At 39.9% G+C, this 191038-nt stretch carries 177 protein-coding genes, 5 tRNA genes and 3 pseudogenes; 149 read left to right on the forward strand and 36 right to left on the reverse strand.

The genetic code is table 11. The features are described 5' to 3' along the window. The 5 genes from QM911_RS00005 to QM911_RS00025 all read right to left on the reverse strand — a co-directional run. Window positions 1–94, reverse strand: a 94-nt coding sequence (locus QM911_RS00005; RefSeq protein WP_414312819.1) for an IS630 transposase-related protein, incomplete at its 3' end; no start/stop codon positions are given. 49 nt (window positions 95–143) lie between these two features. Further along, a complete protein-coding gene (locus QM911_RS00010; RefSeq protein WP_414312703.1) occupies window positions 144–1226 on the reverse strand; it encodes a M24 family metallopeptidase in 1083 nt (360 codons plus the stop codon). A 115-nt stretch (window positions 1227–1341) separates the two neighbouring features. Next, the gene (gene gatD, locus QM911_RS00015; protein ID WP_414312704.1) at window positions 1342–2124 is read right to left on the reverse strand and encodes a lipid II isoglutaminyl synthase subunit GatD; all 783 of its coding nucleotides are present in this window, start codon (window positions 2122–2124) and stop codon (window positions 1342–1344) included. Next, window positions 2124–3467 carry a lipid II isoglutaminyl synthase subunit MurT gene (murT, locus tag QM911_RS00020; protein WP_414312705.1) on the reverse strand — a complete coding sequence of 448 codons (1344 nt, stop codon included), beginning with the start codon at window positions 3465–3467 and terminating at the stop codon, window positions 2124–2126. The genes gatD and murT overlap by 1 nt, the downstream gene beginning before the upstream one ends. 94 nt (window positions 3468–3561) lie before the next feature. Further along, complete coding sequence (locus QM911_RS00025) at window positions 3562–4878, reverse strand: FAD-containing oxidoreductase (RefSeq protein WP_414312706.1); 1317 nt, start codon at window positions 4876–4878, stop codon at window positions 3562–3564. A gap of 340 nt (window positions 4879–5218) precedes the next feature. On the opposite strand from QM911_RS00025, the gene QM911_RS00030 reads away from it, so the two are divergent. From QM911_RS00030 to QM911_RS00135, 22 genes are all read left to right on the forward strand, one after another. Beyond that, window positions 5219–6784 carry a DEAD/DEAH box helicase gene (locus QM911_RS00030; protein WP_414312707.1) on the forward strand — a complete coding sequence of 522 codons (1566 nt, stop codon included), beginning with the start codon at window positions 5219–5221 and terminating at the stop codon, window positions 6782–6784. Between the two features lie 272 nt (window positions 6785–7056). Next, window positions 7057–7845, forward strand: a complete 789-nt coding sequence (codY, locus tag QM911_RS00035; protein WP_000940720.1) for a GTP-sensing pleiotropic transcriptional regulator CodY — start codon at window positions 7057–7059, stop codon at window positions 7843–7845. Then, window positions 7845–8420 carry an isochorismatase family cysteine hydrolase gene (locus QM911_RS00040; RefSeq protein ID WP_316108221.1) on the forward strand — a complete coding sequence of 192 codons (576 nt, stop codon included), beginning with the start codon at window positions 7845–7847 and terminating at the stop codon, window positions 8418–8420. Before codY ends, QM911_RS00040 begins: the two co-directional genes overlap by 1 nt. Window positions 8421–8501: 81 nt before the next feature. Continuing rightward, window positions 8502–8587 (forward strand) — tRNA-Leu (locus QM911_RS00045). Window positions 8588–8720: 133 nt separating this feature from the next. After that, window positions 8721–9998 (forward strand): ABC transporter permease, encoded by a 1278-nt coding sequence (locus tag QM911_RS00050; protein WP_414312708.1) that lies wholly within the window; start codon window positions 8721–8723, stop codon window positions 9996–9998. 13 nt (window positions 9999–10011) lie between these two features. Then, window positions 10012–10659: an ABC transporter ATP-binding subunit Vex2 gene (gene vex2, locus QM911_RS00055; protein WP_016466097.1), complete on the forward strand. Its 648-nt coding sequence runs from the start codon at window positions 10012–10014 to the stop codon at window positions 10657–10659. 47 nt (window positions 10660–10706) lie between these two features. After that, complete coding sequence (gene vex3, locus QM911_RS00060; protein WP_414291012.1) at window positions 10707–12086, forward strand: ABC transporter permease subunit Vex3; 1380 nt, start codon at window positions 10707–10709, stop codon at window positions 12084–12086. Window positions 12087–12156: 70 nt separating this feature from the next. Next, window positions 12157–12813 (forward strand): response regulator transcription factor VncR, encoded by a 657-nt coding sequence (vncR, locus tag QM911_RS00065; RefSeq protein WP_414277987.1) that lies wholly within the window; start codon window positions 12157–12159, stop codon window positions 12811–12813. Next, window positions 12810–14141 carry a sensor histidine kinase VncS gene (gene vncS, locus QM911_RS00070; protein ID WP_414312709.1) on the forward strand — a complete coding sequence of 444 codons (1332 nt, stop codon included), beginning with the start codon at window positions 12810–12812 and terminating at the stop codon, window positions 14139–14141. The genes vncR and vncS overlap by 4 nt, the downstream gene beginning before the upstream one ends. Before the next feature lie 135 nt (window positions 14142–14276). Further along, window positions 14277–15158, forward strand: coding sequence for a class II fructose-bisphosphate aldolase (locus QM911_RS00075; RefSeq protein ID WP_414312710.1), 882 nt, complete (start codon window positions 14277–14279; stop codon window positions 15156–15158). A 130-nt stretch (window positions 15159–15288) separates the two neighbouring features. Next, window positions 15289–16218, forward strand: a complete 930-nt coding sequence (locus tag QM911_RS00080; RefSeq protein WP_414312711.1) for an alpha/beta fold hydrolase — start codon at window positions 15289–15291, stop codon at window positions 16216–16218. A 55-nt stretch (window positions 16219–16273) separates the two neighbouring features. After that, window positions 16274–16828 (forward strand): histidine phosphatase family protein, encoded by a 555-nt coding sequence (locus tag QM911_RS00085; protein WP_414312712.1) that lies wholly within the window; start codon window positions 16274–16276, stop codon window positions 16826–16828. A gap of 67 nt (window positions 16829–16895) precedes the next feature. Beyond that, on the forward strand, window positions 16896–17243 hold the full coding sequence (locus QM911_RS00090; protein WP_414312713.1) for a hypothetical protein: 348 nt from the start codon (window positions 16896–16898) through the stop codon (window positions 17241–17243). Window positions 17244–17280: 37 nt separating this feature from the next. Next, window positions 17281–17679: a hypothetical protein gene (locus tag QM911_RS00095; RefSeq protein ID WP_414312714.1), complete on the forward strand. Its 399-nt coding sequence runs from the start codon at window positions 17281–17283 to the stop codon at window positions 17677–17679. A gap of 53 nt (window positions 17680–17732) precedes the next feature. Then, on the forward strand, window positions 17733–18140 hold the full coding sequence (locus QM911_RS00100) for a hypothetical protein (RefSeq protein ID WP_414312715.1): 408 nt from the start codon (window positions 17733–17735) through the stop codon (window positions 18138–18140). Between the two features lie 381 nt (window positions 18141–18521). Next, entirely contained in the window at window positions 18522–19514 is a 993-nt protein-coding gene (locus tag QM911_RS00105) for an ABC transporter ATP-binding protein (protein WP_414312716.1), read from the forward strand. 1 nt (window position 19515) lies between these two features. Continuing rightward, a complete protein-coding gene (locus QM911_RS00110) occupies window positions 19516–20334 on the forward strand; it encodes an ABC transporter permease (RefSeq protein ID WP_414282825.1) in 819 nt (272 codons plus the stop codon). Between the two features lies 1 nt (window position 20335). After that, window positions 20336–21121, forward strand: a complete 786-nt coding sequence (locus tag QM911_RS00115; protein WP_414312717.1) for an ABC transporter permease — start codon at window positions 20336–20338, stop codon at window positions 21119–21121. 38 nt (window positions 21122–21159) lie between these two features. Next, window positions 21160–21621, forward strand: a complete 462-nt coding sequence (locus tag QM911_RS00120) for a GNAT family N-acetyltransferase (protein WP_414312820.1) — start codon at window positions 21160–21162, stop codon at window positions 21619–21621. A 47-nt stretch (window positions 21622–21668) separates the two neighbouring features. Beyond that, window positions 21669–21741, forward strand: a tRNA-Thr gene (locus tag QM911_RS00125). 335 nt (window positions 21742–22076) lie between these two features. Next, window positions 22077–22946 carry a DUF6287 domain-containing protein gene (locus QM911_RS00130; RefSeq protein WP_414312718.1) on the forward strand — a complete coding sequence of 290 codons (870 nt, stop codon included), beginning with the start codon at window positions 22077–22079 and terminating at the stop codon, window positions 22944–22946. Between the two features lie 175 nt (window positions 22947–23121). Then, window positions 23122–23427: a hypothetical protein gene (locus tag QM911_RS00135; protein ID WP_049504204.1), complete on the forward strand. Its 306-nt coding sequence runs from the start codon at window positions 23122–23124 to the stop codon at window positions 23425–23427. A gap of 46 nt (window positions 23428–23473) precedes the next feature. Here the strand turns inward: QM911_RS00135 and QM911_RS00140 are convergent, their stop codons facing one another. Continuing rightward, window positions 23474–25135: an N-acetylmuramoyl-L-alanine amidase gene (locus tag QM911_RS00140; protein WP_414312719.1), complete on the reverse strand. Its 1662-nt coding sequence runs from the start codon at window positions 25133–25135 to the stop codon at window positions 23474–23476. 118 nt (window positions 25136–25253) lie between these two features. Next, complete coding sequence (locus tag QM911_RS00145; protein ID WP_060955976.1) at window positions 25254–25607, reverse strand: DUF3397 domain-containing protein; 354 nt, start codon at window positions 25605–25607, stop codon at window positions 25254–25256. 251 nt (window positions 25608–25858) lie between these two features. Here QM911_RS00145 and QM911_RS00150 point away from each other — a divergent pair, with 251 nt between their 5' ends. Both QM911_RS00150 and QM911_RS00155 read left to right on the forward strand, forming a co-directional pair. Then, on the forward strand, window positions 25859–27109 hold the full coding sequence (locus QM911_RS00150; RefSeq protein ID WP_414312720.1) for a dicarboxylate/amino acid:cation symporter: 1251 nt from the start codon (window positions 25859–25861) through the stop codon (window positions 27107–27109). 14 nt (window positions 27110–27123) lie between these two features. Next, a complete protein-coding gene (locus QM911_RS00155) occupies window positions 27124–28065 on the forward strand; it encodes an ATP-grasp domain-containing protein (RefSeq protein ID WP_414312721.1) in 942 nt (313 codons plus the stop codon). A gap of 67 nt (window positions 28066–28132) precedes the next feature. Here QM911_RS00155 and QM911_RS00160 read toward each other — a convergent pair whose 3' ends face one another. The 5 genes from QM911_RS00160 to QM911_RS00180 are packed head-to-tail and all read right to left on the reverse strand — an operon-like array spanning window position 28133 to window position 32837. Further along, the gene (locus QM911_RS00160; RefSeq protein ID WP_414312722.1) at window positions 28133–28996 is read right to left on the reverse strand and encodes a YihY/virulence factor BrkB family protein; all 864 of its coding nucleotides are present in this window, start codon (window positions 28994–28996) and stop codon (window positions 28133–28135) included. Window positions 28997–29035: 39 nt separating this feature from the next. Further along, complete coding sequence (locus QM911_RS00165) at window positions 29036–31090, reverse strand: cation:proton antiporter (protein ID WP_414312723.1); 2055 nt, start codon at window positions 31088–31090, stop codon at window positions 29036–29038. An 11-nt stretch (window positions 31091–31101) separates the two neighbouring features. After that, window positions 31102–31356 carry a hypothetical protein gene (locus QM911_RS00170; RefSeq protein ID WP_006148185.1) on the reverse strand — a complete coding sequence of 85 codons (255 nt, stop codon included), beginning with the start codon at window positions 31354–31356 and terminating at the stop codon, window positions 31102–31104. Next, entirely contained in the window at window positions 31349–31906 is a 558-nt protein-coding gene (locus QM911_RS00175) for a class I SAM-dependent methyltransferase (protein ID WP_414312724.1), read from the reverse strand. The genes QM911_RS00170 and QM911_RS00175 overlap by 8 nt, the downstream gene beginning before the upstream one ends. Beyond that, on the reverse strand, window positions 31890–32837 hold the full coding sequence (locus QM911_RS00180) for a TIGR01212 family radical SAM protein (RefSeq protein ID WP_414312725.1): 948 nt from the start codon (window positions 32835–32837) through the stop codon (window positions 31890–31892). Before QM911_RS00180 ends, QM911_RS00175 begins: the two co-directional genes overlap by 17 nt. Before the next feature lie 191 nt (window positions 32838–33028). Between QM911_RS00180 and QM911_RS00185 the strand changes: the two genes are divergently transcribed. From QM911_RS00185 to QM911_RS00210, 6 genes and pseudogenes are all read left to right on the forward strand, one after another. Further along, entirely contained in the window at window positions 33029–35215 is a 2187-nt protein-coding gene (locus tag QM911_RS00185; RefSeq protein ID WP_414312726.1) for a PTS transporter subunit IIBC, read from the forward strand. A 51-nt stretch (window positions 35216–35266) separates the two neighbouring features. After that, window positions 35267–36085, forward strand: coding sequence for an endonuclease/exonuclease/phosphatase family protein (locus tag QM911_RS00190; protein ID WP_075227197.1), 819 nt, complete (start codon window positions 35267–35269; stop codon window positions 36083–36085). A gap of 149 nt (window positions 36086–36234) precedes the next feature. Beyond that, window positions 36235–36960, forward strand: a complete 726-nt coding sequence (locus QM911_RS00195) for a CppA N-terminal domain-containing protein (protein WP_075227198.1) — start codon at window positions 36235–36237, stop codon at window positions 36958–36960. Then, a complete protein-coding gene (locus QM911_RS00200) occupies window positions 36957–37889 on the forward strand; it encodes a serine hydrolase domain-containing protein (RefSeq protein WP_075227199.1) in 933 nt (310 codons plus the stop codon). The genes QM911_RS00195 and QM911_RS00200 overlap by 4 nt, the downstream gene beginning before the upstream one ends. An 8-nt stretch (window positions 37890–37897) precedes the next feature. After that, entirely contained in the window at window positions 37898–38809 is a 912-nt protein-coding gene (locus QM911_RS00205) for a DMT family transporter (RefSeq protein ID WP_414312727.1), read from the forward strand. Window positions 38810–39031: 222 nt separating this feature from the next. Then, window positions 39032–39791, forward strand: a pseudogene (locus QM911_RS00210) (CPBP family intramembrane glutamic endopeptidase). Window positions 39792–39901: 110 nt separating this feature from the next. Here the strand turns inward: QM911_RS00210 and QM911_RS00215 are convergent. After that, window positions 39902–41185, reverse strand: a complete 1284-nt coding sequence (locus QM911_RS00215) for a uracil-xanthine permease family protein (protein WP_414312728.1) — start codon at window positions 41183–41185, stop codon at window positions 39902–39904. 459 nt (window positions 41186–41644) lie between these two features. Continuing rightward, a complete protein-coding gene (gene rsmG, locus QM911_RS00220) occupies window positions 41645–42358 on the reverse strand; it encodes a 16S rRNA (guanine(527)-N(7))-methyltransferase RsmG (protein WP_320692217.1) in 714 nt (237 codons plus the stop codon). A 94-nt stretch (window positions 42359–42452) separates the two neighbouring features. Between rsmG and QM911_RS00225 the strand changes: the two genes are divergently transcribed. Together QM911_RS00225 and htpX are read left to right on the forward strand one after the other, a co-directional pair. After that, window positions 42453–43013: a LemA family protein gene (locus tag QM911_RS00225; protein WP_320692216.1), complete on the forward strand. Its 561-nt coding sequence runs from the start codon at window positions 42453–42455 to the stop codon at window positions 43011–43013. A gap of 1 nt (window position 43014) precedes the next feature. Further along, window positions 43015–43914, forward strand: coding sequence for a zinc metalloprotease HtpX (htpX, locus tag QM911_RS00230; protein ID WP_320692215.1), 900 nt, complete (start codon window positions 43015–43017; stop codon window positions 43912–43914). 44 nt (window positions 43915–43958) lie between these two features. Here the strand turns inward: htpX and QM911_RS00235 are convergent, their stop codons facing one another. Together QM911_RS00235 and QM911_RS00240 are read right to left on the reverse strand one after the other, a co-directional pair. Beyond that, on the reverse strand, window positions 43959–45518 hold the full coding sequence (locus QM911_RS00235; RefSeq protein WP_414312729.1) for an ATP-binding cassette domain-containing protein: 1560 nt from the start codon (window positions 45516–45518) through the stop codon (window positions 43959–43961). Window positions 45519–45760: 242 nt separating this feature from the next. Beyond that, complete coding sequence (locus QM911_RS00240) at window positions 45761–46090, reverse strand: helicase BlpT (RefSeq protein ID WP_320692213.1); 330 nt, start codon at window positions 46088–46090, stop codon at window positions 45761–45763. Between the two features lie 169 nt (window positions 46091–46259). Here QM911_RS00240 and QM911_RS00245 point away from each other — a divergent pair, with 169 nt between their 5' ends. The 7 genes from QM911_RS00245 to QM911_RS00275 all read left to right on the forward strand — a co-directional run bounded on the left by QM911_RS00245 (window position 46260) and on the right by QM911_RS00275 (window position 55685). Beyond that, the gene (locus QM911_RS00245) at window positions 46260–46802 is read left to right on the forward strand and encodes a YceD family protein (protein ID WP_414312730.1); all 543 of its coding nucleotides are present in this window, start codon (window positions 46260–46262) and stop codon (window positions 46800–46802) included. Next, the gene (gene nth / locus QM911_RS00250) at window positions 46803–47432 is read left to right on the forward strand and encodes an endonuclease III (protein WP_414312731.1); all 630 of its coding nucleotides are present in this window, start codon (window positions 46803–46805) and stop codon (window positions 47430–47432) included. Window positions 47433–47640: 208 nt separating this feature from the next. After that, window positions 47641–48162, forward strand: coding sequence for a bifunctional pyr operon transcriptional regulator/uracil phosphoribosyltransferase PyrR (gene pyrR / locus QM911_RS00255; RefSeq protein WP_414312732.1), 522 nt, complete (start codon window positions 47641–47643; stop codon window positions 48160–48162). A 19-nt stretch (window positions 48163–48181) separates the two neighbouring features. Beyond that, window positions 48182–49105: an aspartate carbamoyltransferase catalytic subunit gene (locus QM911_RS00260; protein ID WP_049509066.1), complete on the forward strand. Its 924-nt coding sequence runs from the start codon at window positions 48182–48184 to the stop codon at window positions 49103–49105. 49 nt (window positions 49106–49154) lie between these two features. Then, a complete protein-coding gene (locus QM911_RS00265) occupies window positions 49155–50234 on the forward strand; it encodes a carbamoyl phosphate synthase small subunit (protein ID WP_045763806.1) in 1080 nt (359 codons plus the stop codon). A gap of 584 nt (window positions 50235–50818) precedes the next feature. Next, a complete protein-coding gene (gene carB / locus QM911_RS00270) occupies window positions 50819–53995 on the forward strand; it encodes a carbamoyl-phosphate synthase large subunit (protein ID WP_414312733.1) in 3177 nt (1058 codons plus the stop codon). Window positions 53996–54350: 355 nt separating this feature from the next. Next, on the forward strand, window positions 54351–55685 hold the full coding sequence (locus QM911_RS00275; RefSeq protein ID WP_045763804.1) for an Nramp family divalent metal transporter: 1335 nt from the start codon (window positions 54351–54353) through the stop codon (window positions 55683–55685). A 159-nt stretch (window positions 55686–55844) separates the two neighbouring features. Here QM911_RS00275 and QM911_RS00280 read toward each other — a convergent pair. After that, window positions 55845–55932 (reverse strand) — tRNA-Ser (locus tag QM911_RS00280). Window positions 55933–56093: 161 nt separating this feature from the next. On the opposite strand from QM911_RS00280, the gene QM911_RS00285 reads away from it, so the two are divergent. From QM911_RS00285 to QM911_RS00315, 7 genes and pseudogenes are all read left to right on the forward strand, one after another. Continuing rightward, window positions 56094–56834: a DeoR/GlpR family DNA-binding transcription regulator gene (locus tag QM911_RS00285; RefSeq protein ID WP_414312734.1), complete on the forward strand. Its 741-nt coding sequence runs from the start codon at window positions 56094–56096 to the stop codon at window positions 56832–56834. After that, complete coding sequence (gene pfkB / locus QM911_RS00290) at window positions 56831–57742, forward strand: 1-phosphofructokinase (RefSeq protein WP_254727054.1); 912 nt, start codon at window positions 56831–56833, stop codon at window positions 57740–57742. Before QM911_RS00285 ends, pfkB begins: the two co-directional genes overlap by 4 nt. Further along, window positions 57739–59694 carry a fructose-specific PTS transporter subunit EIIC gene (locus QM911_RS00295; RefSeq protein ID WP_373113108.1) on the forward strand — a complete coding sequence of 652 codons (1956 nt, stop codon included), beginning with the start codon at window positions 57739–57741 and terminating at the stop codon, window positions 59692–59694. The genes pfkB and QM911_RS00295 overlap by 4 nt, the downstream gene beginning before the upstream one ends. A 267-nt stretch (window positions 59695–59961) precedes the next feature. Then, window positions 59962–60750, forward strand: a pseudogene (locus tag QM911_RS00300) (HEAT repeat domain-containing protein). A gap of 131 nt (window positions 60751–60881) precedes the next feature. After that, window positions 60882–63212 carry a DNA translocase FtsK gene (locus tag QM911_RS00305; protein ID WP_414312735.1) on the forward strand — a complete coding sequence of 777 codons (2331 nt, stop codon included), beginning with the start codon at window positions 60882–60884 and terminating at the stop codon, window positions 63210–63212. A 330-nt stretch (window positions 63213–63542) separates the two neighbouring features. Then, on the forward strand, window positions 63543–70652 hold the full coding sequence (locus QM911_RS00310) for a SpGH101 family endo-alpha-N-acetylgalactosaminidase (protein WP_414312736.1): 7110 nt from the start codon (window positions 63543–63545) through the stop codon (window positions 70650–70652). A 155-nt stretch (window positions 70653–70807) separates the two neighbouring features. After that, on the forward strand, window positions 70808–79306 hold the full coding sequence (locus QM911_RS00315) for an SIALI-17 repeat-containing surface protein (RefSeq protein WP_414312737.1): 8499 nt from the start codon (window positions 70808–70810) through the stop codon (window positions 79304–79306). 300 nt (window positions 79307–79606) lie between these two features. Here the strand turns inward: QM911_RS00315 and QM911_RS00320 are convergent, their stop codons facing one another. Together QM911_RS00320 and QM911_RS00325 are read right to left on the reverse strand one after the other, a co-directional pair. Continuing rightward, window positions 79607–80863 (reverse strand): ISL3 family transposase, encoded by a 1257-nt coding sequence (locus QM911_RS00320; protein ID WP_414312821.1) that lies wholly within the window; start codon window positions 80861–80863, stop codon window positions 79607–79609. 323 nt (window positions 80864–81186) lie between these two features. Beyond that, window positions 81187–82234 (reverse strand): IS630 family transposase gene (locus tag QM911_RS00325; protein WP_414312738.1). Its coding sequence is split into 2 segments (ribosomal slippage): window positions 81187–81739 and window positions 81738–82234, totalling 1050 coding nucleotides; the frame shifts between segments, so codons are not numbered across the junction. A 340-nt stretch (window positions 82235–82574) separates the two neighbouring features. Between QM911_RS00325 and QM911_RS00330 the strand changes: the two genes are divergently transcribed. Both QM911_RS00330 and QM911_RS00335 read left to right on the forward strand, forming a co-directional pair. Then, window positions 82575–82739 carry a hypothetical protein gene (locus QM911_RS00330; RefSeq protein WP_414312739.1) on the forward strand — a complete coding sequence of 55 codons (165 nt, stop codon included), beginning with the start codon at window positions 82575–82577 and terminating at the stop codon, window positions 82737–82739. A gap of 51 nt (window positions 82740–82790) precedes the next feature. Continuing rightward, entirely contained in the window at window positions 82791–83492 is a 702-nt protein-coding gene (locus QM911_RS00335; protein ID WP_414312740.1) for a lysostaphin resistance A-like protein, read from the forward strand. Window positions 83493–83621: 129 nt separating this feature from the next. On the opposite strand, the gene QM911_RS00340 is transcribed toward QM911_RS00335, so the two are convergent. Next, on the reverse strand, window positions 83622–84038 hold the full coding sequence (locus tag QM911_RS00340) for a DUF6556 family protein (protein ID WP_075227214.1): 417 nt from the start codon (window positions 84036–84038) through the stop codon (window positions 83622–83624). Window positions 84039–84174: 136 nt separating this feature from the next. On the opposite strand from QM911_RS00340, the gene QM911_RS00345 reads away from it, so the two are divergent. The 10 genes from QM911_RS00345 to QM911_RS00390 all read left to right on the forward strand — a co-directional run bounded on the left by QM911_RS00345 (window position 84175) and on the right by QM911_RS00390 (window position 94287). Further along, complete coding sequence (locus QM911_RS00345) at window positions 84175–85317, forward strand: cysteine desulfurase family protein (protein ID WP_414312741.1); 1143 nt, start codon at window positions 84175–84177, stop codon at window positions 85315–85317. 8 nt (window positions 85318–85325) lie between these two features. Then, entirely contained in the window at window positions 85326–86540 is a 1215-nt protein-coding gene (gene thiI / locus QM911_RS00350) for a tRNA uracil 4-sulfurtransferase ThiI (RefSeq protein ID WP_414312742.1), read from the forward strand. Window positions 86541–86675: 135 nt separating this feature from the next. After that, window positions 86676–87500, forward strand: coding sequence for an alpha/beta hydrolase (locus QM911_RS00355; RefSeq protein ID WP_414312743.1), 825 nt, complete (start codon window positions 86676–86678; stop codon window positions 87498–87500). Between the two features lie 21 nt (window positions 87501–87521). Beyond that, window positions 87522–88262, forward strand: a complete 741-nt coding sequence (locus tag QM911_RS00360) for an esterase family protein (RefSeq protein ID WP_414312744.1) — start codon at window positions 87522–87524, stop codon at window positions 88260–88262. 12 nt (window positions 88263–88274) lie between these two features. Further along, a complete protein-coding gene (locus QM911_RS00365; protein WP_414312745.1) occupies window positions 88275–89441 on the forward strand; it encodes an ATP-grasp domain-containing protein in 1167 nt (388 codons plus the stop codon). 158 nt (window positions 89442–89599) lie between these two features. Then, window positions 89600–90469 carry an aquaglyceroporin Gla gene (gene gla, locus QM911_RS00370; RefSeq protein WP_414311605.1) on the forward strand — a complete coding sequence of 290 codons (870 nt, stop codon included), beginning with the start codon at window positions 89600–89602 and terminating at the stop codon, window positions 90467–90469. A 164-nt stretch (window positions 90470–90633) separates the two neighbouring features. After that, a complete protein-coding gene (locus tag QM911_RS00375) occupies window positions 90634–91167 on the forward strand; it encodes a YutD family protein (RefSeq protein WP_045763789.1) in 534 nt (177 codons plus the stop codon). A gap of 16 nt (window positions 91168–91183) precedes the next feature. Continuing rightward, on the forward strand, window positions 91184–92269 hold the full coding sequence (gene rlmN / locus QM911_RS00380) for a 23S rRNA (adenine(2503)-C(2))-methyltransferase RlmN (protein WP_049503002.1): 1086 nt from the start codon (window positions 91184–91186) through the stop codon (window positions 92267–92269). A gap of 1 nt (window position 92270) precedes the next feature. Continuing rightward, complete coding sequence (locus QM911_RS00385; RefSeq protein ID WP_414312746.1) at window positions 92271–92744, forward strand: VanZ family protein; 474 nt, start codon at window positions 92271–92273, stop codon at window positions 92742–92744. A gap of 1 nt (window position 92745) precedes the next feature. Next, complete coding sequence (locus tag QM911_RS00390; protein ID WP_414312747.1) at window positions 92746–94287, forward strand: ABC-F family ATP-binding cassette domain-containing protein; 1542 nt, start codon at window positions 92746–92748, stop codon at window positions 94285–94287. Window positions 94288–94329: 42 nt separating this feature from the next. On the opposite strand, the gene QM911_RS00395 is transcribed toward QM911_RS00390, so the two are convergent. The 5 genes from QM911_RS00395 to QM911_RS00415 all read right to left on the reverse strand — a co-directional run bounded on the left by QM911_RS00395 (window position 94330) and on the right by QM911_RS00415 (window position 97695). Further along, on the reverse strand, window positions 94330–94569 hold the full coding sequence (locus QM911_RS00395; RefSeq protein WP_080979303.1) for a zinc-ribbon domain-containing protein: 240 nt from the start codon (window positions 94567–94569) through the stop codon (window positions 94330–94332). A gap of 28 nt (window positions 94570–94597) precedes the next feature. Further along, window positions 94598–95404, reverse strand: a complete 807-nt coding sequence (locus tag QM911_RS00400) for a peptidylprolyl isomerase (RefSeq protein ID WP_414312748.1) — start codon at window positions 95402–95404, stop codon at window positions 94598–94600. 71 nt (window positions 95405–95475) lie between these two features. Further along, window positions 95476–96288, reverse strand: a complete 813-nt coding sequence (locus QM911_RS00405) for an HAD family hydrolase (RefSeq protein WP_414312749.1) — start codon at window positions 96286–96288, stop codon at window positions 95476–95478. Window positions 96289–96304: 16 nt separating this feature from the next. Next, window positions 96305–97048 carry a DeoR/GlpR family DNA-binding transcription regulator gene (locus QM911_RS00410; protein WP_414312750.1) on the reverse strand — a complete coding sequence of 248 codons (744 nt, stop codon included), beginning with the start codon at window positions 97046–97048 and terminating at the stop codon, window positions 96305–96307. A 113-nt stretch (window positions 97049–97161) separates the two neighbouring features. Continuing rightward, on the reverse strand, window positions 97162–97695 hold the full coding sequence (locus QM911_RS00415) for a hypothetical protein (RefSeq protein ID WP_414312751.1): 534 nt from the start codon (window positions 97693–97695) through the stop codon (window positions 97162–97164). Between the two features lie 177 nt (window positions 97696–97872). Between QM911_RS00415 and rpsP the strand changes: the two genes are divergently transcribed. The 6 genes from rpsP to QM911_RS00445 all read left to right on the forward strand — a co-directional run bounded on the left by rpsP (window position 97873) and on the right by QM911_RS00445 (window position 100433). Next, a complete protein-coding gene (gene rpsP, locus QM911_RS00420) occupies window positions 97873–98145 on the forward strand; it encodes a 30S ribosomal protein S16 (protein WP_000268760.1) in 273 nt (90 codons plus the stop codon). Window positions 98146–98164: 19 nt separating this feature from the next. Next, complete coding sequence (gene kphA, locus QM911_RS00425; RefSeq protein WP_000379617.1) at window positions 98165–98404, forward strand: RNA-binding protein KphA; 240 nt, start codon at window positions 98165–98167, stop codon at window positions 98402–98404. 43 nt (window positions 98405–98447) lie between these two features. Next, window positions 98448–98783: a MazG nucleotide pyrophosphohydrolase domain-containing protein gene (locus tag QM911_RS00430; RefSeq protein ID WP_414312752.1), complete on the forward strand. Its 336-nt coding sequence runs from the start codon at window positions 98448–98450 to the stop codon at window positions 98781–98783. A 71-nt stretch (window positions 98784–98854) separates the two neighbouring features. After that, window positions 98855–99373 (forward strand): ribosome maturation factor RimM, encoded by a 519-nt coding sequence (gene rimM, locus QM911_RS00435; protein ID WP_414312753.1) that lies wholly within the window; start codon window positions 98855–98857, stop codon window positions 99371–99373. After that, entirely contained in the window at window positions 99363–100082 is a 720-nt protein-coding gene (trmD, locus tag QM911_RS00440) for a tRNA (guanosine(37)-N1)-methyltransferase TrmD (protein ID WP_414312754.1), read from the forward strand. Before rimM ends, trmD begins: the two co-directional genes overlap by 11 nt. A 12-nt stretch (window positions 100083–100094) precedes the next feature. Next, a complete protein-coding gene (locus QM911_RS00445) occupies window positions 100095–100433 on the forward strand; it encodes an ATP cone domain-containing protein (protein ID WP_001196044.1) in 339 nt (112 codons plus the stop codon). Window positions 100434–100463: 30 nt separating this feature from the next. Here the strand turns inward: QM911_RS00445 and QM911_RS00450 are convergent, their stop codons facing one another. Next, window positions 100464–100784, reverse strand: coding sequence for a hypothetical protein (locus QM911_RS00450; RefSeq protein WP_414312755.1), 321 nt, complete (start codon window positions 100782–100784; stop codon window positions 100464–100466). A 95-nt stretch (window positions 100785–100879) separates the two neighbouring features. On the opposite strand from QM911_RS00450, the gene QM911_RS00455 reads away from it, so the two are divergent. Then, entirely contained in the window at window positions 100880–101095 is a 216-nt protein-coding gene (locus QM911_RS00455) for a YdbC family protein (RefSeq protein ID WP_000807425.1), read from the forward strand. A gap of 71 nt (window positions 101096–101166) precedes the next feature. On the opposite strand, the gene QM911_RS00460 is transcribed toward QM911_RS00455, so the two are convergent. The 3 genes from QM911_RS00460 to gor all read right to left on the reverse strand — a co-directional run bounded on the left by QM911_RS00460 (window position 101167) and on the right by gor (window position 104807). Then, window positions 101167–102515, reverse strand: a protein-coding gene (locus QM911_RS00460; RefSeq protein ID WP_414312756.1) for an IS3 family transposase whose coding sequence is annotated in 2 segments (ribosomal slippage) — window positions 101167–102074 and window positions 102074–102515 — 1350 coding nt in all. Because the reading frame shifts where the segments join, the coding sequence is not laid out codon by codon here. 70 nt (window positions 102516–102585) lie between these two features. After that, the gene (locus QM911_RS00465; protein WP_414312757.1) at window positions 102586–103125 is read right to left on the reverse strand and encodes a biotin transporter BioY; all 540 of its coding nucleotides are present in this window, start codon (window positions 103123–103125) and stop codon (window positions 102586–102588) included. A gap of 335 nt (window positions 103126–103460) precedes the next feature. Then, window positions 103461–104807, reverse strand: a complete 1347-nt coding sequence (gene gor / locus QM911_RS00470) for a glutathione-disulfide reductase (protein WP_414312758.1) — start codon at window positions 104805–104807, stop codon at window positions 103461–103463. Window positions 104808–105046: 239 nt separating this feature from the next. On the opposite strand from gor, the gene QM911_RS00475 reads away from it, so the two are divergent. The 19 genes from QM911_RS00475 to QM911_RS00565 all read left to right on the forward strand — a co-directional run bounded on the left by QM911_RS00475 (window position 105047) and on the right by QM911_RS00565 (window position 121988). Beyond that, entirely contained in the window at window positions 105047–106234 is a 1188-nt protein-coding gene (locus tag QM911_RS00475) for an efflux RND transporter periplasmic adaptor subunit (protein ID WP_414312759.1), read from the forward strand. Next, on the forward strand, window positions 106218–106919 hold the full coding sequence (locus QM911_RS00480; RefSeq protein ID WP_060955929.1) for an ABC transporter ATP-binding protein: 702 nt from the start codon (window positions 106218–106220) through the stop codon (window positions 106917–106919). The genes QM911_RS00475 and QM911_RS00480 overlap by 17 nt, the downstream gene beginning before the upstream one ends. A 1-nt stretch (window position 106920) precedes the next feature. Next, window positions 106921–108180 (forward strand): ABC transporter permease, encoded by a 1260-nt coding sequence (locus QM911_RS00485; protein ID WP_414312760.1) that lies wholly within the window; start codon window positions 106921–106923, stop codon window positions 108178–108180. A gap of 134 nt (window positions 108181–108314) precedes the next feature. Next, the gene (gene metG, locus QM911_RS00490) at window positions 108315–110312 is read left to right on the forward strand and encodes a methionine--tRNA ligase (RefSeq protein WP_414312761.1); all 1998 of its coding nucleotides are present in this window, start codon (window positions 108315–108317) and stop codon (window positions 110310–110312) included. A 102-nt stretch (window positions 110313–110414) separates the two neighbouring features. After that, window positions 110415–111341 carry an aldo/keto reductase gene (locus tag QM911_RS00495; protein WP_414312762.1) on the forward strand — a complete coding sequence of 309 codons (927 nt, stop codon included), beginning with the start codon at window positions 110415–110417 and terminating at the stop codon, window positions 111339–111341. A 98-nt stretch (window positions 111342–111439) separates the two neighbouring features. After that, the gene (locus tag QM911_RS00500) at window positions 111440–111676 is read left to right on the forward strand and encodes a DUF2829 domain-containing protein (RefSeq protein WP_000141913.1); all 237 of its coding nucleotides are present in this window, start codon (window positions 111440–111442) and stop codon (window positions 111674–111676) included. Further along, window positions 111669–112367 carry a 3-oxoacyl-ACP reductase gene (locus QM911_RS00505; RefSeq protein ID WP_414312763.1) on the forward strand — a complete coding sequence of 233 codons (699 nt, stop codon included), beginning with the start codon at window positions 111669–111671 and terminating at the stop codon, window positions 112365–112367. Before QM911_RS00500 ends, QM911_RS00505 begins: the two co-directional genes overlap by 8 nt. A 36-nt stretch (window positions 112368–112403) precedes the next feature. Beyond that, window positions 112404–112739: a hypothetical protein gene (locus QM911_RS00510; RefSeq protein ID WP_414312764.1), complete on the forward strand. Its 336-nt coding sequence runs from the start codon at window positions 112404–112406 to the stop codon at window positions 112737–112739. Between the two features lie 19 nt (window positions 112740–112758). Further along, a complete protein-coding gene (locus QM911_RS00515) occupies window positions 112759–113178 on the forward strand; it encodes an SMI1/KNR4 family protein (protein WP_414312765.1) in 420 nt (139 codons plus the stop codon). A gap of 18 nt (window positions 113179–113196) precedes the next feature. Beyond that, window positions 113197–113538, forward strand: a complete 342-nt coding sequence (locus tag QM911_RS00520) for a hypothetical protein (protein ID WP_414312766.1) — start codon at window positions 113197–113199, stop codon at window positions 113536–113538. A gap of 57 nt (window positions 113539–113595) precedes the next feature. Next, entirely contained in the window at window positions 113596–113967 is a 372-nt protein-coding gene (locus tag QM911_RS00525; protein WP_414312767.1) for an Imm51 family immunity protein, read from the forward strand. 49 nt (window positions 113968–114016) lie between these two features. Continuing rightward, window positions 114017–114622 carry a DUF6707 family protein gene (locus QM911_RS00530; protein ID WP_414312768.1) on the forward strand — a complete coding sequence of 202 codons (606 nt, stop codon included), beginning with the start codon at window positions 114017–114019 and terminating at the stop codon, window positions 114620–114622. Window positions 114623–114661: 39 nt separating this feature from the next. Continuing rightward, window positions 114662–115162 carry an NUDIX hydrolase gene (locus tag QM911_RS00535; protein WP_414312769.1) on the forward strand — a complete coding sequence of 167 codons (501 nt, stop codon included), beginning with the start codon at window positions 114662–114664 and terminating at the stop codon, window positions 115160–115162. Beyond that, the gene (locus tag QM911_RS00540) at window positions 115149–115877 is read left to right on the forward strand and encodes a GNAT family N-acetyltransferase (RefSeq protein WP_414312770.1); all 729 of its coding nucleotides are present in this window, start codon (window positions 115149–115151) and stop codon (window positions 115875–115877) included. The genes QM911_RS00535 and QM911_RS00540 overlap by 14 nt, the downstream gene beginning before the upstream one ends. Window positions 115878–115918: 41 nt before the next feature. Then, complete coding sequence (locus QM911_RS00545) at window positions 115919–116767, forward strand: putative PEP-binding protein (RefSeq protein ID WP_414312771.1); 849 nt, start codon at window positions 115919–115921, stop codon at window positions 116765–116767. Continuing rightward, window positions 116764–117204, forward strand: coding sequence for an ASCH domain-containing protein (locus tag QM911_RS00550; RefSeq protein WP_414312772.1), 441 nt, complete (start codon window positions 116764–116766; stop codon window positions 117202–117204). Before QM911_RS00545 ends, QM911_RS00550 begins: the two co-directional genes overlap by 4 nt. Window positions 117205–117326: 122 nt before the next feature. Beyond that, on the forward strand, window positions 117327–119873 hold the full coding sequence (locus tag QM911_RS00555) for a M1 family metallopeptidase (protein WP_414312822.1): 2547 nt from the start codon (window positions 117327–117329) through the stop codon (window positions 119871–119873). A 116-nt stretch (window positions 119874–119989) separates the two neighbouring features. Continuing rightward, the gene (gene ciaR, locus QM911_RS00560) at window positions 119990–120661 is read left to right on the forward strand and encodes a two-component system response regulator CiaR (protein ID WP_075231911.1); all 672 of its coding nucleotides are present in this window, start codon (window positions 119990–119992) and stop codon (window positions 120659–120661) included. Beyond that, the gene (locus QM911_RS00565) at window positions 120654–121988 is read left to right on the forward strand and encodes a sensor histidine kinase (protein ID WP_414312773.1); all 1335 of its coding nucleotides are present in this window, start codon (window positions 120654–120656) and stop codon (window positions 121986–121988) included. Before ciaR ends, QM911_RS00565 begins: the two co-directional genes overlap by 8 nt. A gap of 109 nt (window positions 121989–122097) precedes the next feature. Here the strand turns inward: QM911_RS00565 and QM911_RS00570 are convergent, their stop codons facing one another. Beyond that, a complete protein-coding gene (locus QM911_RS00570; RefSeq protein WP_001145234.1) occupies window positions 122098–122373 on the reverse strand; it encodes a DUF3270 family protein in 276 nt (91 codons plus the stop codon). Between the two features lie 350 nt (window positions 122374–122723). On the opposite strand from QM911_RS00570, the gene QM911_RS00575 reads away from it, so the two are divergent. The 11 genes from QM911_RS00575 (at window position 122724) to QM911_RS00625 (ending at window position 132847) form a co-directional block, all read left to right on the forward strand. After that, window positions 122724–123779 carry an ABC transporter permease gene (locus QM911_RS00575; RefSeq protein ID WP_414312774.1) on the forward strand — a complete coding sequence of 352 codons (1056 nt, stop codon included), beginning with the start codon at window positions 122724–122726 and terminating at the stop codon, window positions 123777–123779. A gap of 13 nt (window positions 123780–123792) precedes the next feature. Next, on the forward strand, window positions 123793–124461 hold the full coding sequence (locus tag QM911_RS00580; RefSeq protein WP_414312775.1) for an ABC transporter ATP-binding protein: 669 nt from the start codon (window positions 123793–123795) through the stop codon (window positions 124459–124461). Window positions 124462–124587: 126 nt separating this feature from the next. Further along, entirely contained in the window at window positions 124588–125517 is a 930-nt protein-coding gene (locus QM911_RS00585) for a peptidase U32 family protein (RefSeq protein WP_000411186.1), read from the forward strand. A gap of 105 nt (window positions 125518–125622) precedes the next feature. Next, entirely contained in the window at window positions 125623–126306 is a 684-nt protein-coding gene (gene rpiA, locus QM911_RS00590) for a ribose-5-phosphate isomerase RpiA (protein WP_414312776.1), read from the forward strand. A gap of 12 nt (window positions 126307–126318) precedes the next feature. Further along, window positions 126319–127530, forward strand: coding sequence for a phosphopentomutase (locus QM911_RS00595; protein WP_414312777.1), 1212 nt, complete (start codon window positions 126319–126321; stop codon window positions 127528–127530). Between the two features lies 1 nt (window position 127531). Next, window positions 127532–128092 (forward strand): DUF1697 domain-containing protein, encoded by a 561-nt coding sequence (locus QM911_RS00600; RefSeq protein ID WP_414312778.1) that lies wholly within the window; start codon window positions 127532–127534, stop codon window positions 128090–128092. Then, complete coding sequence (locus tag QM911_RS00605; protein WP_000173180.1) at window positions 128089–128898, forward strand: purine-nucleoside phosphorylase; 810 nt, start codon at window positions 128089–128091, stop codon at window positions 128896–128898. Before QM911_RS00600 ends, QM911_RS00605 begins: the two co-directional genes overlap by 4 nt. Window positions 128899–128902: 4 nt before the next feature. Beyond that, a complete protein-coding gene (locus QM911_RS00610) occupies window positions 128903–130138 on the forward strand; it encodes a chloride channel protein (RefSeq protein ID WP_414312779.1) in 1236 nt (411 codons plus the stop codon). Next, the gene (locus QM911_RS00615) at window positions 130135–130845 is read left to right on the forward strand and encodes a type 1 glutamine amidotransferase (protein WP_414312780.1); all 711 of its coding nucleotides are present in this window, start codon (window positions 130135–130137) and stop codon (window positions 130843–130845) included. Before QM911_RS00610 ends, QM911_RS00615 begins: the two co-directional genes overlap by 4 nt. A gap of 329 nt (window positions 130846–131174) precedes the next feature. Then, the gene (deoD, locus tag QM911_RS00620) at window positions 131175–131885 is read left to right on the forward strand and encodes a purine-nucleoside phosphorylase (protein ID WP_004253139.1); all 711 of its coding nucleotides are present in this window, start codon (window positions 131175–131177) and stop codon (window positions 131883–131885) included. A 230-nt stretch (window positions 131886–132115) separates the two neighbouring features. Continuing rightward, entirely contained in the window at window positions 132116–132847 is a 732-nt protein-coding gene (locus QM911_RS00625) for an NAD-dependent protein deacylase (protein WP_414312781.1), read from the forward strand. Window positions 132848–133075: 228 nt separating this feature from the next. Here the strand turns inward: QM911_RS00625 and QM911_RS00630 are convergent, their stop codons facing one another. The 3 genes from QM911_RS00630 to coaA form a co-directional block, all read right to left on the reverse strand. Then, window positions 133076–133588 carry a DNA topology modulation protein gene (locus QM911_RS00630; RefSeq protein WP_414312782.1) on the reverse strand — a complete coding sequence of 171 codons (513 nt, stop codon included), beginning with the start codon at window positions 133586–133588 and terminating at the stop codon, window positions 133076–133078. Between the two features lie 64 nt (window positions 133589–133652). Next, window positions 133653–133901: a 30S ribosomal protein S20 gene (rpsT, locus tag QM911_RS00635; protein WP_029689628.1), complete on the reverse strand. Its 249-nt coding sequence runs from the start codon at window positions 133899–133901 to the stop codon at window positions 133653–133655. A gap of 52 nt (window positions 133902–133953) precedes the next feature. Next, entirely contained in the window at window positions 133954–134874 is a 921-nt protein-coding gene (gene coaA / locus QM911_RS00640; protein WP_414312783.1) for a type I pantothenate kinase, read from the reverse strand. 201 nt (window positions 134875–135075) lie between these two features. On the opposite strand from coaA, the pseudogene QM911_RS00645 reads away from it, so the two are divergent. The 10 genes and pseudogenes from QM911_RS00645 (at window position 135076) to QM911_RS00690 (ending at window position 143793) form a co-directional block, all read left to right on the forward strand. Then, window positions 135076–135479, forward strand: a pseudogene (locus QM911_RS00645) (hypothetical protein). 169 nt (window positions 135480–135648) lie between these two features. Beyond that, window positions 135649–135927 carry a 1,4-dihydroxy-2-naphthoate prenyltransferase gene (locus QM911_RS00650; protein ID WP_414312784.1) on the forward strand — a complete coding sequence of 93 codons (279 nt, stop codon included), beginning with the start codon at window positions 135649–135651 and terminating at the stop codon, window positions 135925–135927. A 107-nt stretch (window positions 135928–136034) separates the two neighbouring features. After that, the gene (locus QM911_RS00655; RefSeq protein ID WP_414312785.1) at window positions 136035–136625 is read left to right on the forward strand and encodes a class I SAM-dependent methyltransferase; all 591 of its coding nucleotides are present in this window, start codon (window positions 136035–136037) and stop codon (window positions 136623–136625) included. Continuing rightward, entirely contained in the window at window positions 136622–137905 is a 1284-nt protein-coding gene (locus tag QM911_RS00660; protein ID WP_414312786.1) for a pyrimidine-nucleoside phosphorylase, read from the forward strand. The genes QM911_RS00655 and QM911_RS00660 overlap by 4 nt, the downstream gene beginning before the upstream one ends. A 17-nt stretch (window positions 137906–137922) precedes the next feature. Then, window positions 137923–138585 (forward strand): deoxyribose-phosphate aldolase, encoded by a 663-nt coding sequence (gene deoC / locus QM911_RS00665; protein ID WP_414312787.1) that lies wholly within the window; start codon window positions 137923–137925, stop codon window positions 138583–138585. After that, a complete protein-coding gene (locus QM911_RS00670; RefSeq protein ID WP_223339199.1) occupies window positions 138572–138961 on the forward strand; it encodes a cytidine deaminase in 390 nt (129 codons plus the stop codon). Before deoC ends, QM911_RS00670 begins: the two co-directional genes overlap by 14 nt. Before the next feature lie 90 nt (window positions 138962–139051). Continuing rightward, complete coding sequence (locus QM911_RS00675) at window positions 139052–140104, forward strand: BMP family lipoprotein (protein ID WP_414312788.1); 1053 nt, start codon at window positions 139052–139054, stop codon at window positions 140102–140104. A gap of 142 nt (window positions 140105–140246) precedes the next feature. Further along, window positions 140247–141776: an ABC transporter ATP-binding protein gene (locus QM911_RS00680; RefSeq protein ID WP_414312789.1), complete on the forward strand. Its 1530-nt coding sequence runs from the start codon at window positions 140247–140249 to the stop codon at window positions 141774–141776. Then, window positions 141776–142834 carry an ABC transporter permease gene (locus QM911_RS00685; RefSeq protein ID WP_373093686.1) on the forward strand — a complete coding sequence of 353 codons (1059 nt, stop codon included), beginning with the start codon at window positions 141776–141778 and terminating at the stop codon, window positions 142832–142834. Before QM911_RS00680 ends, QM911_RS00685 begins: the two co-directional genes overlap by 1 nt. Before the next feature lie 2 nt (window positions 142835–142836). Continuing rightward, entirely contained in the window at window positions 142837–143793 is a 957-nt protein-coding gene (locus tag QM911_RS00690; RefSeq protein ID WP_316108452.1) for an ABC transporter permease, read from the forward strand. A gap of 30 nt (window positions 143794–143823) precedes the next feature. Here QM911_RS00690 and plsY read toward each other — a convergent pair whose 3' ends face one another. After that, on the reverse strand, window positions 143824–144465 hold the full coding sequence (gene plsY / locus QM911_RS00695) for a glycerol-3-phosphate 1-O-acyltransferase PlsY (protein WP_414312790.1): 642 nt from the start codon (window positions 144463–144465) through the stop codon (window positions 143824–143826). A gap of 215 nt (window positions 144466–144680) precedes the next feature. On the opposite strand from plsY, the gene QM911_RS00700 reads away from it, so the two are divergent. The 26 genes from QM911_RS00700 (at window position 144681) to QM911_RS00825 (ending at window position 170310) form a co-directional block, all read left to right on the forward strand. Next, window positions 144681–145322, forward strand: a complete 642-nt coding sequence (locus QM911_RS00700) for an amino acid ABC transporter permease (RefSeq protein ID WP_414312791.1) — start codon at window positions 144681–144683, stop codon at window positions 145320–145322. 10 nt (window positions 145323–145332) lie between these two features. Further along, window positions 145333–145962: an amino acid ABC transporter ATP-binding protein gene (locus tag QM911_RS00705; protein WP_049527923.1), complete on the forward strand. Its 630-nt coding sequence runs from the start codon at window positions 145333–145335 to the stop codon at window positions 145960–145962. Between the two features lie 9 nt (window positions 145963–145971). Beyond that, a complete protein-coding gene (locus tag QM911_RS00710) occupies window positions 145972–146814 on the forward strand; it encodes an amino acid ABC transporter substrate-binding protein (RefSeq protein ID WP_049527925.1) in 843 nt (280 codons plus the stop codon). Window positions 146815–146963: 149 nt separating this feature from the next. After that, window positions 146964–148907: a DNA topoisomerase IV subunit B gene (gene parE, locus QM911_RS00715; RefSeq protein WP_414312792.1), complete on the forward strand. Its 1944-nt coding sequence runs from the start codon at window positions 146964–146966 to the stop codon at window positions 148905–148907. A gap of 33 nt (window positions 148908–148940) precedes the next feature. After that, window positions 148941–149348 (forward strand): YkvA family protein, encoded by a 408-nt coding sequence (locus QM911_RS00720; RefSeq protein ID WP_414312793.1) that lies wholly within the window; start codon window positions 148941–148943, stop codon window positions 149346–149348. Window positions 149349–149397: 49 nt separating this feature from the next. Next, on the forward strand, window positions 149398–149940 hold the full coding sequence (locus QM911_RS00725; RefSeq protein WP_414312794.1) for a hypothetical protein: 543 nt from the start codon (window positions 149398–149400) through the stop codon (window positions 149938–149940). Continuing rightward, window positions 149930–150748 carry an aminoglycoside 6-adenylyltransferase gene (locus QM911_RS00730; protein ID WP_414312795.1) on the forward strand — a complete coding sequence of 273 codons (819 nt, stop codon included), beginning with the start codon at window positions 149930–149932 and terminating at the stop codon, window positions 150746–150748. Before QM911_RS00725 ends, QM911_RS00730 begins: the two co-directional genes overlap by 11 nt. 218 nt (window positions 150749–150966) lie before the next feature. Further along, complete coding sequence (gene parC / locus QM911_RS00735) at window positions 150967–153444, forward strand: DNA topoisomerase IV subunit A (RefSeq protein WP_414312796.1); 2478 nt, start codon at window positions 150967–150969, stop codon at window positions 153442–153444. Window positions 153445–153568: 124 nt separating this feature from the next. Beyond that, the gene (locus QM911_RS00740) at window positions 153569–154591 is read left to right on the forward strand and encodes a branched-chain amino acid aminotransferase (RefSeq protein WP_414312797.1); all 1023 of its coding nucleotides are present in this window, start codon (window positions 153569–153571) and stop codon (window positions 154589–154591) included. A gap of 21 nt (window positions 154592–154612) precedes the next feature. Next, window positions 154613–156580 (forward strand): peptide ABC transporter substrate-binding protein, encoded by a 1968-nt coding sequence (locus tag QM911_RS00745; protein WP_414311508.1) that lies wholly within the window; start codon window positions 154613–154615, stop codon window positions 156578–156580. Between the two features lie 31 nt (window positions 156581–156611). After that, window positions 156612–157301 carry a DUF969 domain-containing protein gene (locus QM911_RS00750; protein WP_414312798.1) on the forward strand — a complete coding sequence of 230 codons (690 nt, stop codon included), beginning with the start codon at window positions 156612–156614 and terminating at the stop codon, window positions 157299–157301. After that, complete coding sequence (locus QM911_RS00755; RefSeq protein WP_414312799.1) at window positions 157298–158221, forward strand: DUF979 domain-containing protein; 924 nt, start codon at window positions 157298–157300, stop codon at window positions 158219–158221. Before QM911_RS00750 ends, QM911_RS00755 begins: the two co-directional genes overlap by 4 nt. A 13-nt stretch (window positions 158222–158234) precedes the next feature. Continuing rightward, window positions 158235–158879 carry a pyroglutamyl-peptidase I gene (gene pcp / locus QM911_RS00760; RefSeq protein ID WP_414312800.1) on the forward strand — a complete coding sequence of 215 codons (645 nt, stop codon included), beginning with the start codon at window positions 158235–158237 and terminating at the stop codon, window positions 158877–158879. 134 nt (window positions 158880–159013) lie between these two features. After that, entirely contained in the window at window positions 159014–159244 is a 231-nt protein-coding gene (locus tag QM911_RS00765) for a DUF2969 domain-containing protein (RefSeq protein ID WP_000037108.1), read from the forward strand. Between the two features lie 49 nt (window positions 159245–159293). Beyond that, a tRNA-Tyr gene (locus QM911_RS00770) sits at window positions 159294–159374 on the forward strand. A 9-nt stretch (window positions 159375–159383) separates the two neighbouring features. Beyond that, window positions 159384–159455, forward strand: a tRNA-Gln gene (locus QM911_RS00775). A 162-nt stretch (window positions 159456–159617) separates the two neighbouring features. Continuing rightward, window positions 159618–160820, forward strand: coding sequence for a 30S ribosomal protein S1 (gene rpsA, locus QM911_RS00780; protein ID WP_001001618.1), 1203 nt, complete (start codon window positions 159618–159620; stop codon window positions 160818–160820). 85 nt (window positions 160821–160905) lie between these two features. Further along, window positions 160906–161403, forward strand: coding sequence for a GAF domain-containing protein (locus QM911_RS00785; protein ID WP_414312801.1), 498 nt, complete (start codon window positions 160906–160908; stop codon window positions 161401–161403). Further along, a complete protein-coding gene (gene dnaX, locus QM911_RS00790; protein ID WP_414312802.1) occupies window positions 161403–163067 on the forward strand; it encodes a DNA polymerase III subunit gamma/tau in 1665 nt (554 codons plus the stop codon). The genes QM911_RS00785 and dnaX overlap by 1 nt, the downstream gene beginning before the upstream one ends. Before the next feature lie 22 nt (window positions 163068–163089). Continuing rightward, entirely contained in the window at window positions 163090–163284 is a 195-nt protein-coding gene (locus QM911_RS00795; protein ID WP_049525865.1) for a DUF3272 family protein, read from the forward strand. Window positions 163285–163435: 151 nt separating this feature from the next. Continuing rightward, window positions 163436–164206: a Fe-S cluster assembly ATPase SufC gene (gene sufC / locus QM911_RS00800; protein WP_000114489.1), complete on the forward strand. Its 771-nt coding sequence runs from the start codon at window positions 163436–163438 to the stop codon at window positions 164204–164206. Between the two features lie 27 nt (window positions 164207–164233). Further along, window positions 164234–165496 (forward strand): Fe-S cluster assembly protein SufD, encoded by a 1263-nt coding sequence (sufD, locus tag QM911_RS00805; RefSeq protein ID WP_414312803.1) that lies wholly within the window; start codon window positions 164234–164236, stop codon window positions 165494–165496. A 10-nt stretch (window positions 165497–165506) separates the two neighbouring features. Next, entirely contained in the window at window positions 165507–166733 is a 1227-nt protein-coding gene (locus QM911_RS00810; RefSeq protein ID WP_414312804.1) for a cysteine desulfurase, read from the forward strand. Then, entirely contained in the window at window positions 166720–167160 is a 441-nt protein-coding gene (gene sufU / locus QM911_RS00815) for a Fe-S cluster assembly sulfur transfer protein SufU (protein WP_414312805.1), read from the forward strand. Before QM911_RS00810 ends, sufU begins: the two co-directional genes overlap by 14 nt. A 57-nt stretch (window positions 167161–167217) precedes the next feature. Continuing rightward, window positions 167218–168630, forward strand: a complete 1413-nt coding sequence (gene sufB / locus QM911_RS00820) for a Fe-S cluster assembly protein SufB (protein WP_006151262.1) — start codon at window positions 167218–167220, stop codon at window positions 168628–168630. 282 nt (window positions 168631–168912) lie between these two features. Beyond that, window positions 168913–170310: an APC family permease gene (locus tag QM911_RS00825; RefSeq protein WP_414312806.1), complete on the forward strand. Its 1398-nt coding sequence runs from the start codon at window positions 168913–168915 to the stop codon at window positions 170308–170310. A gap of 36 nt (window positions 170311–170346) precedes the next feature. Here the strand turns inward: QM911_RS00825 and pbp3 are convergent, their stop codons facing one another. Further along, the gene (gene pbp3 / locus QM911_RS00830) at window positions 170347–171588 is read right to left on the reverse strand and encodes a D-alanyl-D-alanine carboxypeptidase PBP3 (RefSeq protein WP_414312807.1); all 1242 of its coding nucleotides are present in this window, start codon (window positions 171586–171588) and stop codon (window positions 170347–170349) included. 105 nt (window positions 171589–171693) lie between these two features. On the opposite strand from pbp3, the gene QM911_RS00835 reads away from it, so the two are divergent. The 15 genes from QM911_RS00835 to QM911_RS00905 all read left to right on the forward strand — a co-directional run bounded on the left by QM911_RS00835 (window position 171694) and on the right by QM911_RS00905 (window position 185768). Then, window positions 171694–172803 (forward strand): AI-2E family transporter, encoded by a 1110-nt coding sequence (locus QM911_RS00835; RefSeq protein WP_414312808.1) that lies wholly within the window; start codon window positions 171694–171696, stop codon window positions 172801–172803. A 412-nt stretch (window positions 172804–173215) separates the two neighbouring features. Continuing rightward, window positions 173216–174412 (forward strand): elongation factor Tu, encoded by a 1197-nt coding sequence (gene tuf / locus QM911_RS00840; RefSeq protein ID WP_001040718.1) that lies wholly within the window; start codon window positions 173216–173218, stop codon window positions 174410–174412. A 156-nt stretch (window positions 174413–174568) separates the two neighbouring features. Continuing rightward, complete coding sequence (proB, locus tag QM911_RS00845) at window positions 174569–175678, forward strand: glutamate 5-kinase (protein ID WP_414312809.1); 1110 nt, start codon at window positions 174569–174571, stop codon at window positions 175676–175678. A gap of 9 nt (window positions 175679–175687) precedes the next feature. Then, entirely contained in the window at window positions 175688–176950 is a 1263-nt protein-coding gene (locus tag QM911_RS00850; RefSeq protein ID WP_414312810.1) for a glutamate-5-semialdehyde dehydrogenase, read from the forward strand. 4 nt (window positions 176951–176954) lie between these two features. Continuing rightward, complete coding sequence (gene proC, locus QM911_RS00855; RefSeq protein ID WP_414312811.1) at window positions 176955–177758, forward strand: pyrroline-5-carboxylate reductase; 804 nt, start codon at window positions 176955–176957, stop codon at window positions 177756–177758. A gap of 118 nt (window positions 177759–177876) precedes the next feature. Continuing rightward, the gene (gene tmk / locus QM911_RS00860) at window positions 177877–178515 is read left to right on the forward strand and encodes a dTMP kinase (RefSeq protein WP_414312812.1); all 639 of its coding nucleotides are present in this window, start codon (window positions 177877–177879) and stop codon (window positions 178513–178515) included. Continuing rightward, complete coding sequence (locus QM911_RS00865; RefSeq protein WP_315638962.1) at window positions 178512–179402, forward strand: DNA polymerase III subunit delta'; 891 nt, start codon at window positions 178512–178514, stop codon at window positions 179400–179402. The genes tmk and QM911_RS00865 overlap by 4 nt, the downstream gene beginning before the upstream one ends. Before the next feature lie 29 nt (window positions 179403–179431). After that, on the forward strand, window positions 179432–179749 hold the full coding sequence (gene yabA, locus QM911_RS00870) for a DNA replication initiation control protein YabA (RefSeq protein ID WP_001034369.1): 318 nt from the start codon (window positions 179432–179434) through the stop codon (window positions 179747–179749). Between the two features lie 2 nt (window positions 179750–179751). Then, window positions 179752–180630 carry a 16S rRNA (cytidine(1402)-2'-O)-methyltransferase gene (rsmI, locus tag QM911_RS00875; protein WP_075228691.1) on the forward strand — a complete coding sequence of 293 codons (879 nt, stop codon included), beginning with the start codon at window positions 179752–179754 and terminating at the stop codon, window positions 180628–180630. Between the two features lie 134 nt (window positions 180631–180764). After that, window positions 180765–182099 carry a methylenetetrahydrofolate--tRNA-(uracil(54)-C(5))-methyltransferase (FADH(2)-oxidizing) TrmFO gene (gene trmFO, locus QM911_RS00880; RefSeq protein WP_414312813.1) on the forward strand — a complete coding sequence of 445 codons (1335 nt, stop codon included), beginning with the start codon at window positions 180765–180767 and terminating at the stop codon, window positions 182097–182099. An 86-nt stretch (window positions 182100–182185) separates the two neighbouring features. Next, window positions 182186–182920: a UMP kinase gene (gene pyrH, locus QM911_RS00885; protein WP_000433488.1), complete on the forward strand. Its 735-nt coding sequence runs from the start codon at window positions 182186–182188 to the stop codon at window positions 182918–182920. Between the two features lie 9 nt (window positions 182921–182929). Further along, complete coding sequence (gene frr / locus QM911_RS00890) at window positions 182930–183487, forward strand: ribosome recycling factor (protein ID WP_001262232.1); 558 nt, start codon at window positions 182930–182932, stop codon at window positions 183485–183487. Window positions 183488–183547: 60 nt separating this feature from the next. Then, window positions 183548–184402 (forward strand): RNA-binding virulence regulatory protein CvfB, encoded by an 855-nt coding sequence (gene cvfB, locus QM911_RS00895; protein WP_414257697.1) that lies wholly within the window; start codon window positions 183548–183550, stop codon window positions 184400–184402. Between the two features lie 8 nt (window positions 184403–184410). Further along, entirely contained in the window at window positions 184411–184626 is a 216-nt protein-coding gene (locus tag QM911_RS00900) for a YozE family protein (RefSeq protein WP_001232087.1), read from the forward strand. Window positions 184627–184781: 155 nt separating this feature from the next. Continuing rightward, complete coding sequence (locus QM911_RS00905; protein ID WP_414312814.1) at window positions 184782–185768, forward strand: PhoH family protein; 987 nt, start codon at window positions 184782–184784, stop codon at window positions 185766–185768. Window positions 185769–185931: 163 nt separating this feature from the next. Here QM911_RS00905 and ald read toward each other — a convergent pair whose 3' ends face one another. Continuing rightward, window positions 185932–187041: an alanine dehydrogenase gene (gene ald, locus QM911_RS00910; protein ID WP_414312815.1), complete on the reverse strand. Its 1110-nt coding sequence runs from the start codon at window positions 187039–187041 to the stop codon at window positions 185932–185934. A 168-nt stretch (window positions 187042–187209) separates the two neighbouring features. Between ald and QM911_RS00915 the strand changes: the two genes are divergently transcribed. From QM911_RS00915 to QM911_RS00925, 3 genes are all read left to right on the forward strand, one after another. Then, window positions 187210–187779 carry a GNAT family N-acetyltransferase gene (locus QM911_RS00915; protein ID WP_414312816.1) on the forward strand — a complete coding sequence of 190 codons (570 nt, stop codon included), beginning with the start codon at window positions 187210–187212 and terminating at the stop codon, window positions 187777–187779. A gap of 66 nt (window positions 187780–187845) precedes the next feature. Then, window positions 187846–188487 (forward strand): helix-hairpin-helix domain-containing protein, encoded by a 642-nt coding sequence (locus QM911_RS00920; RefSeq protein WP_414312817.1) that lies wholly within the window; start codon window positions 187846–187848, stop codon window positions 188485–188487. Further along, a complete protein-coding gene (locus QM911_RS00925) occupies window positions 188471–190690 on the forward strand; it encodes a ComEC/Rec2 family competence protein (protein WP_414312818.1) in 2220 nt (739 codons plus the stop codon). The genes QM911_RS00920 and QM911_RS00925 overlap by 17 nt, the downstream gene beginning before the upstream one ends. The last annotated feature ends 348 nt before the right edge of the window (window positions 190691–191038 follow it).

Consider the following 191038-nt stretch of genomic DNA (forward strand, 5'->3'; position numbering starts at 1 on the left):
CGCCAACGTCAAAAACTTTGGATGCCTCGACATGGCTGTGTCCCTCTTTGATGTAATTTAATGCTCGTTGTTTAAAATCTGTACTATATGCCATAGCTTTATTATAACATGTATTTTATAAACTAAGCAACTATAAATACTTTTTAATCAAAATAAAGCAAATCTTTGCTGGTACTTGTAAAGAGGTCAAAGCCGTCTTTGGTCACAACACCACAGTCTTCGATGCGGACACCGACTTTACCAGGGATGTAAATACCAGGTTCAACTGAGAAGCACATACCCTCTTCGATGACCATATCGTTTCCTTCCATGATTGAAGGGAATTCGTGGACATCCATACCGATACCATGACCGAGACGGTGGTTGAAGTACTCACCGTAGCCAGCTTTTTCGATCACTTCACGAGCCGCACGGTCAACCTCATGAGCTGTTACACCAGGTCTGATAAAGTCAAGGGCAGCTTGTTGAGCTTCTAGAGTCAAGTTGTAGATATCTTTCTTGAATTGGTCTGGTTTACCAACAGCGACTGTACGAGTCATATCTGATGCATAACCATTGACCATAACACCGAGGTCAAAGAGGAGAAGAGCATTATTTTCAACCTTGTTGGCCCCAGGAATACCGTGTGGATTCGCAGCATTATCACCTGTTAAGACCATGGTGTCAAAGCTCATTTCATAACCTTCACGTTTCATAGCGAAGTCGATTTGCGCAATGATATCTGTTTCCGTATTATCAAGAGAGATATTGTCAAAACCAACTTTGACAGACTTATCGGCGTAAACACCTGCAACCATCATTTTTTGCACTTCGTCTGCTGATTTGATCAAGCGCATGCGTTGGATCAATGGAGTTAAGTTTTCAAATTCAGCAGTTTCAAAGACAGATCTTAAACCGTGGTATTTAGTCAAGATGAGATTATCAAACTCAACTGCTACACGTTTGAAATCAAGCTGTGGCAAGGCATTTTGGATTTTTTTCCAAGGATTTTCAGAGTCCACATAACCAACTACTGGGAATGAAACAGTGCTAGTTGCACGCTCAACCTCAAGTGCTGGAACGAAGAGAAGTGGTTCTTGGTTTCCAAGGACAAAGAGGAACATTTGGCGTTCGTGGGGATCACTGTAAAAGCCAGTGAGGTAATTGATAGTGACGGGGTCAGATACGACTGCGACGTCTAACTTTTCAGATTCGAGATATGTTACAATTTGTTGTAATTTAGACATATGTTACCTTCTTTCTACCCCTCTATTTTTGCAAAAATTAGTAGAAAATGCAAGGGAGAAGGGGAAAAGAAACTAAAAAAATTCCAACAGCTAATAGCATGTTGGAATCTAAATATTAATTGAAGTCTGCCTTGCTTTTCACATCGCTGTATTCTTCAGCAACTTCTTGGCTAAGGATATCCTCATAAGCTGGAAGGTCGATATCCTGACCATATTTTTTCTTAAGAGCAGTAGTGACCAAGCGATAGGCTAGGTTGGCATTACGAGATAAGATAGGCCCGTGGAAATAAGAACCAAAGACATTTTTATAGTGAACACCTTCACCGATTTTCTCTTCATTATTTCCGTTTCCGTATACGACCTGCCCCAATGGTTTTTGGTCATCTGAGAGGAAGGTACGGCCTTGGTGGTTTTCAAAACCATAGTAGGTTTCATCAAACTCTTCATTATGAATTTTAATGTCACCGATGAAGCGGTTGTTGGTTTGATTAAGGGTATAGTGTCCCATGACACCAAGACCTTCGATGCGTCTTCCAGAAGCTTCAATATAGTATTGGCCTAATAGCTGGAAGCCACCACAGATAGCAAGGACGACTCCATCATTTTGGATAAAGTTATCGATGCTTTCTTTTTTAGCAGGCAAATCACCAGCAATGATACTTTGTTCAAAGTCTTGGCCACCACCGAAAAAAGCGATATCGTAATGATTTTCATCGAAATCATCGTGGAGAGAAACGATGTCAACTGTTACGTGAGCACCCAGCTTTTCAGCCACATACTTGAGCATGAGGATATTTCCATTATCCCCGTAGGTATTCATGAGATTGCCATAGAGGTGGGCAATATTTAGCTGGTAAGGATAGTTGCCGTCTTTTGAGGAAAGTGAAGTATAAACCATTAGTTCATCTCCTTTCTAACAAGTTGACGATTGGCTAGTAGTTCTCGGAATTCCAGCATAGCAGTGTAGGTCGCAAGGATGTAAGCATGTTTACAATCTTGGGCTTCAATCGTTTTAAGAACTTGTTCCAGACTACTTGTTTCAGTGATTTTATCAGCTGGGTAGCCAGTCACTCGAAGACGACGAGCGATTTCAGAATGACGAACGCCACCGGCGTTGATTTCTGGGATATCCATGTCAGTAACTTGTTCAAAATCAGCATCCCAAATCCAGCTGGTATCAATCCCGTCAGCATAGTTGGCATTGAGGAGAACAGAAAGACTAAATGGATAAGGAGCTAGTTTAATCATTTCAATAGCTTGTGTAGCACCTACAGGATTCTTGATGAGAACCAGTGTACATTCCTTGTCACCGATATGGAAGGTTTCTTGGCGTCCAAAAACAGCTCGACTCTTATCAAATCCTTGCTTAATCAGTTGAGAATCAGCACCAAGGTAACGCGCGATAGCAACTGCAGCGAGAGCATTGTAGATATTGTAGAGTCCACCGATTTGAATACCGTATTCTTGACCGTCGATGACAAAGCGAGAGCGATTGTTGGTCAATTCAACCAGTTCAGTCAGACGATAATCCAGCTCAGGACGCTTGCATCCACAATTATCACAGATATAAGCTCCTAAGTTGGCATAAGTATTTAGCTCATATTTCAAAATACTTTGACATTCAGGGCAGAGGATACCTTCAGTATTGTAGTGAGCAAGCTTTGCTGGACCTTTTTCCAAATCAAAACCAAAATACTGAACAGGATTTGGAATTGCAGGCTTGTAGAATAGCGGACTATCACCGTTTAGCAGAACAGTAGCAGTAGGAACTTTCCGAATAGCGTCCAAAATCATGTTGTAAGTCGTATAGATCTCACCGTAGCGGTCCATTTGATCGCGGAAAATATTGGTGATGACGAAAAGACTAGGCTGGATGTAGTCACAGATACGTGAGAGACTAGCTTCATCTATTTCAAGAACCGCAATATTTTTTCCAGTTTTTGAAGATTTTGCAGTCAAGAAGGTAGTTGTAATCCCTGTGATCATGTTGGCACCACTTGGATTAGTTAAAACTTGACCATAAATTTCCTTAAGGATACCGACAGTGAGAGCGGTTGTCAAGGTTTTTCCATTGGTACCAGTTACCACAACAATTTCGTAGTTCTTAGCTAAATGTTGTAAAATATCTTTATCAAATTGAAGGGCGAGTTTTCCAGGCAGCGTGCTTCCACGTCCAAGACGACTCAAAATAAAGTGAGAAGAACGCCCAGCAAGAAGGCCCAAAGTAGTTTTTAATTTCATGTTTCTATTATATCATAAAAGCTGAAAAAGACAGATTTGAGATTTTAGAAAAAGAAAAACAGCCCAAGGAGGCTGCTTTCTATTATTAAATCTATTAAATCGCAAACAAGTCATTCAAGTTTTCAGCTAAGGTTGGGTGAGTGAAGATTTGTTTTGTGAAGTAAGTGTATGGAATCTTGTTGTCCATTGCAACAGTGATGATGTTGATGATTTCTTGTGAACCTTCAGAGAAGATAGTTGCGCCAAGAATTTCTTTTGTTTCAGTGTTGACAACTGCTTTGAAAGCTCCACGAAGGTCACCATTTACATGACCACGAGGCATAGCAGCGACAGGAATTTCCTTGACAGCGTATGGAAGCTTCAAATCAGCAGCTTGGCTTTCAGTCAAACCAACTTGTGAAAGTGCAGGTGTGATGAAAAGAGTATTTGGTACATTGAGACGATCTTCGAGTGTGTAGCTGCCATCACCAGCAAGGTAGCTGTAGACAACACGGAAGTCATCAAGTGAAATGTAAGTAAATTGAAGGCCACCGTTGACATCTCCAACTGCAAAAACACCAGGAACGTTTGTTTGACAGTGTTTGTCGACTTTAATAGCACCACGTTCAGTTAGTTCAATATCTGTATTTTCAAGTTGTAGAGGTTCAACATTTGGTTTACGTCCTGTTGCATAGAGAAGGGCATCGAAACGATAAGTTTCGTTTTCAGTTACGACAAGGACTTGGTCGCCATCATTTTTGATTTCAGTAGTACGGATGTTTTGAAGCAATTCAATACCGTCTTCTTCCATGTACTGTTTAGCAAGAGCAGCGATAGAAGGTTCTGCACGAGGTAGGAATTTATCCAAGGCATCTAGGACTGTAACCTTACTTCCAAGTTTGTTGTAGAGACCGGCAAATTCAAGACCGATATTTCCGCCACCAAGGACACCAAGTTTTTCAGGCAATTTGTCCAAGTTTTGGATACCTGTTGAGTCAAAGACATTCTTGCTTGTAGCAAGGCCTGGGATAGGCAAGACATTTGAAACAGCACCAGTGTTGATAACGATTGTTTCAGCAGTCAGTTCTTGTTTTTCATCTCCAGCTTGAATTTCAATAACCTTGTTTGAGACAAAGTGTGCTTCAGCATCAAAGATATCTACACCTGTACCAGCTACAGTAGCATAATTTTTTCCATTGAGGCGTGTAGTAACCGTATTTTTAGTAGCCATGACTTGATCAAATGACAAGTCTTTTTCAGCAGCAACTAACAAGGTTTTAGTTGGGATACAACCGATATTGATACAAGTACCGCCGTACATCGCCTTACTACGTTCGATCAAAGCAACTTTTTTACCAGCTGAAGCTAGTTTCCCAGCAAGAGTTTTACCTGCCTTACCAAATCCAATGACAATTAAATCGTATGTTAACATTTTTAAATCCTCCTGTTTGATTTCATTCTAGCACAAGAAATAATTTTTTTCACAATTCTGCTACGGGAAAAAATATCCAAACAAAATAGTCTCGAGAATGCTTAGATAAATCGACTTCAAAAGATAGAAAAATCGTTTACATGATTTAATCAGGTGGTTAGACTATCTTTTGACCCTCTCTTGTGTTATACTAGATAAGTTGCAAAAAAGCAGTACTTTTCTTTAGTGGAAAAGAAGCAACACGGTCTTTCATAAAAGGTATGAAAGTACGTCATGACAAGAAAAGTATAAACTAAGCGCTATAGGATGGCTTCGCACCATCTTTAGAAAGAAGAATAACGTGAAATTTAATGAATTTAACCTTTCTGCGGATTTGTTAGCAGAAATCGAAAAAGCAGGATTTGTAGAAGCAAGTCCTATCCAAGAGCAAACCATTCCTTTGGCTCTTGAAGGGAAAGATGTTATCGGACAAGCTCAAACCGGTACAGGGAAAACTGCAGCCTTTGGCTTGCCAACCCTTGAAAAAATTCGTACAGAAGAAGCAACCATTCAAGCTTTGGTCATTGCACCAACCCGTGAACTAGCTGTGCAAAGTCAGGAAGAACTCTTCCGCTTTGGTCGTAGCAAGGGTGTAAAAGTCCGTTCTGTTTATGGTGGTTCAAGTATCGAAAAACAAATCAAGGCTCTTAAATCAGGTGCTCATATCGTAGTTGGAACACCAGGTCGTCTCCTAGATTTGATCAAACGCAAAGCCTTGAAATTACAAGATATTGAAACTCTAATCCTTGATGAAGCGGACGAAATGCTTAACATGGGCTTCCTTGAGGATATTGAAGCCATCATCTCTCGTGTCCCAGAAAATCGTCAAACCTTGCTCTTTTCAGCAACTATGCCTGAAGCTATCAAACGTATCGGGGTTCAGTTTATGAAAGAACCTGAGCATGTGAAGATTGCTGCCAAGGAGTTAACAACAGAATTGGTTGACCAGTACTATATCCGTGTCAAAGAACAAGAAAAATTTGACACCATGACTCGTCTTATGGACGTTGAACAGCCTGAGTTGTCTATTGTCTTCGGTCGTACAAAACGTCGTGTGGATGAGTTGACTCGCGGTCTGAAAATCCGTGGCTTCCGTGCAGAAGGGATTCATGGAGATTTGGATCAAAACAAACGCCTTCGCGTCCTTCGTGACTTCAAAAACGGTAACCTTGATGTTTTAGTTGCGACAGACGTTGCAGCACGTGGTTTGGATATCTCAGGTGTGACTCATGTCTATAACTACGATATTCCTCAAGACCCTGAGAGTTATGTTCACCGTATTGGCCGTACAGGGCGTGCAGGTAAGTCAGGTCAGTCTATTACCTTCGTTTCACCTAATGAAATGGGTTACCTCCAAATCATTGAGAACTTGACTAAGAAACGTATGAAAGGTCTCAAACCTGCAAGTGCAGAAGAAGCTTTCCAAGCTAAAAAACAAGTGGCTCTTAAGAAAATTGAACGTGATTTTGCAGATGAGACAATCCGTGGCAACTTTGAGAAGTTTGGCAAGGATGCTCGTCAATTAGCCTCAGAATTCAGCCCAGAAGAATTGGCTATGTATATCCTCAGCTTAGCTGTTCAAGACCCAGATAGTCTTCCTGAGGTTGAGATTGCACGTGAAAAACCTTTACCATTTAAACCATCTGGTGGAGGCTTTGGTGGCAAAGGTAAGGGAGGTCGTCGTGGAGACGACCGTCGAGATCGTAATCGCCGTGGCAATGGTCGTCGAGATGATTTCAAAAAAGGCAGTCGCAAAAACGACCGCTTTGAGAAGGAAAAACGTTACCGTAAGGATAATAAAAAACCACGTAATACTTCAAGTGAGAAGAAAACTGGTTTTGTAATCCGTAACAAGGGTGATAAATAATAAAAAAAGCGGTTCACTGAGGTGGATCGCTTTTATATATAAGGAGACCGAGAGTTAATAAAAGTTTAATACGAGAAAATAGATTTATATATTTGTTATCTTGTAATATTATATTATCAAAAATTTAGGAACCTGTCAACAAGAAAATTAGAAAAAACTAGTAAAAATTTTCGAACAGTCATGAATTGCAATTCAATAAACAATTTTCAGATAATTATTGAAATAATGATCAATTTATGATATAATGGAAGCGATTAAATACGAGGTGAAAAATGGCACATTTATTAGAAAAAACGAGAAAAATTACGTCTATCCTGAAGCGTGCGGAGGAGAAATTACAAGATGATCTTCCATATAATGCCATCACACGCCAATTAGCGGATATTATTGATTGCAACGCTTGTATCCTAAATAGTAAGGGACGTCTTTTGGGATATTTCATGCGCTACAAGACTAATAATGATCGTGTAGAGCAATTTTTCCAATCAAAAATTTTTCCTGAGGACTATATTCAAGGTGCAAACATGATTTACGATACAGAAGCAAATCTGACTGTAGATCACGAATTAAGCATCTTTCCAGTTGAGAGTCGTGCAGATTTCTCAGAAGGTTTGACAACAATTGCTCCAATCCATGTTTCTGGGATTCGTTTGGGATCTTTGATTATCTGGCGTAATGATAAGAAATTTGAAGATGAGGATTTGATTCTTGTTGAGATAGCTAGTACGGTGGTTGGTATTCAGCTTTTGAACTTCCAACGTGAAGAAGACGAGAAAAATATCCGTCGTCGTACAGCCGTAACGATGGCAGTCAACACTCTTTCTTACTCTGAGTTACGAGCAGTGTCAGCTATTTTGGGTGAATTGAATGGCAATGAAGGACAATTAACTGCGTCAGTCATTGCAGACCGTATCGGTATTACGCGTTCAGTGATTGTCAATGCCCTTCGAAAACTCGAATCGGCAGGAATTATTGAAAGTCGTTCACTGGGGATGAAGGGAACTTATCTTAAGGTCTTGATCCCAGATATCTTTGAAGAAGTGAAGAAGAGGGACTATTAATGGCTAAGGCTTTAATTTCGATTGACTATACAGAAGATTTTGTAGCGGAACATGGAAAATTGACAGCTGGAGCTCCCGCTCAAGCTATATCAGAAGCGATCAATCAGGTAACTAGATTAGCATTTGACCGTGGAGATTATATTTTCTTTACCATTGATGCTCATGAGGAAAATGATGTCTTTCATCCAGAAAGTAAACTATTTCCCCCTCATAATCTGATTGGGACTAGCGGGCGTAATCTATATGGTAAGTTAGCCGAGTTCTATCAGGAATATGCTGGCGATAGTCGTGTTTTCTGGATGGACAAACGTCACTATTCGGCTTTTTCTGGCACAGATTTGGATATCCGTTTGAGAGAGCGTCGCGTGGATACAGTCATTTTAACAGGTGTTCTAACAGATATTTGTGTATTGCATACAGCTATCGATGCCTATAATCTTGGTTATCAGATAGAAGTTGTTAAGCCAGCAGTTGCATCAATCTGGCCTGAAAATCATCAGTTTGCACTTGGACATTTTAAGAATACATTAGGAGCGAAACTCCTTGATGAAAATCTAGTTGAAATCAAAGAATAATGTATTCAAAAAAAATGAAAAAAATCTGAAAAAAGTGTTGACAAAGTTTGTGAAAGTTGATATACTAGTAAAGTAATCGACGCGGGGATGGCGGAATTGGCAGACGCGCAGGACTAAGGATCCTGTGACCGCTTTAGGTCGTGAGGGTTCAAGTCCCTCTCTCCGCATAGGAAAAGAGTTAGCTTCAGCTAGCTCTTTATTTTTATATAAACAAGGGCAAAGATTTTGCTCTTTTTTTGTGATTTCATAAACATTTCATATTTGAATATTATAATGGTTTTACAAATATGGAGGTGCTATATGAATCCCACTCAAAGAGCTTGGGCTTACGTCGGCAGAAAACGACTGAGAAGTCTCATATTATTCTTGATTTTATTTGTATTATTAGCTGGAATATCGGCTTGTTTGACGCTCATGAAGTCCAACAAAACAGTAGAAAATAATCTCTATCGCTCACTGAATACATCTTTTTCTATTAAAAGAATAGAAGCAGATCAGACCTTTCAACTGTCTCAACTAGATGACCTTAAAAAGATAAAGGGTCTTGAGGAGATTTCTCCAGAGCTTGAAACAATAGCTAAGTTGACTGACAAAGAAGTGGTTACTGGAGAACAAAGTATCCAAAGGGATGATTTGACAGAAGCTGAAAAAAATCTTATCAGTTTGATTGCATTAGAAGACTCTTCCAAGGATGTTTCTTTTACAAGTTCCGCCTTTACCCTTAAAGAAGGGAGACATATCGAAAAAGGGGATCGTAAAAAAATCTTAATCCATGAAGATTTAGCAAAGAAAAACAATCTAAAGCTAGGAGATAAGATTAACTTAAATCCTGGTCAAGTAGATGGAAATAGTGGACAAAGACTAGACTATGAAATCGTAGGTATTTTCTCAGGTCAAAAACAAGAGAAATTCACTGGTCTTTCGTCAGATTTTAGTGAAAACACGGTCTATACAGACTACGAAAGTAGCCAAACTCTTCTTGGAAATAAGGAAGCTCAAGTTACTGCCGCTCGTTTCTATCTAGAAAATCCAAAAGATATGGATAGAATCATTCAAGAGGTTGAAAAGTTATCTCTTGAAACGAAAGGTTACCAAGTCGAAAAGGAAAATAAGGCTTTTGAACAAATCAAGGATTCAGTTTCGACCTTCCAAACCTTCCTACAGATTTTCCTCTATGGTATTATGATTGCTGGTGTAGGAGCCCTGATTTTGGTCTTGTCACTTTGGTTACGAGAGCGAGTCTACGAGGTTGGTATTTTATTGGCACTAGGTAAAGGGAAAATAGCAATCTATAGCCAATTCTGCCTGGAAGTCATCCTAGTTTCATTGGCAGCTATTCTGCCAGCATTTGTGGCTGGGAATGCCATTACTTCCTATCTCTTGAAGACTGTTCTAGCAAGTGGCGACCAAGCTGCATTACAAGATACTCTAGCAAAAGCAACGAATCTTTCAACAAGTCTTCTATCATTTGGAGAATCTTATATTTTCCTACTTATAATTAGCTGCTTGTCAGTTGCACTTTGTTTCCTATTTTTATTTAGAAAATCACCGAAAGAAATTTTATCATCCATCAGTTAATAAAGGAGAAATTATGACTTTACTACAATTACAAGATCTTACTTATCGTTATAAGAACACTGCAGAAGCTGTATTATATAAAATCAATTACGATTTTGAACCTGGTAAGTTTTATAGTATTATCGGAGAATCAGGAGCTGGGAAGTCAACACTCTTATCTCTCTTAGCAGGACTTGATAGCCCTGTCGAAGGAGCTATCTTATTCGAAGGCAAGGATATTCGTGAACAAGGTTATTCTTATCATCGCATGCACCATATCTCGCTAGTTTTCCAAAACTATAACTTGATTGATTATCTTTCTCCATTGGAAAATATCCGCTTGGTTAATAAAAAAGCTAGCAAGGATACCCTTCTTGAACTTGGTTTAGATGAAAGTCAAATCAAGCGGAATGTTCTCCAATTATCAGGTGGACAGCAACAACGGGTTGCCATTGCTCGTAGTCTGGTATCTGAGGCGCCAGTGATTTTAGCGGATGAACCAACAGGAAACCTGGATCCTAAGACTGCTGGGGATATCATCGATTTGCTCAAATCTCTCGCTGAGAAAACAGGCAAGTGTGTGATCGTTGTGACCCACAGCAAGGAAGTAGCACAGGCGTCAGATATTACACTTGAATTGAAGGACAAGAAACTGACTGAAATAAGAACAAACAGTAACTAAAACTTTTAAACATATTAAAAACGGAAGTAAATCTAGAAAGGAATCTTATGTTACACAACGCATTTGCCTATGTCACAAGAAAATTTTTTAAGTCGCTTGTGATCTTTCTTATCATTCTCTTGATGGCTAGTTTGAGTTTGGTCGGCTTGTCTATCAAGGGTGCGACAGCCAAGGCTTCTCAAGAAACCTTTAAAAATATCACCAATAGTTTCTCCATGCAAATCAATCGCAGGGTCAATCAAGGAACTCCACGTGGTGCTGGGAATATCAAGGGTGAAGATATTAAAAAAATTACCGAGAATAAGGCCATTGAATCCTACATCAAACGGATTAATGCTATCGGTGATTTGACAGGCTATGAACTGATTGAAACGCCTGAAACCAAGAAAAATCTAACGGCAGATCGAGCTCAACGTTTTGGAAGTAGCTTGATGATAACAGGAGTCAATGACTCTTCTAAAGAAGACAAGTTTGTGTCAGGCTCTTACAAACTGGTCGAAGGAGAACATTTAACAAACGATGACAAATACCAGATTCTCATGCACAAAGACCTGGCTGCTAAACACGGTTGGAAAGTAGGAGACAAGGTCAAACTCAACTCCAATATCTACGATGCAGATAATGAAAAAGGAGCCAAGGAAACAGTAGAAGTAACGATCAAAGGACTTTTTGATGGACATAACAAATCTGCTGTGACCTACTCACAAGAACTTTATGAGAATACAGCTATCACAGATATTCACACAGCAGCTCAACTCTATGGTTATACAGAAGATACAGCTATCTATGGCGATGCTACCTTCTTTGTAGCTGGAGATAAGAACCTAGATACTGTCATGCAAGAACTAGGGTCAATCAACGGCATCAACTGGAAAATGTATAGCTTGATTAAGAGTTCATCTAACTATCCTGCCCTTGAACAATCTATTTCAGGCATGTACAAGATGGCTAATCTTCTCTTCTGGGGTAGCTTGAGCTTCTCTGTTCTACTACTTGCTCTCTTACTTACACTATGGATTAACGCCCGTCGAAAAGAGGTTGGAATTCTCCTTTCCATTGGTCTTAAACAAGCAAGTATTCTAGGACAATTTATCACAGAAGCAGTTATGATTGCAATTCCAGCACTAATTTCAGCTTACTTCTTAGCCAACTATACTGCTCGTGCCATTGGAAATACAGTGCTTGCAAATGTCACATCAGATGTGGCTAAGCAGGCTAGTAAGGCAGCCCAAGCCTCTAATCTTGGTGGTGGTGCAGAAGTTGACGGCTTTAGCAAGACTCTTTCAAGTTTAGATATATCCATTCAACCTTCTGACTTTGCTATCATCTTTGTACTTGGCTTGGTTCTAGTGGTACTAGTTATGGCACTTGCTTCAAGTAATCTCCTATTTAAACAACCAAAAGAACTCTTGTTGGATAGTGAATAAAAATCATGCTACCTATTCTCATTCAAATGAGATATAATATAGGTAGCATTTTTGATAGAAAAGGATTTATATGAAAATTCTAATTGTAGAAGATGAAGACATGATCCGCGAGGGAATTAGTGACTATTTGACGGATTGTGGCTATGAAACCATTCAGGCAGCAGATGGCCTTGAGGCCTTAGAACAATTTTCCAATCACCAAGTTGCCTTGGTTCTCTTAGATATTCAAATGCCGAAACTTAATGGTTTAGAGGTTTTGTCAGAAATCCGTAAAAGTAGCCAAGTTCCGGTCTTGATGTTGACAGCCTTTCAGGACGAAGAATATAAGATGAGTGCCTTTGCTGCATTTGCAGATGGTTATTTGGAAAAGCCTTTTTCTCTATCTTTGTTAAAAGTACGAGTGGATGCCATCTTTAAACGTTATTATGATACTGGTCGTATTTTTACCTATAGAGACACCGAGGTAGACTTTGACAGCTATAGCGCCAAAGTAGCTGGCCAAGAAGTTGCAGTGAATGCAAAAGAACTGGAAATTTTAGACTATCTGGTTAAAAATGAAGGTCGAGCCTTAACACGGTCGCAGATTATCGATGCTGTATGGAAGATGACAGATGAGGTTCCTTTTGACAGAGTGATTGATGTCTATATCAAGGAACTACGGAAAAAATTGGATTTAGACTGTATTCTTACCGTGCGCAATGTTGGTTATAAATTGGAGAGAAAATGAGACGTTCAGGTTTATTTAAAAAAATTTTTCTCTATACCTTCTCGGTATTTTCTACCTTGGTCATTTGTTTGCATTTGGCCATCTATTTCCTCTTTCCTCCGACCTATCTCAGTCACCGTCAGGAAAGCATCGGGCAAAAGGCTACAGAAATTGCTCAAACTCTCCAAGGAAAGGACAGTCAAACTATTCAGGAAGTCCTTGAACTTTATTCTAAAAGCAGTGATATTAAGGGAGCTGTTAAGGGAGAGATGACTCAGGATAAGTTGGAAGTCAATGACAATCTTCCCATTGATAAACAACGACAGACGGCTTCCTTGGTCATTGAAGAAAGAGAAGTTCAAACTAAGGATGGTCAGACCATGACCTTACAGTTTTTAGCTTCTATGGATTTGCAGAAAGAAGCAGAAGACATCAGTCTTCAATTTCTGCCTTATACTTTATTATCGTCTTTCATCATTTCGCTCCTCATCGCCTTTATCTATGCTAGAACCATTGTTGCTCCTATTTTGGAAATTAAACGAGTGACTCGACGGATGATGGATTTGGATGCAGAAGTGAGGTTGCGCGTGGATTCTAAGGATGAAATTGGCGATCTTAAAGAACAAATCAATAGCCTCTATCAACACCTCTTGACTGTTATTGCCGATCTACATGAGAAAAATGAGGCCATCCTCCAGTTAGAAAAGTTGAAGGTCGAATTTTTACGAGGTGCCTCCCATGAACTGAAAACACCTCTAGCTAGTCTGAAGATTCTTCTGGAGAATATGAAAGCCAATATTGGACGCTATAAAGATCGAGACCATTATCTAGGAGTTTCTTTGGGTATCGTGGATGATTTGAGTCACCATATCCAGCAAATCTTATCCCTTTCTTCAGTGCAAGAATTGCGAGATAAAAAGGAAAAAATCAACCTTCTTGAAATGACAGGTTTTCTCTTAAAGGATTATGATTTATTAGCCAAAGAGAGGGAAATCTCAGTTGTGAATCAACTCACAGATCAACAAACTTATCTAAATCCTTCGGTACTCAAGCTGATTCTTTCCAATCTTATCAGTAATGCTGTGAAACACTCTGTTCAAGGAGGCTATATAAAAATTGGGACAGAAGATGGCTGGGTTTTCATTGAGAACAGTTGTACACTTGAGGAACAAGATAAATTTGAACAGTCCTTTACAACTTCTAGTCGCCAAAGCAAGGGAGCTGGATTGGGACTATTTGTGGTCAAGAGTTTATTGGAAAACGAAGAAATTGACTATCATTTTGAAAGAGACGATGATCACCTAGTATTTTTCATGAAGCTACCACAGGTCAATCCGGAAAGTGATTAAGAAAGGGTTTACATCAATCTAATTGGAAGAAATTCAATTCAAACTACAGGAAAAACTAGCTTTTTTTATCAAAAAGTGATAAAATGAACAATGTAAATGGGATATCCCATAAAAATATACAGGAGGCCTGATAAAATGGCAATCGTTTCAGCAGAAAAATTTGTCCAAGCAGCTCGTGACAACGGTTATGCAGTTGGTGGATTTAACACAAACAACCTTGAGTGGACTCAAGCTATCTTGCGCGCAGCAGAAGCTAAAAAAGCTCCAGTTTTGATCCAAACTTCAATGGGTGCTGCTAAATACATGGGTGGTTACAAAGTTGCTCGCAACTTGATCGCTAACCTTGTAGAATCAATGGGTATCACTGTACCAGTAGCTATCCACCTTGACCACGGTCACTACGAAGATGCACTTGAGTGTATTCAAGTTGGTTATACTTCAGTTATGTTTGATGGTTCACACCTTCCAGTTGAAGAGAACCTTGAAAAAGCTCGTAAAGTTGTAGAATTTGCTCACGCAAATGGTGTATCAGTAGAAGCTGAAGTTGGAACTATCGGTGGTGAAGAAGACGGTATCATCGGTGACGGTGAATTGGCACCAATCGAAGACGCTAAAGCAATGGTTGCTACAGGAATCGACTTCTTGGCTGCAGGTATCGGTAACATCCACGGTCCTTACCCAGCAAACTGGAAAGGTCTTCACCTTGACCACTTGCAAAAATTGACTGAAGCTGTTCCAGGATTCCCAATCGTATTGCACGGTGGATCAGGTATTCCTGACGACCAAATCCAAGCAGCTATCAAACTTGGTGTTGCTAAAGTTAACGTTAACACTGAATGTCAAATCGCATTCGCTAACGCAACTCGTAAATTTGCTCGTGACTACGAAGCAAACGAAGCAGAATACGACAAGAAGAAACTCTTCGACCCACGTAAATTCTTGGCTGAGGGTGTGAAAGCTATCCAAGCATCAGTTGAAGAACGTATCGACGTATTCGGTTCAGAAGGTAAAGCTTAATCTAGCTGAACAATACAAAATCAAACCCGCCTGTGAAGGTGGGTTTTTTGTTTCTGGATATATACAGATTATACAGGAAAATTCTTTAACTTAAGTTGCTAAAAGAGTCTAATTTTTGTACAATAATGCTATGAAAAAACTCAAAAAATGCTGTCTAGCCTTTCTTAGTTTCCTTATCTTGTTTTTAGTAGGGACATTTATCTTTCATCGTATCAGCTTAGAAAAGGAACAAGCCTCTCTAACTCCTATGGGTAAAGCTGTTCTCGTTAATGGGCACAAAATCAATGTTTACGTTGAAGGGGATGGTCCAGAGGCAATAGTAGTGCTATCAGGTGCTGGAATTGCTTCACCTATATTAGACTTTAAGAATCTAACAGATTCCCTATCAAAAAAATATAAGATTGTCGTAGTCGAGAGAGCTGGCTATGGTTATAGCGAGGATAGTAATCAATCCAGAGACGTAATGGAAGTTTTGTCTGAGACACGTCAAGCTCTATCACAAGCAAATATATCAGGACCTTTTATCATTCTGTCTCATTCCATGGCTAGTCTTGAAAGTCTGGCTTGGCAGGAAAAGTATCCTGATGAAGTGAAAGCCTTGGTTGGTCTGGATTGGGCATTACCAGCAAGTTATGAGGATTTAAAGGATAATCAGGCCTTGCTTACTGTGGCTTATTGGAGCAGTAAGATTGGCTTATTACGCTATTTCCCTGAGTCCTTTTATATAAAAAATCCAACTCTGACTGAAACTGAACGACAACAATATAAATTACTAGCATATAAGCAGTTGATGTCACAAGCCATGCTTCATGAATCCCGTTTGGTAAAGGAAAATGCCAAGAAAGTTCCATCTAGCATTAATCCGAAAATTCCCACCTTATTACTGGTTTCTAACGGTGATGGTACTAGCTTTAGCCAATCAGAATGGCAGCATTATGCAGAGAGATTTGCTAGTGGTCAGTCTAATGTTCAAGTCATCTATATGGATGCGCCTCACGACCTCTATCATTATCAAAATAATGAACTTGTTTCTCGAATTGAAGAATTTTTAACAGAGTAACTGTGATTTAGAAAGTTATTTTGAACGGATGCCAATAATTGAGAGGTGACATTTTATGAAGAACACTTATATTGTACTTAGACATGCTCATTCAAGATTCTCGAGTGATGATTTTAATAGAACATTGTCGGAAAAAGGATTTTCTTCTCTTGAACAGTTGGATTTTTTAAATGCTTGTAAAATAGATTACTTTATTTCAAGCCCTTATAAGCGAGCTTTTGAGACAGTAAATAGTTCTCCTGTTCAATTTGATAAGATAGTACTTGATAATCGTTTACGTGAAAGAAAATTATCCTCAAGATTTATTGAAGATACTGAGTTTGAAAAAACAATTCAATATTTATGGCAAAATCCAGATAAATCTCTCATTGGAGGCGAGTCCAATCGAGAAGCATTAAATAGAATTTTAGATTTATTTTCGGACTTGGAAGAAAGGTATTCAGATAAAACCATTTTACTGAGTTCTCATGGAAATTTGCTAGGAATCTTAATCAATCATTTTGATTCAAGTTTTGATTATAAAAAATGGGAACAGATGACCTTTCCAGATTGCTTTCTAGTTGACAAAGATGAGAGTGTGAAAAGAATTATGCCAGATACTTTTAGGTAATCATTTAGCTCAATCTATGTGATTTTTATTTTCTGTTATTGTAAATAGAATAGAAGGGGAAATAGCCATGATATTCGATCAGTCCTTGCAAGCCTACGTTCATGAAGTAGATAATGTTCTTGTAGCTTGGGAAGAAAAACCAAGTGGGAGTTTTGAGACGAAGGCTCAATTGCTTGCAGCCAATTACCATAAAAATAGGTCTCGTATTCTTGCCTTTATACTGCCTCATTTACAAGAATTTTATGGGTATTTCACAGATGAAGAAGCTACTGAAAAATTGGGTAAACCCATCATCGAGCCAGAAAGACAAACCGTTACTTTCTGCGATCAAACTTTTGATGATATTCATATCTTTTCTTTTGACTATCAGGGGCAGGCATTTGAGAGTCTGGAGAATTTTGCCATTGATGGTTAAGGTCTGTTTTCAGTTTTAAAAAGAAGGAGAGAGACTGATGAGTACTGCTGATTTTGTCTTTATTGAGAGTAAAGACCCCATATTCCTAGATTTACAAGCCTTTTGTACTGCTTTGAGAGAAAAATTCCCAGGTATTTTGATCAGAGAAAGGACTAATCCTGAAAAAGCTTACTCGCTTTCTTGGGATTATCAAAGTCCTCAGCTTACCTTGGAAAGTTCTTTAAGTAGCAAGAAAAATGTTTTTGTGATTGATTACTTTGATTCAACGAACAGGTTACAGGATTATGCCTCCTATATCATCTGGCTTCGGAAATGGTTTCCACCTGAAGAGAAGGTTTCCTTTTGTGATGAAGGATATGAGTATGTGTTTGAACTTCCTAGTGATTTATCCCAAAAGGAGTTTGAAAACTACTTACGAACAAGGTTTGATGAGTGAAGAAGAAGTTCGAAAACGAATAATGATATGGAACAGTTGAAAAGGAGAATCAGATGCTTACTAAAGATGATATGTTAGTTGCTTTGCATGATGCAATTACTGAAGACCAAGAATTTGAGTTAGCAGACGAGATTGTAGATGCCATGGAGGCTTACCCTCAACCCTTTGATTTGGTTGACCCCGTCTTAGACTTTATTTCCAAACATCCAGAAGTAGATTTTGGAGCTCCAGGTGAGTTGGTTCACTTTGTGGAGCGATTTTATCATCAAGGCTATGAGGAATTATTGATGGAGTCAGTTCTAAAAAGTCCAACTGTGCATAACATCTGGATGCTTCATCGATGCTATAACGACAATGATCCAAATCTAGTCCGGCAGATTCAGACTTTGGTTGGAGAACTGAAGAAGGATAAGACTCTTGATTCACAAGTAAGAAGCTTGATTGAAGACTTAACTTGGTAGAGGGAGGTGATGTAGCATCACCTTTTTATCTTTTCTTAGAGATAAAAATTTTCGATATAAATTAACACTGGTTTTCCTTAGACATTTGCACTATAATAGGGTGTTATTAGGGCTTTCTTTCCTTATATTGAAAAAGAAGGCAGGTTTTTTGGGTGTTTTAAGGAAACTAATAAACCAGAATTTTTGTTTAAAAGCATTATTTTAAGAGAGAAATATCTAATTTTATAATCTATAAGCAAACGCTTGCATTCCTTTTTTTATTGGATTATAATAGGTTGGTATAAATCCTTCTGTAATAATATTGAGAAGGTGTAGAAAGTAAGGATTTAGAATTTTTGTAGTCAAAAATACAATGTTGTTTCTTACTAAAGGGAGATAGATATGGCAATGATAGAAGTGCAACATCTTCAGAAAAATTTTGCGAAGACAGTGAAGGAACCTGGTTTGAAGGGAGCTTTGCGCTCCTTTATTCATCCTGAAAAGCAGACCTTTGAAGCGGTCAAGGATTTAACTTTTGAAGTTCCAAAAGGGCAGATTTTAGGATTTATCGGGGCAAATGGTGCTGGGAAGTCAACCACCATCAAAATGCTGACAGGGATTTTAAAACCCACATCTGGCTTTTGTCGGATTAACGGCAAGATTCCCCAGGATAATCGCCAAGATTATGTCAAGGATATTGGAGTCGTTTTCGGACAACGCACCCAGCTATGGTGGGATTTGGCACTGCAAGAGACCTACACGGTCTTGAAGGAGATTTACGATGTGCCAGACTCGCTTTTCCATAAACGCATGGACTTTTTGAATGAAGTTTTGGATTTGAAGGAATTTATCAAGGATCCTGTGCGGACTCTTTCACTAGGTCAACGGATGCGGGCGGATATTGCGGCTTCCTTGCTTCACAATCCCAAGGTTCTCTTTTTAGATGAGCCTACCATTGGCTTGGATGTGTCGGTCAAGGATAACATTCGACGTGCTATCACCCAGATCAATCAAGAGGAAGAAACAACCATTCTCTTGACTACTCACGACCTGAGTGATATTGAGCAACTCTGTGATCGGATTTTTATGATTGACAAGGGGCAGGAGATTTTTGATGGAACGGTTAGCCAGCTCAAGGAAACCTTTGGCAAGATGAAGACTCTTTCTTTTGAACTGGTACCAGGTCAAAGTCATCTCGTCTCTCATTATGAGGGCTTGCCTGATATGTCCATTGATAGACAAGGAAATAACCTGACTATTGAATTCGATAGTTCCCGCTACCAGTCAGCTGATATTATCAAGCAAACCCTGTCTGATTTTGAAATCCGCGATTTGAAGATGGTGGATACGGATATTGAAGATATTATCCGTCGCTTCTATCGAAAGGAGCTCTAAGATGGTCAAATTGTGGAGACGTTATAAACCCTTTATCAATGCAGGGATTCAGGAGTTGATTACTTATCGAGTCAACTTTATTCTCTATCGGATTGGTGATGTCATGGGGGCTTTTGTGGCCTTTTATCTCTGGAAGGCTGTCTTTGATTCCTCCCAGGAGCCTTTGATTCAGGGCTTCAGTATGGCAGATATCACCCTTTACATCATCATGAGTTTTGTGACTAATTTATTAACTGAGTCAGATAGCTCCTTTATGATAGGTGATGAGGTAAAAGATGGCTCTATTATCATGCGTTTGCTGAGACCAGTACATTTTGCGGCCTCTTATCTTTTCACAGAGCTTGGTTCCAAGTGGTTGATTTTTATCTCTGTTGGCCTACCATTTTTAAGTGTCATTGTTTTAATAAAAATCTTATCTGGGCAAGGGATTCTAGAGGTGCTAGGATTAACTGTCCTTTATCTCTTTAGCTTAACTCTGGCTTATCTGATTAACTTTTTCTTTAATATCTGTTTTGGATTTTCAGCCTTTGTATTTAAAAATTTATGGGGTTCTCAAGTATTTAAGGCTTCACTAGTATCCTTTATGTCTGGAAGTTTAATTCCCTTGGCTTTTTTTCCAAAGGTGGTTTCAGATATTCTCTCCTTCTTGCCTTTTTCATCCTTAATTTACACTCCGGTCATGATTATTCTTGGGAAATACGATACCAGTCAGATTCTTCAAGCACTTTTGCTTCAGTTTTTCTGGCTTATAGTGATGGTGGGCTTGTCTCAGTTGATTTGGAAACGAGTCCAGACATTTATCACCATTCAGGGAGGTTAGGATGAAAAAATATCAACGCATGCATCTGATTTTTATCAGACAGTACATCAAGCAAATCATGGAATACAAGGTGGATTTTGTGGTAGGTGTCTTGGGAGTCTTTCTGACTCAAGGCCTGAACCTCTTGTTTCTTAATGTACTCTTTCAACACATCCCCTCGCTAGAAGGTTGGACCTTTCAAGAGATTGCCTTTATCTATGGATTTTCCTTAATTCCAAAGGGATTAGATCATCTCTTTTTTGACAATCTCTGGGCTTTAGGTCAACGACTAGTTCGAAAAGGGGAGTTTGACAAGTATCTGACTCGTCCTATCAATCCTCTCTTTCACATCCTCGTTGAGACCTTTCAGATTGATGCCTTGGGTGAACTTTTGGTCGGTGGAATCTTACTAGCAACAACGGCGACTAGCATTGCTTGGACTCTTCCCAAATTCCTGATTTTTCTAGTTTGTATTCCTTTTGCGACCTTGATTTATACTTCCTTGAAAATTGCAACAGCCAGTATTGCTTTTTGGACCAAGCAGTCAGGCGCTATGATTTACATTTTCTATATGTTTAATGACTTTGCCAAGTACCCGATTTCCATTTACAATTCATTTCTTCGATGGTTGATTAGCTTTATCGTTCCTTTCGCCTTTACGGCCTACTATCCTGCCAGCTATTTCTTGCAGGACAAGGATGGACTCTTTAATATTGGTGGTTTGATTCTGATTTCTCTTATCTTCTTTTGCATCTCTCTAAAACTTTGGAACAGGGGGTTAGATGCCTACGAAAGTGCTGGTTCGTAAGAGCTAAAGTAGGACTAAAATCAAGAAAGGAACTTATGATGTTTGTAATTAAAGAAGTCAAGTATGAAGATCAAAAAAAGGCAGTTGTCGCTGAGATTTTAAAGGATTTGCCAGAATGGTTTGGAATACCAGAAAGCACGCAAGCCTACATCGAAGGAGCCAAGGACCTGCAAGTGTGGGCCGCCTTTCAGGAGAGTGATTTGCTTGGCTTTGTGAGCTTGTCCTATTCCAGTGAAGATTGTGCAGAGATTGATTGTCTCGGTGTAAAAAAAGCTCATCAAGGTAGAGGAATTGGGAGTCAATTGCTTGCTACTTTAGAAAATGAAGCACGCAAAAACGTTGATTATTTACAAGTGAAAACAGTAGCAGAAGGCTCTAATAAAGATTATGATCGAACAAATGTCTTTTATCGCAGTCTTGGCTTTAAAAAATTAGAGATTTTTCCACAACTTTGGGGGCCTCAAAATCCTTGTCAGATTTTGATTAAAAAGATGGGTTAAGAATCCCTTGACATCCTTTCTTATAGTGCTATACTATAAGTGGAATCGCCGATTTAGCTCAGTTGGTAGAGCACCGCATTCGTAACGCGAAGGTCACAGGTTCGATCCCTGCAATCGGCATTTTTAGTAATGTAAAGAAAGACAAAGAAAATTCAAAATGTTTATTTGAAGGCAATTTTCTCAAGTTCATTGTTAAAAATAATTTAGCATTTTTAATTTTTTTGACCAAATTTTGACCAAAAAGGGAATATTGAATAAAGTAGATTAGGTTGATTTACTCTTTAGTAATATCCAAAAAAGTTTCTATAAAATTTTTATCTGTATTTGAAGAGTGGTATAATCTATGTGATAGATTACCTTTATACAAATATTATAGTATAGATTAGCATCAGAAAGAGTAAAACTGCAATAGCTGATTAGAATTATCAACAAATATTAAAATGAGGAGGAGTATCATGAAAAAGAAAGAACGGATAAAACAAGTAGATAAGACTCACGGTCGAAAAGCAACTGCATCGAAATTGGCAGAAACCCTTTCTACAATTAATAATATAAAAATGTATATCGGTCTTGCCATAACAGCTCTAGTTATAATCATTGTTGCTAGCATCTTTTTAAATTCACCTAATCTCAAGCAAGAAGCAAATCAAATTTCTTCCTCATCTAAGACTGAAGAGACGACAAAAAGTCAGGGGAAAGAGGATGATAAGGATAAGGATAAGGTAAAGGAAGAGAAAATTCAAAAGCTAAAGGAGCAATTGGCTGATTTGGATACCAAGATCTCAGAAGCGGAGCAGCATGTTAGTCAATTAAAAAAAGAAGTTTTTGTTCCCAAATTAGATATTGAAGCCCTCAGAAATAATGATTTATCAAGTTTAGAGGGTACTTGGCGGACACAGTCTGGTAATGAATATATCATTAATGATTCAGGGGAAGTCCAATCTTCTTTGATATACAATGATCAAAAGCATGAGTCTATTGTTGAATTGAAAGTATCAAAAAGTCAGAATGATCGCAACCCAGAAACAGTAGCCCTTGGTGCTTGGGCAAAAGGTTCTCAGGCGGGAGGGTTTGTGGTAGTCGTTGTACCAAGTGGTGTTGTCATGGAACCTGGTGGTGATGGTAAAATAACAGACAATTCCAATCACACTGAGGATAGACTCTTTGCAGGACAACAATATGAAGGAATGTTGATGCATCCAGAAAATGTTTACTATCGCGTTAAACCAGATACGAGCCAATTAGAATCAGAAGAGAAGAATTTAGCGAAATTGAAAGCTGATCGTGATGCCATCAAATCAGCTTTAGAGTCTAAAGAAAAATGAAAAATGAATGAAAAGAAGCCAGCAATGGCTTCTTTTTTAGAAAAATTCTGACCACATAGTCTATCATATCTGCCACATAGACAAAAGCTATTGTTTGCGATTTTTATTTCTGTTATAGTTGTAATTGTTAAAGGGAGATAAAACTTCCTAACAAAATAGAAAATGAGGTCGTATCATGAAAAAAGTAGTAGGTATCGGATTTTTAGTCGTTGCAGTAGCAGTTTTGTATTTTGGTTTTGTTGGATGGCCAAGTTTGGATGTCAATATCTGGGCCCTCTTTCCAGTAGGTTTATTCCTATTTTTTACCCTTGAGAATTTGGTGAAAAAAGATTACAAGGCCAGTCTCATGAGCTTGATTATTGCCTTTATCATCGCCAATGCCATTCTTGATATCTTGCCACTTTCAAGCGGTTTGGTTATCGGTGCTGGAGTCTTGGCTTGCGTTGGAATTGGATTTCTTTTTCCTGAAGCCAATAAGTAAGAAAAATAATACAAAAAAATCTCGAGATTTTCTCGAGATTTTTTCTTTATTGACCTGCGTAATATTTTTGAATCCCTTTTACAATACCTGCAACCAATCTGTTTTGGTAGGCATCACTGCGGACTTGTTGATTCTCATTGAAATTGTCAATATATCCCAATTCCAATAGAACGGCTGGTTTATTAGTTTCTCGAAGGACAGCAAAACTACTTCGTAGACGACCTGCATCCTTAGCACCAGTTTCAGCTAATAGTGAAGAGTGGATATCTGCCGCGAGGCGATTGCTTTCACTGATTCTGTCAGGGTGGTTATGCCAGTAAGGATTGATCTTAGAAGGATAACCAGCAGCTTCTTCATAAGAATAAGTCTGGATTCCAGCTCTGTTTGAAGCTGGATTACCACTAGCATTGAAGTGAATACTAATAAAGATATCTGAGTCAGTCTTATTAACCATTCTTGAACGTTCGGTGACAAAGTCTACAAAGACATCACTGTCTCTTGAAGAAAGAACAGTATAGCCGAGTCCTTCAAGCTCCTTGCGTAGCTTTTGGTAAACTTGCATGTTCAGTTCTTTTTCGGTGATGTTATAATAAGATGCTCCAGGATCTTTACCACCATGGCCTGGATCTAGGAAGATGATATTGTTATATTTCCCCTTTTCAAACCCGTGGCTTGTAGAAGCTTCTCCAAGCCATTTTCCATCACTTTGAAATTGCTGGTCTTTCCCATTAATTTTATAGGTACCTGTAACATAGACTCCATTTTCATCTACATAGTAGCGAGCTTTATAGTAACCATCGTCAATCCATTCGCTCTTAGCCATGTAGCCACCTGCCTTGAGGTAGTAGGATCCGATCCATTGACGCTCTGCATAGGTTCCACCAGATTTCAAGTAGAACCAACTATCATAGTTTTTATCGAAAATCCATTCTTTTTCAGCCATAGCACCGCTACCTTTTAGGTAGTAGCTACCTTGCCATTGGTTGTTTGCCATAGTGGCGTCTTTGTTAAAATAGTACCAGGTACCACTAATTTTGTCCCACTTATTTTTGATTAATTTACCAGAAGCAGGGGCATAGTACCATTGTCCATCTTGTTTTACCCAAGAACTCTCAGCCATGGCACCACTATTAGTAAACAGATAGTCGTCAAAAATCGTGTTGCTGAGCATGACACCGTCTTGATCAAAATAGTACCAGACACCACCGATCTTTTCCCATTTTTGTTGAGAAATTTTTCCATAAGCGTTAGCGTAATACCATTTTTCTTGGAGTTTACTCCAACCAGAATCGACCATGGCCCCGCTACTAGTAAGGATATATCCGTCAAAAATAGTATCGCTCAACATGATGCCATCTTTGTTGAAGTAGTACCATTTTCCGTGGATTTTTTTCCAGTTAAGAACAGGGGCATTATTTTCATAGAAGCGCCAGATATTTTCCTCTAATACCCAACCTTCTTTTTGAACTTCTGGTGCCTTGTCTTCTTCTTTCTTAGTTGGATTTGTCGTTTGATTGGCATTTGCTTCAGTTGAAGGTTCAGCTTCCTTGGCAGGAAGACTATTTTTCTCTACTTTGTCAGTAGCGGTTTCACTATGTGTTGTTTCTACTGGGGTTGACTGTACTTTGTTTTCCTCAGCATAGCTAAGGTTGGTTGTTAGACCAAAAACTGAAAGCGTAATGGCGCTTGCCAAGAGCGTTTTTTTCACTTGATTAATCTCCTATACATTTTTTATAATCTTTTTTAAAATCTCATTAGAAAAGCCCCTCTTAGGAATATCTAGAAAGCAAGATCGAGGTGTTGGTGGGCTATATTGTAATAGTTGACTATTTCATCACGAAAATTTGAACAATCATGATGATATAGATGAGCAGTGTTAGTAAAAATCCAGCTCGCCAAAAGAATTTAATAAATTTTGGATAATAAAAACTACGTTTTTTATTTAAGAAGAAAAAGACTAACACAATTGCTAGTATTGATAAGGCCGTTCCCAATACTGGAAGTTGATTGTGTGTGAACATCTTAGCCGTAATCAAATAGTATTCAAAAATTAGAAAAGGAAAAGCTAAATCAGCAGCATTGATGCCCCTTTTTTTTAACTTAAAGAGTCTGCTTAAAATAATCGCCAGAGCTAAGGTTAGTACCAAAAGCAAGATGGAAGCAAGTTTCATTAAAATCATACCATTATTGTATCATAAAATTTAGAGAATAGAAAAGTAAATTCCTTGATTTATCACTGTTTTAGCAAAAAATCATTGGTAAGAAACAGATTTTATAATTCCTGCTTGATCAGAATAAATCATGTGTTCGATACAATGATAGTTTGAGTCCTCAATATAAATCTTTTTTATGTTCACCATAGAAAATATATATTAGTCAGAAGTGAAGAATCGTAGTAGAATGAGTAGCAAATAAAACAAAGGAGTTTCTTATGAAATTAGTTACTTTATGGTCAAAACTCTCACTAGGTATTCAATTATTGGTGGCTTTGGTCTTGGGTGTTATCGCTGCCCTTATCTGGCCACAATTTGCAGGCTTTTATCAATTTTTAGGTCAAGCCTTTATTAAATTGATCAATATGGTTATCATTCCGCTAATCTTCCCAACCATCGTTGTTGCAGTAGCTGGAGTTATCGGAAAAAAATCTTTCGGAAAAATCTTGACCAAGAGTTTGGTTTACTTTTTTGCCGTAACAACTGCCATTACTCTTTTGTTTGTATTTGCTAGTTACTATCTAGGATTTGGTCAAGGAGTGAATATCGGTCAAACTGGTGGAAACCTTGATGGGATTGCTAACAATGTCAAGTTTAGCGAATTTTTGCTTGGTTTTATTCCATCAAATATCGTCAAGTCACTTTCAGAAGGTGCCCTCTTGCCAATTATCGTTTTTGCCATCTTTCTTGGTTACGGAATTGGGAATCTTAAGACTGATAAATCTCAGAAGATTATAGAAGGTTTCCAAATCTGGATTGAAGCCATTTACAAGATTGTTGCAGTAATTATCAAACTATCACCGATTGGAATTTTTGGATTTATCGCTAAAGATGTTGCAACTACGGGTGTCGACAAGTTGATTGGGCTTGGTCAGTTTGTAATTGGAACTTATCTGGCTTATGCTGTTTTAGTTCTCCTTATTTTCCCATTGATTGCTTTCTTCTTTAAAGTACCGTATTTATCAGCCTTTCGTGAAAATTGGAGTCTCTTGACTTTGGCTTTTGTTACTGGAAGTTCTAGTGTGGTTTTGCCATCACTACTTAAAGATTTGAAAAAACAGGGGCATGACGAGCATACAATTGATTTAGTTGTTCCTTTAGGATATACTTTTAACTTAGAAGGAGCAGCGGTTTATTTCTCAGTAGCGACAATTTTTATCGCCCACGCCTATGGAATTCAATTTTCTTTATCAAGTCTTTTGTTTACTGTTTTACTCTTGACCTTGATTGGAAAAACTGCAGCAACTGTGCCATCAGGAGCTATCGTAGTTTTATTAGCTGCAGCACCTCAATTGGGCTTGCCAGTTGAAGGAGTGGCCTTGATTTTTGCAGTTGATTTCTTTGTCAATGCAGGCCGTACCATGATCAATGTTTTGGGTCAAATCTTAACAGTCAGCGTTATCGAAAAAACAGAAGGATATATTTTAGAGGAAGAAAAGGAAAGCCAATTATCAGTCAGCTTTTCTTAAGGAGTTTATAAGTAATGAGTGAAGCAAAAGTTTATGTGATACATGAGAATCTAGAATGGACCCAGCATTTGGTCAAATGGTTGGAAGAATTAGAAGTCCCTTATGAACTATGGGATTTGTCTAGTGGGATTTTAGATTTGCAAAGCCCACCGCCACAAGGTATCTTTTACAATCGTATGTCTGCCTCTTCTCACACAAGAGGACATCGTTATGCGCCAGAATTTACAGAGCAAGTGATTACTTGGTTAGAAGCACACGGACGCAAAGTTGTGAATGGTACCGGTGCTATCAACCTTGAAATTAGTAAAGTCAAACAATATTTGAAGTTAAACGAATCTGGTATCGAGACTCCTGCAACAGTTGCGGTTTTAGGGCAAGAAAACATCATTGAAGCAGCAAGAAAATTAAACATTTATCCTTTGATTACCAAGCACAATCGAGCAGGTAAGGGATTAGGCGTTCAACTCTTCCAAAATGAAGAGGAACTGGCAGCTTATGTTAATAGCCCTCTCTTTGAACCTTCAGTGGACGGGATTACCTTGTTACAAGCTTACATCAAACCAAGTGATGGACGTATCCGTCGTTCAGAGTTTATCAATCAGAAGTTTCTCTATACTGTTTCGATTGATTCTTCAGATGGATTCCAACTGTGTCCAGCAGATGGTTGCCAAATCGGCAAGAGACCAGAGCAACTAGAAACGTCTGAAAAATTCCAGATTACAGAACCTCTACCAGATGACCGAAGAGAAGCTTATGAGAATTTCTTGAAAAATGCTCAGATTGAAGTTGCGGCGATTGAATGGGTTCAATCAGAGAGTGGTGATATTTATGTTTATGATGTAAATACCAACACCAATTACAATCCTACCGCAGAAAAAATTGCCAATATTTTTGCTCACCAACATTTGGCTCAGTATCTAAAAACAGAATTGCAAGCCCTAACGAGTGAACAATAAAGTAGGAAATTCAAAAATCCCCCAGTATTAAATGACTGGGGGATTGATTTGTAAAATCGGTGAAATCTTATTGATTTGCTTTAAAGTCTGGATCCTTCAAACTTTGAACGCTGGCATTGAGGACAGCACCGATAATTAATATCTTGGCAATGATAATGAACCAGAACATCATAACAACGACGACGATTGAACTGAAAAATCTGACGTCAACGAGATAATTGACATAATTGTTGAAATAAGCTGCAAAGATGTTTAATAAAGCAATCGTCGTAATTAGTACAAAGAGACTTCCAGGTATGATGTAGCGAATCCTACTTACTTTAACATTTGGTAGGAAATAATAGAGCATGATTACGATTGCAAAAAGAAAGGCATAGATCAGCGGACCTGTAAAATCTTGTAGATAAGAAAACAGAGCACTCTCGGATTTCCAGTAGTTTTTTAGTAAATCCATTAGCATATGGCCAAACATACTGAGGAATAAAGTAATCGCAAAGAGAATTTGAAGTCCGAAGCTAACTAAGAGACTCATCAGCTGATGTGAGATAATTCCTCTATTTTTTGCAACTCCATAGGCTTTATTAAAGGCTTTCTGAAGAAAATTCATGGATTTGGAGAAAGTCCAAAGAGCTGATAAGATCGCAAAACTTAGTAAACCTGTTGATGGTTGAGTCAGAACTTCTCTGACAATTTTTGCAACAACTTCATAGATTGTATCTGGTAAAAATTCCTTGATTGTTAATAGAAAGTTTGAGATGGGAATTTGAAAGTAGGGTAAGATATTGACCACTATCATGAGTAAAGGGAAGATTGAAATCAACCAATAGTAGGCAACAGCAACGCTAGTTAACTCACTATCGGAGGCTTGGTAGTAGTGCAAAAAAGCTTTTAATAAGGGTCTATCAGTCAGCTGTTTCCACAACTTTTTCATGTTACAATCCTCCAGTTTTTCTCTTGTTTTCTATAGACTTTAATTTCTTCGGACTAATTCCATCATATCATAAGGTAAGGTATTAGCAGATTCTTTTAAGGAATAAGTTTCTAAATTATTGACATTTTGGCGTAGCTTTTTGGCATATTGAGCTGAGATGAGTTTTTGAGCTTCGTATTCAAAGATACACTTACGTTCAAGGTAATAACCTCTAAGCATTTCATCAATGTTATTGGGTTTGATACGATTGATAACTCGTTCCACAAAGGCACCACTCGTAATATGACTGGTTTCGCGAAGACGAGATTCCTGCATGAAGCTGATTAAAGAACTCTTATAAATCCCTTTGAGGTTTTCCAAACTCTCGATAATAATTTCAGTGTTGGCTAGGTAGAGTTCAGCAATCTGGTCATAATCAATGGCAAGAAGTCGCTGTTTTTCCTTGTCTTTCCACGAGCGGAATGTTTTCCCAAATGTGAGCAATTCATGAAGTAGAAAACGAAGAATGCGTATGGAGACAAGGAAGTAGTAAGTTAGTCGAGAAGCAAAGTTTCGCTTAATATTTTTCTCCATGCTTTTCAAGTAGCGTTGGTAGACACGATAAGCACGATCTCCAATCTTTCCTTCTTCATAGGCTTGTTCCAAGCCATCGCTTTCAACACTGAGAATCAAGAGTTTAAGAGCTTCCCAGTCCTCCTGAATTTCTTTGTTTTCTTGACTAAGAATAAGATTTTCAATACGTCCATGATAATTGTCAATAGCCGCATAGAGTGGAACCTTGTTTTTTGTGTTCTCTAAATCCTTCTCTAATTCCATGGCGACATCGTTTAAGATAGCGATGTGCATGAGCTGATCCTTAGATGGTTCTTTCTCTTCAGAAAGGTGTGGGAGTACCAGTAATCCCGTCAGGAAACTTACCAGGGTTACACCAGCTACGAGGAAGAGAAGAAGAGGATATTCTTGTTCCAGATTAGACGGTATCAAAAGGATAGTGGCAATGGATACAGTTCCCTTCACACCAGAAAAGGTAAGGAGGAGCATGTCTTTGACATATTTGTCCAAACTTTTATGAAGCTTCTTAATCCGAAATGCGTAAAATCCATAGATCATGACAAAGCGGATAGCAAAAAGCAGGAAGGTCAAGAGGAAAACGCTGAGTAAGAGAAGAACTTTGTTGTAGAAAGCACTCTTAAGAATTGGTTCCGCAATCATTTCCAGTTCCATCCCAAGAATGACAAATACTGAACCATTGAGCATAAAGGTTACAGTCTGCCAAACAGTCTCAGTAACTGTATCAACTTGTGCTTCAAGGAGATTTATTTTCTTGAAACGACTGGCTTTCAGAATCCCAGCAACAACAACGGCGATGATGCCTGAAACATGAATTTCTTCGGCTATGAAAAAAGTCAAGAGAGGTAAACTAAGTTCCAATAAGAGCTCACTCGCGATATCTGTTGCACGGACACTGAGTAGAAAGGTATGAAGGAAGCGATTGATTAGGGCTGTTATAAAGCCGACTGCAACCCCTCCAACGATGGAAATGGCTAATGAGGTTCCGGCTTGGGTAAGGGAGAATGTTCCTGTTGTCCAAGCGATGAGAGCCATACGAAAGGCTACTAGCCCAGAAGCATCATTCAGAAGACCTTCTCCTTTTAGGATATTAGAAACCCGCTTTGGGAAGGAAAAGCGTTGAGAAAGGGATGCGAAGGCTACTAGGTCTGTAGGCCCTAAAGCAGCACCAACTGCTACACAGGCGGCTAATGGTAGGCTAGCCCAAAGGACATGAGCGAGTCCCCCCATGCTCAGCGCTGAGATAAAGATAACTGGGAAAATCAAGTAGAGGACAATCCGCCAGTGTTTTAGGATAGAAGTAATGTCTGCTTCTTGAGCCTCTCGGAATAGTAGTGGGCCAATGACTAAAGCTAGAAACAACTCAGTATCTAAATGATATTGGTTGTTGGGTAAACAAAGTCCAATTCCAATCCCTAACAAAATTTGAATCAGAGGCATGGGTAAAAAGGGCAGAAGCTTATTGGTCGTACTAGAAACAATAAGAACTAGTAAAAATACCAAGAGATAAAAAAGTAAATTCATTTTCCACCTCCCTATTTTTGTTTACGACAATTTTCAAAAAGTTCCTTTTGTTCTTGGATTTTTTGATCAATCTTTGAGCAGTCCTTATGTTCTATTTTTTTCTGACAACGCTCCATTTCAAGTGAAATCATTTTCTTCTTGATTTTTAGCATTTTTTTACTCATATGTGCTTCATCCAAAATACCAACTGCACGTTCATGTTGGGTTGACTCGACAAAGTTGTGACGAAGAGCTTCGATTTTATCTTTTAGGTATTGTTTATCCATGTCGATACCTTTCTAATTTTTCAATCATAACTAAAAATGGTGGATTGTTAATTTGGTTGAGGGTGCGATAGATAGTAGCAGTATATTTTTGTTGCGGTAACTGACTAACATAATCCATAACTGCATCCCGTTCTATATCTCCGCCGTCATGTCCGTAATAAATCATGATGGCTATTCGTCCGCCTTTAACGAGCATCTGACAGAGTTTTTCAAGTGCCTCAATGGTTGTGTGAGGTTTAGTAATAATAGACTTATCGGCAGAAGGAAGATAACCTAGATTAAAGATGGCTGCTTTCACTTCAGTTGCAAACTGATTCACGGTTTCGTGACCTTGTAGAAGTAACTCTACATTGGTCAAACCAGCTTCTTGTAGACGTTGACTTGTTTTTTCAAGAGCTTGTTCTTGTATATCAAAAGCGTAGACTTGTTTAGCCAATTTGGCAAGGAAAAGTGTATCATGTCCATTTCCCATTGTTGCATCTACAACAACATCATCTTTTGTGATGACTTGTGCAAGAAAATCATGTGCCATTTCAAGTGGTTTTTTCATTCATAAACTCCTGTTTTATAGCCTTGCATCCTTGGACACTACCTCGACGTCTCATTTCAGCTTCTATGCTATTTAGAACTTCCCATTTATTGAGACTCCACATAGGACCAATCAGCATATCTCTAGGCGCATCACCCGTAATCCGATGGATAACTATATGTTTGGGAATGATTTCTAGCTGATCACAGATGACCTTGACATATTCATCCTGACTCATGAGCTGCAAACGACCTTCATGATAATCACGTTGCATCCGAGTATTGGTCATGAGGTGAAGTAGGTGAAGTTTAATCCCTTGAATATCATTATCCGTCACACAGCGACGAACATTTTCCACCATCATGTCATGAGTTTCCCCTGGCAAGCCATTAATCAAATGGGCAACAATTTCAATCTTGGGATATTTCCTTAAGCGTTTAACTGTCTCCACATAGAGTTCATAGGAGTGGGCACGGTTAATCAATTCAGAAGTGGCTTCATATGTTGTTTGTAAGCCTAACTCTACGGTAACATGCATTCGCTCTGATAATTCTGCCAAGTATTCGATAGTCTCATCGGGTAGACAGTCTGGACGAGTACCGATATTGATACCGACAACCCCAGGTTCGTTGATAGCTTGTTCATAGCGTTCGCGAATCACTTCCAGTTTTTCATGGGTATTGGTAAAATTTTGGAAGTAAACCAAATATTTTTTAACTTCAGGCCATTTACGATGCATAAAGTCAATTTCCTTATAAAATTGCTCGCTGATAGGTGCATCAGGAGCAACGATTGCATCTCCAGAACCAGAAACCGTACAAAAAGTACAGCCCCCATGTGCTACAGTTCCATCACGGTTTGGACAGTCAAAGCCAGCATCAATAGGAACTTTAAAAGTTTTTTCTCCAAAAAGTATTCGATAGTAATCATTCAAGGTATTATAGGATTTCATAGCTAATATTATATCAGAAAACACTAGTAAACTCAAAGTTAGCAAATGAGTGAGGGATATCGAAATGATAAAACAAAAAAAATTCTTTTAAAAAAGACTTTACAAAAAAATAAAAAGTGGTATAATTAAGTCACAAACAAGTGCAAACGTTTTCGTAAAACGTTTGCCGAATAAATATAAAGGAGATTTGAATGATGAAAGATACATTCAAAAATGTCTTGTCTTTCGAATTTTGGCAGAAATTCGGTAAGGCTCTAATGGTGGTTATCGCTGTTATGCCAGCGGCTGGATTGATGATTTCAATCGGTAAGTCACTTGCAATGATTGACCCAAACCTTGCTCCCCTAGTTATTACTGGTGGCGTACTAGAGCAAATCGGTTGGGGAGTTATCGGTAACCTTCATATTTTGTTTGCCCTTGCTATTGGAGGAAGCTGGGCTAAGGAACGCGCAGGCGGTGCTTTTGCGGCTGGTCTTGCATTTATCCTTATTAACCGTATCACTGGTACAATCTTCGGTGTATCAGGGGATATGTTGAAGGATCCTAACGCAATGGTATCAACACTCTTTGGTAACTCTATCAAAGTTTCTGATTACTTCATTAGTGTACTTGAGGCGCCAGCCCTTAACATGGGTGTATTTGTAGGGATTATCTCAGGTTTTGTTGGAGCGACTGCTTTTAACAAATACTACAACTTCCGTAAACTTCCTGATGCACTTTCATTCTTTAACGGAAAACGTTTTGTACCATTTGTAGTTATTCTTCGCTCAGCAATCGCTGCAATTCTTCTTTCAGCTTTCTGGCCACTTATTCAGACAGGTATCAACAACTTCGGTATCTGGATTGCCAATTCACAAGAAACAGCACCAGTTCTTGCACCATTCTTGTATGGTACTTTGGAACGCTTGCTCTTGCCATTTGGTCTTCACCATATGTTGACTATCCCAATGAACTATACAGCTCTTGGTGGTACTTACGATATTTTAACTGGTGCAGCAAAAGGCACTCAAGTATTTGGACAAGATCCACTTTGGCTTGCATGGGTAACAGACCTTGTTAACCTAAAAGGTACTGATGCTAGCCAATACCAAACATTGCTAGATACAGTTCATCCAGCTCGTTTCAAAGTTGGACAAATGATTGGATCATTCGGTATTTTGATGGGTGTGGCTGCTGCTATTTACCGTAATGTTGAAGCAGACAAGAAACACCAATACAAAGGAATGATGATTGCAACAGCTCTTGCAACTTTCTTGACAGGGGTTACTGAGCCAATCGAATACATGTTCATGTTTGTTGCAACACCTCTTTATCTTGTTTATTCTGTTGTTCAAGGTGCTGCCTTTGCTATGGCTGATATTGTTCACCTTCGTGTGCACTCATTCGGTTCAATCGAATTCTTGACTCGTACTCCACTAGCAATCAATGCTGGTCTTGGTATGGACATCATTAACTTTATCTGGGTAACAGCACTATTTGCAGTTATCATGTACTTCATTGCTAACTTCATGATTCAAAAATTCAACTATGCGACTCCAGGACGTAACGGAAACTATGAAAATGCCGAAGGTTCATCAGAATCTGAAGCTGCTGGTGAGTCAAAAGTAGCAGAAGCTTCTCAAGCTGTTAACATCATCAACCTTCTTGGTGGACGCGCTAACATCGTCGATGTGGACGCATGTATGACTCGTCTTCGTGTAACTGTAAAAGACGCTGAAAAAGTCGGAACAGAAGAACAATGGAAAGCTGAAGGAGCTATGGGACTTGTCATGAAAGGACAAGGTGTCCAAGCTATCTACGGACCTAAAGCTGACGTTTTGAAATCAGATATTCAAGACCTTCTTGACTCAGGTGAAGTAATTCCTGAAACTCTTCCAAGTCAAATGGCAGCAGCTCAAAAAGATGCTGTTGTATATAAAGGTGTGACTGAAGAAGTTTACTCAGTTGCTGACGGTCAAGTGATTGAATTGGACCAAGTTAAGGATCCTGTATTCGCACAAAAAATGATGGGTGACGGATTTGCAGTGGAACCAGCAAACGGAAACATTGTATCTCCAGTATCAGGTACTGTATCAAGTATCTTCCCAACTAAACACGCTCTTGGTCTTGTGACTGAGTCAGGACTTGAAGTACTTGTTCACATTGGTTTGGACACAGTAAGTCTTGAAGGAAAACCATTTACAGTTCGTGTTACTGAAGGACAACAGGTTGCTGCTGGTGATCTTCTTGTCACAGCAGACTTGGGTGCTATTCGTGAAGCTGGTCGTGAAACTACAACTGTGGTTGTATTCACAAATGGTGATGCGATCAAATCAGTTAAGTTAGAACAAACAGGTTCTCTTGCAGCTAAAACAGCAGTTGCAAAAGTAGAATTGTAATATTTAGGAGGTTGGAAGCTGTTTCCAACCTCTTGTTTATAGGAGAAAAGCATGAAGTTTTTAACACTCAATACCCATAGTTGGATGGAAAAAAATCCTGAACAAAAGTTTCAACTTTTACTTCAAGATATCCTTGAAAACAGTTATGATTTGATTTGTTTTCAGGAAATCAACCAAGAAATTACTTCAGCGCAAGTAGAAACAGGCCCACTTTATCAGCCATTACCATCGGCTGAGCCGATTCATCAAGACCACTATGTGCGACTTTTGGTAGAGAAGTTGGCTGAGCAAGGTCAAAATTATTATTGGACTTGGGCCTACAACCATATCGGTTATGATCGTTACCATGAAGGTGTTGCAATCCTATCTAAAACACCAATTGAAGCGCGTGAGATCTTGGTATCAGATGTAGATGATCCAACAGACTATCACACTCGTCGAGTTGCTTTAGCAGAAACAGTAGTTGAAGGCAAAGAGCTTGCAGTTGCCAGTGTCCATCTCTCTTGGTGGGATAAAGGCTTCCAAGAGGAATGGGCGCGCTTTGAAGCGGTTCTGAAAGAATTGAACAAGTCACTCTTACTAGCAGGTGATTTCAATAATCCTGCTGGTCAGGAAGGTTATCAAGCCATTCTAGCTAGTCCACTAGTCTTACAAGATGCATATGAAGTTGCAAAAGAAAGAAGTGGAAGCTTTACCGTTCCGCCTGAAATTGATGGTTGGAAGGGGAACAGCGAACCACTTCGAATTGATTATGTCTTTACGACAAAGGATATTCAGGTAGAAAACCTTCACGTCGTCTTTGATGGTAAAAACAGTCCACAGGTGAGCGATCATTATGGTCTCCAAGCAGAACTAGTTTGGAAAGACTAAATAAGGTATTTTAGTAAAAACAAACCAGTCCCCCTTCTACTAGCAGAAGGGGTTGATTTATTTAAGGAGTTAATATAGTTAAAGTTTTTTATTGAATAACTTGTAAAAAAAGATAAAATCCTTTAAAATAAAAAGTGTTGGAGGAATTTATGATTGTAAATCAAATAAAGCGTATGATCCCGACGCTAAAGGTAAATAATAGAAATTTAAATGAATCATTTTATTTTGAGACTTTGGGGATGAAACCCTTGCTTGAAGAGTCTGCATTTCTATCACTTGGAGACCAGTCAGGCATTGAAAAGTTAGTTTTAGAAGAATCACCAAGTATGAGAAGCCGTAAAGTTGAAGGGATAAAAAAATTAGCTAGACTACTTGTAAAGGTAGAAAATGCATCTGAAATTGAAGCCTTACTAGCTAGAATGGAAAAACATCCTCGCCTCTACAAAGGAAACAAGGGCTATGCTTTTGAGGTTCTTTCTCCGGAAGGAGATTGTGTCCTTATCCATGCGGAAGATGATATCAAAGATTTGAATAAAGTTGAGGAAGAAGTCACTTTTTCAAAAGATGAGAAACTGAGATATTTGACAGCCTTTGAAATCTCTGTGGAAATTAACTTGCCAGAAAAGACAGCTAGTCTGCTTGAAAAAGAAGAAATCGAAAACCGACTAGCTTTTAATCAAGCTCAAGGTAGTGATTTGCTACTTGAAAATAATGTAACTTGGGACTTGTCCATGTTGAAATTTCAAGTAGAGAATCTGGATCTTGCTGTATTGCGTCAGCGTTTCGAAGAAGCTGGTTACTTTATTCCAAAATCTGAGAAGTTTTTCCTAAGTAAGGATACCAACAACATCGAATTGTGGTTTGAAGAAGTATGAAACAAGAAATCATTCAAAAAATAAAGCAACAAATTGAGGCAGGGATTTATCCTGGTGCCTCTTTTGCATATTATCAGGATGGCGCTTGGTCTGATTGGTATCTAGGAGAAGCAAATCCAGAAATTGGCGAGCTGACTCGTAAGGGTTTGGTCTATGATTTGGCCAGTGTGAGTAAGGTTGTTGGAGTAGGAACTGTCTTAATCTTCTTGTGGAAGGAAGGTAAGATTGAGCTAGATAACTCCATAAGAGACTATCTTCCAGAGGTAGATTACCCAGACATTACTATTCGACAACTCTTAACGCATGCGACGGATTTAGATCCTTTTATCCCAAATAGGGATCAGCTTTCAGCTGACCAGCTAAGAAAAGCTATGTTTCATTTGAATCGACGTGAGAAGAGAGCCTTTCTTTACTCGGATGTGCACTTTCTCTTGCTGGGTTTTCTCTTGGAAAGTTACTTCAAGAAAGATTTAGACCAGATTTTACAGGAGCAAGTTTTGGATCCGTGGAAGATGAAAGAAACACAGTTTGGCCCAGTTAGCAGTGCTGTTCCAACGGTCCGTGGACAGAAAGCAGGAGTGGTCCATGATCCCAAAGCTCGTTTGCTTGGGAAACATGCAGGTAGTGCAGGTTTGTTTTCAACAGTTCATGATTTAAAAATCTTCCTTGAGCATTATTTGCAGGATGATTTTGCCACATCCTTAAGTCAAAATTTTTCAGATTTGAGTGATAAAGAACGCTCATTGGCCTGGAATCTTGAAGGTGACTGGCTGGACCATACAGGCTATACTGGGACCTTTATCATGTGGAATCGTAAGAAGCAAGAGGCGGCAATTTTTCTATCTAACCGAACCTATGAAAAAGATGAGCGTGCTCAGTGGATATTAGATCGTAATCAGGTCATGGACTTGATTCGAGATAGAGACTAGGGGGAAGTATGTCAAAAGCTTTAAAAGGAACTCTTTTTACAGTGATTGCAGGTATTGCCTGGGGCTTGTCTGGCACCAGTGGTCAGTACTTGATGGCTCATGGGATTTCTGCTCTTGTCCTGACCAATATCCGTTTGATAATTGCTGGATTACTCTTGCTTCTTCTGGCCTATACTAAATCGAGGGATAAATTTATGGCCTTTCTGAAGGATAAATCAAGTCTGTTTTCTCTCTTGTTATTTTCTTTATTTGGTCTTTTTCTAAATCAATTAGCTTATCTATCAGCTATTCAGGAGACTAATGCTGGGACAGCGACAGTCCTCCAGTATGTCTGTCCAGTTGGAATCCTTGCTTACACTTGTATCAAGGATAAGGTGCCTCCAACGCTTTCAGAAATCATCTCTATGTTTTTAGCTATAGGTGGGACCTTTCTCATTGCAACCCATGGGCAATTGGATCAACTCTCGATGACTCCAGCTGGTCTATTTTGGGGTTTGTTCTCGGCCCTAACCTATGCTCTTTATATCATTTTACCTATAAAATTGATTCAAAAATGGGGGAGCATATTGGTTATTGGTGTTGGAATGACCATCTCAGGTTTTCTAGCAGTACCTTTTACAGGCCTTATTGGGACCAGTATTCCCATATCTTTTGATATCTTTCTAGCTTTTGCTGGCATCATTCTGATTGGAACGGTCTTTGCCTATACAGCCTTCCTCAAGGGAGCCAGTATGATAGGACCAGTCAAGTCTAGCCTTTTGGCTTCGATTGAGCCTATCTCGGCAGTATTTTTTGCCTTCATGATTATGGGGGATATCTTTTATCCTGTAGATTTTCTTGGTATGGCAATGATTTTACTAGCCGTGACTATCATTTCTTTGAAGGATTTAATGCTTGAAAAGAAACATTATTCAGTTTAATTTACATGAACAGTCTTTTTGGAAGGCTGTTTTTTAATCTTCCAGCAAGGTGGTTCATATAACTTTAATACTCAATGAAAATCAAAGAGCAAACTAGGAAACTAGCCGCAGGCTGTACTTGAGTACGGCAAGGCGACGTTGACGTGGTTTGAATTTGATTTTCGAAGAGTATAAGAATGGATGTTTATAATCAATCCATACATTTAAAGATAAGGAGGAAATATGAATTTGCTACAAAGTATTCATCCATCAAAATCTTTAAGATACTTAAAATGGTTCGATATCCTCATCATCACTGTTTTAATGTTTGGAGAGTTTATCATTCGTTCTACTCAACAATTTATGGAGAGTTTATCGCCCTCAATTCTTGCTAGCGTCGCAGAAACTACGACAAATCTAGCAAGTGATGGGGCAGCTTATTCTAGTAATTTCAATTTTCAATTGATGATGTTAGGGATTACCTTCCTTTATCTTGTGATTCGAAATTATGATTTTAAACAGCTTCCTATACGTTGGAGCTGGTCTGTTTTAATTTGGATTCCCCTTATCTTTGCTGTAGTTGGTATCTTTGGTGATATCATTACAACCCTTAGTGGTGAGTATAACTACTTCAACCCCTAACTGCTTCCTTTTTATAGACCCTATGGAAATCATTCGAAAATTCATGGCTTTAACGCCGATGGCGATTTGCTATGCTTTATTAAATGGTTTTTATGAAGAATTTTTCTTCTTAGGCTTACTGACTTCAGTAAAAGAAAAGCATAAGTGGTTAGCTCTAGTCTACTCGGTAATTATACGGATTTCTTTCCATACCTATCAAGGATTGCTTTGGGCCTTGGTGATTGGGCTTGTTTATGGTCTCTTTTATTATTTCTTGTACAAGTATGTAGTCAAGAATTTACTGCCATTTTTTCTCATGCATGCTCTAGCAGATATGTTTGGTTCAAGTCTCTTGTATCTTCTGATTGCTTGGGAAAATTAAGAAATCAAACTTTTTGACAACAGTCCAATGAGTCACTGTATCAAAGTCTTCTTGTGAATAAAAATAGAGGTCGGGATTTTGGTCCCGACCTCTTGTTGATTCTATATGGATTAGTCTTTGTTTTCGTATGGCAAGATCAAGTTTAGGATGATACCTGTCATAGCTGATAGGGCAGTACCTGAAAGGGTAACTGGTCCAAGTTTAAGGATAGCACCACCAAGTCCAAGCACCAACATAGCACTAGCGATGATAAGATTACGCATCTGACCGAAGTCAACACGTTCTTTGATCAAGACTTTCAAACCGTTACTTGCGATAACCCCGTAAAGAAGGATAGACATACCACCAAGTACAGCGTTTGGAATTGTTGAAATCAAGGCAGTGAATTTACCAAGGAAGCTAAGGGCAATTGCGATAAAGGCAGCGTTACGGATAACTGAGACAGAAGCGATACGAGTCATTCCGATAACCCCTGTATTTTCACCGTAAGTTGTATTGGCTGGTCCACCGAGGAAGGCAGAAACAGATGTTGCGATACCATCACCAAGAAGAGTACGGTGTAGACCAGGTTCTTTCAAAAATTGGCGTCCACAGATTTGACCTAAAACGGTATGGTCTCCGATATGTTCAGAAATGGTTACGATTGCAATTGGTAAGATGGCAATTGTTTCAGGACCGAAGTAAAGGTCGTATTGTTTGAAGGCACCACCTGTATTGAATGGTAGGTAGAAACCAGGGATTTCAAACCAGTTAGCTTCAAGAACAGGAGTGAAGTCAACCAATCCAAGTGCTAGGGCAAAGAGGTAACCACCGATAATGGCAAATAGGAATGGGATAATTCGTAGGAAGCCTTTTCCTTTTGTATTGATAAAGGCAGCAATCAAGAAAGTAACAACGGCTACAAGAGCGTTTTTCCAGTTTCCATCAGCTACAAGGCCAGCATTGGTTACAGCTGAACTAGCTAGTCCAAGACCGATAACAATGATCATAGGACCGATAATGATTGGAGGTAAGAGTTTGTCGATCCATTTTGTACCTGCAAAGCGAATACTTGCAGCAACAAGGACATAAACAAGACCAGTCAGGATAACCCCTGTCTGAGCAGCAGATACATCACCACCCATTTCTTTCATGGCAAGTGACATAGCTGTGATAAAGGCAAAAGAAGAACCCAGATAAACTGGAACTTTAAAGCCAGTAGAGATCATGTAAATGAGTGTTCCTACACCTGAAGCAAAAAGGGCAACCGATACAGGCATTCCCAAGATCAAAGGTACCAAGATGGTTGCACCAAACATGGCGAATACGTGCTGGAAGCTAAGAAGAATTCCCTTTCCAGCTGAAGGACGTTGGTCAACGTCTAAAAGCAAATCAACAGTTGATTCCTGTTTCATATTAACCTCACTTTTGGGCATCAAAAAAGAGCCCATTATTTTATAGCAATAGGCTCCCAGAGTAAGACCTCTCTAAAACAAGACTCCTTTATCAAGTTTTAAAGAGTTTTATATAGATCTGCGCCTTCGTCACCTCACGGGATGACATTAAAAACCTTTGCTTAGGATAGTATAGCAGAAAAAAATGATTTTGTAAATCATTTTTTCCCGAGCCTTGAAATGAGAGAGCGAGGCATGATTTTGTAAATCATTTTTTCCCGAGCCTTGAAACGAGAAAGCGAGGTATGATTTTGTATATCATTTTTTCCCGAGCCTTGAAATGAGAGAGCGAGGCATGATTTTGTAAATCATTTTTTCCCGAGCCTTGAAATGAGAGAGCGAGGTATGATTTTGTAAATCATTTTTTCCTGAGCCTTGAAATGAGAGAGTGAGGTATGAGTTTGCAGATTTTTAATCTTTCTAAAGCGGACGTTTGTTAGGCATGCCAGCCTTTCTTGGGTATTTATTTGGAGTTTCTTTTTTCTTCTCGACAATAGTAATGTAGCGAGGGTCTCCGTTAGGAAGTGTGTAACTGAGATTTTCTTCAACCTTACTAAAGAGAAGGTTAAGGGCATTTTTAGCCTCAGTTAATTCCTCTGGGGCATTGCTAGCCTTCAGTGCTAGCAATTTTCCACCGACTTTTAAGTAGGGGATAGTCAACTCGGACAAGACCTGCATACGGGCAACAGCACGAGCCGTAACGATATCAAACTGGGCACGGAAGTTCTTATCTTGGGCGAAGTCTTCTGCACGTCCGTGATAGAAGTGGACATTTTCTAACCCTAGTTCTTGGGTTAATAGATTCAGAAAGTTGATTCGTTTATTGAGGGAATCAATAATGGTCACATCTAGTTGAGGATAGAGAATCTTCATAGGAAGGCTAGGAAAACCTGCTCCAGCACCAATGTCTAAGAGTTTAATGGGCTGGTTTTCAATCAATCCCTGTAAAATAGGAGCGATGGAATCATAGAAGTGTTTGAGATAGACTTCTTCTTTTTCTGTAATAGCAGTTAGGTTGATTTTTTCATTCCATTCGACCAAGAGTTCAAAATAACGCTCAAATTGAACTTTTTGCTGGTCAGAAAGATTGATATTTTGTTCAGCTAGTAGTTGATAAAATGTTTCTGGTTTCATAGTAGTTTCCTTCTTTAGTATCATCTTATTTTACCACAAAAAGATAGAAATTTGATATACTGGTACTAATCTAAAAACAGAAAGGAGATATCAGATGAATTGGATTATTCTTGGAGTTCTTGCTCTTATTGGTATCTTTGTGATTATTACCTATAATGGATTGGTTAAAAATCGCATGCAAACTAAGGAGGCATGGAGTCAGATTGATGTTCAGTTGAAACGTCGTAACGATCTCTTGCCAAACTTGATTGAGACTGTAAAGGGATATGCAAAGTATGAAGGTTCAACACTTGAAAGAGTTGCAGAACTTCGTAATCAAGTAGCAGCAGCAACTTCACCAGCAGAAGCTATGAAGGCTAGTGATGCTCTTTCACGCCAAGTATCAGGAATTTTTGCTGTTGCAGAAAATTATCCAGACCTAAAAGCAAGTGGCAACTTTGCACAATTGCAAGAGGAGTTGACCAATACTGAAAATAAAATTTCTTACTCTCGCCAACTCTACAATAGTGTTGTTAGCAACTATAATGTTAAATTAGAAACATTCCCAAGCAACCTAGTTGCTGGACTCTTTGGTTTTAAAGTGGCTGATTTCCTTCAAACACCTGAAGAAGAAAAGGCAGTACCAAAGGTTGATTTTAGTGGTTTAGGTGACTAGGATGTTGTATGATCAAATCGCGAGTAATAAGCGAAGAACTTGGATTTTACTACTAGTATTCTTTTTACTTTTGGCTTTGGTTGGATATGCAGTTGGTTATCTCTTTATGCGATCTGGTCTTAGTGGCTTAGTTATCGCTCTGATTATCGGCTTTATCTATGCCTTGTCCATGATTTTTCAATCAACAGAGATAGTCATGAGTATGAATGGTGCGCGTGAGGTGAATGAGCAGACTGCACCAACCCTCTATCATGTTGTGGAAGATATGGCTATGGTGGCGCAAATCCCTATGCCACGTGTCTTCATCATCGATGATGCCAGCTTAAATGCCTTTGCTACGGGTTCAAATCCCCAAAATGCAGCGGTAGCAGCAACTTCAGGACTCCTTGCGATTATGAATCGTGAAGAGTTAGAGGCGGTTATTGGTCATGAAGTCAGTCACATTCGTAACTATGATATACGGATTTCTACGATCGCGGTTGCCCTTGCCAGTGCTATTACACTTTTATCAAGTATGGCTGGACGTATGATGTGGTGGGGTGGGGCAGGTCGCAGACGAAGTGACGATGACCGAGATGGAAATGGCTTAGAAATCGTTATGCTCGTGGTTTCTCTACTAGCTCTTGTGCTGGCGCCTCTCGCAGCAACCTTAGTGCAACTAGCCATCTCTCGTCAACGAGAATTTTTAGCAGATGCTTCAAGTGTAGAGTTGACTCGTAATCCTCAAGGGATGATCAATGCCCTTCGTAAGCTGGACCATAGTCAGCCTATGAGTCGTCATGTGGATGATGCTAGCAGTGCTCTCTATATCAATGATCCTCAAAAACGAGGTGGCTTGCAAAAACTCTTCTATACCCATCCGCCAATCTCAGAACGGATTGAGCGTCTGAAACATATGTAAAAACATCCAGAGATTTTCCTCTGGATGTTTACTATTTTCTACAGTTATAAATCTTGTAAATCAATGACTTCTAACCCATTTTCGCTTAAACGATAGATACTTCTACAGACTTCTTTTAAGAAACGTCGATCATGTGAAACAGTGACCAGACCACCAGGATAATTGGCAAAGAGTTTTCTGATTTCAGGTTGTGAAGTTGGAGAAAAATTTCGTGTGGGTTCATCCAGAAAGAGAAAGTTTGGTTTCCGCAGAACTAAATTCAAAAGAAGGAGTTTGCCTTGTTGACCGCCGGATAGGGAGCGGATTTGGTGTTGCATTTCTGGATAACTGAAATTGAGACTAGCTAGAAAGGATTGGATTTTCTGTAATTCCTCTTTATGTCCAGTTTGGCTGAGAAATTCTACTGGAGATAGATCCAATTGCAATGTTTCTTGGTAATTTTGTGGCATAAATCCAAGTGAAATCTCACTTTTGCTACTTAGTAGTTGTTGCAACTTGGCTAACAGAGTAGATTTGCCAACTCCATTGGGACCGATGATGCCGATTTTATCTTGCCCCCAAACAGTTAGTTGGAGTTTTTGAGACAAAATTCGTTGGCCAATGGATAAAGTCTCCTTTTCCAGTCGAAGTAAGACTTTAGAAGCTGCTAATGGCTCTATATCTGAAAAGAAAAGTTGGATTTCTTCCTCTTCAAGTGGCTTTTGGGTCATGGACTGAGCTGCTTTTTCGTAGCGTTTTTCTTGAGAAAGAACATTTTTCATCTTTTTAGCCAGTAGTCGTCCGGCAGTACTGTCTTTGGTAGCTCGAAGTGCAGTTTCTACCTTTTGCTTGACTCGGCGATGCTTTTCTATGGCTTTATCATAGGATCGTTGGTCGTTGTCAGCTTGCTGGCTTTGTCTGACAAAACTAGCCTTCCTTTGGGCACTATAGCGATCATAGTCTAAGTGCTCGACTAGGGTTTCAGCTTCCTTTCGATGCTTGACTAGTCGCAAGTGGATAATGGTGTCTGCAGTTTGAGAGAGGAAGTCTTCATCATGAGAAATGAAAATAACGGTCTGCCTGATCTTCTGAATCTTACTTTTTAGCCAATCAACTGTCTCAAGGTCCAGGTCATTTGAAGGTTCATCTAAAAATAGAATCTCAAAGGGTTTGGCTAATTCATGGATAAGCTGAATTTTCAAAGCTTCACCTCCCGAGAGGCTACCAATCTCTTGGTCACTAGCAAAACGACTGCTATCAAAGTGCAATTCCTCAGCTAAACGATAGAGAATACTGTAGTCCAAATCAGCAGACTCTAAAAAGAAGTAGTCCTGTAGAGATTTTTTCTTCAATTTTTCAGGGAGATGTTGGGGAATGTGAGCCAGAGACTGAAGGTCAGATTGAATGTCGCCCCTAATAGTGAAATCCTCTAATCTTTCTCCCATTAAAGTTTTAAGTAAGGTTGATTTTCCATTTCCTTCTTCGCCGATAATAGCGACCTTTTCTCCGTCTTGGATAGTAATATTTAAATCGGAAATAAGGTCTCGTAAATCTTTGTTTTGAGTGATAGTTAGATGGTTAATTTTTATCATATTAATGCCCTTTCTAGAATGTCTATATTGCATAACAAAAGCTCTACTTTACCTAGTAGAGCCAATCGTCTATGTCAAAAAATCCTCTCTTAAAAGGGCTGAAAAAGTAGCAGAAAAAAGAGCGCACAAAAAGAGACAGAAACAAGATCTACTAAATAAAGGTTCTTTATTTGATAGACTTAGTTGTTCATGTCTCCCTTACCTCCGAAAATTACTATGTTTATTTTATACCTTTTGGAACACTTTGTCAAAAGAAATGAGAAATTTAAATCTTTCTAGAAACCAAAAACAGGTCCATAGAGAGTCAAAACGTGTTTGACGTGATCGTAGTGGAATTTGTCATAGTTTCGCCAAGCTGTGCGAGCTTCTTCATTGAGTTTAAGGGTGCCAAGTCCAATCAAGAGACTGGTATGTTGGTAAAATTTCTCAAGTTCAACTAAGATAGAGTTATCTAGTTTCTCTGTCTTTTTAAGTTGTTTGAGTAGCTCGTCAATATTTTGCTGCAAGCGCAGATCATCAGGCAATCCTTGTTTGCAAGTTTGGTAAGCGTTATTTAACTCGGAAATGAGTTGATAAGCTTCTAAGATTAGTTCTTTGTCTTCCATATGAGCGTCCTCCTTTGCTCATGTATTGATGTCTATAGTATAGCACCAAAAACAAAAAATATCATAGTAAATATATCAAAAAATAGTGAAAAATATTTAAAATGTTTAGATACCTTGTTTGAACTTTTTTCATGGTATAATCAAGATAGTAAATCTTTATGGAGGAAGTATGAAATTAAATATTCAAGAAATTCGTAAGCAGCCTGAAGGTTTGCACTTTGAGCAAACTTTAGACTTAGCAGCTGACTTGCGTGCCCGTAATCAAGAAATTATAGATGTAAAAGATATTGTTGCTATAGGGAAAGTTCAGTACGAAGACCTTATGTTTTTCCTAGATTATCAGTTGTCATATACAATCGTTTTAGCTTCTAGCCGCAGCATGGAACCGGTAGAATTGAAAGAGTCTTATCCAGTGACAGAAGTCTTTATGGAAGGTGCTACCAATCAACTGGACCAAGAAGTTCTAGATGATGACTTGGTTTTACCGATTGAAAATGGGGAAATCGACTTGTCTGAAAGTGTTTCAGATAATATCTTGCTCAATATTCCAATCAAGGTCTTAACAGCTGAGGAAGAAGCTGGTCAGGGATTTGTTTCTGGAAATGACTGGCAAATCATGACAGAGGAAGAATATCAAGCTCAACAAGCAGTCAAGAAAGAAGAAAATAGTCCATTTGCAGGTTTACAAGGACTGTTTGACGGAGACGAATAGATGGTTTTATCCAAGAAACGTGCCCGTCATGTCATTGAGGAAATCATTGCTCTTTTTCCAGATGCAAAACCAAGTCTAGATTTTCACAATCATTTTGAACTTCTGGTTGCTGTTATGCTGTCTGCTCAGACGACAGATGCGGCAGTCAACAAGGCTACTCATGGCCTTTTTGCAGCTTTTCCAACCCCACAAACCATGGCAGATGCAAGTGAGAGTGAGATTGCCTCGTATATTTCTCGTCTTGGGCTTTATCGAAATAAAGCTAAGTTCCTTAAGAGGTGTGCTCAGCAACTACTGGATGATTTTGACGGTCAAGTCCCTCAGACTAGGGAAGAATTAGAGAGTTTAGCGGGAGTTGGTCGTAAAACAGCTAACGTAGTTTTGAGCGTGGGATTCGGTATTCCGGCCTTTGCAGTTGATACTCACGTAGAGCGAATCTGTAAACACCACGATATTGTTAAAAAATCAGCTACACCCCTTGAGGTCGAAAAACGTGTTATGGATGTCTTGCCACCAGAAGAATGGCTAGCAGCTCATCAGGCTATGATTTACTTTGGTCGTGCTATTTGTCATCCGAAAAATCCAGAATGCGATCACTATCCACAGTTATACGATTTTAGTTCATTATAAAATTGATTTCTTGTGTTTTTTCTTGCATCGATTACTACTTTGTGATATAGTAGTAGCAATCAAATATTCCTTTAATCCTGTCCCGTGAGGCAGGCAAGGAGCTCGATTAAGTAGAAGGGTAAGTCTATACTGTTTACAGTAAGGCTCGCTTAGTTATACATTCTCAAGTCTCCTTGAAAAAGGAGACTTTTCTTTTTGGAGGTTTGTCATGAAGACAAAAGAAGTTGTAGACGAATTGACCGTCAAGCGAGCGATTACTCGGATTACCTACGAGATTATCGAGCGAAATAAAGATTTAAACAAGATTGTATTGGCTGGGATAAAAACACGAGGTGTCTTCATTGCTCACCGTATCCAAGAGCGTTTGGAACAATTAGAAAATATCTCTGTCCCCGTTGTAGAATTAGATACCAAACCTTTCCGCGACGATGTCAAAAGCGGTGAAGATACTTCTATAATCTCTGTTGATATGACAGAACGTGAGGTAATCTTGGTGGACGATGTGCTTTACACAGGTCGGACCATCCGAGCAGCTATTGATAACATTGTTACCCATGGCCGTCCTTCTCGTGTGAGTTTAGCTGTTTTAGTTGACCGTGGACATAGAGAATTACCGATTCGTCCAGACTATGTAGGGAAAAATATCCCAACCAGTCGTTCAGAAGAAATCATCGTAGAGATGACTGAACTAGATGGACAAGATCGTGTTCTTATTACCGAAGAAGCTTAGATAGCCAAAGGAGTTAGCTATGTCAGAAAATCAACAAGCATTGAAACATGTGGTATCCATGGAAGATCTCACTGTGGATCAGGTTATGAAATTGATTAAACGAGGAATTGAGTTTAAAAATGGAGCAAAAGCGTCTTATGAGGACCAACACATCGTCTCTAATCTCTTCTTTGAGAGTTCGACTCGTACCCACAAATCTTTTGAAGTAGCAGAGATTAAACTGGGCCTTCAGCTACTGGACTTCGATGTAAAAACAAGTTCAGTCAACAAGGGTGAAACACTCTACGATACAATTTTAACCTTGTCAGCCTTGGGAGTAGATGCCTGTGTCATCCGACACCCAGAGGTAGATTACTACAGAGAGTTGATCGATAGTCCGACGATTACGACTTCGATTATCAATGGTGGGGATGGTTCGGGTCAACACCCAAGCCAAAGCTTGCTTGATTTGATGACCATTTATGAAGAATTTGGACACTTCGAAGGACTCAAGGTAGCCATTGCTGGTGACCTTGACCATTCGCGTGTGGCTAAATCCAATATGCAAATCTTAAAACGCTTAGGAGCAGAACTCTACTTTGCTGGACCTGAGGAATGGAGAAGTCAAGAGTTTGCAGACTATGGACAGTTTGTAAGCATTGATGAAATCATTGACCAAGTTGATGTGATGATGTTTCTCCGTGTTCAACATGAGCGTCATGAAAGTGGAACAGTCTTTTCAAAAGAGGGTTATCATGCTCAGCATGGTTTGACTCAAGAACGCTATGATCGCTTGAAAGATAAAGCTATTCTGATGCATCCTGCTCCTGTAAATCGCGATGTTGAAATTGCTGATCACTTGGTCGAAGCACCAAAATCACGTATTGTTCAACAAATGACCAATGGTGTCTTTGTCAGAATGGCAATTTTAGAATCTGTATTGACTTACAGAAACGCAAAATAAGACACACAACGTTAAAAGATGCCTGAGAGCATCCACGAGAGGTGAATTTATGACTAAACGACTTCTAGTTTTAGAAGATGGAACAATTTTTGAAGGAAAAGCCTTTGGGGCTGATATTGATGTAACTGGTGAAATCGTCTTTAATACTGGGATGACCGGTTATCAAGAATCCATTACGGATCAGTCTTATAATGGGCAAATTCTAACTTTTACCTATCCCTTGGTTGGAAATTATGGAATTAACCGTGATGACTACGAGTCTATCAGTCCAACCTGTAAAGGTGTAGTGGTATTTGAAGAAGCTCGAAGAGCCAGCAACTGGCGCAACCAGATGACGCTGGATGAATTTTTGAAATCTAAGAAAATCCCTGGTATTTCAGGTATTGATACACGTGCTTTGACAAAAATCATTCGCAAACATGGAACTATGAGAGCGACTCTGACACATGTGGGAGATAGTATCGACCACATCACAGATCAGCTTCAAGCAACTGTTTTACCAATAGATAATATCAAACAGGTTTCTACAAAAACTGCTTACCCAGCTCCAGGAGTAGGTTTAAGTGTGGTACTTGTAGACTTTGGTCTCAAGCATTCAATCTTAAGAGAGTTGTCTAAGAGAGATTGTAATGTAACGGTCGTTCCTTATACTACAACAGCAGAGGAAATCCTTCACTTGAATCCAGACGGAGTTATGTTGTCAAATGGACCGGGAAATCCAGAAGATGTACCAGAAGCACTTGATATGATTCGTGGTATTCTTGGCAAGATTCCAATCTTTGGTATTTGTATGGGGCACCAGCTCTTTGCGATGGCAAATGGTGCCAAGACCTATAAGATGAAATTTGGTCACCGTGGATTTAACCACGCTGTACGTGAAATTGCAACAGGGCGCGTGGACTTCACGAGTCAAAACCATGGATATGCAGTAAGTCGTGAAGATTTTCCAGACCATTTGATGATTACTCATGAAGAAATCAATGACAAGTCAGTTGAAGGTGTACGTCACAGATACCAACCAGGTTTCTCTGTGCAATTCCACCCAGATGCTGCACCAGGTCCGCACGATGCAAGTTATCTATTTGACGAGTTCATCGAGATGATGGAAGCCTTTAAACAAACAAATTAATGACGAGTGTGAAATCGTCGGAGAATTTATGTAACTGAACACGGACGGAAAGCTCGGAATTTAGAGAACCCAACTCGGATTGTCAATCCTTCCTTGGTTTCCTAAAATCCAATCGCTTTCTATTCGTCCTTTGTATCTTATTTAATGTCGCCCTGTGAGGCGACGAATAGAAAGGCAGGTCGTTTCTTTTAGTCGCTATTAGGCGAACTAAAAACTCCCTGCACTAGATTTTTTATCGAAAAAAATCGTTTCGCTAAAAAATCGTCGGAGAATTTATTTAATGTCGCCCTGTGAGGCGACGAATAGAAAGGCAGGTCGTTTCTTTTAGTCGCTATTAGGCGAACTAAAAACTCCCTGCACTAGATTTTTTACCGAAAAATATCGTTTCGTTAAAAAATCGTCGGAGAATTTATTTAATGTCGCCCTGTGAGGCGACGAATAGAAAGGAGAAGGGTGAGCCGTATTTGCTGAACTGAATACGGGCTACGGACGGTGCTAAAAAGATAGTTATTCCTAGAACTGACAGTTCTTCGTCATAACTCCTATTTTAGCTTTGTCCGCTTGGCGCCCTTAATATCTTATAAATGCCTAAACGTACTGATATTCAAAAAATTATGGTGATTGGTTCTGGTCCGATTATTATTGGTCAGGCTGCTGAGTTTGACTATGCTGGGACTCAGGCTTGCTTGTCTTTGAAAGAGGAAGGTTATGAGGTTGTCTTGGTGAACTCAAACCCTGCAACCATCATGACGGATAAGGAAATTGCAGACAAGGTTTACATTGAGCCAATCACACTTGAGTTTGTAACTCGTATTCTCCGTAAAGAACGTCCAGATGCCTTGCTTCCAACTCTTGGTGGGCAAACAGGGCTTAACATGGCCATGGAATTGTCTAAAAATGGAATTCTTGATGAATTGGGAGTAGAACTTCTCGGGACTAAATTGTCTGCCATCGACCAAGCGGAGGACCGTGATCTTTTTAAACAATTGATGGAAGAGCTGAACCAACCAATTCCTGAATCAGAAATTGTTAACACAGTGGAAGAAGCCGTAGCCTTCGCAGCAACAATTGGCTACCCAGTTATCGTCCGCCCAGCCTTTACTCTAGGTGGTACTGGTGGTGGTATGTGTGCCAATGAGGAAGAATTGCATGAAATTGCTGAAAATGGTTTGAAGTTGTCACCTGTTACTCAATGTTTGATTGAGCGTTCCATTGCCGGTTTCAAGGAAATCGAGTACGAAGTGATGCGTGACTCAGCTGACAATGCTCTTGTTGTATGTAACATGGAAAACTTTGACCCAGTCGGGATTCATACAGGGGATTCCATCGTATTTGCCCCAGCGCAAACTATGTCAGATTATGAAAACCAAATGCTTCGTGATGCAAGTTTGAGCATTATCCGCGCTCTCAAGATTGAAGGTGGATGTAACGTTCAGTTGGCTCTCGATCCACATAGTTTTAAATATTATGTTATCGAAGTAAATCCTCGTGTATCGCGTTCGTCAGCCCTTGCTTCTAAGGCGACAGGTTACCCAATCGCTAAATTGGCTGCTAAGATTGCAGTCGGTTTGACCTTGGATGAGGTCATTAACCCAGTAACAGGTTCAACTTATGCCATGTTTGAACCAGCCCTTGACTACGTTGTTGCCAAGATTCCACGCTTCCCATTTGATAAGTTTGAAAAGGGTGAGCGCCGTCTTGGTACTCAGATGAAGGCGACTGGAGAAGTTATGGCAATCGGTCGTAACATCGAAGAGTCACTTCTTAAAGCTTGTCGTTCACTTGAAATTGGGGTGCACCACAATGAGATGCCTGAACTTGCAGAAGTCTCAGATGATGCCTTGATTGAAAAGGTTGTGAAAGCACAGGATGACCGTCTCTTCTACGTATCAGAGGCCATTCGCCGTGGTTACACACCAGAAGAAATTGCTGAGCTTACAAAAATCGATATCTTCTATCTTGATAAACTCTTGCATATCTTTGAAATTGAGCAAGAATTAGGCTCACATCCACAAAATCTTGAAGTTTTGAAAACTGCAAAATTGAATGGATTTTCAGACCGTAAGATTGCTGAACTCTGGAATACTACAGCTGATCAAGTTCGCCAACTACGTTTGGAAAACAAGATTGTCCCAGTTTACAAGATGGTTGATACCTGTGCGGCAGAATTTGAGTCAGAAACTCCTTATTTCTATTCAACCTATGGTTGGGAAAATGAATCGATCAAGTCTGAAAAGGAATCTGTACTGGTCCTAGGTTCTGGTCCAATCCGTATCGGTCAAGGAGTTGAGTTTGACTATGCGACTGTTCACTCTGTTAAGGCAATTCAAGCTGCTGGCTACGAAGCTATTATCATGAACTCGAACCCAGAGACAGTTTCAACTGACTTCTCTGTATCGGATAAACTTTACTTTGAACCATTAACATTCGAAGATGTCATGAATGTCATCGATTTGGAGCAACCAAAAGGTGTTATCGTTCAGTTTGGTGGTCAAACAGCTATCAACCTTGCTGAGCCCTTAGCAAAAGCAGGTGTGACTATCCTGGGTACGCAGGTTGCTGACCTAGACCGCGCCGAAGACCGTGACCTCTTCGAACAAGCCCTAAAAGATTTGGATATTCCACAGCCACCTGGACAGACTGCTACAAACGAAGAAGAAGCTGTACTTGCAGCTCGCAAGATTGGTTTCCCAGTCCTTGTTCGTCCCTCTTATGTCTTGGGTGGACGTGCTATGGAAATTGTAGAAAACGAAGAAGATCTCCGTTCTTACATGCGCACAGCCGTTAAGGCAAGTCCAGATCATCCAGTTCTTGTAGACTCTTATATCGTCGGTCAAGAGTGTGAAGTAGATGCTATCTCAGATGGACAAAATGTCCTCATCCCAGGTATCATGGAACATATCGAACGTGCCGGTGTCCACTCAGGTGACTCCATGGCTGTTTACCCTCCACAAACCTTGTCTCAAAAAGTGCAAGAAACGATTGCAGACTACACAAAACGCCTAGCAATCGGCCTTAACTGTCTTGGTATGATGAACATTCAGTTTGTCATCAAGGATGAGAAAGTCTACGTTATTGAGGTCAATCCACGTGCCAGCCGTACTGTTCCATTCCTATCAAAAGTAACCAATATCCCGATGGCTCAGGTTGCAACTAAGTTAATTCTTGGTCAAAGTCTTGAAGAACTTGGTTACCAAGATGGACTTTACCCAGAAAGTAGTCGTGTTCATATTAAAGCACCAGTCTTCTCATTTACCAAGCTAGCGAAAGTAGATAGCTTGCTTGGTCCTGAAATGAAGTCAACAGGGGAGGTTATGGGTTCTGATACGACTCTTGAAAAAGCTCTCTACAAGGCCTTTGAAGCTTCTTATCTTCACTTGCCAACCTTTGGAAATGTTGTCTTTACTATCGCTGATGATGCCAAGGAAGAAGCTTTGGATTTGGCTCGTCGTTTCCAAAATATTGGTTATGGTATCCTTGCGACTCAAGGAACAGCAGCTTTCTTTGAAAGTCATGGCTTGAAGGCTCAACTCGTTGGTAAGATTGGTGATGATGAACATGATATCCCAAGCTATGTTCGTAAAGGGAAAATCCAAGCTATCATCAACACAGTTGGTACCAAGCGAACTGCTGATGAAGATGGTGAACAAATCCGCCGTTCAGCTATCGAACATGGTGTACCACTCTTTACAGCCCTAGATACAGCGGATGCTATGCTTAAGGTACTTGAAAGCCGTAGCTTCGTTACAGAAGCCATTTAGTTTCTTGTTAAATAATCTAAGTAGCTTTTATCCAGCGTCAAAAGACGCTGGTTTTTACTCTTTTATAGAGAAATCGAGTTAGAAATAATAGTTACAGTTCACTATTAAATGTCAAAGTTTATCAATAGATTTATCATTATCGTTAATGAGTAGACTTATTCTGACTTTCCCTAAAATTTTGTTGAATTTTCTTAAGTTTTTATCATATTTTTTATAATTAAGGTGCCTTAAGAAAAATAATGAAAAAACTAAATGTTTTTCATATAGTTTTCATTGTTTTAATAGTTTAAAGTCAATCTTATTTTTCTCTAATAGAAAATAATGAAAAAGTAGGTTTAGAAAGAGGTAAGTATCTATGTCTTCTCATAAAAAAGTGTCACTCTCTGAGATTAATCAATCTATCGATACTCCAAATAACAATCATTTCTGGCAAAATTTAAAGGCCTTTTTAGGTCCGGGTGCTCTTGTCGCAGTTGGTTATATGGATCCAGGAAACTGGATTACCAGTGTAGTCGGTGGTGCTTCCTATAAGTATAGTCTCTTGTTTGTTATCTTGATTTCATCTCTCATTGCCATGCAACTTCAGCAGATGGCAGGAAAGCTTGGTATTGTAACCCAGATGGACCTGGCTCAAGCAACGGCTCATCATTCACCTAAATGGCTTCGTTATAGTCTATGGGTGATTTTAGAATTAGCCTTGATGGCGACAGATCTGGCAGAAGTTCTAGGTTCAGCGATTGCTCTCAATCTTCTCTTTAAGATTCCGATTATGATAGCAATTCTCTTGACCGTGTTGGATGTTTTTCTCTTATTGCTTCTGATGAAATTTGGCTTTAAGAAGATTGAAGCTATTGTGACAACACTGATTTTAACCATTCTAGCAATTTTTACCTATCTGGTAGCTTTGTCACATCCAAGCTTCCAAGGAATCGTTGAGGGTTATCTACCGAATGCAACCTTATTTGAAAGTCCCTTGCCAGGGCATGAAAGTCAATTAACCTTGGCACTAGGGATCGTGGGAGCAACGGTTATGCCCCATAACCTCTATTTGCATTCTTCCTTGTCTCAAACTCGGAAAATCAATCACAAGGACAAGAATGATGTTCGAAAAGCCGTGCGCTTTATGACCTGGGATTCAAATCTCCAATTATCCTTGGCCTTTGTGGTTAACTCCCTTCTTTTAATCTTAGGGGCGGCTCTCTTTTTCGGACATGCATCTGAGATTTCTGCCTTTTCTCAAATGTATAACGCCCTGCAGGATTCTACCATTGCGGGAGCTATAGCTAGCTCAACCTTATCAACCTTGTTTGCCTTGGCCCTATTAGCCAGTGGTCAGAATTCGACTATCACAGGTACCTTGACAGGACAAATCGTTATGGAAGGTTTCTTGCATATGAGATTGCCTCAATGGTTCATTCGTTTGGCAACTCGTCTCTTTGCCTTGTTGCCTGTCATGATTGTAGCGGTTGTTTTTGGTCATCAGGAAAAAACCTTGGATCAGTTATTGGTTTATTCGCAGGTCTTTCTTTCAATCGCTCTTCCATTTTCAATCTTCCCTTTGATTTATCTCACTTCAAAAAAATCACTGATGGGCGAATTTACCAATGCCAAGTGGAATACTATCCTTGGTTATATTGTTTCCATTATCTTAACTGTTCTCAATGTGAAATTGCTATTTGATATTTTTTAAGAGCATCTGAGATGAAGTAGAAAAAATATCATTTTGATGATTAAAATTGAAGAAAAAAATCACCCAAGAGTTGAATCTTGGGTGATTTTTTGGAATTCTCATCTTAGATGAAAAATCCATTATAAAAAGCTGCATGAAGATGCAGCTACACTATAGCAACGGAAGACATGGGATTCGAACCCACGCACGCTTTCACACGCCTACCGCGTTTCCAACACGGCCTCTTAAGCCTCTTGAGTAATCTTCCAATACTTACTAAGATAGTTTAACATAAAGGCAAGTATCTTGCAAATAAAATTCAAACAATTGGCAAAATGATAGAAAATGAAAGAAAACGACAAAAAGTGCTTGACTTTGATATTTTTTGTGATAGAATGATTATTGTAATCGTTAACAGGAGGTGAGTAAGTGCTAAAAACTGAGAGAAAAAAGTTGATTTTAGAGGAGCTGGGTAAACATAAAGTCGTTACTTTAGAGAAATTAGTAGGCTTGCTAGATACTTCAGAATCAACAGTTAGACGTGATTTAGATGAGTTAGAGTCTGAAAATAAACTTCGCCGAGTGCATGGGGGAGCTGAGTTGCCTCACTCCTTGCAAGAAGAAGAAACTATTCAAGAAAAATCTGTCAAAAACCTTCAAGAGAAAAAGTTGATTGCGCAAAAAGCAGCTTCCCTCATCAAAGAAAAAGATGTTATCTTTGTGGATGCAGGAAGTACGACAGCCTTTCTCATTATGGAATTGGAGCGAAAAGACATTACTGTAGTAACCAACTCCATTCACCATGCGGTACAATTAGTGGATAAGCAAATCCCAACAGTGATTATCGGTGGTGGCGTAAAGATGACAACGGATGCCAGTATCGGAGGGGTGGCTCTTAACCAAATTAACCAATTACACTTTGATCGTGCCTTTATCGGAATGAACGGTGTAGACGAAGGTTATTATACAACTCCAGACATGGAGGAAGGAGCGGTTAAGCGTGCTATCTTAGAAAATGCCAAACAAACCTATGTCTTGGCAGATTCATCTAAGATTGGTCAGTCTTGTTTCGCTAAGGTTGCGCCTATAAAACGAGCTATTGTCATTACAAGCAAGGGTCATGAGCTCTTGCCAGCTATCAAAGAGAAAACGGAGGTAATAGAAGTATGATTTATACAGTCACACTCAATCCATCTATCGACTACATTGTCCGTTTGGATAAAGTAGAAGTTGGTAGTGTTAATCGTATGGATAGTGATGATAAGTTTGCTGGTGGTAAGGGAATCAACGTTAGCCGTGTCTTGAAACGTCTAGACATTCCAAATACAGCGACTGGATTTATCGGAGGCTTTACAGGTAAATTTATCACAGACACTTTAGCTGAGGAGCAAATTGAAACGCGATTTGTTCAAGTAGCAGAAGATACGCGTATCAACGTTAAAATCAAAGCAGATCAAGAAACAGAGATAAACGGAACTGGTCCTAATGTTGCACCCGAACAACTTGAAGAGTTAAAAGCCATTCTTTCAAGTCTGACAGCAGAAGATACAGTTGTATTTGCGGGTTCGAGTGCTAAAAACTTAGGCAATGTCATCTATAAGGAGTTGATTGCTTTGACGCGTCAGACGGGCGCTCAAGTAGTCTGTGACTTTGAAGGTCAGACCTTGATCGATAGTTTGGATTATCAACCACTTTTGGTCAAACCAAATAATCATGAACTGGGATCTATCTTTGGAGTGAAACTCGAAAGTTTAGATGAGATTGAAAAATACGCTCGAGAGTTGCTGGCTAAAGGTGCTCAAAACGTGATCATCTCTATGGCTGGCGATGGAGCCCTTCTGGTAACATCAGAGGGAGCATACTTTGCTAAACCAATCAAGGGAACCGTGAAAAACTCAGTGGGAGCTGGTGACTCAATGGTTGCTGGATTTACTGGTGAGTTTGTTAAATCACAAGACGCAGTGGAAGCCTTCAAATGGGGAGTGGCTTGTGGAACAGCAACAACCTTCTCAGATGATTTGGCGACTGCAACATTTATTAAAGAGACTTATGAAAAAGTTGAGGTAGAAAAAAGATGAAAATTCAGGATTTACTGAGAAAAGATGTGATGTTGCTTGATTTGCAAGCAACTGAAAAAACAGCAGCTATCGAAGAAATGATTCATAGCTTGGTAGAGCACGGATATGTGACAGATTTCGAAACCTTCAAAGAAGGAATCTTGGCGCGTGAAGCTTTGACTTCTACAGGTTTGGGTGATGGTATCGCAATGCCTCACAGCAAGAACGCTGCAGTTAAAGAAGCAACTGTTCTCTTTGCTAAGTCAAATAAGGGTGTTGACTACGAAAGTTTAGATGGACAACCAACTGATCTCTTCTTTATGATTGCTGCTCCAGAAGGTGCCAATGATACTCACTTGGCGGCCTTGGCAGAATTATCTCAATACTTAATGAAAGACGGTTTTGCTGACAAACTTCGTCAAGTAACATCAGCTGACCAAGTTATTGAACTCTTTGATCAAGCGTCAGAAAAAACTGAGGAACCAGCTCAGCCTTCTGCTAATGAATCTGGGGACTTTATCGTAGCAGTTACAGCTTGTACAACAGGTATCGCCCACACTTACATGGCTCAAGAAGCTCTTCAAAAAGTGGCTGCTGAAATGGGTGTTGGTATCAAGGTTGAAACTAATGGTGCCAGCGGTGTTGGTAACCAATTGACAGCAGAAGATATCCGCAAGGCTAAAGCTGTAATTATCGCTGCAGATAAAGCAGTTGAAATGGATCGTTTCGATGGCAAACCATTGGTAAATCGTCCAGTAGCAGACGGTATCCGTAAAACTGAAGAATTGATCAACCTTGCTCTTTCTGGAAATGCTGAAGTTTACCATGCTGCTAATGGAGCAAAAGCAACAACAGCATCTAATGAAAAACAAAGTATCGGTGGTGCCTTCTACAAACACTTGATGAGTGGTGTATCTCAAATGTTGCCATTCGTTATCGGTGGTGGTATCATGATTGCCCTAGCCTTCTTGATTGATGGTGCTATGGGTGTGCCAAATGATAGCCTTGGAAATCTTGGTTCTTACCATGAACTCGCTTCTATGTTCATGAAAATCGGTGGCGCAGCCTTTGGTTTGATGCTTCCAGTATTTGCAGGATATGTTGCTTACTCAATCGCTGAAAAACCAGGTTTGGTAGCAGGTTTCGTAGCTGGTGCTATCGCCAAAGAAGGTTTTGCCTTTGGTAAAATCCCTTATGCTCAAGGTGGTGAAGCAACTTCAGCTCTTGCAGGTGTATCATCAGGTTTCCTTGGAGCCCTTGTTGGTGGATTTATCGCAGGTGCCTTGGTGCTATTGATTAAGAAATACGTGAAGGTTCCTCGCTCGCTTGAAGGTGCTAAATCAATCCTTCTCTTGCCACTTCTTGGAACAGTCTTGACAGGATTTGTCATGCTAGCTGTTAACATCCCAATGGCAGCAATCAACACTGCTATGAACGACTTCCTTGGCGGTCTTGGAGGCGGTTCAGCTGTCCTTCTTGGTATCGTTCTTGGAGGAATGATGGCCGTCGATATGGGTGGACCTGTCAATAAAGCAGCTTATGTCTTTGGTACTGGTACTCTTGCAGCAACAGTGGCAACAGGTGGTTCAGTAGCCATGGCAGCAGTTATGGCAGGAGGAATGGTTCCACCACTTGCAATCTTTGTCGCAACACTTCTCTTCAAAAATAAATTTACAAAAGAAGAACGTAACTCAGGTTTGACGAACATCGTTATGGGATTGTCATTCATCACTGAAGGTGCGATTCCATTTGGTGCAGCTGACCCAGCTCGTGCTATTCCAAGCTTTATCCTTGGTTCAGCAGTAGCAGGTGGACTTGTTGGTCTTGCAAATATCAAACTCATGGCACCACATGGAGGAATCTTCGTTATCGCCCTTACAACAAATGCCCTTCTTTACCTTGTCTTTGTCTTGATTGGAGCACTTGTTAGTGGTGTGGTTTATGGTTACCTTCGTAAACCATTAGAAAAATAATTACAATAGATTCAAATGACTGAACACGAAAGTGGTCAGTCATTTTTTGATAATGGAGTTAGGGAGACAGGTTTTTAAAGTGATATAATAGAGGTAAATCGTTGAGAATTTAATACTCAATGAAAATCAAAGAGCAAACTAGGAAGCTAGCCGCAAGCTGTACTTGAGTAAGGTAAGGCGACGCTGACGTGGTTTGAATTTTATTTTCGAAGAGTATAAATGACAGAATGCTAAAGTTCTACAAATACCTTAGAGGAGATAAGTGTCATGAGTGATTCTAGAAAAGAAGAAATCGACAAACGAGAGAAATCTAAGATTTATTGCCAAAATCTTACAAAAGAAGTGTTGCAAGAGACCTATGCCAGCTTGCTGGAGGAGAATTTTCCTGATTCTAAACGAATTCATTTTATCGCTGATTTAGGTAGGAGCCCAGAAATTGCCTTTCATTTTGAGCTCATTTGCAACGATTGGGAGGAAGGAACTGACCTGAATTTTGAAGCGAGTTTTGACCAGCATGGGCAGGCGGGAATCGATTATCTTTTAGAAACTCTCAATCAAGAGGAAGTGGAGAGTCAACGCGTTTTGATTGTATATCTTCTAGCGAAAATCCTCTCCAAAGCAAGACATAGAGATTTTTATGCTTCTTCTTGTAAGCAAGTACTTCCTGTTCTGCTCTCTCTTTTTCCTAATTCAGAAGCTTCGAATCGTAGAAAGCTAATCATTGCCCTAGGTTGGATTGGTTCAATTGGTGAGATAGAAATCTTAGGATAACATCTCTTGACTGACCAAGATGCTCTTTGTCGTTCCTGGTCTGCCAGTAGTCTAATACAATTATCTTTTCATCAAGTAAAAAAAGAAATCTTAATGGAAAAAACGAAGGATTTGTTTTCTGAAGCAATTACAGAAGAAAAGGACTTGCAGGCTTGCGCTCTGATGATAGAAGCAGCCCAGGTATTGTTTGGGAAAAGATGGATCCCTACATCTGCTGTAGAGAAGTTGGAAATCGAAAAGATTGAGAAAGCAAGAAAATCAGCAATTAGATTTTTAAAGAAATAGTGAGACAAGGTTGTTGAAAAATCATATAGAAAAGAAAGTGCAGAAATATTAACGAAAAATGATTGTATCTAGTAGATTCCGTCATTTTTTTGATTTTTCTAGATGTTTCTGAAATATGGTATAATAGAAGCATGGCAAACAAGAATACAAATAAAACAAGACGGAGACCGTCAAAAGCTGAATTAGAAAGAAAGCAAGCTATCCAACGGATGTTAATTTCCTTAGTCATAGCTTTTTGCTTAATATTCGCTGCTCTGAGATTAGGAGCAGTTGGACTCACGCTCTATAACCTTATTCGGTTACTAGTAGGAAGTCTGGCCTATCTGGTCATCTTTGTCGTTCTAGTCTATCTTTTTTTCTTTAAATGGATTCGGAAGCAAGAAGGTCTAATCTCAGGTTTTCTTTGCATTTTTTCAGGCTTATTGTTGATTTTTGAAGCTTATCTTGTATGGAAATATGGCTTAGAGCAATCTGTCTTAAAGGGGACTTTAGCCCAAGTTTTGACAGATTTGACAGGCTTTCGTGTGACTAGCTTTGCTGGAGGAGGGCTTCTAGGTGTTGCCCTTTATATTCCAGTCGCCTTTCTCTTTTCAAATATTGGTACTTACTTTATCGGAGCCATCTTAATCTTGATCGGTGCTCTTCTAGTTAGTCCTTGGTCTGTCTATGACGTTGCTGATTTCCTTGGAGCACGTTTTGCCCTTTGGATGGAGAGACGTGAGCAGAAGAAACAAGAACGCTTCGTCAAACGAGAAGAAGAAAAAGCTCGTAAGGAAGCAGAGGAACAGGAAAGACTAGAAAAAGAACAAGTAGAGCAAGCCTTATTGGATATACCTCCTGTTGATATGGAAACTGGCGAGATTTTAGAAGCTTCCCCTGTTCACTTTGATGATTTACCACCCCTTCCAGAGGAAGAATGGATAGAACCTGAAATTATTCTCCCGCAAGCAGACTATGATCTTCCTAGCGAAGTTGATATTCCAGAGGAAGCTGAGTTCTTAGAGGATGAAGATATTGAGGTAGATTTTTCTGCTAAAAAAGCTTTAGAGTACAAACTCCCCAGCTTGCAACTCTTTGCACCTGATAAACCAAAAGATCAGTCAAAAGAAAAGAAAATCGTACGAGAAAATATCAAAATTTTGGAAGAAACCTTTGCGAGTTTCGGTATCAAGGTAACGGTTGAACGTGCTGAAATCGGTCCATCAGTTACCAAGTACGAAGTCAAGCCAGCTGTTGGTGTGCGGGTCAATCGCATTTCCAATCTAGCAGATGACTTGGCTCTGGCCTTGGCTGCGAAAGATGTTCGTATCGAAGCTCCAATTCCAGGGAAATCCTTAGTCGGGATTGAAGTGCCTAACTCAGAGATTGCGACAGTCTCCTTCAGAGAGCTCTGGGAACAATCGCAAACTAAACCTGAAAATCTGCTAGAAATTCCCCTTGGGAAAGCAGTTAACGGAACAGCTCGTAGTTTTGACCTAGCTAAAATGCCTCACTTGCTAGTGGCTGGTTCGACAGGTTCTGGTAAATCTGTTGCAGTTAATGGTATCATTGCAAGTATTCTCATGAAGGCGCGTCCAGACCAAGTCAAGTTTATGATGGTGGATCCGAAGATGGTTGAGTTGTCAGTCTATAATGATATTCCTCATCTTTTGATTCCTGTAGTAACCAACCCTCGTAAGGCCAGCAAGGCCCTTCAAAAAGTCGTGGATGAGATGGAAAATCGCTATGAACTCTTTGCCAAAATTGGCGTCCGTAATATTGCTGGTTTCAATGCTAAGGTGGAGGAATTCAACGCTCAATCTGAGTATAAACAAGTACCACTTCCTTTGATTGTTGTGATTGTCGATGAGTTAGCTGACCTCATGATGGTAGCCAGCAAGGAAGTAGAAGATGCTATTATCCGTCTTGGACAGAAGGCGCGTGCGGCTGGTATTCACATGATTCTTGCGACGCAACGTCCGTCGGTTGATGTTATTTCTGGTTTGATTAAGGCCAATGTACCGTCACGTGTAGCCTTTGCTGTATCTTCTGGAACGGATTCGCGAACTATCTTGGATGAAAATGGTGCTGAGAAACTCCTGGGTCGAGGCGATATGCTTTTCAAACCAATCGATGAAAATCATCCCGTTCGACTGCAAGGCTCCTTTATCTCGGATGATGATGTTGAGCGTATTGTTAGCTTTATCAAGGCTCAAGCAGATGCTGACTATGATGAAAGCTTTGATCCCGGAGAGGTTTCTGAGATAGATGGTGAATCTGGCACAGGAGATGAAGGTGGAGATCCGCTATTTGAAGAAGCTAAGGCTCTGGTCATTGAAACTCAAAAAGCGAGCGCATCTATGATTCAACGTCGTTTATCAGTTGGCTTTAACCGAGCAACTCGCTTGATGGAAGAATTAGAGATGGCTGGAGTTATCGGACCTGCAGAAGGAACGAAGCCACGAAAGGTTTTACAACAATAAAAAACGTAAAAATAGTATAAAAATGCATGGAAACTTTATTGAAAAGTTAGTAAAAAATGGTCTAACTTTTGCGATGAAGTTTCCTTTTTTATAGCGATTTCTTTAGAAATAAAGCCATCTGAAAATCGTTTCAGACTTGCCAACTAATTGGATTTTACTTTTACTAGTTTTACCTATTAAAGTATTGATTTTTTAAGCTGTTTTTGATATATTGAATTGGTATAGAAAAAATTATATGTTTATCTAGTAGTGTTTAAAAATTGAGGAGGATATTTTTTTAAAATAAAATGCAAACGCTTACTTGACAAACTGAAAGGAACCAAAAAACAGATGGATAAAGGATTATTTGAAAAACGTTGCAAATACAGTATTCGGAAATTTTCACTAGGGGTTGCTTCTGTTATGATTGGTGCAGCTTTCTTTGGAACTAGCACTGTCCTCGCAGATTCTGCACAAACAGGTTCGACAGCAGATATGCCAACTGATTTGGCGGCAGCTCTTGCCAATGCTAAAGAGGATGATGGGCATGACTTTGAAGCACCAAAACCTGGTGAAGATCAGGGTTCTCCTGAAGTAACTGAAGGACCAAAGACTGAAGAAGAATTGCTGGCAAAAGAAAAAGAAACTGCAACTGCAACAAGCTCAGCAGCTTCAGATACTCTTCCTGAAGAACTACGTGGAAAACTTGATAAGGCTGAAGAAAATGGCCGCACTGCCTCAAAAGAAGAACTAGAAAAAGAAGATAAAAGCTTAGTCCCAGAAGATGTTGCTAAAACAAAAAATGGAGAATTAAACTACGGTGCGACTGTCGAAATTAAAAGCCCTGCTGGGCTCGGTAGTGGTATCGTTATCGGGGAAAATCTCGTTTTGTCTGTTTCTCATAACTTTATCAAAGATGTTCCAGATGGCAATAATCGTAAGGTAGCTGATAATGTTGAAAGTGATGAAGATGTTTATACGATTTCTTATCAAGGGGCACCAGACGTCAAATTCAGTAAAAATGATGTGAAACACTGGGATCGTGAAGGATTCCTCAAAGGGTATAAAAATGACCTGGCAATCGTTAAGCTTCGTACACCTCTCGCAAATGCGCCTGTTGAAGTGACTGATAAACCTGCGACAACTAAGGTAGGAGATAAGGTCCATGTATTTGGATATCCAAAAGGAGAGCTTGAACCGATTCTGAATACAACTGTTGAGGATATTAATAATCACGGAGAAGGTGTTCGTGGAATTAGCTATCAAGGAAGTGAACCAGGTGCCAGTGGTGGTGGCATTTTCGATGAAAATGGGAAATTGATTGGTATTCACCAAAATGGTGTATCTGGTAAACGTAGTGGTGGTATACTCTTCTCACCTGCTCAGCTAGAATGGATTCAAAACTATATCAAGGGTATTGAAACAACGAAACCAGCTGGTCTAGATGCTCTCGATAAACAAGTTGAGGACAAGGAAGAAAAACCAAAAGAGGATAAACCTAAGGAAGATAAGCCAAAAGAAGAAACACCAGCAGAAAATAAACCTGCTGAGAACAAGCCAGCAGAAAATAAACCTGCTGAAAACAAGCCAGCTGAGAATAAACCGACTGAATCAAAAGAAGTTTCTCCAGAATGGAAAACAGTTGAAAATAAAGACCAACAGGGAACAGTAACAATCCGTGAAGAAAATGGAGTTCGTTACAACCAATTAGCTTCAACTGCTCAAAATGACAATGGTAAGAAACCAGCCTTGTTTGAAAAAGATGGTTTGACAGTCGATGCTAATGGAAATGCCACAGTTGATTTGACCTTTAAAGAAGAATCTGAAACAGGTAAATCTCGCTTTGGTGTCTTCATGAAATTCAAAGACACTGATAACAACGTTTTTGTAGGTTACGATCAAGGTGGATGGTTCTGGGAATACAAGTCAAATGGAAGTGGACTTTGGTACCAAGGTGGACGTGTTGCAGCTCCAGTAAATGGTTCTGAGAACCACTTGACCATCAGCCTTAAATCAGATGGACAGCTCAATGCAACTAACAATGATGTCAAACTCTTTGACACAGTGACCTTGCCATCTGCAGTTAATGACAAACTCAAAGATGAGAAGAAAATCGTTCTTAAAGCTGGAACCTATAACAGTAGTGAACGAACCATTGTTAATGTCAAAACTGATGACCAAGAAGGTGTGAAAAACAATCAAGAAGCCGCTGAAAAAGAAAAGGGCGACACAGTAGATGATAGCAATGTCAAGTACGACACTATCGAATCTACAGTATTGAAAGCTGTCATCGACCAAGCCTTCCCACGTATTAAAGAGTACGTCCTTAATGGCAACAAGCTCCCAGGTCAAGTGCAACCGATTAATCAAGTTGTGATTAACAAGCAAGCTGTGACTCCTGAAGTTACCTATAAGAAGGTCAATGCAACGACTGCTGAATATGAAATGAAACTCCGTGATGAGAAAAACCTCATCAATGCAGATATGACCGTTCGTTTGCAAGTGGTGGACAACCAACTTCACTTTGATGTGACTAAGATTGTCAACCATAACCAAGTTACACCAGGACAAAAGATTGATGACGAACGTAAATTACTTTCTTCAATCAGCTTCTTAGGAAATGCCTTGGTATCTGTTTCAAGCGATCAAGCGGGAGCGAAGTTTGATGGGGCAACCATGTCAAACAATACTCACGTCAGTGGTGATGACCATATCGAAGTAACAAATCCAATGAAAGAATTAGCCAAAGGCTATATGTACGGATTTGTTTCAACAGATAAACTCGCTGCTGGTGTATGGAGTAACTCACAAAATAGCTATGGTGGTGGTTCTTTCGACTGGACACGTTTGACAGCTTATAAGAATACGATTGGCAATGCCAACTATGTGGAAATTCATAGCTCTGAATGGCAATGGGAAAAAGCCCACAATGGAGTTGTCTTCCCAGCATACACTCAAGAACTTCCAAGTGCAAAAGTTGTCATCACGGAAGATGCCAATGCTGACCATAAGGTTGACTGGCAAGATGGTGCGATCGCTTACCGTAGCATCATGAACAACCCTCAAGGTTGGGAAAAAGTTAAAGACATTACAGCTTACCGTATCGCTATGAACTTTGGTTCACAAGCGCAAAACCCATTCCTCATGACCTTGGATGGTATCAAGAAGATTAACCTCCACACCGATGGTCTTGGCCAAGGTGTCCTCCTTAAAGGATACGGAAGTGAAGGACATGACTCTGGACACTTGAACTATGCAGACATCGGTAAACGTATCGGTGGTGTTGAAGACTTTAAGACTCTTATTGAGAAAGCTAAGAAATACGGTGCCCACCTCGGTATCCACGTAAATGCTTCAGAAACCTATCCAGAGTCTAAATATTTTAATGAAGATATTCTTCGTAAAAATGCAGATGGCAGCTACAGCTACGGTTGGAACTGGCTTGACCAAGGTATCAATATTGATGCTGGTTATGACCTCGCTCATGGGCGTCTAGCTCGTTGGGAAGAGTTGAAGAAAGAGTTGGGTGAAGGTCTAGACTTCATCTACGTCGACGTTTGGGGTAACGGTCAATCAGGTGACAACGGTGCCTGGGCAACTCACGTTATTGCGAAAGAAATTAACAAACAAGGTTGGCGCTTTGCTATTGAGTGGGGCCATGGTGGTGAATATGATTCTACCTTCCAACACTGGGCAGCTGACTTGACCTATGGTGGCTATACAAATAAAGGTATTAACAGTGCCATCACTCGCTTTATCCGTAACCACCAAAAAGATTCTTGGGTTGGTGACTACAGAAGTTATGGTGGTGCAGCTGACTATCCACTTCTAGGCGGTTATAGCATGAAGGACTTTGAAGGATGGCAAGGACGTAGTGATTATAACGGTTATGTAACAAACTTGTTTGCTCATGACGTTATGACTAAGTACTTCCAACACTTCACAGTCAGCAAATGGGAAGATGGCAAACCAGTAACCATGACTGACAATGGTAGTACCTATAAATGGACTCCAGAAATGAAAGTTGAATTGGTCGATGCTGCAAATAACAAGGTTGTGGTGACTCGTAAATCCAATGATGTCAACAGTCCACAATATCGTGAACGTACAGTAACGCTCAACGGACGTGTCATCCAAGACGGTTCAGCTTACTTGACTCCTTGGAACTGGGATGCAAATGGTAACAAGCTTGAAAGTGACAAGGAAAAAATGTACTACTTCAATACTGAAGCAGGTGCAACAACTTGGACACTTCCTAGCGACTGGGCAAATGGTAAGGTTTACCTTTATAAACTAACTGACCAAGGTAAGACTGAGGAAAAAGAAGTTGTCGTGAAAGACGGTAAGATTACCCTTGACCTCACTGCAAATCAGCCATATGTTCTCTATCGTTCTAAACAAACAAATCCAGAAATGTCATGGAGTGAAGGAATGCACATCTATGACCAAGGATTTAACAGTGAATCTTTGGATCATTGGAAGATTTCAGGAGATGCTTCTAAGGCTGAAATCGTCAAGTCTCAAGGTGCCAACCAAATGCTCCGCATCCAAGGCAATAAAGAAAAAGTTAGTCTCACTCAAAAATTGACTGGCTTGAAACCAAATACTAAATACGCAGTTTATGTCGGTGTCGACAACCGTAGTGATGCTAAAGCAAGTATTACTGTTAATACTGGTGAAAAAGAAGTAACCAACTACACCAACAAGTCACTAGCACTTAACTATGTAAAAGCCTATGCTCACAATACTCGTCGAAGCAATGCAACAGTTGATAACACAAGTTACTTCCAAAATATGTATGCTTTCTTCACAACAGGTTCAGATGTATCAAACGTAACCTTGACCTTGAGTCGTGAAGCAGGCGATGAAGCAACTTACTTCGATGAAATTCGTACCTTTGAAAATGAATCAAATATGTACGGTGACGGTCACGATACTGCAACAGGAGTCTTCAAACAAGACTTTGAAAATGTTGGACAAGGTATCTTCCCATTTGTCATCGGTGGTATCGAAGGCGTTGAAGACAACCGTACTCACTTGTCTGAAAAACATGGACCATACACACAACGTGATTGGAATGGCAAGAAAGTTGATGACGTTATCGAAGGAAATTGGTCACTCAAGACAAATGGACTTGTAAGTCGTCGTAACTTGGTTTACCAAACAATTCCACAAAACTTCCGCTTTGAAGCAGGCAAGACCTACCGTATTACATTTGACTATGAAGCTGGATCTGACAATACTTACGCCTTTGTAGTCGGTAAGGGAGAATTCCAATCTGGACAAGCAAGTAATTTGGAAATGCATGAATTGGCAAATACTTGGACAGATTCTAAGAAAGCGAAACGTGCAACCTTCCTAGTAACAGGTGCAGAAACTGGCGATACCTGGGTAGGTATCTACTCTACAGGCAATGCAAGCAACACTCGCGGAGACTCAGGTGGTAATGCTAACTTCCGTGGCTACAATGACTTCATCATGGACAGACTTCAAATCGAAGAAATTGTCTTGACTGGTAAGATGATGACAGAAAATGCTGTTAAGAACTATCTTCCAACTGTTGCGATGACCAACTACACCAAAGAAACAATGGATGCTTTGAAAGAGGCAGTCTTCAACCTCAGCCAAGCAGACGATGATATCAGTGTAGAAGAAGCTAAGTCTGAAATTGCTAAGGTCAATGCTCTTAAAGACGCTTTAGTGATGAAGAAAACAGCTCTTGTAGCAGATGACTTTTCAAGCCTAAGTGCTCCTGCTCAGGCTGGTGAAGGTCTTGAAAATGCCTTTGATGGCAATGTGTCAAGTCTATGGCATACATCATGGAGCGGAGGAGATGTTGGTAAACCTGCAACTATGGTCTTGAAGGAACCAACTGAAATTACTGGCTTCCGTTACGTTCCACGTGGTTCAGGATCAAATGGTAACTTGAGAGATGTCACTCTTGTGGTTACTGATGAAACAGGTAAGGAACATACCTTCAATGCAACCAATTGGGCTAACAATAATAAACCAAAAGATATTGACTTTGGTAAGACTATCAAGGCTAAAAAGATTGTTCTAACTGGAACAAGAACCTACGGTGATACTGAAAACCAATATCAATCAGCTGCAGAATTGATCTTCGCTCGTCCACAGGTTGCTGAAACTGGTCTTGATACTACAGCCTATGAAGCAGCCTTGGCAAAAGCTCAAAAATTGACTGATAAGAGTAATCAAGAGGAAGTAGCAAGTGTTGTTGCCAGCATGAAATTTGCAACAGATAATCATCTCTTGACAAATAGAATGCTTGAGTACTTTGCAAATTATCTCGACCAATTGAAAGACCAAACACCTACTCCAACTCCAGATCCAAAACCAACTCCGGATCCAAAACCAACTCCAGATCCAGAGCCAACTCCAAATCCAGAACCAACTCCAAATCCAGAACCAACTCCGGATCCAAAACCAACTCCAGACCCAGAACCAACTCCAGAACCTAAACCTGAAACTCCAACTTCAAGTAAGGGTGACGAAGCTGCGCCAGTTGTTGAACTTCCAGAATTCACAGGTGGTGTAAATGGCGCTGAAGCAGCTATCAATGACCTTCCAGAGTTTACTGGTGGTGTGAACGCAGCTGAAGCCGCTGTTCATGAAGTTCCAGAATACAATGGGGTTGAGGGAACCGCAGGAAATGAAGTAGCTATCCACGAAGTTCCAGAATTTACTGGAGGTGTAAATGGAGCTGAAGCCGCCGTCCATGAAGTACCAGAGTATACAGGTGCGATTGGAACAGCAGGTGATCAAGCCGCGCCTACTGTAGAAAAACCAACTGAAGGTGTTCGTGTCTTGTCAGATAAGACTACAGGAGTTGTAGTTGCAGGACTTGCAAGAGATTTGGCTACGGATCTTGATCTTAAAGTTCAAAAAGTAACAGACCAAAGTCTACAAGGTGTGAAATTTGATGCTTATGCTCTTCATTTGGTTGATAAAGATAAGCATGAGGTTCAAGCGAAGGGTGTAGTGCTCGTTCGACTTCCAGTTTCTGGTGAAGTAGCTGGAGTATACTACACTGCATCAGGTGAGGCAGTAAGCTTTACAAATGGTCAAGGTACAGTTGAGTTTACAACTAGTCAGCTAGGACATTTTGCCGTAGTTTATAAACAAGTTTCTAAACCACAAACGCCATCAGTAGGAGAGCCAGGACATAAACCACAAACTCCATTAACTGAGGAACCTGGAAGTCGAGTACAGACTCCATCAACAGAGAAACTGGATCATAAACCACAGGATGCTGCAGTACAAAAACTTGATCAGAAAGCAGATGATACTGCTAAATCAGAAATGAAGGAAGTAGCAGCTAAACAAGAAGCGAAGGATAAACTTCCAGAAACTGGTACTAGCAAGTCAGATCATCTCTTCTTCCTTGCCAGCCTCAGTCTAGCAATGTCTGCTCTATTTCTTGCAAAGAGAAAAGAAGATTAAAAAATAAAAAGTTTTCATTAAAAGAGAGCTTAGACTCCACAATCATTGTCGTGGAGAAAAAGAAAACCCAGAGAGGACCCTCTAGGTCCTCTCTTTTTCTAAAGGGGAATGAGAGCGCTTACTCCTTGTAGGCGTATGAAAGGAAATAGGAAAAAATGGGAAAACATTTTTTTGAGAAACGGTGTCATTACAGTATACGTAAATTTACAATCGGCGCAGCTTCTGTTATGATTGGTGCTAGCATTTTTGGTGCTGGTGCGGTTCAGGCTGCTGAAACAGAAGGACCTGCAGAGACAGAAGGTACGGTAACACAAGCTCAGCCTCTGGATAAACTGCCAGCAGATATAGCAGCAGCTATTGAAAAAGCAGAAGCAAGTGCTGGAACTGTAGATGGTCAACCTGCAGCGTCAGAAACGGAAGCAACTGCAGCTGAAACAACTACTCCAAAACCAACTGAAACTCCTGCTCCTAAGGAAGAAGTAGCTTCAAAACCAGCTACAAATCCTAAAGAGGAAGCAGCTTCTGAGGCGAAACCAGCTGTAACTCCTGCGACTAAAGATGTAGTAGATACACCAGATGTCAATCATTTAGAAAAAGCTTCTGCTACAGCATCAAACCATGAAGCCAACACACAATACACAGCAGAAAAGGCGATTGACGGAAAACCTGATACTCGTTGGGCAACTGACCAAAACGTTGAGAAACCAACAATCGAATTTACTCTTGAAAAGACAACAGTGATTAAGCATGTTGAGATTGATTGGGACCGCCGCGTTCGTGGTGAACAAAATGATCCAAATATCAAGTCATGGAACCTCTATTATGCTGGCCAGGATGATGTGAATGGTTCAGGAGTTAAAGAATGGAAGTTGGCCTATCAAAGAACAGGGAATCCTCTTCTTGATGAAAAAATTGACTTGAAAGAAGCTATCCAAGCCAAATACCTTAAACTTGAAATTACAGACTATCAAGCTGGTACAATGAATTGGAAAAATGTTGGGATTCAAGAAATTCGTGCCTACTCAAACATTCCAGACGCTAGCAAACCAACAGATATTCGCCAAGTCACAGAATTAGCTGTTGCTGAAGATGGGAAATCACTTGTTTTACCTAAATTACCAGGTCAAGTCAGCTTAATTGGTAGCAACAAACAGGGTGTTGTTGACCTAAATAACAAAATCTATAAACCCTTAACAGATCAAACTGTTAAGGTCATGGTCCAACAAGTCAAGGATACTCATACCTTCACAAAAGAATTTGAAGTCCTTATTAAAGGCTTACATGCAGACGAAGGCGTTGGCACTAAACCAGCAGTTGCTCCAGCAGTTCAACAATGGTATGGAACTGAAGGCAAAACTTCTATTACAGCTGATACTGTGATTTCAGTTGGCGATTCTGGATTTGGTCAAGAAGCTAAATTCTATCAGACTGACCTTGAAAGTCGTGGGCTAGAAATCGCTACAGGTGATCAAACAGCTCAAAAACGGATTGAATTTAAAAAGGTTGAAGATAAGGGTTATGGTAAAGAAGGCTATGGTATCACTGTAAAAGATGGTGTTATCACTGTAGAAGCTGCAACCAATGCAGGAGCCTTTTACGCAACTCGTACTCTTCTACAAATGGGCGAAAATGATTTGCAAAACGGAGAAATCCGTGACTTCCCAAGCTTCAGCCACCGTGGCTTTATGCTAGATACAGGTCGTAAGTTTATTCCTTATGATACGCTTGTAGACATCATGCTCAACATGGCTTACTACAAGATGAACGATCTTCAGTTGCACTTGAATGATAACTATATCTTCTTAAAAGATCACTTGGCTGGTAAAAATCTTTCTCAAGATGAAGAACTAGACTATGTCCTCAAAAAAGCTAAGACAGGCTTCCGTGTAGAGACTGATGTTGTCGGTGAAAATGGTGAAAAATTAACTTCTGACGAGCATTACACTAAGGAAGAAATGCAAGAAATTATCAAGTTGGCAAAAGCTTTGCATATCAATCTTGTTCCTGAAATTGACACACCAGGTCACGCCCTTTCATTTGTAAAAGTTAGACCTGACCTTATGTACAAAGGACGACTAAGCACCAACAAGCATAATGTAGAGCGCGTGGCTATGCTAGATTTGGATAACAAGTACGAAGAAACACTTGCTTTTGTCAAATCAGTCTATGATAAATTGCTGGATGGAGAAGACGCACCTCTCCATGGCGTATCTACAGTTCATATCGGTACAGATGAATATTATGGAAATCCAGAAAGCTATCGTCGCTATGTCAATGATATGATCCAGTACATCAAAGGCAAAGGTTTGACACCGCGTATTTGGGGTTCCCTCAGTGCTAAACAAGGAACTACACCTGTAGATTGGAAAGATGTAGAAGTTGATATCTGGAGTATCCATTGGCAACGTCCAGCGGCTGCAATTGCTCAAGGTGCTAAGATTATCAATATCACTGATATTCCAACCTATAGTGTTCCAAGTGGAAGCAACAGTCAAGGTGGATATGGAGATTATGCCAACTATGAAACTCAATACAATCGCTGGACACCAAATGACTTCTCAACAGGTGGAGGACCACGTCTAGAAGCCTCTAATCCAAATATCCTTGGTGGTGGTCATGCGGTCTGGAATGATAATATTGACCTCCATGAAACTGGACTCACTTCTTACGATATCTTTAAACGCTTCTTCAAGAGTATGCAATCAACTGCAGAACGCACTTGGGGTTCAGACCGTGCAGCCAAGACCTATGCAGAACGTGTTCAACCAGCAAGTGTTTATGCACCTCAATCTAATCCAGATAAGACCGTAGCTGAAGAAGACTTGTTCAAGATTAATCCTGAGACTGTCAAAGATTATCTTGCTAAGAAAGTACAGAAGACTGAAGCAGGTTTGAACTTCGAAAAAGATAGCACTATCGAAGGCCTAGTTGGTGATGCTGGACCAAGTCATGTCTTGAAATTGGATGTGACTGTGACTGGTGATGGCCAACAAACCTTCTCAACAAGTGGAAACAATCAACTTTACCTTGCGGACAAGGATGGTTATCTTGCTTATACTTTTGAACAATTCCATATCCAATTCAACAAGAAACTTGAAAAGAATAAACGCTATCAAATTTCTGTCGTAACCAAACCTCAAGTGACTGAAGTTTATGTGGACGGTGAAAAGGTTGAACGGATTGCAAATCCAGCTAATCCACGTTTGGCTCATAATAGCTTAGTCTTACCACTTGAAACAATCGGTGGCTTCAAAGGTATCTTGCATAGTGCTGAGTTGTCAAATGAAGCATTCGTAAATCCACGTTTGATTCCAAATGATCATTTTACAGTTTCTGCAACTAGTCAGGAATTACCAGGAACCAATGCAGAAGGTCCAGTAGAAAAAGCCTTTGACAATGATCCAAATACCTTCTGGCATTCAAAATGGACTGGAGATCAAGCCCCATTCACAGTTGCAATGAACTTGAAAGCAAGTGAAACAGTCAATGGTTTGACCTATCTTCCACGTCCAGGTGGTGGTAATGGTGTCGTGACATCTTACGAAATCTATTCTCAAAAAGATGGTCAAATGGTTAAAGTTGCTTCAGGAACTTGGGAAAACAATGCCAAAGAGAAAACAGTTAACTTTGATGCCATTGAAACCGATAAGGTAGAATTTAAAGTTCTAGCAGGTGCTGCAGGATTTGGTAGTGCTGCAGAAATTCAACTTCTGAAACCAGTTTCTACTAACAAAGCAGAAGAACCAGTTAGTCCAGAAAAACCTGAAACACCAGAAAAACCTGAAACTCCAGAAAAGCCTAAAGTTGAGGAAATGGGTGATGGGACAACTGAACTTGCTGATAGCTTTGTAGCTACGAAACCTACAAGCGACGAGGCAGTTGCTGCAGCAGCCCAAAGTCAAGATTATCTCAAGAAAGAGTATAAGGTCTTCCCAACACCACAAAAAGTAACTTACGATGAAGGTGTTACGAAACTCCATAAACAAGTCAATCTTGTCATGGGCGATCAATTAGATATCTATACTCGTAACCGCTTGAAGAGTGTCCTACAAGATCATCAAATCTCTTACACAAGCAGTCAAACAGCAGTGGCAGGTGCTACCAACATCTACCTTGGTGTTCATGGTCAAAATTCACAGGCTGAAAAAGAAGTGTCTGGAATTTCTCAAGGACTCTTTGATAAGATTGATGCCTATGCCTTGTCAATCAAGAACAATACAATCTCTATCGTCGGTAAGGATACAGATGCTGTCTTCTATGGTTTGACGACTCTCAAACACATGCTTAATGAAAGCGAAGCTCCAGTCTTGCGTAATGTAACAGTTGAAGACTTCGCTGAAATTAAGAATCGTGGTTTTATCGAAGGTTACTATGGAAATCCATGGAGCAATGCTGATCGTGCTGAGTTGATGCGCTATGGTGGTGACTTGAAGTTGACTCAATACTTCTTTGCACCAAAAGACGATCCATACCACAACAAGAAATGGCGTGAACTTTATCCAGAAGAAAAATTAGCTGAAATCCGTGAATTGGCACGTGTCGGAAACCAAAACAAGACTCGTTATGTGTGGACCATCCACCCATTCATGAACAACCGTATCCGTTTTGGCAACGATGCTGATTACCAACAAGATTTGGAAACCATTAAAGCTAAATTCACTCAATTGATGGATGTCGGTGTCCGTGAGTTCGGTATTTTAGCCGATGATGCTCCAAGTCCAGTTGGTGGCTACAATAGCTACAACCGCTTGATGAAGGACATGACAGATTGGTTGACTGAAAAACAAGCAACTTATGTTGGTCTTCGTAAGGAAATGATTTTCGTTCCAGGTCAGTATTGGGGTAATGGACGTGAAGATGAGTTGAAATCACTCAATGAAAATCTTCCAACTTCAACTTCTATGACCCTTACTGGTGGTAAGATTTGGGGTGAAGTATCTGAAAGCTTCCTTTCAAACCTTAAGAATAATCTGACTGCAGGAGGTAAGACCTACCGCCCAGTTTCTCTATGGATTAACTGGCCTGTTACAGATAACTCTAAACAACACTTGATTTTGGGTGGCGGTGAGAAATTCCTTCATCCAAATGTGGACCCAAGTCTCCTTTCAGGTATCATGTTGAATCCAATGCAACAATCTGAGCCATCGAAGATTGCCCTCTTCTCAGCGGCTCAGTATGCATGGAAACAATGGAAGTCTGAAGAAGAAGCTAAGAAAGTAAATGACATAGCCTTCAACTTTGTTGAAACAGGTAAATTTACTGACAGTGAAACATCTGTTGCCTTCCGTGAACTTGGTAAACACATGATTAACCAAAACATGGATGGTCGTGTTGTGAAATTGGAAGAGTCTGTTGAACTTGCACCAAAATTGGCGACCTTCATGTCTAAGTTGAAAGCTGGTCAAGATGTTGGTGCAGAGCGTGAAGGCTTGCGTGCAGAATTTGCTAAACTAAAAGCAGCAGCTCAACTTTATAAAGCATCTGGTGATGAAAAGATGCGTGCTCAAATCCACTACTGGTTGGATAATACTATTGACCAAATGGACGCCTTGAGTGCTCTTCTTGATGGTACAGAAGCTATCGAAAAGAACGATTCTGCAAAACTTTGGGATAGTTACTATAAGGGCTTGAAACTCTACGAACAATCACAAACTTATACCTTCCACTATGTAGACCATGATGAAAGAGCTGAGTTGGGTGTTCAACATATCCGTCCATTCTTGCTTGGCCTTCGTGAAATCCTTGCAACAGAAGTTCAAAAAGCCTTGCATCCTGACCAAGTCATTAGTACCTTTATCACAAACCGTACAGGTGTCGAAGGTGGACTTGCTGAAGTGACTGACGGAGATTTAGGAACACATGCCCTTATCAAGTCACCAAATAGCATTCAAACTGGTGACTACATTGGCTTGAAATTTAATAAGGCTGTTTCAGTTCAAAACTTGACCTTTGCAATGGGAACTCAAGCAAATCCTCGTGATACCTTCAACAACGCTAAAGTTGAGTATCTCAATGAAAATGATGAGTGGGTAACCCTTTCAGAACCAAGCTACACTGGTAATGAGCCTCTGCTTAAATTTGAAAACCTCAACATCAACGCTAAAGCTGTTCGCATGATTGCGACTTCAGATCGTGGAAACACTTGGTTTGCGGTAAGAGAAATTGCTGTTAACCGCCCTGTAGAAGTTACTCGTGCTAAACAGTCAGCTACTGTGACTATCAGTCCAAATCTTATGTACAAGTACAACACAACAGTTGGTCAGATTACAGACGGACGTGATAATACTGAAGCCATGCTTGCAAATGCTGATAGAACAGACACAACTCCAGTCAATGGTTGGGTACAACTTGACTTGGGTGAAGTCAAACCTGTGACCAAGGTTCGTTTGGTTCAAGGATCAGGAGATAAATTGGCAGAAGGTGTTCTTGAATATTCTGCAGATGGTAGCTCATGGCAAGAGTTGGATCGCTTGACTGGTGAACAAACAAAAGAAATCGAAACTCCAATTTCAGCTCGCTACGTTCGTGTTCGCAATACTAAGAACATCAACCTATGGTGGCGTATCGCTGACTTCTCAGTTGAAACACGTGCAGGCAATAGCGAATTGACTGATACAAACGTTGAGAGCTTGAAGTCAACTCCAGTTTATGACAGCCTAGGCCGTTATGACCTTCAAATTCCAAGCGGAACTAAGCTTCCAGCTAATAGCTACTTGGGTATGAAACTTGATCGTCTTCACCAAGCTGAAAGCATTCAAGCACTTGGTACAGAAAATCCATCTCTCAATTTGGAATACTCTCCAAATGCTCAAGAATGGTATCCAGCTGATCAAGTGACAGATAAGTCCTTGGTACGTTATGTTCGTTTGGTTAATAAGACTGACCAAGAACAAGCAGTGACAGCAACATCTCTACTTGTTCAGACAAAAGAAGTTCAACCAACCACACTTGATTCGACATCAATGGGAATCCACCAAACATACGGTAGAAACGACGTTCGTAAGATCAAGAACTTGGATCAGTTGTTTGACGGTGTCTACAATAACTTTGTAGAGTTCTCAGACTATGCTCGTAAAGACGGTCATATTACCTTGAAACTTGGTAGCGAACGTGATATTAAGAAGATTAGAGCTTACATCCAAGACGGCACTCAAAACTATCTCCGTGATGGTAAGATTCAAGTCAGTCAAGATGGCAAGACTTGGACGGATGTTGTGACAGTTGGTGACGGTGTTGCTAATGAAACACGTGATGATTCCTTGACAGATGGCTGGACACATGATTCTAAGATGCCAGGAAATCGCTATATCGAGGGTGAACTTTCAAGCCCAGTTAAAGCCAACTATCTCCGTGTTCTATTTACAGCAGACTATGATGCTCGTTTTGTAGGCTTCACTGAGTTGGTGATCAATGATGGCGAATTCGTGAAACCAATCAATGACCCAACTGTAGAAGGAAACAGCGGTGAAAGCCAAGGAAACCTTTACCCTAACCTTGTAGATGGCAAAGTATTGACAAGCTACAAGGCTGAGAAAGAACAAGGTGAGCTGGTTTACCACTTGTCAGAACCAACAGATGCTAACCACATCCGACTTGTTTCAAGTATTCCTCAAGGAGTGAAAGCTCGTGTGCTTGCTCGTACTCTGAAAGAAGATAAAGCAGATGCTTGGTCAGAACTAGGTGAAATTACCTCAAGCTTCCAAACATTTGCAGTGAGAGAAAAAGCGCCATTGTTAGATGTCAAAGTTGTTTGGGAAGGTGGCAAACCTGAGTTTTACGAAATGACGACCTTCCACCAAGAGCTTCCAGAAGAACCAGAGAAACCGGCTTTAACTACAAGCAAGGGGGACGAACCAGCACCAGTAGTAGAAGTCCCAGAATTTACTGGTGGCGTAAATGGTGTTGAAGCAGCTGTTCATGAAGTTCCAGAATACACTGAAGCTATTGGCACAGCAGGTGACGAACCAGCACCAGTAGTAGAAGTCCCAGAATTTACAGGTGGCGTAAATGGTGTCGAAGCGGCTATCCATGAAGTCCCAGAGTATACTGAAGCTACGGTAGAAGCAGACAAGATTCCAGCACCAGTAGTAGAAGTTCCAGAATTCACAGGCGGCGTAAATGGTGTCGAAGCAGCTATCCATGAAGTACCAGAGTATACTGAAGCTACGGTAGAAGCAGACAAGATTCCAGCACCAGTAGTAGAAGTCCCAGAATTCACAGGTGGTGTCAATGGAGCAGAAGCAGCTGTCCATGAAGTTCCAGAATTCACAGGTGGTGTCAATGGAGCAGAAGCAGCTGTCCACGAAGTCCCAGAATATACTGGTGGTGTGAATGGTGTTGAAGCAGCTGTTCATGAAGTCCCAGAGTTCACTGGTCACGTAAATGGATCAGAAGGAACTACTCACGAAGTTCCAGAATTTACTGGAAGTGTGAATGGTTCAGCTCCAACTACACGTGAAACTCCAGCATACACAGATGAGCAGTCTCTTGTAGCTCTTGCTATGTCACAAGATAAGACCTACCAAGCACCTGCAAGTCATCCATACAAGCTCCCAGAGACAGGTACTAAAGAAAATGCTGGCCTTGCAGCCGTTGGTGTTGTAGGTGCACTTCTTGGTATGTTTGCTATGGGAAAGAAAAAAGACGACGAATAAGATGATGTAAAAGCATCTAATACTCAATGAAAATCAAAGAGCAAACTAGGAAACTAGCCGCAGGTTGCTCAAAACACTGTTTTGAGGTTGTGGATAGAACTGACGAAGTCAGTAACAAATATACGGCAAGGCGACGTTGACGCGGTTTGAATTTGATTTTCGAAGAGTATAAGTCATAGAGATTGGATCAAGAGACTAATCTCGAATATAAAAAGCGGACAAAACTAGTTTTCTGATAAACAGAATCTGGTCTTGTTCGCTTTTTCGGCTCATTGTCAACTGTAGTGGGTTGAATAAAAACTAACATCTGGAGAGGACAATTGATGTCCTCTTCATTTTTATATTCAGAGCGATGAAAATTCGTTTCTTAAAGTTGTCAAAGTTCCTAAAACCAAAGGCATTTCGTTTGATGAGTTTAATGAGATTATTGGTTGCTTCCAATTTAGCGTTGGAATAGGGCAATTGAAGGGCGTTGACAATTTTCTCTTTGTCCTTGAGAAATGTCTTAAAGACAGTCTGAAAAAGAGGATGAACCTGCTTCAGATTGTCCTCAATAAGTCCGAAAAATTTGTCAGCTTCTTTATTCTGGAAGTGAAAAAGCAAGAGTTGATAGAGATTATAGTGGTGTTTCAAGTCTTCTGAATAGCTCAAAAGCTTGTCTAGAATCTCTTTATTCGTTAAGTGCATGCGAAAAGTAGGGCGATAAAAACGTTTATCACTCAATTTACGGCTATCTTGTTGGATGAGTTTCCAATAGCGCTTGATAGCCTTGTATTCATGAGATTTTCGCTCAAATTGATTCATGATTTGGACACGAACTCGACTTATAGCTCGGCTTAAGTGCTGAACAATGTGGAAACGATCAAGTACAATTTTTGCATTAGGAAAAAGCTGTTTAGCCAAGTTATAGTAAGGACTAAACATATCCATAGTAATGATTTTCACTCGACATCGGACCGCTCTATCGTAGCGCAGAAAGTGATTGCGGATGATAGCTTGTGTTCTTCCCTCAAGAACAGTAATGATATTGAGCTGATCAAAATCTTGTGCGATAAAACTCATCTTTCCCTTGGTAAAGGCATACTCGTCCCAAGACATAATCTCTGGAAGACAAGAAAAATCATGCTTAAAGTGAAAGTCATTGAGCTTACGAATGACAGTTGAAGTTGAAATGGATAGCTGATGGGCAATATCAGTCATAGAAGTCTTTTCAATCAACTTTTGAGCAATCTTTTGATTGATGATGCGAGGAATTTGATGATTCTTTTTGACGATAGAAGTCTCAGCGACCATCATTTTCGAGCACTGATAGCACTTGAAACGACGCTTTTTAAGAAGAATTCTGGTAGGCATACCAGTCGTTTCGAGGTAAGGAATTTTCGACGGTTTTTGAAAATCATATTTCTTCATTTGACATCCGCACTCAGGGCAAGACGGGGCGTCATAGTCCAGTTTAGCGACAATTTCCTTGTGTGTATCCATATTGATGATATCTAGAATCTGGATATTAGGGTCTTTAATATCGAGTAGTTTTGTGATAAAATGTAATTGTTCCATATGATTCTTTCTAATGATGGTTTGGTCGCTTTTCATTATAGATCTTATGGGACTTTTTTTCTACACAAAAATAGGCTCCATAAGATCCATAGGGGATTTACCCACTACAAATATTATAGAGCCGCTTTTTCTTAAAGTGAGGAAGCTGATGGTCACTGAAGTTCTTTGACCAGATTATTTTTATACTCAATGAAAATCAAAGAGCAAACTAGGAAGCTAGCCAAAGGCTGTACTCGAGTACGGCAAGGCGAAGCTGACGTGGTTTGAATTTGATTTTTGAAGAGTAATAACTTGGGACGAAGAACTTACGATTTGATTAATACTCAATTAATTTCAAAAAGCAACCTTGTCCATTGTCTGCTGACAGTTGACTTTAAAACGCTTTTTTCCAGTCCTTGAATAACTTCTTGAAGCTTATCAATGACAGCTTCCAATGTTTGGAAAGCCTTATTTTTAAAACCTCGTTTTCGAATTTCTTTCCAGACCTGTTCAATAGGGTTCATTTCTGGTGTATAAGGTGGGATAAAAGCCAATTCAATATTACTTGGAATCTCTAAGGTACTTGATTTATGCCAGATAGCATTATCCATGACAAGTAAAATATAGTCATCTGGATAAGCTTGTGAGACTTGCCGTAGAAATTCATTCGTCCACTCAGTATTACATCCTCCAGCAATAAGGAAGAAGGAATCTCCTGTCTGAGCATCTACTGCCCCATAACAATAGCGATATTCTCGCATATAATGACTAGGAATGCTAGGTCGAATTCCTTGAGGAGCCCAACAAGAACTCATCTTACTGATCCTCCCGAAACCAGCTTCATCTTGGTACATCAAGCGTACTTTGTTATAAGTCCCCTCCTCTTTAAAGCGCTTACTTAAGGTCTCGAATGTAGATTTTATTTTTAGACGTCTCAATTGTCTGAGCGTCTGCCTTCTTGGGATGTTCAGGTCGAGGAGTGACCGTTCGCCAACCATGGCGTTTCAGGAGATAATAGAAACCATCACGTGTGGAAGTGCGACCAATCTCTTTTTGATAGGCTTCAAATAACTGATTGACAGTTACAAATTCCCCAGCCTGAGCAGCTTCTATATGACGTTTTAGGAATGCTTGTTCTTCTTCGTACGTCATATATTCTCGATGACGTCCACCACGGGTTTCTTGAAGAAGAGCTTCTAAACCAAACTCCTTATATTTTTTCAAATTCCTCCAAACAGTTGTTTTATTACAATCTAGGAGATCCATGATTTCCTTATAACTCTTTCCTTTTGAGCGAAAAAAAATAATCTGTAGACGTTTGTGATATTTGGCGTACGATGAATCTTTTAAGAGTTGTTCAATTTTTTGTGTTTCTTCGTTTGTCAGTTTCATAACTACTATTATAAGATGTTTTTTTGATTTTAGTCCAGTATAAGTCACAAGCCAATTTCTACCATTTAGGATGTTTTGATGACAATTTAAGAAAGAGCAATCTATTCCTGGAAATAAATGCTAAACTATGATTGTTCCTAAACATGATTTAGTAATTCAGTGGTCTGGTTCAACCCTAAAAGAATAAAACCGATCTTACAAGTTAATCAGAAGAGTATTATTGAATTGGATTTAGAGGTAGCTAGTAGAGAAAAGTAAATCTGAAATTTGATGTTCTCTTGTGAGCAAGACTAAGGAGTTATTCTATTCATTTATTTGTAGAAAGCTTTGGGGAGTATCTATGAAATTTAAGAAATATATCTTTCCTTTAGCACAAGCCTGCTTGGGTTTGTATTTATTCGCTAATGGAGGTAGTTTGATCAATTTAGATATTGGGGTTATCCTTGTGTTATTATCTCTGATTAAGGGAGTAGAAATCTATCAAGAGGAAAGAAAACACAGATGAGCTTTCTTAGTAAGTAGAAATGCTGGAGTTAAGGAAAGAAGAGGTATTGATGTGCAAAAGTTGAAAAATATTTTAAAATTTGTAGGAATGATCTTACTGATTATAAATGTAAATACATTTCCCATGAGAATGCTGGCCCTCGAAGATTCTAGTTCTCTATCCTTAAAGTGGACGACTAGTATTGGGTATTTGATAATTGCTACCTTTTTACTAGTTGCTGTTTGGCGACAATACAAAAAGAAAATTTCGAATCAGCAGAAGGCTTTCAAGTTCACATGGAAGGATTTTGGAATAGCCCTTTTATTTTATGTGGCTACTCGAGTCGTAGCGATTGTAGGTACTCTTCTGATCCAAGTGGTTACTGGAAATCCAACATCCGCTAACGATGCGGCCTTGCTGGCTACAAGTGAGCAGGTCACTCGAGTTTTTCCTCTATTTTTCATCGCCTTTCATTTTGCAATTGGTATATTTGCTCCAATCATGGAAGAATTAGTATTTAGAGGATTCTTCAGCCACTATTTTTTTAAAGCTGATCAAAAGTGGTTGAAATTGCTAATAAGTTCTGCTATTTTTGGCTACCTGCATATGTTTTATCCGGTAGAGTTTGTAACTTATTTTTTACTGGGAGTGATATTTTACTTAGCCTATGCTCGTAGAGGAAACGTTCTTGATTCTATAGCTGTTCATTTGCTTAATAACGGAGTGCTGGTACTGGTATCTATTCTACACTATCTATTTTTAGTTTTTAGCTAAAATATATTCAAAAAATGATTGGTTGAAAGGCTGATCATTTTTCTGTTGCAAAGATCAACTTTTGCTGATAAATGCTGAAGACAGCAATAAAAAACCAGCGATTCAATCACTGGCTGTCAGATAGTTCTTTTAAGAAGCTCCATTTGTAGTGGAAGTTTTTGTATCTGTTGTTTGAGTACTAGAAGAAGGAACAGTTGGTTGTTCTTGTTTACTGCTAGTCTCTTCTTTCTTGCTTTCTTCACTGCTACTAGATTGACTTGTTGTTTCTTCTTGTGTGTTTTCTTTTGTAGAAGTATTATCCTTGTTGGGAGTAGTGTTCTCTTGAGGGGATTCCTTTTGAATCTCTTTTATGACAGTTGTCTGGGTTGTCGTAGTTTCTTTTTTAGAGTTATTATTGTTGTTGTTATTCATAGCATTCATAATGGTGATGCTTGCAGTAATCAGCCCTAGAATACTACCGATAGTAGCAATCGTTTTTTGAAAAACAGTAAATCCTTTTTTGATGTGTTCCGTTTTAGGTTTTGATGTTCTACGATAATTAGACATAATATCTCTCCTTTACTAAAATTCATTATACCGAAAATCTTTAAAAAAAACTTAAATGAACCTGAATTGCCTTTCTTGTCGCCTGAACTGTTTCGTGATACAATAGAAGGAGTGATTTTAGAAAGCGTGAGAAACCATGATTTACTTTGATAATTCGGCAACGACCAAGCCATACTCTGAAGCCTTAGAGACTTATATGCAGGTTGCTTCAAAGATTATAGGAAATCCTTCAAGTCTCCATCGTTTAGGAGACCAATCTAGCAGAATTTTAGAAGCTTCTCGACAGCAGATTGCAGATTTGATTGGCAAGAAAAGCGAAGAAATCTTCTTTACCTCTGGTGGGACTGAAGGGGATAATTGGGTTATCAAAGGGGTGGCTTTTGAAAAAGCGCAATTTGGTAAACACATTATTGTGTCAGCTATTGAGCACCCAGCAGTCAAGGAGTCGGCTCTCTGGCTCAAGACTCAAGGTTTTGAAGTGGATTTTGCACCTGTAAATGAAAAAGGATTTGTAGATGTAACTGCTTTAGAAAACCTACTTCGTCCTGATACAACGCTAGTCTCTGTTATGGCAGTCAACAATGAAATCGGCTCAATCCAGCCTATTGAAGCTATATCAGAACTATTAGCTGATAAACCAACGATTTCCTTCCATGTTGATGCGGTTCAAGCTTTAGCTAAGATTCCGACAGAAAAGTATTTGACTGACCGAGTGGATTTTGCGACCTTCTCTAGTCATAAATTCCACGGAGTTCGTGGTGTTGGCTTTGTCTATATCAAGTCTGGCAAGAAAATTACACCGCTTTTAACTGGTGGTGGCCAAGAGCGTGACTATCGTTCAACAACTGAGAATGTAGCAGGGATTGCTGCGACTGCCAAGGCACTGCGTCTAGCTATGGAAAGATTGGAATTATTTTCTCACAAAACGAGTCAGATGAAGGAAGTCATCCGTCAGGCTCTTCTTGATTATCCAGATATTTTTGTCTTTTCAGGTGAGGAAGACTTTGCTCCTCATATTCTGACCTTCGGAATTAAGGGAGTTCGTGGGGAAGTCATCGTTCATGCTTTTGAAGACTATGATATTTTCATTTCTACAACATCAGCTTGCTCGTCCAAGGCTGGGAAACCTGCTGGAACCCTGATTGCCATGGGGATTGAAAAGGATAAAGCCCAGTCAGCAGTCCGCCTCAGCCTAGACCTAGAAAATGACATGAGTCAAGTTGAGCAATTTTTGACCAAACTAAAATTAATTTACAATCAAACTAAAAAAGTAAGATAGGAGCATTCATGCAGTATTCAGAAATTATGATTCGCTACGGAGAGCTTTCAACCAAGGGTAAAAACCGGATGCGTTTCATCAATAAACTACGTAATAATATCTCAGACGTTTTGTCCATTTATCCTCAAGTCAAAGTGACAGCAGACCGCGATCGTGCCCATGCTTATCTAAATGGTGCCGACTACACAGCAGTTGCCGAGTCACTCAAGCAAGTTTTCGGGATTCAAAACTTTTCGCCAGTATACAAGGTTGAAAAATCTGTAGAAGTTCTGAAATCTGCTGTCCAAGAGATTATGAAGGACATCTACAAGGAAGGTATGACCTTTAAAATCTCAAGCAAGCGAAGCGACCACAACTTTGAGTTAGACAGTCGTGAGTTGAACCAAACTCTTGGTGGTGCAGTATTTGAAGCCATTCCCAATGTACAAGCACAAATGAAAAATCCTGACATCGATCTTCAGGTGGAGATTCGTGAAGAGGCGGCCTACCTTTCTTATGAAACCATTCGAGGAGCTGGTGGTTTACCGGTTGGAACTTCAGGGAAAGGCATGCTCATGTTGTCAGGTGGGATTGACTCACCAGTAGCTGGTTATCTAGCTCTAAAACGTGGAGTGGATATCGAAGCTGTTCACTTTGCTAGTCCACCATATACCAGTCCAGGTGCCCTCAAAAAAGCCCAAGATTTGACCCGTAAATTGACTAAATTTGGTGGCAATATCCAGTTTATCGAAGTACCTTTCACTGAAATCCAAGAAGAGATTAAGGCTAAAGCTCCAGAAGCTTATCTCATGACTTTGACTCGCCGCTTTATGATGCGGATTACAGACCGTATCCGTGAAGTGAGAAATGGTTTGGTCATTATCAATGGTGAAAGTCTTGGTCAGGTGGCTAGTCAAACCTTAGAAAGTATGCAGGCTATCAATGCCGTGACCAATACACCAATTATCCGTCCAGTTGTGGCCATGGATAAGTTGGAAATTATTGATATTGCTCAGGAAATTGACACCTTTGAAATTTCTATCCAACCTTTTGAAGACTGTTGTACAATTTTTGCGCCTGATCGTCCGAAAACAAATCCAAAGATTAAGAATGCAGAGCAGTATGAAACACGTATGGATGTCGAAGGTCTGGTTGAACGTGCAGTAGCAGGAATCATGATTACTGAAATTACGCCTCAAGCTGAGAAGGATGCAGTTGATGAGCTAATTGACGATCTCCTCTAATTAGAAAATTCAGAAGAATAGAGAAAATAAGTATAAAAAGTTAGTTTTTTGTTCTAAATTTAGACGGAAACTGACTTTTTTTCTATTTTTGTGCTATAATAAGATAAAATTTTGAATATAGAGAGTTTTCTGACAATGAATCAATCTTATTTTTACCTGAAAATGCGAGAGCATAAATTAGTGGTTCCCTACACAGGTAAGGAGCGCCGGGTACGTGTTCTCCTCCCCAAAAACTATGAGAAAGACACAGATCGAACTTATCCAGTCGTCTATTTCCATGATGGTCAAAATGTCTTTTATAGTAAGGAATCTTACGTTGGACATTCCTGGAAGATTATTCCTGCTATCAAGCGAAATCCAGATATCAGCCGTATGATTGTTGTGGCTATTGACAATGATGGTCTTGGTCGAATGAATGAGTATGCAGCTTGGAAATTCCAAGAGTCTAATATTCCTGGTCAACAATTTGGTGGTAAGGGTGTCGAGTACGCAGAGTTTGTCATGGAAGTGGTTAAGCCTTTTATCGATGAAAACTATCGGACAAAATCAGACCGTAAACACACTGCTATGATAGGATCTTCACTTGGTGGCAATATTACCCAGTTTATTGGTTTAGAATATCAAGATCAGATTGGGTGCTTGGGAGTTTTTTCATCAGCTAACTGGCTCCACCAAGAGGCCTTTGATCGCTATATCGAGCGTAAAAAACTCTTGCCTGACCAACGAATCTTTATCTATGTTGGAACGGAAGAAGCTGATGATACAGACAAGACCCTCATGGCTGGCAATATTAAGCAGGCCTATATCGACTCTTCCCTTCGCTATTATCATGATTTGATAGCGGGAGGAGTGCAGTTGGAAAATCTCTCACTCAAGGTTCAGGCTGGAGCCATTCACCATGAAGTGCCATGGTCAGAAAATCTTCCAGCTTGTCTACGTTTTTTTGCAGAAAATTGGTAAATAGTATAAAGGAGACAGGATATGAATATTGAACATCTTAGCCACTGGAGTGGTCATCTAAATCGTGAAATGTACGTCAATCGTTACGGACACGCAGGTATCCCAGTTGTTGTCTTTGCGTCCTCAGGTGGTAGCCACAATGAATACTATGATTTTGGCATGATTGATGCATGTGCATCTTTTATTGAGGAGGGCCGTGTTCAGTTCTTTACACTTTCAAGTGTTGATAGTGAGAGTTGGCTTGCGACATGGAAAAACGGTCATGACCAAGCTGAAATGCACCGTGCTTATGAGCGATACGTTATTGAAGAAGCTATTCCTTTTATCAAGCATAAGACGGGCTGGTTTGATGGCATGATGACGACAGGTTGCTCTATGGGAGCTTACCATGCTCTCAACTTCTTCTTGCAACATCCGGATGTCTTCACCAAAGTCATTGCTCTTAGTGGTGTCTACGATGCACATTTCTTTGTCGGTGATTACTACAATGATGATGCCATCTATCAAAATTCACCAGTAGACTACATTTGGAATCAAAATGATGGTTGGTTTATCGACCGTTACCGTCAAGCTGAAATTGTGGTTTGTACGGGACTAGGTGCTTGGGAACATGATGGCCTACCTTCTTACTACAAGCTCAAAGAAGCCTTCGATCAAAAACAAATTCCTGCCTGGTTTGCAGAATGGGGACACGATGTTGCCCATGACTGGGAATGGTGGCGCAAACAAATGCCTTATTTCCTCGGTCACATGAGTCTATAAAAGGAGTCGCTTATGAATTATCTTGTAATTTCACCCTATTACCCACAAAATTTCCAACAATTTAGTATTGAACTAGCCAATAAAGGAATCACCGTTCTAGGGATTGGGCAAGAACCCTATGAACAACTAGATGAACCATTGCGCAATAGCTTGACTGAGTATTTCCGAGTTGATAATCTTGAAAATATCGATGAGGTTAAACGTGCAGTTGCTTTTCTTTTCTACAAACATGGTCCAATTGACCGCATTGAATCTCACAATGAATACTGGCTAGAGTTGGATGCTGCTCTTCGTGAACAGTTTAATGTCTTTGGTGCCAAACCAGAAGACCTCAAGAAGACCAAGTTCAAGTCTGAAATGAAAAAACTCTTCAAGAAAGCTGGAGTTCCCGTTGTGCCAGGTGCTGTTATTGAAACAGAAGCAGATGTTGATAAAGCTGTGAAAGAGATTGGACTTCCCATGATTGCCAAACCTGACAATGGAGTGGGAGCAGCCGCAACCTTCAAACTTGAAACAGAAGATGATGTCAATCACTTTAAGGCTGAATGGGATCACTCAACCGTTTATTTCTTTGAAAAATTTGTCACCTCTAGTGAGATCTGTACTTTCGATGGTTTGGTAGATAGAGATGGGAATATCGTCTTTTCTACGACCTTTGACTACGCACACACACCCCTTGATCTCATGATTTATAAGATGGACAATTCTTATTACGTTCTCAAAGAGATGGATCCAAAATTGCGTAAATATGGTGAGGCAATTGTCAAAGAATTTGGCATGAAGGAACGTTTCTTCCATATTGAGTTTTTCCGTGAAGGTGATGATTATATTGCCATTGAGTACAATAACCGTCCAGCTGGTGGCTTTACCATTGATGTCTATAACTATGCCCATTCTTTTGACTTGTATAAGGGATATGCAGCGATCGTTGCTGGTGAACCATTCCCAGCTTCTCAATTCGAGCCTCTATACTGCTTGGCAACATCTCGTCGCGCTAATGCCAACTATGTTTATTCAGAAGAAGACTTGCTCGCCAAATACGGTCAGCAATTTAAGGTTAAGAAAATCATGCCTGCAGCCTTTGCAGAATTGCAAGGAGACTTTCTCTATATGTTAACGACGCCAAGTCGTGAAGAAATGGATCAGATGATTAAGGACTTTGGTCAGCGTCAAGAATAATCGAAATTAGGACTTAACAAAGGATGTTTGTTAGGTCTTTTTTGAAGAGCTGAAATAAAAGCGTTTTCCCGCAGGATTCTTTTAGAAAATCTGTTGCTAAAAGGCTTAAAAATTGATAGAATAGGGATTGTCTAAAAAATATTAAGGAGAATCTATCAATGGATTTCGCATGGGCAGTCAAATATGCCACTGAATTTTTGGGAACAGCCATCTTGATCATCTTGGGAAATGGTGCAGTTGCCAACGTTGAACTTAAAGGTACGAAAGGTCACCAAAGTGGCTGGCTCGTTATCGCTGTTGGTTACGGTATGGGGGTTATGATCCCTGCCTTGATGTTTGGTAATGTTTCTGGTAACCACATCAACCCAGCCTTCACTCTTGGTCTAGCAGTTAGCGGACTTTTCCCTTGGGCACAAGTAGTACCATACATCGTTGCACAAGTCTTGGGAGCAATCTTCGGACAAGCCTTGGTTGTTGCAACTCACCGTCCTTACTACTTGCAAACTGAAAAAGCAAACAATATCTTGGGAACATTCTCAACAATTTCAAGTATTGACCAAGGTACAAAAGAATCACGCTTTGCAGCAACAGTTAACGGTTTTATCAACGAGTTTGTTGGTTCATTCGTTCTTTTCTTTGCAGCACTTGGTATGACAAAGAACTTCTTTGGAGCTGAAGTCCTCCAATACATGAAACAAATGGCAACTCAAGCTGGTCAAAATGTTGACTTCTCTGATTTGGCAATTAAAGCTCAAGTAGCGCCTCATACAGCATCAGGACTTGCTGTTGGTCACTTGGCACTTGGTTTCCTAGTAATGGCTTTGGTTACTTCACTTGGAGGACCTACAGGACCTGGTTTGAACCCAGCTCGTGACTTTGGACCACGTCTCCTTCATGCCTTCCTTCCAAAATCAATCCTTGGTCAATACAAGGGTGATTCAAAATGGTGGTATGCTTGGGTACCAGTAGTTGCACCGATTGCAGCTGGTATTGCAGCAGTAGCACTTTTCAAATTACTTTACCTATAATCACTCAAAACTGGGAAGCCCCAGTTTTTTCTTGTCTACGAAAGTCGAGTTTTTAGATAGAGAATCTTAAATCGTCAGACTTTTTTCATTTTAATACTAAAGGTGAAAATGTGGCGAAAATATGGTAGAATAGAGTATTAAGTAATCGTTGAAAAAGGAAGATTATGCGTAAAGAAATTGCACCCGAATTATATAATTACAATAAATTCCCTGGTCCCGAATTTCAACTGACTGGAAACAGAGTGGAAGCTGAAGATTTTGTTTTTACTCTAGTTGAAAATAGCAAGGATGCTTTTGATGCAACAGCTTTTACTCAACGCTTTTCAGAAGTATTAACAAAGTTTGATTATATCGTAGGAGACTGGAGTAATGAGCAGTTACGCTTACGGGGATTTTATAAGAATGAACGAGCTGAAGAGTCTTTAGAAAAAATTAGTCGCTTGCAAGACTACCTACTAGAGTATTGTAGCTATGGTTGTGCCTATTTTGTTCTAGAAAATGAAGCTCCTAAACGAGCACCATTTGACCAAAAGATGCGCAAAAAAGAGGAAGAAAAGGACTCTCGCAAAGGGAAAAAGACTTCTCAAAGTAAGAAAAAAAATCATACGGATAAGAAAAATAGACGCCGTTCAAAAGAACAGAAATCTCAGAAAGAAGACAAGGGGCAACGTCATTTCGTCATCCGTAAGAAAGATTAGAGAATAAGGAGAAAACATGAAACCGTCGATTTATAGTTTAACACGTCAAGGCATGCAAGAGTGGGTCTTGGAGCAGGGAGAAAAGAAATTCCGTGCCGACCAAATCTGGGAGTGGCTTTACCGTAAACGTGTCCAATCATTTGAGGAAATGACCAACTTGTCTAAGGATTTGATTGCCAAACTCAATGATCAATTTGTAGTCAATCCTTTGAAACAACGCATCGTTCAAGAATCAGCTGATGGTACTGTGAAGTATCTCTTTGAGTTGCCAGATGGGATGTTGATTGAGACAGTGCTGATGCGTCAGCACTATGGTTTGTCAGTCTGTGTAACAACTCAGGTAGGATGCAATATCGGTTGTACCTTCTGTGCATCAGGTTTGATCAAGAAGCAACGTGACCTTAATAACGGGGAAATCGTTGCGCAGATTATGTTGGTCCAAAAATATTTTGATGAACGTGGACAAGATGAACGTGTAAGCCATATCGTTGTTATGGGTATTGGAGAACCTTTTGATAACTACAATAATGTCTTGAACTTTATCCGTACCATCAATGACGATAAGGGGATGGCTATCGGTGCTCGCCATATCACCGTATCAACTTCAGGTTTGGCTCACAAGATTCGTGATTTTGCCAATGAAGGTGTTCAGGTTAACCTTGCTGTTTCTCTTCATGCACCAAACAATGAACTTCGTTCAAGCATCATGAAGATTAACCGTGCCTTTCCAATTGAAAAACTCTTTGCAGCTATTGAGTATTACATCGAAACAACTAACCGTCGCGTAACTTTTGAATACATCATGTTGAATGAAGTCAACGATGGAGTTGAACAAGCGCTTGAGTTAGCTGAATTGCTTAAGAATATCAAGAAATTGTCTTATGTCAACTTGATTCCTTACAACCCAGTTAGTGAGCATGATCAGTATAGCCGAAGCCCTAAAGAGCGCGTGATGGCCTTCTATGATACACTCAAGAAAAAAGGTGTCAACTGTGTCGTTCGCCAGGAACATGGTACAGATATCGATGCGGCTTGTGGACAATTGCGTTCAAATACCATGAAGCGTGATCGTCAAAAAGCAGTAGCGGAAGTAAATCCATAAGATGAGTCGAAAAACATTACTAAGCTTGGGAGTGCTTTTATACAGTCTTTGTATCGTTTGTTTTTGTTTTACTCCCCAGCCTCAACTTCCTACAGGAGTGGAAACTCCAGGTATTCAAACTTTTGGACGCCTGGTTTTTCTTTTGACGCCTTTTAACTCCCTTTGGAAACTGGGTGAAGTAACCAGCCTTCTGCAGCTATTCTGGATATTTTTGCAAAACGCCTTAAATATCCTCTTGCTTTTTCCATTGATTTTCCAGCTTCTCTATCTCAATCCTAGATTAAGAAAAACGAAGAAAGTGATTTTGTTTAGCTTTTTATTGAGCTTGGGAATTGAATGCACGCAACTAGTTCTAGACTTTTTCTTGGACTTTAATCGGGTCTTTGAGATTGATGATTTGTGGACCAATACCTTGGGTGGCTACCTAGCTTGGATCCTCTATAAACTACTACATAAAAACAAGATAAGGAATTAAAATGAGTATCTTAGAAGTTAAAAATTTGAGTCACGGTTTTGGTGACCGTGCGATTTTTGAAGATGTATCTTTCCGCCTCCTCAAAGGTGAACATATCGGCTTAGTTGGTGCCAATGGTGAAGGAAAATCAACCTTTATGAGCATCGTGACTGGTAAAATGTTACCTGATGAAGGTAAGGTGGAATGGTCTAAATATGTGACAGCTGGCTATCTAGATCAGCATGCTGTGCTTAAAGAAGGCCAAACTGTTCGTGACGTTCTTCGTACAGCTTTTGACGAATTATTCAAAGCCGAAGCGCGTATCAATGAACTCTACATGGAAATGGCAGAAGAAGGCGCTGATATTGATGCATTGATGGAAGAAGTTGGAGAACTCCAAGACCGTTTGGAAAGTCGTGATTTCTATACCTTAGATGCTAAGATCGATGAGGTAGCGCGTGCCCTTGGTGTCATGGACTTTGGAATGGATACGGATGTAACAGCCTTGTCAGGTGGACAAAGAACCAAGGTACTTTTGGCAAAACTCCTTCTTGAAAAGCCAGATATCTTGCTTCTGGACGAGCCAACCAATTACTTGGATGCTGAGCATATCGACTGGCTCAAGCGCTATCTCCAGAACTATGAGAATGCCTTTGTTCTTATTTCACACGATATTCCTTTCCTCAACGACGTTATCAATATCGTCTATCATGTAGAAAATCAGCAGTTGACACGTTATTCAGGCGATTACTACCAGTTCCAAGAAGTCTATGCTATGAAGAAATCGCAATTGGAAGCAGCCTATGAACGTCAACAGAAAGAAATTGCGGATCTCAAGGATTTTGTGGCTCGAAACAAAGCTCGTGTTGCAACTCGTAACATGGCCATGTCTCGTCAAAAGAAATTAGACAAGATGGATATCATCGAACTCCAAAGCGAGAAACCAAAACCATCATTTGAATTCAAATCTGCTCGTACACCAGGTCGCTTTATCTTCCAAGCCAAGGACTTGCAGATTGGTTACGACCGTCCCCTTACTAAACCATTAAATCTGACCTTTGAGCGCAATCAAAATGTTGCTATCATCGGTGCTAATGGTATCGGGAAAACAACCCTCTTGAAGAGTCTCTTGGGCATCATTCCTCCAATTGCTGGGGAGGTTGAGCGAGGTGACTACTTAGAACTCGGTTACTTTGAGCAGGAAGTAGAAGGAGGCAATCGTCAGACACCACTAGAAGCTGTCTGGAATGCCTTTCCGGCACTCAATCAAGCCGAAGTTCGTGCAGCCCTTGCTCGTTGTGGTCTGACGACTAAACATATCGAGAGTCAGATTCAAGTATTGTCAGGTGGGGAACAAGCCAAGGTTCGTTTCTGTCTCTTGATGAACCGCGAGAACAATGTCCTTGTTCTTGACGAACCTACTAACCACTTGGATGTGGATGCCAAGGACGAACTCAAACGTGCTTTGAAAGAATACAAGGGTTCTATCCTTATGGTTTGTCACGAACCAGACTTTTACGAAGGCTGGATGGACCAAATCTGGGACTTCAATCAGCTGACATAAATAGTCATAAAAAAGCCAAGTCTGGGTGACTTGGCTTTTTGGCTAGTAATTCAAATAGGTTTCAATATCAGATTTTTGGATTTCTTTCCCGTAGTGACAAATCGGGCAAGAAACGAAATAAGTTTTTCCGTAAGGAAAGAGTGGAATCCAGTAGAGGGTAAACTTACGTCCAGTTTCTGAAATTTCCCAAGTGTCGGTGTTGTTACAGTGACCACACTCGATAGTGGTTTGAGTATGTCCTAAGACCTTTTGGTAACCTTTCGAACCCCAGAATAAAATCATTGTCTCATCTCCTTATTTTAGGGTCATCCTATTTTTTACTGAAATCGTAGTCCTTAACAATTTCAATGCTGTCAATAGTGATAGCAGTAGTTGGTTTGTCTTTTTCGTCTTTTTCAGCCTTGGCAATCTTGTCAACAACATCCATACCGTCGATAACTTGACCAAAGACAGGGTGCTTACCGTCTAGACTAGGATTTCCACCTTCTTTGTAGGCTTCGATAATTTTCTTTGGATAGCTACTTGTAGGGAGTTTGGCAGAAATATCCGTCGTATTTTGGTTGATGAAGAACTGGCTACCATTTGAATTTGGTTGACCAGTATTGGCCATAGAGAGAGAACCACGAATGTTATAGAGATACGGAGAGATTTCGCTTTTGAAACCAGTTCCCTGGTCTTTAGTCTTGTCCTTATCATGCCAGATGGATTCACCACCAGTACCATCCCCTTTTGGATCACCAGTCTGGACCATGAAGCCATCGATCACTCGGTGGAAGGTAACGCCATTATAGTAGCCTTCTTTTGCGTGAGTTAGGAAATTTTCAACCGCAAGTGGAGCTAGCTTTGGAAAGAGTTTGATGCGGATATCTCCTTGACTGGTGTGGAGAATGACTTCAGCTTCGTCTTCAGCAACTTCCTTAGAGAGTTGTGGGAAGTTAGCATTCTCATTTGTCAAGGCGTCTTTGAGATCCTTGGCAGATTGGGCAGCTGCTTTGGAACTTTCTTCAGCAGCCAAGCTAGAATTTACATAGTCATCCCCTCGCAGACTACGTTGGATACTGCTACATCCAGCAAGGGCAAAAGTTGAGATTAATAGAAGTGTTGCTATTTTTTTCATGGTAATCCTTTCAAAAATCATTTCTACCATTGTACCCTAATTGAAAGTGGATTTCAAATATTCAATTGTGATCATTCCGATAGTACATACAATTTTATGGCCTTACTTACCCCATTTTGATCATTAGAATCTGTTACTTTATTTGCACAGACTTTAACATCTGTAGGAGCATTTCCCATTGCAACACCAAGTCCAGCGGTCTCTATCATTGGAATATCGTTATAATTATCTCCAATACTCATAATTTCAGTAAGTGATAGTTGATAATAGTTGGCTAATTCTAACAGAGCTTGTTTTTTTGAGACTTGATTATGTGTGACTTCAAGATAGTTATCCTTCGAAAGGTAAAAGTCAGTTTGAGGGAAATCCATGGTTGCTAATGTCTCTTTAAGTTTCTGGATGGTAGCTGCGTTATCTATTAGTAAAAGTTTATGAATAAGATTCTTTTCTTCCTGAAGAAAATCTGCTAGTGAAGTAACTTTTGGGCTCTCTCCAGTAATCTGTGCTTCAATTTCTACCCATTTATCTAAAGTATTTACGTACCAATCTTTTCCAGAATAAACATTAATTGAAACTGTCGGAAATTCTTTTGTTAAAAAATCATGTAGTAAGAGTAATTCCTTTTTATTAATAGTATGCTGACTCAGAATTTTATCTCCTGTACTAATGAGAGCACCATTATAACTTGCAATTGGAAAATCTGTGATTCCAAGTTCTTTCGAAATTGGAGCTATACCAAGAGGAGAGCGAGCAGAAGCTAGAACAAAAGGAATATCACATTGTTTTAAAAGCGGCATAAGCTCTAGTAAATGAGAGTCTAATTGGTGATCTTTATCCAAAATAGTGCCGTCAATATCACTCATGATTAACTTTATTACTGACATATGTTTCTCCTTTTTATTAAAATAGAATAGTTGTTTTGCCGCCTAAAGATTGTTGAATTTCTAAGTCGGGTTCTTTGTCTGTAATCCAATAATCAAAATCAGTCAGTTCGGAAAGAATATAATGAGAATGTTTATTTATCTTGCTAGTTTCAGCTAACAAGACGCGAATTTTACTGGTTTTAAATGCTCTTTTTTTCATTAGAACATCTTCTTGATCTTCAAAACTAACTTGTCCGTCTGAAAGACTAGCTGCACCAAAAAATGCTATGTCAAATTTAATTCTATTCAAAGATTCGGATTCTTCTAATGAGTAATAGAAACGATTCTTTTTATGAAATCGTCCACCTATAATGTGAAAATCAACATTTTCATTTTCTCCTAAGACCAGTGCGTTATCCAATGAATGACTGAAAATAGTAACCTTTTTATCAGTTATTTTTGCTAACTCAAGTACAGTTGTTGAAACATCATAGAAAATTAATTGTGAATCAGAGATGAGTTGGGTAGCTAAATGAGCAATTTTCGCTTTTTCTTTGGAAGACTGTTCTGCTCGACCTTTATAACCAAGAATCCTTTGCTTTTGGATTGGCAATAAACCTCCATGAGTTCTTTTTGCTCGTTTCTCCTTTGCGAGAATAGCAAAATCTCTACGGATGGTATCTTTAGAAACATGGAAATGGTCAACCATTTCTTTTGCTGATAGACTTCCTCTATCCTCTAAAAGTTTAATGATTTCTTCTAATCGTTGTTCTTGGTACATATGAATTCCCTCTTTTAATACTAACATACCTCTTTTGTAAGCGATTGTCAATAAATGTAATGATTTATAAGTGTTTTGAATGATTTATAAAAAAATCAACCTGACTTGGTTGATTAAAGATTCTTCTTTGGATGGCGGTCAATGATTGTCTGATGGTCCTTGAGAGCTTGTTCTCCTTTTGGAGTTAGTTTATAACCGCGAATTGAAAAGTGACTTGCTAATTCTTCTTCTGAGAAGTGGTCATGAAGGGCTTGGTCCAGATCGGCAGCCTTCATCTTAGATAGTTCCATAATTCCCTTGCTTTTCAAAATATTCTTTTTCATTGTAGCATTCAGATAGTCGAGTGAATCAAAAGCTGTTTCAATGACAGCATAACCTTTTTCTAACAGAGTTTTTAGGTGTTTAGGGGCATCAATGCCATAAGTGTACTCGAAGTATTTAGGAAACCAGGTTTCGGTGGTAAAAGTGCCAAACTGGATTCTCCATAGTAAAATGATATCTCCTGCTAGTAAATCATCTGTTAATAGTTCCATATTTCGCTTAGGAACGAGTTTGGAATTTAGGAGCCAAGCATCTAAATCTCGTTCAGAAGAGATGAAGGGTTTGACTTGATGGTCTTTATAAAATGTTTCTAAAATAGTATTCACTGATAGCCTCTTTCAAACATTTATTTCCTACTTCTAACAAATTTCTAAATGGTTTAAAAATTTTAAAGTCTGTCAAGTTTTTTTCTTGACACCTATCAGAAATCTGCTATAATAGAACATGTGCTAAATAGCTCAGCTATTTCACCGAAATAAAAAATAAGAAAAGAGACTTTAAAAATGGCAGTTAAAATCCGTTTGACTCGTATGGGTTCTAAGAAAAAACCTTTCTACCGTATCAACGTAGCAGATTCACGTTCACCACGTGACGGACGTTTCATCGAAACAGTTGGAACTTACAACCCACTTGTTGCTGAAAACCAAGTAACTTTGAAAGAAGACCGCGTTCTTGCATGGTTGGCTGATGGAGCTCAACCTTCAGATACAGTTCGTAACATCCTTTCAAAAGAAGGCGTATTGAAAAAATTCCACGATTCTAAATTCTCAAAATAAGTTTAAAGTAGGTTGACAGATGGATACGATTGAAAATCTCATTATTGCAATTGTGAAACCCTTGATTTCACAACCAGATGCCTTAACTATCAAGATTGAAGATACACCAGAATTTTTGGAGTATCATTTGGATCTTGACCAAAGCGATGTGGGTCGTGTGATTGGTCGTAAGGGTCGCACTATCTCTGCGATAAGAACGATTGTCTACTCTGTCCCAACTGAAGACAAAAAAGTAAGAATCGTTATTGATGAAAAATAAGAAAAGCGGGACGGATGTCTCGCTTTTTTGCTAGGAGAAGGATATGAAGGATTTAACAGTTAGACAACTACAAGCCTATTTGCTAGAACATTACCAGCAATCTCGTACAGAGGAAGGTCTTTTTATCAAGCTAGTGGAGGAAGTCGGAGAAGTAGCTGAAGTTTTGAATGGGCGCTCTGGTCGAAAAGAAGGGGTTCAGGATTCTAACGAGGAACTTGCAAAAGAACTTGCTGATATTATACATTATACGGTTGCAATCGCAGCTATCAACGATATTGATCTAACCAAGACCATTTTTGAAAAAGACAAAAAGGCTGCCATCAAGTATCACCATGAACGAGATTTGGAAGTATATTTAGAAGCGGAAGGTCAGAACTAGCTTTTTTCTCCAACTTGAGAAAATACCTGGAACGTGATAAAATAAAGGGAGAAACAAACACAGGAGATCAAATGAACTATTTTAACGTTGGAAAAATCGTCAATACACAAGGTTTGCAAGGTGAGATGAGAGTCTTATCTGTGACGGATTTTTCGGAAGAACGCTTTAAAAAAGGTGCAGAGCTTGCCTTATTTGATGAGAAGGATCAATTTGTTAGAACAGTGACTATCGCAAGTCACCGTAAGCATAAAAACTTTGATATCATCAAATTTAAGGATATGTATCACATCAATGATATCGAAAAATACAAGGGCTACAGTTTGAAGGTTGCAGAAGAAAACCTGAATGACCTTGATGAGGGTGAATTTTACTATCACGAGATTATTGGACTAGAGGTCTACGAGGGTGATAACTTGATTGGAACCATCAAGGAAATCCTTCAACCAGGTGCCAATGATGTCTGGGTAGTTAAGCGCAAGGGAAAACGGGATCTGCTTTTACCCTATATCCCACCGGTTGTCCTCAATGTAGATATTCCTAATAAGCGTGTGGATGTAGAACTCTTAGAAGGGTTAGACGATGAAGATTGATATTTTAACCCTCTTTCCAGAGATGTTCTCACCTCTAGAACATTCCATTGTTGGGAAAGCTCGTGAAAAAGGGCTTTTAGATATCCAGTATCATAATTTTCGTGAATATGCTGAAAAGGCCCGTCATGTGGATGATGAACCATATGGCGGGGGTCAAGGGATGTTGCTACGTGCGCAGCCAATCTTTGATGCCTTTGATGCTATTCAAAAGAAGAATCCGCGCGTGATTCTTTTGGATCCTGCTGGTAAGCAGTTTGATCAAGCCTATGCTGAAGATTTAGCCCAAGAAGAAGAACTCATCTTTATCTGTGGTCACTACGAGGGCTATGATGAACGCATTAAGACCTTGGTAACAGATGAAATTTCTCTTGGTGATTATGTTCTAACTGGTGGAGAACTGGCAGCAATGACCATGATTGATGCGACGGTTCGCTTGATACCAGAAGTAATTGGGAAGGAAACCAGTCACCAAGATGATAGCTTTTCATCAGGCCTTCTCGAATACCCTCAGTACACACGTCCTTATGATTATCGAGGCATGGTGGTTCCGGATGTGCTTATGAGTGGGCATCATGAGAAGATTCGTCAATGGCGTCTCTATGAAAGTCTCAAAAAAACTTATGAGCGTAGACCAGATTTGTTGGAACATTATGAATTAACAACAGAAGAAGCTAAAATGTTAGCAGACATTAAAGAAAATACAAATTAAAAGGAGAAGCCTATGCAAGTTATTAAACGTGATGGACAAGTTGCCGACTTTGATCCAGATAAAATCTATCAAGCCATTCTCAAGGCTGCTCAAACAGTTTATGTTTTGACAGATGATTTACGTCAAAATCTAGCTCAGGTAACTAAAAAGGTTGTCTTGGATCTAGAAGAGGCAAAAGTGGAGCGTGCGACGATCAGCATGATTCAATCAATGGTTGAGCATCGCTTGCTTGGAGCAGGCTATATTACCATCGCTGAACACTATATCTCTTACCGTTTGCAACGTGATTTAGAGAGAAGTGGTTACGGAGAACACATTGCTGTTCACCTTCATTTTGAACAAATTCGTTAATAGAAAAGAGTGAGATGAAGAAAACTCATCTCACTCTTTCTTAAATCGATTTTTTTGGGCTGTTTGGATAGTCGAGGGAACAAAACTCACTTTCTGAATATCTGGGATTCGAATAATGCGGGTCACATTTTTTGCAAAATTTTTAACGATAATTTGCTGGCGGTCTGTATCATATTTGATGATATCCCCTGTAAAACTCGTATCGGAAAAAATAATGTGGACAGCAGTTTTTTTTAGAAGCGCCTCTTTAATGGCACTTGTCAGGGAGTCAGCTTTGGAATGATCTGGTTCTTCTCGTCCGTTGAGAAAGCCTTGGAATTTTTGTTGAATGTAGTTAAATAAATCTTTCATCGGAGCCTCCCTTCTTTTTACCATTATATACAATTTTAAAAAAATCTACAAGGTTTTACGAATAATCAAGTGAAGACAATCAAAAGGAGAATACAATGGCAGAATTTACATTTGAAATCGAAGAACACTTACTTACGCTCTCAGAGAATGAAAAAGGTTGGACTAAGGAAATCAATCGTGTCAGCTTTAATGGAGCACCAGCAAAGTTTGACATTCGTGCTTGGAGTCCAGACCACACTAAGATGGGGAAAGGAATCACCCTCTCAAACGAGGAGTTTCAAGTCATGGTAGATGCTTTCAAGAATCAATAAACACTCATCTAAGATGAATCAAAAAGAGGCTGGGGAAAAACTGTACTGACCCCAAAAAGTTGGACAAATAATTATTGAAAGGATTTAGTTCTGTATTGCACAGGACTAAGTCCTTTTAGTTTGACCTTAATTCGTTTGTTGTTGTAGTAATCAATGTAGTTCACAATAGCTTGTTCAAGGTCTTCTAAAGACCTAAAGTTCTTCTCATAGCCGTAAAACATTTCGGATTTTAAAATGCCAAAGAAAGATTCCATCATGCCGTTGTCTGGGCTGTTGCCCTTACGTGACATAGATGCTCGAATTCCCTTACTCTCTAGGAACCGATGATAAGAATCGTGTTGGTATTGCCAGCCTTGATCGCTATGGAGAATCGTATTCTCGTAGTGCTTCTCTGTGAATGCCTGTTCCAACATTGTTTGTACTTGTTCTAAATTAGGCGAACAAGAAAGATTAAAAGCAATAATTTCGCTGTTGAAACCATCTAAAACGGGCGATAAATAGAGTTTCTGAATGCTATTTGGAATGGCAAACTCAGTCACATCCGTATAGCACTTTTCCATTGGTTTGGCTGCTTCAAATTGGCGTTGAATAAGATTATCTGCTTTCTTGCCAATCTCTCCTTGATAAGAAGAATACTTCCGTTTCCGACGAATTCGAGCACTTAAACAAAGGATCTTCATCAGACGTTGGACCTTCTTATGGTTTATTATATGACCACGATTCCTCAATTCAAGAGTTATTCGGCGATAGCCATAATTTCCTTTGTGCTCAGTAAAAATAGCTTGAATTTCAGCTTTAAGCTCTTGGTCCTTATCTGGTTTGTTTAGCTGTTTCAAGTGATAGTAGTAGGTAGAACGAGCGAGTTTAATGGCTTTTAGAAGAATATCTAACGAAAAATCAGCGATTAATTCTCGAACAATTTCCGTCTTTCTTCTTTCTCTTTTTCCTCCTTCAATCGGAGTTCTCTCAACTTTTTTAGAATGGCATTCTCCGCTCTTAGGTATTGCAGCTCTTCTTGTAGACGCTCTAACTCTGTCAATTCCTCAGGCTTTTTCTTCGGTTTACGTCCCATTTTAGATGGTCTCCCTCTTGTTTTCTCAACAATAGTATACCCGTTTTTCTTATATTGTGCCAGCCAATTTGAAAGTATTCCTTGGTTTGGGAGAGCATAATCAAGGCTGACACTTCTACGTGAACGACCTTCAAGTAAGACTTTATCAATCATTTCTTGTTTTAAATCAGGAGAATAGTAACGATTTTTTCCTTTTTTGACGAACTCTATTCCGTAACGATCAATCAATTTAAACATGTACCTAATATTAGAATTGTTTATCCCAAATATATTTGAAAGCTTCTCTAAGCTATATCCTTGTTTTCTAAGTTCATAGATCTGAACTTTATCATCATAAGTTATTTTCATAATAAAAATACCCCAAAAGTTAGATTTTTTCTGTCTAACTTTTGGGGTGCAGTTCAAACCCCGGCCTCTTTTATTTGCTTGAAAAATATGCTTGTGTACGAAGACGTTGGAGTAGTGGTCGCCCGATAAAACTAATGGCAAGTATTTTTGCAAGATCAGGAATGATAAAGGGAATGACACCGACAGCCAGTGCTTTATCAAAAGGCATACCAGCAAGGAAGTGGAGGCTAAGAATGCCACCAACAAAGACAAGTGAATCTCCCAAAAGATTTGCAAGAAAGATACGAATATAGCCACTCTTCTTATGGATAAGGTAGGACGTAAGCCCAGCATATACAAGATCAAACCATAGATATCCAGCACTTGGCCCAATTAAAACGTGGAAACCAGCTCCGCCGCTAGCAAAGACAGGAAGTCCAATAGCCCCCAGTAAGAGATAGAGTCCAACAGAGAGAACAGCTTCCCTAGGTCGAAAAACAGTAGCAATGAGACCGATAGCAAAGTTTTGCAGAGTAAATGGTACAGGACCAATTGGGATACTGATTTGGGCTAATACTGCAATCAGAGCAGCCCCAATAGCAGGAATAGCGTAAATGTGTGCTTTTTTCATAATAGTTAACCTCTTTTGTAATTTATAGTAACTATTATACTTTAAGAAACATAATTGTCAACCTGTTTTAAAAATAAAGGTTACAAATTTGTAACGGCCGATTGATACAAAAAAGTCGGCTTGGATTTTTTTAAAACTCAGATAAATTCTTATCAGTAATAAAAAGATTACCCTTATGGAGCTTGGCTATCATATAGTGCAAACACTTAGGAATCCAGATGGGATGCTATTTTTAAGTGTTTTATAATTTGCTCTAATAAAAGAAAAAGATTGAAGAAAATGGTCCTAAATAGGCTTTTTCTTCAATCTGAGTGACCAAGATGGTCTCTTTTTTATTAACGCATAGTAACAAACTCTTCTGAGCCAGTTGGATGGATAGCGACTGTCGCATCAAAGTCAGCTTTTGTAGCTCCTATCTTAATAGCAACTGCGAAACCTTGAATCATTTCATCAACGCCGTAGCCGATGCCATGAAGGCCAACGACCTTTTCATCTGCACCTGCTGTAACGAGCTTGAAGCGAGCTTCTTGACGGTGGCTAGTAACTGCAGAATACATAGAAGCAAATTTTGAAGTGTAGACTTTGATGTTTTCTTGTCCATACTCTTTGATAGCTTCTTCCTCAGTCAGACCGACAGTTCCGATAGCTGGGTGTGAGAAGACAACAGTTGGAATAGTAGTGTAGTCCATTTTGGCATTGGTTTTACCGTTGAAAAGTCTTTCGGATAGGGTACGTCCAGCCTTGATAGCAACAGGAGTCAGTTCTTTTTCACCTGTCACATCGCCAAGAGCGTAGATACCATCAACGACTGTGTTTTGGTATTCGTCAACTTGGATGAAACCACGTTCATTGAGAGTAACGCCTGCCTTTTCTAGCTGGAGTCCTTCAACGTTTGGACGGCGGCCAGTTGCCCAGATAACTTGACTGGCAGTATGAGTACTACCATCTTCGAAATGAATGGTAATGCCTTGTTCAGTTTCTTCAAGTTTAGCAGGAACCTTATGGGTGTGGAGGTTTAATCCAGTATTTTCCATTTCTTGAACTAGACTCTCAACAATATAACTATCAAATCCACGGAGCGGACGCTCGCGACGGACGAATAAATCTGTCTGTACACCAAGAGTATGGAGCACGCCAGCTAATTCGACAGCAATGTAACCTGCCCCAAGAATGGCTACAGATTCAGGCAACTCTTCCCAAGCAAAGACATCATCAGAACTACCACCCAGTTCAGCACCAGGAATGGCAGGGATATGAGGATGGGCCCCAGTTGCAATCACGATGTGCTTAGCACGGATCAACTCTCCATTAACACTAACAGTATGAGCGTCAACGAACTCGGCGCGTCCTTCAATCAAATCAACTGCGTTACGCTTAAAGCTTCCACCATAAGAAGAGCGAGCACGATCAATATAGGCTTCACGATTTTTACGAAGCATTGCATAATCAAATTCATTGCCAGTACTTGTAAAACCATAGTCAGGTCCATATTTGTGGATGCTCTCTGCGATTTGAGCTCCGTACCACATAATTTTCTTAGGAACGCAGCCAATATTGACACAGGTTCCACCTAATTTCTTTTCCTCAATAACTGCCGCTTTAGCACCATGTTCACCAGCACGATTCATGGTAGCAATACCCCCGCTACCTCCTCCAATGGCGATAATATCGTATTCTCTCATAGAAAGCTCCTTTGTTGTTTTCTAGTCATATTCTATCTTTTTTTGAAGGTCAATGCAAAAATCTGCTACGCTTAAAATTTTTAAGAAAATGCTTGCAAAAATAAAAAAGAAAGTGTATTATATAACTAATACAACAATAAAAGATTTAGAAAATATTTTTGGGTAATGAGAAATAAATTGTCCATTTTTAGGATATGTGCTATAATCTTAACATATATATTTATAAAAGGGGTATTGCTATGAAAAGAAAGTCAAAAGCTAAGAAATGGCCTTTATTTACTGCTATTGGAGTGGCGTCAGTTCTTGTAGTGGGTGCAGCTGCTGTTCTTCTGTTAAGACAACCAAATCAAGCTGCAGCAAAAGATGAAACTGCTAAGATTGTCCTTGCTAAAGAGGGGTCTGTGGCATCTTCAGTTCTCCTATCGGGGAGTGTTACTGCTCAGAATGAACAATACATTTATTATGATGCAAGCAAGGGTGACTTGGATGAAGTCTTGGTCTCTGTTGGTGATCAGGTCAGTGAAGGACAGGCTCTTGTCAAGTATAGTAGTACAGAAGCTCAGGCTGCCTATGATGCTGCCAGTCGTGCCGTTGCTAAAGCTAACCGTCATATCAATGACCTGAATGAGTCTCGAAATACCGCCGCAGCAACACCTAGCCTTTCGCAAGCAGGTCTAGAAGGAGCAACTGGACAAGCGCCAGCTCAGTCATCCGGTTCTGCCACAGCTGCTATTGATTCTCAAATCAGCGATGCTCGTGATGTGCGTGCAGATGCAGAAGCGCAACTCGAAAAAGCTCAAGCCCAGTTGAATGCTGCTACGGTATTGAGTACGGTGGAGGGAACAGTTGTTGAAGTGAATCGTAACGTTTCAAAATCTCCAACAGGAAATAGTCAAGTTTTGGTTCATATCGTAAGTAACGATAACTTGCAGGTCAAGGGAGAGCTTTCTGAGTACAACCTTGCCAATCTATCTGTCGGCCAAGAAGTCACTTTCACTTCCAAGGTTTACCCAGATAAAACTTGGAATGGTAAGATTAGCTATATTTCAAATTATCCAAAAAATAACAGTGAAGCAAGTAGTAGCTTAGCTGCTTCAAACACAGGTTCAAAATACCCGTATACAGTCGATGTAACTAGCGAAATTGGTGGTTTGAAACAGGGCTTTACAGTCAGTGTCGAAGTGAAAAGCACTAGCAAAGCATTGATTGTTCCGATCACCAGCGTAGTCATGGAAGAAGAGAAAAACTATGTTTGGATCCTTGATGAAAATCAAAAGGCCAAAAAAGTTGAAGTTGGTTTGGGCAATGCAGATGCAGAAAATCAAGAAATCACATCTGGTCTGACAGATGGAGCAAAAGTCATCAGTAATCCGACAGCTTCCTTGCAAGAAGGAAAAGAGGTGAAGACTGATGAAGCAACTAATTAGCCTCAAAAATATCTGTCGTAGCTATCGCAATGGTGATCAAGAACTACTAGTCCTCAAGAATATTAACCTAGAAGTTCATGAGGGAGAATTTGTAGCAATCATGGGACCATCTGGTTCTGGGAAATCTACTCTCATGAATACCATTGGTATGTTAGATACCCCTTCAAGTGGGCAGTATTTTCTAGATGGAAAAGAAGTAGCTGGTTTGGGTGAAAAACAATTAGCCAAGGTTCGAAATCAGGAAATCGGTTTCGTCTTTCAACAATTCTTTCTCTTGTCCAAGCTTAATGCACTTCAAAATGTAGAACTTCCCTTGATTTATGCTGGAGTTTCAGCTTCAAAACGTCGCAAATTAGCAGAAGAGTATCTGGAAAAGGTTGAACTGACCGAGCGTAGCCATCATTTACCTTCGGAGTTGTCAGGTGGTCAGAAGCAAAGGGTTGCCATTGCGCGTGCTTTAGTCAACAATCCTTCTATCATTCTAGCAGACGAACCGACTGGGGCACTTGATACCAAAACAGGAAATCAAATCATGCAACTCTTGGTTGAATTAAACAAAGAAGGAAAAACCATTATCATGGTTACGCATGAGCCTGAAATTGCTGCCTATGCGAAACGTCAAATCGTCATCCGAGATGGCGTCATTTCATCTGATAGTGGTTTCGTAGAAAAGGAGGAAAACTAAGATGCAGAATCTGAAATTTGCCTTTTCATCCATTATGGCCCACAAGATGCGTTCTTTCCTCACCATGATTGGGATTATCATCGGTGTTTCTTCAGTTGTCGTGATCATGGCCTTGGGCGACTCTATGTCTCGCCAGGTCAATAAAAACATGACCAAGTCCCAGAAAGATATCCATGTCTTTTTCTCACCTACCAAGAGTAAGGACGGTTCCTTTACACAAAGACAATCTGCATTGACCTTGTCTGGTGGTCAAGAAGAAAATTTTGTTGAACCACCAAAACCTCAAGAAGCATGGGTCAAGGAAGCTGCTAAGCTCAAGGGAGTGGATAGCTACTATGTGACCAACTCAGCCAATGTGACCTTGACTTATAAGGATAAAAAGGTGGAACACGCTAACATGACGGGTGGGAATGTCACCTATATGGATGCGGTCGAAAATGAAATCATTGCAGGTCGTGGCCTTAGAGCGCAAGATTATAAGGATTTCGCAAGTGTGATTATCCTAGATGAAGAACTAGCCAATAGCCTTTTTGGTTCAGCACAAGAAGCTCTCAACCAAATTGTTGAAGTAAATGAAATCAGTTACCGTGTGGTTGGTGTTTATGCAAGTAAAGAAGCTAAGGCTGCGAAAACATTTGGAGTCGGAGGACTACCAATCACGACCAATATTTCCTTAGCAGCTAATTTTAACACAGATGAGATTTCAAATATTGTCTTCCGTGTCAATGATACTAGCTTAACCCAGACTTTGGGACCAGAGTTGGCAAGAAGAATGACAGAGATTGCAGGTCTTCAACAAGGGGAATATCAAGTTGCAGATGCGTCTGCCGCCTTCCAAGAAGTTCAACAACTCTTTGGCTTCATAACAACGATTATTAGTGCTATTGCAGGGATTTCCCTTTTTGTCGGTGGTACTGGTGTTATGAACATTATGCTTGTTTCAGTGACAGAGCGTACCCGTGAGATTGGTCTACGTAAAGCGCTAGGAGCAACACGTGGGAATATTCTGGTTCAATTTTTGATTGAATCCATGATTTTAACCTTGTTAGGTGGGGTCATCGGCCTTGTGCTTGCTGCAGGAGTGACCATGCTTGCAGGTGTCCTTCTTCAAAACATGATTGCAGGAATCGAAGTTGGCGTATCCATCCCAATCGCTCTCTTTAGTTTAGCGGTCTCAGCTGGTATCGGTATGATATTTGGTGTTTTACCAGCCAACAAGGCTTCTAAACTAGATCCGATTGAAGCACTTCGCTATGAATAAGATAATCAACAGGAAAAACAAGATGGACACTTGTCTATCTTGTTTTTGTATGGATTTCCTTATCGAAAATCATCAAAATATGATATAATGAAGTGTTAGAAAAACAGGTTTCATTTGCCTGGAAAGGAAATATTATGTCTGAAAAGAATTTTTATATTACAACACCGATTTACTATCCATCTGGTAAACTTCATATCGGTTCTGCCTACACAACTATCGCATGTGATGTCTTAGCACGTTACAAACGCCTGATGGGCTACGATGTCTTTTATCTGACTGGTCTTGACGAGCATGGTCAAAAGATTCAACAAAAAGCAGAAGAAGCTGGAATCACACCTCAAGCCTATGTTGATGGTATGGCAGTTGGCGTCAAAGAACTCTGGAAATTATTGGATATCTCATATGATAAATTCATCCGTACAACTGATGACTACCATGAAAAAGTAGTAGCTCAAGTCTTTGAACGTTTGCTTGCTCAAGATGATATCTACTTGGGTGAATACTCTGGTTGGTATTCAGTTTCAGATGAGGAATTCTTTACAGAAAGTCAACTTGCGGAAGTTTTCCGTGATGAAGCTGGAAATGTAACTGGTGGTATCGCTCCATCAGGACACGAAGTGGAGTGGGTATCAGAAGAGTCTTATTTCCTTCGTCTCAGCAAATACCAAGACCGCTTGGTCGAATTTTTCAAATCACATCCTGACTTCATCACTCCAGATGGTCGTCTGAATGAAATGCTGCGTAACTTTATTGAGCCTGGTTTGGAAGACTTGGCGGTTTCTCGTACAACCTTTACCTGGGGTGTACCAGTCCCATCAAATCCGAAACACGTAGTCTACGTTTGGATTGATGCCCTTCTTAACTATGCGACAGCTCTTGGTTATGGTCAAGATGAACATGGCAACTTTGACAAGTTCTGGAACGGAACAGTCTTCCATATGGTTGGGAAAGACATCCTTCGTTTCCACTCGATTTACTGGCCAATCCTTCTTATGATGTTGGATATCAAATTGCCTGACCGCTTGATTGCCCATGGTTGGTTTGTCATGAAAGACGGCAAGATGTCTAAGTCTAAAGGGAATGTCGTTTATCCTGAAATGTTAGTAGAGCGCTATGGACTGGATCCACTTCGTTACTACCTCATGCGTAGCCTTCCAGTTGGTTCAGACGGAACCTTCACTCCAGAGGACTATGTAGGTCGTATCAACTATGAATTGGCAAACGACCTCGGAAACCTCCTCAATCGTACGGTTTCTATGATTAACAAGTACTTTGATGGACAAATTCCTGCCTATGTAGAGGGTGTGACAGACTTTGATAATGCTCTTGCTCAAGTGGCAGAACAATCAATCGCTGACTACCATACCTACATGGAAGCAGTTGACTATCCACGTGCACTTGAAGCAGTCTGGACTCTTATCTCACGTACGAATAAATACATCGATGAGACAGCTCCATGGGTACTGGCAAAGGATGAAGCGCTTCGTGACCAATTGGCAAGTGTTATGAGCCACTTGGCAGCTAGCCTTCGTGTCGTAGCTCACTTGATTGAGCCATTTATGATGGAAACCAGTCGTGCAGTCCTGACTCAACTTGGTCTAGCAGAAGTTTCTAGCCTTGAAAACTTGAGCTTGGCTGATTTCCCTGCAAATGTCACTGTAGTTTCTAAAGGAACGCCTATCTTCCCACGTCTCGATATGGAAGAAGAAATCGCCTATATCAAAGAACAAATGGAAGGTAACAAGCCAGCCGTCGAAAAAGAATGGAACCCAGACGAAGTTGAACTCAAACTAAACAAGGAAGAAATCAAGTTTGAAGACTTCGATAAGGTTGAAATCCGTGTTGCTGAAGTGAAAGAAGTTTCTAAAGTAGAAGGTTCTGACAAGTTGCTTCAATTCCGCCTTGATGCTGGTGACGGTGAAGACCGTCAAATCCTTTCTGGTATTGCGAAATTCTATCCAAACGAACAAGAATTGGTCGGCAAGAAAGTACAAATCGTTGCCAACATCAAACCACGTAAAATGATGAAAAAATATGTCAGCCAAGGTATGATCCTCTCAGCTGAACATGATGGCAAATTAACCCTTCTCACAGTTGATCCAGCTGTACCAAACGGAAGCGTGATTGGGTAAGACCTAAAAGGACCAGTTTAAGCTGGTTCTTTTCTTTTGTGAGATAGCAGTTGATAAAAGTGTCATTCTGCTTTATAATGAAGAAAAACGGAGGAAGTTGCCATGAAATACATTCCATTTGGTCAAGAGAAAAGAGAATTGTCCGAAATCGTCCTAGGCATGATGCGAATCAGTGATAAATCGGTCAAAGAAGTTGAGGAGCTGGTTGAAACAGCCCTATCTGTCGGAATCAATGACTTTGACTTGGCAGATATCTATGGTCGTGGACGTTGCGAAGAATTACTGGGTCAAGTCTTAAAACATCGCCCTGACTTGCGTGAGAAGATGTGGATTCAGTCCAAGTGTGGCATTCGCATAGAAGAATTTACCTATTTTGATTTTTCAAAAGATTATATTTTAGAGTCAGTTGATGGGATTCTACAACGATTGCAGGTTGATTACCTAGATAGCTTGCTTCTCCATCGTCCGGATGCCTTGATGGAAGCCGACCAAGTAGCAGAGGCTTTTGATATCCTTCACAAATCAGGTAAGGTTCGAGACTTTGGTGTGTCCAATCAAAATCCTATGATGATGGAATTACTGAAGAAAGAAGTCAAACAGCCTCTAATGATTAATCAGTTACAACTAAGTGCGGCTTTCACGCCAGGATTTGAATCAGGTTTCCATGTCAATATGGAAGGTGACAAGGCAGCTTTGCGTGATGGTAGCGTCTTTGAATACTGCAAACTAAACGACATAGTCATTCAGGCATGGTCAGTTTTGCAGTTTGGCTATTTTAAGGGCAATTTTGTTGGTAATGAGCAGTTTCAAGCTTTGAATCAAGTTTTAAACCGTCTTGCGCAAAAATACGGTGTAAGCCCATCAGCTATTGCTATCGCTTGGGTGTTACGCTATCCAGCTAAGATGCAGGCAGTAGTAGGAACAACTAACCCTAAACATTTGATAGAAGCTAGCCAAGCAAGTAATGTTAACCTAACTCGAAAAGAATGGTATGAGATCTACCTAGCAGCAGGGAATGATTTGCCTTAGAGATAAATTGCATTTAAGAAATAACAGTCAAAAAGCCGTTGGAAAACGGTTTTTTGTTATAATTAAATTAAGATTCATAGATAACAAAGGAGAAAAACATGACATTTGAAGAAATTTTGCCTGGACTAAAGGCTAAGAAAAAATATGTACGTACTGGCTGGGGTGGGGCTGAAAACTATGTCCAGCTTTTTGATACCATCGAACAAAATGGGGTCGCCCTTGAAGTGACACCCTATTTCCTCATCAATGTATCTGGTGAAGGAGAAGGTTTTTCTATGTGGAGTCCGACACCATGTGATGTCCTAGCGACGGATTGGGTGGAAGTCCATGACTAAACGTGTCTTAGTTACGGGCGTTAGTTCAGGGATTGGTCTGGCTCAAGCTCGACTCTTTTTAGAGAATGGTTATCAGGTTTTTGGTGTGGATCAGGGTGAAAAGCCTGCCTTACAAGGCGACTTTCACTTTCTACAACGTGATTTAACGCTTGACTTGGAACCTATTTTTGATTGGTGCACTCGAGTCGATATTCTTTGTAATACGGCAGGTGTTTTGGATGACTACAAGCCCTTACTAGAACAATCCGCCCAAGAAATTCAAGAGATTTTTGAAATCAATTATGTAACTCCAGTAGAGTTGACTCGCTATTATCTAACTCAAATGTTGGAAAGCAAGAGAGGAATCATTATCAATATGTGCTCCATTGCTTCAAATCTGGCAGGCGGAGGTGGGCACGCCTATACCTCATCCAAGCATGCATTAGCAGGATTTACCAAACAGTTGGCTTTGGACTATGCAGAAGCTGGCATTCAGGTTTTCGGCATCGCACCAGGTGCAGTTAAGACGGGTATGACGGCAGCTGACTTTGAACCAGGTGGTTTGGCGGACTGGGTAGCTAGTGAAACACCCATCAAACGCTGGATAGAACCAGAAGAAGTAGCAGAGATTAGCCTTTTTTTAGCAAGTGGAAATGCATCTGCCATGCAAGGGCAAATTCTCACTATTGACGGTGGATGGTCTTTGAAGTAGCATAGTTGGTATTCTGTGAATATGTGGAGGTAAGCTATGAAAAGAGATGAGTTTGGATTTGTCTTGCCCAATCTCTACTATCAGTTTTTATCGGACTGGAAAGAGATTGACCCCTATGAAATTGGAGATTCAGGCATCTGTTTGTATGCTAAGGAGGATCTTCAAGAGCGAAATGAGACTTATCAGATTGAGGAAGTAGAACCAGATTACTTTATGATTGGACAGGAAGGAGATTTGGCTTACTTTATCAAGAAAAATTCTGATGATTGCATTTATGAAAATGACCTGGGTGCTTTAGGCTCCTTAGAAATGAAAAAAGTTGCTAAAAACGTCAATGACTTTATTGACAAGGTACTAAAAGAAGAATTGTAGAAAACTGAAGGGAGTAATCATGTTTAGGATGCTTGATGAAGATTCACCGATTTCAAAAGAAGAATTTTTACAATTTGAGGAGATTCTTGGGAAGAAATTACCGGAGGCTATGATGGATTTTTATCTCAAGTACAACGGTGGTCAGCCCCAAGTAAGGGGTGTTCACGATGACTGTCATATCTTTCCTTTCAATTCCTTTAATTCACTTGAGGAGATGAAGAAGTCTCTTACATGGTTTGACGATGAGGCTGTGCCTGAGGGATTTAAGGCCACAGATCTTCTCCATTTTGCCTATGATCCTGGATCGGGTAACTATGCTCTTTCCCTAAGGGAAGAGGATTGTGGCAAGGTGTATTTCTATGTTTTAGAAGAAAAAGCTGAGATCTACGGTCAATGGCCATCTTTTGAGGATTTTTTGAACTCTTTTGTTGAAGAGTGAGACTAAAAAGGAGACGAGATGCGAAAATACCAAGAACTTTCACTAGAGCAGATAATCGAGCAGGTGCGCGTAGACCAGTTATCTTCAGATAATTTTTGTCTCTATGGCAAGGAGGATGGAGAACTGAAACTGGATTGCCTTTATTGGGTATCAGATTATCCAGATGTAGTGGACGACTCTGATGTCTACCCAGCTGATGCATCGGAGCAAGATCTCCAGCTAGTCTACTATGGAGAGCAGTTGATTGATGTCCTTGCAGTCGCACTTGAGGAAAAACAAGATGCAAGTCTCCAAGACTTGGTCGAAGCTTTGAATTATTATAATCAGCATGATAGTTTTATGCCTTTTGATTCTGACTAGCTCTCCTAGATTTATGAAGTTCCGTTACCAATAAATGTTTTCATAAGGAGTTAAGAAATGATGGATTACAAAAACATAAATGAAATAATTGCCACTTTTAACCTACTTATATATGATGAGGATCCTAAAAATGTTCGAGGGTCGCTCATTTATTACCCTGATGGAGAATACAGACAGGAAGTGTTTGATACTCGAGAAGAGGAGGGATTTGAAGGAAATGGCTACGATTGGACATCTTTAGCTTTGGTATTTTTGGAGGAAAAAATGCCTGAATTAAGCGATGCTATCGACTTTGATCCTGAAGGAAGTATGTTTTGCGCCTATTCTTCCAAGGTGGACGCCTTGGCTAAATTCACTTTAGAATTTAAAGAATTTTGCGATGATATCGAAGCTATGAAAGACTTGTTCAGTCGAGCAGAGTTGGATTAGTTGACTAAAATCTCTTTAAATTTTTAAAAAAGAATAGAAAGGATTTCAAATGAAGCTACCAGAAGTAGTTGAACAACTGGAAAAACATCCAGACCTACATCTCTATTTAGATAAAATTTTAAAAAAGAATAAGAAGACTCAAGCTAGCTATCTCGAATCGCTTAATCATCTGGCCTATCTACTTTATCTAGATGGTCAAGAAGAAATTGCTAAGAAATTATTGGAGAGTGTCATACAAGTCCCATTTGAAGGGAATTATAACACTTGGACTTTTGTTGATAGCTCTCTGATTTTATTGGCCTATATGGAAAGAGAGGCAGAAAATAAGCTATCCGCCTATAAAAAACTCCTTTTGTCTCCGTTAGAACAAGGGGAGGAATCCACTCAAAAAATAAGAAGGAGAGTTCATCAGAGATTTTTGAATGGTGATAGCTTGGAGCAAAAGCTTGCAAAAATCGAGCAAGCTTCAAGTCCTGAATCAGAAATGGAACGTCGTCTGTTATATTTGACAGATTTGTTGAAAATTAACCTCTTTATTGCTGAGTCAACTTGTGAAGAGATAGATATACAGGCTAAAATCAAAGAGAATATGGAGATACTGAAGAAGTATATTAAGGAGCATGAGATCTATAGCCTCTTTCCATTTAAGGGATAAGGTGTTCTAGCAATCTTGGACTTTTAGAAAGAGTAGAAAATGGAAATCAAACATCACTTTGGAGTCTACGGAATCTGTCTTCAAGACGGGAAATTGCTTTGCATTGAGAAAACGAGAGGGCCTTATCCGCATCGTTTTGATTTACCTGGTGGTAGTCAGGAAATCGGTGAGGGTTTGACAGAAACCCTCAAGAGAGAAGTTTTAGAAGAGACAGGCTATACGCTTAGCCGTTATTCAAATCCTAGGATGTATGATGTGCTGGTTCAAGAAGAGGGGCAAGACTTCGCAGTACATCATATCATGGCCTTTTATGATATAGTACTTGATTTAGAAGGCTCTCAAAAATCCCTTCCTCATGAAGTTCTTGATGGAAGTAACGATTCAGCAAAGGCAATTTGGCTTCCTCTTGAGCAGATTACCGAAGAAAATGCCTCACCCTTAGTATTGAAGGTGAAGGCAGAGTTAGGAGGATTTCCAGAATTGGACATGACAAGCTATAAGAATTGGAAGGTGAAGAAAGGGAATTATGGAACTATTTAAAACATGGAAGAAAAATATGGTTCTCTATGGTCTTAAATCTCAAATCGGGACTGTTTATCGAAACAGTGATAGGACAACAAGTTTTTATGATATTGGGAATTTTCTATACCTAGCAGGGGAGTTGGATTCCAGATTTTGGGAAGATTTTGTTAGGCAATATGGTTTAGATTATAAGATTATTATTTCAGAAGACACTAAGTGGCAAGATTTTCTGCATCGGCAAGGTGGGTTAATTTCTTTTACTCGCTATTCTTTTAAGGATAAGGCAAATTTTCAAGTTGAACTTCTAAATGATCTAGTTACTCATATAGAGGAAGGTTACAATATTGTACCTATTGATAATCGTATTTATAACTGCCTTTCTGAGGAAGAATGGTCACAAGATTTACAAGGGAATTTTGAGTCCTACCAAGATTTTGCTTTAAAAGGTGGATTTGGCTTTGTTATTCTTAAAAATAATGAAGTGATTGCTGGGATTTCCTCAGGGTTAGTTTACCACGGAGCAGTTGAAGTGGAAGTTGCAACTAGGCCAGACAAACAAGGAAATGGCTTTGCTAAAAAGCTTGGTGCTGCAATGATTCTAGAGAGTTTAAATAGAGATATGTTTCCACTTTGGGATGCTCATAACGAGGCTTCCAAAAAAGTAGCAGAATTTTTAGGATATGAGTTAGCTGAACCTTATGAAGCTTTTGAACTAGAGGAAAGTATCATATAATGATATATGATAATGTATCTTTTAAGACGAGGAGAATGGCTATGAAAAACCAACTGGCTCTTAGTGGCGAAAGAATTGTTGAAAAAATTTACCCACAACTATTGCACCACGTCGGTATGATTCGTGGCGAATACTTGCTGAGAGAGCTCAATCAAAACATCCTGTTACCAAGTTGTCAGCAATTTGTAAAAGATTATCTAGACACTATTTGCCATTTATACTCAGATGAAGAAGTCTGGTATCGCTTTTCAGAGTTAACAAATGCAGAAGCAAATATTCTAGACGGGACAAAAGAGTATTTTGACGAACGCCACCCCTTATTTGGATATAGAGGAACTAGGCGTTTACTGGCGTGTCCAGATGAATTTCAGGCTGAGACAAATGTTGTTACAGAAGTTTTTCAAACCAATCCCAATCTGTCTCTTATTTTTCCTTTTGTCAATGATGCTGAACAGTTAAAACAAGCTATTAGAGTATTGCGCCAGCATGGTTTTACTGGAAAAGTTAGCACAATGATTGAATTACCGTCAGCGTATTTTGACTTAGACAGGATACTGGAAACGGGCATTTCAAAGATTGTAGTTGGAATGAATGATTTGACTTCATTTATTTTTGCGACTGTGAGAAACAGTCAATGGCACGATATGGAAAGTCCAATAATGTTAGAAATGCTGAGACAGATGCAGGACAAAGCAAGGGCGAAAAAGATAGAATTCGCCGTAGCAGGCTATCTGAATACTTCTTTCATACAAAAAATGAATCAGATGGATATCAAATGCATGATCCACTACAGTTCTATTCCAGAGATTTTTGATTTAAAAATTGACCATCCAGACCATCTCAAACGTGTAAAAGAAGAAAGTAAAAAAATACAAAGGAGCAACCTATGACACCTCAAGAAATGTGGAATGCCTACAAGCAAATCAACCCCTCTATCGGAGATGAGATAGATGCCTGGGCTTTTGGAGTGGAACCAGACCTTTTAGCGGATCTGGTCTTTAAAGGCGAAAAAACAGCAACCGCCTCAGCTTACGATCTTTACGCAGTAGATAACGAACCCCTTCCCCAAGAAGGGACCTTTGATGTCGTTTTAGACAGTCAAGATCAAGCTGTCTGCATCGTCGAAATTACAAAGGTTTCCGTTCAGCCTTTCCATCAGGTTTCAGTCGACCATGCCTACAAGGAAGGTGAGGGAGACAAATCTTTAGCCTACTGGCGTCAGGTTCATGAAGACTTTTTCAAAGACTGGTTAGGAGAAGCAGGTTTGACTTTTACACCTGACAGCAAGGTTGTTTTAGAAGAATTTCGCAAGGTTTATCCTCTGTAGACTACTAGAAGGAAGAAAGTTTTGGAAATAACCGTCCAAAGCTTTTTTCTGACTTAAAATATGATAAAATAGGTATGTTTGAACTAGAGCATTTGCTCAGAAATTTAGAATAGGAGAAAATGATGCAAGCAGTAGAACATTATATTGAAAAATTTGTTCCTGAACATTATGATTTGTTTTTAGACTTGAGTCGTGAGACCAAGACTTTTTCAGGAAATGTAACTATTACTGGTCAAGCTAAAAGTGACCGTATTTCCCTTCACCAAAAAGACTTGGAGATTGCTTCTGTTGAAGTAGCAGGCCAAGCTCGTCCATTTACAGTTGATAATGAAAACGAAGCTCTTCATATCGAACTTGCAGAAGCAGGTCAAGTTGAATTGGTTCTTGCTTTTTCAGGTAAAATCACAGACAACATGACAGGAATCTACCCATCATACTATACAGTTGATGGTGTTAAGAAGGAAGTTTTGTCAACTCAGTTTGAAAGTCACTTTGCTCGTGAAGCCTTCCCATGTGTGGACGAACCAGAAGCCAAAGCAACCTTTGACCTAGCTCTTCGATTTGACCAAGCAGAAGGCGAACTTGCCTTGTCTAACATGCCAGAGATTGACGTTGAAAACCGCAAGGAAACTGGTATCTGGAAATTTGAGACAACTCCACGTATGTCTTCTTACTTGTTAGCTTTTGTGGCTGGTGATTTGCAAGGGGTAACTGCAACAACTAAAAACGGTACTCTCGTTGGTGTCTACTCAACAAAAGCACACCCACTTTCGAATCTTGAGTTTTCACTAGATATCGCTGTTCGTTCAATCGAGTTTTACGAAGATTACTACGGAGTCAAGTACCCTATTCCTCAATCTCTCCACATCGCCCTTCCTGACTTCTCAGCTGGTGCTATGGAAAACTGGGGTCTTGTGACTTATCGTGAAGTTTACTTGGTTGTGGATGAGAACTCAACTTTTGCCAGCCGTCAACAAGTTGCTCTAGTTATTGCTCATGAGCTTGCTCACCAATGGTTTGGTAACCTTGTGACTATGAAGTGGTGGGATGACCTCTGGCTCAACGAAAGCTTCGCGAACATGATGGAATACGTCTGTGTGGATGCCATCGAGCCAAGTTGGAATATCTTTGAAGACTTCCAAACAAGTGGAGTGCCAGCCGCTCTTAAACGTGATGCGACAGATGGCGTTCAATCTGTCCACGTTGAAGTTAGCCACCCAGATGAAATCAATACGCTCTTCGATGGTGCTATCGTTTATGCCAAAGGAAGCCGTCTCATGCACATGCTTCGCCGTTGGTTAGGAGATGCTGATTTTGCTAAGGGTTTGCATGCTTACTTTGAAAAACACCAATACGGAAATACCATTGGTCGTGACCTTTGGAACGCCCTCGGACAAGCATCTGGTCGTGATGTAGCAGCCTTCATGGATTCTTGGTTGGAGCAGCCTGGTTATCCAGTCCTTACTGCTACAGTTGAAAATGATGTTTTGAAGATTTCGCAAAAACAATTCTTTATCGGTGAACATGAAGACAAGAACCGTCTTTGGGTAGTGCCACTTAACAGTAACTGGAAAGGCTTGCCAGATACTCTCGAAACTGAGAGCATCGAAATTCCAGGTTATGCAGCACTTCTTGCTGAAAACAAAGGAGCCCTTCGTCTTAACACTGAAAATACAGCACATTACATTACAGACTATCAAGGCGACTTATTGGATGCTGTTCTTTCAGAATTAGTAGAACTTGATAACACAAGTAAACTTCAAATCGTTCAAGAACGTCGTTTGCTTGCTGAAGCTGGGCACATTTCATACGCAGACTTGCTTCCAGTAGTGGATCAATTGGCACAAGAAGAATCTTACCTAGTTGTTGCTGCCGTTTCTCAAGTTATTACAGCCCTTGAACGCTTCATTGATGAAGGAACAGAGGCAGAAAAAGCCTTTAAAGCCCTTATTGCTAAACTGGCTCGTTACAACTATGAACGTCTTGGTTTTGAAGCTAAAGAGGGTGAATCTGATGAGGATGAATTGGTTCGTCAATTGACAATTTCCATGATGATTCGTTCAAATGACGAGGAAGCCAGTCAAGTTGCTAGCCAAATTTTCGCAGCCCACAAGGATAATCTTTCAGGACTTCCAGCAGCTATTCGTTCACAAGTTCTCATCAATGAAATGAAACACCATGAGACTAAGGAATTGGTCGCAACTTATCTCGATCTTTATACTCATGCGACAGATGCTGCCTTTAAACGCCAACTGGCAGCAGCCCTTGCTTATGCGACAGATGCAGAGAACATCCAAACACTGCTTGCAACTTGGAAGGACAAGTTTGTCGTGAAACCACAGGACCTCTCAGCATGGTATCTCCAATTCCTAGGACACCAAGCAACTCAAGAAACTGTTTGGGTGTGGGCACGTGAAAACTGGGATTGGATTAAGGCAGCTCTTGGTGGCGATATGAGTTTTGACAGCTTTGTCATCTTCCCATCACACATCTTTAAAACAGAGCAACGCTTGGCAGAATACAAGGCATTCTATGAACCACAACTTTCTGACCTTGCCCTTAGCCGTAATATCCGCATGGGGATTAAGGATATCGCAGCTCGCGTTGAATTGATTAAGCGTGAAAAAGCAGCAGTTGAAGCAGTTGTAGCTCAATATAGCAAAGCTTAAAAGATTCTAGTCTAAATAGATTCCAAAAACTCAACTTTCTCTAGGAAAAACAAGGGAAGTTGAGTTTTTTTTTAAGATATTTTTGCTATAATAGGTATAATAAGGAGGAATTTTTGATGATCAAAATTCTATTAGTGGAAGATGACCTAGGCCTGTCTAATTCAGTATTTGATTTCTTGGATGATTTTGCGGATGTCATGCAGGTTTTTGATGGAGAAGAAGGTCTTTATGAGGCCGAAAGTGGTGTTTATGACTTGATTTTATTGGACTTGATGTTACCTGAGAAAAATGGGTTCCAAGTTTTAAAAGAATTGCGTGAAAAAGGGATTTCGACTCCTGTTCTGATCATGACAGCCAAGGAAAGTCTTGATGATAAGGGACATGGATTTGAGCTTGGGGCAGATGATTATCTAACAAAACCATTTTATCTAGAAGAGCTCAAGATGCGTATCCAAGCACTGCTCAAACGTTCTGGTAAGTTCAATGAAAATACCCTCTCTTATGGTGATTTGACAGTTAATCTATCTACAAATGAAGTTAAAGTCAATGATACTGTTGTGGAACTATTAGGTAAAGAATTTGATCTCTTGGTTTATTTCCTCCAAAATCAAAATGTGATCTTACCAAAAACACAAATTTTTGACCGTTTGTGGGGATTTGACAGTGACACAACCATCTCCGTAGTAGAAGTCTATGTATCAAAAGTTCGTAAGAAATTAAAGGGCTCCGTCTTTGCTGAAAACCTCCAAACCTTGCGTAGTGTTGGGTATATTTTAAAACATGTTTAAAAAAATTAAAAAGAATTGGTATGAGGAGGATTTTAGTTACTTTATTCGTAACTTTGGAGTATTTACTCTGATTTTCTCCGCTATGACCTTGATTATCTTACAGGTTATGCACTCCAGTCTCTACACATCAGTGGATGAAAAACTCTTATCACTGAGCAAAAATCCTCAGGACGTTATTCAATTGGCAGTCAATCGTGCAACTGAGGACGTTAAGGATTTAGGTAGTGCCAATGTTGCTCCAGCTTCTGATAAAAAACCAACGGTTAGTTCCAATACGGAAGTGATATTGCTAGATTCAAATTTGAATCAATTAGTGACTGGCAACCGCTTTTTAGGGCTTGACAAGATCACTTTTAATAAAAAGGATTTGAATCATATTCGACAACTTCATGTTCAGAATAGTTATGGTCAGGACGAGATTTACCGAGTGATTCTATCTGAAATAAATATCGATTCTGTCTCGACCAATATTAAGTATGCAGCGGTTTTGATAAATACCAGTCAGATAGAGCAAATTAGTCAAAATCATGAGCAATTAATCGTGGTAGTCATGGCTAGCTTCTGGATTTTATCCATTATTGCCAGCCTTTATCTTGCGCGTGTCAGTGTTAAACCCTTACTTGAAAGTATGCAAAAGCAGAAAAGCTTTGTGGAAAATGCCAGTCATGAGCTACGAACTCCATTAGCTGTTCTGCAAAATCGCCTAGAAACTCTTTTCAGAAAACCTGAGGCAACTATTATGGAGTCAAGTGAGAGTATTGCTTCCAGTTTAGAAGAAGTTCGTAATATGCGCTTTTTAACGACTAATCTCCTTAATTTAGCTCGTCGTGATGACGGCATTAAACCGGAATTAGGAGAGGTAGAGCCAGATTTCTTTAACACAACTTTTACCAACTATGAAATGATTGCGTCTGAAAATAACCGTGCTTTTCATTTTGAAAATCGTATCCATCGGACCATCATAACAGATAAGCTTCTTCTTAAACAACTGATGACTATCTTGTTTGACAATGCTGTCAAGTACACTGAAGAAGAAGGAGATATCCATTTTGTCATTGCTACGACGGAGCGTAATCTCTATTTGTCAGTAGCTGATGATGGAATTGGTATTTCTGCAGTAGATAAAAAGAAAATTTTTGATCGCTTTTACAGGGTTGATAAGGCTCGTACTCGGCAAAAAGGTGGTTTTGGGTTAGGCTTATCCTTAGCCAAACAGATTGTCGATGCTCTTAAAGGGACCATCAGTGTCAAAGATAACAAACCTCATGGTACGATTTTTGAAGTAAAAATCGCTATCCAAACACCATCCAAGCGCAAAAATAAATAAGAAAAGGCTGTGACTTAGAAAGCGGTAGACCAAGTATCGCTTATCTAGTCGCAGCTCTTTAGCTATCGTAGAAAAAATAGGTCGGGACAAAAATCCCGACCTTTTGAATCTAATATAATTTCTTCTTAATCATCGAACGTTGAACGTTTGATGCTGCTAAACTCAAGGCAATTGCTAGGCTAAAAGCTAAGACTGTATTGAACTTGAGGGCTAAAAAGATAAAGCTAAACAAGGCCAAAAAGACGCAAAAACAAGCAATGTTTACAAAGAAAAGAACTTCCTTCAAACTAGCAACGGAAGTGGTTTCTGGAACATAGTCTTGGTATAGCGTTGTTTGAGTTTCCTCTTCTTCAAACTCATACGGTTGATATTTTCTTACGGGCATGATTCTCTCCTTAACAGTACTCTTTCATTTTACCATTTTTCAAGAAAAAAATTATTACAGTAAGGTTACAAAAATAATAAAGTCTGTTTTCAAATGATGAAACAAATTTCTTGACACTCTTACCCAAAGGTGATAGGATGGGTGAACAACTCAAAACATTTTGCCTGTTCAAGTTTTTGTAATGAGGAAGCGAAATAAATATAAGTAGCAATTGCTGGTTGTTTCCGTAGATTTAGAACCACTTTGTAGGATGAATGAAAAGATTTGCATGAAAGACAGATTTTTCTGTCTTTTATTTTTGATGCTGAGTGAGCTTTTGCCACTCTTAGAAAAGTAAAAGGAGATTTGCAGTGTATCTTGCAATCAAGGAAATTTTAAAAAATAAACTTCGTTATAGTTTGATTTTAACGACGATCTTTCTTATAGCGTTTATGGTCTTTTTTATGACAAGTTTAGCTCTGGGGCTTGTTAGAAATAATAGAGCAGCCGTGGATAATTGGCAAGCGACAGGAATTGTTTTGTCAGATTATGCAAATGATAATCTGACAGCTTCCTTTATTCCAGAAAAGAATTATAAGGATCAGGTTTCCGAAGATGCAGCACCTTTGGGGTATATGTTTGCGGTGACAAATCTCGTCAATGATAGTGGGAAGGTAAACATCTCTATTTTTGCACAAGATTGGGACAGTTTTATCTCTCCTTTCTTGATTGAGGGACATTATCCAGAAAGTGACAATGAGGTTGTCGTGGATCAGTCTTTAGAAAACTATGGAATTAAACTTGGTGATGCCATTCAACTGAATGGAAGTGAAAATTCTTATACCATCGTTGGACTTACGAAAGGGAATAAATTTTTTACAGAACCTGTAGTATTTACAAATTTGACCAGCTATTGGACCTTGCAAGGTAGTCTGAATGCAGGTCGCTCGATTTCTGCTTTGGTCTTAAAAAATGACGCTCAGTTATCTGCAGAAGGTTTAAGTCAATTAACCATTCAAAACATGATTGCCCATATTCCGGGCTACACACCTCAAGTAAACGTATTTTCAGGTATGATTTTAGCGATGATTATCATATCCGGTTTTATTATTGGTATTTTTATTTATATTATTACCATTCAAAAACTAGGCCTTTATGGAATTATGAGAGCCCAAGGAATTCAGGTTAAAACTATTGTTTGGTCGCTTTTTTGTCAAATTATATTGCTGGCAGGTTTTGGGATCGGTCTAGCCTTATTGGCAATTGTAGCTGTCATTCTTGTTCTACCTGCAACCTTCGTTTTCTATCCAAGTTGGTTAGCATATTTAGGATTGAGTTTGGGAATTTGTTTGATGGCATTACTTGGAGGAGTGATTTCTCTCCCTCGTTTGCTCAAAGTTGATCCAATAACGGCTATTGCAGAATGATAAGGAGACTTATATGACACCATTGATAGAAATGAAGCAAGTGACGAAAAGTTACGGAGAAGGAAATATGAAAGTCGTTGCACTACACGAGACGAACTTTCAACTAAATGCTGGTGAATTTGTTGCCATAGTTGGTCCTTCTGGATCTGGTAAAACAACCTTTTTGACCACCTTAGGGCAGTTGCAGGAACCTTCAGGTGGGAAGATTTTAGTAAAGGGAACAGAAACGGGTAATTTGACTGAAAAAGAGAAAACAGTTCTTCGGTTTAAGGAATTTGGTTTTATATTACAGGCTTCAAATCTGATTCCTTTTTTAACCGTTAAGGAACAATTAGACCTAATTGATCGACTAGATAAAGACAAATCTTCGAAAAGTGACCGTCAAGAGTTATTTGATTTGTTGGACCTGAACAAAGTTCAAAATCATTATCCAAAGACTTTATCTGGGGGAGAACGTCAACGAGCAGCAATTGCCAGAGCACTCTATAACAATCCTAGCATCGTTCTTGCTGACGAACCAACTACCCAAAGAGCTTACCAAGTTACGGATTTGTTGGCTTCTATAGCGCATGAGCAGGGAAGAGGAGTAGTGATGATTACGCATGACACCAGACTTCTCGATAAGGTCGATCGTGTCTTTATCATGAATGATGGTTACCTTGTTGAAGAAATACAAGCATAAAAGAATATAAAGTGAACTCTAGTGAAAGTGGTTCACTTTTCTTTTTCTAAAAGTGAAGAGTATAACTTTTCTTAAAAAATAGATTGTCCATAGCTGATTTTTCAGAAATGTGGTATAATTTTTCTTATGGAAAAGATTATTATTACAGCAACTGCTGAAAGCATTGAACAAGTAAAAGAATTACTAGAGGCGGGAGTTGACCGCATCTATGTTGGTGAGAAAGATTTTGGACTTCGCCTACCAAAGACTTTTTCTTATGATGAACTGAGAACCATCGCTGGTCTGGTTCATGATGCAGGTAAGGAATTGATCGTAGCGGTCAATGCTCTTATGCATCAGGATATGATGGATCGTATCAAACCCTTTCTTGATTTCTTGGAAGAAATTAAAACAGACTACATTACTGTTGGGGATGCGGGTGTCTTTTATGTTGTCAATCGCGATGGTTATTCTTTTAAAACCATATATGATGCCTCAACGATGGTAACTAGCAGCCGTCAGATCAATTTCTGGGGACAAAAGGCTGGCGCTTCTGAGGCAGTATTGGCTCGTGAAATTCCATCAGCTGAACTCTTTAAAATGCCTGAAATTTTGGAAATTCCTGCTGAAATTTTGGTTTATGGAGCAAGCGTTATCCATCACTCTAAGCGTCCACTCTTGCAGAATTACTATAATTTTACTCAGATTGATGATGAAAAAACACGTCAACGCGACCTCTTCTTAGCAGAGCCTAGTGATCCAGATAGCCATTACTCTATTTTTGAAGATAATCATGGAACTCACATTTTTGCCAACAACGACCTTGATTTGATGACCAAATTGCCAGAGTTGGTAGAACATGGTTTCACTCATTGGAAACTAGAGGGACTTTATACTCCAGGCCAAGATTTTGTTGAGATTGCAAAACTCTTCATCCAAGCCCGTAGCTTGATTCAAGAGGGAAGCTTTACGCATGACCAAGCCTTCTTGTTGGACGAGCAAGTCCGTAAACTACATCCAAAAAATCGTTTCCTTGACACAGGATTTTATGACTACGATCCTGACATGGTTAAATAAGAATCAGAAACCCGAAATAAAATGTTCGGGTTTTTCTAGTGCAAGGATGAATTTAAAGCGTATTCATGTTATAATAAAAGTAGCTTTTTGTTTGGAGGTGTTTAAGTGGAAAATCTGAAAAAAATAGCAGGCATCAAGGCTGCTGAGTTCGTAACCGACGGAATGGTTGTAGGACTTGGAACAGGCTCGACTGCCTATTATTTCGTAGAGGAGATCGGACGTAGGATTAAAGAAGAAGGACTTCAAATTACAGCCGTAACGACCTCGAGTGTAACGACAAAACAGGCACAAGGATTGAATATCCCACTTAAGTCGATTGACGAGGTGGATGAGGTTGATGTGACTGTTGATGGAGCTGATGAGGTAGATCGCCAGTTTAATGGTATCAAAGGAGGCGGTGGTGCGCTTCTAATGGAAAAAGTAGTTGCGACACCAACCAAACAGTATATCTGGGTGGTAGATGAGAGCAAAATGGTTGAGAAACTGGGCGCTTTCAAACTACCTGTCGAAGTTGTCCAATACGGAGCAGAACAGGTTTTCCGTCGTTTTGAAAAATCTGGTTATAAGCCAAGTTTTCGTGAAAAAGATGGCCATCGCTTTGTGACGGATATGAAAAATTTCATCATTGATCTTGATTTAGGTGTTATTGAAGATCCGATTGCTTTTGGTCATCAACTGGATCTTCAGGTCGGTATTGTTGAGCACGGTTTATTTAATCAAATGGTTGATAAAGTCATTGTTGCAGGGCAAGCTGGCGTTCAGGTTTTAACTTCAACAAAAGGGAAATAAAGGAGGCAAACGATGTCAAAATTTAAACGTATTCACTTGGTAGTACTCGATTCTGTAGGAATCGGTGCAGCACCAGATGCTAATAACTTTGTCAATGCAGGGGTTCCAGATGGAGCATCTGATACACTTGGCCATATTTCGAAATCAGTAGGTTTGCATGTTCCTAACATGGCTAAGATTGGTCTTGGGAACATCGAGCGTGAAACAGCCCTTAAAACGGTCCCAGTAGAGGAAAATCCTAGCGGTTACTACACTAAACTTGAGGAAGTTTCACTAGGTAAAGACACTATGACCGGTCACTGGGAAATCATGGGGCTAAATATTACTGAGCCTTTCGATACTTTCTGGAATGGATTCCCAGAAGAAATCCTTACAAAGATTGAAGAATTCTCAGGTCGTAAAGTAATCCGTGAAGCAAATAAACCTTACTCAGGTACTGCTGTTATCGATGACTTTGGACCACGTCAAATGGAAACAGGCGAGTTGATTATCTACACATCTGCTGACCCAGTTCTTCAAATCGCGGCCCATGAAGACATTATTCCTTTGGATGAACTTTACCGTATTTGTGAGTACGCTCGTTCCATTACGTTGGAACGTCCAGCTCTTCTAGGACGTATCATTGCCCGTCCATACGTTGGGGAGCCAGGAAACTTTACACGTACTGCCAACCGTCGTGACTTGGCTGTTTCACCATTTGCACCAACTGTTTTGGATAAATTGAATGAAGCTGGAATCGATACATACTCAGTTGGTAAGATTAGCGATATCTTTAACGGTGCGGGTATCAACCATGACATGGGACATAACAAGTCAAACAGTCACGGAATTGATACGCTTTTGACAACAATGGGCCTTGCTGAGTTTGAAAAAGGATTCTCATTCACTAACTTGGTCGACTTTGATGCACTTTACGGTCACCGCCGTGATCCACATGGTTACCGCGACTGCTTGCATGAGTTTGATGAACGTTTGCCAGAGCTTATCGCTGCTATGAGAGAAGATGACTTACTCATGATTACTGCAGACCATGGTAATGATCCTACTTATGCTGGTACAGACCATACTCGTGAATACATTCCACTTTTGGTCTATAGCCCATCACTAAAAGGAAATGGACACTTACCAATCGGTCATTTTGCTGATATTTCGGCAACAATCGCTGATAACTTTGGCGTTGATAAAGCTATGATTGGTGAAAGCTTCTTAGATAAATTGGTTTAAGATGACTCGCTTGGCATTACTGGTTAGAGGGATCAATGTCGGTGGAAAACATAAGGTGGTCATGGCCCAGCTTCGTCAAGAATTGACAGAGTTGGGATTAGAAAATGTTGAAACCTACATCAATAGTGGCAATATTTTCTTTGATACTAGCATGCCTAGAACTCAGTTGGTTGAGAGGCTACAGGATTTCTTTAACAAGCATTATCCATTTATCCAACATTTTTCCTTGTTAAGTCAAGAAGACTACGAAGAGGAGCTTAGAACTCTTCCGGAATGGTGGTTCCAAGAAATGGCTCGAAAGGATGTTCTCTTTTATACTGAGGGACTGGATACCAAGCAAGTCATCGAGAAAGTCGAAAGTATGAAACTGTTAGATGAAGTGCTTCATTTCGGGAAACTGGGAATCTTCTGGGGCAAATTCTCAGAAGAAACCTATAGCAAAACAGCCTATCACAAGTACCTGCTTAAGATGCCTTTCTATCGTAATATTACTATTCGAAATGCAAAAACCTTTGACAAAATCGGTCAATTTTTAAAAGATTATGAAGGAGACAGACAATGACATTATTAGCAAAAATCAATGAAACAGCTGCTTTCTTAAAAGAAAAGGGAGTAGAAGCACCAGAGTTCGGTTTGATTCTTGGATCAGGACTGGGAGAACTTGCTGAAGAAATCGAAAATCCAGTTGTGGTAGACTATGCTGAGATTCCAAACTGGGGACGTTCGACTGTTGTTGGACACGCTGGAAAATTGGTCTACGGTGAACTTGCAGGACGTAAAGTCTTGGCTCTTCAAGGACGTTTCCACTTCTACGAAGGAAATCCTCTTGAAGTCGTTACTTTCCCAGTTCGTGTTATGAAAGTTTTAGGCTGTGAAGGTGTGATTGTGACCAACGCTGCTGGTGGTATCGGCTTTGGTCCTGGTACTTTGATGGCTATCACTGACCATATCAATATGACAGGACAAAATCCTCTAATCGGTGAAAACTTAGATGACTTCGGTCCACGTTTCCCAGACATGTCAAAAGCCTACACTCCAGAATATCGTGCTACAGCTCATGCAGTTGCTGAAAAACTTGGTGTTAAACTTGATGATGGTGTTTATATCGGTGTAACTGGTCCAACGTATGAAACTCCAGCTGAAATCCGTGCTTATAAGACACTTGGTGCAGACGCTGTCGGAATGTCAACCGTTCCTGAAGTTATCGTGGCAGCTCACTCTGGTTTGAAGGTTCTTGGTATTTCATGTATTACCAACTTTGCGGCTGGTTTCCAAGAAGAACTCAACCACGAAGAAGTAGTAGAAGTGACCGAACGTGTCAAAGGAGATTTCAAAGGTTTGCTAAAAGCGATTCTTGCTGAATTGTAAGACTATGAGAGTACGACTCCAAAGTATGCCCTATGGACTGAGAGTGCTTCTAGCCACTTTATCATTAGGAATAGGGACGGGTCTGGTCGGAATTGCCTGTCATTATCTACTAGAAGGGGTGCAAGGGCTGGCCTTTGGCCAAGATAAGTCGGATTTACTCCAGCAATTTCAAGAAGCTGGAGGTCTCCGTAGATTTTTGGTCTTATGTGTGACTGGGTGCTTGTCAGCTGGCTTCTGGCATGTCCTGCAAAAGCGTTATAAGATTCTGTCTATTCGCCAGCAAATTGACTTAGCTGGAGACAGGGAACCAGCGCCCTTAGCCCACCTCCTTCATGCAGGGATGCAGGTTGCGATTGTCGGAGCAGGTGCATCGGTCGGAAAAGAAGGAGCACCACGTGAGGTCGGGGCTCTTCTAGCTGGTCGCTTGGCGAAAGGTTTTTCTCTAGCCCTCAAAGAGCGAAAAGTCTTGGTCGCCTGTGGTGCTGGAGCTGGTTTAGCTGCGGTCTATCAAGTTCCCTTTGCCAGTAGTTTGTTCGTCTTTGAGACCTTAGGACTCGCCTACAGTTGGCAGAACCTTCTACTGGTTTTGACCAGCACTTATCTGGCCACCTGGGTCGCTCAGTCCATCATTGGTCAGGAGGCTATTTATCACCTGTCCGCAGTCTCATGGTCGGCTAGCAGTTTCTTCCAGGCTATTGTGATTGCTTTCTTGGTTACTCCCTTGGCTCTGGTCTTTGCTTTCCTCGCCAAGCGGGCTAGTCACAAACGGCGGAAGGATGGGACGATTCTTTGGGCTCTTCCTCTAGCCTTTCTAGTGCTGGGGAGCCTAGTAGCCTTTTTCCCTATCTTTATGGGGAATGGCCAGGTACTAGCGCAAGTCCTCTTGTCTAGCCAGTCGATTCCTTATCTTCCACTGGCTCTTGCAGTGAAGGGGCTTCTGGTTTATCTCCTCTTGCGCAATGGTGCGTATGGGGGAACTTTGACACCATCATTTGCCTTAGGAATTGGATCTGGCTATCTAGTGACCTTGCTTTTGACAGCAGTTGGGATTCATCTAGATCCTGCTCTAGGGATGTTACTAGGAGCGACCGTCTTTTTAGGGACGACCTTAAAAGCTCCTCTGACAGCCATTGCCCTGAGCCTTGGATTTACAGGCCAAACTTGGAGTTTGACAATTCCGCTTGTACTTGCGGCTGGTCTGTCTTACGTGATTCGAAAGAGATGGGAGAAGAAACGATGAAGGTACATTTTGTACTGCATGAAACCTTTGAAGTGCCGGGCGCTTATCTAAAATGGGCGCAGGAGCGTGGCCATCAAGTGACCACGACCAAAGTCTATGAGAATGAAGCCTTACCAGAGACAGTGGATGAAATCGACTTCTTAATTGTGATGGGGGGACCTCAATCGCCAGATGAAGATCGGGAAACTTTTCCATACTACGATCCTCAGGCAGAGATTGAGCTGATTCAAAAGGCTATGAAGGCAGATCGTTATATTGTTGGTGTCTGTCTTGGTGCTCAACTCCTATCGGTTGCTTATGGCGCAGAGTATGAACATAGTCCAGAACGTGAGATTGGTGTTTTTCCAATAACGCTAACTGAAGCTGGATTAAAAGACAATCATGTCAAAGTTTTTGGACAAACTTTAAATACCGGCCACTGGCATGGAGATATGCCAGGTTTGACAAAGGATGCTATCGTCCTTGCGACCAGTCAAGGCTGTCCACGTCAGATTATTCGCCTTAGTCCTAAACATTATGCCTTCCAAGCCCATTTGGAATTTGATCCAGAAGCAGTAGAGCTCTTGATTGCTGCTGACGGTGAAGAAGTTTTAAAAGAACAAAGTTCAAAATTAACCTTTGTTCAAAAGCCTAAAGCTATTCGTAACTATGCTTATCGAGAAATGAATGCAAAACTCTATGCATTTTTGGATTCATTAACAAAATAAATATAAAAATGAAAGAAAAGGAAAGGGAGTTCGGGTTTGAAATTGAACCCGTAATCGCCTCAACTTTCAAAACTAACTTACAATTGAACCAGCCCTAAAAGCTGTGTGAAAATGATCGATTGCCTTGTAAGTCCAGTACTTGCTGCGTCAATCCCCTATTTTCACTGTGCTTTTGACGGGCTTGGTATCTTATAGAAAGGTAGAGCGTGTGTTCAAATTTGAACACGAGCGGAAAGCTCGGAAAATAGATAATCTGACTGTGAAATCAGGATTTCTCGTCAGATTCCTAATTTTCAGTCGCTTTCTGGTCGCTCTTTGTATCATAAACTATGTCTATCCATATTGCTGCTAAGCAAGGTGAAATTGCTGATAAAATTCTTCTTCCTGGGGATCCTCTTCGTGCGAAGTTTATCGCTGAGAATTTCCTTGAAGACGCTGTATGCTTCAATGAAGTCCGTAACATGTTTGGTTACACTGGGACTTACAAGGGCCATCGTGTATCTGTTATGGGAACAGGGATGGGAATGCCATCAATCTCCATCTATGCGCGTGAATTGATTGTCGATTACGGTGTGAAAAAATTGATCCGTGTCGGAACTGCTGGTTCTTTGAATGAGGATGTTCATGTTCGTGAATTAGTTTTGGCACAAGCAGCTGCAACTAACTCAAACATTATCCGCAATGACTGGCCTCAATATGATTTTCCACAAATCGCTAGCTTTGATTTGCTAGATAAAGCCTACCATATTGCCAAAGATCTTGGTATGACCACTCACGTTGGGAATGTCTTGTCTTCAGATGTCTTCTATTCAAATTACTTTGAAAAGAACATTGAGCTTGGAAAATGGGGAGTAAAAGCGGTGGAAATGGAAGCAGCGGCGCTGTACTATCTTGCTGCCCAACACCATGTTGATGCTCTTGCCATTATGACGATTTCTGACAGCTTGGTTAACCCAGAAGAAGACACTACAGCAGAAGAGCGCCAAAATACTTTCACAGATATGATGAAGGTTGGTCTAGAAACCTTGATTGCAGACTAAAGTTAGATTCCATTCATGTGATTACTCTTGTTCTCAAAATGATAAGCATGTTCATTGCTTCAATCTTATAATAGATGAGAATAAGGATTTTGAAGAAAGTCAAATTATGTCAAAGGACCAAAAGTAGTCAGTTTAACATTTAAATCATAATCAAATAAAGTTGAAAGCCTGGTTGACAGAAGCTAAAGGTTTTCAACTTTTTTAGAACAAAAAACTTAAGGAGGGATAAAATGGATAAGATTGAACAATTACAGGAACTGATAGATCAAAGTCAGAGAATTGTCTTTTTCGGTGGTGCAGGGGTTTCTACAGAGTCTAATATTCCTGATTTTCGAAGTTCTGATGGTGTTTATAGTCTTAAGTTGGGACGCCATTTTACTGCAGAGCAACTTGTTTCACGCACCATGTTTGAACGCTATCCAGAGGATTTTTTTGACTTCTACAAAAAGTATCTGGTCTATCCAGATGCCAAGCCAAATTTAGCACATATTTATCTAGCATTTTTGGAAAAGACTGGTAAATTAAAGGCGATTGTGACGCAAAATATTGATAGCTTGCATGAAATGGCGGGTTCTGAAAATGTTTTGAAACTGCATGGTAGTGCAGATCGAAATTACTGTTTGGGCTGTCATCGCTTTTATGATTTGAATGCATTTTTGGCACTTGAAGGTTCAGTTCCTTACTGCTTAGATTGTGGTAAGGTGGTCAAACCTGACGTAACCCTTTATGAGGAACCTCTGGATATGGATGTTTTTAGTCGAGCAGCCCAAGTCATTCAGCAAGCAGATTTATTGATTATTGGAGGAACTTCCTTAGTCGTTTATCCTGCAGCTAGCCTAATCAATTATTTTTCAGGGGCAAATCTTGTCGTTATCAACAAGTCCAGTACTCCTCAAGACAGCCAAGCTGATTTAGTTATCGAAGGTAAGATTGGAGAAGTGTTTTCTAAATTGAGACAATAAAAAACTGAAAGAAGTAGGACTATACTTCCTTCAGTTTTTTGTATCACGAACTCAGAAACTATGAACACGATTCTCTTCATTTCTAGGGAATCTTATATTTGATTTATAAATTGCTCGAGTTATTTTTAATTGTTGAGTAAAAGGAAAAAAGTAAGATTTTCTGGATGAAAATCTTCCTTTTTTAGTCAATAAGTACATGCTGATTTTAATGAAATGCTACTATATTGTTTACTTTTTTAAAGATCGCAAAAAACAATCAATCTCTGCTTGAGAATGGAGAATACGCATCTTTTCTGGGTAAGTATTGTTTAAGTATTGGTATCTATCCTTAGCATTTTTTGTTCGACCATCCCAGAGAATCCAACGGATAAATTCCCAGTTGAATTGCTCGGGACATCCCGCAGCCATACTTTCTCTGACTTTTCCTCTGTATTTAAAATAGCGCTTAAAGGCTCTTAGCAAACAAGTCCACGATGAGAAGTTTAAAAAGATGATCTGGTCAGCTTGCTCCATTCTTTCCTCATAGCAACACCAAGAGTAGTTGCCATCAATGACCCAATTTTTGTTTTTGGATAAAAAGTCCTTCATTTCCTTAAGCATCCAGTCACGGTCACTGTCCTGCCAACCAGGTTGAAATTGGAGAGTATCCATATGAAGTTTGGGGATGGAGTAGTGCTTAGCCAGTTTTTCTGCAAGAGTAGATTTACCTGATCCTGAATATCCGATGATAGCTATTTTCATAATAACCTCCAGAAAATGTGCACAAAAAAAGCTCCGAAGAGCTCATTTTGTATGCAGTTAAAGATTAACCAAGTTTAGCTGCAAGACGTGCTTTATCACGGCTAGCTTTGTTTTTGTGGATCAAACCTTTAGTTTCTGCTTTATCGATAGCTGAGCTGGCAGCACGGTAAAGTTCTTCAGATGGGTTTGCTTCAAAAGCTTTGATAGCAGTACGCATAGCTGATTTTTGAGCTGAGTTCTTTTCGTTTTGTTTAACGTTCAATTCAGCGCGTTTGATAGCTGATTTAATGTTTGCCAATGTTCTTACCTCCATTTTTACTAACTATACCATTATATCTGAAAACTTACGTTTTGACAAGGGAAAATTATTTTTTTAAGTAAATTTCATCAATTTCGTGATTTTTAGATTTATGGAGAATGACCTCGGCACGATTTCGTGTCGGTTCAATGTAATTTTGGAGATTGGTGAGGTTGATACTGGTCCAAACTTGGTGAGCAAAATCCTTGACTTCACTAAGAGGAAGTTGAGTGAAACGATAGTAATAGTTGCCTGGATCATCTTGAGCAAAGCTAAGGAGTTTTAAGAATCGATCCAAATACCAACTTTCAATGTCTTCGACAGCGGCATCGACATAGATTGAAAAGTCAAAGAAATCAGTAATATAGAGACGGGCATTATGTGGATTTTGGAACACATTGATTCCCTCAACAATAACAAAATCAGCGGCTTCTACTCGTTGTTTTTGACCTGGCACGATATCATAGATTTCATGGGAATAAACAGGAATATCAACATCCTGCCCATTTTTAAGTTGGTCTAGGAAATTAAGCAAAGCTTCCATGTCGTAACTCTCAGGAAACCCCTTGCGGTTGAGGATATCTTGCTCTATCAGAATACTATTTGGGTATAAAAAACCATCCGTAGTAACTAGTTCAACACTTGCTCCAGGAACGATACGAGACAGCAAAATTTGCAAGAGTCGACTAGTAGTTGACTTACCTACGGCAACACTTCCTGAAACTCCAATAATAAAGGGCTGCTTTTTGCTCTCTCTTTGAAGGAAAATGCCTTTTGAGAAGGCAAGGTCTTCTTTGGAACGTTTGTAAATCTGAATCAGATGTGCCAGTGGCAGATAGATATCTGTAACGTCTTGAAGGCTAATCTGGTCATTGAAACTCTTAATAGAATCTAACTCTTCCTCGGTCAAGGGAGGAGTTGTTTTGCGATGCAAGGATTGCCAAGTTTCGCGGTTTATCCTTTCAAAATGTAAAAATTCGTTGGTCATTTGTTTTCCCCTAGATATTTTGTCTATCATACCATAAAAAGCTAAAAAAATAAAGCGGTTTCTTGAATGTGATAAGTCAGTAGTATATACTATAAGTAGATAGAGAATGAACAATTTATTGATGAAGTAGGAGCTGATTTCTCCTGATTTTATCAGCTAATAAAGGGGGCTTTTTAGTACACAACTTATAGGAGATGTACTATGAAAATCATAAAAAGTTACATATTGGAACTCTGTTTTATTTTAAGTTTGCTTTACCTTTTATAAAAGGAGTAAATGCGGATAATGGTAGACGTTTTGTGGAAATTTATTACGGTTTTACATTTTTAATGGATTATGCCATTGTAACAACTATTTTCATTTGTTCACTCCTCCTTGCATGGCTGTTAAGGAAAGGTTGGACAAAATTCCTTGCTGCTGGTACTTATCTATTTTTGATTTTGTGGATTGCTACAGAGGGTTATTTATTCCGCATGTCAATAGAAGATTTGATACGCCTGTGGACAAGTTTGGAAATCCTGACACAAACTTATCAGTTGGGCTTTTATCTAAACATCTTCTTGGGAATCCTGTTGATAATTAAGTATTTGAAGGTGAAGCAATAGTAATCAAAATGCGTCTGATTATAGACAATAAATTTGTTGTTTTATCCTGACTGTGATACCTTATAGCTCCCAATGACTTGTCATTCGTTTCCAATAATTGATAGAGATTGAAGGAAAGCGCTTTCTTTGTTAAAATATAAGGGGGAAAACCAATAAAGGAGGTGTTAAGATGAAAGCTAGATTAAGAGAAAAAGAGCTGTTTTTTATCAGTCTATTTGTAGTTGTTTTATGGTTATCACCAAACTGGGTGAATTTTTCTTTTACGATAGGAACTCAGAGCCATAACTGGACCACTTTTGTTTTGTTCATCTTATTACCCCTCATAGGTCTTGGCTACCTTGTGCTAGCTTTCTTTAAACGAAAGTGTTGGCTCTTCTTTTTTGGTCTTGCTTGCATTTTTGCTTTTCCGATTACCATGGCAGTTGGGAGCTTTTTACTAGGTCCCTAATGTTAATCCGAATTTATATTATTTTTGAGAAAATACAATGTGCTTAAAGGGCTTGATACCATTGTAAACGATTTACAAATAACTTATTTTTATGGTAAAATAGTGTCATGAGTAAAATGTATTATGCAGAAAATCCAGATGCAGCCCATGATGTTCATGAGCTTAGAGTTGAGCTACTTGGGCAAAAGATGACCTTTTTGACAGATGCGGGTGTCTTTAGCAAAAAAATGATTGACTTTGGAAGTCAGTTGTTGTTGAGATGTCTTGATATTGAAAAAGGTGAAAAAATTCTTGATGTTGGTTGTGGCTATGGTCCGATAGGTTTGTCTTTGGTTAAAGCATATGGTGCCCAAGCAACTATGGTGGATATCAATAATCGTGCCCTGGATTTAGCCCAGCAAAATGCAGTAAAAAACAAGGTTCAAGCGACTATCTTCCAGTCTAATATTTATGAGCAGGTAGAAGGACAATTTGACCATGTCATTTCCAATCCTCCTATTCGCGCTGGCAAGCAAGTAGTCCACGAAATCATTGAGAAAAGTAGAGACTTTTTAGTAGATGGTGGAGATTTGACGATTGTCATCCAGAAAAAACAAGGAGCTCCTAGTGCCAAAAGTAAGATGGAAAAAGTCTTTGGCAATTGCGAGGTTGTAAAGAAAGATAAGGGATATTATATCCTTAGAAGTGTGAAAGAATGAGAACAGTAGATCTAATCCAGAAAAAAAGAGACGGGCAAGAACTCAGTTCGAACGAAATCCAATGGTTGATTGAAGGCTATGTGGCAGGAACTGTTCCTGATTACCAGATGTCAGCATTTGCCATGGCAGTTTACTTCCAAGGAATGACCACGAGAGAAATTTCTGATTTAACCATGAATATGGTTAAGACAGGTCAGGAGTTTGATTTGTCAGCTATAGATGGTGTGAAGGTTGATAAACACTCTACGGGTGGTGTCGGTGACAAGGTAACTTTAATCCTAGCACCCTTGGTAGCCAGTTTTGATGTCCCAGTAGCTAAAATGAGCGGTAGGGGCTTAGGCCACACAGGTGGTACTATCGATAAATTAGAATCCATTAAAGGTTTTCAGATTGAACGAAGTCAGGATGACTTCATCAAACAGGTTCAAGATATTGGGGTTTCAGTTATTGGTCAATCTGACCAATTGGTTAAGGCTGATAAGCTTCTCTATGCCCTTCGTGATGTGACGGCAACAGTTGATACCATTCCCTTGATTGCTAGTTCGGTCATGAGTAAAAAAATTGCAGCTGGAGCGGATGCTATCTTACTTGATGTAACAGTTGGTGAAGGCGCCTTTATGAAAACAGTCGACGAGGCACGCCAACTGGCTCAAACCATGGTAAATCTTGGGAAGGCTGTAGGTCGTAAGACAGTAGCAGTCATTACAGATATGAGCCAACCTTTGGGACGCGCCATTGGGAATCGTTTAGAAATCCTAGAAGCCCTAGAAATTCTTCAAGGAAAAGGGCGCGAGGATATTAGTCACTTTATCTGCCAACTTGCTCAGATTATGCTGTCTCTAGCAAATGTTGAAAAAACGGTCGAGGAAGTTAAAGGACATCTTGAAAATGGTCAGGCACTCAAGAAGTTTGAAGAGATGATTCTTGCTCAAGGCGGGGATTTAGAAGATCTCTATCGACCTGTAAAAGTTGATCATGTAGTAGAAATTCCTGCTCAGGAAGATGGTGTCATTGAGGCACTTCCAGCCATGGAGTTCGGTCTCTTTGCCATGAGATTGGGTGCTGGTCGTGCAGTTAAAACAGACTCCCTTGACTATGAGACAGGGATCGTTTTTGAGAAGAAAGTGGGAGATTCGGTCAAACAGGGTGAAATTGTCGCAAAAGTATATACAAATGGCAAAATTTCTCCGGAACTAGTTACAGATTTCCAAAAATATGTTAAAATTAAGGTGAGTGATGAAGCGTTCATATTACGTGAAATCATTGAAATCATCTCCTAATTTAAGGAAAAACCGAAATGAAATTAAATAAATACATTGATCATACGCTTTTAAAGCAAGATGCATCAGAAGAACAAATTGATCGTTTGTTATCTGAAGCTAAAGACTATGATTTTGCCAGTGTTTGTGTCAATCCTTGCTGGGTTTCGCATGCAAAAACTGCACTCGTAGATTCTGATGTCAAGGTTTGTACAGTAGTAGGCTTCCCTCTAGGAGCCACAACATCTGCTGTTAAAGCCTTTGAAACCAAAGAAGCCATCCAAAATGGTGCTGACGAAATTGATATGGTTATCAATGTTGGTGCACTCAAATCAGGAAATGCCGCATTAGTTGAGTCAGACATTCGAGCTGTTGTTGAAGCAAGCGGAGATAAACTCGTTAAGGTTATTATCGAAGCTTGTTTATTAACTGATGAGGAAAAAATTCTCGCTTGTCAACTAGCCCAGAAAGCAGGAGCTGACTTTGTCAAGACTTCTACTGGTTTCTCATCTGGTGGAGCAACTTTAGCAGATGTGAAGTTAATGCGCCAGACAGTTGGACCTGTTATGGGTGTTAAGGCTGCTGGTGGAGCTCGTTCTTATGCAGATTCTGTAGCTTTTGTAGAAGCAGGTGCGACACGTATCGGAACATCTTCTGGTGTAGCAATCTTAAAAGGAGAGTTAGCAGATGGCGACTACTGAGTTGATTGACTTAGCGATTGAGACTAGTAAAAACGCCTATGTACCCTATTCACACTTTCCAATTGGTGCCGTTCTGGTTGCCAAGGACGGCAGTGTTTATACAGGATGCAATATTGAAAATGCTAGCTACCCCTTGACCAACTGTGGTGAGAGAACAGCCATTTTTAAAGCTGTCTCTGAAGGACAACGTGAGTTTTCAGAGTTGATTGTCTACGGTCAAACTGAAAAACCTATTTCTCCTTGCGGAGCTTGTCGCCAAGTCATGGTCGAATTTTTTAAACCAGATCTAAAGGTGACTCTAGTCGCCAAAGATAAAACGACGGTCGAGATGACGGTCGGGGAATTACTTCCATACTCATTTACAGACTTGAAATAGTCTGTGTCACTCTCTGAGTGGCAAGGGTCCTTGTGACCAATCAATCCATACTTGCAACTTCGTTGCGCATCTTATTTAGGAGGTTCAGTAATGAACAAGAAACAATGGCTAGGCCTTGGTCTAGTTGCAGTAGCAGCATTTGGACTTGCTGCATGTGGTAATCGCTCTTCTCGTAACGCAGCTTCTTCTTCTGATGTGAAGACTAAAGCAGCTATCGTTACAGATACTGGTGGTGTTGATGATAAATCATTCAACCAATCAGCTTGGGAAGGTCTTCAAGCTTGGGGTAAAGAGCACAATCTTTCAAAAGATAATGGCTACACTTACTTCCAATCAACAAGTGAAGCTGACTACGCTAACAACTTGAACCAAGCAGCGGGAAGCTACAACTTGATTTTTGGTGTTGGTTTTGCCCTTCACAATGCAGTTGAAGAAGCAGCAAAAGAACATTCAGATAAAAACTATGTTTTGATCGACGATGTAATTAAAGATCAAAAGAACGTAGCAAGCGTAACATTTGCTGATAACGAAGCAGCTTACCTCGCAGGTGTAGCAGCAGCTAAAACTACTAAAACAAAACAAGTAGGTTTTGTAGGTGGTATGGAATCTGAAGTTATTTCTCGTTTTGCAGCTGGTTTCAAAGCTGGTGTTGAATCAGTTGACCCATCTATCAAGGTTCAAGTAGACTATGCTGGATCATTTGGTGATGCTGCTAAAGGTAAAACAATTGCTGCAGCACAATACGCTGCAGGAGCAGACGTAATCTACCAAGCAGCTGGTGGTACTGGTGCAGGTGTTTTCTCAGAAGCTAAATCTTTGAACGAAAGCAAAAATGAAAGTGAAAAAGTTTGGGTTATCGGTGTAGACCGTGACCAAGTTGAAGAAGGTAAATACACTTCTAAAGATGGTAAAGAATCAAACTTCGTACTTGCTTCTACTTTGAAACAAGTTGGAACAACAGTTCAAGACCTTTCTAACAAAGCAGAAAAAGGTGAATTCCCTGGTGGTCAAGTTATCGTTTACTCATTGAAAGATAAAGGTGTTGACTTGGCAGTGACAAACCTTACTGAAGAAGCTAAGAAAGCTGTTGAAGATGCAAAAGCTAAAATCCTTGACGGTAGCATCAAAGTTCCTGAAAAATAATTAAAGGAAGTCATTTCTTAGGAAGCGGCCTTGGGCCGCTTCTTTAAGAATTGGGGCAAATGAATTTTGTCTCAATAGAGCTTGTTAAGATCTCTTTAGCAGGTTTTATTGAAATAAAATAAAACTCTGAAAGGAAGAGCACATGGCACACGAAAATGTCATTGAGATGCATGAAATTACCAAAGTTTTCGGTGAATTTGTCGCTAACGACAAGATTAACCTTGAACTTCGTAAAGGTGAAATTCATGCACTTTTAGGAGAAAATGGAGCTGGGAAGTCCACTCTTATGAACATGCTAGCAGGGCTTCTAGAACCAACTAGTGGTGAAATTGTGGTCAACGGTCAAGTTGTAAAACTAGACTCGCCATCAAAAGCCGCTAGCCTAGGGATTGGAATGGTTCACCAACACTTTATGTTGGTAGAGGCTTTCACTGTTGCTGAAAATATCATTTTGGGAAGCGAATTAACCAAAAATGGTGTTCTAGATATTGCTCGAGCAACTCGAGAAATTCTTGAACTATCAGAGCGTTATGGACTAGCTGTGGATCCTTCTGCCAAAGTAGCAGATATCTCTGTTGGTGCTCAACAACGTGTTGAAATTTTGAAGACACTTTATCGTGGTGCCGATATTCTCATCTTTGACGAACCAACTGCCGTTTTAACTCCGTCAGAAATCGATGAGTTGATGGCTATCATGAAGAACTTGGTCAAAGAAGGCAAATCAATTATCTTGATTACCCACAAGTTGGATGAAATTCGTGCGGTTTCTGACCGCGTTACAGTTATCCGTCGTGGTAAATCAATCGAAACAGTTGAGATTGCGGGTGCAACTAATGCTGACTTGGCAGAAATGATGGTCGGACGTTCTGTTTCCTTCAAAACTGAGAAGCAAGCACCTCAACCTAAAGAAGTCGTTCTTTCCATCAAAGACTTGGTTGTTCATGAAAACCGTGGCGTTCCTGCTGTTAAGAATCTTTCACTCGATGTTCGAGCTGGTGAGATTGTCGGAATTGCCGGTATTGATGGAAATGGTCAGTCTGAATTGATCCAAGCTATCACAGGACTTCGTAAGATTGAGTCTGGTAGTGTGGAATTGAAAGACCAGTCCATTGTAGGATTGCATCCGCGTCAAATTACTGAACTGAGTGTTGGTCACGTTCCGGAAGACCGTCATCGTGATGGTTTGGTCTTGGAAATGATGATTTCTGAAAATATCGCTCTTCAAACCTACTATAAAGAACCTCTTAGCAAGAAGGGAATTTTAAATTATACGAATATCCTTGACTATGCAAAAAAATTGATGCAGGAGTTTGATGTTCGTGCTGCTAGTGAGATTGTTCCAGCTTCGGCTCTTTCTGGAGGAAATCAACAAAAAGCAATCATCGCTCGGGAGATTGATCGAAATCCGGATCTCCTCATCGTCAGCCAACCAACTCGTGGTTTGGACGTCGGTGCCATTGAGTACATTCACAAACGCTTGATTCAAGAACGTGATAATGGGAAAGCTGTCCTTGTAGTCAGCTTTGAACTAGATGAGATTCTAAATGTCTCAGATAGAATCGCTGTTATCCATGATGGTAAGATTCAAGGGATTGTAACGCCAGAAACAACCAACAAGCAAGAACTTGGTGTCTTGATGGCTGGTGGTGAATTGGAAAAAGGAGAAGAGTGATGTCTAAAAAATTACAACAAATTTCGGTTCCCTTGATTTCTGTTATCCTTGGAATCTTGCTTGGAGCCATCGTCATGTGGATTTTTGGCTATGATGCTATTTGGGGTTATGAAGAGTTGTTCTACACAGCCTTTGGTAGTGTTCGTGGAATCGGTGAAATTTTCCGTGCCATGGGGCCACTAGTCTTGATTGCTCTTGGATTTGCAGTTGCGAGTCGTGCTGGCTTCTTTAACGTTGGTCTTCCAGGACAAGCACTCGCTGGTTGGGTTATGAGTGGCTGGTTCGCTCTTTCAAATCCAGATTTGCCACGTCCATTGTTGATTCTTGCGACAGTTGTCATTGCGCTGGTGGCTGGAGGAATAGTTGGTGCCATTCCTGGTATTTTAAGGGCCTACCTCGGAACATCTGAAGTCATCGTAACCATCATGATGAACTACATTGTTCTCTATACAAGTAATGCCTTTATCCACTCTTTCCCTAAAGATATCATGCAAAGTACTGACTCATCAATTCGAGTAAGTGCAAATGCAACTTATCAAACACCTTGGCTTGCTGAGTTAACAGGAAACTCTCGTATGAATATTGGGATTTTCTTTGCCATCATTGCAGTTGCAGTTATTTGGTTCTTGCTTAAGAAGACAACTCTCGGTTTTGAAATCCGTGCAGTTGGTCTCAATCCAAATGCTTCTGAATACGCTGGTATTTCAGCGAAACGTACCATTATTCTATCAATGATTATTTCTGGTGCCCTTGCAGGTCTAGGTGGAGCTGTAGAAGGTCTTGGTACCTTCCAGAACGTTTATGTCCAAGGTTCATCATTGGCAATCGGATTTAATGGTATGGCGGTCAGTCTACTTGCTGCAAACTCACCAATTGGAATTCTCTTTGCAGCCTTCTTGTTCGGAGTGCTTCAAGTTGGAGCTCCAGGTATGAATGCTGCACAAGTGCCATCTGAGCTTGTAAGTATCGTTACAGCCTCAATTATCTTCTTTGTCAGCGTTCATTACATCATCGAACGCTATGTCAAACCAAGAAAACAACTTAAAGGAGGTAAATAAGGATGTCGATTACAACAATGCTAACCCTTATGGTTTCTTCAATGTTGATTTACTCAGCACCACTTATTTTCACAAGTATCGGAGGCGTTTTCTCTGAACGTGGTGGAGTTGTTAACGTTGGACTTGAAGGAATCATGGTCATGGGTGCCTTCTCTGGAGTTGTTTTTAACCTTGAATTTGCACAAGATTTGGGAGCATTAACTCCTTGGTTGGCTCTTCTCGTCGGTGGATTAGTCGGAGCTATCTTTTCACTAATTCACGCAGTAGCTACAGTTCATTTTCGTGCTGACCATGTTGTCAGTGGTACCGTACTTAACTTGATGGCTCCAGCCTTGGCAGTCTTCTTGGTGAAGGTGCTTTATAACAAGGGACAAACGGATAACTTAACGCAAACTTTTGGACGTTTTGATTTTCCTCTTTTGGCTAATATCCCAGTTATCGGAGATATCTTCTTCAAGTCAACAAGTTTACTTGGTTACCTAGCAATTGCCTTCTCATTCTTAGCATGGTTTATCCTCTTTAAGACTCGCTTTGGACTTCGTCTTCGTTCAGTTGGTGAACACCCACAAGCAGCAGATACTTTGGGGATTAATGTCTACAAGATGAGATATCTTGGAGTTGTGATTTCAGGTTTCCTTGGAGGAATCGGTGGAGCTATCTACGCTCAGTCAATTTCCGTTAACTTCTCAGTTACAACCATCGTTGGACCTGGATTTATCGCACTTGCTGCTATGATCTTCGGTAAATGGAATCCTGTTGGTGCTATGCTTTCAAGTCTCTTCTTTGGACTATCACAAAGTTTAGCAGTTATCGGTTCTCAACTTCCTTTCTTGCAAGGAGTCCCAGCCGTTTACTTGCAAATTGCACCATATCTTTTGACCATTGTCGTACTAGCAGCCTTCTTTGGTAAAGCTGTTGCACCGAAAGCAGATGGTATCAACTATATCAAATCTAAATAAACAAGAAAGCGTCGGTTTGAAACTGACGCTTTATTTTTTAGGTTTTTGATGGGTAAGATTTAGTCCCCAAGGAACTAGGTTCTCAGTTTTGTTTTGAATACGATTGATGTTATCCTTATGGCGAATGATAATTAGACTTGCGAGGGCTAGGATAATCACTACAAATAATAAATCGTAACTTGGCAGTAGGAAACCGATAAGTGGAAAGAGAATCACCCCAAGTACAGCAGCGAGGGCAGCAGTAACACTAGAGAGAGAAATCATACTGCCTAGATAAAGAGTGCCGAAGAAAACAACTGCTAGATAGAGGCAAAATAGAGGAGCAAATCCGAAAATGACTCCAGCACTAGTTGCGACAGCTTTTCCTCCTTTAAAGCTTGCAAATACTGGGAAGGTATGCCCAATCACAGCTAAAAGGCCAAAGACTAGAGGTGAAACTCCTTGAACATGAAAGATAAGTGGGAGTAAGGCTGCGATGGTTCCTTTGAAAAAGTCAATCACGAAGGTTGCCATACCCGCTTTCTTACCTAGGATTCGAAAGGTATTGGTCGTTCCAGTATTACCAGAACCATGTTCTCTTAGATTAATCTTAAAGAAGATTTGCCCGATCCACAGTCCTGAAGGGATAGAACCCAATAAATAAGCTAAAATTAATAATACTATTGTCATCATGCTTCTATTATACCATGAAATGAGAGAGAAACGGAAAGGAATCTTATCTCAATTTGTGACATCTGATTCTTTATGTAAGTAGAAAATTTTTCTCATGAACACTATTGTTCGGAAATCAAGATTAAAGTTTTAAAAATTCATGAAAGTTTCTGAAATTCCTTGATTTTGTGTTTATTTATGCTATAATAGGAACAATTATTTTTAGGAGGTGGAATATGTCTTACTTATTCGAGATATTACCAAGTTTATTGAGCGGTGCTATAATGACTTTACAAGTTTTTGCACTGGTCTTGCTCTTTTCAATCCCTTTAGGTATTTTGGTTGCCTTTTGCTTACAGGTCCATTGGAAACCCCTCCATTACATAATTGATGTTTATATCTGGGTGATGCGTGGAACACCCTTACTTTTGCAACTAATTTTTATTTATTATGTCCTACCAAGTATCGGAATTCGATTGGACCGGGTGCCAGCTGCGATTATTGCCTTCACGCTTAATTATGCAGCCTACTTTGCTGAAATTTTCCGTGGAGGAATTGCAACCATTCCTCAAGGGCAATACGAAGCAGCTAAGGTTTTGAAATTCAATCCTTTCGATACCGTTCGCTATATCATTTTGCCACAGGTGACCAAGATTGTTTTACCAAGTGTATTTAACGAGGTTATGAGTTTGGTTAAGGATACTTCTCTGGTCTATGCGCTCGGTATTTCAGATTTAATCCTAGCTAGTCGTACTGCAGCCAATCGTGATGCTAGCTTGATTCCAATGTTTCTAGCAGGAGCTATTTATCTGCTTGTGATTGGTATCGTTACAATTTTAGCTAAGAAACTTGAGAAAAAATTCAGCTACTATAGATAGGAGGTTATCCATGTTAGAGTTAAGAAATATCAGCAAAAAATTTGGAAAAAAAGAAATTTTATCCAATTTCAGTTTAACAATTCCTGAAAAGCAAATTTTGGCCATCGTTGGACCTTCTGGTGGTGGAAAGACAACCTTGCTTAGAATGTTAGCTGGACTTGAAACTATTGATTCAGGAGAGATTTTTTATAACGGAGAATCATTACCTTTGGATGAACTTGAAAAACGACACTTGTTAGGATTTGTTTTTCAAGATTTTCAGCTTTTTCCTCACTTATCCGTTATGGAGAACTTGATTTTGTCACCTATCAAGACTATGGGGATGTCTGAGGCAGATGCGAAGAAGAAGGCAATCGACTTACTCACTCGTCTAGGTCTCAAAGCTCATGTGGATGCCTATCCATACTCATTATCTGGTGGTCAAAAGCAACGGGTTGCCTTAGCACGTGCAATGATGATAGATCCAGAAGTGATTGGATATGATGAACCAACTTCGGCTCTTGATCCAGAGTTGCGTCTCGAAGTTGAAAAACTGATTTTACAAAATCGAGAATTAGGTATGACTCAGATTGTCGTTACCCACGATCTTCAGTTTGCAGAGAATATCGCTGACCAAATTCTCAAAGTAGAGCCTAAGTAGGAGGTGTCTATGAATCGAAAGAAAATCAGCCTTGTTTTGGCATTCTTTCTTACTTTTTTCCTGGTAGGATGCACGCAAAAAGCTAGCAATCCTAAAGTAGATAATTGGGAAAAATACCAACAACAAGGAAGCATTACTATTGGATTTGACAATACTTTTGTTCCTATGGGATTTGAAGAAAAGAATGGGCAATATGTTGGATTTGATATTGATTTAGCCCAAGCCGTTTCTGAGAAACTGGGGTTCAAGGTACAGTTTCAACCCATTGATTGGGATATGAAGGAAACAGAACTTCAAAATGGGACTATTGACGCTATTTGGAATGGTTATTCTGCAACGGATGAACGTTGTGAGAAGGTAGCTTTTACAATACCGTATATGGAGAATCAGCAGGTTCTCGTGTCAAAAAAATCGCAAAATATCCAGTCAGTTTCGGATATGAAAGATAAGATTTTGGGGGCCCAAGCAGGTTCTTCTGGTTATCTAGATTTTGAAGCTCAGCCAGATCTTCTAAAGAATATTGTTAAGGACCAAAAGGCTAATCAGTATCAGAGTTTTAATGAAGCCTTGATTGACTTGCAAAATGATCGGATTGATGCTCTTTTAATTGACCGTGTTTATGCCAACTATTATCTTAAAACGGAAGGGATATTAGACCAGTATGAGATTTTCCCAGCTGGTTTTGAGAGTGAATCCTTTGCAGTTGGAGTTAGACCGGCTGATAAGACTTTGCTAGAAAATTTAAATAAAGCTTTTGTGGAATTGTATCAAGATGGAAAATTCCAAGAAATTAGCCAAAAATGGTTTGGTGAAGATATTGCAACAAGTCAAGTTAAAGGAAAAGAAAACTGAGACTCGTGTCTTGGTTTCTTTTTTTTAGGGTGAGAATGAGTGATTTTTTTACTAAAAAGAACTTGTGAATAGTCTTATTAACTAGAAAATTTTGCAAAATCCTTAGAAAACCTGTAAAATAGAAAAGATGAACAAATAGGAGGTTCCTTGTGTCAAAAAAGGAAATCAATATTAACAATTATAATGATGATGCCATTCAGGTGCTAGAAGGGTTGGATGCGGTCCGTAAACGTCCAGGGATGTATATCGGATCGACTGACGGTGCTGGGCTACATCACCTTGTTTGGGAAATTGTCGATAATGCAGTCGATGAAGCTCTGTCTGGATTTGGTGATCGCATTGATGTAACCATTAATAAGGATGGAAGTTTAACGGTTCAAGACCACGGACGTGGGATGCCGACTGGGATGCACGCTATGGGAATTCCAACGGTTGAGGTGATTTTTACCATTCTTCACGCTGGAGGAAAATTCGGTCAAGGTGGTTACAAGACTTCTGGTGGTCTCCACGGGGTTGGTTCTTCAGTCGTGAATGCACTCTCTAGTTGGCTGGAAGTAGAAATCACTCGTGATGGTGCAGTCTACAAGCAACGTTTTGAAAATGGTGGAAAGCCAGTAACCACTCTTGAAAAGGTTGGAACGGCACCAAAATCTAAGACAGGTACAAAAGTGACCTTCATGCCGGATGCTAGTATCTTTTCTACGACAGACTTCAAGTACAATACCATTTCAGAGCGTCTCAATGAGTCGGCCTTTCTCTTGAAAAATGTAACCTTGTCATTAACGGATAAGCGAACAGATGAAGCAATTGAATTCCATTATGAGAATGGGGTACAAGACTTTGTTTCCTACCTCAATGAAGACAAGGAAACCTTGACACCTGTTTTGTACTTTGAGGGGGAAGATAATGGTTTCCAAGTAGAAGTAGCTCTCCAATACAATGATGGATTTTCAGATAACATTCTGTCCTTTGTTAACAACGTTCGTACCAAGGACGGTGGAACGCATGAGACAGGATTCAAGTCTGCCATTACCAAAGTCATGAACGACTATGCGCGAAAAACTGGCCTTCTCAAAGAAAAAGATAAAAACCTAGAAGGTTCAGATTACCGTGAAGGGTTGGCGGCAGTTCTTTCCATCCTTGTTCCTGAAGAACATTTGCAGTTTGAAGGACAGACTAAGGATAAACTAGGAAGTCCCCTTGCTCGTCCCGTTGTAGATGGGATTGTAGCTGATAAGTTGACCTTCTTCCTTATGGAAAATGGGGAACTGGCTTCTAACCTCATCCGTAAGGCTATCAAGGCGCGTGATGCTCGTGAAGCGGCACGTAAGGCGCGTGATGAGAGCCGAAATGGGAAGAAAAATAAAAAAGACAAGGGCTTATTATCTGGGAAATTGACTCCAGCCCAGTCCAAGAATCCTGCTAAGAATGAACTCTATCTAGTTGAGGGGGACTCTGCCGGTGGTTCTGCCAAACAAGGTCGTGACCGCAAGTTCCAGGCAATCTTACCTCTTCGTGGTAAGGTTATCAATACAGCTAAGGCAAAGATGGCCGATATCCTCAAAAATGAAGAAATCAACACCATGATTTACACCATCGGTGCTGGTGTAGGAGCAGACTTCTCTATTGAAGATGCCAACTATGACAAGATTATTATCATGACCGATGCGGATACCGACGGTGCCCACATCCAAACGCTTCTCTTAACCTTCTTTTATCGCTACATGCGTCCCCTAGTAGAAGCAGGGCATGTCTATATTGCCCTTCCGCCTCTTTACAAGATGTCTAAAGGGAAAGGTAAGAAAGAAGAAGTAGCCTATGCATGGACGGACGGAGAGCTAGAAGAGCTCCGCAAACAGTTCGGCAAAGGAGCTACCCTTCAACGCTACAAGGGGCTTGGTGAGATGAATGCGGACCAACTTTGGGAAACAACCATGAACCCAGAAACACGTACTCTTATTCGTGTCACGATTGAAGACTTGGCACGCGCAGAACGCCGCGTCAATGTTCTCATGGGGGATAAAGTCGAACCGCGCCGTAAATGGATTGAAGATAATGTTAAATTTACACTGGAAGAAGCGACAGTGTTTTAAAATTAGGATATAAATACAAATGGAGGACAAGATATGTCTGAAAATCTAAGTGAAGAGCAAGTTAAAGAAGCTCTTGAAAGTGGCTATGCGCAATCTGAGGCCCTATTAAACGATAAAGATGAATTAGATGATTTTTTGTACCGTTTGGAGCAAAAAATTAAAGAGATGCCATTGGTTGGTAAGAAATTTACAATGATCCCAGTCATGATTTCTTTAGTGAAAAATTATGCTCAAGGGAAATACACAACGGTTCCTTATGGAACTATTTTAGCCGTTTTAAGCGCACTTCTTTATTTCCTTTCCCCAATTGACATTATTCCAGATTTTATTCCGTTAGCAGGCTACTTGGATGATATGGCTGTTGTAGGACTTTGTATGAATATGGTCAAAATAGACATTGAAACCTATGATAAATGGCGTCAGTCTCAAGGATTGATCTGAAAAATCGTCTATATTTCTTAATTTTAGCTCTCTAAAAGAGGTATACATCATGATAAGTTTATTGTATCATACTCCTTTTCTTGAGATAGTTTTAGCTATAGGTGCAGTTATGTTTATAACAGCTAAACAAGGAAAACCTGAGAAAATTCGCTTTCTTGAATTCTTACTATTAGCTATAGTAACCGCCTGTGTCTTTTTATTTGATAATCCTTTTAGATCCAATCCTTATGCAGGTTTGCTATTCTATACTTTTGACATTTTTATTTTCACACCAGCTAGCTTAGCTTTTGGATTCACAGCTATTTATAAGAGCAATAAACATCTCAAACATTATCCTAGTAGTTACTCAAAACTTCTTAGGCTAAATGCCTGGTTTTTAGAAATATTTTCAGTTATTAATTTCCTATTTTTAATGCTGACTGAAGAAATGGGAATTATGTTGCTGCTACCTTTTTTTGGAATTAGTTCTATCATTCAATTTATAGTTGGAGAGCTTGAAAGAAAAAGAGTTCAGAAGCTTCTTCAGCAAAGAAATGAAGATGCTGTTATTCAGAACCTAGAGACCACTGAGGAAGAACCACATGAGAACTGACCAGGAAATACTTGAACTAATTTTAGAAACAGCTAAAAAGATACAGGTTGATGCTGTGGCTCTATCTGGTTCACGAACTGATACAAAAGCACCAAAAGATGAGTTTCAGGATTACGATGTGGTCTATGTCGTGGACGACTTAGATAATCTGACGAGTGACCTTTCTTGGTTAGACCAGTTTGGCACTCGTATCATTGAGCAGCATAATATCCTTGGCAACCGTCGTCTCTACCTCATGCTCTTTGAAGATGGTAACCGGATTGATTTGACCCTTTGCCCCAAAGATCATATCCAGGAGTGGGTAGAAAGCGAAGCGGATTTCACGGTGCTAGAGGACACTAAGGGCTTGTTTGCGCCATATTCTTCAAATCCTCAGCGTTACTGGACAAGTCCAGCTACTGAGAAGGATTTAAAAAAAGCCTGCAATGAATTTTGGTGGGTTTCCGCCTATGTGGTTAAGGGAATCTGTCGCAAGCAAGTCTTCTATGCCATTGACCATCTTTATGGTATTTGTCAACAAGAACTCCTAAAGATCTTGGCTTGGCAGGTGGCAAGTGATGGGGGGGCTGTCGACATCGGCAAGAACTATAAGTATCTCTTTAACTATTTACCTGCTGAGAAGGAGAAAGAATTCTCAAATCTGCTTGATTTCTCAAGTTTAGATAAAATCACTCATTCTTTATTGGCTACGATGCAAAATTTCCACCAAGAAGCTCAAATCCTTGCCCAAAAGATGGGCTTTGAATACGATAGGGAAGTAGCTGAGAAGATGATTGAGTACGCTGAGGAAAAGCTTCCTGATTACTAAGAAAATAAAGAACTCTATTTAACAATTTAAACTACAGAAAGGATAGTTTAGTTATATAAAGTAACTGAACACCCTTTCTATAAAATCTACTCTACATTCTTTGAAAGGAGTTGAACACGCCCTAAATACTGTGTGAAAAAGATAAATTCTCTTGTGAGCATCGCTCACTGCAGGAATTTCCTATTTTCACTTTGCATTTTACGGGCTTTGTATCTTATATGAGTAATATCCAAAACATGTCCCTGGAGGACATCATGGGAGAGCGCTTTGGTCGCTACTCCAAGTACATCATTCAAGACCGGGCTTTGCCAGACATTCGAGATGGATTGAAGCCGGTTCAGCGTCGTATTCTTTATTCGATGAATAAAGATGGCAATACTTTTGATAAGAGTTATCGTAAATCAGCCAAGTCTGTCGGTAACATCATGGGTAATTTCCACCCACATGGGGATTCTTCTATCTATGATGCCATGGTTCGTATGTCTCAGGACTGGAAAAACCGTGAGATTCTAGTTGAAATGCATGGTAACAACGGTTCCATGGACGGTGATCCACCTGCCGCTATGCGTTATACAGAGGCCCGTTTGTCTGAGATTGCAGGTTACCTTCTTCAGGATATCGAGAAAAAGACAGTTCCTTTTGCTTGGAACTTCGACGATACCGAGAAAGAGCCAACTGTCTTGCCAGCAGCCTTTCCAAATCTTTTGGTCAATGGTTCTACAGGGATTTCAGCTGGTTATGCCACAGATATTCCACCGCATAATTTGGCCGAAGTTATTGATGCGACAGTCTACATGATTGATCATCCGACTGCCAAGGTAGATAAGTTGATGGAATTCTTGCCTGGGCCAGATTTCCCTACGGGAGCTATCATCCAAGGCCGTGATGAAATCAAAAAGGCCTATGAAACTGGTAAAGGGCGCGTGGTTGTTCGTTCTAAGACGGAAATTGAGAAGCTTAAAGGTGGTAAGGAACAAATCGTTATTACTGAGATTCCTTATGAAATCAATAAAGCTAACTTAGTCAAGAAAATTGATGAAGTTCGTGTCAATAACAAGGTAGCAGGTATCGCTGAGGTTCGTGATGAGTCTGACCGTGATGGTCTTCGCATTGCTATCGAACTCAAAAAAGATGCGAACACGGAGCTTGTTCTCAACTACCTTTTCAAGTACACTGACCTACAAATCAACTACAACTTCAACATGGTGGCGATTGACAATTTCACACCTCGTCAGGTTGGGATTGTACCAATCTTGTCTAGCTATATTGCCCACCGTCGTGAAGTGATCTTGGCGCGTTCTCGCTTTGATAAGGAAAAGGCTGAAAAACGTCTCCATATAGTGGAAGGTTTGATTCGTGTCATCTCTATCCTGGATGAAGTTATTGCCCTTATCCGTGCTTCTGAGAACAAGGCTGACGCTAAGGAAAACCTCAAGGTCAGCTATGATTTTACAGAAGAACAGGCTGAGGCCATCGTTACCTTGCAACTGTACCGTTTGACCAATACAGACGTGGTTGTCTTGCAAGAAGAAGAAGCAGAACTTCGTGAAAAGATTGCTATGCTTGCAGCTATCATCGGTGATGAACGAACTATGTACAATCTCATGAAAAAAGAGCTTCGTGAGGTCAAGAAGAAATTTGCGACACCTCGATTGAGTACTTTAGAAGATACTGCTAAAGTAATTGAGATTGATACAGCTAGTCTTATCGCAGAGGAAGATACCTACGTCAGCGTAACCAAGGCAGGCTACATCAAACGTACTAGCCCTCGTTCCTTTGCAGCTTCAACGCTAGAGGAGATTGGAAAACGGGATGATGACCGTTTGCTATTCGTCCAATCCGTCAAGACTACCCAGCACCTCTTAATCTTTACAACGCTTGGAAATGTCATCTATCGACCAGTCCATGAGTTGGCAGATATTCGTTGGAAGGATATCGGAGAGCATTTGAGCCAGTCTATTACAAACTTTGAAACCACTGAAGAAGTACTTTACGTCGAAGTGGTGGATCAGTTTGACGATGAGACAACTTACTTTGCAGCAACACGACTTGGCCAAATCAAACGTGTTGAACGCAAAGAATTCTCTCCATGGAGAACCTACCGTTCTAAATCTGTCAAGTACGCTAAGTTGAAAGACGATAGTGACCAGATTGTAGCAGTAGCTCCGATTAAATTGAATGATGTTCTATTAATCAGTAAAAATGGCTACGCTCTTCGCTTTAATATCGAAGAAGTGCCAGTTATCGGTGCTAAAGCTGCAGGTGTCAAAGCCATGAACTTGAAAGCAGATGATGAGCTTCAATCTGCCTTTATCTGCAATACGTCATCCTTCTATCTGTTAACGCAACGTGGAAGTTTGAAACGTGTTTCAACAGAGGAAATTCCAGCAACCAGTCGTGCCAATCGTGGTCTTCAAGTCTTGAGAGAATTAAAGAGTAAACCCCATCGCGTATTCTTGGCTGGAGCGGTCTCAGAACAAGGATTTGTTGGAGATCTCTTTAGTACCGAAGTAGAAGATGGAGAACAAACGCTTGTGATTCAATCAAATAATGGAACGATTTACGAAGCAATCCTACAAGATTTGAATCTATCAGAACGTACAAGCAATGGAAGCTTTATCTCAGATAGCATTTCTGATGAAGAAGTTTTTGATGCTTATCTCAAAGAAATCTTTAAAGAAATCAAAGAAAATTAAAAATCGGTCCTAGTGACTGATTTTTTATAAGTAAAATTTTCAGAAAATTACAAATAATACTTGAATTTTTAGGAGAATAGTGTAGAATAGAACACAAAGCCTGATTAGAATAAAGGAGATTATCATGACAGTTATGATCGATTGGGAAAATCTCGGTTTTTCCTATATGAAACTACCTTATCGTTATATCGCTTATTTTAAAGATGGACAATGGGCTCAAGGAGAATTAACAGAAGATGCAACCTTGCATATCTCAGAATCATCTCCAAGCCTTCACTATGGACAACAAGCATTTGAAGGATTGAAAGCCTATCGTACAAAGGATGGCAGTATTCAACTCTTCCGTCCAGATGAAAATGCTAAACGTCTGCAACGTACCTGTGATCGTCTCTTGATGCCACAAGTTCCAACAGAAATGTTTGTAGAGGCTTGTAAAGCCGTTGTACGTGCTAATGAGGAATACGTACCACCTTATGGAACAGGTGGAACCCTTTACCTTCGTCCACTCTTGATTGGTGTTGGAGATATCATTGGGGTAAAACCAGCTGAGGAGTATATTTTTACCATCTTTGCGATGCCAGTTGGAAATTACTTTAAGGGTGGATTGGTTCCAACAAACTTCTTGATTCAAGATGAGTATGACCGTGCTGCACCAAATGGAACAGGGGCTGCCAAGGTCGGTGGGAACTATGCAGCTAGTCTTTTGCCAGGAAAAATGGCTAAATCCCGTCATTTCTCAGATGTTATTTATCTTGACCCATCAACTCACACCAAGATTGAAGAAGTCGGTTCAGCAAACTTCTTTGGAATTACAGCTGATAATGAGTTTGTAACCCCATTGAGTCCATCAATCTTGCCATCCATTACCAAGTACTCATTGCTTTACTTGGCAGAGCATCGTTTGGGCTTGAAACCTGTTGAGGGGGATGTACCAATTGATAGTTTGGATCGATTTGTAGAAGCAGGTGCCTGCGGTACTGCAGCAGTAATTTCACCTATTGGGGGAATCCAACACGGTGATGACTTCCATGTGTTCTACAGTGAGACAGAGGTTGGTCCAGTAACTCGTAAACTATACGATGAATTGATAGGTATCCAATTTGGTGACATTGAAGCACCAGAAGGTTGGATTGTAAAAGTAGATTAAAAATTATTAAAGGAGTTCTTTATGAAAACGAAAAAGTGGATGTTAACAGCAGGAGTGGTCCTGAGTACAGCAGTTCTTCTTGTAGCTTGTGGGAAAGCTGACAAGGAAGCAGATGCGCCTACAACTTTCTCTTATGTCTATGGAGTAGACCCATCATCTTTGGACTACAGTATCGCAACTCGTACTTCAACAACTGATATCATCGGTAACGTCGTTGATGGTTTGTTGGAAAACGATGAATATGGGAATTTGATTCCTTCCCTTGCTGAGGATTGGAGTGTCTCACAAGACGGTTTGACTTATACTTATAAACTTCGTAAAGGGGTTAAATGGTACACGTCAGAAGGTGAAGAATACGCTGAAGTAACTGCGCATGACTTTGTTACAGGGTTGAAACACGTAGCAGATGGCAAATCAGACGGTGTCACTCTTATTCAAAACTCAATCAAGGGCTTGAATGAATATATGACTGGTGAGACTAACGACTTCTCAACAGTTGGTGTTAAGGCAGTAGATGACTATACTGTTGAGTACACTCTAAATGCACCTGAAACTTTCTGGAATTCAAAAGTAACTTCAGCAACTATGTTGCCAGTAAATGAAGAATTCCTCAAAGCATCAGGTAAGAATTACGGAACGGTCAGCCCAGCTGGTATTCTTTATAACGGTCCATATATCTTGAAGACATTGACTTCAAAATCTTTAATCGAATATGAAAAGAATCCAAATTATTGGGATAAAGAGAAGGTTAAAATCGAGAAAGTTAAATTAACTTACTATGATGGTTCAGACCAAGAATCCTTGATTCGTAGCTTCTCTTCAGGTGTTTACACAACAGCTCGCCTCTTCCCAAGTAGCTCAAACTTTGCCTCAACTTTGGAACAATACGGAGATAAAATTACTTATAGCCCACAAGATTCAACTAGTTACTACTTTACCTTTAACGTAAACCGTCAATCTTTCAATAAGACCGCGAAAACAAGTGAAGAACAGAAAACTTCTACAAAAGAAGCAATGTTGAACAAGGACTTCCGTCAAGCAATCAACTTTGCCTTCAACCGTCATTCTTATGCTGCCCAGCTCAATGGTGAAGATGGTGCGGATAAGATTATTCGTAATAGCTTAGTACCAGACAATTTCGTTCAATCTGGTGGTAAAAACTTTGGTGATATCGCTCAAAAAGAATTGATCAACTATGGAGACCAATGGAAAGGTGTTGAGCTCGTTGACGGAAAAGATACCATCTACAATCCTGACAAAGCCAAAGCTTCATTTGAAAAAGCTAAGAAAGAATTGGAAGCAAAAGGTGTAACCTTCCCAATTCACTTGGATGTTCCAGTTGAACAGACAGATACCATTGCCGTTCAACAAAGCAATTCCTTTAAACAATCAATCGAGTCAACACTTGGTTCTGAAAATGTCGTGATCGATGTTCTTCAAATGACTGATAACGAGAAGGAAAGCATTACATCTCAAGCACGTGTTCCTGCTCAAAAAGACTATGACTTGAACAGTACTGGATGGGCTCCAAGCTACCAAGATCCAGCAAGTTATCTCAATATCATGGATCCTAAGACCGGTTCTGCTATGAAACACCTTGGTATTACTAAAGGGAAAGATAAGGAAGTAGTAGCTCAACTAGGTTTGGACGAATATAAGAAACTCTTGGATGATGCAGTTTCTGAGACAAACGACTTGGATAAGAGATATGAAAAATATGCTAAAGCTCAAGCGTGGCTCACTGATAGTTCTCTCTTGATGCCAACAGCTTCATCAGGTGGTTCACCAGTTGTCAGCAACATTGTTCCTTTCTCTAAACCATACTCACAAGTTGGTATTAAGGGTGATCCGTACATCTTCAAGGGAATGAAATTGCAAAAAGAGATTGTATCTGCTAAAGAATACCAAGCAGCTCTTGAAAAATGGCAAAAAGAGAAATTGGAATCAAACAATAAATACCAAAAAGAACTAGAAAGTCATGTCAAATAAACCATATTAGTATTTTGGAAAAGGGGCCTATATGGAATGGATAAAACTAATAGGGATACTTATCATTGTGGTTGGTTTTATCTATAAATTAGATACCATTGCAACGGTAGTCTTAGCTAGTTTAGTTACAGCTCTAGTTTCTGGAGTTTCTCTTGTTGAGTTCTTGGAAATTTTGGGAAAAGAATTTAGTAATCAACGAGTTCTGACGATTTTTATAGTGACTTTGCCACTGGTAGGTTTATCAGAAACTTTTGGGCTCAAGCAACGTTCGATTGGCTTGATTCAAAAGATTAGAGGACTGACTGTAGGAAGTTTTTATACAGTGTATTTCTTTTTTCGGGAACTCGATGGTTTCTTTGCCATTCGTCTAGGAGGACATCCGCAGTTTGTAAGGCCTTTGGTTCAACCCATGGGACAAGCAGCAGCGGAGTCACAATTAGGTAGAAAATTAACGGTGCAGGAGAGCGAAGCGCTAAAAGCGCGTGCAGCAGCAAATGATAATTTTGCAAATTTCTTTGCTCAGAATACTTTCGTTGGTGCAGGTGGTGTCCTCTTAGTTGGGGGCACTCTGGACCAATTAGGTTACGAAAGTAATTATGCAGGCATCGCTTCGGCTTCACTTATTATTGCAGGAGTTGCCCTTCTTGTAGTAGGGATTTACAATTATCTGTTTGATAAAAAACTGCTAGCTAATAAGCTTAGTAAAGGGAAAGAAGAATGACCAATCTAGCAAGACAGTTATTAGAGTTGACCTATATTGTGATTGGTTGTCAATTCCTTCATACGGCTTATTGTAGCTATAGAGATAAAACAAACCCAGTTCGCTTTGGAACGGCTGGGTTTTGGGCTTTATTGGGCATCAGTTTTATCGGTGGTTCCTATCTACCTTCTGTCTGTATTGGAGTTATCGTAGTGCTATTAGCCCTGCTAACTCTCTTTAAACAGGTTCGTATCGGAACCTTACCGTCTCTGGATGAAGTCAAGGCAAATATTGAAGCTAAACGACTAAAGAATAAAATTTTTATTCCAGTCATGTTAATGGCTTTGATTGCTTTGGTATTAGCAAAAATGATCCCTGAGTTTAGTAAGATTGCTATCAGTCTTGCAGCATTTTTCGCAACCATCTCTCTTTTATTGATTACTAAGAGTTCTCCTAGAAGTTTGTTAGCAGAAAACAATCGCATGGTGCAACAAGTTTCAACCAGTGGGATTGTGCCTCAACTTTTAGGTGCTTTAGGGGCAATATTTACCGTAGCAGGAGTTGGAGACCTGATTTCTCATTTGATAAGCGGTCTAGTGCCTTCAGGTAGTCGTTTTATGGGAGTGTTAGCTTATGTCCTTGGGATGGTTCTATTCTCCATGATAATGGGGAATGCATTTGCTGCTTTCACAGTTATTACTGCTGGAATTGGTGTTCCCTTTGTATTTGCCTTGGGAGCTGATCCAATCGTGGCTGCAGCTCTAGCAATGACGGCAGGTTGCTGTGGAACCTTATTGACTCCAATGGCGGCTAACTTTAATGCTTTACCGGCAGCTCTCCTGGATATGAAAGATCCAAATGGGGTTATCAAAGCGCAAGTAGGAGTGGCTATTATCATGATTATTCTACATATATTTTTGATGTACTATTTGGCGTTTTAGCAAAGGAAATAAAATGAAAATATTAGTAACAGGTTTTGATCCTTTTGGTGGTGAAAAGGTCAATCCAGCCTTGGAAGCTGTTAAATCATTACCGTCAGAGATTCATGGCGCAGAGATTCATTGGGTAGCAATCCCAACGATCTTTTATCGATCAGCAGAGGTTTTAGAAGCAGAAATTGTCCGCTTTCAGCCAGATGCGGTGCTTTGCATCGGACAAGCAGGAGGAAGAGCGAGTTTAACTCCTGAGAGAGTCGCTATCAATCAAGATGATGCTAGAATTCCAGACAACCAAGGAAATCAGCCGATAGACACACCTATACGCCTGGACGGTCAAGCAGCCTATTTTAGCACACTCCCTATTAAAGCAATGGTTCATGCGATTAAAGAGGAAGGGTTGCCAGCTACAGTGTCCAATACAGCAGGAACCTTTGTTTGTAATCATTTGATGTACCAGGCTCTCTATTTAGCGGATAAAAAGTTTCCAAATATGAGAGCAGGCTTTATGCATATTCCCTATATGACAGAACAGGTGATCAATAAACCTAATACAGCATCTATGAATTTAACTGATATCGTCAGAGGTATCGAAGCTGCGATTGGTGCTATAGTAGATTATAAAGATAAGGACATAAAATTAGTGGGTGGGACAACCCACTAACAATGAGTCTTCCCTAGATTAAAAAATTAGATTTTGTCACAAAAACTCTTTATCAAGGTTGTCTTGATAAAGAGTTTTTTCTTGCCAGTTTTTTAAATTTCTTGTACAATAGGAAGAGTGAAAAGAGGTATCGTATGAGTAAAAAAGATAAAAAAATTGAAATTCAATTAACAGACGCAACTGTTTTAGTTGGTAAAGAAAAGTATGAAGGGTATACTTTAACGATTGGTAAAAAGGTTATTGGTGAAATTGCTGAACTAGATAATCAATTTGCGATCATAAAGAATGGAAATGTCGATAGTTTTTATAAAAAACTTGAAAAAGCTGTGGAAATTTTGATTGAAAACTATAATTTAGCAAAATAAAGCTTGTTTTTTGTAAATTTTCATGATATAATAGTTTTTGTTGAACATTGGAGAGATAGCGAAGAGGCTAAACGCGGCGGACTGTAAATCCGCTCCTTCGGGTTCGGGGGTTCGAATCCCTCTCTCTCCATTTCACTTTTGGGGTATAGCCAAGCGGTAAGGCAAGGGACTTTGACTCCCTCATGCGTTGGTTCGAATCCAGCTACCCCAGTTCTTAGGTAATAAATTCAAGGATAAAAAGAAAAATATCTTAGGGTATTTTATTTTTATAATTGAAGGACGTGAACGATATAACATGTCTTTGCGGGTGCTTAGGAAAAAATTATAAGTATGTCAAGTTTAAGAAAAACTTGATTGTTGGAGGATTTTTTAGATGAACGAATTTGAAGATTTGCTAAATAGCGTTAGCCAAGTTGAGCCAGGTGATGTTGTTAGTGCTGAAGTATTGACAGTTGATGCTACTCAAGCTAACGTTGCAATCTCTGGAACTGGTGTTGAAGGTGTCTTGACTCTTCGCGAATTGACAAACGATCGCGATGCAGATATCAATGACTTTGTAAAAGTAGGTGAAGTATTGGATGTTCTTGTACTTCGTCAAGTAGTTGGTAAAGATACTGATACAGTAACATACCTTGTATCTAAAAAACGCCTTGAAGCTCGCAAAGCATGGGACAAACTTGTAGGACGCGAAGAAGAAGTTGTTACAGTTAAAGGAACTCGCGCTGTTAAGGGTGGACTTTCAGTTGAATTTGAAGGTGTACGTGGATTTATCCCAGCTTCAATGTTGGATACTCGTTTTGTACGTAACACTGAGCGTTTTGTAGGTCAAGAGTTTGATGCTAAAATCAAAGAAGTTGATCCTAAAGAAAACCGCTTCATCCTTTCACGTCGTGAAGTTGTAGAAGCAGCAACTGCAGCAGCTCGTGCTGAAGTATTCGGTAAATTGGCTGTTGGTGATGTTGTAACTGGTAAAGTTGCACGTATCACTAGCTTCGGTGCTTTCATCGACCTTGGAGGTGTTGACGGATTGGTTCACTTGACTGAATTGTCACACGAACGTAACGTTTCACCAAAATCAGTTGTAACTGTTGGTGAAGAAGTTGAAGTGAAAATCCTTGATCTTAACGAAGAAGAAGGACGCGTATCACTTTCACTTAAAGCTACAACACCTGGACCATGGGATGGCGTTGAGCAAAAATTGGCTAAAGGTGATGTTGTAGAAGGTACAGTTAAACGTTTGACTGACTTCGGTGCATTTGTTGAAGTATTGCCAGGTATCGATGGACTTGTTCACGTATCACAAATTTCACACAAACGTATTGAAAATCCAAAAGAAGCTCTTAAAGTTGGTCAAGAAGTTACTGTTAAAGTTCTTGAAGTTAACGCTGATGCAGAACGTGTATCTCTTTCTATCAAAGCTCTTGAAGAACGTCCAGCTCAAGAAGAAGGACAAAAAGAAGAAAAACGCGCTCCACGTCCACGTCGTCCAAAACGTCAAGAAAAACGTGATTTTGAACTTCCTGAAACTCAAACAGGATTCTCAATGGCTGACTTGTTCGGAGACATCGAACTTTAATCCATTCGAATTTGAATAAAATCCTTTGTTTTTAAAACAAGGGATTTTTCTTTTTTCTACTAGCATTTTTTGATATAATGGTTTTATGCTATATTCAGAAAAAGAATCACTTTATCAAACAATAAATGAACAGCTCTCTTATCTTTTAGAAGGAGAGCGCAATGTGTTGGCTAATCTATCAAATGCCAGTGCTCTGCTAAAAACAAGTTTTCCCAATACTGTTTTTGCAGGTTTCTATCTATTTGATGGGAATGAACTGATTTTGGGACCCTTTCAAGGTGGAGTTTCATGTGTACGAATCGCTCTTGGAAAAGGTGTTTGTGGAGAGTCTGCAGCTAGTCGTCAAACAGTGATTGTTGGTGATGTTAAAACCTATCCAAACTATATTTCTTGTGATAGTAGTGCTCGTAGTGAAATTGTTGTGCCGATGGTTAAAGAGGGACGTCTTCTGGGCGTTCTAGATTTAGATTCATCTCTTGTTGATGATTATGATGATTTGGATCTGAAATATCTAGAAGAGTTTGTTTCTATTTTGTTAGAGAAAACCGAATGGAATTTTTCAATGTTTGAGGAGAAAGCGTAATGTATCAGGCCCTTTATCGAAAATATAGAAGTCAAACATTTTCACAGTTAGTAGGCCAGGAAATTGTTGCAAAAACTCTGAAACAAGCCGTAGAGCAGGAAAAGATTAGCCATGCCTATCTATTTTCAGGGCCTCGTGGAACTGGAAAAACCAGCGTAGCCAAAATTTTTGCCAAGGCTATGAACTGCCCTAATCAAGAGGGAGGAGAACCTTGCAATAACTGTTATATCTGTCAAGCTGTAACAGACGGTAGCTTGGAAGACGTTATCGAAATGGACGCGGCCTCGAACAATGGGGTGGATGAAATTCGTGATATCCGTGATAAATCAACCTATGCTCCAAGTATAGCTCAGTATAAGGTCTATATCATTGATGAGGTTCATATGCTTTCAACAGGAGCCTTCAATGCCCTTTTGAAAACTCTTGAAGAACCAACTCCTAATGTTGTTTTTATTCTAGCAACAACAGAGCTTCATAAGATTCCTGCAACCATTTTGTCTCGTGTTCAACGCTTCGAGTTCAAATCTATTAGAACTCAGGATATTCGAGATCATATTTTCCATATTTTAGAGAAGGAAGGGATTGATTATGAGTCTGAAGCTGTCGAGATTATCGCTCGTAGAGCCGAAGGTGGTATGCGGGATGCTTTGTCCATTTTAGACCAAGCATTGAGCTTGACTCAAGATGCTAGATTAACGACAGCTGTTTCTGAGGAAATTACTGGGACTATTAGTCTAAGTGCTTTGGATAATTATGTGGCTGCCTTGGCACAAAAAGATGTGACTCGTGCTTTGGAAAATCTAAATTTGATTTTTGATAACGGAAAAAGCATGACACGATTTGTAACGGATTTGTTGCAATACTTGCGAGATATTTTGATTGTCCAAACTGGAGGGGAGAATACTCACTATAGTGATCTCTTCAAGGATAACCTAGGTCTTTCACAGGCTATTTTGTTTGAGATGATTGGAATTGCAACAAGTAGTTTAGCTGATATCAAGGCTAGCTTACAGCCTAAGATTTATGCTGAAATGATGACCATTCGTTTGACAGAACTTGATTCCCAACCAGGACTTTCAGGTGATGTGGCTGAGGAATTATCTTCTCTTAGAGAAGAAGTTGCGCGATTGAAACAGGCTCTGGCAAATGTTAACATAAGTCCCAAACAGACCACACCAACGCCAAGTCGCCCAGTTAGCAGCAAGTCAATTTATCGCGTAGATCGCAATAAGGTTCAGTCTATTCTTCAAGAAGCTGTTGAAAATCCTGATTTAGCCCGTCAAAATCTAATCCGTCTTCAAAATGCTTGGGGAGAAGTTATTGAAAGTTTGTCAGGTCCAGATAAGGCGCTTTTAGTTGGCTCTCAACCTGTTGCGGCAAATGAGCATCATGCTATTCTTGCATTTGAATCTAACTTCAATGCTGGCCAAACCATGAAACGTGATAATCTGAACACTATGTTTGGCAATATCCTTAGTCAAGCAGCGGGATTTTCACCAGAGATTCTTGCTATTTCCATGGAAGAATGGAAAGAAGTCAGAGCAGACTTCTCAGCTAAGGCTAAATCCTCTCAAGGTCAACCGGTAAAGGAAGAAGAGGAGGAATCTATCCTTCCTCAAGGATTTGAATTTCTAGCGGATAAAGTAACTATTGCAGAAGATTAAAAGGATTTTGTGACATAATACGATGAACAGACAACAATTTATAATTATGGCCTTATTTACTGCTGCTGAGACTTATTTCTTTAATGAATCCATCATGGAGCAACGGTATATCGTGGCCTTGCTTTGGGCTATTTTAATCCTAAGAAATTTTAGAGTCAGCTATATTATGGGTAAAATTGTGAGCGCTATAGATGATCATTTTCGTGGAAAGAAGTAACCCTCAGCTTCTAGACAAAATTAAAGCCTTTTAGGCTTTTTTTTGTTATACTATTAAAGTATATTTATTGATATTTTATCGTTTTTTACTAGAAAACTAAGGACAATTTTCTAGCGAAATGGTAAAACGGATTGAAAAGAAAGGAATTATCATGTCAGTATTAGAGATCAAAGATCTTCACGTTGAAATCGAAGGAAAAGAAATTTTAAAAGGGGTTAATCTGACTCTTAAAACAGGAGAAATTGCAGCTATCATGGGCCCAAATGGTACCGGTAAGTCTACTCTTTCAGCTGCTATTATGGGAAACCCAAACTATGAAGTCACTAAAGGTGAAGTCTTGTTTGACGGTGTAAATATCCTTGAGTTGGAAGTGGATGAGCGTGCGCGTATGGGACTTTTCCTTGCTATGCAATACCCATCAGAAATTCCTGGAATTACCAATGCTGAGTTTCTTCGAGCAGCCATGAATGCTGGTAAAGAAGACGATGAGAAAATCTCAGTTCGTGAGTTTATCACTAAGTTGGACGAGAAAATGGAATTGCTCAACATGAAAGAAGAGATGGCAGAGCGTTACCTCAATGAAGGTTTCTCTGGTGGTGAGAAAAAACGTAATGAAATTCTTCAGCTTTTGATGTTGGAACCAACTTTTGCCCTTTTGGATGAGATTGACTCAGGTCTTGATATCGATGCTCTTAAAGTTGTCTCTAAAGGTGTCAATGCTATGCGTGGTGAAGGCTTTGGTGCTATGATTATCACTCACTACCAACGTCTTTTGAACTACATCACACCTGATGTGGTACACGTCATGATGGAAGGGCGTGTTGTCCTTTCTGGTGGTCCAGAATTGGCTGCGCGTTTGGAGCGTGAAGGATACGCAAAATTAGCTGAAGAACTTGGCTATGACTACAAGGAAGAATTGTAATTCCCTCGTATCTTTTAGGAGAAGTAAATGACTAAAGAAACTATTAAACTTTTTTCAGAAATGCACGCCGAACCAAGCTGGTTGGCTGACCTCCGTCAAAAAGCTTTTGATAAGATTGAGACTTTGGAATTGCCAGTCATCGAGCGTGTAAAATTTCACCGTTGGAATCTTGGTGATGGTACCATCACAGAAAGTGAACCGTCAGCAAATGTCCCTGATTTCACTGCTTTAGATAATCACTTGAAATTGGTGCAGGTTGGAACTCAAACTGTTTTCGAACAAATTCCAGTTGAGTTGGCTGAACAAGGAGTGGTCTTCACAGACTTCCATTCAGCTTTAGAAGAAATTCCAGAACTCGTAGAAGAATTTTTCATGTCATCTGTTAAGTACGATGATGACAAGCTGGCAGCTTATCACACTGCTTACTTTAACAGTGGTGCTGTTCTCTACATTCCTGATAACGTGGAGATTGCTGAACCAATCGAAGGAATTTTCTATCAAGATAGCGATAGCGATGTGCCATTTAACAAGCATATCCTCATTATCGCTGGTAAGAATAGTAAGATTAGCTACCTCGAACGATTAGAGTCTCGTGGTGGAGGTATTGCCAAAGCAACTGCTAATATCACAGTAGAAGTCATTGCACGTTCAGGCGCGCAAGTGAAGTTTGCAGCGATTGACCGTCTAGGAGAAAATGTGACAGCCTACATTAGCCGCCGTGGTAAATTGGGCAACGATGCAAGTATTGACTGGGCTATCGGTGTCATGAATGAAGGAAACGTCGTTGCAGACTTTGATAGTGACTTGATTGGTAATGGTAGCCATGCAGATCTCAAGGTCGTTGCACTTTCAAGTGGACGTCAGGTTCAAGGGATTGATACTCGAGTGACTAACTATGGTTGCAACTCTATCGGTAATATCCTTCAACATGGGGTTATTCTTGAAAAAGCAACTTTAACTTTCAACGGTATCGGCCACATTATCAAGGGTGCCAAGGGAGCAGATGCGCAACAAGAGAGTCGTGTTCTCATGCTTTCAGACCAAGCGCGTTCAGATGCCAACCCGATTCTTTTGATTGATGAAAATGATGTTACTGCGGGTCACGCGGCTTCTATCGGACAAGTTGATCCAGAAGATATGTACTACCTCATGAGCCGTGGCTTGGACAAGGCAACTGCAGAGCGCTTAGTTGTTCGTGGTTTCCTTGGATCTGTTATCGTTGAGATTCCAGTCAAAGAAGTTCGCGATGAAATGATTGCAACGATCGAAGAAAAATTGTCAAAACGCTAAGGGGAAGCCTATGTTAGATGTAGAAGCGATTCGCAAGGATTTTCCAATTTTAGACCAGATTGTTAATGATGAACCGTTGGTCTATCTGGACAATGCTGCGACGACACAAAAACCACTAGCAGTTCTGGAAACCATTAACCGCTACTATAAACAGGATAATGCCAATGTCCACCGCGGTGTTCATACCTTGGCAGAGCGTGCGACAGCATCTTATGAAGCCGCTCGTGAAACCATTCGTAAGTTTATCAATGCAGGCTCTACAAAGGAAGTCCTCTTTACCCGAGGAACGACAACCAGTCTTAACTGGGTAGCACGCTTTGCAGAGGAAGTTCTGACAGAAGGGGATCAGGTTTTGATTTCTGTCATGGAACACCATTCCAACATCATTCCTTGGCAGGAAGCTTGTCGCAAGACCGGAGCTGAGCTTGTCTATGTCTATCTCAAGGACGGAGCTCTGGATATGGATGACTTGCGAGTTAAATTGACTGATAGAGTCAAGTTTGTCTCACTAGCACATGCTTCCAACGTTCTTGGAGTGGTCAATCCTATCAAAGAAATTACTCAAATGGCTCATGAAGTTGGTGCTATTATGGTGGTGGATGGAGCTCAATCTACACCTCATATGAAGATTGATGTCCAGGACTTGGATGTAGATTTCTTTGCTTTCTCAGGTCACAAGATGGCTGGTCCGACAGGCATCGGTGTTCTTTATGGCAAAGAAAAGTATCTGGAACAAATGTCACCGGTGGAGTTTGGTGGCGAGATGATTGATTTCGTTTATGAACAATCTGCAAGCTGGAAGGAATTGCCTTGGAAATTCGAGGCTGGAACTCCTAACATGGCAGGTGCAATTGGACTTGCTGCTGCAGTAGATTATCTTGAAAATCTTGGTATGGCAGCCATTGAAGCTCATGAACAGGAATTGATTGCATATGTCTTTCCAAAATTGCAGGCAATTGAGGGATTGACCATATACGGTTCGCAAGATTTGGCTCAACGTTCAGGTGTTATTGCCTTTAACCTAGGTGATCTTCACCCTCACGACCTCGCTACTGCTCTGGATTATGAAGGAGTAGCAGTTCGGGCCGGACACCATTGCGCTCAACCTTTGCTCCAGTATTTGGATGTTCCAGCAACAGCTCGTGCAAGTTTTTATATCTACAATACCAAGTCAGATTGTGACAAGTTAGTCGATGCATTACTAAAGACAAAGGAGTTTTTCAATGGCACTTTCTAAACTAGATAGCCTTTATATGGCAGTGGTAGCGGACCATTCGAAAAATCCCCATCACCAAGGGAAGTTAGAAGATGCTGAACAAATCAGTCTTAACAATCCGACTTGTGGTGATGTGATTAATCTCTCTGTTAAGTTTGATGCAGATGATCGTTTGGAAGATATCGCTTTTCTAAACTCTGGTTGTACGATTTCAACTGCCTCTGCTAGTATGATGACAGATGCAGTCCTAGGAAAGACCAAGCAAGAAATCCTAGAGCTTGCAACTATCTTTTCTGACATGGTTCAAGGTCAAAAGGATGAGCGTCAAGATCAACTTGGAGATGCAGGTTTCTTGTCAGGAGTTGCTAAATTTCCGCAACGAATCAAGTGTGCAACCCTAGCTTGGAACGCCCTTAAAAAAACAATTGAAAATCAAGATAACAAGTAAGACAAGCTTTCTTTGTCTTATAAATCATCAGAAATAAAGAATGAAAGAAAGGATATTATGGCTGAAGAAAGAGTAGAACCAAAACCAATTGACCTTGGTGAATATAAATTTGGTTTTCATGACGATGTAGAGCCTGTCCTATCGACAGGAAAAGGATTGAATGAAGATGTCATTCGTGAACTATCAGCTGCCAAGGGAGAGCCTGAGTGGATGTTAGAATTCCGTTTGAAATCTTATGAAACCTTCAAAAAAATGCCGATGCAAACATGGGGAGCAGACTTGTCAGAGATTGATTTTGATGACTTGATTTACTACCAAAAACCATCTGATAAACCAGCCCGTTCTTGGGATGAAGTTCCTGAAAAAATCAAAGAAACTTTTGAACGTATTGGGATTCCTGAAGCTGAGCGTGCTTATCTTGCTGGAGCTTCTGCCCAGTATGAGTCAGAAGTGGTTTACCATAACATGAAGGAAGAATTTGAGAAGTTAGGTATTATCTTTACTGATACAGATTCTGCCCTCAAAGAGTACCCAGACTTGTTTAAACAATACTTTGCGAAATTGGTACCACCGACAGATAACAAGTTAGCTGCCCTCAATTCAGCAGTGTGGTCGGGTGGAACCTTTATCTATGTACCAAAAGGTGTGAAAGTGGATATTCCTCTTCAAACTTATTTCCGTATCAACAACGAAAATACTGGTCAGTTTGAACGTACCCTGATTATCGTTGATGAAGGAGCAAGTGTCCATTATGTAGAAGGATGTACAGCGCCAACTTATTCAAGCAACAGCTTGCACGCAGCCATTGTAGAAATCTTTGCTTTGGACGGAGCTTATATGCGTTATACAACCATCCAAAACTGGTCTGATAACGTCTATAACTTGGTTACAAAACGTGCCAAGGCTTTGAAAGATGCGACAGTTGAGTGGATTGATGGAAACTTGGGTGCCAAAACAACCATGAAATATCCATCTGTTTACCTTGATGGAGAAGGAGCACGTGGAACTATGCTTTCGATTGCCTTTGCCAATGCAGGGCAACACCAAGATACTGGTGCTAAGATGATTCACAATGCACCGCATACAAGTTCATCAATTGTCTCAAAATCTATCGCCAAAGGTGGAGGGAAGGTTGACTACCGTGGACAAGTAACCTTTAACAAGAACTCTAAGAAATCTGTTTCTCACATCGAGTGTGATACCATTATCATGGATGACTTGTCAGCATCAGATACTATTCCGTTTAATGAAATCCACAACTCACAAGTAGCTTTGGAACACGAAGCCAAAGTATCTAAGATTTCAGAAGAACAACTCTATTATCTCATGAGTCGTGGTTTGTCAGAATCTGAAGCAACTGAAATGATTGTCATGGGATTTGTCGAGCCCTTCACCAAAGAACTTCCAATGGAATACGCAGTTGAGCTCAACCGCTTGATTAGCTATGAAATGGAAGGATCAGTCGGATAAACTTTATGAACAGAAACTGAGGCTGGGACAAAAGTCCTAGCCTCTCAATTGTCTTTGGATTGTCGAGCAAGACGCAGTGGTTGAGTGGGCTCTACTACGCTGAATTCATCAGCTTTTACAGCCCTACTCAACTGTGCGGAGGTGGGACGACGAAATCGTATTCTAACGAATTACCGATTTCTGTCCCACTCTCAGTTTTTTTGATGAAAGATGCTAATAAATATTCACAAAAATCCTTATATATGATAAAATAATACAATCTTATAAATTGGGAGATGAATGATGAATATTTTTAGAACCAAAGACGTTAGTCTAGGTAAAACAGAAATGCATCGCCATTTAAAACTATGGGACTTAATTCTTTTGGGAATTGGTGCTATGGTGGGAACAGGTATTTTTACGATTACAGGAACTGCTGCAGCAACATTAGCAGGACCTGCCCTTGTTGTATCGATTGTGATTTCTGCTATCTGCGTATCCTTATCTGCACTCTTTTTTGCAGAATTTGCTTCTCGTGTTCCTGCAACGGGTGGAGCATATAGTTATTTATATGCAATTTTAGGAGAATTTCCAGCCTGGATTGCAGGTTGGCTGACTATCATGGAATTTATGACAGCTGTTTCTGGTGTCGCTTCAGGTTGGGCGGCCTATTTTAAGGGTTTGCTTAGCCATTATGGAATTTTCTTGCCACAAGCCTTAAATGGAACTTTTAATCCTGAACATGGTACTTATATTGATTTTTTACCGATTTTAGTAATTCTACTTGTTACAGGTGTTGTACTTTTAAATTCGAAAGCAGCTCTTCGTTTTAATTCTATTCTTGTTGTTTTAAAATTTTCTGCTCTTGCCTTATTTATCCTAGTTGGTATTTGGTACATTAAACCTGAAAATTGGTCAGATTTTGCACCATTTGGATTTGGTCAAATTTATGGTGGAAGCACTGGAATTATGGCAGGTGCTTCACTCATGTTCTTTGGATTCTTAGGGTTTGAGTCTATTTCTATGGCAGTTGATGAAATTCAAAGTCCACAAAAGAATATTCCACGTGGGATTGTTTTATCCTTAACCATTGTAACCATTCTGTATGCCTTGGTTACCTTGATATTGACAGGTATCGTTCACTATAGCAAGCTTAATGTTGATGATGCAGTGGCTTTTGCTCTTAGAAGTATTGGTATTGGTTGGGCAGCTAATTATGTTTCTCTCGTTGCTATTTTTACTTTGATTACGGTATGTATTTCCATGACTTACGCCTTGTCTCGAATGATTTATAGTTTGGCACGTGATGGGCTCATGCCTCAGAGTTTCAAACAAGTGACTAAGACCAGTCGTGTCCCTAAGAATGCGACCATTTTAACAGGTGTTGTTTCAGCGATTGCAGCGGGAATTTTCCCACTGGCAAGTATCGCAGCCTTTCTCAATATCTGCACCTTAGCCTATCTTATTCTCCTAGCCTATGGGATTATCAAACTGAGAAAAGATAAGGGTATACCCAAAGAGGGAGAATTTAAAACTCCCCTGGTACCTTTTTTACCAATCTTGTCTATTCTAATCTGCCTTTCATTTATGCTTCAATATACCCTTGAAACATGGATGGCATTTGGACTAGCTTTATTAATAGGCGTTATTATTTACTTTGTTTATGGATATAACCATTCAACTGTAGCTGAAAATGAATAAAGAAAAAAATCGCGAAATTCGCGATTTTTTGATTTTTTATAACTTCTCGTTAACAAAACGAACGAAGCGATTCCACCAAACTTTTAAGAAGAAGGCTTTTTCGACATTTTGTTCTGCGACCATCTCAAAACTAGGTTTGTCAGTTGTAATGTATCCTTGACCAACTAGATCCTTGTCTTCATAAGTCAAATGTCCAACGACAGTTCCTGCCTCTAGTGGAGCAGTGTGTTCAGTAGTGTCCGCTGAGTAGGTAATAGTTGATTGTGTACGACTACCAAGACGTTGTACGATTTTGATATCTTCTTTGGCGACAGCTGTAACTGTATCTTCCTTCCCATCTAATACAGGCGATTTACTATCTTCATAACTCTCTCCTTGTTTGACAATTGTCTGAAGAGCAAAGTTTGATGTGATGTAATCTAAAATAGAAGAAGTAGCTGTGAAGCGTGCATATGGATTAGTATCTTGGTTGTCAGCGTTTAAAACAACTGTGATGATGCGCATTCCTTTTTCTACAGTCGTACCTACAAAGGATGCTCCAGCTTTATCAGTCGTACCAGTTTTAAGTCCATCAACACCACCACGATAGGCAGGCATTCCCTCCAACATATAGTTGGTAGAATGAATGGTCATCCCTGCAAATGTAGAAGAAGGTTTCTTTGTGATTTCTAAGACTTGAGGATACTTGAGGATGAGATTGCGAGCAACAACAGCAACATCATAAGCGCTCAATTTGTTTTCATCATCTTTTTTAGATCCTGGATAGATATTATTTCCAAGAGTTTCATTGTTGAGCCCGGTTGTATTGACGAGTGTAGCATCTTGAATTCCCCATTCTTGTAGTTTGGCCTTCATCATATCTACAAAGTCCTTCTCAGAACCGGAAATTTTTTCAGCTAAAGCGATAGCAGCACTGTTAGCGCTAGATACCAAAGTCGCTTCTAGCAATTCTTCGACAGTGTAATTTCTAGCTTCCATGGGAACATTACTAGCCGCAGAATTAGTTGTCAACTGGTAGGGATAATCAGAAATTTCTACAGGAGTTGAAAGAGAGATTTTCCCCTGTTCCAAGGCTTCGTAAACGAGATATACGGTAAGCAATTTGCTAATAGAAGCAATTTCAACAGGTTGAGTAGCATCCTTTTCGTATAATATCTTACCGCTATTAGCTTCAACAGCAATGGCATGTTTTGCTGCTACATCAAAATCCTGGGCAAAAACCGTAGTAGCGGAACCAAACGAAATAAGTGTTAATAGTGTTAAAAATAATTTCTTCATAGTAATTGTATTCTATCATAAAGACAAAAAATATTCTTGTTTTTATAATGTAGGTTATCAATCTTTTTTGAAATATGGTAAAATAGGAAAAAGAGGAGGTGGCTTATGTTTCGGAAAAATAAATTATTCTTCTGGACCACTGAGATATTATTAATAACCCTTATTTTCTACTTATGGAGAGAAATGGGTGCTATTATTACACCCTTTGTCAGTGTTGCAAATACAATCATGATTCCTTTTTTATTGGGAGGATTTTTGTATTACCTAACCAACCCAATTGTTATCTTTTTAGAGAAGGAATGCAAAATCAATCGCATCATTGGGATTTTGTTAACCCTTTGTGCCTTAATTTGTGCAATCGTACTTAGTTTTGTCTATCTGCTACCGATTTTGATTAATCAGTTGAGTAGCCTAATCTACTCGAGTCAAAACATTTATGGTCGTCTTCAAGATTTAGTCATTGAGTTATCAAAACATCCAGCCCTGCAAAATCTAGATATTCAACAAACTATTCAACAACTAAATCTCTCATATGTTGATATTTTGCAAAATATCTTGAACAGTGTGACAAATAGTGTTGGAAGTGTTCTATCTGCGCTCGTCAGCACTGTATTGATTATCATCATGACACCAGTCTTCTTGATTTACTTCCTTCTTGATGGGCATAAATTTTTACCGATGCTAGAAAGAACTATATTAAAACGAGATAAATTGAACATATCTGGTTTATTGACAAACCTAAATACAACTATTTCTCGTTACATTAGTGGAGTGTCTATAGATGCAGTTATTATTGGATGTTTAGCTTTTATCGGTTATAGTGTGATTGGTCTAAGATATGCCTTGGTCTTCGCCATTTTTTCTGGATTGGCTAATTTGATTCCGTATGTAGGACCAAGCATTGGCTTGATTCCAATGATCATCTCAAATCTCTTTACCGATCCTCATAAAATGATTATTGCTGTTATTTATATGTTGATTATTCAGCAAGTTGATGGAAATATTTTATATCCACGTATTGTGGGTGGGGTTATGAAGGTTCATCCGATTACTATTTTAGTCTTGCTTTTATTATCAAGTAATATTTATGGTGTGATTGGGATGATTGTTGCTGTTCCAACCTATTCCATTTTAAAAGAGATTGCTAAATTCTTAGCGCGACTGTATGAAAATCATAAGGAAGCACAAGAAGTCGAAAAACATCAATCAGAATAAAGATGTCGGGATAAAAGATTCCGATATCTTTTTTTATCATTGTATCTTTGGTGCTGTAGTTGATCAAACTTTTTATTGGTTTTAAACTCTTAAATCGCTTATGATGAAACTTTAATTTTTCTATACATATTTTTTTACAAACAATTGAATGATTGAAGTCTTTCGGGGCTGGAAATAGGAAATTCAGACTTGGGTTATTGATTTATGGTCTATCGCCTTTTGCTAAAATAAGCCTATTTATAGATATTTTAAATAAATTGGTAGAGGAAGTAGAGCGAGAATAAGAATAATTCACAAAAACTTTGTAAAACACTTGCAATTTAGCTGAAATTTGATAAAATAGTAAGGAAAGTTAGACTGTATTGCCTACTGTCTATCTATAAAATATATTTTATTGGAGGCTTTTACTCAAATGGCAAAAGAAAAATACGATCGTAGTAAACCACACGTTAACATTGGTACTATCGGACACGTTGACCACGGTAAAACTACCCTAACTGCAGCTATCACAACTGTTTTGGCACGTCGCTTGCCTTCAGCAGTTAACCAACCTAAAGACTATGCGTCTATCGATGCTGCTCCAGAAGAACGCGAACGCGGTATCACAATCAACACTGCGCACGTTGAGTACGAAACTGAAAAACGTCACTACGCTCACATCGACGCTCCAGGACACGCGGACTACGTTAAAAACATGATCACTGGTGCCGCTCAAATGGACGGAGCTATCCTTGTAGTAGCTTCAACTGACGGACCAATGCCACAAACTCGTGAGCACATCCTTCTTTCACGTCAGGTTGGTGTTAAACACCTTATCGTCTTCATGAACAAGATCGACTTGGTTGACGACGAAGAATTGCTTGAATTGGTTGAAATGGAAATCCGTGACCTTCTTTCAGAATACGACTTCCCAGGTGACGATCTTCCAGTTATCCAAGGTTCAGCTCTTAAAGCTCTTGAAGGTGACTCTAAATACGAAGATATCATCATGGAATTGATGAACACTGTTGATGAGTACATTCCAGAACCAGAACGTGACACTGACAAACCATTGCTTCTTCCAGTCGAAGACGTATTCTCAATCACTGGACGTGGTACAGTTGCTTCAGGACGTATCGACCGTGGTACTGTTCGTGTCAACGACGAAATCGAAATCGTTGGTATCAAAGAAGAAACTAAAAAAGCAGTTGTTACTGGTGTTGAAATGTTCCGTAAACAACTTGACGAAGGTCTTGCAGGAGATAACGTAGGTGTCCTTCTTCGTGGTGTTCAACGTGACGAAATCGAACGTGGACAAGTTATCGCTAAACCAGGTTCAATCAACCCACACACTAAATTCAAAGGTGAAGTTTACATCCTTACTAAAGAAGAAGGTGGACGTCACACTCCATTCTTCAACAACTACCGTCCACAATTCTACTTCCGTACTACTGACGTTACAGGTTCAATCGAACTTCCAGCAGGTACTGAAATGGTAATGCCAGGTGATAACGTGACAATCGACGTTGAGTTGATCCACCCAATCGCCGTAGAACAAGGTACTACATTCTCTATCCGTGAGGGTGGACGTACTGTTGGTTCAGGTATGGTTACAGAAATCGAAGCTTAATTCGATTTAGTTCCCAGAAGAACAATTATTTAAGTCAGACACTAAAAGAATCTTGCTATGCAAGGTTCTTTTTTGCGATCATAAGTGAGAGAGTTCCTTTTTTACAATTTCATAAAATCATGGTAAAATGGTTAAATATTAAATTTGGAGAAAAATATGAAGTACAAGCGTATCGTATTTAAAGTGGGAACTTCATCCCTGACACATAAGGATGGAAGTTTATCTCGCAGTAAAGTAAAAGCAATTACACAACAGCTTGCAATGCTGCATGAAGCAGGTCATGAGCTAATTTTGGTGTCTTCTGGGGCTGTTGCGGCAGGTTTTGGAGCCTTAGGATTTAAAAAACGACCGACCAAGATTGCGGATAAGCAAGCTTCAGCGGCGGTTGGTCAAGAATTGCTTCTGGAAGAATATACAACAAATTTGCTCTTAAGACAGATTGTTTCAGCGCAAATCTTGCTAACTCAGGATGATTTTGTCGATAAGCGACGTTATAAAAATGCCCATCAAGCTTTATCTGTCCTTCTCAATCGTGGCGCGATTCCTATTATCAATGAAAATGACAGTGTCGTTATTGATGAGCTCAAGGTCGGAGATAATGATACACTCAGTGCTCAGGTAGCTGCAATGGTGCAGGCAGATCTTTTGGTCCTCTTAACAGATGTAGACGGTCTTTATACTGGTAATCCTAACTCGGATCCAAGAGCTAAACGTCTGGAGAGAATTGAGACCATCAATCGAGAAATTATAGATATGGCTGGTGGTGCTGGATCTTCAAATGGAACAGGTGGTATGTTGACGAAAATAAAAGCTGCTACCATTGCAACTGAGTCAGGTGTTCCCGTATATATCTGTTCTTCCTTGAAACCTGATGCTTTAATTGAAGCAGCTGAAGAAACTCTTGATGGTTCTTTCTTTGTTGCACAGGAAAAGGGACTTCGTACCCAGAAACAATGGCTAGCCTTTTATGCCAAAAGTCAGGGAGCAATTTGGGTTGATAAAGGGGCGGCAGAAGCCCTCTCTCAACATGGAAAGAGTCTCCTTTTATCAGGGGTTGTAGATGTTGAGAGCAATTTTTCTTATGGTGATATTGTAACGGTATTTGATAAGGAAACTGGAAAATCACTCGGAAAAGGTAGAGTGCAACTAGGTGCATCGGGGCTCAAAGATGTCCTTCGTTCTCAAAAAGCCAAGGGAGTCCTGATTCATCGTGATGACTGGATTTCTATCACTCCTGAAATCCAACTACTCTTTACAGAATTTTAGAGGTAAACTATGGTAAGTACACAAGAACAATTTGAACAGGTACAGGCAGTTAAAAAGTCGATTAACACAGCTAGTGAAGAGGTGAAAAACCAGGCCTTACTAGCTATGGCCAATCACTTATTGGCAGCTACTGAAGAGATTTTAGCAGCTAATACTCGCGATATGGAAGCAGCCAAGGGTAAAATCTCAGATGTTATGCTGGATCGTCTTTATTTGGATACAGGGCGTATAGAAGCAATGGCAACTGGGATTCGTGAAGTGGTTGCTTTACCAAATCCCATTGGTGAAGTCCTAGAGACAAGTCAGCTTGAAAATGGCTTAGTTATCACCAAGAAACGTGTAGCCATGGGGGTTATCGGTATTATCTATGAAAGTCGTCCAAATGTGACATCTGATGCAGCTGCCCTTGCTCTCAAGAGTGGAAATGCGGTTGTTCTTCGGAGCGGTAAGGATGCCTACCAAACAGCTCATGCTATTGTTACAGCCTTGAAGAAGGGCTTGGAGACAACGACTATTCATCCAGATGTCATTCAATTAGTAGAAGATACTAGCCGTGAAAGTAGTTATGCCATGATGAAGGCTAAGGGTTATTTAGATCTTCTTATTCCTCGCGGAGGTGCCGGGTTAATCAATGCTGTCGTTGAGAATGCTATTGTGCCAGTTATCGAAACAGGTACAGGGATTGTTCATGTCTACGTTGACAAAGATGCGGATGAAGACAAGGCACTGTCTATTATCAATAACGCTAAAACTAGTCGTCCTTCAGTCTGCAATGCCATGGAAGTGCTACTTGTTCATCAAGACAAGGCGGCAAGCTTCCTTCCTCGCTTGGAGCAAGTTCTGGTTGCCGATCGAAAGGAAGCTGGTCTTGAACCGATTCAATTTCGTTTGGATGCTAAAGCAAGTCAATATATTTCTGGACAAGCAGCAGGGGCTCAAGACTTTGACACTGAGTTTTTAGACTATGTCTTAGCTGTTAAAGTAGTTTCTAGTCTTGAGGAAGCTGTAGAGCATATCGAAGCCCACAGCACCCATCATTCGGATGCGATTGTGACTGAAAATGCTGATGCTATAGCTTACTTTACAGATCAAGTGGATTCGGCAGCGGTTTATGTCAATGCTTCGACTCGTTTCACCGATGGTGGTCAATTTGGTCTTGGTTGTGAAATGGGGATTTCTACTCAGAAATTACATGCGCGTGGTCCAATGGGCTTGAAGGAATTGACCAGCTACAAATATGTGGTTACTGGGAATGGGCAGATAAGGGAGTAAAGAGATGAAGATTGGATTTATCGGCTTGGGGAATATGGGAGCTAGTTTGGCTAAGGCTGTCTTGCAGGCAAAAACGAGTCATCAGATTCTTCTTGCTAATCGTAGTCAAGCTAAGGTGGATGCTTTTATTGCCAATTATGGTGGTCTGGCTTCTAGCAATGACGAAATCTTTGCAGAAGCAGATGTGATTTTTCTAGGAGTAAAGCCAGCTCAATTTTCTGAACTGCTTACTCAATATCAGTCAATCCTTGAGAAACGAGAAAGTCTTCTTTTGATTTCCATGGCAGCTGGTTTGACCTTGGAAAAACTTGCTAGTCTTCTTCCAAGTCACCATAGGATTATTCGTATTATGCCTAATACACCTGTTGCTATTGGGCAAGGAGTGATTAGTTATGCCTTGTCTGAAAATTGTCATCCAGAAGACAGTGAACTTTTTTGTCAACTTTTAGCTAATGCAGGGCAGTTGGTTGAAATAAGTGATGGTTTAATAGATGCAGCAACAGGACTTGCAGGCTGTGGACCAGCCTTTGTTTATCTATTTATCGAAGCTTTGGCGGATGCAGGTGTTCAGACAGGATTGCCACGAGAAACGGCTCTGAAAATGGCGGCTCAAACAGTAGTTGGTGCAGGTCAAATGGTCCTAGAAAGTCAGCAACATCCTGGGCCTGGGGTCTTGAAAGACCAAGTTTGTAGCCCAGGTGGTTCGACCATTGCTGGTGTAGCAAGTCTAGAAGAGCATGCTTTCAGAGGAACTGTTATGGATGCCGTCAACCAAGCCTACAAAAGAACTCAAGAATTAGGCAAATAAGAGGTGAGCGTTTAAACTCACGCTCTTTTTTCTTACAAAGAACAAAATAAAAAAAGCTTTTCACAAATACCCATTTTTTTGATAGAATAGAAGAGAGAAAAATAGAAATGAGTCAGACATGTCAAAAGGATTTTTAGTCTCTCTTGAGGGACCAGAGGGAGCAGGAAAAACAAGCGTTCTTGAAGCCTTAATCCCTATATTAGAGGATAGGGGAGTGAAAGTTTTAAGCACCCGTGAACCAGGTGGGGTCTTAATTGGAGAAAAAATTCGCGAAGTTATCCTAGATCCTAGTCATACTGAAATGGATCCTAAGACTGAGCTTCTCCTCTATATTGCTAGTCGTCGACAACACTTGGTGGAAAAGGTCTTACCAGCACTTGCAGCTGGAAAACTGGTTATCATGGATCGCTTTATCGATAGTTCTGTTGCTTATCAGGGCTTTGGGCGTGGTTTAGATATCGATGCTATTGATTGGCTTAATGAGTTTGCAACAGATGGACTGAAACCTGATTTGACTCTTTATTTTGATATTGAGGTGGAAGAGGGACTGGCACGTATTGCTGCCAACAGTAATCGGGAAGTCAATCGTTTGGACATGGAAGGTCTGGATCTACACCGAAAAGTTCGTCAAGGTTACCTTTCTCTTCTTGAAAGAGAAGGAAATCGCATCGAAAAAATCGATGCTAGCCTACCACTTGATCAAGTGATTGAAAATACGCAACAGCTACTTTTTGATAGGATGGGATTAAGGAGATGAAGCAAGAGCAATTAAGAGCTTGTCAACCTCTACAATTTGAACGTTTTGTCCATATCTTGGAGCAAGGGCAGCTCAATCACGCCTATCTCTTTTCAGGTAATTTTGGAAGTTTAGAGATGGCCCTTTTTTTGTCTAAAAGTCTCTTTTGTAGTGAGAAAACTGGTATTTTTCCTTGTGAAAAATGTCGGAATTGTAAATTGATTGAGCAGGAAGAGTTTCCTGATGTGACCATAATTAAACCTCTGAATCAAGTCATTAAGACGGAGCGTATTCGAGAATTAGTTGGTCAATTTTCCCAGTCTGGTATTGAAAATCAACGTCAGGTCTTTATTATCGAACAAGCAGAAAAAATGCATGTGAATGCTGCAAATTCTCTTTTAAAGGTTATTGAAGAACCACAGAGCGAAATCTACATTTTCTTTTTGACTGATGATGAGGAACAGATGTTACCAACGATTCGAAGTCGGACACAGATTTTCCAATTTAAGAAACAAGTCTCTACTTTAATGTCACAGCTTGAAGAGGCTGGTTTAGTAAAAAATAAAGCTAAACTATTGGCCCAATTCAGTCAGTCTCAGACCGAGGCTGATAAGCTTGTGCATCAAGCAGGATTTTGGGCACTGGTAGATGAAAGTGAACGCCTCTTTTCTTGGCTTTTAGCCCCAAAAAAGGAATCTTACTTGCAAGTTGCAAAATTAACGAGTTTGGCTGATGATAAAGAAAAGCAAGATCATGTGCTCAGGATTTTAGAGGTATTAGCTGGCCAGGAGGTTCTCAATGTTTCTGCGCGGAACATCTTGAAACATCTCGTCCAAGCTCGGAAAATGTGGCGGGCCAATGTTAGCTTTCAAAACGCTTTGGAATACCTGGTTTTACAAAAAAATTAAAGTGAAGATAGATTATAGAAAGGGCTGTAATGAATAAAAAAGAATTATTTGATGCTTTAGATGACTTTTCACAGCAATTGTTGGTAACCTTGGCAGACGTCGAAGCTATCAAGAAAAATCTCAAGAGTTTGGTAGAGGAAAATACAGCTCTTCGTTTAGAAAATGATAAACTGAGAGAACGTTTGGGAGAGGTTGAGGAGACTGCTCCAGCCAAAACGAAACATGTAAGGGAAAATGTCCGTCGCATTTATGAGGACGGTTTTCATGTTTGCCGTGACTTTTATGGTCAACGTCGAGAGCAAGATGCGGAATGCATGTTTTGTGATGAGTTGTTATTTAGGGAGTAAGTATGCAGATTCAAAAGAGTTTTAAGGGACAATCTCCCTATGGCAAGCTTTATCTAGTAGCAACGCCAATCGGTAATCTAGATGACATGACTTTTCGCGCTATTCAGACCTTGAAGGAGGTCGACTGGATCGCGGCAGAAGATACTCGTAATACTGGACTTTTACTCAAGCATTTTGAAATCTCAACCAAGCAAATCAGTTTTCATGAGCATAATGCCAAGGAAAAAATTCCTGATTTGATTGAGTTGTTGAAGCAAGGTCAAAATCTTGCCCAAGTATCTGATGCAGGGATGCCTAGTATTTCTGACCCGGGGCATGATTTGGTCAAGGCTGCCATTGAAGAAGATATCGCAGTTGTCACGGTTCCAGGAGCTAGTGCAGGAATTTCTGCCTTGATTGCCAGCGGCTTGGCACCACAACCCCACATCTTTTATGGTTTTCTACCACGAAAATCTGGTCAGCAAAAGCAATTTTTCGAAGCGAAAAAAGCTTATCCAGAGACTCAGATTTTCTATGAGTCACCTCACCGTGTGGCAGATACGCTAGAAAATATGCTAGAAGTCTATGGTGATCGCTCGGTGGTCTTGGTTAGAGAATTGACTAAAATCTTTGAAGAATACCAACGTGGAAAAATTTCAGAATTACTGGAAAGCATCGCTGAAACACCTCTCAAAGGCGAGTGCCTTATAATCGTAGAAGGTGCTAGTCAAGATGTTGAGGATAAGGATGAAGAGGATTTATTTTCTGAAATTCAAGAGCGTATCCAGCGAGGTATTAAAAAAAATCAAGCCATTAAGGAAGTTGCGAAGATTTACCAATGGAACAAAAGCCAGCTCTATGCTGCCTACCACGAATGGGAAGAACATCAGGAAAACAACTAGACAGGGAAGTTTGCCTTCTTCCCTTTTTTTGTTATACTAGAAGAAGAAAAAAATAGAAAGATTTGTGGGTGTCAAACAGTCTAGTGACTTGTTCTGGAATGAACTTAAGTTTCACCCAAAGAGGTATTAGTGTCGTGTCTCAATCTTATATCAATGTTATCGGTGCGGGCTTGGCGGGTTCTGAAGCAGCATACCAAATCGCAGAGCGTGGTATTCCAGTTAAACTTTATGAAATGCGTGGTGTCAAGTCAACACCTCAGCATAAAACTGACAATTTTGCAGAATTAGTGTGTTCTAATTCCTTGCGTGGAGATGCTCTTACAAATGCTGTCGGTCTCCTCAAAGAAGAAATGCGTCGCTTGGGTTCTCTTATCTTGGAATCTGCTGAAGCAACTCGTGTTCCTGCTGGTGGTGCCCTTGCGGTGGACCGCGATGGTTTCTCTCAAATGGTTACTGAAAAGATTGCCAACCATCCCTTGATTGAGGTCGTTCGTGACGAAATTACAGAATTGCCGACGGATGTTATTACTGTTGTCGCTACTGGTCCCTTGACCAGCGATGCTCTGGCTGAAAAGATTCATGCTCTTAATGACGGCGATGGTTTCTATTTCTACGATGCGGCAGCGCCTATTGTGGATGTTAATACGATTGATATGAGCAAGGTTTATCTCAAGTCTCGTTATGATAAGGGAGAAGCCGCTTATCTCAACGCTCCCATGACCAAGCAGGAGTTTATGGATTTCCATGAAGCCTTGGTCAATGCAGAAGAAGCACCGCTCAATTCCTTTGAAAAAGAAAAGTACTTTGAAGGCTGTATGCCTATCGAAGTTATGGCCAAACGTGGCATTAAAACTATGCTTTATGGTCCTATGAAACCAGTCGGTTTGGAGTATCCAGACGACTACACAGGACCTCGTGATGGAGAATTTAAAACACCTTATGCGGTTGTGCAACTTCGTCAGGATAATGCAGCTGGTAGCCTATACAATATTGTTGGTTTCCAGACCCACCTCAAATGGGGAGAACAAAAGCGTGTCTTCCAAATGATTCCAGGCCTTGAAAATGCTGAGTTTGTTCGTTATGGTGTGATGCACCGCAATTCTTATATGGATTCACCAAATCTTCTGGAGCAGACCTACCGTTCTAAGAAACAGCCAAATCTCTTCTTTGCTGGTCAGATGACGGGTGTGGAAGGCTATGTTGAGTCAGCGGCATCAGGTCTAGTAGCTGGTATTAACGCAGCTCGTCTTTTCAAGGGAGAAAGTGAGGCTATTTTCCCAGAGACTACAGCTATCGGTAGTTTAGCTCATTATATCACTCATGCTGATAGCAAGCATTTCCAACCCATGAATGTCAATTTCGGAATTATCAAGGAATTGGAAGGCGACCGCATTCGTGATAAGAAGGCTCGTTATGAAAAAATTGCAGAGCGTGCCTTGGCTGATTTGGAAAACTTTTTATCCGTTTAAAATTTTCAAAAGAATAACTCATGAGACTATAAAATTCTCAAAAAATGTGATAAAATAGTTTGAATAAAATAAAGGAGCGAAGTCAGGTGGAACCCAAATATAAACGTATTTTGATTAAGTTATCAGGTGAGGCCCTTGCTGGCGAGCGTGGTGTCGGAATTGATATCAAAACTGTTCAAGCAATGGCTCAAGAAATTCAAGAAGTACATAACTTAGGAATTGAGATTGCTCTCGTAATCGGAGGAGGAAATCTCTGGCGTGGAGAACCTGCTGCAGAAGCTGGAATGGATCGTGTACAAGCAGATTATACAGGAATGCTTGGAACCGTTATGAATGCTCTTGTGATGGCAGATTCATTGCAACAAGTTGGTGTGGATACACGTGTTCAAACAGCTATTGCCATGCAACAAGTAGCAGAACCTTACGTTCGTGGTCGTGCCCTTCGTCATCTTGAAAAAGGACGCATTGTTATCTTTGGTGCGGGAATTGGTTCACCATACTTCTCAACAGATACAACAGCAGCCCTTCGTGCAGCTGAAATTGAAGCGGACGCTATCTTGATGGCTAAGAATGGGGTTGATGGTGTCTACAATGCTGATCCTAAAAAAGATAAGACAGCCGTTAAATTTGAAGAGTTGACTCACCGTGATGTCATTAACAAAGGGCTTCGTATCATGGACTCAACAGCTTCTACACTTTCAATGGATAATGATATTGACTTGGTAGTTTTCAACATGAACCAACCAGGAAATATTAAACGTGTTGTATTTGGTGAAAATATCGGAACTACAGTTTCAAATAATATCGAAGAAAAGGAATAAGAAATCATTATGGCAAACGCAATCGTAGAAAAAGCAAAAGAGAGAATGACTCAATCTCATCACTCACTTGCTCGTGAGTTTGGAAGTATTCGTGCTGGCCGTGCTAATGCTAGCTTGCTTGACCGCATCCACGTTGAGTACTATGGTGTTGAAACACCACTTAACCAAATTGCTTCTATCACAATCCCAGAAGCGCGTGTTTTGTTGGTAACACCATTTGACAAATCATCTTTGAAAGATATCGAACGTGCTTTGAATGCTTCAGACCTAGGTATCACACCAGCTAACGATGGTTCTGTTATTCGTTTGGTAATCCCAGCTCTCACAGAAGAAACTCGTCGCGACCTCGCTAAAGAAGTGAAAAAAGTCGGTGAAAATGCTAAAGTTGCTATCCGTAATATCCGTCGTGATGCTATGGACGAGGCTAAGAAACAAGAAAAAGCAAAAGAAATCACTGAAGACGAATTGAAGACTCTTGAAAAAGATATTCAAAAAGCAACAGACGATGCTGTAAAACACATCGACGAAATGACTGCCAATAAAGAAAAAGAAATCTTGGAAGTCTAAGAAATAAACAGAAAAACTCAGTTGGCATTGCTGGCTGAGTTTTATTCGAAAGAAGGAAATATGAATACAAATCTTGCAAGTTTTATCGTTGGACTCATCATCGATGAAAATGACCGTTTTTACTTTGTTCAAAAGGATGGTCAAACATATGCTCTAGCTAAAGAAGAAGGTCCCCATACAGTTGGTGATACGGTCAAAGGTTTTGCTTATACAGACATGAAGCAAAAACTACGTTTGACAACTATAGAGGTCACTGCAACTCAGGACCAATTTGGTTGGGGAACCGTAACAGAGGTTCGTAAGGATCTTGGTGTTTTTGTTGATACAGGATTACCAGACAAGGAAATCGTTGTGTCACTAGATATTCTCCCTGAACTCAAGGAACTCTGGCCTAAGAAGGGCGACAAACTCTACATCCGTCTTGAAGTAGACAAGAAGGACCGTATCTGGGGAATCTTAGCTTATCAGGAAGACTTCCAACGATTGGCTCGTCCTGCCTACAATAACATGCAGAATCAAAATTGGCCAGCCATTGTTTACCGTCTTAAGCTATCAGGAACTTTTGTTTACCTACCAGAAAATAACATGCTTGGTTTTATCCATCCTAGCGAGCGTTACGCAGAACCTCGTTTGGGGCAAGTGTTAGATGTACGTGTTATTGGCTTCCGTGAGGTGGACCGCACACTTAATCTTTCACTTAAACCTCGCTCTTTTGAGATGTTGGAGAACGATGCGCAGATGATCTTGACTTACTTGGAAAGTAATGGTGGATTTATGACCTTAAATGACAAATCTTCACCAGATGACATTAAAGCAACTTTTGGTATCTCGAAAGGTCAGTTTAAAAAAGCACTCGGTGGTTTAATGAAAGCTGGAAAAATTAAACAAGACCAGTTTGGTACTGAATTAATTTAGGGAGGCTTATGAGAAAATCATTTTATACTTGGCTGATGACCGAGCGCAACCCTAAAAGCAATAGTCCCAAAGCAATTTTAGCGGATCTTGCCTTTGAGGAATCCGCCTTTCCGAAACATACAGATGATTTCGATCAAGTGAGTCGTTTTTTAGAGGAACATGCTAGCTTTTCCTTTAATATGGGAGACTTCGATCGTATCTGGCAGGAATATTTAGAACATTAAGTCTACTTGATGAGGTTTGGGGATAGTAATTTCTCAGCCTCTTTGCTATAATATAGTCATTCAGTTTAACTTTTACTAGCTTCTAATCGACTTTTTAACTACTAAAAGAAAACGAAACATTTTATAAAATTAAAAGAGTTAGAGAGGTTCTTTGTTTGAAGGAACATTCAATAGACATTCAGCTTAGTCATCCAGATGATTTATTTCATCTTTTTGGTTCTAATGAGCGCCATCTTCGTTTGATGGAGGATGAGTTAGGTGTCATCATCCACGCTCGTACAGAGATTGTACAAGTCTTGGGGGAGGAGTCGGCTTGTGAGGAAGCCCGCCAAGTTATCCAAGCCTTGATGGTTTTGGTCAATCGTGGAATGACTGTTGGAACTCCGGATGTGGTGACAGCCATTACAATGGTTAAGAATAATGAAATCGATAAGTTTGTCGCCCTTTATGAAGAAGAGATTATCAAGGATAATACAGGTAAGCCCATCCGTGTTAAAACCTTGGGTCAAAAGCTTTATGTGGATAGTGTCAAACAACACGATGTGACCTTTGGTATTGGGCCGGCAGGGACAGGTAAAACCTTCCTAGCAGTGACCTTGGCTGTTACAGCTCTTAAACGTGGTCAAGTCAAGCGTATTATCCTGACTCGTCCAGCAGTAGAAGCTGGAGAAAGCTTGGGATTTCTTCCAGGAGATCTCAAGGAAAAGGTAGACCCTTATCTTCGACCTGTCTATGATGCCTTGTACCAAATTCTTGGGAAGGACCAAACAACTCGTCTCATGGAGCGAGAAATTATTGAGATTGCGCCTTTGGCCTACATGCGTGGACGTACTCTGGATGATGCCTTTGTCATCTTGGACGAAGCGCAAAATACGACCATCATGCAGATGAAGATGTTCTTGACACGTCTTGGATTCAATTCAAAAATGATTGTCAATGGTGATATTAGTCAGATTGACCTCCCCCGTAATGTTAAGTCAGGTTTGATTGATGCCCAAGAAAAACTTAAGAACATTCACCAGATCGACTTTGTACACTTCTCAGCCAAGGATGTGGTTCGCCATCCAGTCGTTGCTCAGATTATCAGAGCCTATGAACCTCGACCTGTCAAAGCTGAAGAAAGTGAAGAAGAAAGAGAATAGTAAAAAAGAGCAGTGGAAGCGCTGCTCTTATTTTTGTAGTTTTATACTCATCGAAAATCTCTTCAAACCACGTCAGCTTCACCTTGCCGTACTCCAGTACAGCCTGCGGCTAGCTTCCTAGTTTGCTCTTTGATTTTCATTGAGTATTAATTTATAAATCATTTTAGACAAGTTCACTGATTGCAGTGAAGTCACGTTCCAAGCCTTCTGCAACAGGCTGGCTGGTGAGGTATCCTTGATAGGTTGTCACACCTTCAAGCAAGCCTGCGTCTTCTAGGATAGCTTTCTTAAATCCTTTTCCTGCCAAGGCTTCGATATATGGAAGAGTAACATTTGTAAGGGCGATCGTAGATGTGCGAGCAACTGCTCCAGGAATGTTAGCAACGGCATAGTGAAGAACACCGTGTTTTTCATAGACAGGCTCATCATGGGTTGTCACACGGTCAGCTGTTGCAATAACACCACCTTGGTCTACAGCAACGTCTACGATGAAAGAACCAGGACGCATTTGTTGTACCATTTCATCTGTCACCAATTTTGGAGCTTTGGCACCAGGAATCAAGACAGCACCGATAACAACGTCTGCTTCACGCACACTTGCTTCGATATTAAATGGGTTAGACATCAAAGTTTGGATTTGGTGACCAAAGACATCTTCTAGGACAGAGAGGCGTTTAGCACTGATATCAAGAATGGTTACTTGAGCTCCCAAACCAAGAGCGATGCGAGCTGCGTGTGTACCAACAACACCACCACCGATGATGGTTACTTTTCCTTTTGGAACACCAGGGACACCACCGAGTAGAACTCCTGAACCACCAGCTTGTTTCGTCAAGAAGTGGGCTCCGATTTGGACTGCCATACGACCAGCAACTTCACTCATTGGAACGAGAAGTGGAAGTTGTCCTTGAGTATCACGGACAGTCTCATAAGCAACACCAGTTGTTTTAGCTGCAAGCATAGCATCAGCCAATTCTGGAGCAGCTGCCATGTGTAAGTAGGTGAAGAGAAGTAAATCCTCACGCAAGAACTGGTACTCACTAGCAAGCGGTTCCTTGACTTTAACAACTAATTCTGCAGCCCAGGCTTCAGCAGTTGCGACAATTTCAGCTCCTTGCTTTTCATAGTCAGCATCAGTAAAACCAGATCCAAGTCCAGCATTCGTTTCGATGAGGACACGGTGGCCACGTCCAACGAGACTTTGTACACCAGCAGGTGTCAGAGCAACACGATTTTCATTATTTTTAATTTCCTTTGGAATTCCAATTAGCATAGAGATAACTCACTTTCTATTAAGCGTTTCGATTTATGTATCACATCATTCTTCAGAGTTTTTGTGATGACTTTATTGTATATGAAACCGCTTTAAATTGCAAGAAAAACTTGTAAACCTATTTCTTTTATGTTATTCTTTTAGCAACCTATTTTCGGAGGTGAAATCATGGAATCACTATTTATCGAACTAGCCAAGCATCAAATTATCGAAACTGAACGCTTAGTACTTAGACCTGTGACACTTGATGATGCAGAAGCCATGTTTGAATATGCTTCAAACCAGGAAAATACGCGCTACACTTTCCCGACCAATCAAAGTCTGGAGGAAACCAAGAATAATATTGCTCAATTTTATCTAGCTAATCCATTGGGCCGATGGGGAATTGAACTAAAAGGTACTGGAGAGTTTATCGGAACTATTGACCTGCACAAGATGGATACTGTTCTTAAGAAGGCAGCCATTGGTTACATTATCAATCAAAAATATTGGAATCAAGGTTTGACGACAGAAACGAACAGAGCTGTAATTGAACTGGCTTTTGAAAAGATTGGGATGAATAAGTTGACGGCCCTTCACGATAAGGATAATCCTGCATCAGGAAAGGTCATGGAGAAATCAGGCATGCGCTTTTCTCACGAAGAATCTTATGCTAGAATGGACAAGAAAGAACCAGGTCGAATCGTAACAAGAGTTCATTATGTCTTAACCAAGGAAGATTATTTTGCAAATAAGTAAGCAGTTGAAAAGATTTTTCAGCTGTTTTTTTCTTTCTCTTACGAATAAGCTAAGAGAGGAGAAAATATGGAAGAACTTATTGAGAAAATTAAAGAATATAAAATCATTGTCATCTGTGCTGGTTTGGGTTTGGTCTTAGGTGGATTTTTTCTCCTAAAACCAGTCGCTCAAACACCTGTCAAGGAAAGTAATTTGCAGTCTGAAGTTATAGCTGTTCCAAAGGATTCAACGGATGTAAAGGAAGATGGAAATCAGAAGGAAGAGGTGGTGGAGCAAGATCTGATTACTGTCGATGTCAAAGGGGCTGTCAAAACACCAGGGATTTATGATTTGCCAGTTGGAAGTCGTATCAATGATGCTGTTCAAAAAGCTGGTGGCTTGACAGATAATGCAGACAGTAAGTCTATCAATCTTGCACAGAAAATTAGTGACGAAGCACTTGTCTATGTTCCGACTAAGGAAGAAGCTATCAGTCAAGATACACATTCAAATGCTTCCAACACCAAAGAAAATAAGAAAGTTAATCTTAATAAAGCCAGTTTAGAGGAACTGAAACAAGTCAAAGGCTTAGGTGCTAAACGTGCTCAAGATATTATCGACCATCGTGAGTCCAACGGTAAGTTTAAGTCAGTTGATGAGCTCAAAAAGGTTTCTGGTATTGGCGCAAAAACGATAGAAAAGTTAAAAGAGTATGTTACAGTGGATTAGTCGCTTTTCAATTCCAAAAATCTATCTCAGCTTTCTCTTGCTCTGGCTTTACTATACAATTTTTTCAGCTAGTTTTCTAGCACTTTTGGGCTTTGTCTTTTTACTAGTCTGCCTCTTTTTCCAATTTCCATGGAAAACTGTGACTAAGGTTCTCTTGATTTGTGGACTTTTTGGGAGTTGGTTTTTATTTCAAAAATGGCAGCAAGAAGAAGCCAGTCGGAATCTTGTAGACACGATTGATACAGTTCGAATCTTGCCTGACACCATCAAGGTAAATGGTGATAGCTTATCTTTTCGTGGCAAGGCTGAAGGTAGACTCTTTCAAGTTTATTATAAACTCCAGTCAGAAGTTGAAAAGGAAAAATTTCAGCAGTTGTCTGATCTGCATGAAATGGTTGTAAAAGGTAAGCTAGCTAGTCCACAAGGAGTCAGTAATTTTGCGGGATTTGATTATCGGAACTATCTCAAAACTCAAGGAATTTATCAGACCTTGACTATATCTGAAATTATTGAGTTAAAGAAATCAAGTAGTTGGGATATCGGAGAAAATCTATCAAGCTTGAGGAGAAAAGCAGTTGTCTGGATAAAAAGGAATTTTCCCGATCCCATGCGCAATTATATGACAGGTCTTTTATTGGGACATTTAGATACAGACTTTGAGGAAATGAATGAACTTTATTCCAGCCTAGGGATTATTCATCTTTTTGCTTTGTCTGGAATGCAGGTCGGATTTTTCATGAATGCTTTTAAAAAGTCACTCTTGCGATTGGGCTTGACACAAGAGAAGTTCAAATGGCTAGCTTATCCCTTTTCTTTGTTTTATGCAGGCTTGACAGGATTTTCAGCTTCAGTTATTCGTAGTCTTCTACAAAAGCTATTGGCTCAGCATGGCTTTAAGTCACTGGATAATTTTGCTTTAACGATTCTTATTCTATTTCTTATCATGCCGAACTTTTTCTTAACTGCTGGGGGAGTTCTTTCCTGTGCTTATGCCTTTATCCTGACAATGACTGGTGAGGAAGTAGCAGGTATAAAAGGTTTGGTTAGAGAGAGTTACATTATTACCTTGGGAATTCTGCCAATTTTATCATTTTACTTTTCTGAATTTCAACCGTGGTCCATTCTCTTGACCTTTGCTTTTTCATTCTTATTTGATATGGTTCTGTTACCACTCTTATCGATTCTCTTCTGTCTGTCATTTATATATCCCATCATCCAGTTCAACTTTCTCTTTGAATGGTTAGAAAACATCATACGCTATATTTCTCAGCTATCTACGAGGCCCCTTGTTTTCGGCCAACCGAGTCTTTGGATTTTAATCCTTCTTTTGATTTCTTTAGCTCTCATCTATGACTATCGAAAGAATTTGAAAAAAATATCTATGCTTGTCATAGTTGCCATCTCATTCTTTTTAGTAACCAAGCATCCACTAGAAAATGAAATCACAGTCCTAGATATGGAACAGGGGCGAAGCATTTTCCTAAGAGATATGACAGGAAAGACCATTCTATTGGATGTCGAAGAAAAGTCTGAAACTGAAAAGAAAGAAGCCTGGAAGGAGAAAGCTATTACCAGCAATGCCAAACGTAGTTTAATTCCTTATCTGAAAAGTCGAGGAGTGACCAAGATTGATCAGCTTGTTTTAACGAAAAGTGAACCTAAGCAACTAGATCATGTGTTGGAAATCAGTAAAGCCTTCAATCTTGGAGAGATTCTAGTAACTGAAGAAACTTTATCTAAGAGAGAATTTATGGATAAGCTGAAGGAGAGCAAAGTCAAGGTAGGGGATATCAAAACAGGACAGCAGTTGTTTATTTTTGGGAGTAGTTTGGAAGCAATCACTAGCCAAAATAGCGATGAAAAGGACTCAATGGTCTTGTATGGAAAGTTACTAAATCAAACCTTTCTAGTTACTGGAAATATAGAGGAAAAGTTTTTGACGAGTCATTCCTCAAAACTCCAAGCAGATGTAGTAATAACTCATCAGCAAACATCGAAGAAAAAGAGAGATGTAGAAGTCTTCAAAACCTTACAACCTAAAATCACGGTCATTTCGGTAGACAAGAAAAAATCATTTAAAGTTAAAAATGGGGAGAATAACCAAGAAGATAAAGAACTTGAGAATTTGGTATTAAAAACTGACAAAAAGGGTGCTATACGTTTTAAAGGCTGGACTACTTGGAATGTTGAAACTGTTCAATAAGGTTTTCAGAGAAAACTAAACATTAAAAGCTAAATTCCCAAACTAACTTCCATCGCCAATAAAAGTGGAAGTTAGTCTGATAAAAATCGTAAAAACCAGTGGAAATCCGTGTCAGGGTAAGTTCCACTGGTTTTACTAATGCTTGATTTCATCGTTTTTGTAGCCGAAAAGAATCGAAAAAAAGAGCGCACAAAATCCTCTCATCTGAAAGCGTTTCAGATTAAGTTCCGCTATGGTGGAAGTTAGTGTGAGACGTTTGAATGGGGTTGAAGGTTAGTTTTTAGATCTTATGTTGGAGTAATTTAGACGACTGACAGACGTCTTCTGCAGGTATTTTAGAAATGCCGA

Source organism: Streptococcus infantis, from assembly GCF_047460825.1.
Classification (GTDB): Bacteria; Bacillota; Bacilli; order Lactobacillales; family Streptococcaceae; genus Streptococcus; species Streptococcus infantis_V.

What these genes read in the sequence shown, in the direction of transcription:
- QM911_RS00010 (WP_414312703.1), bottom strand. Translation starts at nt 1,226, where the DNA reads ATGTCTAAATTACAACAAATTGTAACATATCTCGAATCTGAAAAGTTA.
- gatD (WP_414312704.1), bottom strand. Translation starts at nt 2,124, where the DNA reads ATGGTTTATACTTCACTTTCCTCAAAAGACGGCAACTATCCTTACCAG.
- murT (WP_414312705.1), bottom strand. Translation starts at nt 3,467, where the DNA reads ATGAAATTAAAAACTACTTTGGGCCTTCTTGCTGGGCGTTCTTCTCAC.
- QM911_RS00025 (WP_414312706.1), bottom strand. Translation starts at nt 4,878, where the DNA reads ATGTTAACATACGATTTAATTGTCATTGGATTTGGTAAGGCAGGTAAA.
- codY (WP_000940720.1), top strand. Translation starts at nt 7,057, where the DNA reads ATGGCACATTTATTAGAAAAAACGAGAAAAATTACGTCTATCCTGAAG.
- QM911_RS00040 (WP_316108221.1), top strand. Translation starts at nt 7,845, where the DNA reads ATGGCTAAGGCTTTAATTTCGATTGACTATACAGAAGATTTTGTAGCG.
- QM911_RS00050 (WP_414312708.1), top strand. Translation starts at nt 8,721, where the DNA reads ATGAATCCCACTCAAAGAGCTTGGGCTTACGTCGGCAGAAAACGACTG.
- vex2 (WP_016466097.1), top strand. Translation starts at nt 10,012, where the DNA reads ATGACTTTACTACAATTACAAGATCTTACTTATCGTTATAAGAACACT.
- vex3 (WP_414291012.1), top strand. Translation starts at nt 10,707, where the DNA reads ATGTTACACAACGCATTTGCCTATGTCACAAGAAAATTTTTTAAGTCG.
- vncR (WP_414277987.1), top strand. Translation starts at nt 12,157, where the DNA reads ATGAAAATTCTAATTGTAGAAGATGAAGACATGATCCGCGAGGGAATT.
- vncS (WP_414312709.1), top strand. Translation starts at nt 12,810, where the DNA reads ATGAGACGTTCAGGTTTATTTAAAAAAATTTTTCTCTATACCTTCTCG.
- QM911_RS00075 (WP_414312710.1), top strand. Translation starts at nt 14,277, where the DNA reads ATGGCAATCGTTTCAGCAGAAAAATTTGTCCAAGCAGCTCGTGACAAC.
- QM911_RS00080 (WP_414312711.1), top strand. Translation starts at nt 15,289, where the DNA reads ATGAAAAAACTCAAAAAATGCTGTCTAGCCTTTCTTAGTTTCCTTATC.
- QM911_RS00085 (WP_414312712.1), top strand. Translation starts at nt 16,274, where the DNA reads ATGAAGAACACTTATATTGTACTTAGACATGCTCATTCAAGATTCTCG.
- QM911_RS00090 (WP_414312713.1), top strand. Translation starts at nt 16,896, where the DNA reads ATGATATTCGATCAGTCCTTGCAAGCCTACGTTCATGAAGTAGATAAT.
- QM911_RS00095 (WP_414312714.1), top strand. Translation starts at nt 17,281, where the DNA reads ATGAGTACTGCTGATTTTGTCTTTATTGAGAGTAAAGACCCCATATTC.
- QM911_RS00100 (WP_414312715.1), top strand. Translation starts at nt 17,733, where the DNA reads ATGCTTACTAAAGATGATATGTTAGTTGCTTTGCATGATGCAATTACT.
- QM911_RS00105 (WP_414312716.1), top strand. Translation starts at nt 18,522, where the DNA reads ATGGCAATGATAGAAGTGCAACATCTTCAGAAAAATTTTGCGAAGACA.
- QM911_RS00110 (WP_414282825.1), top strand. Translation starts at nt 19,516, where the DNA reads ATGGTCAAATTGTGGAGACGTTATAAACCCTTTATCAATGCAGGGATT.
- QM911_RS00115 (WP_414312717.1), top strand. Translation starts at nt 20,336, where the DNA reads ATGAAAAAATATCAACGCATGCATCTGATTTTTATCAGACAGTACATC.
- QM911_RS00120 (WP_414312820.1), top strand. Translation starts at nt 21,160, where the DNA reads ATGTTTGTAATTAAAGAAGTCAAGTATGAAGATCAAAAAAAGGCAGTT.
- QM911_RS00130 (WP_414312718.1), top strand. Translation starts at nt 22,077, where the DNA reads ATGAAAAAGAAAGAACGGATAAAACAAGTAGATAAGACTCACGGTCGA.
- QM911_RS00135 (WP_049504204.1), top strand. Translation starts at nt 23,122, where the DNA reads ATGAAAAAAGTAGTAGGTATCGGATTTTTAGTCGTTGCAGTAGCAGTT.
- QM911_RS00145 (WP_060955976.1), bottom strand. Translation starts at nt 25,607, where the DNA reads ATGATTTTAATGAAACTTGCTTCCATCTTGCTTTTGGTACTAACCTTA.
- QM911_RS00150 (WP_414312720.1), top strand. Translation starts at nt 25,859, where the DNA reads ATGAAATTAGTTACTTTATGGTCAAAACTCTCACTAGGTATTCAATTA.
- QM911_RS00155 (WP_414312721.1), top strand. Translation starts at nt 27,124, where the DNA reads ATGAGTGAAGCAAAAGTTTATGTGATACATGAGAATCTAGAATGGACC.
- QM911_RS00160 (WP_414312722.1), bottom strand. Translation starts at nt 28,996, where the DNA reads ATGAAAAAGTTGTGGAAACAGCTGACTGATAGACCCTTATTAAAAGCT.
- QM911_RS00165 (WP_414312723.1), bottom strand. Translation starts at nt 31,090, where the DNA reads ATGAATTTACTTTTTTATCTCTTGGTATTTTTACTAGTTCTTATTGTT.
- QM911_RS00170 (WP_006148185.1), bottom strand. Translation starts at nt 31,356, where the DNA reads ATGGATAAACAATACCTAAAAGATAAAATCGAAGCTCTTCGTCACAAC.
- QM911_RS00175 (WP_414312724.1), bottom strand. Translation starts at nt 31,906, where the DNA reads ATGAAAAAACCACTTGAAATGGCACATGATTTTCTTGCACAAGTCATC.
- QM911_RS00180 (WP_414312725.1), bottom strand. Translation starts at nt 32,837, where the DNA reads ATGAAATCCTATAATACCTTGAATGATTACTATCGAATACTTTTTGGA.
- QM911_RS00185 (WP_414312726.1), top strand. Translation starts at nt 33,029, where the DNA reads ATGATGAAAGATACATTCAAAAATGTCTTGTCTTTCGAATTTTGGCAG.
- QM911_RS00190 (WP_075227197.1), top strand. Translation starts at nt 35,267, where the DNA reads ATGAAGTTTTTAACACTCAATACCCATAGTTGGATGGAAAAAAATCCT.
- QM911_RS00195 (WP_075227198.1), top strand. Translation starts at nt 36,235, where the DNA reads ATGATTGTAAATCAAATAAAGCGTATGATCCCGACGCTAAAGGTAAAT.
- QM911_RS00200 (WP_075227199.1), top strand. Translation starts at nt 36,957, where the DNA reads ATGAAACAAGAAATCATTCAAAAAATAAAGCAACAAATTGAGGCAGGG.
- QM911_RS00205 (WP_414312727.1), top strand. Translation starts at nt 37,898, where the DNA reads ATGTCAAAAGCTTTAAAAGGAACTCTTTTTACAGTGATTGCAGGTATT.
- QM911_RS00215 (WP_414312728.1), bottom strand. Translation starts at nt 41,185, where the DNA reads ATGAAACAGGAATCAACTGTTGATTTGCTTTTAGACGTTGACCAACGT.
- rsmG (WP_320692217.1), bottom strand. Translation starts at nt 42,358, where the DNA reads ATGAAACCAGAAACATTTTATCAACTACTAGCTGAACAAAATATCAAT.
- QM911_RS00225 (WP_320692216.1), top strand. Translation starts at nt 42,453, where the DNA reads ATGAATTGGATTATTCTTGGAGTTCTTGCTCTTATTGGTATCTTTGTG.
- htpX (WP_320692215.1), top strand. Translation starts at nt 43,015, where the DNA reads ATGTTGTATGATCAAATCGCGAGTAATAAGCGAAGAACTTGGATTTTA.
- QM911_RS00235 (WP_414312729.1), bottom strand. Translation starts at nt 45,518, where the DNA reads ATGCAATATAGACATTCTAGAAAGGGCATTAATATGATAAAAATTAAC.
- QM911_RS00240 (WP_320692213.1), bottom strand. Translation starts at nt 46,090, where the DNA reads ATGGAAGACAAAGAACTAATCTTAGAAGCTTATCAACTCATTTCCGAG.
- QM911_RS00245 (WP_414312730.1), top strand. Translation starts at nt 46,260, where the DNA reads ATGAAATTAAATATTCAAGAAATTCGTAAGCAGCCTGAAGGTTTGCAC.
- nth (WP_414312731.1), top strand. Translation starts at nt 46,803, where the DNA reads ATGGTTTTATCCAAGAAACGTGCCCGTCATGTCATTGAGGAAATCATT.
- pyrR (WP_414312732.1), top strand. Translation starts at nt 47,641, where the DNA reads ATGAAGACAAAAGAAGTTGTAGACGAATTGACCGTCAAGCGAGCGATT.
- QM911_RS00260 (WP_049509066.1), top strand. Translation starts at nt 48,182, where the DNA reads ATGTCAGAAAATCAACAAGCATTGAAACATGTGGTATCCATGGAAGAT.
- QM911_RS00265 (WP_045763806.1), top strand. Translation starts at nt 49,155, where the DNA reads ATGACTAAACGACTTCTAGTTTTAGAAGATGGAACAATTTTTGAAGGA.
- carB (WP_414312733.1), top strand. Translation starts at nt 50,819, where the DNA reads ATGCCTAAACGTACTGATATTCAAAAAATTATGGTGATTGGTTCTGGT.
- QM911_RS00275 (WP_045763804.1), top strand. Translation starts at nt 54,351, where the DNA reads ATGTCTTCTCATAAAAAAGTGTCACTCTCTGAGATTAATCAATCTATC.
- pfkB (WP_254727054.1), top strand. Translation starts at nt 56,831, where the DNA reads ATGATTTATACAGTCACACTCAATCCATCTATCGACTACATTGTCCGT.
- QM911_RS00295 (WP_373113108.1), top strand. Translation starts at nt 57,739, where the DNA reads ATGAAAATTCAGGATTTACTGAGAAAAGATGTGATGTTGCTTGATTTG.
- QM911_RS00305 (WP_414312735.1), top strand. Translation starts at nt 60,882, where the DNA reads ATGGCAAACAAGAATACAAATAAAACAAGACGGAGACCGTCAAAAGCT.
- QM911_RS00310 (WP_414312736.1), top strand. Translation starts at nt 63,543, where the DNA reads ATGGATAAAGGATTATTTGAAAAACGTTGCAAATACAGTATTCGGAAA.
- QM911_RS00315 (WP_414312737.1), top strand. Translation starts at nt 70,808, where the DNA reads ATGGGAAAACATTTTTTTGAGAAACGGTGTCATTACAGTATACGTAAA.
- QM911_RS00320 (WP_414312821.1), bottom strand. Translation starts at nt 80,863, where the DNA reads ATGGAACAATTACATTTTATCACAAAACTACTCGATATTAAAGACCCT.
- QM911_RS00330 (WP_414312739.1), top strand. Translation starts at nt 82,575, where the DNA reads ATGAAATTTAAGAAATATATCTTTCCTTTAGCACAAGCCTGCTTGGGT.
- QM911_RS00340 (WP_075227214.1), bottom strand. Translation starts at nt 84,038, where the DNA reads ATGTCTAATTATCGTAGAACATCAAAACCTAAAACGGAACACATCAAA.
- QM911_RS00345 (WP_414312741.1), top strand. Translation starts at nt 84,175, where the DNA reads ATGATTTACTTTGATAATTCGGCAACGACCAAGCCATACTCTGAAGCC.
- thiI (WP_414312742.1), top strand. Translation starts at nt 85,326, where the DNA reads ATGCAGTATTCAGAAATTATGATTCGCTACGGAGAGCTTTCAACCAAG.
- QM911_RS00355 (WP_414312743.1), top strand. Translation starts at nt 86,676, where the DNA reads ATGAATCAATCTTATTTTTACCTGAAAATGCGAGAGCATAAATTAGTG.
- QM911_RS00360 (WP_414312744.1), top strand. Translation starts at nt 87,522, where the DNA reads ATGAATATTGAACATCTTAGCCACTGGAGTGGTCATCTAAATCGTGAA.
- QM911_RS00365 (WP_414312745.1), top strand. Translation starts at nt 88,275, where the DNA reads ATGAATTATCTTGTAATTTCACCCTATTACCCACAAAATTTCCAACAA.
- gla (WP_414311605.1), top strand. Translation starts at nt 89,600, where the DNA reads ATGGATTTCGCATGGGCAGTCAAATATGCCACTGAATTTTTGGGAACA.
- QM911_RS00375 (WP_045763789.1), top strand. Translation starts at nt 90,634, where the DNA reads ATGCGTAAAGAAATTGCACCCGAATTATATAATTACAATAAATTCCCT.
- rlmN (WP_049503002.1), top strand. Translation starts at nt 91,184, where the DNA reads ATGAAACCGTCGATTTATAGTTTAACACGTCAAGGCATGCAAGAGTGG.
- QM911_RS00385 (WP_414312746.1), top strand. Translation starts at nt 92,271, where the DNA reads ATGAGTCGAAAAACATTACTAAGCTTGGGAGTGCTTTTATACAGTCTT.
- QM911_RS00390 (WP_414312747.1), top strand. Translation starts at nt 92,746, where the DNA reads ATGAGTATCTTAGAAGTTAAAAATTTGAGTCACGGTTTTGGTGACCGT.
- QM911_RS00395 (WP_080979303.1), bottom strand. Translation starts at nt 94,569, where the DNA reads ATGATTTTATTCTGGGGTTCGAAAGGTTACCAAAAGGTCTTAGGACAT.
- QM911_RS00400 (WP_414312748.1), bottom strand. Translation starts at nt 95,404, where the DNA reads ATGAAAAAAATAGCAACACTTCTATTAATCTCAACTTTTGCCCTTGCT.
- QM911_RS00405 (WP_414312749.1), bottom strand. Translation starts at nt 96,288, where the DNA reads ATGTCAGTAATAAAGTTAATCATGAGTGATATTGACGGCACTATTTTG.
- QM911_RS00410 (WP_414312750.1), bottom strand. Translation starts at nt 97,048, where the DNA reads ATGTACCAAGAACAACGATTAGAAGAAATCATTAAACTTTTAGAGGAT.
- rpsP (WP_000268760.1), top strand. Translation starts at nt 97,873, where the DNA reads ATGGCAGTTAAAATCCGTTTGACTCGTATGGGTTCTAAGAAAAAACCT.
- kphA (WP_000379617.1), top strand. Translation starts at nt 98,165, where the DNA reads ATGGATACGATTGAAAATCTCATTATTGCAATTGTGAAACCCTTGATT.
- QM911_RS00430 (WP_414312752.1), top strand. Translation starts at nt 98,448, where the DNA reads ATGAAGGATTTAACAGTTAGACAACTACAAGCCTATTTGCTAGAACAT.
- rimM (WP_414312753.1), top strand. Translation starts at nt 98,855, where the DNA reads ATGAACTATTTTAACGTTGGAAAAATCGTCAATACACAAGGTTTGCAA.
- trmD (WP_414312754.1), top strand. Translation starts at nt 99,363, where the DNA reads ATGAAGATTGATATTTTAACCCTCTTTCCAGAGATGTTCTCACCTCTA.
- QM911_RS00445 (WP_001196044.1), top strand. Translation starts at nt 100,095, where the DNA reads ATGCAAGTTATTAAACGTGATGGACAAGTTGCCGACTTTGATCCAGAT.
- QM911_RS00450 (WP_414312755.1), bottom strand. Translation starts at nt 100,784, where the DNA reads ATGAAAGATTTATTTAACTACATTCAACAAAAATTCCAAGGCTTTCTC.
- QM911_RS00455 (WP_000807425.1), top strand. Translation starts at nt 100,880, where the DNA reads ATGGCAGAATTTACATTTGAAATCGAAGAACACTTACTTACGCTCTCA.
- QM911_RS00465 (WP_414312757.1), bottom strand. Translation starts at nt 103,125, where the DNA reads ATGAAAAAAGCACACATTTACGCTATTCCTGCTATTGGGGCTGCTCTG.
- gor (WP_414312758.1), bottom strand. Translation starts at nt 104,807, where the DNA reads ATGAGAGAATACGATATTATCGCCATTGGAGGAGGTAGCGGGGGTATT.
- QM911_RS00475 (WP_414312759.1), top strand. Translation starts at nt 105,047, where the DNA reads ATGAAAAGAAAGTCAAAAGCTAAGAAATGGCCTTTATTTACTGCTATT.
- QM911_RS00480 (WP_060955929.1), top strand. Translation starts at nt 106,218, where the DNA reads ATGAAGCAACTAATTAGCCTCAAAAATATCTGTCGTAGCTATCGCAAT.
- QM911_RS00485 (WP_414312760.1), top strand. Translation starts at nt 106,921, where the DNA reads ATGCAGAATCTGAAATTTGCCTTTTCATCCATTATGGCCCACAAGATG.
- metG (WP_414312761.1), top strand. Translation starts at nt 108,315, where the DNA reads ATGTCTGAAAAGAATTTTTATATTACAACACCGATTTACTATCCATCT.
- QM911_RS00495 (WP_414312762.1), top strand. Translation starts at nt 110,415, where the DNA reads ATGAAATACATTCCATTTGGTCAAGAGAAAAGAGAATTGTCCGAAATC.
- QM911_RS00500 (WP_000141913.1), top strand. Translation starts at nt 111,440, where the DNA reads ATGACATTTGAAGAAATTTTGCCTGGACTAAAGGCTAAGAAAAAATAT.
- QM911_RS00505 (WP_414312763.1), top strand. Translation starts at nt 111,669, where the DNA reads ATGACTAAACGTGTCTTAGTTACGGGCGTTAGTTCAGGGATTGGTCTG.
- QM911_RS00510 (WP_414312764.1), top strand. Translation starts at nt 112,404, where the DNA reads ATGAAAAGAGATGAGTTTGGATTTGTCTTGCCCAATCTCTACTATCAG.
- QM911_RS00515 (WP_414312765.1), top strand. Translation starts at nt 112,759, where the DNA reads ATGTTTAGGATGCTTGATGAAGATTCACCGATTTCAAAAGAAGAATTT.
- QM911_RS00520 (WP_414312766.1), top strand. Translation starts at nt 113,197, where the DNA reads ATGCGAAAATACCAAGAACTTTCACTAGAGCAGATAATCGAGCAGGTG.
- QM911_RS00525 (WP_414312767.1), top strand. Translation starts at nt 113,596, where the DNA reads ATGATGGATTACAAAAACATAAATGAAATAATTGCCACTTTTAACCTA.
- QM911_RS00530 (WP_414312768.1), top strand. Translation starts at nt 114,017, where the DNA reads ATGAAGCTACCAGAAGTAGTTGAACAACTGGAAAAACATCCAGACCTA.
- QM911_RS00535 (WP_414312769.1), top strand. Translation starts at nt 114,662, where the DNA reads ATGGAAATCAAACATCACTTTGGAGTCTACGGAATCTGTCTTCAAGAC.
- QM911_RS00540 (WP_414312770.1), top strand. Translation starts at nt 115,149, where the DNA reads ATGGAACTATTTAAAACATGGAAGAAAAATATGGTTCTCTATGGTCTT.
- QM911_RS00545 (WP_414312771.1), top strand. Translation starts at nt 115,919, where the DNA reads ATGAAAAACCAACTGGCTCTTAGTGGCGAAAGAATTGTTGAAAAAATT.
- QM911_RS00550 (WP_414312772.1), top strand. Translation starts at nt 116,764, where the DNA reads ATGACACCTCAAGAAATGTGGAATGCCTACAAGCAAATCAACCCCTCT.
- QM911_RS00555 (WP_414312822.1), top strand. Translation starts at nt 117,327, where the DNA reads ATGCAAGCAGTAGAACATTATATTGAAAAATTTGTTCCTGAACATTAT.
- ciaR (WP_075231911.1), top strand. Translation starts at nt 119,990, where the DNA reads ATGATCAAAATTCTATTAGTGGAAGATGACCTAGGCCTGTCTAATTCA.
- QM911_RS00565 (WP_414312773.1), top strand. Translation starts at nt 120,654, where the DNA reads ATGTTTAAAAAAATTAAAAAGAATTGGTATGAGGAGGATTTTAGTTAC.
- QM911_RS00570 (WP_001145234.1), bottom strand. Translation starts at nt 122,373, where the DNA reads ATGCCCGTAAGAAAATATCAACCGTATGAGTTTGAAGAAGAGGAAACT.
- QM911_RS00580 (WP_414312775.1), top strand. Translation starts at nt 123,793, where the DNA reads ATGACACCATTGATAGAAATGAAGCAAGTGACGAAAAGTTACGGAGAA.
- QM911_RS00585 (WP_000411186.1), top strand. Translation starts at nt 124,588, where the DNA reads ATGGAAAAGATTATTATTACAGCAACTGCTGAAAGCATTGAACAAGTA.
- QM911_RS00595 (WP_414312777.1), top strand. Translation starts at nt 126,319, where the DNA reads ATGTCAAAATTTAAACGTATTCACTTGGTAGTACTCGATTCTGTAGGA.
- QM911_RS00600 (WP_414312778.1), top strand. Translation starts at nt 127,532, where the DNA reads ATGACTCGCTTGGCATTACTGGTTAGAGGGATCAATGTCGGTGGAAAA.
- QM911_RS00605 (WP_000173180.1), top strand. Translation starts at nt 128,089, where the DNA reads ATGACATTATTAGCAAAAATCAATGAAACAGCTGCTTTCTTAAAAGAA.
- QM911_RS00610 (WP_414312779.1), top strand. Translation starts at nt 128,903, where the DNA reads ATGAGAGTACGACTCCAAAGTATGCCCTATGGACTGAGAGTGCTTCTA.
- QM911_RS00615 (WP_414312780.1), top strand. Translation starts at nt 130,135, where the DNA reads ATGAAGGTACATTTTGTACTGCATGAAACCTTTGAAGTGCCGGGCGCT.
- deoD (WP_004253139.1), top strand. Translation starts at nt 131,175, where the DNA reads ATGTCTATCCATATTGCTGCTAAGCAAGGTGAAATTGCTGATAAAATT.
- QM911_RS00625 (WP_414312781.1), top strand. Translation starts at nt 132,116, where the DNA reads ATGGATAAGATTGAACAATTACAGGAACTGATAGATCAAAGTCAGAGA.
- QM911_RS00630 (WP_414312782.1), bottom strand. Translation starts at nt 133,588, where the DNA reads ATGAAAATAGCTATCATCGGATATTCAGGATCAGGTAAATCTACTCTT.
- rpsT (WP_029689628.1), bottom strand. Translation starts at nt 133,901, where the DNA reads ATGGAGGTAAGAACATTGGCAAACATTAAATCAGCTATCAAACGCGCT.
- coaA (WP_414312783.1), bottom strand. Translation starts at nt 134,874, where the DNA reads ATGACCAACGAATTTTTACATTTTGAAAGGATAAACCGCGAAACTTGG.
- QM911_RS00650 (WP_414312784.1), top strand. Translation starts at nt 135,649, where the DNA reads ATGAAAGCTAGATTAAGAGAAAAAGAGCTGTTTTTTATCAGTCTATTT.
- QM911_RS00655 (WP_414312785.1), top strand. Translation starts at nt 136,035, where the DNA reads ATGAGTAAAATGTATTATGCAGAAAATCCAGATGCAGCCCATGATGTT.
- QM911_RS00660 (WP_414312786.1), top strand. Translation starts at nt 136,622, where the DNA reads ATGAGAACAGTAGATCTAATCCAGAAAAAAAGAGACGGGCAAGAACTC.
- deoC (WP_414312787.1), top strand. Translation starts at nt 137,923, where the DNA reads ATGAAATTAAATAAATACATTGATCATACGCTTTTAAAGCAAGATGCA.
- QM911_RS00670 (WP_223339199.1), top strand. Translation starts at nt 138,572, where the DNA reads ATGGCGACTACTGAGTTGATTGACTTAGCGATTGAGACTAGTAAAAAC.
- QM911_RS00675 (WP_414312788.1), top strand. Translation starts at nt 139,052, where the DNA reads ATGAACAAGAAACAATGGCTAGGCCTTGGTCTAGTTGCAGTAGCAGCA.
- QM911_RS00680 (WP_414312789.1), top strand. Translation starts at nt 140,247, where the DNA reads ATGGCACACGAAAATGTCATTGAGATGCATGAAATTACCAAAGTTTTC.
- QM911_RS00685 (WP_373093686.1), top strand. Translation starts at nt 141,776, where the DNA reads ATGTCTAAAAAATTACAACAAATTTCGGTTCCCTTGATTTCTGTTATC.
- QM911_RS00690 (WP_316108452.1), top strand. Translation starts at nt 142,837, where the DNA reads ATGTCGATTACAACAATGCTAACCCTTATGGTTTCTTCAATGTTGATT.
- plsY (WP_414312790.1), bottom strand. Translation starts at nt 144,465, where the DNA reads ATGATGACAATAGTATTATTAATTTTAGCTTATTTATTGGGTTCTATC.
- QM911_RS00700 (WP_414312791.1), top strand. Translation starts at nt 144,681, where the DNA reads ATGTCTTACTTATTCGAGATATTACCAAGTTTATTGAGCGGTGCTATA.
- QM911_RS00705 (WP_049527923.1), top strand. Translation starts at nt 145,333, where the DNA reads ATGTTAGAGTTAAGAAATATCAGCAAAAAATTTGGAAAAAAAGAAATT.
- QM911_RS00710 (WP_049527925.1), top strand. Translation starts at nt 145,972, where the DNA reads ATGAATCGAAAGAAAATCAGCCTTGTTTTGGCATTCTTTCTTACTTTT.
- QM911_RS00720 (WP_414312793.1), top strand. Translation starts at nt 148,941, where the DNA reads ATGTCTGAAAATCTAAGTGAAGAGCAAGTTAAAGAAGCTCTTGAAAGT.
- QM911_RS00725 (WP_414312794.1), top strand. Translation starts at nt 149,398, where the DNA reads ATGATAAGTTTATTGTATCATACTCCTTTTCTTGAGATAGTTTTAGCT.
- QM911_RS00730 (WP_414312795.1), top strand. Translation starts at nt 149,930, where the DNA reads ATGAGAACTGACCAGGAAATACTTGAACTAATTTTAGAAACAGCTAAA.
- parC (WP_414312796.1), top strand. Translation starts at nt 150,967, where the DNA reads ATGAGTAATATCCAAAACATGTCCCTGGAGGACATCATGGGAGAGCGC.
- QM911_RS00740 (WP_414312797.1), top strand. Translation starts at nt 153,569, where the DNA reads ATGACAGTTATGATCGATTGGGAAAATCTCGGTTTTTCCTATATGAAA.
- QM911_RS00745 (WP_414311508.1), top strand. Translation starts at nt 154,613, where the DNA reads ATGAAAACGAAAAAGTGGATGTTAACAGCAGGAGTGGTCCTGAGTACA.
- QM911_RS00750 (WP_414312798.1), top strand. Translation starts at nt 156,612, where the DNA reads ATGGAATGGATAAAACTAATAGGGATACTTATCATTGTGGTTGGTTTT.
- QM911_RS00755 (WP_414312799.1), top strand. Translation starts at nt 157,298, where the DNA reads ATGACCAATCTAGCAAGACAGTTATTAGAGTTGACCTATATTGTGATT.
- pcp (WP_414312800.1), top strand. Translation starts at nt 158,235, where the DNA reads ATGAAAATATTAGTAACAGGTTTTGATCCTTTTGGTGGTGAAAAGGTC.
- QM911_RS00765 (WP_000037108.1), top strand. Translation starts at nt 159,014, where the DNA reads ATGAGTAAAAAAGATAAAAAAATTGAAATTCAATTAACAGACGCAACT.
- rpsA (WP_001001618.1), top strand. Translation starts at nt 159,618, where the DNA reads ATGAACGAATTTGAAGATTTGCTAAATAGCGTTAGCCAAGTTGAGCCA.
- QM911_RS00785 (WP_414312801.1), top strand. Translation starts at nt 160,906, where the DNA reads ATGCTATATTCAGAAAAAGAATCACTTTATCAAACAATAAATGAACAG.
- dnaX (WP_414312802.1), top strand. Translation starts at nt 161,403, where the DNA reads ATGTATCAGGCCCTTTATCGAAAATATAGAAGTCAAACATTTTCACAG.
- QM911_RS00795 (WP_049525865.1), top strand. Translation starts at nt 163,090, where the DNA reads ATGAACAGACAACAATTTATAATTATGGCCTTATTTACTGCTGCTGAG.
- sufC (WP_000114489.1), top strand. Translation starts at nt 163,436, where the DNA reads ATGTCAGTATTAGAGATCAAAGATCTTCACGTTGAAATCGAAGGAAAA.
- sufD (WP_414312803.1), top strand. Translation starts at nt 164,234, where the DNA reads ATGACTAAAGAAACTATTAAACTTTTTTCAGAAATGCACGCCGAACCA.
- QM911_RS00810 (WP_414312804.1), top strand. Translation starts at nt 165,507, where the DNA reads ATGTTAGATGTAGAAGCGATTCGCAAGGATTTTCCAATTTTAGACCAG.
- sufU (WP_414312805.1), top strand. Translation starts at nt 166,720, where the DNA reads ATGGCACTTTCTAAACTAGATAGCCTTTATATGGCAGTGGTAGCGGAC.
- sufB (WP_006151262.1), top strand. Translation starts at nt 167,218, where the DNA reads ATGGCTGAAGAAAGAGTAGAACCAAAACCAATTGACCTTGGTGAATAT.
- QM911_RS00825 (WP_414312806.1), top strand. Translation starts at nt 168,913, where the DNA reads ATGAATATTTTTAGAACCAAAGACGTTAGTCTAGGTAAAACAGAAATG.
- pbp3 (WP_414312807.1), bottom strand. Translation starts at nt 171,588, where the DNA reads ATGAAGAAATTATTTTTAACACTATTAACACTTATTTCGTTTGGTTCC.
- QM911_RS00835 (WP_414312808.1), top strand. Translation starts at nt 171,694, where the DNA reads ATGTTTCGGAAAAATAAATTATTCTTCTGGACCACTGAGATATTATTA.
- tuf (WP_001040718.1), top strand. Translation starts at nt 173,216, where the DNA reads ATGGCAAAAGAAAAATACGATCGTAGTAAACCACACGTTAACATTGGT.
- proB (WP_414312809.1), top strand. Translation starts at nt 174,569, where the DNA reads ATGAAGTACAAGCGTATCGTATTTAAAGTGGGAACTTCATCCCTGACA.
- QM911_RS00850 (WP_414312810.1), top strand. Translation starts at nt 175,688, where the DNA reads ATGGTAAGTACACAAGAACAATTTGAACAGGTACAGGCAGTTAAAAAG.
- proC (WP_414312811.1), top strand. Translation starts at nt 176,955, where the DNA reads ATGAAGATTGGATTTATCGGCTTGGGGAATATGGGAGCTAGTTTGGCT.
- tmk (WP_414312812.1), top strand. Translation starts at nt 177,877, where the DNA reads ATGTCAAAAGGATTTTTAGTCTCTCTTGAGGGACCAGAGGGAGCAGGA.
- QM911_RS00865 (WP_315638962.1), top strand. Translation starts at nt 178,512, where the DNA reads ATGAAGCAAGAGCAATTAAGAGCTTGTCAACCTCTACAATTTGAACGT.
- yabA (WP_001034369.1), top strand. Translation starts at nt 179,432, where the DNA reads ATGAATAAAAAAGAATTATTTGATGCTTTAGATGACTTTTCACAGCAA.
- rsmI (WP_075228691.1), top strand. Translation starts at nt 179,752, where the DNA reads ATGCAGATTCAAAAGAGTTTTAAGGGACAATCTCCCTATGGCAAGCTT.
- frr (WP_001262232.1), top strand. Translation starts at nt 182,930, where the DNA reads ATGGCAAACGCAATCGTAGAAAAAGCAAAAGAGAGAATGACTCAATCT.
- cvfB (WP_414257697.1), top strand. Translation starts at nt 183,548, where the DNA reads ATGAATACAAATCTTGCAAGTTTTATCGTTGGACTCATCATCGATGAA.
- QM911_RS00900 (WP_001232087.1), top strand. Translation starts at nt 184,411, where the DNA reads ATGAGAAAATCATTTTATACTTGGCTGATGACCGAGCGCAACCCTAAA.
- ald (WP_414312815.1), bottom strand. Translation starts at nt 187,041, where the DNA reads ATGCTAATTGGAATTCCAAAGGAAATTAAAAATAATGAAAATCGTGTT.
- QM911_RS00915 (WP_414312816.1), top strand. Translation starts at nt 187,210, where the DNA reads ATGGAATCACTATTTATCGAACTAGCCAAGCATCAAATTATCGAAACT.
- QM911_RS00920 (WP_414312817.1), top strand. Translation starts at nt 187,846, where the DNA reads ATGGAAGAACTTATTGAGAAAATTAAAGAATATAAAATCATTGTCATC.
- QM911_RS00925 (WP_414312818.1), top strand. Translation starts at nt 188,471, where the DNA reads ATGTTACAGTGGATTAGTCGCTTTTCAATTCCAAAAATCTATCTCAGC.